The 230,686-nt window shown below is 44.0% G+C and carries 221 protein-coding genes, 3 riboswitches and 1 other annotated feature (2 of these 225 cut by a window edge); of the genes, 153 read left to right on the top strand and 68 right to left on the bottom strand.

What is annotated here, in order from left to right; genetic code table 11:
* The 6 genes in view from purL to purD are tightly spaced (at most 18 nt apart) and all read left to right on the top strand, a layout consistent with a single transcriptional unit that may run on beyond the window.
* Positions 1 to 1,286 carry the 3' portion of a phosphoribosylformylglycinamidine synthase subunit PurL gene (purL, locus tag K2225_RS17170; protein WP_220585862.1) on the top strand. It extends 940 nt beyond the left edge of the window, so the window shows 1,286 of its 2,226 coding nt (coding positions 941–2,226); its start codon lies beyond the left edge, outside the window; the stop codon is at positions 1,284 to 1,286.
* Positions 1,262 to 2,674, top strand: a complete 1,413-nt coding sequence (gene purF, locus K2225_RS17165; RefSeq protein WP_220585861.1) for an amidophosphoribosyltransferase — start codon at positions 1,262 to 1,264, stop codon at positions 2,672 to 2,674. The genes purL and purF overlap by 25 nt, the downstream gene beginning before the upstream one ends.
* A 12-nt stretch (positions 2,675 to 2,686) precedes the next feature.
* On the top strand, positions 2,687 to 3,691 hold the full coding sequence (gene purM, locus K2225_RS17160; protein WP_220585860.1) for a phosphoribosylformylglycinamidine cyclo-ligase: 1,005 nt from the start codon (positions 2,687 to 2,689) through the stop codon (positions 3,689 to 3,691).
* Positions 3,688 to 4,266, top strand: a complete 579-nt coding sequence (gene purN / locus K2225_RS17155) for a phosphoribosylglycinamide formyltransferase (protein WP_220585859.1) — start codon at positions 3,688 to 3,690, stop codon at positions 4,264 to 4,266. The genes purM and purN overlap by 4 nt, the downstream gene beginning before the upstream one ends.
* Positions 4,263 to 5,795: a bifunctional phosphoribosylaminoimidazolecarboxamide formyltransferase/IMP cyclohydrolase gene (purH, locus tag K2225_RS17150; RefSeq protein WP_220585858.1), complete on the top strand. Its 1,533-nt coding sequence runs from the start codon at positions 4,263 to 4,265 to the stop codon at positions 5,793 to 5,795. The genes purN and purH overlap by 4 nt, the downstream gene beginning before the upstream one ends.
* Positions 5,796 to 5,813: 18 nt before the next feature.
* The gene (purD, locus tag K2225_RS17145) at positions 5,814 to 7,097 is read left to right on the top strand and encodes a phosphoribosylamine--glycine ligase (RefSeq protein ID WP_220585857.1); all 1,284 of its coding nucleotides are present in this window, start codon (positions 5,814 to 5,816) and stop codon (positions 7,095 to 7,097) included.
* Here purD and K2225_RS20220 read toward each other — a convergent pair.
* Positions 7,059 to 7,166, bottom strand: a complete 108-nt coding sequence (locus K2225_RS20220) for an EYxxD motif small membrane protein (protein ID WP_335808466.1) — start codon at positions 7,164 to 7,166, stop codon at positions 7,059 to 7,061. The two genes, purD and K2225_RS20220, sit on opposite strands and share 39 nt — an antisense overlap.
* Positions 7,167 to 7,359: 193 nt before the next feature.
* Positions 7,360 to 7,614 carry a YgaP family membrane protein gene (locus K2225_RS17140; protein ID WP_146815680.1) on the bottom strand — a complete coding sequence of 85 codons (255 nt, stop codon included), beginning with the start codon at positions 7,612 to 7,614 and terminating at the stop codon, positions 7,360 to 7,362.
* Between the two features lie 73 nt (positions 7,615 to 7,687).
* Here K2225_RS17140 and K2225_RS17135 point away from each other — a divergent pair, with 73 nt between their 5' ends.
* The 17 genes from K2225_RS17135 to K2225_RS17055 all read left to right on the top strand — a co-directional run bounded on the left by K2225_RS17135 (position 7,688) and on the right by K2225_RS17055 (position 28,944).
* Positions 7,688 to 9,433, top strand: a complete 1,746-nt coding sequence (locus K2225_RS17135; RefSeq protein WP_220585856.1) for an adenine deaminase C-terminal domain-containing protein — start codon at positions 7,688 to 7,690, stop codon at positions 9,431 to 9,433.
* 36 nt (positions 9,434 to 9,469) lie between these two features.
* Positions 9,470 to 10,528, top strand: coding sequence for a DUF3048 domain-containing protein (locus K2225_RS17130; protein WP_220585855.1), 1,059 nt, complete (start codon positions 9,470 to 9,472; stop codon positions 10,526 to 10,528).
* A gap of 13 nt (positions 10,529 to 10,541) precedes the next feature.
* A complete protein-coding gene (locus K2225_RS17125) occupies positions 10,542 to 10,844 on the top strand; it encodes a YerC/YecD family TrpR-related protein (protein WP_146815674.1) in 303 nt (100 codons plus the stop codon).
* Between the two features lie 140 nt (positions 10,845 to 10,984).
* Complete coding sequence (locus K2225_RS17120; protein ID WP_220586014.1) at positions 10,985 to 11,572, top strand: YitT family protein; 588 nt, start codon at positions 10,985 to 10,987, stop codon at positions 11,570 to 11,572.
* Between the two features lie 287 nt (positions 11,573 to 11,859).
* Positions 11,860 to 12,570, top strand: a complete 711-nt coding sequence (pcrB, locus tag K2225_RS17115) for a heptaprenylglyceryl phosphate synthase (protein WP_220585854.1) — start codon at positions 11,860 to 11,862, stop codon at positions 12,568 to 12,570.
* A complete protein-coding gene (gene pcrA, locus K2225_RS17110) occupies positions 12,567 to 14,801 on the top strand; it encodes a DNA helicase PcrA (RefSeq protein WP_220585853.1) in 2,235 nt (744 codons plus the stop codon). Before pcrB ends, pcrA begins: the two co-directional genes overlap by 4 nt.
* Before the next feature lie 14 nt (positions 14,802 to 14,815).
* The gene (ligA, locus tag K2225_RS17105; RefSeq protein WP_220585852.1) at positions 14,816 to 16,816 is read left to right on the top strand and encodes an NAD-dependent DNA ligase LigA; all 2,001 of its coding nucleotides are present in this window, start codon (positions 14,816 to 14,818) and stop codon (positions 16,814 to 16,816) included.
* Positions 16,817 to 16,905: 89 nt separating this feature from the next.
* Positions 16,906 to 18,081 (top strand): CamS family sex pheromone protein, encoded by a 1,176-nt coding sequence (locus K2225_RS17100; RefSeq protein WP_146815666.1) that lies wholly within the window; start codon positions 16,906 to 16,908, stop codon positions 18,079 to 18,081.
* 308 nt (positions 18,082 to 18,389) lie between these two features.
* Complete coding sequence (gene pruA / locus K2225_RS17095) at positions 18,390 to 19,940, top strand: L-glutamate gamma-semialdehyde dehydrogenase (protein ID WP_220585851.1); 1,551 nt, start codon at positions 18,390 to 18,392, stop codon at positions 19,938 to 19,940.
* A 495-nt stretch (positions 19,941 to 20,435) separates the two neighbouring features.
* Positions 20,436 to 21,947 carry a sodium/proline symporter PutP gene (putP, locus tag K2225_RS17090; RefSeq protein WP_220585850.1) on the top strand — a complete coding sequence of 504 codons (1,512 nt, stop codon included), beginning with the start codon at positions 20,436 to 20,438 and terminating at the stop codon, positions 21,945 to 21,947.
* Positions 21,948 to 22,293: 346 nt separating this feature from the next.
* The gene (gatC, locus tag K2225_RS17085; RefSeq protein ID WP_089651494.1) at positions 22,294 to 22,584 is read left to right on the top strand and encodes an Asp-tRNA(Asn)/Glu-tRNA(Gln) amidotransferase subunit GatC; all 291 of its coding nucleotides are present in this window, start codon (positions 22,294 to 22,296) and stop codon (positions 22,582 to 22,584) included.
* A 12-nt stretch (positions 22,585 to 22,596) separates the two neighbouring features.
* Positions 22,597 to 24,066: an Asp-tRNA(Asn)/Glu-tRNA(Gln) amidotransferase subunit GatA gene (gatA, locus tag K2225_RS17080; protein ID WP_146815660.1), complete on the top strand. Its 1,470-nt coding sequence runs from the start codon at positions 22,597 to 22,599 to the stop codon at positions 24,064 to 24,066.
* A complete protein-coding gene (gene gatB, locus K2225_RS17075) occupies positions 24,066 to 25,496 on the top strand; it encodes an Asp-tRNA(Asn)/Glu-tRNA(Gln) amidotransferase subunit GatB (RefSeq protein ID WP_220585849.1) in 1,431 nt (476 codons plus the stop codon). Before gatA ends, gatB begins: the two co-directional genes overlap by 1 nt.
* A 155-nt stretch (positions 25,497 to 25,651) precedes the next feature.
* Entirely contained in the window at positions 25,652 to 26,572 is a 921-nt protein-coding gene (locus K2225_RS17070; protein ID WP_220585848.1) for a diacylglycerol kinase, read from the top strand.
* A gap of 173 nt (positions 26,573 to 26,745) precedes the next feature.
* Positions 26,746 to 28,128: a 23S rRNA (uracil(1939)-C(5))-methyltransferase RlmD gene (gene rlmD / locus K2225_RS17065; RefSeq protein WP_220585847.1), complete on the top strand. Its 1,383-nt coding sequence runs from the start codon at positions 26,746 to 26,748 to the stop codon at positions 28,126 to 28,128.
* Positions 28,129 to 28,161: 33 nt separating this feature from the next.
* Entirely contained in the window at positions 28,162 to 28,362 is a 201-nt protein-coding gene (locus K2225_RS17060) for a hypothetical protein (protein ID WP_220585846.1), read from the top strand.
* Positions 28,363 to 28,656: 294 nt separating this feature from the next.
* Positions 28,657 to 28,944: a YkvS family protein gene (locus tag K2225_RS17055; protein WP_220585845.1), complete on the top strand. Its 288-nt coding sequence runs from the start codon at positions 28,657 to 28,659 to the stop codon at positions 28,942 to 28,944.
* A gap of 904 nt (positions 28,945 to 29,848) precedes the next feature.
* Here K2225_RS17055 and K2225_RS17050 read toward each other — a convergent pair.
* The gene (locus tag K2225_RS17050; protein WP_220585844.1) at positions 29,849 to 30,574 is read right to left on the bottom strand and encodes a polyphosphate kinase 2 family protein; all 726 of its coding nucleotides are present in this window, start codon (positions 30,572 to 30,574) and stop codon (positions 29,849 to 29,851) included.
* A gap of 308 nt (positions 30,575 to 30,882) precedes the next feature.
* Between K2225_RS17050 and K2225_RS17045 the strand changes: the two genes are divergently transcribed.
* A complete protein-coding gene (locus tag K2225_RS17045) occupies positions 30,883 to 31,311 on the top strand; it encodes a hypothetical protein (protein ID WP_220585843.1) in 429 nt (142 codons plus the stop codon).
* A 692-nt stretch (positions 31,312 to 32,003) separates the two neighbouring features.
* Here K2225_RS17045 and K2225_RS17040 read toward each other — a convergent pair.
* The 3 genes from K2225_RS17040 to katG all read right to left on the bottom strand — a co-directional run bounded on the left by K2225_RS17040 (position 32,004) and on the right by katG (position 35,872).
* Complete coding sequence (locus K2225_RS17040; protein WP_220585842.1) at positions 32,004 to 32,957, bottom strand: calcium/sodium antiporter; 954 nt, start codon at positions 32,955 to 32,957, stop codon at positions 32,004 to 32,006.
* Positions 32,958 to 33,162: 205 nt separating this feature from the next.
* Positions 33,163 to 33,462, bottom strand: a complete 300-nt coding sequence (locus tag K2225_RS17035; protein WP_220585841.1) for a hypothetical protein — start codon at positions 33,460 to 33,462, stop codon at positions 33,163 to 33,165.
* A gap of 175 nt (positions 33,463 to 33,637) precedes the next feature.
* Complete coding sequence (gene katG / locus K2225_RS17030; RefSeq protein ID WP_220585840.1) at positions 33,638 to 35,872, bottom strand: catalase/peroxidase HPI; 2,235 nt, start codon at positions 35,870 to 35,872, stop codon at positions 33,638 to 33,640.
* A gap of 377 nt (positions 35,873 to 36,249) precedes the next feature.
* Between katG and K2225_RS17025 the strand changes: the two genes are divergently transcribed.
* Positions 36,250 to 37,623 carry a hypothetical protein gene (locus tag K2225_RS17025; protein WP_220585839.1) on the top strand — a complete coding sequence of 458 codons (1,374 nt, stop codon included), beginning with the start codon at positions 36,250 to 36,252 and terminating at the stop codon, positions 37,621 to 37,623.
* Positions 37,624 to 37,733: 110 nt separating this feature from the next.
* On the opposite strand, the gene K2225_RS17020 is transcribed toward K2225_RS17025, so the two are convergent.
* A complete protein-coding gene (locus K2225_RS17020) occupies positions 37,734 to 38,369 on the bottom strand; it encodes a YdhK family protein (RefSeq protein WP_220585838.1) in 636 nt (211 codons plus the stop codon).
* Positions 38,370 to 38,614: 245 nt separating this feature from the next.
* On the opposite strand from K2225_RS17020, the gene K2225_RS17015 reads away from it, so the two are divergent.
* The 6 genes from K2225_RS17015 to K2225_RS16990 all read left to right on the top strand — a co-directional run bounded on the left by K2225_RS17015 (position 38,615) and on the right by K2225_RS16990 (position 44,970).
* Positions 38,615 to 38,875: an SHOCT domain-containing protein gene (locus K2225_RS17015; protein WP_220585837.1), complete on the top strand. Its 261-nt coding sequence runs from the start codon at positions 38,615 to 38,617 to the stop codon at positions 38,873 to 38,875.
* A gap of 17 nt (positions 38,876 to 38,892) precedes the next feature.
* Complete coding sequence (locus tag K2225_RS17010; protein WP_220585836.1) at positions 38,893 to 40,386, top strand: multicopper oxidase family protein; 1,494 nt, start codon at positions 38,893 to 38,895, stop codon at positions 40,384 to 40,386.
* Positions 40,387 to 40,409: 23 nt separating this feature from the next.
* Positions 40,410 to 42,437 carry a heavy metal translocating P-type ATPase gene (locus K2225_RS17005; protein ID WP_220585835.1) on the top strand — a complete coding sequence of 676 codons (2,028 nt, stop codon included), beginning with the start codon at positions 40,410 to 40,412 and terminating at the stop codon, positions 42,435 to 42,437.
* A gap of 89 nt (positions 42,438 to 42,526) precedes the next feature.
* On the top strand, positions 42,527 to 43,924 hold the full coding sequence (locus K2225_RS17000) for a sensor histidine kinase (RefSeq protein WP_220585834.1): 1,398 nt from the start codon (positions 42,527 to 42,529) through the stop codon (positions 43,922 to 43,924).
* Positions 43,899 to 44,570, top strand: a complete 672-nt coding sequence (locus K2225_RS16995; protein ID WP_220585833.1) for a response regulator transcription factor — start codon at positions 43,899 to 43,901, stop codon at positions 44,568 to 44,570. Before K2225_RS17000 ends, K2225_RS16995 begins: the two co-directional genes overlap by 26 nt.
* 73 nt (positions 44,571 to 44,643) lie before the next feature.
* Positions 44,644 to 44,970, top strand: a complete 327-nt coding sequence (locus tag K2225_RS16990; RefSeq protein WP_220585832.1) for a four-helix bundle copper-binding protein — start codon at positions 44,644 to 44,646, stop codon at positions 44,968 to 44,970.
* 82 nt (positions 44,971 to 45,052) lie between these two features.
* Here K2225_RS16990 and K2225_RS16985 read toward each other — a convergent pair whose 3' ends face one another.
* Together K2225_RS16985 and K2225_RS16980 are read right to left on the bottom strand one after the other, a co-directional pair.
* Positions 45,053 to 46,237: a cation:proton antiporter gene (locus tag K2225_RS16985; protein WP_220585831.1), complete on the bottom strand. Its 1,185-nt coding sequence runs from the start codon at positions 46,235 to 46,237 to the stop codon at positions 45,053 to 45,055.
* A gap of 317 nt (positions 46,238 to 46,554) precedes the next feature.
* Positions 46,555 to 47,721 carry a DUF4317 domain-containing protein gene (locus K2225_RS16980; RefSeq protein WP_220585830.1) on the bottom strand — a complete coding sequence of 389 codons (1,167 nt, stop codon included), beginning with the start codon at positions 47,719 to 47,721 and terminating at the stop codon, positions 46,555 to 46,557.
* A 181-nt stretch (positions 47,722 to 47,902) separates the two neighbouring features.
* Here K2225_RS16980 and K2225_RS16975 point away from each other — a divergent pair, with 181 nt between their 5' ends.
* Positions 47,903 to 48,379 (top strand): ferritin, encoded by a 477-nt coding sequence (locus tag K2225_RS16975; protein ID WP_370632780.1) that lies wholly within the window; start codon positions 47,903 to 47,905, stop codon positions 48,377 to 48,379.
* A gap of 96 nt (positions 48,380 to 48,475) precedes the next feature.
* Here K2225_RS16975 and K2225_RS16970 read toward each other — a convergent pair whose 3' ends face one another.
* Positions 48,476 to 48,649, bottom strand: coding sequence for a hypothetical protein (locus tag K2225_RS16970; RefSeq protein WP_202412464.1), 174 nt, complete (start codon positions 48,647 to 48,649; stop codon positions 48,476 to 48,478).
* Positions 48,650 to 48,841: 192 nt separating this feature from the next.
* Here K2225_RS16970 and K2225_RS16965 point away from each other — a divergent pair, with 192 nt between their 5' ends.
* The 4 genes from K2225_RS16965 to mmuM all read left to right on the top strand — a co-directional run bounded on the left by K2225_RS16965 (position 48,842) and on the right by mmuM (position 53,655).
* Positions 48,842 to 51,031: an ATP-dependent helicase gene (locus K2225_RS16965; RefSeq protein ID WP_220585829.1), complete on the top strand. Its 2,190-nt coding sequence runs from the start codon at positions 48,842 to 48,844 to the stop codon at positions 51,029 to 51,031.
* Between the two features lie 342 nt (positions 51,032 to 51,373).
* Entirely contained in the window at positions 51,374 to 51,979 is a 606-nt protein-coding gene (locus K2225_RS16960; protein WP_220585828.1) for a sortase, read from the top strand.
* Positions 51,980 to 52,204: 225 nt separating this feature from the next.
* Positions 52,205 to 52,588 carry a DUF4870 domain-containing protein gene (locus K2225_RS16955; RefSeq protein WP_220585827.1) on the top strand — a complete coding sequence of 128 codons (384 nt, stop codon included), beginning with the start codon at positions 52,205 to 52,207 and terminating at the stop codon, positions 52,586 to 52,588.
* Positions 52,589 to 52,725: 137 nt separating this feature from the next.
* On the top strand, positions 52,726 to 53,655 hold the full coding sequence (mmuM, locus tag K2225_RS16950; protein WP_220586012.1) for a homocysteine S-methyltransferase: 930 nt from the start codon (positions 52,726 to 52,728) through the stop codon (positions 53,653 to 53,655).
* Positions 53,656 to 53,705: 50 nt separating this feature from the next.
* Here the strand turns inward: mmuM and K2225_RS16945 are convergent, their stop codons facing one another.
* Both K2225_RS16945 and K2225_RS16940 read right to left on the bottom strand, forming a co-directional pair.
* Positions 53,706 to 55,490 (bottom strand): S9 family peptidase, encoded by a 1,785-nt coding sequence (locus tag K2225_RS16945; RefSeq protein WP_220585826.1) that lies wholly within the window; start codon positions 55,488 to 55,490, stop codon positions 53,706 to 53,708.
* A gap of 122 nt (positions 55,491 to 55,612) precedes the next feature.
* Complete coding sequence (locus K2225_RS16940; RefSeq protein ID WP_220585825.1) at positions 55,613 to 56,671, bottom strand: SDR family oxidoreductase; 1,059 nt, start codon at positions 56,669 to 56,671, stop codon at positions 55,613 to 55,615.
* A 446-nt stretch (positions 56,672 to 57,117) separates the two neighbouring features.
* Here K2225_RS16940 and K2225_RS16935 point away from each other — a divergent pair, with 446 nt between their 5' ends.
* From K2225_RS16935 to K2225_RS16915, 5 genes are all read left to right on the top strand, one after another.
* Entirely contained in the window at positions 57,118 to 58,173 is a 1,056-nt protein-coding gene (locus K2225_RS16935) for a M14 family metallopeptidase (protein ID WP_220585824.1), read from the top strand.
* Positions 58,174 to 58,357: 184 nt separating this feature from the next.
* On the top strand, positions 58,358 to 59,053 hold the full coding sequence (locus K2225_RS16930; RefSeq protein ID WP_220585823.1) for a phosphatase PAP2 family protein: 696 nt from the start codon (positions 58,358 to 58,360) through the stop codon (positions 59,051 to 59,053).
* 71 nt (positions 59,054 to 59,124) lie between these two features.
* On the top strand, positions 59,125 to 59,553 hold the full coding sequence (locus K2225_RS16925) for a cell wall hydrolase (protein ID WP_220585822.1): 429 nt from the start codon (positions 59,125 to 59,127) through the stop codon (positions 59,551 to 59,553).
* A gap of 161 nt (positions 59,554 to 59,714) precedes the next feature.
* Entirely contained in the window at positions 59,715 to 60,179 is a 465-nt protein-coding gene (locus K2225_RS16920) for a divergent PAP2 family protein (RefSeq protein ID WP_220585821.1), read from the top strand.
* Between the two features lie 43 nt (positions 60,180 to 60,222).
* Positions 60,223 to 60,366 carry a hypothetical protein gene (locus K2225_RS16915; protein WP_220585820.1) on the top strand — a complete coding sequence of 48 codons (144 nt, stop codon included), beginning with the start codon at positions 60,223 to 60,225 and terminating at the stop codon, positions 60,364 to 60,366.
* A 118-nt stretch (positions 60,367 to 60,484) separates the two neighbouring features.
* Here the strand turns inward: K2225_RS16915 and K2225_RS16910 are convergent, their stop codons facing one another.
* Positions 60,485 to 60,658, bottom strand: coding sequence for a hypothetical protein (locus K2225_RS16910; RefSeq protein WP_167506217.1), 174 nt, complete (start codon positions 60,656 to 60,658; stop codon positions 60,485 to 60,487).
* A 169-nt stretch (positions 60,659 to 60,827) separates the two neighbouring features.
* On the opposite strand from K2225_RS16910, the gene K2225_RS16905 reads away from it, so the two are divergent.
* From K2225_RS16905 to K2225_RS16850, 12 genes are all read left to right on the top strand, one after another.
* Complete coding sequence (locus K2225_RS16905; RefSeq protein ID WP_220585819.1) at positions 60,828 to 61,814, top strand: DUF3231 family protein; 987 nt, start codon at positions 60,828 to 60,830, stop codon at positions 61,812 to 61,814.
* Positions 61,815 to 61,948: 134 nt separating this feature from the next.
* Complete coding sequence (locus K2225_RS16900; protein ID WP_220585818.1) at positions 61,949 to 62,776, top strand: amino acid ABC transporter substrate-binding protein; 828 nt, start codon at positions 61,949 to 61,951, stop codon at positions 62,774 to 62,776.
* A complete protein-coding gene (locus K2225_RS16895; protein ID WP_220585817.1) occupies positions 62,763 to 63,461 on the top strand; it encodes an amino acid ABC transporter permease in 699 nt (232 codons plus the stop codon). Before K2225_RS16900 ends, K2225_RS16895 begins: the two co-directional genes overlap by 14 nt.
* Positions 63,462 to 63,470: 9 nt before the next feature.
* Positions 63,471 to 64,208, top strand: coding sequence for an amino acid ABC transporter ATP-binding protein (locus K2225_RS16890; protein WP_220585816.1), 738 nt, complete (start codon positions 63,471 to 63,473; stop codon positions 64,206 to 64,208).
* A gap of 251 nt (positions 64,209 to 64,459) precedes the next feature.
* Positions 64,460 to 67,537, top strand: a complete 3,078-nt coding sequence (locus tag K2225_RS16885) for a GNAT family N-acetyltransferase (protein WP_220585815.1) — start codon at positions 64,460 to 64,462, stop codon at positions 67,535 to 67,537.
* A gap of 1 nt (position 67,538) precedes the next feature.
* On the top strand, positions 67,539 to 68,387 hold the full coding sequence (locus K2225_RS16880) for an amidohydrolase family protein (protein WP_220585814.1): 849 nt from the start codon (positions 67,539 to 67,541) through the stop codon (positions 68,385 to 68,387).
* Positions 68,388 to 68,514: 127 nt separating this feature from the next.
* Positions 68,515 to 69,960, top strand: a complete 1,446-nt coding sequence (locus K2225_RS16875) for a protein adenylyltransferase SelO (RefSeq protein ID WP_255574644.1) — start codon at positions 68,515 to 68,517, stop codon at positions 69,958 to 69,960.
* A 210-nt stretch (positions 69,961 to 70,170) separates the two neighbouring features.
* Positions 70,171 to 70,599, top strand: coding sequence for a MarR family winged helix-turn-helix transcriptional regulator (locus K2225_RS16870; RefSeq protein WP_220585812.1), 429 nt, complete (start codon positions 70,171 to 70,173; stop codon positions 70,597 to 70,599).
* 47 nt (positions 70,600 to 70,646) lie between these two features.
* The gene (locus K2225_RS16865; RefSeq protein WP_220585811.1) at positions 70,647 to 71,510 is read left to right on the top strand and encodes a pirin family protein; all 864 of its coding nucleotides are present in this window, start codon (positions 70,647 to 70,649) and stop codon (positions 71,508 to 71,510) included.
* A gap of 315 nt (positions 71,511 to 71,825) precedes the next feature.
* On the top strand, positions 71,826 to 73,037 hold the full coding sequence (locus K2225_RS16860; RefSeq protein WP_220585810.1) for a GNAT family N-acetyltransferase: 1,212 nt from the start codon (positions 71,826 to 71,828) through the stop codon (positions 73,035 to 73,037).
* Positions 73,038 to 73,088: 51 nt separating this feature from the next.
* Positions 73,089 to 73,397, top strand: a complete 309-nt coding sequence (locus K2225_RS16855; RefSeq protein ID WP_220585809.1) for a hypothetical protein — start codon at positions 73,089 to 73,091, stop codon at positions 73,395 to 73,397.
* 172 nt (positions 73,398 to 73,569) lie between these two features.
* Positions 73,570 to 73,767: a cold-shock protein gene (locus K2225_RS16850; protein WP_089651440.1), complete on the top strand. Its 198-nt coding sequence runs from the start codon at positions 73,570 to 73,572 to the stop codon at positions 73,765 to 73,767.
* A 40-nt stretch (positions 73,768 to 73,807) separates the two neighbouring features.
* Here the strand turns inward: K2225_RS16850 and K2225_RS16845 are convergent, their stop codons facing one another.
* Genes K2225_RS16845 through K2225_RS16835 form a run of 3 tightly spaced genes read right to left on the bottom strand, consistent with a single transcriptional unit; the run spans position 73,808 to position 77,369 of the window.
* Positions 73,808 to 74,113, bottom strand: a complete 306-nt coding sequence (locus K2225_RS16845) for a hypothetical protein (protein ID WP_220585808.1) — start codon at positions 74,111 to 74,113, stop codon at positions 73,808 to 73,810.
* Positions 74,114 to 74,118: 5 nt separating this feature from the next.
* Complete coding sequence (locus K2225_RS16840; RefSeq protein ID WP_220585807.1) at positions 74,119 to 76,080, bottom strand: hypothetical protein; 1,962 nt, start codon at positions 76,078 to 76,080, stop codon at positions 74,119 to 74,121.
* 29 nt (positions 76,081 to 76,109) lie between these two features.
* Entirely contained in the window at positions 76,110 to 77,369 is a 1,260-nt protein-coding gene (locus K2225_RS16835) for an ATP-grasp domain-containing protein (RefSeq protein ID WP_220585806.1), read from the bottom strand.
* A 259-nt stretch (positions 77,370 to 77,628) separates the two neighbouring features.
* On the opposite strand from K2225_RS16835, the gene K2225_RS16830 reads away from it, so the two are divergent.
* From K2225_RS16830 to K2225_RS16820, 3 genes are all read left to right on the top strand, one after another.
* On the top strand, positions 77,629 to 78,066 hold the full coding sequence (locus tag K2225_RS16830) for a YkvA family protein (protein ID WP_220585805.1): 438 nt from the start codon (positions 77,629 to 77,631) through the stop codon (positions 78,064 to 78,066).
* A gap of 88 nt (positions 78,067 to 78,154) precedes the next feature.
* Positions 78,155 to 80,350 (top strand): Z1 domain-containing protein, encoded by a 2,196-nt coding sequence (locus K2225_RS16825; protein ID WP_220585804.1) that lies wholly within the window; start codon positions 78,155 to 78,157, stop codon positions 80,348 to 80,350.
* A gap of 115 nt (positions 80,351 to 80,465) precedes the next feature.
* Positions 80,466 to 82,892, top strand: a complete 2,427-nt coding sequence (locus tag K2225_RS16820) for a bifunctional diguanylate cyclase/phosphodiesterase (protein WP_220585803.1) — start codon at positions 80,466 to 80,468, stop codon at positions 82,890 to 82,892.
* A gap of 79 nt (positions 82,893 to 82,971) precedes the next feature.
* Here the strand turns inward: K2225_RS16820 and K2225_RS16815 are convergent, their stop codons facing one another.
* Positions 82,972 to 83,229 carry a hypothetical protein gene (locus tag K2225_RS16815; protein ID WP_146815569.1) on the bottom strand — a complete coding sequence of 86 codons (258 nt, stop codon included), beginning with the start codon at positions 83,227 to 83,229 and terminating at the stop codon, positions 82,972 to 82,974.
* Between the two features lie 261 nt (positions 83,230 to 83,490).
* Here K2225_RS16815 and K2225_RS16810 point away from each other — a divergent pair, with 261 nt between their 5' ends.
* The 3 genes from K2225_RS16810 to K2225_RS16800 all read left to right on the top strand — a co-directional run bounded on the left by K2225_RS16810 (position 83,491) and on the right by K2225_RS16800 (position 85,969).
* Positions 83,491 to 84,543 carry a MerR family transcriptional regulator gene (locus tag K2225_RS16810; protein ID WP_220585802.1) on the top strand — a complete coding sequence of 351 codons (1,053 nt, stop codon included), beginning with the start codon at positions 83,491 to 83,493 and terminating at the stop codon, positions 84,541 to 84,543.
* Complete coding sequence (locus K2225_RS16805; protein WP_220585801.1) at positions 84,536 to 85,006, top strand: NUDIX hydrolase; 471 nt, start codon at positions 84,536 to 84,538, stop codon at positions 85,004 to 85,006. Before K2225_RS16810 ends, K2225_RS16805 begins: the two co-directional genes overlap by 8 nt.
* 192 nt (positions 85,007 to 85,198) lie before the next feature.
* Positions 85,199 to 85,969, top strand: coding sequence for a SurA N-terminal domain-containing protein (locus K2225_RS16800; protein WP_220585800.1), 771 nt, complete (start codon positions 85,199 to 85,201; stop codon positions 85,967 to 85,969).
* Between the two features lie 123 nt (positions 85,970 to 86,092).
* Here K2225_RS16800 and K2225_RS16795 read toward each other — a convergent pair whose 3' ends face one another.
* The gene (locus tag K2225_RS16795) at positions 86,093 to 87,283 is read right to left on the bottom strand and encodes a NupC/NupG family nucleoside CNT transporter (protein ID WP_220585799.1); all 1,191 of its coding nucleotides are present in this window, start codon (positions 87,281 to 87,283) and stop codon (positions 86,093 to 86,095) included.
* 129 nt (positions 87,284 to 87,412) lie between these two features.
* A riboswitch (purine riboswitch) is annotated at positions 87,413 to 87,514 on the bottom strand.
* A 352-nt stretch (positions 87,515 to 87,866) separates the two neighbouring features.
* Between K2225_RS16795 and K2225_RS16790 the strand changes: the two genes are divergently transcribed.
* On the top strand, positions 87,867 to 89,087 hold the full coding sequence (locus tag K2225_RS16790; protein ID WP_220585798.1) for a hemolysin family protein: 1,221 nt from the start codon (positions 87,867 to 87,869) through the stop codon (positions 89,085 to 89,087).
* 63 nt (positions 89,088 to 89,150) lie between these two features.
* On the opposite strand, the gene K2225_RS16785 is transcribed toward K2225_RS16790, so the two are convergent.
* Entirely contained in the window at positions 89,151 to 90,248 is a 1,098-nt protein-coding gene (locus K2225_RS16785) for an oxidoreductase (RefSeq protein WP_220585797.1), read from the bottom strand.
* 197 nt (positions 90,249 to 90,445) lie between these two features.
* Between K2225_RS16785 and K2225_RS16780 the strand changes: the two genes are divergently transcribed.
* Genes K2225_RS16780 through K2225_RS16770 form a run of 3 tightly spaced genes read left to right on the top strand, consistent with a single transcriptional unit; the run spans position 90,446 to position 94,049 of the window.
* Positions 90,446 to 91,858: a spore germination protein gene (locus K2225_RS16780; RefSeq protein WP_220585796.1), complete on the top strand. Its 1,413-nt coding sequence runs from the start codon at positions 90,446 to 90,448 to the stop codon at positions 91,856 to 91,858.
* An 11-nt stretch (positions 91,859 to 91,869) separates the two neighbouring features.
* Positions 91,870 to 92,961, top strand: a complete 1,092-nt coding sequence (locus tag K2225_RS16775; RefSeq protein ID WP_220585795.1) for a GerAB/ArcD/ProY family transporter — start codon at positions 91,870 to 91,872, stop codon at positions 92,959 to 92,961.
* On the top strand, positions 92,958 to 94,049 hold the full coding sequence (locus K2225_RS16770; RefSeq protein ID WP_220585794.1) for a Ger(x)C family spore germination protein: 1,092 nt from the start codon (positions 92,958 to 92,960) through the stop codon (positions 94,047 to 94,049). The genes K2225_RS16775 and K2225_RS16770 overlap by 4 nt, the downstream gene beginning before the upstream one ends.
* Before the next feature lie 44 nt (positions 94,050 to 94,093).
* Here the strand turns inward: K2225_RS16770 and K2225_RS16765 are convergent, their stop codons facing one another.
* The 3 genes from K2225_RS16765 to K2225_RS16755 form a co-directional block, all read right to left on the bottom strand.
* Positions 94,094 to 94,366: a hypothetical protein gene (locus K2225_RS16765; protein ID WP_244157096.1), complete on the bottom strand. Its 273-nt coding sequence runs from the start codon at positions 94,364 to 94,366 to the stop codon at positions 94,094 to 94,096.
* Between the two features lie 303 nt (positions 94,367 to 94,669).
* A complete protein-coding gene (locus tag K2225_RS16760; protein WP_370632779.1) occupies positions 94,670 to 95,482 on the bottom strand; it encodes a CAP domain-containing protein in 813 nt (270 codons plus the stop codon).
* A 293-nt stretch (positions 95,483 to 95,775) separates the two neighbouring features.
* The gene (locus K2225_RS16755; RefSeq protein ID WP_220585792.1) at positions 95,776 to 98,193 is read right to left on the bottom strand and encodes a putative bifunctional diguanylate cyclase/phosphodiesterase; all 2,418 of its coding nucleotides are present in this window, start codon (positions 98,191 to 98,193) and stop codon (positions 95,776 to 95,778) included.
* A gap of 132 nt (positions 98,194 to 98,325) precedes the next feature.
* Between K2225_RS16755 and K2225_RS16750 the strand changes: the two genes are divergently transcribed.
* On the top strand, positions 98,326 to 99,678 hold the full coding sequence (locus K2225_RS16750; RefSeq protein WP_220585791.1) for a hypothetical protein: 1,353 nt from the start codon (positions 98,326 to 98,328) through the stop codon (positions 99,676 to 99,678).
* 133 nt (positions 99,679 to 99,811) lie between these two features.
* Positions 99,812 to 100,534 carry an ion transporter gene (locus K2225_RS16745; protein ID WP_370632778.1) on the top strand — a complete coding sequence of 241 codons (723 nt, stop codon included), beginning with the start codon at positions 99,812 to 99,814 and terminating at the stop codon, positions 100,532 to 100,534.
* A 168-nt stretch (positions 100,535 to 100,702) separates the two neighbouring features.
* On the opposite strand, the gene K2225_RS16740 is transcribed toward K2225_RS16745, so the two are convergent.
* Positions 100,703 to 102,037 carry a short-chain fatty acid transporter gene (locus tag K2225_RS16740; protein ID WP_220585790.1) on the bottom strand — a complete coding sequence of 445 codons (1,335 nt, stop codon included), beginning with the start codon at positions 102,035 to 102,037 and terminating at the stop codon, positions 100,703 to 100,705.
* A 168-nt stretch (positions 102,038 to 102,205) separates the two neighbouring features.
* On the opposite strand from K2225_RS16740, the gene K2225_RS16735 reads away from it, so the two are divergent.
* The 14 genes from K2225_RS16735 to K2225_RS16670 all read left to right on the top strand — a co-directional run bounded on the left by K2225_RS16735 (position 102,206) and on the right by K2225_RS16670 (position 118,353).
* Positions 102,206 to 102,583 carry a GntR family transcriptional regulator gene (locus K2225_RS16735; RefSeq protein ID WP_220585789.1) on the top strand — a complete coding sequence of 126 codons (378 nt, stop codon included), beginning with the start codon at positions 102,206 to 102,208 and terminating at the stop codon, positions 102,581 to 102,583.
* Entirely contained in the window at positions 102,580 to 103,497 is a 918-nt protein-coding gene (locus tag K2225_RS16730) for an ATP-binding cassette domain-containing protein (protein WP_220585788.1), read from the top strand. The genes K2225_RS16735 and K2225_RS16730 overlap by 4 nt, the downstream gene beginning before the upstream one ends.
* Positions 103,466 to 104,215 carry a hypothetical protein gene (locus tag K2225_RS16725; RefSeq protein ID WP_220585787.1) on the top strand — a complete coding sequence of 250 codons (750 nt, stop codon included), beginning with the start codon at positions 103,466 to 103,468 and terminating at the stop codon, positions 104,213 to 104,215. Before K2225_RS16730 ends, K2225_RS16725 begins: the two co-directional genes overlap by 32 nt.
* Positions 104,212 to 104,919 (top strand): hypothetical protein, encoded by a 708-nt coding sequence (locus tag K2225_RS16720; RefSeq protein ID WP_220585786.1) that lies wholly within the window; start codon positions 104,212 to 104,214, stop codon positions 104,917 to 104,919. Before K2225_RS16725 ends, K2225_RS16720 begins: the two co-directional genes overlap by 4 nt.
* 318 nt (positions 104,920 to 105,237) lie before the next feature.
* Complete coding sequence (locus tag K2225_RS16715) at positions 105,238 to 106,584, top strand: coiled-coil domain-containing protein (protein WP_220585785.1); 1,347 nt, start codon at positions 105,238 to 105,240, stop codon at positions 106,582 to 106,584.
* Positions 106,585 to 106,688: 104 nt separating this feature from the next.
* Positions 106,689 to 107,510, top strand: a complete 822-nt coding sequence (locus K2225_RS16710) for an ABC transporter permease (protein ID WP_220585784.1) — start codon at positions 106,689 to 106,691, stop codon at positions 107,508 to 107,510.
* A gap of 22 nt (positions 107,511 to 107,532) precedes the next feature.
* The gene (locus K2225_RS16705; RefSeq protein ID WP_220585783.1) at positions 107,533 to 108,306 is read left to right on the top strand and encodes an ABC transporter ATP-binding protein; all 774 of its coding nucleotides are present in this window, start codon (positions 107,533 to 107,535) and stop codon (positions 108,304 to 108,306) included.
* Positions 108,307 to 108,330: 24 nt separating this feature from the next.
* Positions 108,331 to 109,407 carry an ABC transporter substrate-binding protein gene (locus K2225_RS16700; RefSeq protein WP_220585782.1) on the top strand — a complete coding sequence of 359 codons (1,077 nt, stop codon included), beginning with the start codon at positions 108,331 to 108,333 and terminating at the stop codon, positions 109,405 to 109,407.
* A 71-nt stretch (positions 109,408 to 109,478) separates the two neighbouring features.
* Positions 109,479 to 109,586: riboswitch (SAM riboswitch) on the top strand.
* A gap of 136 nt (positions 109,587 to 109,722) precedes the next feature.
* On the top strand, positions 109,723 to 111,042 hold the full coding sequence (locus K2225_RS16695) for a Na+/H+ antiporter NhaC family protein (protein WP_220585781.1): 1,320 nt from the start codon (positions 109,723 to 109,725) through the stop codon (positions 111,040 to 111,042).
* 331 nt (positions 111,043 to 111,373) lie between these two features.
* Positions 111,374 to 113,482 (top strand): glycoside hydrolase family 3 protein, encoded by a 2,109-nt coding sequence (locus tag K2225_RS16690; protein ID WP_370632774.1) that lies wholly within the window; start codon positions 111,374 to 111,376, stop codon positions 113,480 to 113,482.
* A gap of 62 nt (positions 113,483 to 113,544) precedes the next feature.
* Positions 113,545 to 114,822, top strand: coding sequence for an exo-beta-N-acetylmuramidase NamZ family protein (locus K2225_RS16685; protein ID WP_220585780.1), 1,278 nt, complete (start codon positions 113,545 to 113,547; stop codon positions 114,820 to 114,822).
* 216 nt (positions 114,823 to 115,038) lie between these two features.
* Entirely contained in the window at positions 115,039 to 116,670 is a 1,632-nt protein-coding gene (locus K2225_RS16680) for an SLC13 family permease (RefSeq protein WP_220586009.1), read from the top strand.
* A 15-nt stretch (positions 116,671 to 116,685) separates the two neighbouring features.
* The gene (locus K2225_RS16675) at positions 116,686 to 117,876 is read left to right on the top strand and encodes an MFS transporter (RefSeq protein ID WP_220585779.1); all 1,191 of its coding nucleotides are present in this window, start codon (positions 116,686 to 116,688) and stop codon (positions 117,874 to 117,876) included.
* A gap of 153 nt (positions 117,877 to 118,029) precedes the next feature.
* On the top strand, positions 118,030 to 118,353 hold the full coding sequence (locus K2225_RS16670) for a CHY zinc finger protein (RefSeq protein WP_220585778.1): 324 nt from the start codon (positions 118,030 to 118,032) through the stop codon (positions 118,351 to 118,353).
* 230 nt (positions 118,354 to 118,583) lie between these two features.
* Here K2225_RS16670 and K2225_RS16665 read toward each other — a convergent pair whose 3' ends face one another.
* The 3 genes from K2225_RS16665 to K2225_RS16655 all read right to left on the bottom strand — a co-directional run bounded on the left by K2225_RS16665 (position 118,584) and on the right by K2225_RS16655 (position 119,753).
* On the bottom strand, positions 118,584 to 119,114 hold the full coding sequence (locus K2225_RS16665) for a YceI family protein (protein WP_220585777.1): 531 nt from the start codon (positions 119,112 to 119,114) through the stop codon (positions 118,584 to 118,586).
* Between the two features lie 152 nt (positions 119,115 to 119,266).
* Positions 119,267 to 119,569: a MerR family transcriptional regulator gene (locus K2225_RS16660; protein WP_146815517.1), complete on the bottom strand. Its 303-nt coding sequence runs from the start codon at positions 119,567 to 119,569 to the stop codon at positions 119,267 to 119,269.
* Between the two features lie 28 nt (positions 119,570 to 119,597).
* A complete protein-coding gene (locus tag K2225_RS16655; protein ID WP_089653454.1) occupies positions 119,598 to 119,753 on the bottom strand; it encodes a Fur-regulated basic protein FbpA in 156 nt (51 codons plus the stop codon).
* Between the two features lie 276 nt (positions 119,754 to 120,029).
* Here K2225_RS16655 and K2225_RS16650 point away from each other — a divergent pair, with 276 nt between their 5' ends.
* Positions 120,030 to 120,779, top strand: a complete 750-nt coding sequence (locus tag K2225_RS16650; protein ID WP_220585776.1) for an STAS domain-containing protein — start codon at positions 120,030 to 120,032, stop codon at positions 120,777 to 120,779.
* 125 nt (positions 120,780 to 120,904) lie between these two features.
* Positions 120,905 to 121,966: an AI-2E family transporter gene (locus K2225_RS16645; RefSeq protein ID WP_220585775.1), complete on the top strand. Its 1,062-nt coding sequence runs from the start codon at positions 120,905 to 120,907 to the stop codon at positions 121,964 to 121,966.
* Between the two features lie 50 nt (positions 121,967 to 122,016).
* On the opposite strand, the gene cypC is transcribed toward K2225_RS16645, so the two are convergent.
* The gene (gene cypC / locus K2225_RS16640; RefSeq protein WP_220585774.1) at positions 122,017 to 123,267 is read right to left on the bottom strand and encodes a CYP152 family fatty-acid peroxygenase CypC; all 1,251 of its coding nucleotides are present in this window, start codon (positions 123,265 to 123,267) and stop codon (positions 122,017 to 122,019) included.
* Between the two features lie 188 nt (positions 123,268 to 123,455).
* Here cypC and K2225_RS16635 point away from each other — a divergent pair, with 188 nt between their 5' ends.
* The 4 genes from K2225_RS16635 (at position 123,456) to K2225_RS16620 (ending at position 128,568) form a co-directional block, all read left to right on the top strand.
* Positions 123,456 to 124,838 carry a YjiH family protein gene (locus K2225_RS16635; protein WP_220585773.1) on the top strand — a complete coding sequence of 461 codons (1,383 nt, stop codon included), beginning with the start codon at positions 123,456 to 123,458 and terminating at the stop codon, positions 124,836 to 124,838.
* A 111-nt stretch (positions 124,839 to 124,949) separates the two neighbouring features.
* Positions 124,950 to 126,278, top strand: coding sequence for an aspartate aminotransferase family protein (locus K2225_RS16630; RefSeq protein WP_220585772.1), 1,329 nt, complete (start codon positions 124,950 to 124,952; stop codon positions 126,276 to 126,278).
* Between the two features lie 405 nt (positions 126,279 to 126,683).
* Positions 126,684 to 127,988 carry a Na+/H+ antiporter NhaC family protein gene (locus tag K2225_RS16625; protein ID WP_220585771.1) on the top strand — a complete coding sequence of 435 codons (1,305 nt, stop codon included), beginning with the start codon at positions 126,684 to 126,686 and terminating at the stop codon, positions 127,986 to 127,988.
* A gap of 97 nt (positions 127,989 to 128,085) precedes the next feature.
* On the top strand, positions 128,086 to 128,568 hold the full coding sequence (locus K2225_RS16620; protein ID WP_220585770.1) for a GNAT family N-acetyltransferase: 483 nt from the start codon (positions 128,086 to 128,088) through the stop codon (positions 128,566 to 128,568).
* Between the two features lie 35 nt (positions 128,569 to 128,603).
* Here K2225_RS16620 and K2225_RS16615 read toward each other — a convergent pair whose 3' ends face one another.
* The 5 genes from K2225_RS16615 to K2225_RS16595 all read right to left on the bottom strand — a co-directional run bounded on the left by K2225_RS16615 (position 128,604) and on the right by K2225_RS16595 (position 133,036).
* A complete protein-coding gene (locus K2225_RS16615; RefSeq protein ID WP_220585769.1) occupies positions 128,604 to 129,596 on the bottom strand; it encodes a Gfo/Idh/MocA family protein in 993 nt (330 codons plus the stop codon).
* A 12-nt stretch (positions 129,597 to 129,608) separates the two neighbouring features.
* Entirely contained in the window at positions 129,609 to 130,430 is an 822-nt protein-coding gene (locus K2225_RS16610) for an STAS domain-containing protein (protein WP_220585768.1), read from the bottom strand.
* Positions 130,431 to 130,660: 230 nt separating this feature from the next.
* Complete coding sequence (locus K2225_RS16605; protein WP_220585767.1) at positions 130,661 to 131,410, bottom strand: VCBS repeat-containing protein; 750 nt, start codon at positions 131,408 to 131,410, stop codon at positions 130,661 to 130,663.
* A 96-nt stretch (positions 131,411 to 131,506) separates the two neighbouring features.
* A complete protein-coding gene (locus tag K2225_RS16600) occupies positions 131,507 to 131,962 on the bottom strand; it encodes a hypothetical protein (RefSeq protein WP_220585766.1) in 456 nt (151 codons plus the stop codon).
* A 225-nt stretch (positions 131,963 to 132,187) separates the two neighbouring features.
* Positions 132,188 to 133,036, bottom strand: a complete 849-nt coding sequence (locus K2225_RS16595) for a DUF1206 domain-containing protein (RefSeq protein ID WP_220585765.1) — start codon at positions 133,034 to 133,036, stop codon at positions 132,188 to 132,190.
* Positions 133,037 to 133,152: 116 nt separating this feature from the next.
* Between K2225_RS16595 and K2225_RS16590 the strand changes: the two genes are divergently transcribed.
* Positions 133,153 to 133,383 carry an excisionase family DNA-binding protein gene (locus K2225_RS16590; protein WP_220585764.1) on the top strand — a complete coding sequence of 77 codons (231 nt, stop codon included), beginning with the start codon at positions 133,153 to 133,155 and terminating at the stop codon, positions 133,381 to 133,383.
* A 100-nt stretch (positions 133,384 to 133,483) separates the two neighbouring features.
* Here K2225_RS16590 and K2225_RS16585 read toward each other — a convergent pair whose 3' ends face one another.
* Positions 133,484 to 133,864, bottom strand: a complete 381-nt coding sequence (locus K2225_RS16585) for a RidA family protein (RefSeq protein WP_220585763.1) — start codon at positions 133,862 to 133,864, stop codon at positions 133,484 to 133,486.
* A gap of 278 nt (positions 133,865 to 134,142) precedes the next feature.
* Between K2225_RS16585 and K2225_RS16580 the strand changes: the two genes are divergently transcribed.
* The 3 genes from K2225_RS16580 to K2225_RS16570 all read left to right on the top strand — a co-directional run bounded on the left by K2225_RS16580 (position 134,143) and on the right by K2225_RS16570 (position 137,551).
* Complete coding sequence (locus tag K2225_RS16580; protein WP_220585762.1) at positions 134,143 to 134,310, top strand: aspartyl-phosphate phosphatase Spo0E family protein; 168 nt, start codon at positions 134,143 to 134,145, stop codon at positions 134,308 to 134,310.
* A gap of 387 nt (positions 134,311 to 134,697) precedes the next feature.
* The gene (locus K2225_RS16575; protein ID WP_220585761.1) at positions 134,698 to 136,143 is read left to right on the top strand and encodes a carbon starvation CstA family protein; all 1,446 of its coding nucleotides are present in this window, start codon (positions 134,698 to 134,700) and stop codon (positions 136,141 to 136,143) included.
* A 463-nt stretch (positions 136,144 to 136,606) separates the two neighbouring features.
* The gene (locus K2225_RS16570; RefSeq protein ID WP_220585760.1) at positions 136,607 to 137,551 is read left to right on the top strand and encodes an ATP-grasp domain-containing protein; all 945 of its coding nucleotides are present in this window, start codon (positions 136,607 to 136,609) and stop codon (positions 137,549 to 137,551) included.
* Positions 137,552 to 137,587: 36 nt separating this feature from the next.
* Here K2225_RS16570 and K2225_RS16565 read toward each other — a convergent pair whose 3' ends face one another.
* Positions 137,588 to 138,646 (bottom strand): NAD(P)/FAD-dependent oxidoreductase, encoded by a 1,059-nt coding sequence (locus K2225_RS16565; RefSeq protein WP_220585759.1) that lies wholly within the window; start codon positions 138,644 to 138,646, stop codon positions 137,588 to 137,590.
* 336 nt (positions 138,647 to 138,982) lie between these two features.
* On the opposite strand from K2225_RS16565, the gene K2225_RS16560 reads away from it, so the two are divergent.
* The 6 genes from K2225_RS16560 (at position 138,983) to K2225_RS16535 (ending at position 144,470) form a co-directional block, all read left to right on the top strand.
* The gene (locus K2225_RS16560; protein WP_220585758.1) at positions 138,983 to 140,050 is read left to right on the top strand and encodes a C45 family autoproteolytic acyltransferase/hydrolase; all 1,068 of its coding nucleotides are present in this window, start codon (positions 138,983 to 138,985) and stop codon (positions 140,048 to 140,050) included.
* Positions 140,047 to 140,559, top strand: a complete 513-nt coding sequence (locus K2225_RS16555; protein ID WP_220585757.1) for a GNAT family N-acetyltransferase — start codon at positions 140,047 to 140,049, stop codon at positions 140,557 to 140,559. Before K2225_RS16560 ends, K2225_RS16555 begins: the two co-directional genes overlap by 4 nt.
* A 17-nt stretch (positions 140,560 to 140,576) precedes the next feature.
* On the top strand, positions 140,577 to 141,248 hold the full coding sequence (locus K2225_RS16550; protein ID WP_220585756.1) for a Dph6-related ATP pyrophosphatase: 672 nt from the start codon (positions 140,577 to 140,579) through the stop codon (positions 141,246 to 141,248).
* A gap of 54 nt (positions 141,249 to 141,302) precedes the next feature.
* A complete protein-coding gene (gene fabI / locus K2225_RS16545) occupies positions 141,303 to 142,082 on the top strand; it encodes an enoyl-ACP reductase FabI (protein WP_220585755.1) in 780 nt (259 codons plus the stop codon).
* Positions 142,083 to 142,211: 129 nt separating this feature from the next.
* Positions 142,212 to 143,588 carry a Glu/Leu/Phe/Val family dehydrogenase gene (locus K2225_RS16540; protein WP_220585754.1) on the top strand — a complete coding sequence of 459 codons (1,377 nt, stop codon included), beginning with the start codon at positions 142,212 to 142,214 and terminating at the stop codon, positions 143,586 to 143,588.
* A gap of 105 nt (positions 143,589 to 143,693) precedes the next feature.
* Positions 143,694 to 144,470: a 3-hydroxybutyrate dehydrogenase gene (locus tag K2225_RS16535; RefSeq protein ID WP_220585753.1), complete on the top strand. Its 777-nt coding sequence runs from the start codon at positions 143,694 to 143,696 to the stop codon at positions 144,468 to 144,470.
* An 84-nt stretch (positions 144,471 to 144,554) separates the two neighbouring features.
* Here K2225_RS16535 and K2225_RS16530 read toward each other — a convergent pair whose 3' ends face one another.
* From K2225_RS16530 to K2225_RS16520, 3 genes are all read right to left on the bottom strand, one after another.
* Positions 144,555 to 145,841 carry a GntP family permease gene (locus K2225_RS16530; RefSeq protein WP_220585752.1) on the bottom strand — a complete coding sequence of 429 codons (1,287 nt, stop codon included), beginning with the start codon at positions 145,839 to 145,841 and terminating at the stop codon, positions 144,555 to 144,557.
* A 369-nt stretch (positions 145,842 to 146,210) separates the two neighbouring features.
* Complete coding sequence (gene ppc, locus K2225_RS16525) at positions 146,211 to 148,967, bottom strand: phosphoenolpyruvate carboxylase (RefSeq protein ID WP_220585751.1); 2,757 nt, start codon at positions 148,965 to 148,967, stop codon at positions 146,211 to 146,213.
* Positions 148,968 to 149,372: 405 nt separating this feature from the next.
* Positions 149,373 to 149,870, bottom strand: coding sequence for a GNAT family N-acetyltransferase (locus tag K2225_RS16520; RefSeq protein WP_220585750.1), 498 nt, complete (start codon positions 149,868 to 149,870; stop codon positions 149,373 to 149,375).
* 135 nt (positions 149,871 to 150,005) lie between these two features.
* Here K2225_RS16520 and K2225_RS16515 point away from each other — a divergent pair, with 135 nt between their 5' ends.
* A complete protein-coding gene (locus tag K2225_RS16515) occupies positions 150,006 to 151,496 on the top strand; it encodes a Na+/H+ antiporter NhaC family protein (RefSeq protein WP_370632773.1) in 1,491 nt (496 codons plus the stop codon).
* Positions 151,497 to 151,547: 51 nt separating this feature from the next.
* Here K2225_RS16515 and K2225_RS16510 read toward each other — a convergent pair whose 3' ends face one another.
* Positions 151,548 to 152,036 (bottom strand): DinB family protein, encoded by a 489-nt coding sequence (locus tag K2225_RS16510; RefSeq protein WP_220585748.1) that lies wholly within the window; start codon positions 152,034 to 152,036, stop codon positions 151,548 to 151,550.
* Between the two features lie 183 nt (positions 152,037 to 152,219).
* Between K2225_RS16510 and K2225_RS16505 the strand changes: the two genes are divergently transcribed.
* The 3 genes from K2225_RS16505 (at position 152,220) to msrA (ending at position 154,812) form a co-directional block, all read left to right on the top strand.
* The gene (locus K2225_RS16505) at positions 152,220 to 153,098 is read left to right on the top strand and encodes an alpha/beta hydrolase family protein (protein ID WP_220585747.1); all 879 of its coding nucleotides are present in this window, start codon (positions 152,220 to 152,222) and stop codon (positions 153,096 to 153,098) included.
* Between the two features lie 136 nt (positions 153,099 to 153,234).
* Positions 153,235 to 153,927: an AIM24 family protein gene (locus K2225_RS16500; RefSeq protein ID WP_146815458.1), complete on the top strand. Its 693-nt coding sequence runs from the start codon at positions 153,235 to 153,237 to the stop codon at positions 153,925 to 153,927.
* 168 nt (positions 153,928 to 154,095) lie between these two features.
* Positions 154,096 to 154,217, top strand: a riboswitch (SAM riboswitch).
* A 121-nt stretch (positions 154,218 to 154,338) separates the two neighbouring features.
* Positions 154,339 to 154,812, top strand: a complete 474-nt coding sequence (gene msrA / locus K2225_RS16495; RefSeq protein ID WP_220585746.1) for a peptide-methionine (S)-S-oxide reductase MsrA — start codon at positions 154,339 to 154,341, stop codon at positions 154,810 to 154,812.
* A 144-nt stretch (positions 154,813 to 154,956) separates the two neighbouring features.
* On the opposite strand, the gene K2225_RS16490 is transcribed toward msrA, so the two are convergent.
* Positions 154,957 to 155,361, bottom strand: coding sequence for an ion channel (locus tag K2225_RS16490; protein ID WP_220585745.1), 405 nt, complete (start codon positions 155,359 to 155,361; stop codon positions 154,957 to 154,959).
* A 138-nt stretch (positions 155,362 to 155,499) separates the two neighbouring features.
* Between K2225_RS16490 and eutH the strand changes: the two genes are divergently transcribed.
* Positions 155,500 to 156,618: an ethanolamine utilization protein EutH gene (gene eutH, locus K2225_RS16485; RefSeq protein WP_220585744.1), complete on the top strand. Its 1,119-nt coding sequence runs from the start codon at positions 155,500 to 155,502 to the stop codon at positions 156,616 to 156,618.
* 24 nt (positions 156,619 to 156,642) lie between these two features.
* On the top strand, positions 156,643 to 157,296 hold the full coding sequence (locus K2225_RS16480; protein WP_220585743.1) for a peroxiredoxin-like family protein: 654 nt from the start codon (positions 156,643 to 156,645) through the stop codon (positions 157,294 to 157,296).
* Positions 157,297 to 157,341: 45 nt separating this feature from the next.
* Here the strand turns inward: K2225_RS16480 and K2225_RS16475 are convergent, their stop codons facing one another.
* Both K2225_RS16475 and K2225_RS16470 read right to left on the bottom strand, forming a co-directional pair.
* Positions 157,342 to 157,602, bottom strand: coding sequence for a DUF4190 domain-containing protein (locus tag K2225_RS16475; RefSeq protein WP_220585742.1), 261 nt, complete (start codon positions 157,600 to 157,602; stop codon positions 157,342 to 157,344).
* Positions 157,603 to 157,615: 13 nt separating this feature from the next.
* Positions 157,616 to 158,098: a ribonuclease H-like YkuK family protein gene (locus tag K2225_RS16470; RefSeq protein ID WP_220586008.1), complete on the bottom strand. Its 483-nt coding sequence runs from the start codon at positions 158,096 to 158,098 to the stop codon at positions 157,616 to 157,618.
* Between the two features lie 871 nt (positions 158,099 to 158,969).
* Between K2225_RS16470 and K2225_RS16465 the strand changes: the two genes are divergently transcribed.
* Complete coding sequence (locus K2225_RS16465) at positions 158,970 to 159,488, top strand: AAA family ATPase (RefSeq protein WP_370632772.1); 519 nt, start codon at positions 158,970 to 158,972, stop codon at positions 159,486 to 159,488.
* A gap of 43 nt (positions 159,489 to 159,531) precedes the next feature.
* Here K2225_RS16465 and K2225_RS16460 read toward each other — a convergent pair whose 3' ends face one another.
* Both K2225_RS16460 and argS read right to left on the bottom strand, forming a co-directional pair.
* On the bottom strand, positions 159,532 to 159,762 hold the full coding sequence (locus tag K2225_RS16460) for a hypothetical protein (RefSeq protein WP_220585740.1): 231 nt from the start codon (positions 159,760 to 159,762) through the stop codon (positions 159,532 to 159,534).
* Between the two features lie 72 nt (positions 159,763 to 159,834).
* Positions 159,835 to 161,517, bottom strand: a complete 1,683-nt coding sequence (gene argS / locus K2225_RS16455) for an arginine--tRNA ligase (protein ID WP_220585739.1) — start codon at positions 161,515 to 161,517, stop codon at positions 159,835 to 159,837.
* A 39-nt stretch (positions 161,518 to 161,556) separates the two neighbouring features.
* Positions 161,557 to 161,771: a binding site (T-box leader), on the bottom strand.
* A 102-nt stretch (positions 161,772 to 161,873) separates the two neighbouring features.
* Here argS and K2225_RS16450 point away from each other — a divergent pair.
* From K2225_RS16450 to K2225_RS16430, 5 genes are all read left to right on the top strand, one after another.
* On the top strand, positions 161,874 to 162,488 hold the full coding sequence (locus tag K2225_RS16450; RefSeq protein ID WP_220585738.1) for a DUF421 domain-containing protein: 615 nt from the start codon (positions 161,874 to 161,876) through the stop codon (positions 162,486 to 162,488).
* Between the two features lie 57 nt (positions 162,489 to 162,545).
* On the top strand, positions 162,546 to 162,875 hold the full coding sequence (locus tag K2225_RS16445) for a thioredoxin family protein (RefSeq protein WP_146815442.1): 330 nt from the start codon (positions 162,546 to 162,548) through the stop codon (positions 162,873 to 162,875).
* 314 nt (positions 162,876 to 163,189) lie between these two features.
* The gene (gene proC, locus K2225_RS16440) at positions 163,190 to 164,032 is read left to right on the top strand and encodes a pyrroline-5-carboxylate reductase (RefSeq protein ID WP_220585737.1); all 843 of its coding nucleotides are present in this window, start codon (positions 163,190 to 163,192) and stop codon (positions 164,030 to 164,032) included.
* A 39-nt stretch (positions 164,033 to 164,071) separates the two neighbouring features.
* The gene (proB, locus tag K2225_RS16435) at positions 164,072 to 165,202 is read left to right on the top strand and encodes a glutamate 5-kinase (RefSeq protein ID WP_220585736.1); all 1,131 of its coding nucleotides are present in this window, start codon (positions 164,072 to 164,074) and stop codon (positions 165,200 to 165,202) included.
* Positions 165,203 to 165,222: 20 nt separating this feature from the next.
* A complete protein-coding gene (locus K2225_RS16430) occupies positions 165,223 to 166,482 on the top strand; it encodes a glutamate-5-semialdehyde dehydrogenase (protein WP_220585735.1) in 1,260 nt (419 codons plus the stop codon).
* Positions 166,483 to 166,847: 365 nt separating this feature from the next.
* Here K2225_RS16430 and K2225_RS16425 read toward each other — a convergent pair whose 3' ends face one another.
* A complete protein-coding gene (locus K2225_RS16425) occupies positions 166,848 to 167,609 on the bottom strand; it encodes a nuclease-related domain-containing protein (RefSeq protein ID WP_220585734.1) in 762 nt (253 codons plus the stop codon).
* 71 nt (positions 167,610 to 167,680) lie between these two features.
* Between K2225_RS16425 and K2225_RS16420 the strand changes: the two genes are divergently transcribed.
* The gene (locus K2225_RS16420; protein WP_220585733.1) at positions 167,681 to 168,457 is read left to right on the top strand and encodes a nucleotidyltransferase domain-containing protein; all 777 of its coding nucleotides are present in this window, start codon (positions 167,681 to 167,683) and stop codon (positions 168,455 to 168,457) included.
* Positions 168,458 to 168,478: 21 nt separating this feature from the next.
* Here the strand turns inward: K2225_RS16420 and K2225_RS16415 are convergent, their stop codons facing one another.
* On the bottom strand, positions 168,479 to 169,315 hold the full coding sequence (locus K2225_RS16415) for an STAS domain-containing protein (protein ID WP_220585732.1): 837 nt from the start codon (positions 169,313 to 169,315) through the stop codon (positions 168,479 to 168,481).
* A 151-nt stretch (positions 169,316 to 169,466) separates the two neighbouring features.
* Between K2225_RS16415 and K2225_RS16410 the strand changes: the two genes are divergently transcribed.
* Entirely contained in the window at positions 169,467 to 169,928 is a 462-nt protein-coding gene (locus K2225_RS16410) for a DinB family protein (RefSeq protein ID WP_220585731.1), read from the top strand.
* A 104-nt stretch (positions 169,929 to 170,032) separates the two neighbouring features.
* On the opposite strand, the gene K2225_RS16405 is transcribed toward K2225_RS16410, so the two are convergent.
* Positions 170,033 to 170,593, bottom strand: coding sequence for a CotY/CotZ family spore coat protein (locus tag K2225_RS16405; RefSeq protein ID WP_220585730.1), 561 nt, complete (start codon positions 170,591 to 170,593; stop codon positions 170,033 to 170,035).
* Between the two features lie 463 nt (positions 170,594 to 171,056).
* Here K2225_RS16405 and K2225_RS16400 point away from each other — a divergent pair, with 463 nt between their 5' ends.
* From K2225_RS16400 to K2225_RS16345, 12 genes are all read left to right on the top strand, one after another.
* Entirely contained in the window at positions 171,057 to 172,268 is a 1,212-nt protein-coding gene (locus K2225_RS16400) for an acyl-CoA dehydrogenase (protein WP_220585729.1), read from the top strand.
* 4 nt (positions 172,269 to 172,272) lie between these two features.
* A complete protein-coding gene (locus K2225_RS16395; RefSeq protein WP_220585728.1) occupies positions 172,273 to 173,052 on the top strand; it encodes an SDR family oxidoreductase in 780 nt (259 codons plus the stop codon).
* Positions 173,053 to 173,081: 29 nt separating this feature from the next.
* Positions 173,082 to 173,660, top strand: a complete 579-nt coding sequence (locus tag K2225_RS16390; protein ID WP_220585727.1) for a TetR/AcrR family transcriptional regulator — start codon at positions 173,082 to 173,084, stop codon at positions 173,658 to 173,660.
* The gene (locus K2225_RS16385) at positions 173,650 to 174,522 is read left to right on the top strand and encodes a 3-hydroxyacyl-CoA dehydrogenase family protein (RefSeq protein WP_220585726.1); all 873 of its coding nucleotides are present in this window, start codon (positions 173,650 to 173,652) and stop codon (positions 174,520 to 174,522) included. Before K2225_RS16390 ends, K2225_RS16385 begins: the two co-directional genes overlap by 11 nt.
* A gap of 12 nt (positions 174,523 to 174,534) precedes the next feature.
* Positions 174,535 to 174,933 (top strand): acyl-CoA thioesterase, encoded by a 399-nt coding sequence (locus tag K2225_RS16380; protein ID WP_220585725.1) that lies wholly within the window; start codon positions 174,535 to 174,537, stop codon positions 174,931 to 174,933.
* A 12-nt stretch (positions 174,934 to 174,945) separates the two neighbouring features.
* Entirely contained in the window at positions 174,946 to 176,007 is a 1,062-nt protein-coding gene (locus tag K2225_RS16375; protein WP_220585724.1) for a phosphotransferase family protein, read from the top strand.
* Position 176,008: 1 nt separating this feature from the next.
* Complete coding sequence (locus tag K2225_RS16370) at positions 176,009 to 176,752, top strand: 2-phosphosulfolactate phosphatase (RefSeq protein ID WP_220585723.1); 744 nt, start codon at positions 176,009 to 176,011, stop codon at positions 176,750 to 176,752.
* Positions 176,733 to 178,493 (top strand): acyl-CoA dehydrogenase family protein, encoded by a 1,761-nt coding sequence (locus K2225_RS16365; RefSeq protein ID WP_220585722.1) that lies wholly within the window; start codon positions 176,733 to 176,735, stop codon positions 178,491 to 178,493. Before K2225_RS16370 ends, K2225_RS16365 begins: the two co-directional genes overlap by 20 nt.
* A gap of 16 nt (positions 178,494 to 178,509) precedes the next feature.
* On the top strand, positions 178,510 to 179,295 hold the full coding sequence (locus K2225_RS16360; RefSeq protein WP_220585721.1) for an enoyl-CoA hydratase/isomerase family protein: 786 nt from the start codon (positions 178,510 to 178,512) through the stop codon (positions 179,293 to 179,295).
* Between the two features lie 12 nt (positions 179,296 to 179,307).
* Positions 179,308 to 180,282: a quinone oxidoreductase family protein gene (locus K2225_RS16355; RefSeq protein ID WP_220585720.1), complete on the top strand. Its 975-nt coding sequence runs from the start codon at positions 179,308 to 179,310 to the stop codon at positions 180,280 to 180,282.
* Positions 180,283 to 180,387: 105 nt separating this feature from the next.
* Complete coding sequence (locus tag K2225_RS16350; protein WP_220585719.1) at positions 180,388 to 180,945, top strand: GNAT family N-acetyltransferase; 558 nt, start codon at positions 180,388 to 180,390, stop codon at positions 180,943 to 180,945.
* Positions 180,942 to 181,757, top strand: coding sequence for a protein phosphatase 2C domain-containing protein (locus tag K2225_RS16345; RefSeq protein WP_220585718.1), 816 nt, complete (start codon positions 180,942 to 180,944; stop codon positions 181,755 to 181,757). Before K2225_RS16350 ends, K2225_RS16345 begins: the two co-directional genes overlap by 4 nt.
* A 38-nt stretch (positions 181,758 to 181,795) precedes the next feature.
* Here K2225_RS16345 and K2225_RS16340 read toward each other — a convergent pair whose 3' ends face one another.
* From K2225_RS16340 to pxpB, 5 genes are all read right to left on the bottom strand, one after another.
* Positions 181,796 to 182,458 (bottom strand): O-methyltransferase, encoded by a 663-nt coding sequence (locus K2225_RS16340; protein ID WP_220585717.1) that lies wholly within the window; start codon positions 182,456 to 182,458, stop codon positions 181,796 to 181,798.
* A 271-nt stretch (positions 182,459 to 182,729) separates the two neighbouring features.
* Entirely contained in the window at positions 182,730 to 183,920 is a 1,191-nt protein-coding gene (locus tag K2225_RS16335; RefSeq protein WP_220585716.1) for an NRAMP family divalent metal transporter, read from the bottom strand.
* 51 nt (positions 183,921 to 183,971) lie between these two features.
* Complete coding sequence (locus K2225_RS16330; RefSeq protein WP_220585715.1) at positions 183,972 to 184,745, bottom strand: LamB/YcsF family protein; 774 nt, start codon at positions 184,743 to 184,745, stop codon at positions 183,972 to 183,974.
* A 12-nt stretch (positions 184,746 to 184,757) separates the two neighbouring features.
* Positions 184,758 to 185,759 (bottom strand): 5-oxoprolinase subunit C family protein, encoded by a 1,002-nt coding sequence (locus K2225_RS16325; protein WP_220585714.1) that lies wholly within the window; start codon positions 185,757 to 185,759, stop codon positions 184,758 to 184,760.
* The gene (gene pxpB / locus K2225_RS16320) at positions 185,756 to 186,469 is read right to left on the bottom strand and encodes a 5-oxoprolinase subunit PxpB (protein ID WP_220585713.1); all 714 of its coding nucleotides are present in this window, start codon (positions 186,467 to 186,469) and stop codon (positions 185,756 to 185,758) included. Before pxpB ends, K2225_RS16325 begins: the two co-directional genes overlap by 4 nt.
* Positions 186,470 to 186,720: 251 nt before the next feature.
* Here pxpB and K2225_RS16315 point away from each other — a divergent pair, with 251 nt between their 5' ends.
* From K2225_RS16315 to K2225_RS16305, 3 genes are all read left to right on the top strand, one after another.
* Positions 186,721 to 187,188, top strand: coding sequence for a DUF2188 domain-containing protein (locus K2225_RS16315; protein WP_220585712.1), 468 nt, complete (start codon positions 186,721 to 186,723; stop codon positions 187,186 to 187,188).
* Between the two features lie 63 nt (positions 187,189 to 187,251).
* On the top strand, positions 187,252 to 187,464 hold the full coding sequence (locus K2225_RS16310; protein ID WP_220585711.1) for a DUF2188 domain-containing protein: 213 nt from the start codon (positions 187,252 to 187,254) through the stop codon (positions 187,462 to 187,464).
* Between the two features lie 217 nt (positions 187,465 to 187,681).
* Positions 187,682 to 187,876, top strand: a complete 195-nt coding sequence (locus K2225_RS16305; protein WP_220585710.1) for a YwbE family protein — start codon at positions 187,682 to 187,684, stop codon at positions 187,874 to 187,876.
* A gap of 79 nt (positions 187,877 to 187,955) precedes the next feature.
* On the opposite strand, the gene K2225_RS16300 is transcribed toward K2225_RS16305, so the two are convergent.
* From K2225_RS16300 to K2225_RS16280, 5 genes are all read right to left on the bottom strand, one after another.
* A complete protein-coding gene (locus tag K2225_RS16300) occupies positions 187,956 to 188,354 on the bottom strand; it encodes a hypothetical protein (RefSeq protein ID WP_220585709.1) in 399 nt (132 codons plus the stop codon).
* Positions 188,355 to 188,782: 428 nt separating this feature from the next.
* Complete coding sequence (locus tag K2225_RS16295; RefSeq protein WP_220585708.1) at positions 188,783 to 189,778, bottom strand: acrylyl-CoA reductase family protein; 996 nt, start codon at positions 189,776 to 189,778, stop codon at positions 188,783 to 188,785.
* A gap of 21 nt (positions 189,779 to 189,799) precedes the next feature.
* Positions 189,800 to 189,991 (bottom strand): hypothetical protein, encoded by a 192-nt coding sequence (locus K2225_RS16290; protein WP_220585707.1) that lies wholly within the window; start codon positions 189,989 to 189,991, stop codon positions 189,800 to 189,802.
* Between the two features lie 112 nt (positions 189,992 to 190,103).
* Entirely contained in the window at positions 190,104 to 190,745 is a 642-nt protein-coding gene (locus K2225_RS16285; RefSeq protein WP_255574624.1) for a hypothetical protein, read from the bottom strand.
* Between the two features lie 60 nt (positions 190,746 to 190,805).
* On the bottom strand, positions 190,806 to 192,824 hold the full coding sequence (locus tag K2225_RS16280) for a sigma-54 interaction domain-containing protein (RefSeq protein WP_220585706.1): 2,019 nt from the start codon (positions 192,822 to 192,824) through the stop codon (positions 190,806 to 190,808).
* A gap of 161 nt (positions 192,825 to 192,985) precedes the next feature.
* Between K2225_RS16280 and yfcC the strand changes: the two genes are divergently transcribed.
* A complete protein-coding gene (gene yfcC, locus K2225_RS16275; protein ID WP_220585705.1) occupies positions 192,986 to 194,482 on the top strand; it encodes a putative basic amino acid antiporter YfcC in 1,497 nt (498 codons plus the stop codon).
* Positions 194,483 to 194,508: 26 nt separating this feature from the next.
* Positions 194,509 to 195,675: a beta-aspartyl-peptidase gene (iadA, locus tag K2225_RS16270; RefSeq protein ID WP_220585704.1), complete on the top strand. Its 1,167-nt coding sequence runs from the start codon at positions 194,509 to 194,511 to the stop codon at positions 195,673 to 195,675.
* A gap of 805 nt (positions 195,676 to 196,480) precedes the next feature.
* Here the strand turns inward: iadA and K2225_RS16265 are convergent.
* The gene (locus K2225_RS16265) at positions 196,481 to 197,209 is read right to left on the bottom strand and encodes a hypothetical protein (RefSeq protein WP_370632771.1); all 729 of its coding nucleotides are present in this window, start codon (positions 197,207 to 197,209) and stop codon (positions 196,481 to 196,483) included.
* A gap of 132 nt (positions 197,210 to 197,341) precedes the next feature.
* Between K2225_RS16265 and K2225_RS16260 the strand changes: the two genes are divergently transcribed.
* Positions 197,342 to 197,923, top strand: coding sequence for a M15 family metallopeptidase (locus K2225_RS16260; RefSeq protein WP_370632770.1), 582 nt, complete (start codon positions 197,342 to 197,344; stop codon positions 197,921 to 197,923).
* A 41-nt stretch (positions 197,924 to 197,964) separates the two neighbouring features.
* On the opposite strand, the gene K2225_RS16255 is transcribed toward K2225_RS16260, so the two are convergent.
* From K2225_RS16255 to mreBH, 4 genes are all read right to left on the bottom strand, one after another.
* The gene (locus K2225_RS16255) at positions 197,965 to 198,885 is read right to left on the bottom strand and encodes a ketopantoate reductase family protein (RefSeq protein WP_220585703.1); all 921 of its coding nucleotides are present in this window, start codon (positions 198,883 to 198,885) and stop codon (positions 197,965 to 197,967) included.
* Positions 198,886 to 198,906: 21 nt separating this feature from the next.
* Positions 198,907 to 199,278 carry a DUF1428 family protein gene (locus tag K2225_RS16250; RefSeq protein ID WP_220585702.1) on the bottom strand — a complete coding sequence of 124 codons (372 nt, stop codon included), beginning with the start codon at positions 199,276 to 199,278 and terminating at the stop codon, positions 198,907 to 198,909.
* A gap of 28 nt (positions 199,279 to 199,306) precedes the next feature.
* Positions 199,307 to 199,612: a hypothetical protein gene (locus K2225_RS16245; protein ID WP_220585701.1), complete on the bottom strand. Its 306-nt coding sequence runs from the start codon at positions 199,610 to 199,612 to the stop codon at positions 199,307 to 199,309.
* A 528-nt stretch (positions 199,613 to 200,140) separates the two neighbouring features.
* Positions 200,141 to 201,148 (bottom strand): rod-share determining protein MreBH, encoded by a 1,008-nt coding sequence (gene mreBH, locus K2225_RS16240; RefSeq protein WP_220585700.1) that lies wholly within the window; start codon positions 201,146 to 201,148, stop codon positions 200,141 to 200,143.
* 162 nt (positions 201,149 to 201,310) lie between these two features.
* On the opposite strand from mreBH, the gene K2225_RS16235 reads away from it, so the two are divergent.
* From K2225_RS16235 to K2225_RS16210, 6 genes are all read left to right on the top strand, one after another.
* Positions 201,311 to 202,054 carry a YkgJ family cysteine cluster protein gene (locus K2225_RS16235; RefSeq protein ID WP_220585699.1) on the top strand — a complete coding sequence of 248 codons (744 nt, stop codon included), beginning with the start codon at positions 201,311 to 201,313 and terminating at the stop codon, positions 202,052 to 202,054.
* Complete coding sequence (locus tag K2225_RS16230; protein WP_220585698.1) at positions 202,044 to 202,685, top strand: MOSC domain-containing protein; 642 nt, start codon at positions 202,044 to 202,046, stop codon at positions 202,683 to 202,685. The genes K2225_RS16235 and K2225_RS16230 overlap by 11 nt, the downstream gene beginning before the upstream one ends.
* Positions 202,686 to 202,700: 15 nt before the next feature.
* A complete protein-coding gene (locus tag K2225_RS16225; protein WP_220585697.1) occupies positions 202,701 to 203,156 on the top strand; it encodes a nucleoside deaminase in 456 nt (151 codons plus the stop codon).
* An 11-nt stretch (positions 203,157 to 203,167) separates the two neighbouring features.
* On the top strand, positions 203,168 to 203,539 hold the full coding sequence (locus tag K2225_RS16220) for a DnaJ family domain-containing protein (protein ID WP_220585696.1): 372 nt from the start codon (positions 203,168 to 203,170) through the stop codon (positions 203,537 to 203,539).
* Between the two features lie 69 nt (positions 203,540 to 203,608).
* On the top strand, positions 203,609 to 204,274 hold the full coding sequence (locus K2225_RS16215) for an SOS response-associated peptidase (RefSeq protein WP_220585695.1): 666 nt from the start codon (positions 203,609 to 203,611) through the stop codon (positions 204,272 to 204,274).
* A gap of 147 nt (positions 204,275 to 204,421) precedes the next feature.
* Positions 204,422 to 204,883, top strand: a complete 462-nt coding sequence (locus K2225_RS16210; protein ID WP_220585694.1) for a hypothetical protein — start codon at positions 204,422 to 204,424, stop codon at positions 204,881 to 204,883.
* 131 nt (positions 204,884 to 205,014) lie between these two features.
* Here K2225_RS16210 and K2225_RS16205 read toward each other — a convergent pair whose 3' ends face one another.
* Positions 205,015 to 206,406: an alanine/glycine:cation symporter family protein gene (locus K2225_RS16205; RefSeq protein ID WP_255574623.1), complete on the bottom strand. Its 1,392-nt coding sequence runs from the start codon at positions 206,404 to 206,406 to the stop codon at positions 205,015 to 205,017.
* A gap of 222 nt (positions 206,407 to 206,628) precedes the next feature.
* Between K2225_RS16205 and K2225_RS16200 the strand changes: the two genes are divergently transcribed.
* From K2225_RS16200 to K2225_RS16190, 3 genes are read left to right on the top strand one after another with little or no spacing between them, the layout of a single operon-like run.
* The gene (locus tag K2225_RS16200; protein WP_220585693.1) at positions 206,629 to 207,096 is read left to right on the top strand and encodes a low molecular weight protein-tyrosine-phosphatase; all 468 of its coding nucleotides are present in this window, start codon (positions 206,629 to 206,631) and stop codon (positions 207,094 to 207,096) included.
* An 11-nt stretch (positions 207,097 to 207,107) separates the two neighbouring features.
* Positions 207,108 to 207,437, top strand: coding sequence for a YtxH domain-containing protein (locus K2225_RS16195; protein ID WP_220585692.1), 330 nt, complete (start codon positions 207,108 to 207,110; stop codon positions 207,435 to 207,437).
* 22 nt (positions 207,438 to 207,459) lie between these two features.
* Complete coding sequence (locus tag K2225_RS16190; protein WP_220585691.1) at positions 207,460 to 208,290, top strand: YihY/virulence factor BrkB family protein; 831 nt, start codon at positions 207,460 to 207,462, stop codon at positions 208,288 to 208,290.
* Positions 208,291 to 208,336: 46 nt separating this feature from the next.
* On the opposite strand, the gene K2225_RS16185 is transcribed toward K2225_RS16190, so the two are convergent.
* Positions 208,337 to 210,247 (bottom strand): heavy metal translocating P-type ATPase, encoded by a 1,911-nt coding sequence (locus K2225_RS16185; RefSeq protein ID WP_220585690.1) that lies wholly within the window; start codon positions 210,245 to 210,247, stop codon positions 208,337 to 208,339.
* A 232-nt stretch (positions 210,248 to 210,479) separates the two neighbouring features.
* Here K2225_RS16185 and K2225_RS16180 point away from each other — a divergent pair, with 232 nt between their 5' ends.
* Both K2225_RS16180 and K2225_RS16175 read left to right on the top strand, forming a co-directional pair.
* Entirely contained in the window at positions 210,480 to 211,361 is an 882-nt protein-coding gene (locus tag K2225_RS16180; RefSeq protein WP_220585689.1) for a transporter substrate-binding domain-containing protein, read from the top strand.
* A gap of 10 nt (positions 211,362 to 211,371) precedes the next feature.
* Entirely contained in the window at positions 211,372 to 212,064 is a 693-nt protein-coding gene (locus tag K2225_RS16175) for an amino acid ABC transporter permease (protein WP_220585688.1), read from the top strand.
* Positions 212,065 to 212,236: 172 nt separating this feature from the next.
* Here K2225_RS16175 and K2225_RS16170 read toward each other — a convergent pair whose 3' ends face one another.
* Together K2225_RS16170 and K2225_RS16165 are read right to left on the bottom strand one after the other, a co-directional pair.
* A complete protein-coding gene (locus K2225_RS16170; RefSeq protein ID WP_220585687.1) occupies positions 212,237 to 213,103 on the bottom strand; it encodes a TIGR03943 family putative permease subunit in 867 nt (288 codons plus the stop codon).
* Positions 213,104 to 213,124: 21 nt separating this feature from the next.
* Positions 213,125 to 214,132, bottom strand: a complete 1,008-nt coding sequence (locus tag K2225_RS16165; RefSeq protein WP_220585686.1) for a permease — start codon at positions 214,130 to 214,132, stop codon at positions 213,125 to 213,127.
* Positions 214,133 to 214,311: 179 nt separating this feature from the next.
* Between K2225_RS16165 and K2225_RS16160 the strand changes: the two genes are divergently transcribed.
* The 4 genes from K2225_RS16160 (at position 214,312) to K2225_RS16145 (ending at position 217,552) form a co-directional block, all read left to right on the top strand.
* On the top strand, positions 214,312 to 215,097 hold the full coding sequence (locus tag K2225_RS16160; protein WP_146815333.1) for a metal ABC transporter ATP-binding protein: 786 nt from the start codon (positions 214,312 to 214,314) through the stop codon (positions 215,095 to 215,097).
* Complete coding sequence (locus K2225_RS16155) at positions 215,090 to 215,944, top strand: metal ABC transporter permease (RefSeq protein WP_220585685.1); 855 nt, start codon at positions 215,090 to 215,092, stop codon at positions 215,942 to 215,944. Before K2225_RS16160 ends, K2225_RS16155 begins: the two co-directional genes overlap by 8 nt.
* Positions 215,944 to 216,354, top strand: a complete 411-nt coding sequence (locus K2225_RS16150; RefSeq protein ID WP_146815329.1) for a Fur family transcriptional regulator — start codon at positions 215,944 to 215,946, stop codon at positions 216,352 to 216,354. Before K2225_RS16155 ends, K2225_RS16150 begins: the two co-directional genes overlap by 1 nt.
* 130 nt (positions 216,355 to 216,484) lie before the next feature.
* Positions 216,485 to 217,552 carry a metal ABC transporter solute-binding protein, Zn/Mn family gene (locus K2225_RS16145; RefSeq protein WP_220585684.1) on the top strand — a complete coding sequence of 356 codons (1,068 nt, stop codon included), beginning with the start codon at positions 216,485 to 216,487 and terminating at the stop codon, positions 217,550 to 217,552.
* Between the two features lie 93 nt (positions 217,553 to 217,645).
* Here K2225_RS16145 and K2225_RS16140 read toward each other — a convergent pair whose 3' ends face one another.
* Positions 217,646 to 218,818, bottom strand: coding sequence for an MFS transporter (locus tag K2225_RS16140; RefSeq protein WP_220585683.1), 1,173 nt, complete (start codon positions 218,816 to 218,818; stop codon positions 217,646 to 217,648).
* A gap of 150 nt (positions 218,819 to 218,968) precedes the next feature.
* Here K2225_RS16140 and K2225_RS16135 point away from each other — a divergent pair, with 150 nt between their 5' ends.
* The 3 genes from K2225_RS16135 to K2225_RS16125 all read left to right on the top strand — a co-directional run bounded on the left by K2225_RS16135 (position 218,969) and on the right by K2225_RS16125 (position 220,959).
* Positions 218,969 to 219,361 (top strand): OsmC family protein, encoded by a 393-nt coding sequence (locus tag K2225_RS16135; protein WP_220585682.1) that lies wholly within the window; start codon positions 218,969 to 218,971, stop codon positions 219,359 to 219,361.
* A gap of 129 nt (positions 219,362 to 219,490) precedes the next feature.
* Complete coding sequence (locus K2225_RS16130) at positions 219,491 to 220,102, top strand: YczE/YyaS/YitT family protein (RefSeq protein ID WP_220585681.1); 612 nt, start codon at positions 219,491 to 219,493, stop codon at positions 220,100 to 220,102.
* Positions 220,103 to 220,164: 62 nt separating this feature from the next.
* Positions 220,165 to 220,959, top strand: coding sequence for a YfkD family protein (locus K2225_RS16125; protein WP_220585680.1), 795 nt, complete (start codon positions 220,165 to 220,167; stop codon positions 220,957 to 220,959).
* Here K2225_RS16125 and K2225_RS16120 read toward each other — a convergent pair.
* Entirely contained in the window at positions 220,929 to 221,807 is an 879-nt protein-coding gene (locus tag K2225_RS16120; protein ID WP_220585679.1) for a mechanosensitive ion channel family protein, read from the bottom strand. The genes K2225_RS16125 and K2225_RS16120 overlap by 31 nt on opposite strands.
* Positions 221,808 to 221,947: 140 nt before the next feature.
* Between K2225_RS16120 and K2225_RS16115 the strand changes: the two genes are divergently transcribed.
* The 7 genes from K2225_RS16115 (at position 221,948) to K2225_RS16085 (ending at position 229,551) form a co-directional block, all read left to right on the top strand.
* Positions 221,948 to 222,097, top strand: a complete 150-nt coding sequence (locus K2225_RS16115) for an SE1561 family protein (protein WP_220585678.1) — start codon at positions 221,948 to 221,950, stop codon at positions 222,095 to 222,097.
* A gap of 111 nt (positions 222,098 to 222,208) precedes the next feature.
* Entirely contained in the window at positions 222,209 to 223,516 is a 1,308-nt protein-coding gene (locus K2225_RS16110; RefSeq protein WP_220585677.1) for a Na+/H+ antiporter family protein, read from the top strand.
* Between the two features lie 85 nt (positions 223,517 to 223,601).
* On the top strand, positions 223,602 to 224,381 hold the full coding sequence (gene pdaA / locus K2225_RS16105) for a delta-lactam-biosynthetic de-N-acetylase (protein WP_220585676.1): 780 nt from the start codon (positions 223,602 to 223,604) through the stop codon (positions 224,379 to 224,381).
* Positions 224,382 to 224,740: 359 nt separating this feature from the next.
* Positions 224,741 to 225,610: a DNA-3-methyladenine glycosylase family protein gene (locus tag K2225_RS16100; RefSeq protein ID WP_220585675.1), complete on the top strand. Its 870-nt coding sequence runs from the start codon at positions 224,741 to 224,743 to the stop codon at positions 225,608 to 225,610.
* A gap of 168 nt (positions 225,611 to 225,778) precedes the next feature.
* The gene (locus K2225_RS16095) at positions 225,779 to 227,644 is read left to right on the top strand and encodes a PAS domain-containing sensor histidine kinase (RefSeq protein WP_255574622.1); all 1,866 of its coding nucleotides are present in this window, start codon (positions 225,779 to 225,781) and stop codon (positions 227,642 to 227,644) included.
* 334 nt (positions 227,645 to 227,978) lie between these two features.
* Positions 227,979 to 228,827, top strand: a complete 849-nt coding sequence (locus tag K2225_RS16090) for a YitT family protein (protein ID WP_220585674.1) — start codon at positions 227,979 to 227,981, stop codon at positions 228,825 to 228,827.
* Positions 228,799 to 229,551, top strand: a complete 753-nt coding sequence (locus tag K2225_RS16085) for a GntR family transcriptional regulator (protein ID WP_220585673.1) — start codon at positions 228,799 to 228,801, stop codon at positions 229,549 to 229,551. The genes K2225_RS16090 and K2225_RS16085 overlap by 29 nt, the downstream gene beginning before the upstream one ends.
* A 10-nt stretch (positions 229,552 to 229,561) precedes the next feature.
* On the opposite strand, the gene K2225_RS16080 is transcribed toward K2225_RS16085, so the two are convergent.
* The gene (locus K2225_RS16080; protein ID WP_220585672.1) at positions 229,562 to 229,780 is read right to left on the bottom strand and encodes a hypothetical protein; all 219 of its coding nucleotides are present in this window, start codon (positions 229,778 to 229,780) and stop codon (positions 229,562 to 229,564) included.
* 776 nt (positions 229,781 to 230,556) lie between these two features.
* On the opposite strand from K2225_RS16080, the gene mbcS reads away from it, so the two are divergent.
* Positions 230,557 to 230,686 carry the 5' end (the start) of an acyl-CoA synthetase MbcS gene (gene mbcS, locus K2225_RS16075; RefSeq protein ID WP_220585671.1) on the top strand. The gene runs 1,445 nt beyond the window's last position, so only the first 130 of its 1,575 coding nucleotides appear in the window; the start codon lies at positions 230,557 to 230,559; its stop codon lies beyond the right edge, outside the window.

The following is a 230,686-nucleotide window of genomic DNA, read 5'->3' as shown; positions in this document are numbered from 1 at the left end:
TGCTTTCTGAATCTCAGGAACGGATGCTGCTCGTAGTAGAAAAAGGGCGAGAAGAAGAGATTGCGAGAGTCTTCCGTAAGTATAACTTGGAAGCGGTAGCGGTCGGTGAAGTGACGGATACGAAACGCTTCCGTCTCGAGCACCATGGGGAAGTTGTTGCTGATGTTCCTGTTGATTCTCTTGCTGAGGATGCACCGGTCTATCACCAGCCGTCTCGCATCCCTGCATATTATGAAGAGTTTCAAAAAATGGAAGATTACATTCCGGAGATCACAGACTACCGGGAGACATTAGTGAATCTATTGAAACAACCGACCATTGCCAGTAAAGAATGGGTCTACGATCAGTACGATTCCATGGTCCAGACGAATACAGTCGTCACTCCAGGATCCGATGCGGCTGTGCTTCGTGTACGTGGAACGAAAAAAGCGCTCGCAATGACGACCGACTGCAACTCCCGTTATCTCTATGTCGATCCTGAGGTCGGTGGGAAAATCGCTGTCGCTGAAGCGGCGAGAAACATCGTCTGCTCTGGTGGTCGTCCACTGGGGATTACAGACGGACTCAACTTTGGGTCACCGGAAAACCCGGAAATCTTTTGGCAGATGGAAAAAAGCGTCGACGGCATGAGCGAAGCGTGCCGACTGCTTGAAACGCCTGTCATCGGTGGAAACGTCAGCTTATACAACGAGTCATTCGGTGGCCAGGCGATTTACCCGACACCGATTGTAGGTATGGTCGGTTTGATTGATGATGTCCAACATATCACGCGTTCCCATGCTCGGAGCGCCGGGGACTTGATTTATGTCATCGGGGAGACGCAAGCAGAGTTCGGTGGTAGTGAACTGCAGGGTATGCTTGAAGGAAAGCATTTCGGAAAAGCTCCTTCGATTGATTTGAATACAGAGTATAACCGTCAAAAACAGCTGCTCACAGCGATTCGCGCAGGACTTGTCGTATCTGCCCATGACGTGTCCGAGGGCGGTTTATCGGTCGCTCTTGCAGAAAAGCTGTTTGAAAAAGAGTTCGGCTGTGAGGTGACGCTCGAAGGTGAGCCTGTCACAGCGCTATTTGCAGAATCCCAGTCACGCTTCATCGTCACCGTAGCGCCGGAACAAAAACGAGCGTTTGAACAGAGTGTCACAGACGCTCGTCTGATCGGAACCGTGACGGAAAACGGGGTGTACAGAATCAAACAGGAAGGCGTCGTTCTGGAAGAAAAGACATCAGTGCTGAAAGAAGCGTGGAAAGGAGCGATCGGATGCTTGCTGAAATCAAAGGTTTAAATGAAGAATGCGGCATTTTTGGCGTCTGGGGTCATCAGGATTCAGCCCAGCTGACGTATTACGGTTTGCATGCCCTCCAACACCGAGGTCAGGAGGGAGCGGGCATTGTCACAACGGACGGGGAACAGTTGAAGCTCGCAAAAGGGCATGGCCTGATCAATGAAGTTTTCTCTGAAAACCAGCTCGAAGACTTGAGCGGTCATGCTTCAATTGGTCACGTGCGCTACGCAACGGCAGGGGATGGCGGCTATGAAAACATTCAGCCTCTCCTTTTCCGCTCTCAGACGGGCGGGTTGGCTCTTGCTCATAATGGAAACCTTGTGAATGCACAGGCGTTGAAAAACCAGCTTGAGGCACAAGGAAGTATTTTACAGACAACTTCGGATACCGAAGTTGTCGCCCACTTAATCAAACGTGCGCGTCATCTCCCTCTCGAGCAGGCCATCATGGAAGCTTTGTCGATGATCAAAGGCGCGTACGCGTTTCTTGTGATGACTGAAGATCGTATGTTTGTAGCCAATGACCCACGTGGCTTGCGTCCACTCAGCCTTGGTCATCTTGGCGAATCATGGGTCGTCTCTTCAGAAACGTGTGCCTTTGATGTCGTCGGTGCTGAGTATGACAGGGAAATCGACCCTGGTGAGCTGCTGATCATATCGGACGAGGGAATTGAATCAAAACGGTTCTCCGCTCCCATTCAGCGCACCCTCTGTTCCATGGAATATGTCTACTTCTCAAGACCGGACAGCAACCTTGATGGGAAGAATGTCCACGCCTCCCGTAAACGGATGGGCAAATCGCTGGCAGAAGAAGCGCCGATTGATGCGGACGTCGTGACAGGCGTCCCGGATTCAAGCATTTCGGCAGCCATCGGATATGCGGAAGCTTCCGGCATCCCATATGAGCTTGGGTTGATCAAAAACCGCTATGTCGGCCGTACCTTCATTCAGCCGTCCCAGGAACTCCGTGAACAAGGGGTGAAAATGAAGCTTTCTGCTGTCCGGGGGATTGTCGAGGGGAAAAAGGTCGTCATGGTCGATGATTCCATCGTAAGGGGAACGACGAGTCGGCGAATCGTGAAAATGTTGAAGGAAGCGGGAGCGAAAGAAGTCCACGTGAGGATTGCGTCTCCTCCGATTCAAAACCCTTGCTACTATGGCATTGATACATCCAACAGCGGCGAACTGATCGCCGCGAACAATTCCGTCGAGGAAATTGAAGAACAGATCGGCGCGGACAGCCTTGCTTTTTTATCCGTCCAGGGATTGAACGACAGCATTTATCAGGGAGAAGAGTCCCTGAAGCACGGCGGTTGTATGGCGTGTTTTACCGGCAATTACCCAACGGAAATTTATCCGAACACGATGCATCCATATGAAAAAGCATAGGAGGGAAGCGAGATGAGTCAATCGTATAAACAGTCGGGCGTCGATGTCGAAGCTGGTTACGAAGCGGTCGAGCGGATGAAAAAGCATGTCGCCCGGACGATGCGTCCGGAAGTGATGGGAGGACTTGGTTCTTTCGCTGGGTTGTTTGACTTGAGCGGCATGAGCTATGAACAACCTGTTCTGGTGACAGGAACAGACGGAGTCGGAACGAAACTGAAACTGGCGTTCGAGATGGACCGGCATGATACAATCGGGATAGATGTTGTCGCGATGTGTGTCAACGATATTGTGGCCCAAGGCGCAGATCCGCTTCTATTTTTGGATTACATTGCCTGTGGAAAAAATGTCCCCGCCAGGATTGAACAAATCGTCAAAGGAATTTCGGATGGCTGTGAACAGTCCGGTGCTGCTTTAGTCGGTGGAGAAACGGCGGAAATGCCCGGTATGTATGAGGCGAATGAATACGACCTCGCCGGCTTTGTCGTAGGAATGGCCGATAAGGAGCAGATCATCACAGGTGCTGCGATCAAAGAAGGAGACGTTTTAGTCGGTCTTCCTTCCTCCGGTGTCCACTCAAACGGTTTTTCTCTTGTCAGGAAACTCATCGCAGACCTGGACCTTGATACGGTACCGGCAGGCTGGGCCCGGACACTTGGAGAGGTTTTGCTGACTCCGACACGGATTTATGTTCCTGAGATTCAATCGCTGAAGAAGAACACCACCATCAAAGGCATCGCGCACATTACAGGAGGAGGATTTTACGAGAACCTTCCTCGTACACTGCCCGAAGGACTTGGTTGTGAAATCGACACCAATAGCTGGCAGGTGCCAGAAGTGTTCCGCTTTCTTCAGGAAAAAGGAGCCATCAGCGATGAGGAAATGTTCGGTGTGTTCAATATGGGTATCGGCATGGTCGTCGTGCTTGATCCATCTGATGTGAATGCCGCATTCGGAGCATGCGATGATGCGGTCGTCATCGGAAAAGTGACGAACAAAGAAGGAGTGCAGGGGATATGATCAACATTGCCGTCTTCGCCTCCGGTACGGGTTCGAATTTCGACGCAATCGTCAACAAAGTGGAATCCGGGGAGCTTGAAGCGAACATCGCCCTGCTCGTCTGTGATCGCATCGGTGCACCTGTCATTGAAAAGGCCCAGCAGCATGAAATCGATACCGTCGTTTACCGGCCAAAAAGTTTTACAGATAAAGCCGCGTATGAACAGGCGGTACTTGATGACTGCCGGCAGCGGGGGATAGAATTCATCGTCCTCGCCGGGTACATGCGACTGATCGGACCGACATTATTGAAGCCATATGAACGTCGAATCATCAATATCCACCCATCCCTACTGCCAGCCTTTCCGGGGAAAGATGCCATTGGTCAGGCCCTGGAGAAAAAGGTTAAAGTGACCGGCGTGACGGTCCATTATGTTGATGACGGCATGGATACAGGACCGATTATCGCTCAGGAACCCATTCATATAGAAGAAAACGATACAGAGGATGAAGTAAAAAATAAAATTCAGGCGGTCGAACACCGCCTCTACCCACAAGTGATTCAATCACTATTCATCAAGGAGGAATCTCTATGAAAAAACGTGCCCTACTGAGCGTTTCCAATAAACAAGGATTAACTGACTTTGCAAAAAAACTTCATGAACTCGACTATGAGCTCATTTCTACTGGTGGCACGAAGCGGGCCATCGAAGAAGCCGGTATTCCGGTACAATCCATTTCCGAGGTGACTGAATTTCCGGAAATCATGGACGGACGTGTGAAGACGCTTCACCCTTCGGTCCATGGTGGGTTACTCGCAAAACGCTCAAATGAAGAGCATATGAAGCAGCTTGAGGAACTAAGCATTGAGACGATCGAACTTGTCGCCGTCAACTTGTATCCATTCAAAGAAACGATTGCGAAAGAAGACGTCACGGAAGCGGATGCGATTGAAAACATCGATATTGGTGGACCGACGATGCTTCGTTCTGCAGCGAAGAGTTTTGAGGATGTCGCAGTCGTCGTGGACCCGGCCGATTATGAAGAGGTCATTGAAGGTCTCAAAAACGATGCCCTCTCTTATGAGTCCCGCCGTAAGCTTGCAGCCAAAGTGTTCCGTCATACCGCCAATTACGATGCAATGATTGCGGAATACTTTTCCGGTTTGACAGAAGAGCCATTTCCAGAGACATATTCCGTCACTTATGAAAAAGTTCAATCCCTGCGTTACGGAGAAAACCCGCACCAGAAGGCTGCTTTTTATAAAAAAGCGAACTTTGGAGGGACATCGCTTGCTGAAGCGGAACAGCTGAATGGAAAAGAGCTCTCCTACAACAACATTCAAGATGCCAACGCGGCCCTTGAAGTGGTACTTGAATTCAACCAGCCGGCAGCTGTCGCAGTTAAACATATGAACCCATGCGGCGTGGGAGTAGGAGAAAACTTGTATGACGCTTACGTTAAAGCGTATGAAGGCGATCCTGTATCGATCTTCGGTGGAATCGTCGCCTTGAACAGGGAAGTGGATGCCGATACAGCGGCGAAATTGAAAGAGATCTTCCTTGAGATCATCATCGCCCCGTCCTTCAGTCAAGAGGCGCTTGATATCCTGACAACGAAGAAAAACTTGCGCCTGTTGAAAGTGGATATGAAAAAAGCGGATCGTCCGGCTCATAAGCTTGTGACCGTCAATGGTGGGCTGCTCGTCCAGGATGCCGATGAAGGTTCGCTTGCCGATGTGGAGCTTGAAGTGGCAACAGAACGTGAGCCTTCCGAGCAGGAGCTTGAAGATTTGAAGCTTGGCTGGAAAGTCGTGAAACATGTGAAGTCAAATGCAATCATCGTAGCAAAAGGTGACCGTACGCTCGGTGTCGGTGCGGGACAGATGAACCGTGTCGGTGCAGCAAAAATCGCTTTTGAACAGGCGGGTGAGAAAGCGGAAGGCAGCATCATGGCTTCTGATGCCTTTTTCCCGATGCCGGATACTGTTGAAGCTGCAGCCGAAGCAGGTGTGACGGCGATTATCCAGCCTGGTGGTTCCAAGCGTGATCAAGATTCCATTGATGCCTGCAACAAACATGGCATCGCGATGGTCTTCACAAAAATGCGTCACTTCAAACACTAATCGAAAGGGTGGAGTCTTATGAACGTATTGGTCATCGGTCGAGGAGGCCGGGAGCACAGCCTTGTGCAGAAGTTCGCAGAAAGTCATCAGGTGGGTCGCGTTTTCGCTGCTCCTGGAAACGCAGGGATGAGTCAGGTGGCTGAATGCATTGATACGAGTGAGCAGGATTTTGACGGGCTGGTTGCTTTTGCCCAGGAGAGCAATGTGGGACTGACCGTGGTAGGTCCAGAAAACCCTTTGCTTGCTGGTTTAGTGGATGCTTTCCAGGAAGCGGACCTGCCGGTGTTTGGTCCGACCAAAGCGGCTGCTCTTATTGAAGGAAGCAAGCATTTCGCCAAGCAACTCATGCAAGAATACGAGATACCGACTGCTGGTTATGCTGCTTTTTCGGATGTGGAAGCTGCTCAAGCTTACATTAAAGAAAAGGGGGCGCCGATTGTCGTGAAGGCAGACGGTCTGGCTGCAGGAAAAGGGGTTGTTGTGGCTGAATCCCTGGATGAGGCGTTGTCAGCAGCGGAAGATATGCTTAAAAATGGCCAGTTTGGCGATGCTAGCCGTGAAATTGTCGTGGAGGAGTTTTTGGCAGGGGAGGAGTTCTCGCTGATGGCGTTTGTGAATGGTTCGAATGTTTATCCGATGCTCCCTGCGAAAGACCATAAGCGTGCATTTGACGGAGATCAAGGTCCGAATACAGGCGGAATGGGAGCCTTCGCTCCTGTGCAGGCATTGAATAATTCTTCGTACGCCTTTGCCGTCGAAGAGATTTTGAAGCCGGTAGCGGCAGCAATGGTGGCAGAAGGCCGGTCGTTTACAGGCATTTTGTATGCGGGACTAATCGAAACGTCTGAGGGGCCGAAGGTGATTGAATTCAATGCTCGATTCGGAGATCCAGAAACACAGGTTGTTCTGCCTTTGTTAGAAAATGACCTGGTGCAAGTAATGATGGATGTGCTGGATGGCAAAAAACCTGACCTGACATGGTCAGAGGGGGTTTGTGCGGGAGTCGTCGTCGCTTCTGAAGGCTATCCAGGAGCCTACGAAAAAGGGCGTCCGTTACCAGAGGTGGAAGTGGATGACGACGGTTTTGTCGTCCATGCGGGGACAGCATGGGAAGACGGGAAGTATGTATCCAGCGGCGGCCGCGTCCTCTTAATTGGAAGTAAAGGAAATGACTTGGCGCAAGCGCTGGACCGTACGTATCAATCGCTCCACCCATTTGAGAATCAGAGCGACTTTTTCTATCGAAGAGATATCGGACGATCATCAGTCTCTTCGGCGGCTTCGCATGCCGACATAGAATAAAGCGGCAATCGAACCGATGATGGTGACGATAACGAAACCGACGTCTGTGAAATATTCCATAAAATCCATACGATTCATCCTTTTGAAGAAAGAGCGGGACAGCCCGCTCTTTTTTGTTGGTGATTATGATTGATCAATGATCATTTGGTTATATCGACCAAAATACCGTGATATGGCTAACCTTTATTTTTATCGGCCAAATTCTTAATATATCGACGGAACAAGAATATCATCGGCAGAAACATGCCGTACACCTCCGCGTTTATTGGTCCTGCGGAAGGTTTTGCTGCCAGCTTTGCTCGATGCCGTCTTTCTCTGTAGCCATTTCTTCATAGACGGCAGTCAAAGGGCAGAAGCGTACAATCCCTTCCGCAACCTTCAATGCAGACAACATGATCAGAAGCGGGTGGGAAGAATCGCACTCTCTGCGTGCACCGCGGATCGTCAAATAGGTCAGCATACTGAGGCCTGCGGTGATGCGGACCATACTGTTGATGATTCCGATGTTCGGTTTCATTGTGCTTCCTCCTTACCAGAATGGAATATCCTGTGTTACGATAGAACATAATGATCTCAGGGAGGTACGCTCCATGAACGAAACACGTTTTCGTTGGCGGAACCGACAGCTGCGTGAACATGCAGCCATCATCGATGGAAAAACGGCGCCGACGAAATTAATAAAAAATACAACTTACTTGAATGTTTACTTAAAGAAATGGATGCAGGGCCACATTTGGTTATATGAGGATCGCATCATATATACCGGCCAAGAGCTTCCTTCCTATACAGAAGGTACGGAAATCATTGATGGCACAGACAGTTATATTGTGCCTGGCTATGTTGAACCGCATGCCCACCCATTTCAGTTATATAATCCCCAGAGCTTTGCAGAATATGCGGCAGAGACAGGGACCACAACGCTCGTCAACGATAACTTGATGTGGCTTTTTTTAACGGAAAAAGAGAAAGCGTTTTCTTTATTGGAAGAATTCATGGATTTACCTGCAACGATGTACTGGTGGGCCCGCTTTGATTCCCAGTCCGTACTTCGGGATGAAGATCGTCATGCTTTCGATTCACAGATTCTGGACTGGATCAGTCACGATGCGGTCATTCAGGGCGGAGAGCTGACCGCCTGGCCGGATGTCCTTCATCATGGAGACGAGCAGATACTGCATTTTATGCAGGAAACCAAACGCTCAAGAAAGCCATTGGAAGCTCACCTTCCGGGTGCTTCTGAACAAACGCTTGTGAAAATGCGCCTGCTTGGTATGGATTCAGAGCATGAATCGATGACCGCTGAAGATGTATTGAAACGTTTGGAAATCGGTTATCATACGGGATTGCGCTATTCATCCATCCGTCCGGATCTTCCGGATATCTTACAGGGTCTTGTTGAAAAAGGGCACACCCACTTCGACCATATGATGTACACAACGGATGGTTCGACGCCTGGCTTTTATCGTGAAGGACTGATCAATCCCTGTATCCAAATCGCATTGGATGCAGGCGTTCCGGCAATCGATGCATATATGATGGCTACGTACCACGCGGCTCGTCATTTCGGAATCGAAAATCGTGTAGGAAGCTTGAACGCCGGGCGCGTCGCTCACCTGAACTTTTTATCCGACCCGAAAGACCCGCTGCCGCACTCCATCATTGCTAAAGGGGAATGGACGAAGCGTGATGGTGAAGTTTTAAGAAAAGAAACGCCAATTCAATGGGAGAAAAACGGTGTACAGCCGCTTCAACTGGATTGGGAAGTGACGGATGCGGATATGCAGTTTTCCATGCCGATTGGTCTTGAGATGGTGAATGATGTCATTATGAAACCTTATGCCATCGATACGGATGCTTCCACCGACCGGTTGAGTGAGAACAATAAAGAATCTTACTTGATGCTCATGGACCGGGAAGGAGAATGGATGGTCAATACGCTGCTGAAAGGATTCACACAGAGTTTGGGCGGTCTCGTCAGCTCTTACAGCAATACAGGGGATATCATATTGACAGGGAAATCGCGTAAAGATATGAAGAAGGCTTTTCAACGTATGAAGGAAATCGGTGGTGGAATTGTGCTCGTCAATGAAGGGGAAGTCCTATTTGAACTGCCTTTGTCTCTTGGCGGAGTGATGGCCGATCTGCCGATGAAAGAGCTCATGGAGGAAGAAGCGAAATTGAAAGAATGCCTGAATGAACATGGCTTTACTTTCAATGATCCCGTTTACACGCTCCTCTTCCTATCATCCATGCATTTGCCATTCATCCGAATTACACCGCTTGGAATCATGGATGTGAAAAAGAAAGAGGTACTCTTTCCTTCAATAATGCGTTAAAATAAAAGAGGGAATACAGATAAGGAAGTGCTATCATTGAGAAAGCTTACATTCTTCAGCTTGCTTGTCGTCCTTTTTCTTGCCGCTTGTAATAAGGAAGCAGGGGCCGCCCAACCTGAAGAAACGAAAGAGATAGAAACAGCGGTCGAAGAACAAATAGAGACAAAAGAGAACGTGACCGCTGATGAAAAGGAAGAAAATGAACAAGCCTATACAGAAACGTTTCCACTGACGGGTGAACCGACGTCTGAAAATGCAGACCACCGTGCCTTGTCCGTCATGGTGAACAACCACCCGAAAGCAAGGCCTCAATCCGGATTGAGTCAGGCCGATCTTGTCTATGAAGTTTTGGCGGAGGGGCAGATTACACGCTTCCTCGCTTTGTTCCATAGTGAGATTCCTGATACAATAGGTCCGGTAAGAAGTGCACGTCCATACTATTTTGAAATCGCTGATGGGTTTCATGCGCTTTATACCTATCACGGTGCATCTGTGGCCATCAATCAAAAAGTAGCCCGCAGCGGTGTCGATTTCCTGGATGGAGCGATGTATGATAACAACGGCTGGTTATTTAAACGGTCCTCCGATCGTGCAGCTCCTCACAATTCTTATCTTTTGACAGAGGGAGTCGAGCAGGCGGTTGCGAACAAAGGCTATGAGGCGGAAGGAGCACCTGAAGCTCTGCCTTTCTCTAGAGAAGGGCTCTATGATGGCACACCAGTGCAGGACGTCCAGGTCACTTATGGCAGTCGGACGAACGTGAGTTTTACTTATGATAAAGAGAAAGAGCAGTTTTTACGTTCCAGTGATGGAGAGCCATCCATCGACCGTTTAAATGGAGAATGGATAGCCGCAGACAATGTCATGATTATTGAAACGGACCACCGGATCATTGATGGTGCCGGCCGTCGTGCGATTGATCTGACATCAGGCGGGAACGGGTTTCTTTTACAAAAAGGAAAAATGAAAGAAGTAGAGTGGAAGAACGTCAATGGACGATTGCTTCCCTATAAAGACGGCAGTCCTCTGGCATTTATACCAGGGAAGACTTGGGTGAACATCATTCCAGGAAACGCTGCAGTAGAATCGGAGTAAGGAGGGAAAAGGCATGCAGATCGATAAATTGAGAGGAAAGACGCTCGATCAACTGTTCGAAGCGGTTTTATCTTTGCAGAGTATAGAAGAATGCTATGAATTCTTTGATGATCTCGCAACGATGAATGAAGTTCAATCACTCGCTCAGCGATTGGAAGTAGCGCGCATGCTGCGCGAAGGCTTCACTTATCATAAAATTGAAACCGAAACAGGTGCATCCACGGCGACGATTTCCCGTGTGAAACGCTGCTTGAATTATGGCAATGATGCCTATACACAAGCGCTTGACCGTGTGCAGGCAAAACAAACCGAATAGATGATAGGAGACTGCCAATATTTGTGGCAGTCTTTTTTGTGATCTGAATAACCGACCATGGAAACACTTTTCCGTGATTCTAAGACAAAACGGACAGGCATAGGCTAGTACTATGGAAGGGGACCTGTCCGATGAAAACGATGTTGAAAAAAGGCGCCATGATCATTCTCGGCAGTATGATACTTTCACTCGGCATCAACTTTTTCCTGATTCCGGATCATGTGTTAGATGGAGGCATCATAGGAATCGGGATGATTGCCAATTATATATGGGGACTTGAAGTCGGGCTTACGATCATCTGCTTCAGCATTCCGATTTTCACGCTCGCCTGGTTCTATTACCGTTCGTATTTCTACAACAGTCTGCACGGGTTGTTGATTTCTTCTTTTTCCATTGATGTTCTTCAAGGTTTACGGGTCCATCACTTGCCGCTCGATCCAGCAATCAGCTCTATTATTGGAGGGGCGCTTGTGGGTGGAGGGATTGGATTGATGCTCCGCGTCCATACAAGCACGGGCGGAACCGACCTCCTCGCCCAGATGATCGCCGATTGGTGCAAAGTCAATGTCGGATTCGTCATCCTCGCGATCGACGCCGTGGTTATCGGTGCCAGTGGCTACCTCTTTTCACTCGAGACGCTCATGCTCTCCGCCATCACCATCCTAAGCGTGGGACTCGTCACCATGACCTTCACATCCACCCGCCTCCTCCCCGAACAGCCATCTTGATTTTGGTATGGTAATGTTTGTATGATCATCTGGATGACCCATCTGCATGACCTGGTCATCCATAATTTTACAATAGCACAAAGCCAAAGCCCGACTCTCTTTTCGGTGGAGAGGACGGGCTTTTTCGTGTTTACAATTTATGGTGTACCAGGTCATACATATATTTCCACCACCCTTCACAACCTCTTCTTATAATGGTCATAGAATTGTTTGGTTGTGCCCCTCAACCCGGGGATGAAAATTTGCTATAATGGGTAGATGGATAACTGTTGTTTTGGAGGACGGAAATGTACAATATAAGCGAGTGGGATCATGTGTTCAAGCTTGATCCGAATAAGACGATCACAGACGCAGACTTAGAAAAGATATGTACATCAGGAACGGATGCGATCATCGTCGGCGGTACAGACGGCGTCACGTTCGAAAACGTCACGGATTTGCAGGAACGCATCGAGGAGTACGACATCAGCGTTGTGTTGGAAGTGTCGGACATCGAAGCGATTGCGCCCGGCTTCGATGCTTATTTCATCCCTCTTGTGCTGAACAGTGGTCATAAGAAGTGGATGATTGATGTGCAGCACCACGCGATCAAAGAGTATGCAGATGTGATCGAGTGGCAGGACATGATGACAGAAGGGTATTGTGTGCTAAACCCTGAAGCGAAAGTGTTCAAACGGACGGAGTGCTCGCTTCCGGATGAAGAAGATGTCCTCGCCTATGCTCAGATGGCTGAACATATTTTCCGTCTGCCCGTTTTTTACATGGAATACAGCGGGACCTACGGCGATCCAGACTTGGTCAAAGCCGTAGCCCGACAATTAGAAAACACATCCCTCGTTTACGGCGGAGGCATCCGTTCGGAAAAACAGGCGTCAGAAATGGCCGCCTATGCAGATGTCATCGTTGTCGGCGATGTGATTTATGATAACCTAGAGGTTGCTCTTAAAACGGTCGAAGCCGTTAAATCAATGAAGATGAAGGATGGTGGACCCTCATGACACAGGCATTGAACGCATTGATTCAAGGCTTGAATACAGAACAACGAGAAGCGGTGACCCACACAGAAGGCCCGCTGCTCATCATGGCAGGTGCCGGAAGTGGTAAAACACGCGTACTGACACACCGCATCGCCTATCTACTTAGTGAAAAAGACATTGCGCCACGGAATATATTAGCGATTACGTTTACAAATAAAGCGGCACGCGAAATGAAAGAGCGTGTCGAATCTCTTGTCGGCAAAGACGGGGAAAAAATCTGGATGTCCACGTTCCACTCGATGTGTGTAAGGATTTTGAGACGTGACATCGACCGGATCGGTTATGATCGCAATTTTTCGATCTTGGATTCGAGCGATCAACTTTCTGTTATTAAACAAGTACTGAAAGAGATCAACCTTGATCCGAAAAAATGGGACCCGCGTGCGATGCTCGGCGCGATTAGTAATTCAAAGAACGAATTGATGACCGCAGAAGATTATGAAAAACAAGCGGGTAACATGCATGAAGAACAAATCGCCCAAATTTACAAAGGCTATCAAAAGAAACTCCGCAAAAACCAGTCGCTCGATTTCGACGACTTGATCATGCAAACCTTAAGACTTTTCGACGAAGTGCCGGAAGTGTTGGAATCCTACCAGCGCCGTTTCCAGTACATCCATGTCGATGAGTATCAGGATACGAACCATGCTCAGTATCAACTGGTCAAACATTTGGCGAGCCGTTACCAGAATCTCTGTGTTGTCGGTGACTCCGACCAGTCCATTTATGCTTGGCGCGGAGCGGATATTCAAAACATCCTGAACTTTGAAAGTGACTACCCGAAAGCACGTACAATCCTGCTTGAGCAGAACTACCGCTCAACGGAATTAATCTTGGATGCCGCCAACAACGTCATTGATAAAAACAGCGGCCGTAAGCCGAAGCGTCTTTGGACAGACAATAAAGGTGGAGAGAAGATTCATTACCACCAGGCAGGCACGGAACGTGAAGAAGGTCTTTTTGTCACAGATAAAATTGAAGACCTCGTTCGCCAAGGAAAGTTCCGCTATCAGGACGTGGCGATTTTGTACCGCACGAACGCTCAGTCCCGTACGATTGAGGAAACGTTCGTCAAAGCAGGGGTACCATACCAGATGATCGGTGGGACGAAGTTCTATGATCGTAAAGAGATTAAGGACATGCTTGCTTACCTGCGTCTCATCGCGAACCCGAACGACGACTTAAGCTTCCAGCGTGTCGTCAACGAACCGAAGCGCGGTGTCGGAAAAACGAGTATGGATAAGATGCTTGCTTATGCGGCGGATCAAGACATTTCCTTATACGAAGCCGCGGCGGAAGTCGATTTCGTGGGGGTCAGCGCTAAAGCAGCGAAAGCGATCATGAGCTTCCGTAAAATGATCCAGAATTGGGCCGAGCAGCAGGAATTCCTTTCTGCAACGGATATGGTCCAGGAAGTCATCGATAAGACCGGCTATGAAGAGATGCTTATGAACGAGAAGAGCATCGAAGCGCAAAGCCGCCTTGAGAACATTGAAGAATTCAAATCTGTTACGAAAAACTTTGAAGAAAACGCCGAAGATAAAACACTGGTCGCTTTCTTGACGGATCTCGCTTTGATTGCGGATATTGATTCTATGAATGAAGACCCTAGTAGTGATGACACCGTTACGTTGATGACGCTGCACTCAGCGAAGGGGCTCGAGTTCCCAGTTGTTTTCCTCATTGGTATGGAGGAGAACGTCTTTCCGCACAGCCGTGCGCTAATGGATGAAGAGGAAATGGAAGAAGAACGCCGTCTTGCTTATGTCGGGATTACCCGTGCGGAAAAAGAGTTGTTCATTTCTCACGCGAAAATGCGTACCCTGTACGGCCGTACGAACATGAATCCAATCAGTCGCTTTATTCATGAAATTCCGGAAGAGCTGATACAAGGAAAAGAACAGAAAGAAGAGCTGCCATTCTTCAATAAAAAACGTGAAAGCACGCCGTTCGGTACGAAGCCTCAAGCCGCTCCGAAAAAACGGGCCGCGAAGAAGCCTGAGAAAAAATCTTCAGGCGGGGAAAAAATCGGCTGGCAGCCGGGTGATAAAGCACACCACAAAAAGTGGGGCGAAGGCACGGTCGTCAAAGTGCAGGGTGAAGGAGATGGGATGGAACTCGATATCGCCTTCCCGGCACCGACAGGTATTAAGCGCCTGCTTGCTCGTTTTGCTCCGATTACGAAAGCGTAAGGAAGTGGATGGATATGAACGCAACGGAAGCTAAGCAAAAGATCGAAACACTCAGACAGGATCTCGAACAGTACAGTTATGAATATCACACGCTCGATGATCCGAGTGTTTCCGACTATGAATATGATAAAAAAATGCAGGAATTGATCAAGCTTGAAGAAGAGCACCCGGACTTGCAGACGCCGGATTCACCTTCCCAGCGGGTCGGTGGCAAGCCTCTGGACGCTTTTGTAAAAGTGCAGCACGACATCCCGATGCTCAGCCTCGGCAATGCTTTTAATGATGAAGAACTGCGCGACTTCGACCGTCGTGTCAAAAATGGCACGGAGGCAGAGGTCAATTACGTATGTGAACTGAAAATCGATGGCCTTGCCGTTTCTCTAAAATATGAAGATGGGATTTTCGTGCGGGGAGCGACTCGTGGAGATGGGACGACCGGGGAAGATATTACGAAAAACCTGCGGACTATCCGAAACATTCCTCTTCGGTTGAAAGAACCGGTGACCGTCGAAGTCAGAGGCGAAGCGTATATGCCGAAGAAGTCATTCATGGCATTGAATGAAGCCAAAGAATCGAATGGGGAAGAACCTTTCGCCAACCCACGTAACGCCGCTGCGGGTTCCTTACGACAGCTGGACCCGAAAATTGCGGCCAAGCGTAATCTGGACATTTTCTTATATGGCATCGGTGTGTGGGAAAATGATCCGACAGAAGCGCACAGTGAACGCCTGGAGAAAATGAAAGAGCTCGGCTTGAAAACAAATCCGGAATGGAAAAAGTGTAACGATATCGAAGAGGTCATCGACTATGTGAATAGCTGGGTCGAACACCGTGCGGATCTTGATTACGAGATTGACGGCATCGTCATCAAAGTGGACAGCCTCGATCAACAGGAAGACTTAGGTTTTACGGCGAAAAGCCCGCGGTGGGCAACGGCCTACAAGTTCCCGGCAGAAGAAGCGATCACGAAGCTGAAGGATATTGAACTCAGTGTTGGCCGAACAGGTGCGGTGACTCCGACAGCGATTCTTGATCCGGTCAAAGTTGCAGGAACAACGGTGCAACGTGCATCCTTGCATAATGAAGACCTGATTATCGAAAAAGACATCCGTATCGGAGACACGGTGGTCATCAAGAAAGCCGGAGACATCATCCCTGAAGTCGTCCGTGTAGTTGAAGATCAGCGGACTGGTGAAGAAGAGCCGTACCGCATGCCGGAAGAATGTCCGGAGTGTGGCAGTCAGCTTGTCCGTCTTGATGAAGAAGTCGCTTTACGCTGCGTGAATCCGAACTGTCCGGCCCAATTGCGGGAAGGCTTGATTCACTTCGTTTCAAGAAATGCGATGGATATTGAAGGTCTTGGGGAAAAAGTGATCGCCCAACTTTTCCAGGAGAACTTAATTCATACGATCGCAGACTTGTATAAGCTCGACCGTGAAGAGCTGTTGCAGCTTGATCGTATGGGTGAAAAATCAGTGGAGAACCTTTTGAATGCGATTGAAGCTTCAAAAGAAAACTCCCTCGAGCGACTGCTGTTCGGTCTTGGAGTGCGTTACGTTGGTTCGAAAGCCGCAAGTACGCTTGCCCAGCATTTTGAACATATGGACGCCCTCGTCGAAGCGGATGCCGCTGCACTTGAAGCCATTCCTGAAATCGGCAGCAAGATGGCCGAATCGATCGCCAGCTACTTTGATGAAGACCAGGTCCTCCAGTTATTGGGAGAATTGAAGCGTCTCGGTCTTAACATGGAATACAAAGGTGCGAAGAAGAGCGACCAGCCGATCGATTCTCCTTTCAACGATAAGACTGTGGTCCTTACAGGGAAAATGGAGGATTACAGCCGATCGGATATGAAGAAAATGATTGAGGAACTTGGCGGGAAAGTGACAGGAAGTGTCAGTAAGAAAACCGACCTTCTTATCGCTGGGGAAGACGCCGGTTCCAAGTACACGAAAGCATCGGACTTGGGGATTGAAATTTGGGATGAAGAGCAGTTCAAAAACGCTCTATCCTGATCGGCCAAACGTTTTATGGTTATACAAGACGAGCCGGAGCGTGAGAAGTCAAAGACGCTCCGGCTGGTCTCATTAAGGGAGTGGAAAGCATGAGGAAGATGCACGCACTGTTGCTTAGTTCATTGCTCGTCGTAAGCGCGTGTACGCCCGTTTTTGACAACAGAGAAGAAGTTATACAGGAAACGAAAGATGAAAAAAATAATCAATCCGCCATCATTCCGAACTACAACATGTCGGAACAGGATTACCGGATGATCCTGACAGAGAGCAGCCCGAAGGTTTCAACCGCCCGTGCTGTGACGACGAACCAGATGGGCAACCGGATGGATATCGATGAATTTGAAAGCGGCCTTCGCCGTCATTCTAAAGAATACTACGACCCGGATAAATACTTCTTCCAGCCTGGCCAGTACTTGGATGGAGATACACTTCTTACATGGTTGGGGCGTGATGGAAACGTGCCAGTAGAAGAAGATCAGGATCCTGAAGAAGTCGAAGATGGATTGAATCCTGAATTGAATGAGGACGCAGCAACAGAGGAAGACTTCCGTGAGAGCCCCCGCTACATTTCCAACATCATAGAACAGAATTACTTAGTTCGAAAAGACGAAAATAAGGTGGAACTGAGTGGGCTAACTATCGGGATTTCCTTACGAACCGTATATAACTTCACAGTAGAGGGACAAAGCTTATCCGAAGATCATTCAACGGAAGAGCTCCTTAAAAAAGGGAAAGAATATGCGGATGAAATATTAGATAGAATCCGTAAAAGAGAAGAGCTGAACGATGTTCCAATCGTCTTCGCCCTTTATGAAGAAGAGGAAGCGAGCTCGAAAGTTCCAGGTAAGTTTTTAAGTAAAACGTACGTTAAAGGGTCGGACATGACCGTAAATGGCTGGGATCGTATCGAAGAAAAACACGTGCTGTTTCCATCCAAGGAAGCAGAAGAGGACCACTTCGATGATTCACAGATCTTCTCGGACTTCAGAAAAGAAGTATCCGACTATTTCCCGAACTTCGTAGGCATGATCGGCAATGGATTTTACGTCAATAACGAACTGCGTGAAGTGTCGATTGAAATACCAATCCAATTCCAATCTGAATCGGAAGTTGTCGGCTTCACACAATATGTGTACAGTCTTGTAAACGAAATGTTTGCAGATCACTATAATGTCCAAGTAAATATCCACAGCATGGATGAACCGGAAAGTCTGATCGTCAAAAAAGCCGGCGAGCAGGAACCTTTCGTTCATGTTTACGAATAATACAAAGACCGCATGGGCCACTACCCCATGCGGTCTTTTTTATTAGACAATCAGGCACTTTAATATAATAGACACAGTTGAGGAATAGTGAAATTTCGACAAAAGTAGAAAAATATCTAGGAATTTTGATGAAATACGCAAATGTTTGTCCTCAGTTCTCCACAGTTGAATATTTGCGATAAAATCAGCCTCAATCGTTTGAACTAGATGCATAGTTACGATAGAATAGTTGTGGAAACGCTTAATGTGGTAATTTTCAAACTATTACATAGCGTCACCCATTTTACTTTTCAAGGAGGCGGTTTTTTATGGTAGTCCCTTACAAACACGAACCATTTACTGATTTCACAGTGGAAGAAAATCGGAAAGCTCTGCAGGCGGCAATCAAGCAGGTAGAAGCGGACCTTGGAAAAGAGTACCCTCTAATCATCGGCGGGGAGCGGATCATGACGGATGACAAGATCGAGGTCGTCAATCCAGCTAATAAGAAAGAAGTCATCGGCTATGTGTCGAAGGCGAATCAGGATCTTGCTGAGAAAGCTCACCAGGTGGCCGATGAGACATTTGACTGGTGGAGAAAAACGAAAGCGAAGTTCCGTGCGGACATCCTTTTCCGTGCTGCAGCGATTGTTCGTCGTCGTAAGCATGAGTTTACGGCACACCTCGTCAAAGAAGGCGGGAAGCCATGGAAAGAAGCGGATGCGGATACAGCGGAAGCGATCGACTTCATGGAGTATTATGGGCGACAAATGCTTGAAATTGATAAAGGCGTGGAAATCAATTCCCGTCCGATTGAAAACAACCGTTTCCATTACATTCCGCTTGGAGTAGGGGTTGTCATTTCTCCATGGAACTTCCTCTTTGCCATCATGTGTGGAACGACGGTTGCTGCTATGGTATCCGGGAACACGGTTCTTCTGAAACCGGCCAGTGCGACTCCGATCATCGCCTATAAGATGATGGAAGTGCTGGAAGAAGCGGGCCTGCCGAAAGGAGTTATCAACTATATCCCTGGAAGCGGTAAGGAAGTCGGCGACTATCTTGTCGATCATCCTCGTACTCGTTTTATCAGCTTTACGGGTTCCCGTGAAGTCGGTACTCGTTTATTTGAGCGTGCAGCAAAAGTCCACGAAGGTCAAAAGTGGTTGAAGCGTACCATCATTGAAATGGGCGGAAAAGATACGATTGTCGTCGACAGCGATTCTGACCTCGAGCTTGCAGCTGATGCGATTACGTACTCGGCTTTCGGTTTTTCTGGACAGAAGTGCTCCGCATGTTCCCGTGTCATCGCTCATGAAGATGTGTATGATGAGCTGCTGGAACGAGTCGTTCAGAAGACGAAGGAACAAGTGAACTATGGTGATCCAACGGATAACAGCAACTACATGGGACCCGTGATCGACCAGGGTGCTTATGATAAGATTATGAGTTACATCGGAATTGGTAAGGAAGAAGGAAGGTTGATGACAGGCGGAAAAGGAGACGACAGCAAAGGCTGGTTTGTCGCACCGACTGTTTTTGCTGACCTTGCTCCGGATGCACGTCTCATGCAGGAGGAAATCTTCGGTCCTGTGGTAGGATTCACGAAGGCGAAATCTTTCGACGAGGCGATCAAATTCGCAAATAATACCGAATATGGCTTAACTGGGGCTGTGATTTCCAACAATCGCGAGCATATAGAAAAAGCACGCGAAGACTTCCATGTTGGTAACTTGTACTTCAACCGTGGATGTACGGCAGCGATCGTCGGCTATCATCCGTTCGGTGGTTTCAACATGTCAGGAACCGATTCAAAAGCTGGAGGGCCTGATTACCTTATTCATCATATGCAAGGAAAAACAACTTCTGAAATGCTGTAATAGAAAGCCCAAAAAATCCCTTTTCCGCATACATGTGGAAAGGGATTTTTTCATGAAAAATGGAACATACTAACGCTGTCGGGAAAAGGGGACATTTCCCCATTTTTTTATGGACTCGAAAATTTTTTAAAATAAATTTTGTGAATGATTATCATAAAAATGTCACATATGTGTATTTTCATACTAAATAAATGAATAAAAATTCAATTATGACCTATTCGCACAATTTTTGCAATGTTCTTACAAAAGTTATATGATATAGTTGTACCTGTGTTTGGTTTTTTTAAGTCTTCATGACTTAAGAACCATGCGTCGGTACGCTTTGCATAGGATTGTATAAACCAACATTTGGGAGGTGGAAATGTGTTTGAACTCGCTACTGCAACATCAGCAACCATCGCTGGAGCAACATGGTTCTGGTTATTTGTACCAATGCCAATTTTAATCATTCTATCTATCATTACACTATTCACTGAGAGGAGCGAATAACAAAACATGAGTACTGCTACGTTAATAACGTTTATTGTCTATTTAATCGGTATGCTGGGAATCGGTTTTGCTGCATATCGTCTAACAAGTGATTTATCTGACTATGTCTTAGGTGGTCGTCGTTTAGGTCCAGGAGTTGCCGCACTATCTGCCGGCGCATCCGACATGAGTGGTTGGTTGCTGCTTGGTCTGCCTGGTGCGATTTACGCTGGAGGACTATCCGCAGCTTGGATCGGTGTTGGTCTAGCTATTGGTGCATACTTAAACTGGCAGTTCGTCGCACGCCGACTTCGTGTATTTACGGAGATTGCAAATGACTCGATTACTGTTCCAGACTATCTTGAGAACCGCTTCCGTGACCACTCCCACGTGTTACGTGTCATTTCTGCAGCTGTCATTCTTTTATTCTTCACCTTCTATACATCTTCCGGTATGGTTGCCGGTGCGAAGCTGTTTGAAGCTTCCTTTGCATTGAGCTATACACAGGCTCTATGGTTAGGCGCAATTGTTACTATTTCTTACACTTTCTTAGGTGGATTCCTAGCCGTAAGTTGGACAGACTTTGTTCAAGGTATCCTGATGTTCTTTGCCTTAATCGCAGTACCAATTGTTGCGATTTCTGAACTTGGTGGTTGGAATGCTGCCACAGACGCAGTAGCTCAAATTGACCCATCTCACTTGAACATGGTTCAAGGTGTCGGTGCCCTTGCGATCCTATCTTCTCTTGCTTGGGGACTTGGTTACTTCGGTCAGCCGCACATCCTTGTACGTTTCATGGCTCTAAGATCTCCTAAGGACGTTCCGAAAGCACGTTTGATCGGTATCGGCTGGATGGTTCTAGGTCTTTACGGTGCCATCTTCACAGGTCTATTCGGACTTGCTTACATCAATACGGCAGATGTAGCTGATCTTTCTACATTCAACGCAGAAGTAATGACAGAAGGCGGCATCCAGATGCTTGTCGACTCTGAGAAGATTTTCATCACGTTCTCTCAGATCCTGTTCCACCCTGTCATTGCCGGTATCCTGTTGGCAGCGATTCTATCTGCCATTATGAGTACGATTGACTCTCAGCTGCTTGTATCTTCATCTGCACTAGCAGAGGACTTCTATAAAGCACTGTTCCGTCAGAACGCTACTGAGAAAGAATTGGTATGGGTTGGTCGTGTTGCCGTAGCTGGTATCGCATTGATCGCGGTGCTTCTAGCAGGTAACCCGGACAGTACCGTTCTTGGTCTTGTATCTTACGCTTGGGCAGGTTTCGGTGCCGCATTCGGTCCCGTAATCATCTTGTCCCTATTCTGGAAAGGCATCACACGTAATGGTGCACTTGCCGGAATTATCGTCGGTGCGGTTACCGTTGTCGTTTGGGGTGACTTCCTGAGTGGAGGAATCTTCGACCTTTACGAAATCGTACCTGGTTTCATCCTAGGTGGGCTTGTTTCAATTCTTGTCAGTCTTACTGGTCAACCACCGGAAGAGATTGCTGAAGAATTTGATAAAGTTACGAAAATGTAAGAAGTTCTTTACCACAAAATTCCCGGCCTTATGGCCGGGAATTTTTTTAGTTTCTTCAAAGTTAATCAGGTAGATCTGGTTTCTTTATTTTTTCGAGCTAGTTCTTTGGAGAAAGGATTTCTGTCCTGGACGTCAATCAACGTCCGTAGTTTCGAGTGTCGCTTCTTCATATGCCTATAACGACCGACAAAAGTCTCGAAACAACTCTTCCAAATAAGGGAACTCACACGATAAGACAGCGTCCTTTTGATGTGTTAAACTAAGAAAGGTGTATCCGTACGTTGAAAATGGATTCTGATATTTGGTATGATCATATATTATGTGAGATCGAAATGGAGGTCGCATTATGTCCAGAATTAGCAAAGAGGAAGTGAAGCACGTCGCGAATCTCGCGCGCCTTGCGATCACGGAAGAAGAAGCAACGACATTCACGAAGCAGCTTGATGACATCATCACGTATGCGGAACAATTGAATGAATTAGATACAACAGGCGTCGAGCCTACGACCCACGTTCTTGATTTGAAGAACGTCATGCGTAAGGACGAGCCGAAGAAATGGATTTCTCAGGATGATGCACTGAAAAATGCACCGGACAAGCAGGATGGACAGTTCAAAGTGCCATCCGTATTGGAATAAGGAGGTTCGACGATGTCTTTATTTGACTATACATTACGTGAGCTTCAAGAGAAGCTACATAACAAAGAGATTTCCGTCACGGACTTAGTGGAGGAGTCTTACAAGCGTATCGAAGAAGTGGATGAAGAAGTCCAGGCTTTCATCACGCTGAACAAAGAAGCAGCCAAGAAGCAGGCAGCAGAGCTTGACCAGGAGCGCGGCAACGACGATGCGAAGCTTTTCGGTCTGCCGATCGGTGTGAAAGACAACATCGTAACCAAAGGACTGCGTACAACTGCAGGAAGCCAGATTCTCTCTAACCTGGACGATCCTTTGTATGACGCGACCGTTGTCAACAAACTGAATGACGCCAAGTCCGTTACCATCGGAAAATTGAACATGGACGAATTCGCGATGGGTTCTTCCAACGAAAACTCCAGCTACGCAGCAGCTCGTAACCCATGGAATACCGATTACGTTCCAGGCGGATCCAGTGGTGGTTCTGCCGCAGCTGTAGCCGCAGGAGAAGTTCCTTACTCCCTCGGTTCTGATACCGGCGGTTCCATCCGCCAGCCAGCGGCTTATTGTGGTGTGGTCGGATTGAAACCGACTTACGGCCGTGTGTCCCGTTTCGGACTCATCGCGTTCGCCTCTTCTCTTGACCAAATCGGACCAATCACGCGCAGCGTCGAAGACAATGCGTTCTTGCTTGAGACAATCGCTGGTCATGACAAGATGGATTCTACTTCTGCCAACGTCGAAGTGCCGAAGTACACCGAGTCTCTAACTGGTGATGTCAAAGGCATGAAAATTGGTGTACCGAAAGAATACCTTTCTGAAGGGGTTTCTGAAGAAGTAAAAGAAGCAGTTAAAGCTGCTCTTAAAGAATACGAAAAAATGGGAGCGACATGGGAAGAAGTTTCTCTTCCTCACTCCAAGTACGCGCTATCCACGTACTACCTGATTTCGTCTTCTGAAGCATCTGCGAACCTGGCCCGTTTTGACGGTGTCCGTTATGGTAAGCGCGCCGAAGATGCGAAAAACATGCTAGACATGTTTATGCGTTCCCGCGCGGAAGGTTTCGGTGACGAAGTGAAGCGCCGCATCATGCTTGGAACCTTCGCGTTGAGCTCTGGTTACTACGATGCGTACTACAAGAAAGCTCAGCAGGTCCGTACGTTGATCAAGAACGATTTTGAAAAAGTGTTTGAAGACTACGATGTCATCATCGGGCCGACAACACCGACACCTGCCTTCAAAGTAGGGGACAAAGTCGACGATCCAATGACGATGTATGCGAACGATATTTTGACGATTCCGGTTAACCTTGCAGGCGTACCAGGAATCTCCATCCCATGCGGTTTCTCTGGAGACGGTCTGCCGATCGGCCTTCAGATCATCGGAAAACACTTTGATGAAGGTACCGTTTACCGTGCCGCTCATGCCTTCGAACAGGCGACTGATTATCATAAACAACGCCCGTCCCTTGGAGGTGCGCGCTAATGAACTTTGAAACGATTATCGGACTTGAAGTCCACGTAGAATTAAAAACAGACTCGAAAATTTTCAGCCCGTCTCCGAACATGTTCGGAGATGATCCGAATACGAACGTAAACCCGATCGACCTTGGGTACCCTGGTGTTCTTCCAGTATTGAACGAAGAAGCCGTGAACTTTGCAATGAAAGCATCGATGGCATTGAACTGTGACATCGCGACAGACACGAAGTTCGACCGTAAAAACTATTTCTATCCGGACAACCCGAAAGCATATCAAATTTCCCAGTTTGATAAGCCGATCGGTGAGAATGGTTACATCGATATCGAAGTCGATGGCAAGAAGAAGCGTATCGGTATTACGCGTCTTCACATGGAAGAAGATGCAGGTAAGCTGACACACAGCGATGATGGATACTCCCTTGTCGACTACAACCGCCAAGGTACTCCGCTCGTTGAAATCGTTTCTGAGCCGGACATCCGTTCACCGAAAGAAGCGTACGCGTACTTGGAAGCATTGAAAAACATCATCCAGTACACAGGCGTTTCTGACTGTAAGATGGAAGAAGGGTCCCTACGTTGTGACGCCAACCTTTCCATCCGCCCAATCGGTCAGGAAGAGTTCGGAACGAAGACAGAGCTTAAGAACTTGAACTCCTTCTCCTTTGTACAAAAAGGACTGGAATTCGAAGAGAAGCGTCAGCAGAAAGAACTGCTTTCCGGAGGGGAAATCCTTCAGGAAACTCGTCGTTACGATGAGCAGACGAAAGAAACGATTCTGATGCGTGTCAAAGAAGGTTCTGACGACTATCGTTACTTCCCAGAGCCGGATCTTGTGCCTCTACACATCGATGAAGCTTGGAAAGAACGCATCCGTGCCGAAATTCCTGAGCTTCCAGATGCCCGTAAGAAGCGCTACATCGAAGAACTGAAGCTTCCAGAATACGATGCGATGGTTCTTACCAACAACAAAGAGCTTTCCGATTTCTTCGAAGAAACAATTGCCGAGGGAGCGGACATCAAGCAGGCATCCAACTGGTTGATGGGTGAAGTATCAGCTTACATGAACAAGCACTACAAAGAGCTTCATGAGCTTGAGTTGACTCCGGCTTCTCTTGCGAAGATGATCCAGTTGATCGAAGACGGAACGATCAGTTCCAAGATCGCGAAGAAAGTCTTCACAGAGCTTGTAGAAAAAGGCGGCGATCCTGAGAAGATTGTTAAGGATAAAGGACTTGTCCAAATTTCCGACGAAGGCCAGCTGACGGAAATCGTTGTCGGCATCATGGACAACAATCCTCAGTCCATCGAAGACTTCAAAAACGGAAAAGATAAAGCCCTTGGATTCCTTGTCGGTCAGGTGATGAAAGAAACTAGAGGACAAGCGAACCCACCGATGGTCAACAAGATCATCCTTGCAGAGATGGAAAAGCGCTAATTGCTTAAATTTCAAGAAAGCACGCACTTGCTGGTGCGTGCTTTCGTATGGTTTAAGACTTGTCATCATATACTATAGAAATGGTTTGCAAATCCAGGAAAAAGCGCTATGATGTAGAATGGAACATGCTTGGATAGAAAAGGGGGTCATACACGATGAAACGTGCCCGAATTATATATAACCCGACCTCTGGAAGAGAAGTCATACGCAAGGTTCTCCCGGACATTTTGCAACGATTCGAACAGTCCGGTTACGAGACCTCCACTCATGCCACAACATGTGCTGGTGACGCCGTCAAAGCAGCGGAGTACGCCGTCGATCGTGAATTCGATCTGGTTGTCGCTGCAGGGGGAGACGGAACCATCAATGAAGTCATCAACGGACTTGCCGAAAAACCACACAAACCGAAAGTCGGCATCATTCCAGTCGGGACAACGAACGATTTTGCCCGTGCCTTACACGTGCCTAGAAACATTCATAAAGCGGTGGATATCATCCTGGAAGGCTACAGCCATCCGCTCGATATCGGCCGTGTCAACGACCAATATTTCATGAATATCGCCGGTGGCGGTAAAATAACCGAAATCTCTTACGAAGTACCAAGTAAGTTGAAGACGATGATCGGTCAGCTTGCCTATTACTTAAAAGGCATTGAGATGCTTCCATCGATCCGTCCGACCTACGTCGAAATGGAGTATGACGGCAAATGGTATGAAGGCGAGATCATGCTTTTCCTCGTCAGCAATACTAACTCTGTCGGCGGCCTTGAGAAACTGGCGCCATCCGCTCGTATGGATGATGGACTTTTCGACCTGATGATCATTGAAAAAATGAACATCGCAGAATTCGTCCGTTTAGCGACGCTTGCCATCCAGGGTAACCACTTGAATCATCCGAAATTCATTCACATGACCGCAAGTCGTGTGAAAGTGAAGACAGATGAAAAGATGCAGTTGAATATCGACGGGGAATTCGGTGGATTATTGCCCGGGGAATTTGTCAATTTATACAGACATCTGGACTTTTTTGTTCCAGAAGACATATTTAAAGAAGAAGAAGCTGACGAAGAAGAATAATGGGGAGCGCTGCTGTTTGAGACAGTGGCGTTCTTTTGTTTTGTTTGTAGAGAGTAAACTAGCCTGTCTGGGCGACTTCACAATTATGACATCGAGCAGCTACCCGGGGCGACTCCGCACTTAGAGATATGATAAACTACGGTTAGAGTATATAGATAAAGGACGGATGAACAATGGCGAAACCGAAACCGCCCGTACAGAAGAACGATACGATTGAACTGAGCTTTGAAGATTTGACCCACGAAGGCAATGGGGTAGGGAAAGTCGATGGCTATCCACTTTTCGTACCGTATGGCCTTCCAGGTGAAAAGGCCGAAGTGAAAGTCGTCAAAGTGAAAAAGAACTTCGGCTTTGGCAAGCTGGTAAAAGTGACAGAAGCAAGTGAAGACCGTGTTGAGCCGCCATGTGATGTGTTTTACCAGTGCGGTGGCTGTCAGCTTCAGCATATGAGCTATCAAATGCAGCTCGATATGAAACAGAAGCAAGTGAAAGACAACATGAAGAAAATCGGACATCTTGAGCATGTCCCTGTCCACCCGACGGTTGGTATGGAGGACCCGTGGCGTTACCGTAACAAAGTCCAGATTCCTGTCGGGCAGAAAGAAAACGGTGAACTGATGACAGGCTTCTATCAGAAACGAAGCCACAACATCATCGACATGGACACATGCCTGATTCAGGACGAAATGAACGATCGCATGGTCGAAACCGTCCGCCGCATCGCATCCAAAAACGGAATGGATACCTACGATGAACAGACCCATCGCGGCGTGCTGAGACACATCATGGTCCGTACCGGTCAGAATACGAAAGACATCATGATTGTCCTCGTCACGAAGACGAAAAAACTTCCACACAAAGACAAAATGATTGATGAGATCCGTGATGCCTTTCCAAATGTGAAATCGATCGTCCATAATGTGAACGGTGCAAAAACGAACGTCATCCTTGGAAAAGAAACGAACATCATCTGGGGTGATGAGTACATTTATGACACGATCGGCGACATCAAATTTATGATCTCACCGAAGTCGTTCTACCAGGTCAACCCGACACAGACGAAGAAGCTCTATGATCAGGCTCTCGACTATGCCGATCTAAGAGGTGGAGAAACCGTCATTGACGCTTACTGCGGAATTGGTACCATCTCCTTGTTCCTCGCGCAGAAAGCGAAGAAAGTGTACGGCGTAGAAATCGTACCAGAAGCTGTGACCGACGCGAAGAAGAATGCCCGTCTGAACAAAATGGATAACGCAGAATTCTATGTTGGACAAGCGGAAGAGCTTATGCCATGGTGGCGTAACCAAGGACTTCGTCCAGACGTGATTGTCGTCGATCCTCCTCGTAAAGGTTGTGACGAAGAGCTGTTGAAGGCAATGCTTGATATGGAACCGGAGCGGATCGTTTATGTATCCTGTAATCCTTCGACACTTGCTCGTGATTTGCGTATTTTAGAGGATGGCGGGTATGAGACGAAGGAAGTTCAGCCGGTCGATATGTTCCCGCAGACGAGCCACGTGGAGTGTGTGACGTGGTTGGAGAAGAAAGAAGAGTAAATCTCATTAGTGTTTTTTAAGGGAGTACTTGAAGTGGTAGCGAACAAAATGTGGTTGTCGTTACCAAAGGATTTTAGAAAGCAACTTATAGCCAATGTGTATTGTACAAACTGTAGTGGTCCTGTCACAATCACTGACTTCATTATCGTTGATCATCCTGTGGGCGTTATGTTGGATTGCAGATGCGGAAACTGTATCAGTAAAGTAGCGAGAGTAGTGGAGATGGATGAATGAAGAAAAAGTAAATTCTTAAGCCTATACGGGGCCGGTTGTTGTGTTTGGGGAGGTAACCACACAACAACCGGCCTGTTTTTTACATGTTACATTCGTTGGAGTGCAGGGTACTTTATCTAGGAAGCGTTGTCCGATTCTTATAAAAAAGAATCGTAATAGAGTAATACTCTAAGGTGAATGAGGGCACTTGATTAAGGGTATAGATAAGGAAACCCTTGGCCAGAATCTTGACACCAACGAAAGCGAAACTACAAAAACTACATTACATTCACTCACTAGGAAGGGGAATTTCTCATGGCTGATGAAAATATAAGCAAAGGTTTAGTTGATGCTGCGTTTAAAAAGAAAGAATCAGAAGAAGAACAGAAAGTAAAAGAAGAGGAAAAAGCAACCGTAGGCGATATTATTACTTTCCAAAAAGACGGCCAACAGTTTGAAGCTGTCGTGACTTCTGCTAATTTACAAAACTCCGTTGTTTGCGATATGACCATTATGGATGATTTCCACGAGCGCAATTTAGATTTTGAAAAAACCGTTGTTGCTCATACAAACTACAGCATTAAAAAACGTCGCGACGTGTAAGTTCAACAATAGGAATATAAAAAAGAGCATCACACTGATCGAGTGTGATGTTCTTTTTTTAGTGTGGATATGCGCAGGGACGGATCTGATAAAACATCTATTTCGGTATTGACCCCATTGTGTTAAAGCACTACCATAGCAGGTGTCAGGCGCCGTCTTTGAATAAGGTAAACACTACTTCATCTTTTCTTATCAGCAATATCCAATCATCCCATGTAGAGTGTGTGACGTGGTTGGAGAAGAAATAAACAAATAGGGGGTATTTGTCATTCCCCTGCTTTTTGGCACCTGATGAAAGAATTTTTTTGGGAGAACTTAGCAAAAAACTAACACGATCAGACTGATAGTAAACGTTTACAAAGTAGACACAACTGACTTCGGTATAATCGGTAAATGGTGATATAATAAGAGTGTAAAGAAGATAACAAAATCAATAAACAACTTAGGTGGCTCAACCATCGCGAGTTCGTTTCCAAACGAACGAAAATCACAGCCAAGAAAAGAATGTGCATCCGTACAACAAGGATGAAAAAACAGTCTTGAAAAGGCAGGTGATTCAGTTGCCTACTGATGGTAGGTGGTGGGGAAGGCTTTGTGAGACGATTCTCTTTTGAAGTTAGATTGAGGGTTGAGTAAGAAAACAAAGAACATTCCCTTAGCTGGTGCATTACCTCTCCTGTTTAAGGAAGAAGAGGAAGAAAAATTAGACTTAACCGGATAAGGAAACGAATTCTCCATAGAATTGTCCTTCGAGAAAGTCTGGAATCCAAAAAAATGTGTAGAATCAAGGATGATTCTTACATGGTTGGGTCACCTAAGTTGTTTACTTTCACCCTGGCACTTTCTTAAGTGCCAGGGCTTTTTATGTACCCGGATTCTTTGAAATGTTAAGTGGGAACGCTTGTTACAAAGAAGTGGTTAGCTCCTTTAATTTGTCTTCAATCTCCTGTATAACGATGTGATTGGTTTTCACTCTGGCATAATGTTTATCTTCTCCTTCTACAATGTGCCACTTACTTCCTGGAGGAGATGTGTGCTGGAACATATCTTCTACAGCTTCTTCATACTTCTCCCATTTGGCACGGTTTCTCCAGTCCTCATCCTTAATTTTCCATTTCTTTAAAGGGTCTTGTTCTCTTTCTTGGAATCGTTTCAGTTGTTCTTCTTTAGAAATGTGGAGCCATACTTTGATGACGACATATCGATCTTGAGTCAGTAGATGTTCAAATTGAACAATTTCGTTATAGGCTCGATTCCATTCGGGAACAGAAGCGAAATTCTCGACTCTTTCCACAAGAACGCGGCCATACCAGGAACGATCAAAGATCGCTAATTTCCCATAGGGCGGAATCTTATTCCAGAAGCGTTTGAGGTAATGGTGCCTCAGTTCGTTCGTTGAAGGAGCGCCAATAGCATGTACATCAAAACCGCGTGGGTCGAGTCCGCTGGTTAACCGTTTGATCGCGCCTCCTTTTCCGGAAGCATCCCAGCCTTCAAAAACAACAATAACGCCTAACTGATGATCATAGATGGATCGCTGCAACTGGAGTAACTTCAACTGAGTCTGTTTCATTTCCTCTTTATACTGCTTTTTGTCTATGTTCAAGGATAGATTTACAGATTCTAGCATACAGTCCTCTCCTTTGAGGTTTTTGGTTTTAAAACCCTTTCTCTACATATTCATCAGGATTAGTCTGAAACCTTTTAAATACGCTCCAAAAAAGGAGAGCGATTTTCTTCTTATAAACCTCGCTGGCATGAAGGACCTTATTCCTAACTCTTTTTAAAACTCGACAATAAAATACAAAATATTCTGTTTATTTGTGTTACCATTTATATATCCATTTGTAAACTAATCTTCTGTTCACCACGAAGCAGACATACTTAGAACAAGTAGGGATTGATTAAAGGGTAAGGATATAAGGAGGAAGTTCAAACATGAAAAAATTAATAACAGCTGGGTTGGGGATAGTTTTTGCTATGAGTTTAATGGCATCAGGGGTATCGGCAAAGAGTAGTGTCGTTCCTGGTCATCAGACAGATGATGGCAGTATTCCGGTGGGTGATGTCACTGGGATGTACACAGAAGTGAATGGTGATTATCATTACAAAGTTCAATATCGCGGTGATTTTGGAGGAGACCCTTATCTGGATAGTGGCTGGATGATCAATCACATCACGAATATGGAAACCGGGGAAAAGTATTTTTACTTAATTGTTCATGAAACGGACCCCCGTTACACAGGGGAGGGAACTCCAGTATGGGGGAGTTGGGAATATCACCTTGTAGTCAGTGGGAAGCAATCTGATCCAGTAGATAATGGGGTCATTGATATCAACAAACCTAATCACCCCGTCAAACGGTGAATGTGTAACCGCTGATCTATAATTAACTAGAAGTAGATTTAAAAGATTAGTTTACAAAATGGATTGCTTTACGCGTGAGAGATCGTGTATAAAGAGGAACCCCACTGTTCATTAAACACCAACGTAAACGTTTACAAAACGGACACAACCCCCAGCGTTAAAACCCGTATACGGTGGTATAATAAGAGTGTAAAGAAGATAACAAAAAACATAAACAACTTAGGTGGCTCAACCATCGCGAGTTCGTTTCCAAACGAACGAAAGTCCCCGTCACGGAAGGACGTTCATCCACTTTTTAAGGATGGTAAAAGTCCGGAAAGAAGGGGCAGGTAAAAAGCAGGCCTGCGGAAGGCAGGTCGTGGAGAGGTCAGTGTAAGACAATCCCCCCAATGAAATTAGATTGAGCGTTGCGTAAGGAAACAAAAAGAATTCTCTTAGCTGGTGTTCACCTTTCATTTGTGAATCATGAAAGGTGGAAGGAAGGCAAATTCGACTTAAACGGAAAAGGAAACGGATTCTCAAAAGAATTGTCCTTCAAGTTAGTCTCAATTTCAAAAACGTGTAGAATCAAGGATGATTCTTACATGGTTGGGTCACCTAAGTTGTTTACTTTCACCCTGGCACTCCTCCCGTGCCAGGTTTTTTTATTTCAGGAATTCGGCTACCAAACCAAATTTTCCGTTCTGAAAATCTCAGTTTCTCAAAATAATGTAAACAAGATAAACGATATACATGGTCACAAGGACAAAACCCTCTGTTTTTCCAATTTTGTAATGGGTTCTTGAAAATAAAAACAAAAGTAAGCTTAGTGCAATCATAATCATGACATCAATAAAGATCTTTCCATTTACGGATAAAGGTGAAATGACAGCGGAGGCCCCTAGAACAAATAATATGTTGAAGATGTTGCTTCCCACTACATTACCTAGTGCAATTCCACTTTCTTTCTTCAATGCAGCGGATATAGAGGTTACGAGTTCTGGAAGTGATGTACCAATCGCAATGATGGTTAATCCAACTAATGTTTTACTCATCCCAAGATCATAGGCAATCTCTGTACCGCTATCTACCACCAGAGCTCCGCCAAAGATAATGGCTATTAAACCTGCCAGTGTCAAAAGAATGTTCTTTCCCCACTTAATATTTGAGGGGATGGGCTTTTGGGCAGATTCTTTACGGCTTTTCATCCCTACTTCAATCACATAATACATAAAAATAGATAAAAACAACAAAAAGATTATGCCGTCACTGCGTGTAAGCAAGTTTTCTTTTAGCCCCTGTAACTCCGTATCACTAATAAGTACGAGTAATGCTCCACTAGCGAGCAATACAAATGGAATTTCTTTTTTCGTTGTTTCACTCTCTACCATTAATGGATATAAAAAAGCGGCTATACCTACAACTAAAGTGACATTAAAAATATTGCTCCCAACTACATTCCCTAAGGAAATATCAGCATTTCCTTGTAAAGCTGCAATGATACTGACTGTTGCCTCAGGAGAGCTTGTGCCAAATGCCACAATCGTTAACCCTATCAGGATAGGCGGTACGCGGAGTAGCCTTGCAATGTTGGAAGAGCCATCAACAAATAAATCGGCTCCTTTGATTAATAAAACGAAGCCGACAATTAATAACAAGTATGCCATAGTAGCCTCTCAAACTCCTTTTTACTTTTTACTAGTTTTACCATACCCACATTCAATGCAGTTGAAAAGTAGGAGGGCTTTTCGTTCAACACACGGTGACAAAGCATTGACTGAGCAAGGGAAGTGTGACGACCTACCAATCCGTAGAGAAAGCACCTTACCGTATATCCAGGTGGCATCACGATAAGGTGCTTTCTTTAAAAGTTTACTTCAGATTTTTACGGAACACTAAATCAGATACAACAAAAGCGAGGTCGTCATTTCCATAGAGAGACAATACTTCAAGCAGAGTCTCAGAATCAATGTGATCGGATTCCTGCTTCGGTACAGTAAGCTCCAAGGCATCGATCAGTTCTTTATTTTTATCCTGGTATGGATAGGCCTCTTTATAAATGGCCACTGGATCCAGGTCATGATTGATGCACCACTGAGCAAAAAGCAGAATCATCATTTTTTCGCCTTTTTGATAATTACGAATCACTTCTTCTTCACGGCTCCGATCCACACAGCATGCCTCCTTTTTGAGCGGGGGACGGTTTTATCGTCTGCTCGCAACAGTTTCTTTCTCCCATGATATCAGATATTTATGAAAGCATGGTCTTTTGCCTCTATTCGCTTTTTATTTTTCATAGAGGAGCATAACAAAAAAAGCAGGAGGCGGGAGGCCTCCTGCTTCTTACTTACGCGTTATGATAAGCCAGATCTTTTTTCTTCTTCAAATCAAAGCGATCCGCGTTCATTACTTTCACCCAGGCCGCAACAAAGTCATGGACGAATTTCTCTTTGTTATCTTCCTGTGCATACACTTCACCAAGCGAACGCAGGACAGAGTTCGATCCGAAGACGAGGTCGACGCGTGTCGCTTTTCTGACCAGTTCGCCTGTTTTACGATCACGGCCTTCGTATTCGTTGTAATCACTCGGCTTCCACTCAATGTTCATATCAAGAAGGTTCACGAAAAAGTCGTTTGTCAGTGTACCGACGTTGTCTGTAAATACGCCGTAGCCTGTGTCTTTGTAGTTGGCGCCAAGTACGCGCATCCCACCGACGAGTACAGTCATTTCCGGTGCAGAAAGACCAAGGAGCTGTGCTTTGTCGACGAGCAACTCTTCAGGGCTCAACGTATATCTCTTCTTCTCATAGTTACGGAAGCCATCCGCCATCGGCTCGAGGACTTCGAAGCTTTCTTCGTCCGTTTGCTCTTGGGTGGCATCGCCGCGTCCGGAGACAAATGGAACGGTGACTTCGACACCTGCATCATTGGCCGCTTTTTCTACGGCTGCGCTTCCGCCTAGAACAATCAGATCAGCAAGGCTGACTTCTTTATCGGACTGTTTTTGGATGCCTTCATAAACGGCAAGCACTTTGGAAAGCTGTTGGGGCTCGTTCACTTCCCAGTCTTTTTGTGGAGCGAGTCGGATGCGGGCACCGTTCGCGCCCCCACGCATGTCAGATCCACGGTAGGTGCTTGCTGCCGCCCATGCCGTTTTCACAAGTTCACTGACAGAAAGGCTGGAGTCGAGGATTTTTTCTTTCAACTCTGCCACTTCTGCGTCCGTCAATTCATATTTCACTGTAGGAATCGGATCCTGCCAGATCAAGTCCTCATCCGGCACTTCTGGTCCGAGGTATCTTGTTTTTGGTCCCATATCACGGTGAAGCAGCTTGAACCATGCACGAGCAAAGGCATCGGCGAATTCATCCGGGTTTTGATGGAAACGACGGGAAATCTTTTCGTAATCAGGGTCCATACGAAGAGCCATATCGGCTGTCGTCATGAATGTAGGGACTTTTAGCGATGGATCTTCCGCATCTGGAGCCATGTCCTCTTTTTTAGGATTGACCGGTGCCCATTGGTTCGCACCTGCTGCACTCTTCGTCAATTCCCATTCGTAACCGAACAAAAGATCATAATAGCCGTTGTCCCAAACGGTCGGGTTCGCTGTCCATGCACCATCGACACCACTTGTGATTGTGTCGCGGCCTTTCCCGCTTCCGTGAGAGCTCATCCAGCCTAAGCCTTGATCCTCAATGTCAGCCGCTTCTGGTGAAGCACCGACTTTGTCAGGGTCGCCGGCACCGTGAGCTTTACCGAAGGTGTGACCACCTGCAACAAGAGCAACAGTCTCCTCGTCATTCATCCCCATACGAGCGAACGTTTCGCGGATATCGCGTGCACTGGCAAGGGGGTCCGGGTTGCCGTTTGGACCTTCTGGGTTTACATAGATGAGTCCCATCTGCACAGCAGCGAGTGGGCTTTCAAGTTCGCGATCGCCGGAGTAACGGTTGTCACCGAGCCATTCTTTTTCATTTCCCCAATAGACATCTTCTTCTGGATGCCACACATCTTCACGCCCTGCCCCAAATCCAAAAGTCTTCAAGCCCATGGATTCAAGCGCGACGTTTCCAGTAAGTACGAGCAGGTCTGCCCATGAAATCTTATTGCCATATTTCTGCTTGATCGGCCATAGCAGGCGGCGGGCTTTATCAAGGTTCGCGTTATCCGGCCAGCTGTTCAGAGGAGCGAAACGCTGGTTTCCTGTGGCACCACCACCGCGTCCATCTCCTGTACGATACGTACCGGCTGCGTGCCAGGACATACGAATGAAAAGGGGTCCATAATGCCCATAGTCTGCCGGCCACCAGTCCTGGCTGTCTGTCATCAGCTCATGAAGATCCTGTTTCAAAGCGTAGTAATCAAGCTTGTTGAATTCATCTTCATAATTAAAGTCTTCTCCCATCGGATTCGACTTCGTATCGTGCTGACGTAAGATGTGCAGGTTGAGCTGGTTAGGCCACCAGTCTTTATTCGTTGTACCGACTTTTGTTGTCGTTACCGCACTTTCTTCCTTCGTTTTTTCGTGGGATACGGGACACTTACCAGCTTGGCTGTCGTGCATTTCATTTTTGTCCATGAATGATACCCTCCTATATTTGTGAAAAAATTATAATCGGTCTTAGATTATAATTATAATAAAAAAGGCTATATTTTGAAAGGAATAACCCTCTACTTTACTGGAAAAATTTTATTTCATTAATAGGGAAAGATAAGTGAATCATATTTTAATAGATTCATAATGGTCATGAATGAGGGGGGGGAGGGACCTATTGGTAGAGAGGGACAGGGAAAGAAGAGTTTTGCATGGAGGGACGTATAGATTCAAGAAAATGTCATCACTTTTCAAATACAAATGCATTGAAAAATATTCCCATTGTGTATAGCATGAAAGCATTGACTCTACTAAACGATGCTCCCGGCCAAACATAGAAAATCACCTGATGAGATAGGGGAATGATTGTGCGTTACATATCCAACTACTTATACATATTTTATTCGTTCGTCTTTGCTTTGAATGTTGTTCACGTTTTCTGGACCAACTCTACCTTAAATACCATCATAGGGATTCTTGGAATCGTCATGCTGGCAATCAGCTTTCCTCGCTCGGATCGAGTGTTTAAAATCCTCGGGATCGTGCTCTTAGTTGCTGGAGCATTTTTCTTTTTCTCGAGCGATACGACAATAAAAGAGATTCCCTCTTTCTTTGCGGGGAACATTGGGCTTCTCTTCCTATTATCGATGCTCCCATGGATGAATAGTGTGGTAAAAGCGGGAAGGTATAACAAGCTTCTGCAATCCCTATTAGGAAACAACGCCAAAGGACTTGGTTCCTTATATGTCAGAAGTGAAGTCACCATGGTCTCTCTGGCTGCTTTCCTGAACTTGTCTTCTGCAACCATTTCTCAAGATTTGTTGAAAGAACAGTTGAAAGATGTGAAAACGAAGGTGAAGAACAGCTTCATTTTAATGGCGACACTGCGTGGGTATTCGCTTGCTTTGTTATGGAGCCCGCTTGAAATTCTGCTGGCGACTTCGATTTTCATTACAGGGGCGAATTATTTAGAAGTGCTTCCTTGGATGCTGCTGATTGCCGTTCTTGGTATCTCTATGGATTCATTCATTGGAAAAATGATGTTTCGTAAATACGAGATTGAAGCAACATCTTCCATAGAAAAAGGGACAGGAAAAAGCGGGAAGAAACTGGTGCAGTTCATTGTTGCGCTCGTCCTGTTTTTATCCGTGGTCGTATTTTTAGGCAATGTCATCCAGCTGGACTTTCTTTTTGCTGTGACTGTATCGATTTTCCCATTCGCTTTCGCATGGGCGGTGCTCGTAAAGCGAAAGAGGAGTTTCCTGCAGATCGGCTGGCCGACATGGAAATGGAAGACGAACCACTTGAGCAACTTTATCGTTCTCCTGCTGTCTCTTTCCTTTTTAACAGAGACGTTGAATGCTTCGCCATGCTTGAAGTATTTGCAGGATCCTCTGATTGCGCTTGAGGGAAGTCCGCTTCTCATCATGCTGTTCATCCAGTCCGCTTTCCTTGTGATGACACTGTTAGGTGTTCATCCGCTTGCGACGATGGGGATCTTCGGTGGTGTCAGTGAACTGTTGATTGGGACATTACCGGAGGTGACACTGACGATTCTTCTGTCTGCTTGTGCGATTGCGACGGTACCATCCGCCCCGTACGGGTTGATTGTCACCATCACTTCTGTGGCTTTACGGATGAATCCCTATCAAATTGTGCTTAGGAATCTTCCATACAGCATTTTGCTGGGTTTCTTAGGAATAGGAATCTCGCTCCTTACACTCCTCGTTTATTAAGTACCTTCTTCTCTAATTAGAAGGGAGTACCTAAGAATAATCATAGCCATGTTTGGATAAGAATGGGGCGGTAGAAGATGATCTTCTACCGCCCAGTTTTTGTATTGCTATTATTCAGGTGAACGCAATTCGCTTTCTGTCACCCACTTATGATCGGTCACATCCTGCTCACCGTCAACAGTTGTGAAATCTACCATATAAACAGTGGTTTGTTCAGCAGTGTCGATCGTCGCCTTTGCACCATCCATTCCTTCCATATGATCAGCAGCAAGCGTCACTTCTGTTCCTTCTGAGAGAGGAGCATTTTCCGCATTTTTCAGCTCTTCATGTATGACCCATTTGTGATTCGTCACCGGATCTCCACCGGTGGTCGGAGTAAAGGAGATGGCATAAGCGGTGGTATCAAAAGCGCCGGTCACGGTAGCTTCTGCCCCCTTCATTATTGGTTCATGACCCTCCGCATGCTCTGCTTCAATAATTACCTGATCGCCTTCTTTATAGGCAGGGCTTTCCGCTGCCTGCAATCCTTCTGGAACGTCTCCATCACTGGACATGTTGTGACCATGTCCTTCTTCCATATAATGGCCGTCTTCCATTTCATCTTCGCTCATCTCATCCTGACTTGTTTCTTCTGCCGGTGGAGTTTCTTCACTACTATTCTCAACCTCCTGATTTTCACCATTCCCACACGCGCTTAAAACAATAAGCAGACTGAACAAGATTGTGAGGACATAACCATATTTCATTACGCATATCTCCCTTTTCTTTATGATGGAAAACAATATACCAAATTTTTCTTCTTTAGAGAAATGACAAATGTCTTAAAAACAATAAATGAATCTAAGGATATAGAGCGGTGAAGAGAGGATGAAGAAAAAGTCTATAAAAAATCCATAAAATCTGCACAATTGATGGGGATAGACGAATAGAAGCTGTATGTTAACTTATATACAGTACAGGGTATAGGTATTATGAAGAAGGAGGAATGACAATGGGTGGAATGATGGACGGTAGTGGAATGGGAAACAGCTTCTTCGGGGGCTTTTTCGGTTTTGGATTGATTATCTTGATTCTGATTATAATCATTTTTTTCATTGTCAGGTGGATGATGAAACCTCATGCAGAAGAGCAGAATTCAAGCAATCGCGTGCGCGGGGAGGCAGGGTCAAAAGAGGTATTGAAGAAACGTCTGGCAAGCGGGGAAATCACAGAAGAAGAATACGACCGCTTGAAAAAGAAATTGGATGACTGAGATAGGAGGTACAGATGATGAAAAGAATGTGGTTTGGTTCAATTATGATAATCGCGCTCATTTCTATAGGAGTATGGGTGTTTTTTCAAGCTCCATGGATGCAGCAGAAAAGCTCAGGCGAGTTAAACACTAGTGAAGAAGGCACAAGTATTCTCGACATTCAACCGATAGAATCCGACAGCCGGCCAAACAAGCAATTTGAACTAACGGCTGAAGAAACCGAGTGGAACATACAGAAGGGGGAGTCCGTCCAGGCCTGGACCTATAATGGAAAGGTCCCTGGTGAGTCCTTACGTGTTGAAGAGGGCGATTTAGTCCAGGTTGAACTGCACAATGAATTAGATGTTCCTGTCACCATTCATTGGCACGGCGTCATTCTCCCGAATCGCATGGATGGAGTTCCGGGGGTGACCCAGGATGCTGTAGAACCTGGGGAGTCCTTTACTTATGAGTTTATAGCAAAAGACGCAGGGACGTATTGGTATCATTCACATCAACATAGTTCTCTCCAAGTGGACAAGGGGTTATATGGACCGCTTGTTGTTGAAGAAAAAGGAGAGAAATCTGAACATGATGAGGTTTTCATTTTAGATGAATGGGCGGTGCACCAGGATCGCGAGAATTGGACGAACATGGGTGGCATGATGATGGGTTCCATGCAGGGAGATGGTGAAGCAGATACGAAAGAAATGTACGATACCTTTACAGTGAACGGCAAAGCGGGCGATGCGATCAAACCTTTGAGAATGGAAGAAGGAGATACAGCAAGACTTCGGTTTGTGAATGCCGGCTACCAGCTGCACCGACTCATTTTTCCTGAAGGATCGATGGAAATGATCGCTGTTGATGCGGAACCTGTGCAAAGCTCAGGAAAAAACAATGTGTTGGAGATTGCCCCGGGTGAACGGATCGATGTCAAATATACGAAGGGAAAAGGAGATGAAATCATTGGGGAAACGCCCTCGATTGAAAACTCTCAGGATATGCAGATCCCTGTCCTCTCTTCGGATTCCGGTGGAGAGAATCTACAAGTGAATGCGAAAGACGTGGCAATCAGCAAAGGGACCTCCCATGAGAGTGAGGAGCTGCTCTTTGAGACTGTACCGGATGTAGACGTATCGTACGATATGAATCTCAGTATGGGGATGAACATGGGAGAAGGGATGACGTGGCAGATCAATGACCGTATTTTCCCTGATACACCGCCGATTCAAGTGGAAAAAGGAGACATCGTAAGAGTGGACATCACCAATGAAGGACGTTTAAATCATCCCATGCACTTGCATGGCCATCGTTTTCAAGTGGAAGCGGAAGATGGAGGAGCGGTCGTGAAAGATCTGATTAACGTGAAACCTGGAGAATCGTATACGATTTACTTCGAAGCGGACAATAGAGGGGAATGGCTATTCCATTGTCATGATAATAATCATGCGGATCGTGGCATGGTGACCATTGTAGATTACAAAAGTGTTTATTCACCTTTCGAACTGAATCAGACGAATCAGCCCTAATTTACAGAAATGGAGGTTATAAGATGAGTGAAGAACATTCTCCTGAAAAACATAAAGAGCACCATCATGAAGAGTCTCATGAAGGCCATGATCATTCTCACGAAGGTCATGATCACGGGGCGATGATTGATGATTTTAAGCGAAGGTTTTATATATCCTTAATTATAACAATCCCTATTCTAATCCTTTCTCCTATGATTCAGGAGCTTTTGGGATTCAGCTTCACATTCCCGTTGGATCAATACGTGTTATTCGCTTTAGCTACATTCGTATTCTTCTACGGAGGGTGGCCTTTCTTGACGGGGGCTATCGATGAACTGAAAAATAAAAACCCCGGGATGATGACTCTGATCGGGCTTGCCATATTCGTGGCCTATGCCTACAGTTCCCTCGTGGTATTCGGATGGTCAGGGAGAAACTTCTTCTGGGAGCTTGCGACTTTGATCGATATTATGCTCCTGGGTCACTGGATTGAAATGAAATCTGTGATGGGAGCTTCCAATGCCTTACAGGAATTAGTGAAGCTGATGCCGAGTGAGGCTCACCGCCTGACAGAAGACGATCAGGTAGAAGATGTACCCGTCCATGAACTGAAGGAAAATGATCGAGTCCTCGTAAAGCCGGGAGAAAAAATTCCGGTCGATGGCAAAATTGTAGATGGGAAATCTGCGATCGATGAATCTATGCTTACGGGGGAATCGGTGCCGGTAGAGAAAGCAACGGGCGAAGAAGTGATCGGAGGTTCTATTAATAAAGAAGGAAGTCTCACACTGGAGGTAGAAAAGTTAGGAGACGATACCTATTTATCGCAAGTGATTACACTTGTGGAAGAAGCACAGAATTCCAAATCCAAAGCACAGGATTTCGCGAATCGCGCAGCTAAGTGGTTGTTCTATCTGGCTCTTGGCGCAGGGATCACAACGTTTGTGGTGTGGCTTGTCTTAGGATTTTCATTGGATGTAGCGTTAGAACGTATGGTCACTGTCATGGTCATCACATGTCCTCATGCTTTAGGGTTAGCGGCCCCTCTAGTTGTTGCGGTTTCTACTTCCCTTTCTGCAAAACAGGGACTCCTCATCAGGAACCGGACACAGTTTGAAAATGCACGTAACGTTGACGCCGTTATTTTTGATAAAACAGGGACGCTCACAAAAGGGGAGTTCGGCGTGACCGACCTTATGCCAGAAAAAGACGATGAAAAAGATCTTCTTTACTGGGCGGCGAGTGCGGAACAGAACTCTGAACATCCATTGGCTCAAGGTATTCTGAAGGAAGCAGAAGACCGGGAGATCTCCCTTGGTAAGGTGGAAGACTTCGATTCTGTAACTGGAAAAGGATTGAAAGGAACGGTGGATGGAAAAGAAGTAAAAGTCATGAGCCCGGGCTATATGAAAGAGAACGAATACGACTATGATCAGGACACGTTCAGCCGCTTATCGGAAGAAGGGAAAACCGTTGTCTTTGTCCTCCTGGATGACACCTATCTCGGGATGATTGCCTTAGCAGATATGGTCCGGGATTCTGCGAAGGAAGCTGTATCTGAATTGAAAGAAAGAGGGATCCGCTCGATCATGCTCACAGGGGATCACCGAAGAGTCGCTGACTGGGTGGCTCAACAAATCGGCATTGATGAAGTGTATGCGGAAGTCATGCCGGATCATAAAGCGGATCAAGTGAAAAAAGTACAGGCAGAAGGTAGAAAAGTGGCGATGACCGGTGACGGAATCAATGATGCGCCGGCGCTCGCGACTGCCGATGTAGGAATTGCTATTGGAAGCGGAACCGATGTGGCGGTGGAAACAGCAGATATTGTACTTGTGAAAAGCAATCCAAGAGATATCGTATCCATCGTAACCTTATCCAAAAACACGTATAAGAAAATGGTTCAGAACTTATGGTGGGCAGCGGGGTATAACATCTTTTCCATTCCACTGGCCGCAGGCGTCCTTGCTCCTGTCGGCATCGTGTTAAGCCCGGCTGTTGGAGCTGTCCTCATGAGTCTCAGCACAGTGATTGTAGCGATTAACGCCAAACTCCTCAAAGCAGACTAAAGTCGGTTTTTGGCATTCTGCACAGATTCTGCACAATTAGAGGGTAGGATGAAAACAAATAGGTTTCCCCCTTGAAAATGAGAGGTTATATGAAGCATAAAATATCAATTAAATTAGGATTACTTTTCTTAATTTCTATGATTTTAATAGAACTTTTGCTTTTCGCGGTATTATATACCACCGTTTCTTCCCATCGGATCAATGAAGTGATGGAGGGTTTATTGACGCGCGGCGCAGGTCATCGGGATGTTTTAGAGAATAATTTTGATGAATCCACTCTCGCTCACGTAGCCTTGATGGAATCGGAGGCTGTTACAGAGGTAATCATTACCGATGGGGATGGAAACATCTTATCGGAATCGTTTAATGAAGTAACCTACCCGGATGTATTCTATGAAGCGATTGACGGAATGACAGAAGACAAGGAGAGGATCATTGAGGATGAATGGAGAACGGAGCCCTATGTGGCTACGGTCTCCCCGATTATTGTGAAAAATGAACAGATCGGAAATGTGTTTATGTTTTCTCCCTCTGATGTAATTCGCAGCATCATTGGTCACCTGACACGGCAGTTTGTCCTCGTTATGATCGTCCTAATCTTGGTCACGATCCTGATCGTTTTTGCGCTTTCCAAGTTTATTACGCGTCCTCTTATTCGGATGAAAGAAGTGACAGAGAAATTAAGTACCGGCAGAGTGGAAGAGTATCTTGATGAACATCCGAACGATGAGCTGGGGGTTCTTGCCTCGTCGATCAACCGATTATCTGAAGATCTCGAACGGATAAAAAAAGAGCGTCACGATTTTTTATCTGCGATCGCTCATGAATTGCGGACGCCTCTGACTTATGTTAAAGGCTATGCCGATGTGGCAGCAAAAAAGGAGACATCCTTCGAAGATAAAGATAAATACTTGAACATCATCAAAGAAGAAGCCACTCACTTGACCGACATGGTTCAGCAACTTTTTCAACTTGCAAAAATGGATGAAAATTCGTTTGCTATTGATCCTGAATTTGTTGATGTGTCCATAGTTCTCAAAGAGGTAAAGGATCATCTCCACCCCCTCTTAGAGGAAAAGAAATCCCATTTGTTCGTAGATGTTCCATCAAATACGAGGATTTATGCGGACCCTATGAGATTGAAACAGGTCTTTTTTAACATCGTGGATAATGCTCTCCGTTATGGTGGAGAAGAAACAAAGATAAAGATTACAGCAGGAACAGAAAGCCAGCACGTAATCATCAGAATATCTGATGATGGGCCTGGAGTTCCCGAAAGCGCTCTGCCTTACTTGTTCGAACGGTTATACCGGGTGGATAAGGCGAGATCCAGAGAAATCGGAGGAACAGGACTAGGCCTTTCCATTGTGCGGGAAATTATTGAAATGCATGAGGCAACCGTCAAAGCTTTTAATGATGAAGGGTTGACCATATTGATCACTTGGCCAAAGGAAGATAATAATGAAAAGAATTCTTTTAGTCGATGATGAAAAGCGAATGTTAGACTTATTAGAACTATATTTGATCCCTCACGGATATGAAGCTCACAAAGTAACAACCGGGGCGGAAGGGTTGGAAGAACTGCGCACCTATGCTTATGACCTTGTTCTTCTGGATATTATGATGAAGGATATGGATGGAATGGAAACATGCCGGCGGATACGTACTTTCAGTAAGGTTCCCATCATTATGTTGACTGCAAAAGATCAGAAAGAAGACGTCATTCGTGGTTTGAAAACAGGAGCGGATGACTACATAACTAAGCCATTCGATGAAGAAATCCTTATTGCTCGAATAGAAGCCTTATTGAGGAGAGAAAATCCACAGACCTCGATCGATGTGAATGGCTTGGAGTGGAATAGTGATAATTACGAATTGCGCTTCGGGAACGAGGAAATCGCTTTGACACCGAAAGAGTTTCAACTCTTAGGCCTACTGCTCAAACACCCGAATCATGTCTATGATAGAAATGATCTGCTCGATCTCGTATGGGGCATTCAATCAGACACAGGAGGAAGAACGATTGATTCCCATGTCCGTCACATCCGTGAGAAAATCCGGCGCTCAGGATTTCCGATTAATGACCACTTGAAGACGGTCTGGGGTGTCGGATACAAATGGATAAATAAGTAAAAAACATGTTTACTTATACGGGTACTGGGTATTATAAATGTGTAAGATTATTACAATAAGGAGGAATAAAATCATGGCTCACCAGCAGTATCAAGAAACTCTGAAGGTATTACATGAATGCATGGAGGCATGCAACCATTGTTATGATGCTTGTCTTAAAGAAGAAGACGTGAAAATGATGGCAGGGTGCATTCGTCTCGATCGTGAGTGTGCAGACATTTGTGGATACTTAGAAGCAGCGATTACAAGAGGCACTCCTTATGTAGCAGAACTCGCATCTGTCTGCGCTAAGATTTGTGATGATTGCGGGAAAGAATGTGCCAAGCATGATCATGACCATTGCCAAGCGTGTGCGAAAGCCTGCCAGGAATGTGCAGATGCTTGCAGAAAGATTGCGTAACATAATTAACAGATCAGCTTCTCAGCTGATCTGTTTTTATTTTGCATACAATACTTCTCCTATATCCTCTCGAAATAGTTTGCTACAGCAACTTTTTGGACAACGGATAAACTCCCAGGCTTTGAATGACGAGGGAGATCAACACTGTAGCAAAAGCTAACGATAGAAACATTTCATGATCACCCGTGTGCTGAACCTGAAAACTTAAAATGAGAAATATGGACATCGTCCCTTTTAGGCCGGACCATGAGATTACAGCTGATTCACGCCAGGAAAGTTCCTTGCGCCAATGGGGGAAAAGGGTTGTACTGCCTGCGATAATGAGGAACCGCACGACCATCGACAGGATAAAGACCAGGAAAGCGAACCCCCAGACAGGTGAGCTTAGATAGGGAGCGGAGTTGATTCCTATCAGTAGGAATAGTAGAGACAGCAGCGAAATTTCAACGATTCCCCAAAAGCCATCCAAGGTATCCTTAAAATGTTCTTCTTTTATGGTTCGACCGTATTCAAAAGAGAGCATAAGACCAGCAGATACGGTGGCGATCACACCAGATACTCCCAGGTGTTCTGCCAGGTTAAAGATGCCATAGGCCAGAACGATACTCAGCATCACCTGATATTCTTTGTTATGGGTGTAATGGATGCCCTTGCTCATCAACCATCCGAATACAATGCCTAAACCTGCGCCTCCTAAGGAAACGACTAGAAACTCGCCCGTAAATGACAGGAGAGAGAACTCCTCACGGCTTGTGTAGATGCCGAGAAGCACAGAAAACATTACGATACTCGTCCCATCATTAAGAAGTGATTCTCCTTCTACGACATCCGCTATTTTTTCATTCCCCGTAGAGTTCTTTAGGATGGATACAACGGATACAGGATCGGTGGGCGTTAGGATGGAAGCGAGAAGTAAAGCACCGATGAAAGAGAGAGAGAAGAAAGTTCCGCTGACGGCATAAACAAGACCCCCTACGATTCCGAGCGTCAACAAGAGTCCGGCAGTAGCTAGAAAAAGGATGAAACCCATATGTTTTTTAAACTGCTCCGCCGGAAACCGGTAGGCGGAAACAAATAAGAGAGCGGGAAGAAATGCATGGTAAATCATATGTTCTGTTACTTCGATGGAAGAAAAGTAAGGAACGAAGGATAAACCGATGCCAATAAAAACAAGAACAGTAGGTACAGGTATGTTTTCTTGCTTTTTATCGAGGGTGAAGATGAAAAAGCCTATGAATAAGAGCAGGATTCCTTGAATGATGGACATGGTCGAGCCTCCTTTTTCTATGTATGGTTTGCCATTATCCTCTGGGTAAAATAATTAAACCTCATTCTACATGGCTGGATACTACGGCGAAGCCGACCGGACCGAAGGGGAAAGGCACACAGGTGTCGGTCATGTGATTCAGGATTGAGTTGCGTATGAGAAAAGCCCGTACAAAGAATGCACGGGCCTTCATCACTGAGGATAGATTAGAGGATATCAATTGAAGTTGTGAGATATCAATTGAATCTCGAATATATCAATTGAAATCCAAATATATCAATCAAAAATGAAAAATATCAACCAAGATGCTGTCACCCTTACTCTCCGAAAGCCTCCGGCAGCATTTTAAATCCATCCACTTCTGCATCTTCTTCCACTTCAATCATAATGCAGCGTTTCCCTTTGTAATTGACCTGTCTTACAAACTGCAGATCCTGGGGGCTGATTGAAATATTGGCGATCTTCGTATTGATTTTAATCGACTTGGAGTTGTATTTCGGTACGATACTGCTTGCTTTCAACTCATAGCCTTCTTTGTCGGTAATCTGTGCGAACGCGTGCTTCACTTTTTCAGAATCCACTTCTTCACCACTCGATTTCAATACGCGCTCGACATCTCTGTAGTCGAGCTTCGGCGGGGTATCGTCTTCGTTTTCTTCCACGGTACGGTTGATCTCACCATACACATTGGCAAGGGTGGCAGGGCTCAACTGGTCCCCGACAACGTCACGGATGACTTCTTCGAAAATGGCTTTATCCTCTTTTGCTGTCATGATTTCTTCTCCGTTTAATACGTCTTCAATGAAACGATAGTCCGGTTCGTTCGCTTTTCCGGCAGAGTAGAGGATATGGTTCACATCGGAAGCACCGTCCGTAATTCCTGGGAAAAGGAAGCCGGTCATCGGGTTTTTCAGATCGATGACAGGATCGACTTCAATTTTATATTTGAATTCTTTCTCGATATAGTCGAACTGGATTTCTTTTTTCGGGTCTTCGGTTTTATTGATGCTGCAGAGGATGAATGGGTTTGAATACACAGCGTCACGGCTGCTTTCCTCTGACTCTTCACTGCGGCGCCTCGTCGGTTTCATATATTCTGCGCGAATGAAGGAAATGACGACATCCTTCTCATAAGGGTTGTCCCGGATAATTTTTTCCGTCATCTGAAGCATTTGTTCCTTCCAGTCATCTACATGATTACTTAATAAACCTTTATGTAATATCAGCTGGCTGTTTTCTTCGGCTTCGCGTTGAAATTTCAGTTCGAACAACTTTTCGTCGAGCTGCCCGGTGAGAAGCTTTTTGAAATTGTTCATATACAGCTCTTGTTGGTCTTTATCCAGCATTTCAAATGGCTGGCTCTGGTGATGAAAAATTTCTGTCGTTTCCTTCATGATATAGACGTTGAAGATGTTCTTAATCTTCAGTAGGTCGTTGTCAACTTTAAGCTGCCTGCGGATGCCGGCAATGTCTTTTTTGTCCATCCAGTGTTCACTCCTCATCTTTCGCTCGTTCTATAGTTCTCTTATTTTACCACAGGTTCAGGAAGGACGATAAGAAAAACAAGGAAGTCCGGCCGTGCTTCGTCGTATATCTTTAAACGCGTGGTCATACATTTTTAAGGTGAACATTGTTACAAAGGAGGTGGAGTTTCTGAATAAAGAAATGGAGCAATTGTTCAACCGGCTGATCGAAATTGAACATGTCTCAACGACCTTATACTTAGCGATGTCAGCGTATATGGGGAAGAAAAATTATACAGGGATGGCCAATTGGCTGCGTCTTCAATCAGAGGAAGAACGGACACATATGTTGAAGTTGATTGATTATGTCGTAGATAAAGATGGAACGGTTCAGTTGTCGCAAATCCCCGCCCAGCCGACAGACTATGGTTCACCCCTCGAAACGTTCCAGAAAGTGTTGGAACATGAACAATTTGTCACCAACTCTTACCGTCAGGCTTTCAATTATGCGAACCAGACCGATCCCCAAGCGGCTGTCATCATCCAGGATTTCTTAAGGGAGCAGATTGATGAAGAAGCTCAGAGTCAAACAATTGTGGACCGCTTGAAACTTGGGCAGGATAATCCTTCAGCCATTTTATTGCTGGATCAAGAGTTAGGCCAAAGGCAGGCGGTATAGAATGGACGGTGATTTTTGACCTTTATCCCCTGACGGGAGTGGTGGGGCTGTTTTCATAAGGAAAAGGATTCCCCCGTGAGGGAATCCTTTTTTTTATTAGTTGTCTTGTTTTGCTTTTTTAGATTTGCGTGCTTTTTTAGCTTCTTGTTTGTGAGCTTCATTAGCTGCTGCGCTGCCGAATTCCTGAGAAAATTCAGTGTCGGCTTGTTTAGGGTCAAATCCCTTTTTGTTCTTTTGCTCAGCGTCGTGTTTCTTTGTTCTTTTCGCCATGATTGTTCACCTCCGTCTCCTTCTTATTATGAATCGGAAATGAATTTCTCATGTAAGCCAGGGAAGAAATTCATCTAGAAACGATACGAAATCCAATGTATAATAAGTGAAGTAAAAAAATAGATGGAAGAAGCGTGTGCGCCTTCTTCCATCTATTTTTTGTTGTACGTCAATGAGGAAGGAGGAGCAGGTATGGATTTTTTTGAGCGAATGGAGCAAGAGACGGGAGTCCTTTTAAACGAGGTCCAGCAGCAGGCGGTGGTGCACACGGATGGGCCGCTGCTATTGCTTGCGTCACCGGGGTCAGGGAAAACAACGACACTGAATATGAAAATCGGTTATTTGCTCCTTGAGAAAAAAGTGGACCCGGAACGGATCATGGCAGTCACATTCAGTAAAGCGTCAGCACGGGATATGTCGGAACGTTTCGATCGTTTCTTTTCCGGTCTGACGAATGAAAAAGTCCACTTTTCCACCATCCACAGTTTCGCATACAAAGTGGTCCGCGAGTCGTTACGGAAGAATGGTCAGGATTTCCAGCTGATTGAAGGAAACATCAGTGATGAAGAATTGAAAAAAGGCTGGGACGGCCCGGAAGTTCCGCTTCATAAGAAGTTCATTTTGAAGAAGTTGTATGAAGATACAAATGGTGTGCAGATGACGGATGATGAGATGGACGAGCTGATGAGGTATATCAGTTTTGTGAAGAACCGGCTGATTGAAGGGAAAGAGCTTGAACGTGTCTCTTGTCAGGTGAAACAGGCATCAGCCATTTATCAATCATATGAAGCGTTCAAAAAGAAAGATCCGTTCAAGTTGCTGCTTGATTTTGATGACATGCTTACGTATTGTCATCAAATCTTATTGGACGATGCAGAAATCCTATCCAACTATCAGCAGCAGTTTGAGTACATGTTGACGGATGAAAGTCAGGATAACTCGTTGGTCCAGCATGAAATCGTTGAATTGCTGGCCAAACCGCAGAACAACCTTTGTGTCGTAGCGGATGATGATCAGTCGATCTTCATGTGGCGCGGCTCGGATGTCGATAAACTTCTGGATTTTGAAGAGACGTATCCGAACGGAACTGTGCTGACGATGTCCCAGAATTACCGCTCATCCGAGGATATTGTGAAAGTATCCAATCAATTTATCAAACGCAATAAGAAGCGGTATGCGAAAGAAATGTTCACAGAAAATGAGGCGCACACTCCCATCGAGATCAAAAACTTGAGTAATTATGAAAAGCAATTGAAGTATCTCACTGAGCAGCTGAAAAAGAGAGGCCCGGGAGAAGAGGTGGCTGTTCTTTACCGCAACAACGCCTCGGCTGTACCGATTGCTGATCAGCTTGATAAGGCCGGCATCGATTTTTACATGAAAGACATCGATCCGAAGTTCTTTAAACACTGGGTCGTAGAAGATATCCTGAACTTTATGCGTTTTTCCTATAATGACCGCCGTGTCGATATTCTCGAACGAATTCATACGAAATTCAATGCTTACATTTCGAAAAAGCAGATCTTCTTTTTGAAAAAGAAAAACAGCCAGGCGTCCGTTTTTGATCGGCTTTTGGAGAGGGACATTCCTGACTATCAATCAAAGAACATCAAGAAAGCGAAAAAGCTTTTTAAAGACATCAACGAAATGGAGCCCGCCCAGGCGATCCGCACGATAAGGGAAAAGCTCGGTTACGATCATGCCCTGCAGAAGATGTCCGAGAAGTTTGGATTCAATGCTGAACACTTGATGAATATCTTGAACACTCTGGAAAAGATCGCTGAGGGGTTAGGGTCACTGAAAGGATTTGCTGATCGCTTGAAGGAGTTGGAGAAGCTCCTTCAAACTTCGAAGTACAATAAAAATCAAAGCGCCTTGACACTGACGACGTTCCACAGTGCCAAAGGTCTTGAATATGACAAAGTGTACATGATCGACCTCGTCAATGGCGTCATTCCTTCAAAGGATGATATGGAAACGTACCGCAATAAAGAAGCAGGACCGATGGAAGAAGCCGTCCGTCTTTTCTATGTAGGCATGACGCGCGCGCGAACAAACCTTGAGTTGCTGACGTACAACTACAAAGGCAGTGAACGCGTGACAGAGTCGATTTTCCTGATGAACGTGAGAAGGATCCTTCAGCCGGAAGGGGAGAAGAAGACGCTGAAAAAGCGGAAGCGCCAAGCCCCTGATTTATCAGACGAAAACCTGCTCCGAATGGATGATGTTGAGATTGGCAAACGCATCAATCATCGGAAGTTCGGTTCTGGTATGATTAAGGAATTTGATAGCGATCAGATCGGCATCCAATTTGAAGAAGCAGGTTATAAGGAACTTTTGTTAGAGGTTTGTTTGGACAATGGGTTATTGAGTAAGGGTTGAAAAGAAATAGAACGTTAAAAAACACCAAGAAGGTGCCAGGTCCTTAGGATCGTGGCATCTTTTTTATTTCATTTATTAAGGATATTCATTTGATTTCCACTAACCGTTTCATTTACATTCTTTTACAACTCTTTCACCTCCTCTTATCGTTTACTTAACAAAAAGTATTTAACATAGGTTCTATAAGGTAATTCTTTTTGCGAAGTGATAAAACCCGGTGTACTAATTACCCGACCGGTGTTTTACTGGATCGGTGTCGTAAGAGGAGCAGGCTTGATTCTATTGCTCAGAAGGAGATTCGGTGAAAACTAAACGACTTGATCGCAAAGGAGATGAAGTCTGATGATCCGAAAACTAAGCATCATCTTCATAACGTTGGGACTCTTGGTGGTTTTGGGGAACGGTTCCCAATGGTGGTTACAAAGTCAGGTGGTTTTCTATGATCACGAATTGCAGACGGATAAGCGCGAAGCTTCTTCAGTTTCTGAACAGGCGAGAGAGTCCTCCAATACTGTGGACTATGTTTCTGCTGAAACGGGTGAAGGGATCGGAGAGCTGACAATTCCTAAGCTTGGAAAAAAGTATCCTGTGTACTACGATTCTGATCCAGACAACGTAAAGAAAGGGATCGGGATGTTTGACACATCGTTTACATCACCCCCTTCTGAAGGTGAACACACCGTTCTTGCTGGTCATAGGGAGACAACGTTTGCCGTTCTTGATGGCTTAGTGGAAGGGGATTTTGTCTATCTCACGGAGAACAATATCGAGTATGAATACCAAATTAATAAAATATGGGTGGGTGACTCGGAGGATCCATCATTCCTTGTTCCCGCATCATCTCCGACTTTGACGTTTACCACTTGTTATCCGTTCGACTTTATCGGTTCTGCTCCTGAGCGTTTTATCGTACAAGCGGATTTAGTAAAACAGCAGGAAATACAGTGAGTAACAGCCCTCTCCTTTTTAATAAAGGAGAGGGTGTTTTCATTCGTTTTCACTTAAATGAAGGATCATCGAGGGGAACGGGATCTTTTGACCTTCAGATAGACGAAATCAAACAAAGTTTTAACGCCATTGTGGTCATACTCTTCACTCAATCTGATATGTATTAGTAAAAAGGAAGGGGGCAAATGTAACGGGTTTAAATCTCTTTGGAAAGGAGGGTTGAAGGTGGATCAAGAAACAAAAACGAAGACTTCAAGCCGTGAGGAAGAGAAAAAATCTTCTACAGGTTTAGAGGAAAACACCGGAGGTCTGCTTGCCTATTTGCTTGGCTTTATCAGTGGCATCGTCTTTCTTATTATTGAAAAAGAAAACCAGTTCATCCGTTTTCATGCGATGCAGTCCGTGATTCTATTTGGTTTCTTTTTCATTTTTGGCTTCGTCGTCAATTTCATTCCGATCATCGGGCTTTTTGTAAGCTTATTGATGGCTCCAGTTACCTTGGTTTTGTGGATTGTACTGATGGTAAAAGCGTATCAGGGAGAAAGGTATCATTTACCGGTGACGGGGAAAATGGCGGAGGAACAACTACAGAAAATGGTGAAAGTATAAATGTGACGATGTGACTGCCTTTCTTTTTTTAATAGAGGGCAGTCTATTTGTTTTGCAGGAATGAAAGGTTTCGGTGTCGAAAGGTCCTGAAAGCATAGGGAAGGTATGCGGGATAGAAGGGAGAATGAATGATGAATATGGATCCTGTTAAACAAATCCTTGAACAGAACTCTGTCATGATCCTGGATGGCGCTTTAGCGACAGAGCTTGAAGCTTATGGCTGCGACTTGGACGATCCGTTATGGTCGGCGAAAGTTCTGTTGGAAAATCCGGAGGCCATTAAGGAAGTACATAAAGAATATTTCAAAGCGGGAGCGGATTGTGCCATTACTTCCAGTTATCAGGCTTCGATCGCAGGGTTTGCGGAACGAGGTTTTTCTGAAGAGCAAGCGTTATCGTTGATCAAGAAAACGGTGGAGCTTGCAAGGAGCGCAAGAGACGAATATTGGGAAGAAGTGCCTTCAGTGAACAAAGTGAAGCTGTTAGTGGCCGCTTCAATCGGTCCTTATGGAGCTTATCTAGCAGACGGATCGGAATACATCGGAAAATATGGGGTGACTGATCATCAGTTGATGGATTTCCATCGTCCGAGAATGAAAGCATTGGTAGAAGCCGGGGCAGACCTTCTCGCGATGGAAACTCTCCCCTCTTACCAAGAGGCGAGAGTCTTGGCCGCATTATTAAAAGAATTTCCTGAGTCGTATGCCTGGATGTCTTTTACATTAAAAGATGGAGAGAAAATCAGCGACGGGACGGCTCTTCGATCTTGTGCTGAAGAGCTGAATGACAACAGACAAATCGCTGCAATCGGGGTGAACTGTGCCCCAATGGAGATAGCTGCAGATGCCGTGGCTGTCCTGAAAGAACATACAGATAAGCCAGTGCTTATGTATCCGAACTCCGGCGAAACGTATAATCCAGATTCCAATACGTGGCACGGAGAGGGGGGCGTGGTAGGCTTTGATGATGCTTCGGAACGTTGGATTGATCAAGGGGCATCAATCATTGGTGGGTGCTGCCGGACGACGCCTGAGCATATTCGTGGGTTGGCGTTGAAGTGGAAATGAAAGGATAAAAAAGAAGGGTGACGATAGAGTCAGCCCTTCTTTTTTCGCTTCTATTGAGTGTGTCGGTGCAGGAAGTCGAGGACTTTCCTGTACACATAAATTTCATTCTCTTTCTTGGAAAAACCATGTCCTTCATCCTCAAGGACAATATATTCCACATCTCTACCTTTCTTTTTCAAAGCTTCAACCACTTGGTCGGATTCCGCTTTGACTACGCGTGGGTCCTTTGCGCCCTGGATGACGAGCATCGGTTTTGTCATCGAATCAAGGTAGTTGATCGGAGAGTCTTCTTGTAGCTTTTCCTTATCCTTTTCAGGGTCACCGACAAACTGTGCGATGGCCGGCTTCCAATGTTCAGGAACGGAGTCAATGAAGCTGAACAGGTTGCATGGGCCGAAAATATCGACGACCACTTTGAAATATTCCGGATGCCTGCCATGAAGCAGAAGCGCCATGTAACCTCCGTAGCTTCCGCCCATCAACAGAATCTGATCCTTCGATGCGTACCCTTCCTCAATCAGCCAGTCGAGACCAGCGACATTATCGAGCCTGGGAGCATGACCCCAGTCGCCTTCAATCATTTTTGCGAATTCCTGACCATATCCCGTCGATCCTCGGAAGTTAGGGGCAAACAGGCTGTATCCTTCATGGACGAGAAACAGAAAAAGAGAGCGGAAGGAAGCGCGCTCCGCAGCTTGTGGCCCCCCATGCGGCCAAAGAATCATATGACCGTTATCTTTTTCAGGTTTGGGACGGTAGAGAAGAGCTTCAATTTCCAAGCCGTCAAAAGATTGATAAGTGACATAATCTGGCCTTATCAAATACTCATCTTTTACACCTGGGACTCCGTATTTCGTCAGCGGTTCCCAGCCCTTTTCCGTCTGTTTAAATAGATTGGAAGGTACAGTCTCAGAGTCACCGCGAAGGTAGACCGTTCCAGACTCAGCAATGACTAATTGATCGATCACCCCGACGGGAGAATCGAGCTGTTGTAGTTGCTCCTCAACTCGCTTAAAGCGATAGAGGTTGTCGCGTACACCTTTTTCACTGATGATATACAGCGAATCCGTGGTCTGATCATACTTCAGTTGCTTGAAATCCTCTGCCTCCATATGAACGACTTTTTCAAAATCCTTCGTTTCAAGATTGAAGCGGGCAAGATAGGAAAAGTCACTTTCGTAATTGGTGAGCAGGTAAATTTCCTGTTCGGAAACAAAAACTGCTTCGGACACCGTGTGTTGCGGCTCAGGTGAAGGGGTAAGAAGAAGGTCTTCCTCTTCTGTTTTTACATAAAACAACTGGTATGTATTCGAAAAACTTTTCATATAGAGGAGGCTTTTTTCCTCGGGGCTTTTGTCGATGAGAATCGTCATTCCTTCTTCACCGTGGATGATGACTTCTTCCTCATCGGTGTCTATGTTATAGCGGTAGCCTTTCATGAACGTCTCGTCGTCTTTTGTTGACGTATAGTAAAGGTGCTTTCCGTTTTCCGATAGAAAGGGGAGGATGTGGCGTGCGCCTTCTTTTTTCCTAACAGGTTGAAGGGTTCCTCCTTGAGGCGGGACGGCATAGATCTGGCCATTCTCATCACCATCTTCATCTACAACGGCAAGGACGAATTCCCCTTTAGGGTCGTAGGTGATGTGCTCACAGCTCTGATTATGGAAAGTTAGTGGATAGGGAAATGTATTCGGCAGGTCCATCGCCCATAAATTGTATTTGCCATTCAAGTTTGTACTGAAGACAAGCTGGGATTCATCCGGACTTACAGCGAACGTCTCTATTCCATAGGTTTGAAAAAATTGTTCCACATCGGGTTGCGGGAAGTTTAACATGATTGATTCCTCCTGGTTTTTTGAAATGTCCCTTTTATACCATTCGATCATTTCCTGAATATCCCTTTTTTCTTAGTAAAAAGGACCGAAGAAAAGCAATCGCCTCTTCGGTCCTTTTGGTTTTATGGCTTGACCGGCGTCCTATTTCCGTAAAGGATCCTTTCGATCATCGCCTTGTCCATATTCAAATGATTCATGCCATTCTTATGAAGAAGTTCCCGGGTGTTTGTATCATCGAAGCGAATGTTTTTATTCCAATAAGGACGGAAGACGCTCATCGGAGCATTGAATACCTGTTCTTCCTTCGTTAATTCCCCGTCGTAATCGGAAGGGACCATTTCGATATTGTGAAAGTCAAGTTTCTCCTTGATCATTTCAAATAACAAACGATTCGTCGGGGGATGAGGATTGGTAATGTGATAGATGGCTTTTGAGTGATCTGTTCTAAGAGATGCGGTAAGTACATCTACCACATAGTCGACAGGGACGAAGTTTTGACTCGTCTCTCCTGTACATAGAAACTTGAACGTTTGGTTTTGAAGTTCCTTTTTCCGTTCCGTCCGTTTCTTAAGAATCTCAAGGCCACGAATGACTCCATATAAAGCGAAACTTGTGTCCGCTTCCCCGGTTTCCGAATCACCGATAATGATGGATGGGCGGAAGATTTTTATATTTAACTCATGATTATAGCTTAGTACAAGGTGTTCAGCGTGACATTTGCTTTCTTCATAAGCGTTCACAAATGTCTGCTCTTTTTCGTGTAATTCCTCAGAGGCGTGGCGTTTCATTCCAAGCGTGTACGCAGTGCTTACATAATAAAAGTTGGCGGCCTCTATTTCCTTCGCCAGATGAAGAACATTCTTTGTTCCATCCACATTGACTCTGAAAGTTTTCTCCCGTTCATTTTCATCAAAAGATAGGAAGGCTGCGCTGTGGTAAACCGTGTTAATCTCCTCTCTCAAATCCTGGAGTCGCTCTTCGCTGACCCCCGCATTTTTAAGAGATAGATCGCCTTCGATGATGTGAAGGTTTCCTTTGGCGTCTGACGGAATTTCACACTTAAGGTTTTCCGCTTTCCGCAGGCTTCTTACTAAGGCATATACGTTATGACCCTCTCTCAGCAGTTTCAATGCTAGTTGTTTTCCCAGAAAACCTGTAGCTCCTGTAATCAAAATATTCATGTTAGCTCCTCCGATGTCTCATTCATCAGTCTATATAGAACCTTGTCGTTCATAATAGAAGAAAGATTTCCAAATCTATAACAATGGACTGCTCTTACTATCATTCATAGTGCATACAAGGATAACATATAGCTAACGGAATGTTGTGAGAAAAGTATGAGAAAACATTGGAAACAGCCCATTGGTCGTTATTCCTTGTAACGTCTATTGCAAGGGAATTGGGATACTCTATGAATAATAAGTAAAGAAAGGATCAGGCGTCTTACCGGATGAGTCTGATTCTTTTTTTTATTTGAAAGAGGTGGGAGGTCCTAGTTCGGAATGTATACATTTGGGACTTCATCCTAAAAACAGTTAGTCACTTCTGTTCATTTTGTCTACTCAAGCAGGTTTTTGCTGAAAGAATGAAGTATTTGGTAAATAACCTACAAATTGGGAGGAATTTGATGAAGAAGAAACTATTAACAGTAGCTGTAACAGGAGCACTTTTGACAACAGGTGGATTGATTCCAGGAAGTGGCACCGTTTTGGCTGGAGAGAACGGACCGAATGGACCGAATTACAATGGTAATGAAACCATAAAAAATGAACGCCTCCATTCTTATGAAGAGATGACTGATTTCTTACATAAGCTGGACCAGCGTTCAGATGCGCTTGAGCTTGAAGTCTATGGACAGTCCGTTAAGGGAAGAGATTTATATTTAGCGAAGTTCGGGACCATGGATGACGACAAGCCTACTGTCCTTTTCCTTACCCAGCAGCATGGGAATGAAACCCTGACGACAGAAGGTGCGTTGGAAGTCATCAAATATTTGACCTCTAATGGCAAGAGCGTAGAAAACATTCTTGAAAATGTAAATGTTCTCATTGCCCCGAGGTTGAATGTAGATGGAGCGGAAGGGGATGTGAACTTCTCTTTGGATGATTACGTATCAGGCACACATACGCGCTACAATGCGAATGGTGTAGACTTGAACCGTGACCACGTCGACCGTGAGCAGCCTGAAACGAAGGCTTTACATGAGGAAGTACTGCAAAAATACAGCCCTGACTATATGATCGATTTACACCATCAGGGAACGCAAACAACGCTCGGGGATACGGGTGAGCTTGTTTCTGGCTCTATTTTGTATCCGACTAATGGAGAAGTGGATGAAGGGGTCCGTGAACAGTCTAAGAAATTGGGTGCTGTCGTTTATGACGCCGTAGAATCCAAAGGGTATGGTCTTCTTTCCAAATATCCTGGTGGAACGGCACAAACGATCAGCCGTAATGGGCTAGCCGCCGAATATGGGATCTCTACCCTGCTATTCGAAATGCGTGGCATGGCCGATCATTACCGTGAAGACTATGTCCTTGGTCAAAAGAGCAATGGATATCTGATTCAGCAAGCGGTCACAGCCATGAAAGCCACACTGAATGCTTTAGCGGATGGTTCACTTGAATCGGCAGATCCATCCTTTTGGGATACACTGCCGGAAAGCAACTATGATGGAGAATAATGTGATGGGAGCTTCCTTGTTAGGGAGTTCCTTTTTTTCTACTTAATGTGACCCTGACTTCCAGCGTGCGAACCGATCTCTCCGTAGCGCGATGCCGATCGAGAAAGAAATTCAATGATGGGCTGTTTATTTTCAGCAGGCAAGGGAATGGTTTATCACGAACGAAAAAGAAGGTGAAGAAGGTATGCTCTTTTCTGGAACGAAAATATCAGATTTATCGATCACATCTGTACTACTTATTCTGGTTGGATTCCTTTCGCTTGGAATCAGCATTTATTATTTCATTGATTTGACCAACAGCATTTTGCAGAAAGAGAAGTTCGCCATTGATCAGCAGGCTTTCGATCTTGTGAGGGCGACTGCGTTTGGTGGAGCGGAACCACTAGCCAAGGGGATTTCTAAGGCGGGATCTGTTATTTTCATGGTGATTGTCTCCTTAATTCTCGCTGTCTATTTGTTGTTCTTTTCGCCATTCAGTCGCTGGGTAGGTGTATATTTCATTCTTGCCATGGGAGGAGTCAGTGGTCTCACGGCAGGATTGAAATCGTTCTCCAGTCGGGATCGACCAACGTTCAAAGGCGATTATCATGGTGCGACTTCCAGTTTTCCAAGTGGCCATGCATCGGGCGCGCTCGTTTTTTATGGTTTCATTATTTATCTTTTCGCCATCAGCAAACTTGAACCTAAGTGGAAGTGGACCATCAATGTCGTTTTGGCACTCATCGCAATCTTGATCGGTATCAGCCGTGTTTATTTAGGGGTTCATTTCTTCACAGATGTCGTTGCAGGTTATTTGTTTGGTTTAGCCTGGCTTCTTCTGTGCCTTACTGCTCTTGAAGTGACGCTATGGCATCAACGCAGGAGGCAGATGTTGTCATAATCCCTTCTTTTTTCATGCGCTCTCTTTTTTTGAATAGATTATAGAAGAGTGAGCAAAAAGGGGGCGACCACATGGCTGTTATTAAAGCTCCAAGCAAACATATCGACATGTTGGCACGATTGCTGCGAGCGGAGGCTGTTGGAGAAGGGAAGCAAGGAATGCTGCACGTAGGTGCTGTCACAGTAAATCGGGCCAGGGTGAATTGTTCGGACTTCAAAGGGGTGAATACCCTGCCTGAGGTCATCAACCAGCCGAAAGCATTTGAAGCGCTACAACACGGAATGTATTACCGAAGGGCACGGGACAGTGAGAGACGTCTGGCACGTAGGAACGTGAAGGGGTACAGGAGCTGGCCGGCAAAGTACAGTTTATGGTACTTTAGGCCGGACGGAGATTGCCCGCCGACGTGGTATGGGCAGAGTCAGGTCGGAAGATACAAATCCCACTGTTTTTATGAGCCTGCCTCGGGTGAATGTGATGAAATTTACAATTCATTCTAATCATGAATAAGACTGACAGGTCGCATCTCGCCTGTCAGTTTTTTATTTTTAAAACATGCGGATAAGGAAAAGCGCTCTCTATGTTTCTTACATCGTGCTGAATAAAACCAAACACAGAGGGTATGAACATATATAGATGTTCATGAACTGGAGGGTCAATAATGGAGAAGATGAATCGAGGGGTTATTACAGCCCTATCGGCAATTGGAATCGCGCAAGCCTTAAAAATTTTCACTCATAAAAAAGTGACCGGGGAATGGGATCTGAAGCAGATTGCCACCACAGGCGGCCAACCGAGTTCCCATTCGGCTGGTGTGTCAGCGCTTGCGACATATATCGCTGCCAACAAAGGGTCGCGTCATACAGAAACCGCGCTAGCGACGATCTTCGGTGTCATCGTCATGTATGATGCTCAAGGAATCCGAAGACATACAGGAGAAATCGCTCAACTGGTCAATGACCTTGAAGATAACTTTGCCGCGATTTCTAGCGATTTTCCAAGTTCGGAATTTGTCGAGCGTGATAAAGAATTGAAAGAGCTTCTCGGTCATCAGCCGATTGAAGTGCTGGGCGGAGCCCTTTTAGGTGTCGCTCTTGGATATTTTTCTGCAAAGCTCGAAGGATAATAAAAAGCAATCGTGCGAAAAGTAAGACCAGGAGGTGATTCGGATGAAACATTCGAATAATCCTGGAAAAGATGTATTTGCAAACTCCGGAACGAATGTGAGTGAAGTGAAGCGCCGCAATGAACAATCGGGGCTCTCCTACAATCAGGTTAAAGAAAAGCTCGCTCGCAAACCAATTCAAAAATGATGGTAAATAAAGGCCTGCCCGGTGATGGGCAGGCCTCTACGTCTATCTAGGAATGAATTATAGGTCAAGGAGTGGAAAGATGTCCTAATGGAGCGACATCCAGCACCAGCGTCCTTAGCTACTGTTCTTCGGTTACATCAACCGCAGCGGTATTGTTGTTCATATAAGCAGCGGATAAGTGGTCATCTTCTTTGTTGCGTCCCTCAAGAGCTGCTTGAAGCTTCTGATTGGCAGATCCACGGTCTCTGCCTTTTGGATTGTTTTTCTTTCTGCTTTCGCTGTTTTTACTCATTTTCATCCTCCTCCTGTTGGTTCCTTCTTACTTTCTCCAAGAATCCTTCCCCTATGACTTACTTTTCACCCTTATTGATGAATGAAACGAACCAGTTTGATAAGACTAAGGAAAAAGCACGGATATTGCAGTGAATGACTGAATGCAATCCAAATTGGAGGAGTTCAAAATGCCAGAAAGCCCTCGTTTATCTTCTTCCGAAATTGGTACGTTGTGGATGACTTATCAGCAGAAGACGATGATTCTCACGATGCTTGAATATTTCATCGAACAAGCGGACGATTCTGAAGCGAAACAAATCATGACGAATTTAAGGTCAACCATTCAACCATATGTCGGCAAAATTGAATCCATGTTTAAACAGGATGATGTACCTGTTCCTATCGGTTTTACCAAGGATGATGTGAATACAGGGGTCCCAAAGCTTTTCGATAATGGTTTTGACATTATGTTTTTACGTTTAGTGAAAGAAATCAGCATGGGGATGCACACACTGAATTTAACGATGTCGTATCGCCCGGATGTCACGTTGCTGTATCAGGAACTGACCCAGATTACTCAAAAATGCTATGACGATTGTACGCAATTTTTATTGACCAAAGGCTATCTTCCAAGAGCTCCTTACGTGGCGATCCAAAAGCAGGTGGAGCATGCGAAAGGGATGAATTATTTAGGGATGTTCAACCCTTTAAAAGGAAAGCGGGCATTAAATACCGTTGAAATTGCCCACATCCACCATTCCATTGAGTCTAATATTACGGGGATGCAGATGATTTATGGATTCGCTCAAAGCGCCTCCCATAAAGATGCCAGCGATTATTTTTATAGAGGTGGAGAACTAGCGAAAGGCCTGATTAAGGAAATGAGTGAAGTCTTATTGCAAAACGACATACAAATCCCATCAACTGCCGGTGGGAATATCACCAGTTCCAAACTTCCGCCGTTTTCGGATAAGATCATGATGTATTGTGTCAGCCTGTTTTGCAGTTTTTCGCTGGGGGGGAATTCTTTAGGAACAGCGTTCAGTTTACGGAATGATTTACCTGCGAAATTAACCGTCTTTATGAAAGATATCTTCGAGTATGCCCATGAAGGCGCTAAAATCATGATTAAGCATGGGTGGATGGAAGAACCGCCACAAACCATTAAACATTGATGAAGAAAACCTGGCGAGGATTCGTCAGGTTTTTTATGTCAAGATTTTTATGTTGACATCTACTCCCTTATCCGTTAATATCGTAAAAGTCATTAAAACATATCAATTTACTCGGTTTTAAGGAGGATTTTAAAATGAAAAAGTTCGTTTTGCTTTTATCCATAGGTTTGTTAGCGATGGTGCTGGCTGCTTGCGGAAGCAGTGAGGAAGGCGATCAAGCTTCTTCTGGTGAAGAAAATGAGTCCGAATCTTCTGAGCAGACCTTGCTTGAACAGATTAAAGAAAGTGGAGAATTGGTGATTGGTACAGAAGGGACGTATCGTCCATACACCTTCCACGATGAAAATGATGAACTGACTGGTTTTGACGTAGAGATTGCGCGTGAGGTAGCGGACCGTCTTGGGGTCAAACCTGTATTTAACGAAACGAAATGGGATTCCATGTTTGCCGGCCTAAATGCTGAACGTTTCGATATGGTTGCAAATCAGGTTGGGATTACGGAAGAACGTCAGGAAGAGTATTCTTTCTCTGATCCTTATATTCAATCTTCCGCAGTGGTTGTGACTCATAAAGATAACGAGTCCATTCAGAGCTTTGAAGATTTGGAAGGTGTCAATGCTGCCCAATCCATGACGAGTAACTATGCAGACATTGCCCGTGAGAATGGAGCAGAAATTACAAGTGTGGAAGGATTCAATGAGTCCATGCAGCTTCTTGCGACAAAGCGAGTGGAAGCGACAGTCAACGACCGTTTGTCTGTGCTTGATTATTTGAACAACCGTGAGGATGCCCCTGTGAAAATCGCAGCCCGTCAAGATGATGCTTCTCAAAGTGGTCTGCTATTCCGTCAAGGCAATGAAGATCTTGTAAAAGCCGTCAATGAAGCCCTTCAAGAAATGAAAGACGACGGCACATACCTTGAGATTTCCGAGAAATGGTTTGGTGAAGATGTATCTAAGTAACATCTTTACAGACCCTCAAATGGAAAAATATATCGATATTATTGTGAGCTCTTTTCTCCCTTTGGTGAAAGGGGCTTTGTACTATACCATTCCGCTGACGCTGATTACATTTGCCATCGGATTAGTCTTGGCTGTCATTACTGCGCTCATGAGGCTTTCCAACATGAAAGTGCTCCAGTGGGTGGCTCGTGCCTATGTCTCGATCATTCGCGGGACACCTTTGCTTGTGCAATTATTTATCATCTTTTTCGGACTCCCGTCGGTGGGCGTGACGATTAACCCGTTGTATTCTGCTATTATCGGTTTTTCTTTGAATATGGGCGCGTACAATTCTGAGATTATTCGTGCGGCCATTTTGTCGATCCCTAAAGGGCAGTGGGAAGCTTCTCACTCCATCGGAATGACTAATTTCCAGGCCTTGCGACGAGTCATTCTGCCACAGGCGACGAGAGTATCGATTCCGCCCTTGTCGAACTCGTTTATCGGCTTGATCAAAGATACCTCGTTAGCCTCGACCATTACGTACACAGAAATGTTCCGAAAAGCACAGGAAATCGCAGCAACGAACTATCATTTTCTACTCGTTTATACCGAAGCAGCCGTGATCTACTGGATCATTTGTATCGGGCTTTCTTTTGTACAGGATCGTGTAGAGAACAGGTTGGATCAATATGTCGCAAAATAGGAGGCAGCTATGATTACCGTCAAAGACCTCAACAAATCTTTTGGAGATTTGCATGTACTGAAGAATATCAATATGGATGTCGACCGCGGAGAAGTGGTGGTTGTCATCGGACCCTCAGGTTCTGGGAAAACGACGCTGCTCCGTTCTTTGAACATTCTTGAGACACCGGAAGAAGGAGAAATCACGATTGGAAATCAGTCGATGGATTTTTCTAAGCCTTCGAAGAAAAAACAGATCGTCGAATTCAGAAAACAAACCGGAATGGTCTTTCAGAACCATAATCTTTTCCCACATTTCACCGCACTCGAAAATGTGATGGAAGGACCCGTGACTGTTCAGAAGGTATCTAAAGCGAAAGCACGTGAACGAGCGACGGAGATCTTAACGAAGGTCGGTCTGGGTGAGAAGCTTGATGCTTATCCGCATCAACTCTCTGGAGGTCAGCAACAGCGTGTTGGCATTGCTCGTGCCCTTGCTACTGGAGTGGAAGTCATTCTATTTGATGAGCCGACCTCGGCTCTTGATCCTGAGCTTGTCGGTGATGTTCTTAATGTCATGAAAGAGCTCGCGCAAGAGGGAATGACGATGGTTGTCGTTACCCATGAAATGAGCTTTGCGGAAGAAGTGGCCGACCGGGTCATCTTTATGGACCAAGGGGCCGTTGTGGAACAGGGGACCCCGGAGCAAATTTTCCAACAGACGAAAGAACCCCGTACCCAGCAGTTCTTAAACCGGATACGTAAGTAAAGTCAGGCGATTCTGCCTGGCTTTTTTTATTTGCCGAGTTAGGGCATTACTTTTCAGAATTAGGTCGCTATTCGTAATAGAAAGGGCGTTACTCTTGGGCGTTGAGTCGCTATATACTAGACTCAGGGAGTTATTACTTTTAAAGTCGTTACAGAAGATAGATTTGTTTGAATATTCTTTACTTCCCAGCCATAAACTCATAAACTGTGAGTGAGCAAGTATTTTCCATTACATACGTTGGAGGAAATGCTATGAAAACTTTAGAGCGTGTAAGCATTGTAGAGTATGAAGACAAGTATGCAGCATCCGTTGCGAAAATGTGGAATGAGAGCCGCGATAACTGGGGTGGTGATGCTGTTGTAACGACAGCTGAGGATGTCATAGAAAAGGAAGCGAAATCTACGAACCTTCATTTGTTCCTTGCTGTAGTAGAGGATGAAGTTGTCGGATATTGTGGACTTTCGGAATATAAAGAAGATACAGGTGCCCTTTACATCCCCTTGTTAAATGTTCATCCAGGGTATCAAGGGTTGAAGATTGGGAAGAGATTGCTGGTTCAAGCCATAGAAAAGACCGTCGAATACGGTTGGCCCCGGCTTGATCTTTTTACGTGGCCGGGAAATACGAAAGCGGTACCGCTTTATAAAAAATGCGGCTTCTTTTGGGAGGATCGGGATGATACGACCCACCTCATGAACTTCATGCCGCAAGTCATGCAAATCGAAGCATTGAAATCATTTTTCGAGAAGCATGACTGGTACTCGACGAGTGTACGACCTTTGGAAATCAAGCCTGATGGAACAAAGGATAGAGGGTTCACCTTTTATGAATATCGGTGGGAAGCGGGAGACGAGTTTGTGCGTGTACGGTTCGAGCGCACGGGTCGTGGCGTCACGCTCATTGAAACGAACGACTGGCGGGTAGAAATGAATGTGACAGATTTTAAACTATTAGAAAATAAAGATTACCCTGTGACCTATCAAGTGGAGAACTTTACGAGCGAACCACTGGAAATATCTTTGTCTGGGAAGTCTTCAACCCTTGTAAGAGAAAACCTGGATGAAGAAGCCATTGTGAAGTCTCGCTGGAGTACTTCATCCAGCGTCCAAGTTCAAGTCCCGGACCAAGAACCAAGCCCATGGAAAACCCACCCCGTCATTGGAGCGGAACTCGTGATCAATGGCGACCGCATCCCTTTGAGAACGGGCGTTTTTCCTCTTCAGGCAGGAAAGGTGGATGTTCGTACAGTTCATAAATATTGGCGTCCGAAGCAAAAGGGAACGCTCTATTTGGATGTGGAAAGCCGTATGGAAGAAAGGGCTGTTTTGACGATCAAGTTGCCTCATCAAAAAGTCCTCGAATGGGCGGATCCATCGGTGAAAGTCGAGGTAGAAGGCAAGGGGCGCACGACCATCCCGGTATCTGTGGAATTGTTAAAGAATGGCTTTTTGAATGAGGATGTGGAAGTGGATGGACGTACAGAGGATGGCCATGCTTTTTCCTTCCATACAAAGATCGCGCTTGCATTTCCAGGGTTCGGCGGGAAATTCGGAGGAGATACCGATACGGACTGGTACGGTTATAACGGGCCTTATTTTGTGAAAGTTGAAAAAAGAAATCATATGGTGTCTGTAGGATCAGTCAGGTCCAACGAAGAACCGCTGCTCCTTTTGACTCCAAAGATTGGTCATCCTTTCAGTGAAGAGTTTTCGAAAAAGATGGCGACGGCAGTCGAGTATATTGAACTGGCTGAAGCTTTTGTAATGAAAACCTCTCTTGAGTCTGAGTCCTTCCCGGGAATTTTGCTGAACAGTTACTACAAAATCTATGGCGACGGACTGGTCGAAATCCACCATGAGCTGATCAATAACGGGGAGAAGGATTACGAAAACCTTCATTTGCTGCAGCCTGTTTTTCCAAAATATAAAGCTCTGGCTCTCCCGGAGAAAGACGGCGTGGTCGTGGGTACGGAAGCGTTGATTCCTTATACGGAATACTTACGTGACAAGGATCTTTCAGAACGATGGCTGTACACGACGAACCGTGCTGGAGATACGTTCGGGATCGCGTGGCCGGAAGAAGCGAAGGGAAGAAAAGATGATTGGCGCTTTGCTTTTGAGTACAAACTTGACCGGCTTTCTTCAGGGAGTAAAAACTGTCATGGACCAATCCGAATTGGTGTGAATGTTACTTCTCATTGGTCAGAGTGGCGTGAGCTGATCATAGGTGAAGGAGAGTCCCTCCCGGAAAAGCCTGTGTTTGAGATGGTACCGAAAGAAGGGCTTGTTTCAAAAGCGGGACAAGAAGTGACACATTCGTTCCGTTCTTTACTGATTCCGTATTTGTATGGGGGGTTGACAGTTGAAGATGACGGGAATTCCTATAGGAAAGAAGCGAAACGGGAGGACGGTGTGACTGCGATCGATGTACCAATCATCCATGAGCGGCCGGGCTTCGTTGCTTTGTCCGGCACCTTCCGTTCTGAAGGAAGAAGCGCAGATTTCGAGACATATCAGCTCGTCGAGGGAGATCAAAAGGTGAAGGTCACCCAAAACGAAGATCGGTGGACGGTGGATAACGGAGTACTGACGTTCACAGCGTCGACGTCTTATTTTCCTGGGTTCTATTCCCTATGTCATCAGGGGCGCGAATTCTTTCATCACCAATATCCAGAAGCAGGTCCTAGAAGCTGGTGGAACCCATGGGGCGGAGGGCTCCGATATGTCCTGGACGGTGTGAGTCCTTTTTCAATGATGAAAGAAGAAACGAAAGTGGAATCCATTACGAAGAAAGATCAGGAAGGCAATGATTGGACGGGTGTTTGCATGGCTACAACCTTTCATGAACATGAAAAGATGAAAGGCTTGACCTTGAAACAATACGCTTTGACATTGCCTGAAGTTCCGGTCGTAGCGGTCTATGCAGAAATTGAGCAGAGGGCTCCCCGTACCTTTGCCGCAGAGGACATAACGCTGGAATCCTTTTTGAAACCGGATGAGAACTTATCCTCATGCTTTGCTCGGGTCCCGACAGAAGGCATTTTCCATACGTATTATGCTGGAGTGGAAGAGTATGAGCTCGAATCCGGTCCTGCTGTTGTCATTGGTTCGGATGGCAAAAGTGATCACCTGATGATGGTTCAACCCCAGAAGCGGAAGCTCTCAGAAATATATATGAATCAGGACGTTTTCCTCGCTGCATCTGTTCATGAATGGTCCGCTTCCTCACAAAAGGTAGCGGCTGTCGAGCCCACATTCTTTATCATCGGTGAACATGAGGAACCGTGGAAGCAGCATCCGTTCCACCGGATTTCTTTCAAGGAGAAGTAATATGAAAATTATTGATGCTCATATCCACTTCTCCCGTATTCAAAGTTTCAAAGACACGGGAGAGGACTTATCCCGTGTTGACTATACAAAACAAGGACTTCGCGAAGAGATGGAACGTGGCGAGATTGCTTTTGCCATCGGGATGGGTGTGACCGAGGGCAGCGAAGGCTTTCCGGATCGCCATGTTACGACGCCGATGGGGCTTGATTTGGACGAAGTTTTGCCGCCAGGGGTGGGTGTGTGTCCAGGAATCAACCCCTTCTGCTTGGGGCAGGATGCACTGGATCGATTAGAAACAGAACTTCAAAAGCCTGAGACCGTTGGTGTGAAAATCTATCTCGGTTACTATCCTTTCTACGCGTATGATGACATCTACCAGCCTGTCTATGATCTTGCTGCTGCCTACGAGGTCCCTGTTGTTTTTCACACAGGAGATACGTATTCGGAATGTGGGTTGTTAAAGTACTCCCATCCGCTGACATTGGACGAAGTCGCAGTTGCGAGGAGGGACGTCAACTTCGTCATGGCGCACCTGGGGGATCCCTGGGTGCTGACAGGCGCGGAAGTCGTTTATAAAAACAGAAACATGTTTGCTGACTTGTCCGGGTGGCTTGTCGGAACGAAAAAAGAACTGGATGAAAGACTCGTTGACAATCATTTCGACCATGTCCGCCATGCGTTGACCTATTGTGATCATTACGAGAAGTTGCTTTTTGGTTCTGATTGGCCGCTCGTCCCAATCAAGGATTACGCCGGCTTTATCGGTGATTTTATTCCTTCGAAGCATGTGGAAGGTGTTTTTTATGAGAATGCCTGCCGTGTTTTTCCTAAGATTAAAAAGATGATGTAAGCAAGCCCGTCCCTGACTCGTGGGGCGGGCTATTTTTACATGCAGGAGCCCCGTGTAGGTAAAAGGGAAAGAGGGGAACACTTATGATATGGTAGAGGCAACGACTGAAGCGATAAAGGAGATTTTTATGGATACACATAAAGGATGGAATTTGCAACAGAGTTATACGAAGCTCCCGGATGCTTTTTATACAAAAACAGCCCCTTCTGAAGTTGAAAATCCTGAACTCGTTCTCTTTAACGAGTCACTCGCAGAGGAATTAGGCTTGAGTACAACACCGACTCCAGCTGTATTCGGTGGCAATGAAACACCTGATGGAGCGGAACCCATCGCGCAGGCATATGCCGGCCATCAGTTTGGCCATTTCACCATGCTTGGCGACGGAAGAGCCGTATTACTTGGTGAACAGATGACGTCAGAAAATAAGCGCTATGATATTCAATTGAAAGGATCAGGACATACACCTTTTTCCCGTGGAGGTGACGGACGGGCGACGCTTGGTCCCATGCTCAGGGAATACATCATCAGTGAAGCGATGCACGGGTTGGGAATCCCGACAAATCGAAGTCTCGCTGTTGCTACGACCGGAGAGTACGTCCAGAGGGAAGACCTTCTTCCAGGTGCCGTTCTGACCAGGGTTGCTTCCAGTCATTTACGTATTGGAACATTTCAATATGCGGCCGGCCTCCAAGATCACGAACAACTGAAGACCCTTGCTGATTATGCAATCGAACGTCATGATCCTGATATCTTTGATGCTGAAAATCCCTATTTGGTCTTTTTTGAAAAAGTGATCGAACGGCAGGCCTATCTCATTGCTCAATGGCAGCTCGTCGGTTTTATTCACGGCGTGATGAATACAGATAATATGACCATCAGCGGAGAGACGATCGACTATGGCCCGTGTGCGTTTATGGACACCTACAATCCCAAAACTGTTTTCAGTTCCATTGATCGCCAAGGGCGCTACGCCTATTTGAACCAACCCCCGATTGGAGCTTGGAATCTGGCTCGTTTTGCAGAGACCCTGCTACCGCTTTTCCATGAAAATCAGGAAAAAGCCGTAGAATTGGCGCAGGAAGCTCATGCCAACTATGAAAAGCTCTATCACACGTACTGGCTAAACGGAATGCGGGCAAAACTGGGGATGATGACAGAAGAAGCCCAGGATCAACCTTTAATTGAAGATTTACTGGAGATCATGGAAAAGAACGGAGCGGACTATACGAACACTTTCCGTGCCCTCGCCATCGGTCGTCCCAATGAAACATCCTTGTATGGGAAACCGGCGTTTACCAACTGGTATAATCAGTGGCAGTCGCGTTTGGAGCGTCAGGAGAGCGGTGAATCGGATGTCCAAGCATTAATGAAAAAAGCGAATCCTTCTATCATTCCGCGTAACCACCGTGTGGAAGAAGCGCTTGAAGCCGCGGTGGAAGAGGGAGATTTTAGTCTCGTAAAACAGCTGCTTTCTGTATTGGAAGATCCTTACGCTTATACGGAAGATCAGAAAGCTTATGCAGAGCTGCCAGAACCATCCGATCAACCTTACCGGACCTTTTGCGGGACCTGATTAGAATAGCGAGCTAACTCTGGTTAGTAACGACCTAACTAGAGATCGTCCATGACTCTGCATCAGCCCATTTATGCTCATCCAGCTTTTTCAGTTCTTCAACCAGCTCATCGTAATAGTTCCATTCTTATATTTAAGATCAGAGCTTTTGACAGAGGACTTTGGTCGGATTATAATAGTATGTATAGCAACTATTTAGGGAGATCACATATGAATTTAAGTTTTCAAGATTATATAAGCATCAAGCTTCACCAGACAGATTTAAAGCTGACGAGCTATGTGAAAGCACAGCTGCAGCCTTACAACCTTGCCCCCGAGCAGAACCTGATTATGATGCTGCTTTGGGAAAAAGACGGAATGACGCAGAATCAGCTGGCTCATCATTTGAAGAAGGATAAGACGAACATTGCCCGCATGGCTTCGAACCTTGAGAAAAAAGGGTTCATCAAAAGGAACTTTTGTACAGAAGACAGGCGTTCGTTGGAACTTTATCTGACGGAAAAAGGACAGGAGTTAAAAGAACAAGTTCTACCTGTCGCGGAATCCTTCAATGATGCGGTAACTAAAGGCATTTCAGAAAAAGAACTACAAGAATTGGATCGGCTCCTCACAAAAATGCAAAACAACATCGAAGGGTGAGGAGCCCTTTTTTAAGTAGATAGTAGATATAGCAACTAATTGAAAGGATGGATGACATGGCAAACTTTCAAAGAGCAGTGAAAGATCATTGGTACGTCCAATATCAAGAGATGGGATTCCCGGCGATTCAAAAAGGATGGGTCCTTCCCGCAGACAGGTGGCGTGACTTCGATCCGTTCATCCTGATGGCGGAGGATTGGTTCAAAAAAGGGACATTCCCGGATCACCCGCACCGTGGATTCCAGACGGTCACGTATGTCGTCGATGGGCGGCTCGAGCACATCGATAATGCAGGCGGCCGTGATATTCTTGAGCCGGGAGACGTCCAATACATGAATGCCGGCTGGGCGGCAAGACATGCAGAAGACGGCGTGGAAGACGATGTCGCTCATACATTGCAATTATGGTTGAACCTGCCGAAAGACAAAAAGAATTCAGAAACCATCTATCAAAATGTATATGGTGAAGACGCTCCTGTCGTCCCTTTTGATGGGGGAGCAGTGAAAGTGTTCTCTGGGAACGTTGCTGGCGTAGAAGGACCGTTGAACTCCATTGTGCCCATTACGCTCAGCGAGGTCACACTATCTGAAGGGGCCACTTTCACCCTTGATCTACCTGAAAACCACAATGCCTTCCTATACGTTCTTGCAGGAGATGTTGTGGCGGGGGAAAATGAAGTGAATTTGAAAAAGCATGGGGTGGGTACGCTGTCTTTCCTTGAAGAAGGAGAGGGTTCCAGTGAGTTGAAACTCGTTTCCAAGAAGCGTCGCACGAAGGTGCTTGTTTATTCTGGTGCACCCATTCGGGAAGAAATTGTCCCGCACGGACCATTTGTTATGAATTCAATGGAAGAAATCAAACAGGCCTATAACGACTTCCGCCAAGGAAAATTCGGACCTCCTGCTGTATGATGAAAAGATATCTCGGGAAAAACAAAAGACGCTTGGATCTTTCCTATCCAAGCGTCTTTTGTTCTGGGCTCTTTTAAAGAGCACGCCTTTGTATCAAGATTGATTTCATGTTCTAATTCCTTCCCTCTTTCTGCTTTTTTTCAACCTTTTATCTGCTTCATAGGCATGATAAAGCGGTCCCGATGCAAGAGCGAAGGCTGCCATCATTCAATACCAATTCACTTTATACCTTGATTTTCTATCCAATAGAATAGAAGAAATATTTAGTAAATGCTAGACTTGATATACAAAATTGTCCAATGAGGAGGATGTGGAATGGATTTTAAGATCATGGAGGACTTCCGTGCATTTACAGACTTATCCCGACGCTGTTACCCTGGCATGAAATTGCATTCTAAAGAAGAGCAGGAAAGGTACACAGAACACCGGAGGGAAATGGCTCAGAAGGAGGACATTCACACAATCGGTCTTTATGAAAGAGAACAACTCGTAGGCGGATACATCGCCTATGACCATGTCATGAATGTATATGGTCAGCAAGTTCAAGCGGGTGGAATTGGAACCGTAGCGGTCGATCTTCCATACAAGAAACAAGGGCACGCGAAACGGATCATTCAGCATTTTTTAGGAGAGGCGAGAGACAAAGGTCAAACAATCGCCCACTTGTATCCATTCCAGCCATCGTTTTATAAGCGGATGGGATTTGGGGTGGGACCGCGGCTGTCGACCTATCAATTTCACCCTTCACAGCTTCCCTCCTACAATGAAGGAGAGACGGTAGCAGTGTTGAATGCAGCTGATCAAGATGAAGTGAAAGCATGTTATGACACATGGGCGAAAGAAAACCATGGGGCGACGGTTATTCCTCCGTACGGGTTCGCTTTCCTTGAAAAAGAAGAGCTTCACACATTCGGAGTGAGAGAAGAAGGCAAGCTGACAGGATACGTGACGCTTGAATTCAAAGAGGGTGATCACTTTTTACAAAACGATGTTCATGTCAAAAACTTCTTCCACACGACGATAAAAGCCTATCGCGCGCTTATACAATATCTACATAACCAAAAAGATCAGGTGCGTTCCATCTATTTTCCGACATTTGATCAGGACTTTGCTTATTCACTGAACGATCCTGTCCATGTTGATGAACAGCTCATCTTTTCCATTTACCATAAAGTCAGTGAAGAAGGCAGGGGATTGATGTATCGGATTTTGGATATTCCTGCTTTTCTTGAAAAACTCGTCGGGACCTGTTTCGGAACGGATACGGTCAAGGTCGGCTGGAAAGTGAGCGACTCCTTTTTGAATGAAACGTACGAAGCGGTCTGGCAGTTTACGAATGGAAAACCTGTGGCCACACATGAAGAGGCTGAAGTGTCCATTGAGATTGATATCGCTCATTTTTCTTCTTTGATGATGGGCTGTGTATCGCTTTCTAGTTTGCTGAGAAGTGGAGCGGCTGACAGCAATGGACGTGCGATTGATCTTTTTCAGTATCCCGATTACCCAAAATCCTGGACATTTTTCTAACAGAAACCATACCTATATAACATGTAGATCTAGGTGTGGGGAGAGGGAAAGATGAGAAGGAAGCATGTATTCGCAGCTGTGGAGCGTTTTGAAAGCGGTCCTTTTGCAAAAGTGCTCGAGGCTTTTCGGGTACGGTATGAAACGATCGGGGAAACAGCAGGCACCATCTACACGACCCCGCTTTCATATGAAGAGCTTATCGCACTGGCTGACTTTATGGATGTCAGTGTGTATGCTTTGGAATTACAGAGAAAACTTTCTTTAAAGAATTTTGAAGAGAAATTGCAGTCTAAATATCCCGGCGTGAAGCTTGAACAGCTGCTGACTGTATATTTTGAAAAGGAAACTGTTCAGAAATAATCTAGTACCAAGGTTGACGTGGGTTGGATAGGGGTATATAATAAAGTTAATTATTCTTGTTCGGTTAGGAATGAAAGCTAAAGGAACTTGAAAGTGACTTTCGTCTTGAATGAATAGGCAGAGCAATTATAGTAATACAATGTGGATCATCATCCACGCAGGAGGTAACAATATGTTACAAGGTACAGTTAAATGGTTCAACGCAGAAAAAGGTTTCGGATTTATTGAAGTAGAAGGTCAAGACGACGTATTCGTACACTTCTCTGCTATTCAAGGCGAAGGATTCAAAACTCTAGAAGAGAACGAACAAGTTTCTTTCGAAATCGTTGAAGGCGACCGTGGCCCACAAGCGGCTAACGTTCAAAAATAAGTAAGATAAAAAGACTTCCGACTCGTTCGGAAGTCTTTTTTTATGGCGAAATACTGATATATTTGTGGAAGTCACCGATAAAAGCGCAAAACCCACCGATAAATACGCTAAAGTAACTGATAAATAAAGAAAACCTACCGATACACGGATACAAGTTACTGATAAAATAAGAAGTTGCTAATATATGGTTGGAAGGCGCTAATAAAAGTGCGAAACCTGCTAATATTTGGCCTGAAGTTGCTAATAAAAGGGCAAAAGCTACTAATATATTGCGCAGACCTGCTAAAAACCTACTCCCTAATAGCTTCAACAAAAAAGCCAGACTCCATAAAGAGTCTGGCTTCATTTCGTTTACACCCACGTATAATCTTTTCCCCAGCTTTCTTGAGCAAGCTGACGGATGCCGTCAACGATGGAATTTTCCACTGCATACGCATCCCCTTGCTCATAAGGGTTGTAGTGGAATGCGTATAAGCGGGAAACGAACTGATGAAAAGGTAAAGAGCTTTCGCCTTCCATTTCACCATTCCCGATGACGCTTGGCTCAATGTTCTGGCCCCAGTTCTGGGAACCGTCATTGTTCGGGTTGTAAAAATAGATTCTTTCTTCACCGCTCGGGTCTTTCGCGATTCTCGTAATGGAAACGGCATGGAGGCCGAGCAGTTTGCCGTGCACGTTCGTAATGAAAATGCCGACAGGGTTCGGGTAGATGAGTTCGTAATCATCGTTGTATTCCGTATGGTGTGTGGCATAGAAAAGTTTGACGAATCCAGGGTAGTCAAGGACGTATCCGGTAATCGGATCGAACACAGAGCTGAACCCTTTTTGGACCCAGTTTCCATAAAAGGCCGGATTGACCCAGCGGTGACCGTCTTCTCCTCGTAAAGCGACACGAGTCATCATTTCGCTGTAGATCTTGTCCAGGTGTGGAACGAGGACAAGGGACACAGGGTCAAGTTCTTTATCAAGGTCCGGAGCTAGCCCGCCTTTCAGCTCTTTTGAGTGAATCGGTGTTCCTTCAAACGTGAAGTCAAGATCGCCATCACGTGCGGCACGTGGGATGATTTCCAGTAAAAATCCAGGTGCGTGCTGCGCCCATAAGCTGATGCCGCGGGCAGCCTGGCAGGTCGGATTGAACCCTTGCCCGACGCCGAGTGGCTGACCGAGTACTTGAATGGTGCCGGCGACTAGGATGCTGTTCGCGGTGACCCCTTCGCCTGTATTCGTCGTGGAATAAAGTGCGTTCCGTACATCCGGTCGGATATCAAGTTCGACCAATCGCCTTAGCCCTGGTGCGACAGGGGAGTGTGACAATACCCCACGTTCAAGTAACATCGAAAGGCCATAAATCGCTTGACGTGTTCCGGGAAAAATAGAAGCCCGGATCAACTGGATGACGAGTTCACGGTGCTCCTCGAGGTTAGCGCTGCCTTTGCTGTTCAAATTCAGGGCATAAGCAAGAAGCGCAGGATTTCTCTTACTCAAAAAGCGGATCAGTGTCGCATGATGCGGAGATACGAGTCCCGTTTCGCGCATGGACTGTGCGAGTGCGACACTCTCAGAAATAAGATCCGTGCGTGTGAGTGTCTTCAACTGTGAACGGTACGCATGGACGTCGTTGAATTGAGCACTCAGTTTAGAAGGCCCTTCAATGGCAGCAATAAATTGCTTCAATTCTGTCTTTCCTTGCTCATCCGAATCTTGATCGAGCATTTCCTTTGCCATCCTGATCATGGATACAATTCGCTTCACCATGATCGGGCGTTGCGCCGTTAGTCGTTTGATTTCAAGAATCAAGGTTTGGATCAGTGCACTTGATGAAAGGTGAGTGGATAAGAATTGAAACAATTTTCCTGCCTTCTCATCATTCTCGTGTTTTTCAATCCTGGAACTTTCACTGGCGTCCGGGAAAAGGAGGTTCAAGTTCAGGACCATCACTTCATTTAAGAATTCTTCGGCCATGTCAGGTGATACGTTAGGGTTCGTCGCTTTTCCTTTGGCAATGGCGAGCATACGCAGTTCGCTGAGGACTTCGATGATCATAGGAAGCCCCTTCGCTTTTAGGGAACCGGCTACAAGAGGAGGCTGGAGTTTTTCTGCTGCCTCCCATGGTCCATCTTGAAATACACCCGCTTCTTCCAAGCGTCCGGCATGCTGATATAAGTTTTCAAAGCCATCCTCTGCTTCAATGAGGCGATTCGCTTCCTGGTACACATCTGTCTGGTACTTGGATTTTGCGAAGGATGGAGCTTTATCTAATTCGTCTAAAGCATAGATGAAACGTTCGACAAGGGCACTCGTCGTCTGAGGCATAAAACCTCTCCTTTCTCTATCGCTTGCGTTTATACGTAAAAGTTGTATTGTTCGTATGTCTTCAGCAAATCGGTCATCTCTTCACTGTCACGGCCATAGAAAAAGATCGTTCCATAATGGTTTCCGAAGCCGACGCGTTCGGCTACTTTTCCTTGAGGAGGGGTGAACATATCATGCTTCTCGAAATATGGATGATCCTCAAGCTCTTCAGGAATCTTCAAGTCTTCCACATAATCTACATTCGGGTGAACCATCAGACACCCGGCGTAATTCTGATAATCGTAAGGGTCTGGGAAGAATTCGCGGATTTCTTCTTCTGTTGTATTCGGATCACTGCAAAGGATTTGAGCTTCATAGGCGCTGAATCCGTAAGCGCGTTCAATCAACTCGAAAATGTGACCTCCAGGTACGCGGGCTGCTACCTCTCCAAAGTGGAGCGTTCCGTCCTGGGTGATGAAATATTCGGGATGGATGACGCCGTACTCAATTTCGAAAGCGTCGACCAGTTGTTGAACCGCACGTTCAATCAAAGGACGTTTTTCCTCTAAACTTGGGGAAGCAGGGACGAAATTAGAATAGCCAAGCTTCACATACTCAGTAATATTAAGGAAGCGCACTTTGCCTTTATGGATGAACGCCTCACAGGAAAATTCCTGACCGTCGAGATGACTTTCCATCAATAATGGGAAATCCGTATCCTGAATCCTTTCAATGTCTTCATTATTATAGATGGCTAAGTGACCGACGGAGCCTGCCTTGTCCAACGGCTTAACATGGATCGGGTCGAGGTGATCGCCCTCCAGTTTCAGCAAGGCTTCGTTGACGCGTTTTAAGAAACGTTTAACATCTTCCTTCTCGTGGGCCTCTTCGAAAACGCCGACTTTAATACCAGAAATTTGTGCTTTCCGTTTCATCATCCCTTTGTCGCGAAGCAATAAAGAGCGATTGAATACACGAGGATCTTCACGGAAACGAGCGTTCAGCGCGCCGGCCCATTCCACACATTCTTCATATAAAGGAACGGCAACTTCAACACCCATGTCTTTCAACTGTTTGTACAAATGATCAGAGCTTTCATTGAGCTTATTGAAGTCCCATCCTACAAATGGAATTTCGTGCTTTTCTGCATAGGTCTCAAACTCTGCAGGTCCGACAACGACGAATGGACGGTTCATACGAGCTGCAGCCTCGATGGCCTGTACACTCCATCCGACTAAAGCCGTGTAATACGGTTTCGTTTTAACCGTCTCATCCACAGTCGCATTCAATTCAAGTTGATCTAGATCCATTTCGAACCTCTCCTTTGTCAGTGAAAATATAAGTATAGGAAACTTTGACACTGTTACTCTTAAAGTATCAGAATAGGCCAAAAACTGTAAGCTTTATTGGCGCATTCGACAAAACTAGTGTTTCTTCTACAAGAAAACGACGAATGGGTAGGTAGGAGTTCCCAGTCGATTTCCCAGGAAATAAAACGAACCTTCGTTTAAAAGAGTTTAGAAGAAGGGAATTTCGTCAAAAGTATAGTACTGAAAAAGGAAGGTGCCTATGACAAAACAAAAGACCTATCAGGATCGTTTGAAAAAGCTCGACCCCAGGAAAGCGGTAGAACGGGGGAGGGCATATTTTTCGGAGAAAGAATATGGTGAAAAGCTTCGTACCTACAGCAGTCGGATCGGGACTAAAATCGTCTATTATAGTTTGCTGTTGTATTATGCCTTCAAAAGCCCAGATACGCCGAAAAAGGCAAAACTGACGATTGCGGGAGCGTTAGGGTATTTGATCCTGCCCGTCGACGTCATCCCTGATTTCATTCCCGTCGTTGGTTTTACGGATGATAGTGCCGTTATCATTTATGCTGTCTATCAAGTAATCTCTCATATTGATGAACATGTGAAAGAACAGGCGCAGGCAAGACTATTGAAACTGTTTAACGGGGAAGTTGATCTTGAAGAGTTGGAAGACCCTGTAGAGAAATCAGAGTAAGCAAGGAGACCATTTCCAGGTTTCCTTGCTTTTTTCATGTTCCACAATCATGTATAATAAGCGTGTTTTGTAAAAGGGAGAAGATACAATGTCAGCAACTTTCCAACACTTGAAAACGAACGGAGCGTTTTTCAAGTATTTAAATAAAAAGAATCAATATAAACAGCCTGTTCGTGAGTGTATGCTGCGGACGATGGCGAAACTTCAGGATACAAACACGACCGAGCACCGCCCGGGGATGCTGCTTGGGAAGATACAATCCGGGAAAACACGTACGTTTATCGGAATAATGGGCCTGGCGTATGATCATGGCTTTGATCTGGTCATCCTCTTGACAAAAGGGACGAATGCGCTCGTCAAACAAACCTATGCTCGTCTTCATGAAGAATTCGAAGGGGCCATCGACCATGATGCCTTGCAGGTTTTCGATATTATGAACATGCCTGACAATCTACGAAAGTATGAATTATCTCAAAAACTGGCCCTCATTGTGAAAAAGGAGACCCACAATCTCGATCGTCTGAAGCAGGCAGTGCTGGAAACATACCCAGATTTACAAAATAAACGCGTGCTTTTCATTGATGACGAAGCAGATTTCGCAAGTGTCGCTTACGAATACAAGCGGGAGCAAAACGTCAAGCAAATGCGGGTGATTGCATCAAAAATCAATGACCTTAGAAAAACGCTTGACCGCCCCGCCTTTTTACAAGTGACTGCGACTCCTTATTCCCTTTACTTGCAGCCGGAAGAAATGAAGGTCCATGAAGGGAAAGTGTTCGAACCGATCCGCCCGGCGTTCACGGAACTTGTTCCTGTCCACGACCGTTATATCGGTGGGGATGTTTATTTCGACAAAAGTGAGAAAGACGGTCATCTTGCTTCTTACCTTTATCATGAAGTGGATGAAAAAGAGCTGGAGGTCATGAAGAAGATGGATGGCCGCCGGGTCAAAATGGACCGATTATTGAGCCAAAAAAATATTACGAACATCCGGAAGGCGCTTGTGAACTTTATCGTAGGCGCGAGCATCCGCCGTTTTCAGCAGCGCATGAAAGGCCGGAGAGAGCAAAAGTATTCTTTTATCATTCACACCGAACGTGGGAAAAATGCACATGCCTGGCAGGCTGAATTGATCCAAGGGTTTGAAACCCTGCTCATTGAAGGGGCCCGTTCGGAATCACAGGAGTTTCAGATACTTGTCCGTGAGTCTTACGACGATCTTATCCGTTCGGTGAACACCTTGAAAAAGACACCGGCTCCTACGTTTGAAGATGTATATGAAGAAGTCCGCCATTCATTGGATGAAGAATATATGGTAAATAGTGTGGTCAACTCGGAAAAAGATGTCAACGAACTGCTCAATCATAAGGGAGAATTGAAACTCCGAGCACCGATGAACATCTTTATCGGCGGGCAAATCCTCGATCGGGGCGTGACGATTCATAATCTCATCGGCTTCTTCTACGGAAGGAACCCCAAGTCTTTCCAACAGGATACGGTTTTACAACACTCACGAATGTATGGAGCAAGACCTGTCGCGGATCTTGCCGTTACTCGTTTTTACACCACTCAAAAAATATATGGAGTTATGAAACGAATCCATGAGTTCGACAGGGAGCTGAGGAACGCTTTCGAACGTGGCGGGCATCACAAAGGTGTCGTTTTTATTCAAAGAGATCTCAACGATACAATTATGCCCTGTAATCCAAACAAAATCTTATTATCAAGCCTTACGATGATTAAACCACACAAGCGTATGCTGCCTGTTGGTTTCCAAACAGGGTATAAAACGCATATCGAAAAAACGATACGCAGGATCGATCAGCTTGTCGAAAAAGCGATCAATAACGCACGTGTCACCAAGGAAGGTGCCTCCCTTGTTCCAGTAACAAAGGCTAAGGAAATACTCAGTCTTGTTCATGAGACGCTTGAAATGGAAACAGGCTATGATTTTTATCTTGATGAATATAGAGGAATCCTGGATTACTTGAGTTCTGAGGCTCAGGAAGATGCTTTTGTCTGGCTGCTTACAAAAACAAACCGGCAGATTCGTCGTTTTAAACAGGATGGGAAGTTCGAGAATTCTCCTGATACTCCAGGTAAAGGGACAGGGGAGCTGACGATGGCACGAAAAGTAGCCCAACAACACCCGGCCTTGATCATGCTTCGACAGGAAGGAAAAAAAGAGCATGGTTGGCGGGGAGCGCCATTTTGGTGGCCTGTCCTCGTTGCACAGGCAGAAACAGCTCCGACTGTGTACGCAAATAAGACGATCCATGATTAACAAAAAAGTCTGACCAATGGGACAATTGGTTCAGGCTTTTTTCTATTCCATTTTTTAAGGGTATTGTATAATAGGAGAAAAGATTGATGTCGAAAAAAGGATGGAGGTGGAAGCAATGGAAGCGGTCGGTGAATATAACGGATGGCTCGTGCTTTTGTCAGTAGTGGTGTCCATCTTGTCTTCTTATACAGCCTTGCAAATTGTCAAACGAATGTCCTCCGTTCAGCATACCAGGTATAAATGGCTGATCCTGGGAAGTCTGACTTTCGGTGGTGGCATTTGGTCGATGCATTTTATTGCCATGCTTGCTTATGACATGGGCATGCCTGTCGTATACGACGTTGTTTTGGTTGTATTAAGTATAATAGCAGCTGTTGCTTCCAGTTTCATCGCTTTTTTTATTATTAGTAAAGGATTGGATAAGAAGGCCTGGCGGTTTACGGGAGCACTGTTAATTGCTTTGAGCATCGTGTCCATGCATTACATTGGGATGGACGCCATGAAGATGAATGCTTTGATTGAGTATAATCCATGGCTGGTGGCGACATCCGGAGCTATTGCGTTAGCAGTTTCCTTTGTAGGGTTACGAATTTTTTCCTTATATGCTCAAAAAGAGAAGAGCGATAACAAAAAGGACCACTTGAAAGGGTGGGGAAGTTCTACGTTCATGGGGATGGCGATCTGCGGGATGCACTATACGGGGATGGAATCGGCTGCCTTTTTAATGGAACCAAGCGAATCGCCGATCAGTGGTCCCGTAGTTGATCCGACAATGCTCGCCTGGCTGATTGCTGGAGGAGTTCTCTTAACCATCGGATTTTTAATCGCGTTAATCAAATTTGATACGGAAATAGAAACGACAAATACGCGACTTGAAGTGGCTAACGAAATGTATCGTTCTATTTTGGAATCCGCCAACGATGCGGTTGTGACTTCAGATGAACAAGGGATTGTTCTGGCCTGGAACAAATCAGCTGAGCGGACATTTGGGTATAGGGCTGATGAGATGATCGGTGAGCTTTTAACGAAAGTGATGCCTGCTCACTTTAGAGATCCCCATCAAAAAGCCATCGAGAGATATAAACAAACTAAACACGCTTATGTGATTGGAAAGACCGTAGAACTTGAGGGTTTACATAAAGATGGATCGACATTTCCAATGGAGCTCTCCTTATCGACCGTGGAAGATGAAGGAACCACCTACTTTACAGGTATCATCCGGGATATTACAGAGCGTTTCGAAAATGAAAAACGGATCCGTGAACTGGTGTATAAAGACGACTTGACCCATCTACCTAATCGACGAGCTCTTTATGAACAATTGGCGGGTTATATTCAGGATGTGCAAGAAAACCTTGCTGTCATGTTTCTGGATTTTGACCGGTTCAAACAGGTCAATGATGTGTATGGACACCGAATGGGTGACTTGTTGCTAAATGAAGGGGCAGTAAGGGTGAAATCCCGCCTTTCCGAGGGCTATTTCATGGCCAGACAGAGCGGGGACGAGTTTATCATTGTTCTGCCGTGCACAGGTGCGGAAGGCGCGAAAGACATCGCAAAGTTGATCATAGAGGAAATTGCCACTCCCTTTACAATAGAAGAGAGAGACCTCTATATTTCAGGGTCGATAGGAATCAGTCTTTATCCAGACGATGGCACCACGCCCGATTTGCTCATCAAGCGCGCAGATACATCGATGTATCAGGCAAAACAGAAAGGTGGAGGACAGTATTGTTTTTATACGGAAGAAATGGATCAGCACATCGCTCGGAAACTCCAATTGGAAAACGGTCTCAGGAAAGCCATCGAACAGGAAGGAATTGGTGTGCATTACCAGCCGCAAGTAGACGTTTCTTCCGGAAGAATCATTGGCTTTGAAGCCCTGGCTCGCTGGAATCACCCGGAGCTTGGTTTCGTAGGACCGGATGAATTCATTCCTCTGGCAGAAGAGACGAAATTGATCGTCCCTCTTGGAGAGAAAATCCTGTTCGAAGCGTGTCACCAATATCGCCAATGGATGAAAGAAGGGCATAACCTGGAGAGAATCAGTGTCAATTTATCAGCGATCCAGTTCATGGATCCAACCATTGTATCTACCGTTGAACGCGTACTTAAAGAAACGGGAGTGGCCCCTGAACATTTGGAAATCGAGCTGACCGAAAGTATTGTACAGGATTCCATACAGGCGGTGCCTGTCATGAACCGTATGAAAACCATGGGGGTTCAACTCGCGTTGGATGATTTCGGCACAGGGTTTTCATCACTCAGTTACTTAAAAGACTTCCCGTTAGATACATTGAAAGTGGATCGTTCATTTATTCAAACCATTCATGAGAATGAAAAGGATCGGGCGGTTGTGGACACCGTTATCCAATTAGCTGAACGGCTCGGGTTAAGTGTCATTGCAGAAGGGGTGGAAACAGAAGTCCAGCTGGATTATCTTCGCAGCCGGGGGTGTGCCGAATATCAAGGGTATGTCTTCAGCAAGCCGTTAAACAAAACAGAAGCGAGTGCTCTTTTAACCCGTTCGATGGCTATGTAGTAAGCAGAAAACATAGGGAGCATTTTTGGAAGTTGTAGGACAGAAAAAAGACCCAGTGTATGGGTCTTTTTTTTATTTCTTATTTTTCAATGGGCTCATCAAATAAATCTGTGAATTTGGCGACGTTCTCGTAACTGAATTCGAACGCCATGCGGACTTCTCCAAATCCAGGTTGATAGAAGTACCCCTGAACTTCATAACTGCCCGGGTTTTCTCTGACTTTAGTGAGATGGAAGTATCGTTGGATGAACTGGGCCATTTCCTCCAGTTTCTTATTCCGGACCTTGATCCATTGCCCTCTTAATTCTTCAGTTGGAAAGTCAGATTCTTTTAACATTTGCTCACTCCTCTAAGGAAATCAAAGCTATGAAACTGTTTGTTACCATTATACTATAAAAGCTCACAGTGATTTTCAACTGCTATCCGAAAATTATGACACTCTCTTCCTTAACCTTTAAAAGCTTATGAGCATGTGAACTAGATTATTAGTCAATATTTGAGAGAGTATCATGTCAAGGTGAAGATTTTTTTAAAATGTTCTTTACCTTTACGTAACGTTACCCTTTATAGTGGGATTTGAAAAGGGGGATTCATTTTAATGATGAAGATTACCGAAGTAGCGAAGAAACTGGAAACGACGCAGAGGACGATACGTTTTTACGAAGAAAAAGGATTGATTACACCTGGAAAAGCGAGCAATGGGTACCGTATATATACGGAAGGTGAGGTCAGGGATCTGCGTACCATCCTTGCATTGAGGGAGGTTGGATTATCTACAAAGGAAATTAAAAAGGCTTTAGATCATTACGATGACTTGACGGACTATTTACACAACCAGCGTTCATGGCTTTATGAAGAGATGCTGCAGATCAAAGATATGGTGGCAACGGTGGAACGTATGATTGAGGTCAGTGGGAAGGAAGAAGAGGAGGAAGCGATGATGGATATGGCCCGTGAGTTAAAAGCTTTGAAAGAGAAGCGGACAAGCTGGCGCGATCGTTGGAATTTTGATGAACAGGCGAAAGATTATGATGACAATATTAAAACCACGGAGTACCGTTTCAATGTTCATGAACATTATGATGAGGCTCTGTCTAAGGCCCATACTTGGGTGGAAGCATCTTCTGGGGAGAAAGTGGTCGATATCGGAGCGGGTACAGGGAATTTGACCGGATTATTCGTGGATCAGGGCATTCCGATGGTTGCTGTCGATCAGTCGAAAGAGATGTTGAAGGTGTGTGCAGAAAAACACCCTCAAACGGACATACGTCTTGGTCATTTTCTTTCTCTTCCTTTAAATGATAAAGAGGTGAATTTCGTCGTCTCGAGCTATGCGCTCCATCATTTAACAGATGAGGATAAGGAGCTTGCTCTTGCAGAGATGGATCGAATCCTGGGTGACAACGGGCGTGTAGTCATTGCTGATTTAATGTTTAGAGATGATTCACACAGGAAAAGCGTACTCGAGAGCTACCAAGAATCAGGGAACGAAGAAGCGGTGGAGGCGATTGAAGATGAGTACTATGCCGACCGCTCACGCTTAATCAGGTGGTGGGAAGAACGGGGTTACAAGGTGAAAGCCCATCCGTTTAATTCGATTCTCCACCTTCTCTATGCTGAAAAAGGTGAAAGGAGAATACCAAATGAATGATTATATTCAGACGATGCGCCGCATGATCGGCCATGAAACATTACTGACTGTCGGTTGCGGGGCAATTATAGAAGATGTCCATGGTCGTATTCTCATGCAGAAACGTTCTGATCATGGATTGTGGGGCATACCTGGAGGGCTTCTTGAGATTGGAGAGAGCTTTGATTCGGCAGTTAAAAGAGAAGTGAAAGAAGAAACCGGACTGGATATAAAAGCAATGGACTTGTACGGCATCTATTCAGGTGAAACAGGTTTTGCTACATACGAGAATGGAGACAGGGTGTTTAGTGTCCAGATCATCTTTCGCAGCAGCTTCTATGAAGGGGCCCTGACAACAAACGATGAGAGTAAGAAGCAGGCTTTCTTTCATGCTGAGGAGATTCAAAAAAATCTTCTGAACCCTCATCAGGCGCCCTTTATTCATGATTGGTTAAGTGGAACTCGTACACCGGTCATCCGCTGAGGAACCCCTTACTTACTTTCCACAAATTTTCCACATTTGTAAGAAAGACAAAATATTCCTTGAAGAAGCCTTGTCATGACAGTGTTCAGAAGGTCTCATGTGTGATGCGGGGGGCGTGACCGCTGATATCGGTGTGTTTACAGACGGTAGTTCCGTGTTACAATGGCTAACACAACGATGAATAAAGGAGAAATGACATTGAATAAAAAGTGGTTATTAAGTTTACTCTTTGTAGCGTTCGTTTCTTTACTAGCTGCCTGCGGTAACGATGAAGAAGGCGCTTCTGATAATAAGGAACAAGAAAAGCAGGAAGAAACAGAACAAGCAGAATCCGGTGAACAACCTGAAGCACCTGAACCAGACCTTGAAGGTGTCCCTGAAGTTGTCGCTAGTGTAAATGGTACAGAAATAAAAAAAGAAGAATTTGAAACGTCTTATAAAAGCCAGTTCCAGCAAGCAGCGATGCAATCTCAAATGACAGGTCAGGAACTTGATCAGGATCAACTGAAGAAACAAATCGCTGAAAGCCTGGTAGGACAAGAGCTGTTGGTACAAGAAGCCAATAATCGTGAATTTACGGCGTCTGAAAAAGAAGTAAACCAGACGCTCGAGGAATATGCGAAGCAACAGCAGGTCGGTTCTGCTGAAGAATTTCTTGCAGCGCTTAAAGAACGAGGAATGAGCGAGAAGGAAGTAAGATCTCAAGTTCAGACTCAAGTTAAAATTGATAAGCTGATTGCTGAAGAGGTTGGAGATGTAAAACCTTCAGAGGAAGAAATCAAAGAAGCTTATGACAAAATGAAAGAACAGCAAGAAAGTATGGACACAGAACAAGAAGTACCTTCCTATGAAGAAGCTAAACCAACAATCGAACAGCAGTTGACTCGTCAAAAAGAAGGACAAGCGACTCAAAAACTTGTCGATAACCTTCGCGAAGAAGCAGAAGTCACCGTTAATCTATAAGACAAACAAGAAACCAGACCTAATAAGGTCTGGTTTTTTTGTGCGTTTTTCGCGGGATTGGATGATTTTGTAAGACCTGGTCACCCATAAAATGGGTGACCAGGTCTTACATATTCTTACATTTTAAATGAACATGGATACGAAGATGGCTGTGATAAAGCTTGCGAGTGTTCCTCCGATGATGGCTTTTAGTCCCAGTTTAGCGACTTGGGATTGCTTATTGGGAGCTAACGAGCCGAGTCCTACAATCAATTGACCGATGGATGACAGATTCGCGAAGTTACATAAAGCAACGGACATAATGGCCACTGTCTTTGGTGACAATTGATTCACCATTTCCTGCAGGTCCCGGTAAGCCAGAAACTCGTTGGCTGCAAGTTTTGTCCCGATTAATGAAGCAGCTTGGAAAGCATCAGGAATTGGAATGCCTATCAATATGGCGAATGGATAGAACAAGAATCCGAAGATCGTTGATAGGTCGGTATTAACGACACCTAACAATCCATTGACCAATGCTATTATACTAATGAAAGCAATCAAGAGGCCACCAATGTTCAAAGCGAGTTTCACACCATTGACAGCACCATCAGAGATCGCTTCAAATACATTTGCGTGACCTGAACCGGCCATCCGGACATTTTCATCCAGTTCGGATTCTTCCACCTCGGGTTCAATGAGCTTGGCAACGACCAGTGACACGAATGGTACGCTGAAAATAGAGATTAAAAGATACTTCAAATCAATACCCATTCCTACATAACCGACCAGGATAGCGCCGCTGGCTGAAGCTGTTCCTCCGACCATAATGGCGAAGGTTTCAGAGCGAGTCATTCGAGCCAAGTAAGGCTTCACGAGTAACGGGGCCTCTGCTACTCCGAGAAACGTGTTTCCGACAGCACTGAAGGACTCTACTTTCGATGTTTTTAAAAGTTTTCCAACAATCGTCCCTAAGATTTTCACAATAAAAGGTAAAATACGTAGATGATAAAGAGCAGAAATCAATGCAGATATAAAAATGAGTGCACCTAACACGTTAATTGCGAACAAAAACTCAATATCTGTTTGAGCAAATAAGGGACCAAAGACAAATTCGATCCCTGCCGAGCTGTAATCAATTACGCTTTGGATGAAGAGAGCAGCTTTCTTTAACAGTTGTTGACCGACGGAAACATTGAGCATGGTGTACACAAATACACCTTCCAAAGCTAAACCGGCGAGAATGGTGTGCCATTTCACCATTTTTCGGTTGCTGCTGAGCAGCCAAGCTAAAGCAACAATGGCGACTAATGAGAGTAGTCCTGTAAGAATGTTCATGATGTGTTCCTCCTTGGAATAGTTTACGGATTCCTTCTTGTGGAGGTAGGATGTCTGACAACCTAATATAAATAAAAAACCTCTTTCCATAGTAAAAAGGAAAGAGGTAGAACAGGTCATATAAAAGAGCCTGAACGTATCTTTCCTTATAGTCCGGCCATTTACGGTAGCCAGGTAGAGACTTGTGGACCATATTTCCACATTTATATAAGGAATCCGTATGAAGTTGATAGTTTGAAATTCTAGCAGACGAAAAAGAACGTGACAAGAGATTAGTGTAATGTTTTAATATACTAAATATTCTAAATCAATACAGAAGATTCTATAAGGGTATCATACAAAGGCTTCCATACGAATGGAGCTTCTCTAAAGAATTCCTTTTCATAAATGAGTACTCCAGTACACGGAAGGTGTAGTTTTCATATTTCTTCTAAGGGAAAAGGATGTAGTGTACAATAGGTGCTACTGACATTTTGTGTGTGAGGTTGAGACTGAAAAAATGCAAACCGTGAACAAGGAGAGGGAGACCATTTTCTAGCCCTCATACTTAAAAATTGTCCATCATTCAAGGAGGAATAGCCCCGTGATCATTGCGATCATCTTTTTGCTGTTCGTGTCGCTTTTCTTCTCAGGAAGTGAAACGGCTCTTACAGCAGCTAACAAAATGAAGCTTCAATCGAGAGCAAAGAAAGACGATAAAAAAGCAGGTAAATTACTAGATTTACTCTCACACCCCAGTGAGTTCATCACTACTATTTTAATTGGGAATAATATCGCTAATATCCTGTTACCAACGCTTGTGACTACATTAGCTATTCAATATGGATTTAGTGTTGGGGTGGCTTCTGCCATCTTGACGGTAACCATTATTATTTTTTCGGAGGTCATTCCAAAGTCGGTGGCCGCTGCTTTTCCAGATCGCATTGCTCTAACTGTATATCCAGTCATTCGTTTTTTTGTCATTGTGTTTAAACCCATCACCATTGTATTGAACCGGCTAACAGGATTTATAACCAGTGCTTTATCAAAAGGGCAGAAGAATGAATCGTCCATCTCAAAAGAAGAGCTCCGCACCATGGTAGACATTGCCGACTCTGAGGGGACGTTTAATGAAGCAGAATCCCATAGGATCAAAGGTGTGCTTGATTTTTATAACTTGAACGTAAAAGATGTGCTGAAAACGCCGCGGGTCGATATGATTGCGATTGACAAGGAAGCTACTTTTGAAGAAGTCCGTGACATGGTGGTTCAACATCCATTCACCCGCTATCCTGTTTATGGGGAGGACATTGACGATATCATCGGCGTTTTCCACTCGAAGTACTTAATTTCGTGGGCGATGGAACCGGAAAAGCCGTTCATGGAATACACGTACAAAGATCCTTTGGTTGTCTATGAGTTCCATAAGATTGAATGGGTGTTTAGGAAAATGACCAAAGAGAAAAAACACATGGCTATTGTTTTGGATGAGTATGGGGGAACCGAGGGAGTTCTAACCCATGAAGATGTCATTGAAGCGATGATTGGTTTGGAAATTGAAGATGAGATGGATGTAGAGAGTGATTCCATCATTGAAAAAATATCAGAAACAGTGTTGATCTGTGATGGGAAAATCACCTTGCGCCGTCTGAACTCTATTTTTGATACAGAAATTCCGGAAGAGGAAGATGTCCTTGCAGGTTACCTGATTAAGGAATTCAATGATTTTCCTAATGAAGGGGATGTATTGGAACAAAATCATCTAACATTTAAAGTGTTGGAAATTGAAGGACGTATGGTACGAAAAGTACAGATCGTTAAATGATTTTGAAATTGAACATAAGAAAGACCCGGTCACTATCACATGGGACCGGGTCTTCTTTCATGTTTATTTTCTTATTGGTGCATTGAGTTCGTGGTCTTTCACTTCGGCTTGTGGTAGCAAGATCTTTTCAAAATCGAAAGCATTCAGTTCAACATTGTCTCTCACCTTGTTCGGTAAATCAGGATTGGCAAGTGCTCCAGTACCTATGGAAACAAGATCGGCTTGCCCTGAATCGAGAAGGCTCTCAGCACGCTCTTTCTCCTGAAGTTGCCCGTTGGCGATGACCGTGATGCCGCCGTAAGTCTTAGCAGCACCGGCAAGCGTCTTGGATCCTTCACCGAAGGAAGGGGCTGTCGCATCACCATCTGTGACGTGAATGTAATCCAATCCCGTCTTCCCTAGTGCACCGAAGATCTGCTCGGCTTCTTTTTCACCACCGGCCCATTTGTGGGTCTGGTCGGCGACTTTACCTTGAGAGATACGGATTCCGATGATGAAGTCTTCGCCGACTGCTGCCAGGATTTCATCCACGACTTCCAACATAAAACGCAGACGGTTTTCAACCGATCCTCCATACTCATCTTCTCGCTTGTTTAAGTAATCGGTTAAGAATTGATCCAGAAGATAGCCGTTGGCTCCGTGAATTTCCACTCCATCAAAACCAGCTTCCTTTGCACGACGCGCAGCTGCTACAAAATCTTCTTTCACCTCTAAGAAGTCCTGATCATCCATCGCACGTGGCGTCTGGAATGCGCCTGAACCTCCATAAAAGCCCAATTGTTCTCCTTTTGGAGCGATGGCAGAAGGTGCGATCGTTTCATCGGTGTACGCATTTCCCTGGCTTTGGCCCCCTGCATGCATGAGCTGAGCGATGATAATGCTTCCTTCATCGTGAACAGCATTCACAATCGGTTTCCAAGCATCTGCCTGGATATCTGTCGCAATCCCGGGTTGATTGTTGTACCCCTGGCTGAAGGTCGTATCGGGATAAATGCCTTCCGTGATGATGGCACCGAATCCACCTTTGGCAAAACGCTGATAATACTTTGTCATACGATCGTTAGCACGGCCGTCCGCTTCGGCACTGATTCTAGTCATCGGAGCTACGACATAACGGTTGTCCAATTGTTTGCTGTCTAATTTATAGGAATCAAATAACATGGAACATCCACCTTTCTTATGATCATTGTAATAAAGGTTACTTGATTTTTATCTCAGTTTCAAAATAAATGCTCAGCTCCACCACATTCATATTCTCCGGCGGCGATTATAAACATTCACCCGCTTGGCTATCGCATAAATTTATTTTTGCGTTACAAGCTAAGAGGAGAGGAATTTATAAGGGAGGAGGGGGACCTATGTCGCAGATGGAGAGCAATGAACGGATGCTTACTGATAATTTGGATCAGAATGTCGAGCTTATTCAACAAGCTTTTTTTCACACAGAAGATTTAGTTGTGGAAGCGGTTGTCTTTGGACATAAGAAGGGGAAGATCCTTTACATTGATTCACTAGCTGCCAAGGATAAGGTGATGGACTATATCATCCGCCCTCTCAAATTAAGCAAAGGAAAGAATGCTCTTGAAACCCTTCAAGTTTCAGAGGACAAGCAGACGGTTACGGTTCACACACTAGTCTCTGAACTTCTGAGTGGAAGTTGTGCCTTGTTAATTGAAGGGGAAGAAAAAGCTATTTTAGCTTCTGTGCCTGTGGAGGAAAAACGGGCGATCAAAGAGCCTGATTCGGAGCATATTATCAGTGGTCCGCATGATGGATTCGGAGAGTCCATAGATACAAATTTGATGCTTTTGAGGAAGAGGATCAAAGCCCCCTCTTTTAAGATGAAAAAATATGTGTTTGGCCATTTAACAGATACAAACGTTGCTCTTATGTACATTGATGAGGTGATTGATCAGAAAGTTCTTCATCATATTGAAGAAAAATTAAACAGCGTCAATCTTCGAAAATTGCAGACGTCGACAGGCCTTCTTGAAGTGATTCAGGATAATAAGCATTCTCCGTTTCCACAGGCTTTAAGCACGGAAAGGCCGGATCGTGCTGCGTCTTATCTGCTTGAAGGAAAAGCGGTATTGATTGTGGACGGTACCCCGGAAGTACTCGTTTTACCGACGACTTTTTTTGCTTTCTATCAATCGGTCGATGACTACTCGATGCAGTGGATTGTTGGGTCCTTCTTCCGGATCATTCGTTTGATCTCCTTTTTGATTGCTGTGACACTTCCAGCTATGTATATCGCCATTGTCAGTTTTCATGCAGAAATTTTACCTCTTGGTCTTCTTTACAGCATTCGTACATCTATTGAATATGTGCCTTTTCCGCCTATATTAGAGGCATTACTGATGCAGGTCATCTTGGAGATTTTAAAAGAGGCAGCTATTCGGCTTCCGTCTCCTATTGCGCAAACGATCGGGATTGTCGGAGGTCTTGTAATTGGGACAGCGGTTGTGGAAGCCGGACTGGTTTCCAATACGATGATCGTCATCATTGGTCTGACAGCCATTGCCTCATTTGCCGCTCCTTTTAATCAGATGGCCGTCATCTCACGACTGCTTGGTTTTGTCTCAATGATTGCGGCGTTTTTATTCGGTTTATTCGGCATCGCAATCATATTAATGGCCATCATTATTCACTTATGCAAACTGGAATCTTTCGGAGAACCTTATTTCGCCCCATTAGCTCCATTAAGAACGAATGAAATGGGAGATTTTATACTTCGTAAACCAAACAAAAACGGGGCATCTCCAAGCTAGGAGGGATTTCATTGAAAAACGGCCGTTTGCTCACGAAACTTCAGATTTACTTGATGATTATTCAAGCCCAGTTAGGAATAGGTCTTCTTTCGCTGCCCAATTTATTGGAGATGGAAGTAGAACAGAATGCCTGGATGCCTGTACTTATTGCGGGAGCGCTTGTACAACTTACAATGATCATCTATTGGTTGTTAATTAAAAGGTTCCCAGGCACATCCTATCATGAAATTCCGTTATTAATTACAGGTCCTTATATTGGAAGAGCAATAAATATGGTCAACTATGTCGGCTTTTTAATCATAGGTGCGTATTCTATGATCCTTTTGGTTAATTTGGTGAACAACTGGCTACTCCCTTTTACACCCGTATGGGCCATCGCCTTATTGATTATTGCACTCAGCATGTATCTAACCTTTTCGGACTATCCTGTCGTAGCTCGTTATTTAGTTGTTTTATCGGTAGTGCTCATACCTGTCTTTATCCTGTTGACGCTTATTTTATTTCAAACCCCTCTTGAAGTACGTCATTTGATGCCGGTGGGCGAATCCGGTTTTTTAAAGGTGATCAAAAGTACTGAAGCGGACTTGTTCGCAGTATTAGGGTTTGAACTGATGTTGTTTATTGGACCATATGTACATATGAAACATTCGAAGCTTTTACGCACGGTTTCACTTTCCAACGCTACTATTACACTGATTTATTTTGTAGTCATTGTTCTTTGTGTGATGGTTTTCAGTCCAGATGTCCTGAAGCAGATAAGAGAGCCCGTCCTTTATTTAATGCGTTCTCTATCGTTTAGAACGGTTGATCGTATCGATCTATTGTTTGTATTTATCTGGCTTGGTCCTATGACGGCATCGGTAATTATTTATTTGCTGATTGCCAGTAAAAGTATCGCGGGCGAAGGGAAACCCTTTCAATGGACAGTTATCATAAGCGGGATCATTATTTTTCTACTGGTTGTTTCAGCTTCCTACAGTGTGGAAGCTTTTCAGTTGTATGATCAAATTTTGAAGTACACCATCTATGCTGTTGTATTTTTTCTTCCTGCCTTGCTTATTCTCTTATCTTACCTATTGAAAAAGAAGAAGGTGAACACATGAAGAAAGGCATATTTCTGTTGTTATCTTTGTTGTTGCTTGCCGGTTGCTGGGATCAGGAAAATTTAAGCGATCGGAGACTTATTAACGGCATCAGTTTCGATAAATCTGAAGAAGACCCAAACCTTATTAGAGGAGGCATACGGGCCCTGAACATTAAATCACAGGGGGGAGGAAGAATCGAAGTAAGAGATGAATTTTTAACCACGATAGGACCGACCACTGGAGAACTCGGGCATGAGATTAAGAATTATGTGTCAGGACGTATGGACGTTACAAAAACATTTATCGTTTTTTTGGGTGATGAGCTCTCTAAAGAAGGGATCGATCCATTACTGGAGCCCTTCTACCGTGGTAATCTCGGGTACTTACCTTCGAAAGTGGTCGTAGTGAAAGGGGAAGCATTAGAAGTTCTAAGTATTAATAATGACGAAAGTCCAATTGCTTTTCGTGTATTGAACAGTGTTCGTTCCGCAGAACTCAACACACTCCTTCCGAAAGAAACCTTGTTCACTTTATGGAATAAAATGGGTGATGAAAGAATTGACCCCGTTCTCCCCCTCGTGGAAAAAGAAAACGATTTGTCAAAGATCACCGGTTTAGCTCTTTTTAATCAAGACAAATATACTGGAAAAGACTTGGACACCAGACAGGCTACCCTCTTACTGCTCATGCGCGATGATCTAGGTTTTAAAGCAGATGTTTTTATCCCTTATAAAAAAAATCCTGAACAGACATATCAGTTGTCTATTATGGGACTCAAGAGGAAGCTCGTTACTAAGGTCTCCAAAGACGGGGCGATTACTAGCAGTCTTGAGCTGAAATTAAAAACCGAACTTAATGAAAATCCACTAAGAGAGTCAGACCTCAAAGATATGGAAGCACAAGCAGAAGAAGAGTTGACAAAAAGAATGAAGGAAGTGATAACCGTCCTTCAGGAAGCACAAAGTGACCCGTTAGGAATCGGGATGGAAATAGCGGCGAAATATCCGGAAGAATGGAAACGTCTCGATTGGGAGAAAGAGTATAAAGAGGTTGAGATCCAGGTGGGTGTAGAAGTTGTGATTGAGAAGACGGGAGGCTTGCTTTAAATGAAAAAATCCTGTGTGATAGAAGGTCACACAGGATTTTTTGTTTAAGCAAACTGCTTCAAAGCCCGGTACATTTCCTCGCCTTCATCGTTCAATACATGACCATTCCCATGGCAACGCCCACATTCTGTGCTGTAACTCGTTTCTTCAACTGCCATTTTCCATGCCGTCTTTTCACTCGCATGATTCACGCGGCTATAGTGATCCATGATCATATTCGCTTTGCTGTCATCATATTCCTTGTAGGTTCCGGTTCCGTGGCAAAGGGGACAGACGTTGTAAAGATGACTCACCGTTTTTGTATTCAAAAAGAACACTTCCTTTTGATTTGATATAGTTAAATTATGATTGATTTTATGGAATATTCAGACTAATTGCAATAGGTTTTGGACAAATAAAAAAGAAAAAAAGTCATTCGTTCACAGATTTGTGAAAAATGCCTACTGCTAGTCTAGTGAAAGATAAATTTCTGTAAGCGAAAGGTCATCCTATTTGAGGATGACCTTTCGCGCCAAAGAGCGGTCGAGTCGCGCCAAAGAGCGGTCGAGTCGCGCCAAAGAGCGGTCGACTACCAAAAAAAGCCACCGGGAGATTCCCGGTGGCGACTGCCTATCATTCTATTATTTACCGATGAACATTTGTGTCCAGTAGTTTCCGTCTTCAGCATGACCTACACCAATATGAGTGAAGTTAGGGTTCATGATGTTTTCACGGTGACCTTGACTGTTCATCCAGCCTTGGACAACTTCTTCTGGAGTCGTTTGTCCCATGGCAATGTTCTCACCAGCTGTACGGTAGTCGATGCCATAAGACTTCATCATGTCAAATGGAGAACCGTAATTCGGGCTGTTGTGAGAGAAATAGTTGTTTTGCTGCATATCAAGAGACTTGTCTTTAGCTACGGCGCTTAGTTCAGTGTCTAGCTTCAGTGGAGCAAGTCCTTGTTTTTCACGCTCTTGGTTCGTTAACTCAACGACTTGTTTTTCAAATGCAGATACTTCAGATGTTGCTTCTTCTTGGGTGTTTTCTTCTTTTTGAACTTCTTCTTCAGCAGGCTGCTCTGGTACTGGAGCTTGTTCTGCTTCAGGTTGTGGAGCAGGCGCTTCTTGTTTAGACTCTTCTTGATTAGTTTCTTCTTTTGCAGGTGCTTCTGCTTTTGGCTCTTCTTGTTTTGGTTGTTCTGGTGGTGCTTGCTGATATTTTTGTGCGAATTGATCAAAGAAAGACTGGAAATCTACTTGTTGAAGATTGTTGTTCTTTAGAGCTTCTTCATTTTTAGTGATCCAGTTGTTCAATTGGCTGGAATCTATTTGAATCGTTTTTGTTTCTACTTGTACGTTTTGCTGTACTTCACCTGTCGATGCAAGGGAAGTAGCTGGTGATGCTAGTAAGGATAGAGCGAGCGCTCCTGATACAATCAATGATTTTTTCATCATGTTGAAAATTCCTCCTTGAAACCTTTGTTTTTTGGAACGACTCCATCGTACCACTGAACTTTTGTAACATAGGAGGATGATATTTCCATTAGATTATAAGAGAAGATTGTTAGATTCGAGGGGCCTTTAATCTCAGTTTTTTTGAAAAATCTTATAAAGCATTTTTTTGGAATAAAAAACCTTTGAATAGATATTTTACTAGTTTATCTGGGTTGACAGACTTTTGAAAAAGGTCTGTTTTTTACGAGTGTGACAGCAGTTTTACAAAGATTAGGATGGGATTAAAGGCTTCATGAGAGGATGGACTCCTTTTGCAGCACACCTGACAAAACTCCTGCAGGCAATGGTCTACTATAGTAAAACCCTTGCGCTTCTTCACAATTCCATTCTCTTAGGATCCTTATTTGTTCTTCGTTTTCAACCCCTTCTGCGGTTACCGCAATACCGAGGTTTTTCGCAACGAATATGATGGATTGGACGATGACCGCGTGGTTACGGTTACTCGATAAACTGCAAATGAACGAGCGATCGATTTTAATTCGGTCCAGTGCAAACATGGAAAGGTAGCTTAAGGACGTGTAGCCGGTCCCGAAGTCATCCATCGTGATTTGCAAGCCAATGTCACGTAGAATCCGTATCTTACTTATCGTTTCTTCGGTGTTTTCGATGGCCAGCGTTTCGGTAATTTCCAAATCAAGATGATAGGGAGACATGCCGGTTTCTTCTAAGATAAGGAGTACCATTTGAGTGAAGTCTGGATGCAAAAACTGTTTTGTTGAAATGTTGACCGACAAATGGAAGTCGAGCGCATGTTTCTTCTTCCATTCGACATATTGTCGGCAAGCTTCCCGTAACACCCACAACCCAAGAGGGATAATCAGGTCACTCCGTTCGGCTAGTGGGATGAAGGAGCCAGGACTAATCATTCCATTTTCCGGGTGGTCCCAACGGATGAGTGCTTCCACACCTTGGATTTTTCCAGAAATTAAATGAATCTTAGGTTGATAGTGAAGCTCGAAGGCTTCTTTGTCGATGGCCGCTTTCAGATCTTCAAGAAGGACGATCTCAGAGACGTTTTTTTCTTCAAAAGCGGCGGCATACTCCATATAGTTGTTCCGGCCATTGCGTTTTACTTCGTACATGGCCATATCCGCATGCTTGATGAGTGTATCAAAATCTCTGCCGTCTTCAGGGAAGTAGGACACACCGACACTTAACGTGACATCCTTATAATAATCGCCGATCGTAAAGATTTCTTTCATGGTTTCGTGGATGTTTTCAATCGTTTGACGGACCATGTGCCGATCTTCAATTTCGGGAAAGCACAATAAAAATTCATCTCCACCGATGCGGGCAATCAAATCTTTGCTCCGGACAATGGTCTTTAGTCTTTCAGCAACCAGCTGAAGAAGTTCGTCTCCCGCCATGTGACCGAGGTGGTCATTAATGTGTTTGAAAAGGTCGATGTCGATCAGGACGGTTGCCAAAGGGCGCTTATCATCCATGGTCAGCTTTTCAATTTCCTTTTTCATTCCCCTACGGTTGAGCAGTGAAGTGAGTTCATCGTGATAGGCGAGAAAATTGATTTTTTCCTGGGCCATCCGTTCTTCGGTGATGTCTTTGACAATCCCGTACACTCCGGTCACCCGCCCCTGGACTTTTATAGGGATGCCTGTGACAAGGATGGAGCGTCGTTCTCCATTCTTCTTAGTCAAAGAAGACTCAAAGTTGGCTGTATCTCCGGTTTTCACTCGCTCGTAAAAATGAACCACACGCTGGGCTTCCTCTGGAACGATCAAATCGGGAATACTGAGCTGGATCAATTCTTCATGAGGAAAACCTGTCAGTTCGTAGGCGTAATGGTTAAACGCTGTAAAACGGCCCTCCATGTCCAAGTGGAAAATGGCATCAGGATTGTAATCGTGGAGGGAGCGGTATTTTTGTTCTTGTTCCTGCAGCTCTTCGTGTTTCTTCTGTAATTGGTCTTGTTGATGGGTGAATTGATGTTCAATATATGTAATAGTGATCGTGAACAACGTGAGCACGCTCGTCCATTCGACGGTCGTCATCAAGAAGCTGTTGTTTAAGAAAAGACGCTCTATAAACGCATAAAGCACGGAGCATAGAGCAATTCCGATTAAGCCGAAAAGACTATGTATGGTCAAGGAAGACCTCGATTTTCTTATAAAAACCTCTTCTATATGAATATGTTCAAAGATCCTTGTCGCGGTATAAATGGTCCCGAGCATCAAAAGTAAGGAAGATATGATGTTCTCTTTGCTGAGCATGATGGTGTTGGAATAAAAATTCGTCAGGATATATGTATAGAACAGGAGAAATAGACTGATCGCCAAGCTTAAGAATAGGTGCATTTGCACATTTTTCTGCTGTAGGGGATCTGCTTTTAATTTCTTGTTACCAATGTAGCTCATCGTGAGGAAGGTAAGGAAAAAGAAAGCAGTAAAGATAAGAATGTTTTTTCCAAATAGAAAGAAAGAGTGGGTGGTGAAAGGAATGGATTGTTGAAATAACATCGCAAGGGTGGGGATCCATGTCAGTATAAATCCACATAAGAGGGCGAGGATGAAAGAGAGGCTCACTTCATTCAATTTTTGTTTCCATTGCCCCCGCGTGATGAACATGATCAATTTCATCAGTGTGATACAACTGAGGGTACCGACGATTAGAAACAGTAGCTGGACACCCATGTATTCTCACTCCCTTTCCTAGATCTTTAGAACCATTATAATCGTATTATTTAAAATATTCTACAAAAAGCCTTATTTTTACCATAGAACGTCCAGTGTGATATAGTGAAGAAAAGAGGGAGGCGGATGTTGATGAAACCAATGACCATTCATGTCAAGCAGCCGAAGAAAGATTTAGCGCTTGTTCCATCCCGTATTGTTTTTTATGAGCAGATGCAGCTGGTCGAAACGTTCGATGATCAATCCCGGTGCCATATGCTCTTCTTTTATAAGCAAAAATATCTGACGGCTGTCCGGACGACACGGTTAAAGCTTCAATCCTATGTAGCCCGTGCACTCAAAGAAGGGACAATTTATGAATCCCCGCACCCATATTTACAAGCTTTGATTGAAATGAACGCCCCTCTACACAAAGTCAGCTATCCTCAGCTGAAAAAGAAAATTGAACGTCCATATTCCAGACAGGAACAGGCGAAAATCCTCACCTTTTTTGAATCATTCATCCCCAAGAAACAATTATTCCAGGATATGAAATCTCTCTTTTATCAATACCGTCGTGAAGGAAACATGTCCGGAGCATATCGGGTGATTCGGGTGATGCGTGACTTTGCACCGAACAACAAGTTTGTGAAAGAAATGGCCAATGACCTCTCCTACCGAGAACTTGCCAACCTATACTTAGAACAATCGCACACACTCATGGAACGCGACCCGTTGTTTAAGGAAACCTATGCAATATTCGAAGACCACCAACGTCTTTTGGAGCAAGAGCATCGATGGGTTGAAGCGTCATCTCATCTGTTAACTCATTTTTATAACCAACCGACCCCCGAAAACTACCAATTGTATCGTGACTGCCTGTCTAGATACTTCGATGGCGATAGCCGAACCTTCTTACTTGAGCGAATGTCTCAAACCATGCCATCCTTCCCATCCGTAAATGAAGATCTTTTTCAACATTACGTAGTAAAAGAAAATACAAATGCAGCGGCGCGTCTTTACACCGAACGGGAACTCATGCTGAATGAGAAACAATTCAAGCAGATGACGTCCTTACTTGAAAAAAATTGTTTTCATGAGGATCCCGTGTACTTTATGCCTTTCATGAGTCGAATCACAGCTCAGCACCCGGAAGAAACAAGGGAGCTATTGGATACCTTCGTTATAAGATTGCTGGACACAATGGAGGTTGAACAAGTCTATGATTCTCTAAAGTCTTTCCCGAAGAAGAGCTCGCTCATGAGAAAAGTGGAACGAATGAATGAAATCCGGGAAGACCTGGATTGTATGCAGGAGCTCGGAGAACTGTACTATGGATTTCATCAGCTTGAGAAATCCATTGAATGTTTTCAAATGGAAATGGAGCTCAAACCGAGTACACCCGAGCCGCTCAGATGGCTTTCGAAAGTGTATGCAGACAAGCAGATGATGGATGAATCGAAGGCTTATCAGCAATTGTGTGTCGATATCCAAAAGTGGGCATAAAGGTGATTGACGGCTGAGCGTAAATCTTATATAAAAGACGAGAGAGTCATATTGGGGAGAAAGTGGGGAGAAGAGAATCAAGTTACGCCATTTCATTGAACATAAAAGTTTTTCACGCTTTATATTAGCGGTTATTTTGATCAATGCTGTCATTATCGGAATCTCTACAGATGACAGAATTTATCAAAGCTACCAGTCATTATTCATATTCTTGGACATTTTGGTTTTATCGATCTTTACGATTGAAATCATTTTAAAGCTTGTCGTTTATCGCAGCTACTTTTTTAAAGATGGTTGGAACATCTTCGACTTTGTCATCGTATTTGGAAGTCTCGTGCTATATAACACTCATTTCGTTGGCGTGTTACGAATATTACGTGTGCTTCGAGTGCTGAGGACGATTTCAGTTGTTCCTTCTCTAAGGAGGCTGACAAGCGCTTTATTCCTTGCCATTCCCGCCATTGGGTCCGTCATGATTCTCATGGGTATCATCTTTTATGTATATGCGATAATCGGGGTCACCTTCTTTGGGGACATCGCTCCTGAATACTTTGGAAATGTCGGCCTCAGTACGTTGACATTATTCCAAGTGTTTACATTGGAGAGTTGGGCAAGTGGCGTCTTCCGTCCGATTTTTGCTGAAATCACGTGGTCATGGATCTATTTTGTTTCCTTTATTGTTGTTTCTGCTTTCATCATTTTGAATCTGATTATTGGTGAAATCGTCAATAATGCCCAGCAGCTTTCCGAACATGCGGAGGAAGAAAGTAAAGATATGGCGAAGATTATGAATGATCTTGATGAGCTGAAGCAAATGTTACGCGAGCAAGATCGTAAGAATAATAAAACAGGGTAACTCAAAAGGATCGCTGTCCAATTGCTGGACAGCGATCCTTTTCTAATTCCTAACCTTTTCCGTAGTTCCTAAACGCATACAAACGTTTCTAACCAACTGAGTTTTTTTAACTGAAACTCAGCAACTTCGCCTTTTATGTTTAACTGTGAAGTAAGTAAAGTTGTATGTTTAGTTGAAAAATAGCAAAGCAATCGAAATCGGAATAAAACTCCATAGCAGAATAATGACACAGAAGCCCATAATGTCTTTTACCTTCAATCCGGCTATTGCAAGTAGCGGCAAGGCCCAGAATGGCTGGATCATGTTCGTCCACGCATCCCCCCAGGCCACGGCCATCGCCGTTTTGGCGGTGCTGACGCCAAGGTCCATCGCAGCTGGAATCATAATCGGAGCCTGAACCGCCCACTGTCCGCCTCCGGAAGGGACGAAAAAGTTAACAATCCCGGCACTGATAAAAGCGAGCACGGGAAACGTGAATTCGGTTGAAATGCTCACAAACCAATTCGACATTTGATCAGATAGACCAGATGCGACCATCATGCCCATGATGCCTGCATAGAAAGGGAATTGAATGATGATTCCGCCAGCATTTTTCACTCCATCGTTCACGCTGTTCAAAAATCTTCTTGGTGTCTGATGAAAAAGGATTCCTAGGAATAAGAAAATAAAGTTCACAATATTTATATTGAGGTCAAACCCATTTCTAACAAAGTGATAGACGATAAACGCGAGACCAAGCGCCCCAATTAAGTAAGAGATGATCTTGCTGTTTTCCATACGTTCTGCCGGAGTCAGGTCGGCAGTAGTGGCGGCCATTTGCTGCTCGGCCTTATCTTCGTTTTCTAAGAAGTCGAGATTGTTTTTACTAAGGTCACCACTGGATTTAAGTAACCACAAGTTAAGTAGAGGGAGAGATAGAAGTAAAGTCACGATGATAAAAATATTCATGCTGCTGAATAAGGTGTCCGTAATAGCGATGGAACCAATCGAATCGGCTAGAAAATGGTCTTCTGTCGCAATGGTCAATGGAATGGATCCTGAAAAACCTCCGTGCCAAAGAATGAATCCACTATAAGCACTGGCCATTAATAAACGATAATCCACGTTTGGCACTCGTCTCGCTACATGGACGGCCAGGAGCGCCCCAGCTACAAGTCCGAAGCCATAGTTGATCACACAAGCAATTCCGGCTACGAAAGTAACTAACAAAATGGCCTGTCCCGGAGTTTTGGCGAGCGTACTTATTTTAGATAAAGCGGCTTTAACCAAAGGAGTATTAGCAAGTATGTATCCCGTGACAACAATCAAAGACATCTGCATGGCAAAGGCGAGAAGATTCCAAAAGCCGTCTCCCCAAAATTGCACCATTTGTCCTGGTGAACTGCCTGTGAAGAAAATCCCTAAACCAAAAACGACAAGTGTCAAAATGATGGCGAACAAAAACGCATCTGGTAAGAAACGCTGCACCATCCGATCGAAAAAGTTTGTGATTCCTCGAAGCATCCTAAACAACCTCCTAATTATGTAATCGCTTACAACTACACCATTAAGTCTCCATTAGTGGGCAGGAAATTTCAAGACCCAAGTGTATTTTTTTCCTTGTCAAAAGTTAGAAATGGTCATATACTACATTACAACACTAATGCACCCATTTAGAGAGTAGGTGATCCATTGATTCTCGATACCGACGGCTTGAAACCAATCTATATTCAAATTGCCGAATGGCTGGAAAGCGAAATTTTGCGTGGAAACTTTCAGGCGGATGAAAAAGTTTATTCGCAATACAAACTGGCCGATCTATATAATATCAACCCAGCCACAGCTGCCAAAGGTCTGACGAAGCTTGCAGAAGAAGGGATTCTCTACGACAAACGAGGACTAGGGAAGTTTGTCTCGACCAACGCTAAACAAATCATTATGGATAAAAGAAAAAATCAGACACTGAGAAATTTAGTTGAAGACCTCGTCATGGAAGCCGGAAGACTTGAGCTTTCAAAGGATGAAACCATTAAGCTGGTCAGAGATGCTTGGAAGGGAGATCAAGAATGAAAGCAATTAAATGTAAGGATTTGAATAAGCGTTATTATCGGATGAATGCGCTGAACGACCTTTCTTTTTCTATTGAAGAAAATAAAATTGTCGGTGTAATCGGCAGAAATGGAGCAGGGAAAACGACGATGCTGAAGATCATCGCTGGTTTATTGAAGGAGAAGTCAGGAATTGTCGAGGTGTATGGAAGGAAACCGTTCAACAACTTGTTCGTGTCTGCCAATACGATTTATATCGATGATGCTATGAATTTTCCGACAGCGCTCACCTTAAAAGAAATTCTTGAGGAGGGCAAGCGGTTTTACCACCATTGGGACCATGACTTAGCACTAAGTTTGTTCGATTATTTCGGATTTGATTCAAGGCAGCATCATAACGAGCTGTCCAAGGGCAAAGAAAGTACGTTCAACATGATTGTCGGCCTTGCTTCAAGGTCCCCACTTACGATTTTTGATGAACCAACGACAGGGATGGATGCAGCCGTCCGAAAAGACTTTTACCGTGCCCTACTGAAGGATTACTTAGCGCATCCGAGAACCATTCTATTATCGACGCATCATCTAGAAGAGATGGAAGATCTGCTCGAAGAAGTGCTTGTGATTCATGAGGGGTCTTTGAGACTGCACATGTCGATGGATGACTTAAAGGAATATGGATTGGGTCTCACTGGAAAGAGAGATGTGGTTGATTCATTCCTAATAGAAAAAGAGATTCTATGGAAAAAAGAGCAGGCGTTTGATACGTGCTACGTGGTAGTGAAAAACGATTTTACGGATCATGAATACCGGCGCATGCAGGAGGCAGGGATTCAAATTTCACCTGTTAAAGCGAACGATTTATGTATCTACCTAACTGAACCTCAACATGGAAAGGGGAGTGTGGATGATGTCTTTGATCGAAGTACAGACGTCTGAAATCGTCAAAAAGCAAATCGGCTATAAATGGAAATCCTATACAGGTGTATTCACTTCTCTTGTGGTCATCCAGCTTCTCGGACTCTTGTTTTCATTGAATGGTTCCGGTTCAATGGGTAGCGGAAGAACAGGATACGATGTGAACATTACCTATTACACCGCAGACATCGTGGTAGGTTTCACGATTTTCTGGGGATTTCTTACGGCTTTTCTATTAACGACGAAAGCGTATCGGGAAGATGATTTCGCATTTGTTACAAATAGGAAGACGAGTACACTTTCGACGATTGCTTTTCTGTTTGTCCTATGTGTCATTGGTGCGGTGACCGCTTTGCTGTCCAGTTTTACTTTGAAACTATTTGCCTATTTTATATTGCCTGGAGAAGAAATGCTTCTTACTCAGGGTGTAGGGAATGGGAGCGCATGGTTACTTGGTATGGTTGCGACCATTCTTATCATTTTTTTGTTCAGCAGCTTAGGCTATCTGGCTGGAATGATTGTTCAGTTGAACAAAATGCTCGTCATTATTCTTCCAGTCGTTGTCATCGGTTTAATGATCTTGTTATATAGAGGCGGATTTCCAGTTCAGGTATATTTCTTTGAATTCTTTTTTGAGGAAAGCAATGCGTGGCTTTTCACACTGAAGACTCTCTCTGCGACGACTATTTTCTACGCTCTCGCTGTGTTGGTTTCTAACCGTCTGGAGGTGAAGCAATGATTATTGTAGCTTTCTTGCCGGTCCTGATCTTGCTTGCGGTTTTTATTGCTTTAAGCCTTCTCATTAAGAAAAGTTCACGCTTCGGTTTTGCTCGTGGGAAGACGGGACTCTGGATGCTTATCGGTTATTCTGTCCTGTTAGTTGGCTCCACGATTGTTTTTCTCGTCCTTCCCATTGGCAGCACGGAATTGAGAGGACAAGAGAATGATAGAGATGCAGAGCAGAAATCTCAGCAATTCTATGAAGCCGTTCATGAAGGAAAGGTGGATGACATGGAAGAGTGGCGCATCCATGAATGGTCGTTTCCTTTTAACGACGAACAAATTGTTCTTCAAGTATTAGAAAATGATGTGAACGGGGTCAACATTTTCGTCGAACATACAGACGAACTTACTGAGACCGTGGAAGCCTTCTATTATCAGACACCCCTGACAGTCAACGGATACGAAGTGGAAGAGAAGTATATGCCGGCCGTGGTCCTGGGTGCGACAACACTTTCAATCTATCCAGGAGAAACATTGAACTTGAAATATAAAATGTTTGGCACTGAATTTCCTTTCCGCCTGTTCGGTGAAGAAAATGGCTATGCGTGGGGAAGGACTACCGTATCCCATTGGAACGGGTCCGCGCTTTATATTCGTGTCCCTGAAGGGCTGGATGTTGTTGCTGATCAGAATGCTTATACAGAAGTGAATCCATCATAAAAAGAGAATGGAAGGTTAGCTTCCATTCTCTTTTTATGATTTATTTCTTTTTTTTGCCGCACCCACAGCCGCCTGCTTGTTTACGAGTTCGTTTTCTTGGTGTTTGGGTAGTGTCTGTCTCGCTTTTTTGTTGTGTTCTTTGTCTTAGAGCTTCTCGATGTTTTTTATTTCTCATATTCCTTCTCCTTTCTTATATATATCATAAGCAGTCCTACCTTAAATGGAGACGGCTCAATCGTTAAGGGGAGAAAGTGATAAATGAAAAACTTCTAACATAAAATGGAGCAATCGGTTTTCTGTTAAAAGGGGGCGGAGAGAGTGAAAAAGGATCCTATCCAGTTACAGCAGAAGTTGATTTATTATAGGGCTGAGTTGGACAAATACAAGAAAAAGGTGAAGGATTATCAAGATAATTATCATTACTCCCAACTGGAGAAATTAAAAGTAGAGAATGAAGAATTACAAGAGAAAATTGAACAATGGAATCATGAAGAATCTGTCTTAAATGGAGAGTTAACGCGGAGAATTCAAGGGTTTGAGGAACGAGTAAATCGTTATGAGGAACAAGAGGAAAAATACAAGACTGAAATAAAGGATTGGCAAAATCGAGCGATCGGGTGGAGCCATAAGGAAAAAGAATTATCTGGTAAAGTTCAGGACCTGGAGGGCGGACTGGGAGAGACAAGAAGAAGACTCTTCCAATCTCAAAGAGATCTTTCCATGCTACAAAGAAGCTATGCGGAAATTCAGCAAAAACTACAAATAGTAACAGAAGCTAAAGCGGAAGCGGAAGAAGAAGTGAAGAAACTAAAAGAATATCTAGCCGATACAAAGAAAAACTTTTCTCTTGAAATTGATAAACTGGAGAATGAATGTGCACAGTTAAACAGACGTCTTGAGCAGAAAGAACAAATGGTCTTACAAGCACAACAAGATTTTTCTTTTCTGCAAAATAACTTCAATAATGAGCGGACCGCGAGACTCAATGAGCTGAAGATGAAAAAGAGAGCTCAACAGGAAAGCATAACAATAAAAAAACAATTGGATGAATCCAATCAAAAGCATTCAAAGGCAGTGGGAATTTGGAAAAAGAATAAGGAAGAGTTAGAAAAAAAGAATGAAGAACTTACTCAGCGTTCACAAACCTTCATGGAAGAAATAAAAGGTGTGAAAGAATCTCTGGCTAAAGCAAGAGACGATTATTCAGAATTAGAAAACACCTATCGGAAAGAAAAAGAACAGTTTGAGAAGGAAAGGCTGAAAGAGAAACAAGACGCCCATAAAGAAGTGAGTAAATGGAAAGAAGAGTGTCAGACCGTCAAGGGAGAAGTGAAAAGGTTACAAAAATCTCTTTCTGCTAATGAAGCAGATACAAAACGAATGCTTACAAAAATAAGTAAGCTCAATAATGAATCAGAAAAGCAGAGGAAAGAGAACGAAGCATTGAAAAAAGAATTGGATGCTTTCCAGTCTCCTCCCTATCTTGAACAAATCGGAGAAGGGGAGTTTTTTTCACAGATGGAGGAACACATGAGGTACATCTTTGGAGAAGAAGTTTCACCTTCAGGAAATCAAGAAGGAAAGGTCGCTTTTATGAAAGTATTAGAAAAGAAGTTGGAAGAATTGGCGACGAATCTTGAGGAAAACAATAAAGAGAATGAGTGAAAAAGACGCCTATATGGCGTTTTTTTTCTTTTATAGATGGCATAAAAGGAACAATTTCACACAATTGGGCGTTCGCACATAAATTAGCGGTAGAGGTGGTGAGAATGAAAGATGGCTTAAGGGAATCTATGACCGACCCTTTACAAATGGAAAAACAAGAATGGAAAAAGCGCCAGATGCAGCATCGTCTGAAGCAGATATTGACCATATCCTCGCCGATTTTCATTGTTTTGCTTTGGGAGTTTTTATCAAGAACGGGACTGATTGATGCCCGTTTCTTCCCGCCGCCGACAGAGATTATCGGAACGTTCTGGGCGATGGGGATGAGCGGAGAGCTGTTTCATCATGTCGGCATTTCTTTGTTTCGTATTTTCGCGGGCTTTTTGCTGGGGGTCATACCCGCCATTGTGATTGGTCTCCTGATGGGGCTATATGGACCGATCCGGCATTTCCTGTCGCCACTAATCATGGCATTGATGCCGATTCCAACCCTTGCGCTTCTGCCGATCATCATCATTTTATTTGGTGTCGGTGAAGTATCCAAAGTGGTGACGATTGCGGGAAGTGTGTTTTTTCCTGTCGTCATTAATACAGTAGCGGGTGTTGTGAACATTGACCGCATTTATTTGGATGTTGCGAAGAATTATGGAGCGGATTCGAAGCAGTTCTTTTTCAAAATCGCTTTGCCTGGTTCACTGCCGGTCATGCTTGAGGGCATTCAAATGGGGCAGGCGATTGCACTTTTGACCATTGTCGCGGCAGAAATGATGGGAGCCAACTCAGGGATTGGGTATTTGATCTGGACATCGTATAAAGCCTTTTTGTTAAAAGAAATGTTTGTCGGACTCGTACTCATTTCGTTCTTCGGCTATTTGTTTTCCATTATTCTACGGGGACTGCAGGCCAAGCTGCTGCCATGGCGCTAACTGATGAAAGGAGCGACAAAGGATGGAGGCTAAAATATCGATCAAGGATTTAACGAAGGTTTTTTATAAAAAAGAGAGCCGCGTGACGGCATTAGAAGGGATTTCGCTTGATATTGCAGACGGGGAATTCGTCTGTCTCGTCGGACCGAGCGGTTGTGGGAAAACGACTTTATTAAGGATTCTGGCTGAGTTAGAAAAGCCAAGCGGGGGGACCTTTACGATTGCGAAAAGCAAAAAAGAACGCCCGCTGCAGTCAATGGTTTTTCAGGAACGCGGGGTCATCCCGTGGTTGACCGTTGAAGGCAACGTCAGTTTCGGTTTAAAGATGAGGCATTTGCCTGCAGACGTAATCAAGGAACGTACCGCTTATTATTTGAACAAAGTGGGGCTTGAGAAATTCGCTAAACTCTATCCAAAAGAGCTGTCCGGCGGAATGAAACAGCGCGTCAGTATTGCCAGAGCATTTGCGAACGATCCAGAAATCCTCCTCATGGATGAGCCATTTGCTGCACTGGATGAGCAGAACAAATTCATTTTGCAGGAAGAATTATTGAATATTTGGTCGGAGACGAAGAAAACGGTCTTATTTATTACCCATAGCATAGATGAAGCGCTCCTACTTAGCGATCGGATCCTGTTAATGAGCTCGCAGCCCGGCACCATCATTGATGAAAAGCGAATTGACCTGCCGCGTCCTAGGAATATGGAGCAGGTACGGGCGGATCCTTTGATGGCGGAACATTTTGTCGAGATATGGAATCACCTTCAGGATGAAGTGCAGCGTTCGCGTAAATAGTGAAAGAAAGGGGATTGGAATCCCATGGTGAAAAAAGTATGTCATCTGTTTTCTTTTTTGTTCATCATCTTTGTGTTGTTCGGCTGTGCCTCCGGGGATAATGGGGAGGATACAGGCAGCGGGGAAATCACTGACGGCGATTTTGCCCCATTAGATAAAAAAGCGACGGTGGTCATTGCTGAAGACGGGGCCGCATCGGGAGCCGGATTTTATATTGCCGAGGAAAAAGGATATTTTGATGATTACAACATTGATATCAAGTTCACAACGTTCGCTAATAGTGACGACATGCTTCCAGCGCTGGCAGCGGGTGAGGTGGATATTGCCGGCGGCGTATCTACAGCTTCCTTTTTCAATGCCATCGCTCAGGGCATTGACGTAAAAATCATCGCTGATAAAGGGCACTATTTTGATGGCAGCTCGTACTTCAGCTTTGTGATCCGTGAAGATCTGCAGGATGAAATTAAAGACTATAGTGATTTGAAAGGGAAGCGGATTGCCGTTTCATCGAGAAATGCCGTCGATGATTATATTTTTCAGCGTATGCTTGAACATGCCGGGTTGACGGAAGACGAAGTCGAATTTGTCCTCATGTCTGATTTTGGAAACATGCTTGCAGCAATGGGCAACAAATCGATTGATGCTGCTTTGCAAATCGAGCCTCTGATCACCCAGGGAGAAGCGCAGGATCTGCACGTCCGCTTCGGTGACGCCACAGATTTCGCTCCGGATGCACAAATTGCGATGGTCCTCGGGTCTCCTGATTTTATTGAAAAGGACACCGACGTTTCCGTCCGATTTATGGCAGCTTATTTGAAAGGGGTACGTGATTACAATGATGCGTTCCTATATGATAAGGGACTGGATGAAGTCATTGAAATCATGACAAAGCATACGGCGTTGAAAGACGCTGGTGTTTGGAAGAAAGTCGGTGTAACAGGGCTCGATCCGAACGGTGAAATGTTCATCGACGATATTAAGAAGCAATTCGAAATGTATGATGCGAACGGAGCCATCAGTGGGGATATTGACTTCAATGATGCCATTGACACATCTCTTTCAGAAAAAGCGATGGAAGTCATCGGGCGATACGAACGATAATACTTTTTCTGAAAAAACTCTTGTCAGCGAATGGTTTTTATTGTAAAGTAACCATTAACTCAATTGAATAATTCTTATCAAGAGAAGCAGAGGAACTGGTCCTGTGAAGCTTCAGCAACCACCAACATCGGTTGGCCGGTGCTAATTCCAGCAAGTGATGATCACTTGAGAGATAAGAAGGAATGAACGGATACGTTTCAAGAGCCTTCTTATGTGAGAAGGCTCTTATTTGTTTGCCGTCTTTTTTAGACCAGTATTTTTCTCGCGATAAAACCGACTATTCTGATGAGTTATATATATAAAGGAGGTCAAATCATGACAAAACCATTGAGCAACGCTTTCGCACTTATTCCATTTGCGATCTTTATTTTACTTTTCATTGGTTCGGGCATCATCACAGGGGATTTTTATCAAATGCCCGTACTGGTCGCACTGTTCGTAGCGCTCCTTTTTGCGTTAACCATGAACCGTAAAGCAGATTTCCAAACGAAGATATCCCAATTGACGAGAGGGGGAGGACACCCCAATATCATCTTAATGGTCATTATTTTCTTACTTGCGGGAGCTTTCGCTGCCGTAGCATCCGGAATGGGCGCAGTTGAATCTACCGTCAACCTTGGTCTAACGTACCTCCCTGGCGGTTGGATGGTCGTCGGTTTGTTTGTGATCGGCTGCTTCATTTCCATATCCATGGGTACATCGACAGGTACAGTGGTTGCGCTTGCCCCGATTGGAGTAGGCGTAGCCGAGCAGACAGACATCGGTCTTGCCTTGGTCATGGGGGCGATTGTCAGTGGTGCGATGTTCGGGGACAACCTTTCTGTCATTTCGGATACGACCATTGCAGCTGTTCGTACACAGGGAACCGAAATGAAAGAAAAGTTCAAAGCGAATTTCTTCATCGTTCTACCGGCAGCCATCATTACCGCCATCATTTTTGGTGTGATGACCGCTGATGCTTCGGCTAGTCTGAACGAAAACTACTCGTACAATATTGTTGAAATCCTGCCTTACTTAGGAGTACTTGCATTTGCAATTGCCGGGGTGAACGTCATTTATGTCCTGATCGGCGGCATTGTTTTTGCTGGTGGAGTCGGACTCCTACTTGGTAAATTTTCCGGGATGGAATTCATAACTCTCGTAGGGGATGGATTTACGAATATGCAGACGCTTGCCATGATTGCGATTTTGCTGGGGGGTCTTGTGGAACTGATCCGGGCGAATGGAGGCATCGAATTTTTGCTGCAAGCCGTGAGCAGGAAAGTGAACTCCAATCGTGGTGGAGAGCTTGGCATTGCTGGGATTGTGACAGCCATCAATTTTTCTACAGCGAACAATACGATTTCCATCATTACAGCAGGACCCCTGGCCAAACGGATTTCTGATGAATATGGGATTGAAGGACGTCGTTCTGCAAGTATACTCGATATCTTTGCCAGTTCCGTGCAGGGAATCATTCCTTATGGAGGCCAAATCCTGGCGGTAGCGGGTGTCGCAAGTATTTCTCCTGTCGCGATTGTTCCATTTTGCATTTATCCCATCCTCACAGCTGGAGCCGGTCTTTTAGCGATTGCTTTCCGATATCCGAGGTTCACAGTTAAAAAAAGAAAAGCAGTGTTTAAGAACGCTTCTTAAGAGGGGGGGGGCACCTGATTCAGGTGCCCTTTTTATGTACTTTTTTTACACTCATTTTAAAATATCATGACATATTATTTTAAAATGAGTCGTTTGGAATAGTAGGAAAGCTTTGGAAAATGAGGGGGGAGAGGACGATTAGGGTCTTAAGTGGTATAGACGACTATATCTATTTCCGTTACGCTTTTATTACAAAATGTAAACGTTTACAACAATATTTCTCCTGTACCGACTTAAGATGGCATGGGTTTTAGCGGAAATGTTTTGCAAAAGGGTCTTTTTGGATAGGAAGGCACCTTTTACAAATAGATAAATCAAGGAGGAATGGCGAATGAGAATGGCAGGCAAATGGATGTTGATCTTTACACTGACCATTGGCATGATGCTGCCATCGTGGTTGATGGGTACAAAGGTGGAAGCTGCTGAAGAGGACGGATTATCGGATGTCATCATTTTTGAGAACGTACCGCAAGCAGATGAGACGGTGGAAGGGGACGAGTTGACTCTTTCCGCACTGAACGTGTATGAAGACGGACACTTCACAAAGGTGGATGACGGACTCGTTTGGAAATCGAAGAATTCAAACGTTGCCACTGTCTCGGACGATGGAACGGTTACTTTTACAGGAAAACCGGGACGAACATGGGTGACGGTATCGAATGGCCATTTTGAAGACCGGATCGCTCTGGACTACAAGCCCGATCCTTCAAAGAAAAAGAAGGGGAAGCCGGAATTCAAACCGACCATTAAAAAACAGGACGGTGATCGTTACGACCTCGTTCAACATGCACTCGCCAACATGACGATGGAAGAAAAAGTCGGTCAGATGCTCATGCCTGATTTCAGGAAATGGGAAGGCGAAAATGTGACAGCAATGCTTCCTGAAATTGAAGAGATGGTACAGAAATATCACTTGGGCGGTGTCATTTTATTCCGTGAAAACGTTGTGACAACAGAACAAACGGCCAAGCTTGTGTCTGATTATCAAGCCGCTTCTGAAAAGTATGGTTTACTCATGACGATCGACCAGGAAGGTGGAATCGTGACACGTCTCCAATCTGGGACAGACATGCCTGGAAACATGGCCTTAGGTGCCACCCGATCGGAAAAAATCGCTGAAGATGTAGGTTCAGTAATCGGAGCTGAACTTGAATCTCTTGGCATCAACATGAACTTTGCTCCTGTCATGGATGTAAATAACAATCCTGACAACCCTGTCATCGGGGTTCGTTCTTTCGGGGAAGATCCGGAGCTCGTTGGAAAAATGGGTGTGGCGTACACGAAAGGATTGCAGCAGCATGGGGTAGCTGCAACGGCGAAACACTTCCCGGGTCATGGGGATACGGCAACAGATTCCCACCTCGGTCTTCCTGAGGTTCCTTACGACCTTGAGCGTCTGAAGGAAGTTGAACTGTATCCGTTCCAACAGGCGATGGATGCAGGCATTGATGCGATCATGACTGCCCATATCACTTTTCCGAAAATCGATGACACGAAAGTGATTTCCCAGAAAGATGGTACTGAAATTGCACTTCCAGCTACGCTTTCTAAGAAGGTACTTACGGGGCTGATGCGTGAGGAGATGAATTATGAAGGTGTTGTCGTCACGGACGCTTTGAATATGAAAGCAATTGCTGACCACTTCGGCCCGGTGGATGCCGTTATTCGTGCGATCAATGCTGGAACAGACATTGCGCTCATGCCTGTAGGGCTCGAGGAAGTGGCTTCAGGTGTTTATGAGGCTGTAGATTCTGGGGAAATTCCAATGGCTACGATTGAAGATTCGGTCGCCCGGATCCTTACATTGAAATTAAACCGAGGCATCATTAAAGAAGAAACGCCTCAGCCGATTGATGAAAAAATCGCAGAAGCGGAAGAAGTGGTAGGTTCAGAAGCACATAAAGCTGTTGAAAAAGAAGCGGCTGAACGTTCGATTACGCTTGTGAAAAATGACGGGGTCCTTCCTTTAGATGCATCAGGTGATGAAGAGGTTGTGGTCATAGGTAACTCGTTTATCGGTGACCTTGCAGGTGCTGTATCTGACCGCCATTCAAATACGACCTTGATTAAAACGGGTGAAAGTGAATTAACGGCCGAACAAAAACAGACGGTAGCTGAAGCGGACAAAGTCATCTTCGGAACATACACGTACAATGTGTACACGCGCTCGGCAGCTCATCCTCAAATGCAGTTGATGCAAGAGGTGATGGCGAGCACAGATGCAGAAGTCATCGGGGTTGGAATTAGAAACCCTTATGACGTCATGGCCTATCCAGGAGTGGATGCTTATATCGCACAATACGGCTTCAGAGATGCGAGCTTTGACGCTACAGCGGCTACCATTTTTGGTACAAACGATCCAACCGGCCAACTGCCTGTGACCATTCCAAGAGCTGACGGTGGCGTATTGTTTGAATATGGTACAGGGCTCAGTTACTAATCGTTTTTTAGAAGAGGGGCTTCGCGCCCTTCTTCACCATAATTAAAAGGGAGAGGTTTATTATGAAAAAATGGTTGATGCTTGCCGTCGTTTTGATGATGACTTGGTCGACGTTCTCGGTTGTTTTTGCGGATCATAATGGGAACCCTGGTAAACACAAAGGGCACGATAAAAAAGCAGAATCTTTCAAGCTTGGAGTAGAAGTTCTTTTAGATGAAGAAAAAGAACTGATTGAAGGTAAGAATGTGGGTCTGATTACAAACCCGACCGGTGTTGATCAAAACTTAAACAGCATCGTTGATCTGTTACACAACGATGAGGATGTTAACCTTACGGCGTTGTATGGCCCGGAACACGGGGTCAGGGGCAGCGCTCAGGCTGGAGAGTATGTAGAGTTTTATACAGATGAAGAAACAGGACTTCCTGTGTACAGTCTTTATGGCAAGACACGAAAACCGACTCCGAATATGTTAGAGGACATCGATGTGCTGCTGTTTGATATCCAGGATGTAGGTACGCGTTTTTACACGTACATCTACACGATGGCTTATGCGATGGAAGCGGCTCAGGAAAATGACATCCCATTTGTTGTCCTTGACCGTCCGAATCCATTGGGTGGCGAAAAAGTAGAAGGTCCGGTATTGAATGAAGACTACAAGTCCTTCGTCGGAAACTATCCGATCCCACTACGCCACGGGATGACAGTTGGGGAGCTTGCGAAGTTTTTCAATAACGAGTTTGAGATTGGTGCGGATTTGACGGTCGTGGAAATGCAAGGGTGGAAGCGGAGCATGGATTATGATGAGACAGGACTAGAATTCGTTGCTCCTTCTCCGAACATGCCGACCGTTGACACGGCTTTCGTATATCCGGGCGCAGCCTTGATTGAAGGTACAAATGTATCTGAAGGGCGCGGTACGACTCGACCGTTTGAATTGATTGGCGCTCCTTTCATTAATAGTACAGATCTGGCGGCAGAGATGAATGCTTATAACCTACCAGGAGTAAGGTTCAGAGCGGCATCCTTCACCCCATCCTTCTCGAAGCATGCAGGGAAATTGACCCATGGGGTTCAGATCCATGTCGTCGATCGTGAAGAGTTCAACGCTGTAGAAACCGGTGTCTATCTCGTGAAGACGATTCATGACATATATCCGGAAGACTTCGAGTTCCGTGCGGAAAACTCAGCAGGCGTCTCCTTCTTCGATCTATTAGTTGGTAATGGCTGGATCCGCGAAGCTATTGAAAACGGCGAGTCCGTAGAAGATATGAAAGACCGTTGGGAAGACGATCTTAAAGACTTCAACAAAGTAAGAAAACACTACCTCCTTTATAAATAACAACAAGAAGAATAAGGGGAAATTTGACACACCAGGTCATCCGAAATATGGATGACCTGGTGTGTATATTTTTTCCAGTAAGCGGCAGATGTTGAGTCAGAGGTCTTAAGTGGATGCGAATTTGTTACAAGAAGTTGGACTTTATGATAAAATTTGTAAATATTCATACATATTTGACAAATGGAAAGTGAGGTAATAAGCATGGGTGCACAATCAATGTTAAGTGGGGTATGGAACCGGCTTTGGACGATGCACTATGAAGCAAAGGATTTACTGAGCTTTATGGTGAAAGGAAGTGGCAGCGGAACATCAACGGCGTCTCAGACGAACCAGAAATCGGAAGGTCAGGACCCGGGGCCGTCCTTTGATACGCGTCAAAAAGTGGGGCTTTTCTTGGGACCAATTTTGTTTGCGCTTACACTTCTGTTTTTGGAAGCGGACGGGTTATCGCAAAGTGCTGTAGCAGTTTTAGCCAGTACCATCTGGATTGCCACGTGGTGGATCACAGAAGCGATTCCGATTCCTGCGACATCCCTTCTGCCTTTGATTCTTTTCCCTCTCACTGGAGGGCTGGACGGTGGTGCGACGGCTTCTTCCTATGGCGATAATACGATATTCCTGTTTATGGGTGGTTTCCTTATTGCGCTTGCGATGCAAAAGTGGAACCTGCACAAGCGGATGGCCTTGTTTATCATCGCATCCGTAGGGACAAGCACCGAGCAAATCGTGCTTGGGTTTATGGTTGCTACGGGGACCTTGTCGATGTGGATTTCCAATACAGCAACGGCCATGATGATGGTCCCGATCGGCATGGCGGTTATCTATCAAGCTTCTGAACAGTTGAAGAAAAAAGGGGAAGCGGTGGATCACGAGAATTTCAATTTCGGTAAAGCGGTCATGCTCGGGGTCGCCTATAGTGCTTCCATTGGTGGACTGGCAACTCTGATCGGAACACCACCGAACACGATTTTTAAAGCCGTTGTTGAGCAAACCTACGGAATCGAAGTCAGTTTCGCCGGCTGGATGGCGTTCGGTGTTCCACTGACGATTCTGTTCTTAGCACTCGCCTGGTTCTATTTGGTTAAAATTGCTTTCCCTATGAAAATTAAAGAACTACCTGGAGGCAGAAGAGTCATCGGGGAGGAGAGGCGTGCGCTCGGTGTCATGAGTGTAGAAGAAAAAATTGTCATGACCGTGTTCGCTTTGACAGCAGTGGCGTGGATATCAAGATCATTTTTACTCGTACACATCAATGAAAATATCAATGATACGATGATCGCGATGAGTGCAGCCATTCTCCTTTTTCTCATACCTTCAAAAAACAAAAGGGGAGATTATCTCCTTGATTGGGACACAGCAAAAGGGCTGCCATGGGGAATCCTGCTTCTCTTTGGTGCAGGTCTAGCTATTGCTGCTGGATTTCAAGAAACGGGCCTTGCTGAATGGATTGGTACGCAGCTGACGATTTTAGATGGCGTCAACCTGATCCTGATCGTTGTCATCGTTGCAGCGCTCGTCATCTTCTTAACAGAAATTACATCGAATACGGCTACAGCGACGATGATGTTTCCGATCATGGCCTCCTTAGCCAGCGCTATCTCGGTTCACCCGTACAGCTTAATGATTGCAGCGGGTGTAGCGGCCAGCTGTGCGTTTATGCTGCCTGTGGCAACCCCTCCAAACGCTGTTGTTTTCGGAAGTGGCTATTTAAGAATTCCGGATATGGCTAAGGCTGGACTTTGGCTGAATATTGTTGCCGTCGTTTTGATTACCATTGCGATCTACTTCTACTTGCCGTTCGTTTGGGGGATCGATTTAACGACATTCCCGAATCGTTTTAACTCATAACAAAGGATGATGGATATGGAAGCTGCACAACAGAACAGACAACCTTACACGCCTGAACAAAGTGAATTTTGGCGTGTCACCATCGCTTTGATGTTAGCTTCCTTATCCATATTCTCAACCTTATATGTTTTTCAACCACTGCTCCCTGTGTTTACTGACCAATTTCAAGTATCCGCTACGGAATCTAGTTTTCTCATGTCAGCTTGTGTGATTGCTATGGTCCTCGGTCTTTTTGTTCTCGGTTTTTCTGCCGACCGATATGGTCGTGCTGTTGTCATGAAAGTTTCCTTGTTTATAACAGCAGGGTCTCTCATCCTTTTGCCATTCATGCCAACATTCGGATGGATGGTTGTGGTGAGATTTATACAGGGCTTCTTTTTAGCGGGCATCCCCGCGGCGGCGATGGGGTATTTAGGAGCTGAGGTCGCTCATAAACACTTGGGTCTTGCCATGACCTTATACATATCCAGCAATGCCCTCGGGGGAATGGGAGGGAGAGTTGTAGGTGGATATGTGACGGATATGTTTAATTGGCAGTCGACTTTATATATTTTTGCTGCGTTTGGATTGCTCTCAGCTTCTCTATTTCTAGTCCTTTTTCCAAAAGAACGCTTTTTCGAAAAAACAAACCAGTCCATCGGTGATGATCTGAAAGGGATGCTGGTACATTTGAAGAGCCGGTCGATGCTCGTTTTGTTCCTCATGGGGGTATTGCTGCAAATTGTCTTTACGGCCATTTGGACTTACATCCCTTTTCATTTACAGGGAGATCCGTTCAATTGGTCATTGAAATGGATCGCCTTGACCTACTTTGCCTATGCATTTGGAGTCCTTGCGCCCCCGCTGGCAGGGCGTGTGTCTGATGTGATTGGATTGAAGAAAGTGATGTTCACTGGTGTGACGATCCTCATCGCTGGTGCGTCCCTGACCGCACTTCCATCTGGAACGTTTGTGCTCTTAGGACTATGCCTCATTTGTATGGGTTTCTTTGTCGCTCATTCCATGGCCGCTGCCCTTGTCAGTAAATCCGCGACCCATCATAAAAGCGGAGCCTCAGGGTTTTACTTGATCAGTTATTACATCGGGGTAGCCGTGGGCAGCACGGCTATCGGTACCCTATGGGAAAATTACCAATGGACAGGTGTGTTGAGTGTCACTTTGATGCTCATCCTCCTATTTATCTTCCTGCCACTCTATAAAAAATGAGTGATGTAGAGTTCATCCAAATACTGGATGACCTGGTACACCTTTTTATGGTAATGACCCATGTTATAATATGGATAAATGAATCATGCTTCTGATCATTAGAATGAACAGAGTCTGATAGATATAGATGTTTAAAGAAAGGGAGAGGATAGAATGGAAGAGACTCCTCTCGTTAAGGGAAATCAGGTTGACCATCAGACACGCTGTGCGCACTATCACAGTGATGTTGATGTGATCGCCATACGCTTTCACTGCTGCGGGGACTATTATGCGTGTTATTCCTGCCATCAGGAACAAGCAGACCATGAACCGAGTCAATGGCCAAAGCGCAAATGGGATGAGCGTGCGATCCTATGTGGAAGCTGCAACCATGAGTTAACCATTCATGAATATATGAAGTCGTCTCAATGCCCCGTTTGTCGGCATGGATTTAATGAAGGCTGCCGCCTGCATTATCCTTTATATTTTGAAATGTAACCGCCCATCTTCGTGGGCGGATTTTTTATGTGGGAAGGAGGGGGGAGGCATGGGAAAGTGCCCTAACACGAGGTGAAAGTGACTTAACTTAGATACAAAGTGCCCTAACGGCGTTGAAAGTGACTTAACTCGAGGTTAAAGTGACCTAACGCCAACCTAGGCTGGATATAGAAAGTAAAAATCTAAAAAAGCCGAGTCTATTTTAACTCGGCTTTTTTTAATCGTGATATTTACTCCCCTACAACAAACTCAAAATTCCCTTCAAACTTAACTTCTTTCCCTAGTAGAACACCGCCAGTTTCAAGAGCCGCATTATACGTTAATCCGTAAGCTTCACGATCGATTTTTCCACTCACATCAAAACCTGCAATCGTGCTGCCATCCATAGGGCTCTTGGATGTCCCGTTATATTCAACCGTGAAGGTCTCCTGAAGAGTCACTTCTTTAATGGTGAAGTCACCTGTTACTTCGAATTCATCATCCGAAACCTTTTTAATAGAAGTGCTGCGGAACACAAGGTTCGGGTATTGTTCAGCTTCAAAAAAGTCGCCGGAACGAAGGTGGCCGTCGCGCTGGCCGTTCCCTGTATTGATAGAAGATACCGGAATGGTAACGGTCACTTGGGCAGAAGGTAAATCATTCAAATCACCGGAAAACTCTACGTTGAATGTTTCGAATTCCCCCTTCGCTTTTGATACCATCATATGTTTAATTTGGAAATTCAAGCTGCTGTGGACTTGATCCAACGTTAAATTTGTCATCTTTCATTCTCCTTTGAAATAAAATATTTTGAATTCTAAATAAAACTATACCCCTCAATTATTTTGAAGTCAAGATATTTTATGTCGAGATATTTAAAATGTGCAAAAAAAAGCCCTGGACCTAGGGGTGTCCGGGCTGCCTGTAAATGTATTCATTTGTTCATTCGAAAATGGGCATTCAGTTGCCCGCGAAGCATCCGTTCCATTACCTTCCCTTTATTGGAAGACTGTAAATCTTTCCGGATCTCGTACGTTTGTACACCTTCCTCTCGTTTGTCAGCGATTTGCAAGAGGGTTTCAACATCAGAAAAAGAATACTTGCGCGTTCCTCTCTTGGTACGTTCTGGATAAATCAATTCCCGCTCTTCATAATATCGGATCTGTCTGAGGGAAAGGCCTGTAAGTTCGTTGACCGTACCAATCGAAATGACTTTTTTGTGCTTGTAAGACGACATCACTTCTCCTCCTCGATGTTGCACCTCCTTATGGTCGTTCAACCCTTGAAGCGAGTGCTTCGAGCTCCGTTAACGTTAACGATTGGAGCATTTCGTCAGAGGCTTGATACATCCCTGCATCAATCAGTTTTTGAATGTAATGTTCTTTCATACTTTCAACGGCGGTCCTCAGATGGTTCTTCATTAAGGTTCACTCCCGTATGTGTGAAATTTTTCCTTAGTTGGCACAGTAAATCGTCGGGGTGGAAAAAGAACGATGATCTCCTCCTTTTCTTATCTGATGAATATAGAATAGCGGAAAAAAATACGTATGTCACTCATTGTGTAAGAAAATCTAACATAAAACAATAAGTTTGTTAAGTTTTATGACATCAACACATTCGACTTTTTTCACCTCTACCTCTGGAAAGGAAATGGTATTATAATAAAGAAAAAATAATAGGATAAGGTGGGAACATGGATGGCTTTAATGACTTCAGATCTAACGATGACAGATGCGTTGAATAGCATAGGAGAGAACATCTTGCTTGCAGACCTCAATTATGATCTGGTGTGGATGAATGATGAGGCCAAAAATCTTTTCACAAAAATTGCTCCGATGTTCGGATATGAGCACGTGGACGATTTAATTGGGGGGAATATGGACAATTTCTATACCGATTCTTTGAAGAAACAGGATCGTATGGAAAGACTGAATAAGAAACATCAAGTGCGGATCAACATAAAGAATAGGTTTGTCGCCGATACAGTCATTACACCAATGAAAAATACAGAGGGGGAAACCAGTTACTATACCATCATGTTAATGGATGTAACAACGAAGGCTGAGGAAGAGGAGCGAAAGGATCACCTCATTGAATCCCTTTCCATTCCTATTCTGAAAGTATGGGACCATGCAGTAGCTGTTCCACTCATTGGTGATTTGGATGAAAAAAGAGTGGATCACCTGATTTCCTCGCTACTGAAGGAATGTACAGAAGGTGATATCCAATACGCTTTAATAGATTTGAGTGGAATTCATAAATTCAATGACCAGTTCAGCAGACATTTAAAGCAGTTGAATCAGTCCCTGCAGTTAGTCGGAACCGAATGTCTTGTGGTAGGGATTACACCTAAGCTTGCTCTTTCGTTCCAATACTTTGACAAAGGGTTGAAAACATTCAAAAATACGTACGCAGGATTGCGTTACATTATACAACATGATTCTTAAAGAGACTTGCCCCAGGCAGGTCTCTTTTGCATAAGAAGGGGAGGGATTTTGGTTAAGCTGCATGATTTTTAGTTTATCACCCGTCCATTTAGTGAATGATTTGGATAAAAGGACGGTGAAGGAACATGTGGATGAAGCACTCATTCTTTAAGTACATCACAGCAGCTATACTTATCCTTATCCTGTATTATTTTTTAGAAAAACTAGAGCTTTTGAATCCAGTAAAGACGATTTTCGGAACTTTATTTTATCCGATGTTAATCGCTGGGTTCCTTTTTTATATTTTGCGACCTGTTGTACACTTTATGGCAAGATCGAAATTCCTGCCCCTTCCTGTTGCGATCCTCTTTGTTTTTGCCGTAATCGGGACGCTTATTTATGGAAGTATCCGTTTTTTAGCAGGTACGATAAAAAAACAGATTACGGATATCTCGGAACTACCTGAAAAAATCAAACAGACGGCCGAAGAGGCAGGGCAGAAGCTTGAGCAAAATGATATGGGGATGGTTTCCGTTCCTTCCATTCAACAGCGTGTAACAGAATATTTCGGTGGATTGACTCAACAAATTGGTGAGCATATGATGAGTGTTTTTTCGACCATCGCGGGTGCGACCACGGTGTTAATAATCGTTCCTTTCGTTTTGTTTTTCTTTTTGAAAGATGGCGATAAGCTGATTCCTTTTTTAAAAAGAGCCTTACCTGAAAAACATAAACCTCGGGGAGAAAAGGTGCTCAAAGACTTAGATTATACGGTCTCATCCTATATTATCGGACAAGCGACCATTGCTGCTGTGGATGGCGTTTTGACATACATCGGTTACGTCATCATAGGTCTCGATTATGCACTGATTCTAGGGATATTCGTCATGTTAACTTGTATCATTCCGTTTGTCGGTCCTGTCATTGGTGCCATACCGGCGATTGTGGTTGCACTCATGCAGGAACCTTCCATGGCTATTTATGTAATCATCACGTTTATTGTTGTCCAACAATTAGAGGGGAATTTAGTTGCCCCCTTGATCTTTGGAGAACGTTTGGATATCCATCCGTTAACGGTTATTTTGTTACTTGTGGTAGCCGCACCGTTGTATGGAGTGGTCGGGATGATTATCGCAGTCCCTACTTATTCCATAATAAAAGTGTTGCTGAAGCATGGGTATGATTTTTATCGGCTCTATCATCCTTGAATAGAAAAAAGTCCAGGAAATTGTTCCTGGACTTTTTTAACTTTATGTTATCAATTTTTGAAGTGGACGTTGCTTATAATAAACCCGCTTTTAGGAAGGGCGGGCATCTTCTTCAAACTGTAGCTGTAGTTTTGTTTTGGAACATCATAGCCTAAATGCTTGGTCATGTAGCGGAAACTGGCCTGCAATACTTCAATGGTCGGCCATTCTCCCGGGCAGCGGTGTCCTTTATAATATCCGCCTCCGCCTTGAGGAACCAAGTCGAACAATCCGCCATCCCAGTTGATGAATCTCTCAGGATTGAATTGGTCCGGGTTCTCCCAAATTTTAGGGTCATGGTTGATTCCGTAAATGTCGATCAAGACCAGTTGATCTTTTTTAAACGGGTATTGCTGCCATGTGAAATCATGGTCGACCCTCGCTCCGAGAAAAGGAACAAAAGGGAAGTACCGCCGGACTTCCTGTGCGAACCTGAATAGATATTCATCATCCAGGGCGACGCGCGTTTGAGTTTCTGGATGTTCATGAAGGGCAACAGCGCCGAATGCGATGAATTTAGAAACAGCTACTAGTGGACGAATCACATTCAATACTTCAATAGCTGCCATACGTGCATCTAAAGGTTGGCCTTCCAAATCTTTATGCATAGCCATTTCATAGATGGCTTTTCCTTTTTCTGCTTCAAGGTTCCCATGTCGAACCTGTAAAATTAATTCTTCCATCCACTCTTCCGAACGTTTGCGTGCTCTTCGGCTTTCGATGTGCTTCGGGCCGACCGCGCTGAATCCATCGATCATATTACTCAAATCCCTGGTTCTTTTCTTTACTTCCTTTTCCGCTAATGGGATGCCGGCCCATTCACAAGCTGTCCGGCACAGCAGCTCCCGGGACTCGTCATAAAGCGTCACCTTTTTCATGCTGTTCCACTTTTTGGTGAACTGTGCCCAGTTCTTCGTGGTGATTTCATACAGTTCCTGGAGGGCATCGGGAGTCATGAGTGACATGAACAATAACTTGCGATGCGTGTGTGCATCCCCGTCCATTGTCTGAATGGCATCTTCACCGAACAACGTTTTCAATACTCGTTTAGGTAAAGCATCCCTCCGGTTCATACGACTGGTATCATAAAAAAGTTTTGCCCCTTCAATTCCGCCGAGAAGAGCTACCTTTTCTCCTAGAACCCTCGTTTCATATACATCCAAGTGGTGATTTTGAACCCGTTTTGGTATGAAGTTATATCCGTCTTTAAAAATGGCAAGTGTGTTGTCGATTGTCTTGTCTTTTGGCACTTTAACCGTCATTATGTAACGCCTCCTATACTAGCAATCTTATAATCTTCTTTATTCCTTTTTCTTCATCTCAATAAACCGTCTTAAAAAAGTTCATAAAACCTATTGAATTTTCATGCATGAAAATGTATAGTTACTAACTATCGTGAATTGTTTATTTATACTTAATCATGCATAAAAATGACAGAGGAGGACGAATCATGGCTATTCAACATTCAAAAGTAAGCAGTATTCAAACATCTACATCCTATACAATGAAACAATGGATGAAATTTCTTCTACCATCTTTGGTCGGGGTCTTATTATTCCTCGTCCCTATCTCTGTTGATGGACGGGTGACCATCGGACTTGGTTTGATGGCAGATGGGCTCCAAGCGGCTATCGGTCCCTGGATTCCTTTGTTTATGACTATTGTAATTTCGCTCTCCGCTATAGGGAGTGTGGGAGTTAAAGTCGTAAACAACAAGATAAGGAATCATCCATTCATAGCAAATGTTTTTGATGTAGGACCGTTTTGGATGGTTTTGCGTTTCCTTGGAGCAGCTTTTGCTATTCTGACACTCTTTGGGGCAGGACCCTCTTATATCGGTTCTGAACTGACAGGGGGCGTTGTCCTCTATGACTTGATTCCTGTTCTAATGGTTTGGTTTCTATTTGCAAGTTTATTTATGCCACTGTTGTTAGAGTTCGGTTTGATGGACTTAATTGGAACGGTCGTAAGAAAAGTGATGCATCCACTGTTCAAGCTTCCTGGTCGTTCATCCGTAGATGCGATGGCTTCGTGGATGGGGAGTGGGACGGTAGGTGTGCTGTTGACCACCCAACAGTATGAAAATGGTTACTATTCCAAACGTGAAGCGGCGGTTGTTGCAAGTAATTTTTCCATCGCATCCATTGCATTCAGTCTCGTGATTGCGAAGTTTTTATCGATTGACCATATGTTCGTATCTTTCTATTTCACGGTCGTTGTCTGCGGGGTTGTAGCAGCTGTCATTTGTCCGAGAATCCCACCACTTTCGTTAAAAAAAGAAACGTATCACGAACCTGTCGGGAAACAGATTGATGAAATTGTGCCTGAAGGGACATCCACTTTCAAATTCGGTCTTGACCAGGCGGTAGCCAAAGCCGATCAGGTGAAAAGCGCTGGATCAATAGTAAGAAAAGGAATCTATAATGTAGCGGATATTTGGTTCGGTCTGATCCCTCTTGTAATGGCTCTTGGAACGATCGCTCTTGTCATTGCTGAATTCACCCCGGTGTTTACATGGCTCTCCTACCCGTTCATTCCATTTTTGAACCTGCTGCAAATTCCTGAGGCTGCAGAAGCCGCACCGGCGATGATCGTTGGATTTGCGGATATGTTCCTGCCAGCGGTGGTTGGAAGCGGGATTGAATCAGAATTGACGCGTTTCATTATCGGAGTCATGTCATTAACACAGCTGATCTACATGTCCGAGATTGGCATCCTATTGATTAAATCCAAGATTCCAATCAATTTCTTTGAGCTTTTTGTAATTTTCCTGCAGCGTACAGTTATTACTCTACCGATTGCTGCTCTGCTTGCTCATCTATTATTCTTTTAACCTTATCTACAGGAATGAAGAAGATTTCTAGATTTCAACTGAAAATCCTTCATTCCTGTAATGAAAGCGAAATACACCATAAACTTGGCCTATTACATCAGGAGGAACATTATGACACAACATTGGACACATCGATTAGAACGGATGTCGGAGAGACTTGCCCCGAGTATGGCTAAAGATCATCCGAATCTGCCAGTAATTAAAGAGGAAGGGTGCTATTACTTCGGCGTGGACGGAAAGAAGTATTTAGATTTCACATCCGGGATTGCCACGACAAATGTAGGGCACCGTCATCCAAAAGTAGTTCAAGCGATTAAAGAAGGAGCAGACAGTCTTGCTCATGGACCATCAGGCGTCATCATCTATGAATCTATATTGAAGTTGGCTGATCGCCTTGCTGAAATTATGCCTGGAAACCTGGATTGTTTCTTTTTTGGAAATAGCGGAACGGAAGCCGTAGAGGGAGCAATCAAGTTAGCGAAGCATGTTACGAAGCGGCCTTATATCGTGTCTTTCATTGGAGGGTTCCACGGAAGATCCATGGGAGCTTTAAGTGTAACAAGTTCAAAGAGTAAATACCGTCAGTTTATGCAGCCTCAAGGGTCCTACCACATCCCTTTTGCAAGAATAGAAGATAGTCCGAACGGGGAAGATCCGGAAGTTTTTGTTGTCCATCAGCTAGAGAAGGACTTCCAACGATTGTTTGACCATCAAGTGACACCTGATGAAGTCGCTGCTGTTATTGTAGAACCTGTACTTGGAGAAGGTGGTTATGTAGTCCCTCCGAAAGCATGGTTGAAAAAGCTTAGAGAGCTTTGTGATGAGTATGGTGTTTTACTAATCTTTGACGAAGTTCAGACTGGGTTTGGGAGAACAGGTGAATGGTTTGCTGCTGATACGTTCGAGGTTGTTCCGGACATCATGGCAATCGCTAAGGGGATTGCGAATGGCTTGCCTTTGAGTGCTACAGTGGCCTCTAAAGAGTTGATGCATCAATGGCCACTTGGAAGCCATGCGACGACTTTCGGCGGGAACCCAATCGCTTGCTCCGCAGCCAATGCGGTCCTTGATGTCATGGAAGAAGAACAGCTGCTAGAGAATGCGAAGGAGCAGGGGGCTTATGCGGCTGGTAAGTTGAAAGAACTGCAGGAGAAACACCCTGTCATTGGGAATGTCCGTTCAATTGGCTTGATGATTGGTATTGAAATTGTTGATCCTGTAACGAAAGAACCAAACAGTGAAGGACTTTTTAAAATTCTTGATCAAGCACTTGAAAATGGGGTGCTGTTTTACTTTGGTGGAAATAAGACTGAGATTATCCGGATGATTCCACCTTTAACCATCACAAAGGAACAGCTGAGTGAAGGTTTGAGGATGTTTGAAGAAGCCTTGGTTTCATATGAAATGGAGATCGGGGTATCTCCTGTGTCAAAAAGTTAACAAAAAAGGCGTAGCTGAATATCAGCTACGCCTCGTTTATTTACAATAGGGGAGGTCATTACATGCATAGGTTTCGCTCCTCATTTATTGTTTGTGGGGGTTTTACTTAGCTGATTTTTCCGGGTAAGCGTCAATTTCTGTTTTCTTTTTCTCGTGATTATGTGAATAGACGGTCAATCGCCGAAATAGGCAAGAGTGTGATGAATGTCGTAAAAAGAAGCTCGGGAATAATGACTATAACCATCGGGGCCTGTTTGTTCCCTTCAGGGCACTCCTGAACCCTATATTTTCCATTTTGTATATAAGCGTCTCAAAACTTGATATCTCATCTTTGAGTGTTGTAGAGTATGAAAGAGCTATTATAGGTAGAAATAGGTGAATGAATCCTGATTAAGGAGGATCTTTATGGAAACAAAAGAATTGAATAAAGGGAACGGATGGGCGCTCCTCCCGTTTGGAGTATTTATCCTGCTTTTCATCGGCTCTGGAATCCTAACCGGTGACTTTTATAAAATGCCAGTATTGGTGGCTGTATTTGCTGCCATTCTCGTAGCCCTTTTTATGAATAGAAAAACGGCTTTTCAAACGAAATTACAGCAATTGACGGAAGGTGGAGGGCATTCCAACATTATCTTAATGGTGATCATCTTCTTATTGGCAGGCGCTTTTTCTACAGTCGCTGAAGGGATGGGAGCTGTTGATTCTACCGTCAACTTAGGTTTGAGCATATTGCCAGGAAACTTGCTGATTGTCGGTTTGTTTATCATCGCTTGTTTCATTTCCATCTCTATGGGTACATCTGTAGGAACAATTGTTGCTTTGGCCCCTGTTGGGATGGGGATTGCAGAGCAGACAGATGTTGCCGTTGCTCTAACGATGGGAGCGATTGTCAGTGGAGCTATGTTTGGCGATAACCTTTCCATCATATCTGATACGACAATTGCCGCCGTCCGGACACAAGGAACAGAAATGAAAGACAAGTTCAAAGCAAACTTCTTTATCGTTCTTCCGGCTGCGGTCGTAACGGCTATTATTTTTGGTGTGTTGACAACGGATGCAGCTTCCACGCTCCAGGATGACCATCCGTTTAACGTTGTAAAAGTGTTGCCGTATCTTGGTGTTCTTATTTTTGCAATTATGGGTATCAATGTTATTTACGTCCTTATGGGAGGTATTGGTTTCGCAGGATTAATCGGCCTATTGATGGGGGACTTTTCAGTAATGGAATTTGTCACTCTTTTAGGCGATGGGTTTGCCGGCATGCAGGAATTGGCTTTGCTGGTCATTCTGCTTGGGGGACTTGTTGAATTGATTCGTCAAAACGGTGGCATTGATTTCCTTCTTCGCAAAATAAGTCGAGGTGCTCAATCGAATCGAGGTGGAGAATTCAGTATCGCAGGATTGGTCAGCGCCGTGAACGTATCTACGGCCAATAATACGATCTCCATCATGACAGCCGGTCCTCTCGCTAAACAAATTTCAGAACGGTTTGAGATTGACTCGAAAAGATCAGCGAGTTTGTTGGATATCTTCTCCAGTTCTGTCCAAGGCTTGCTTCCGTATGGTGCACAAATTTTGTCTGTGGCAGGGGTAGCGAGTATTTCACCTGTCAGTATTGTCCCTTTCTGTTTTTATCCGATCCTGCTTGCTGTTTCAGGAGTTCTAGCCATTGTCTTTCGTTTTCCTAAGTTTACGGTTCGAAATTCATAGGTTCAAAAAAATAGAATAGGGAATATTCACAGTACCAGGCGTTTCGTCTGGTACTGAATTTATGATCTGGGTTTATTCTTAAAGAGGAGATTGATTTATGGAAGTTTCCATTGAGGAGATTAAGAGCAGTCATATTGAAGTGTTGCATACATGGGAAATGGATGAAAAACTACAAGTGCAAACAGGTGTGGATGTCCCGCGTACATATGAGCAATTCTTTAAAGCTTATGAATCCTACTTCAACGGTGAAAAGCCTAATTTATACATGAAAGCTGTGGTTTTGGATGACCGATTAATCGGAAAGGTGGAGTTGTTCCGAACGCCAGGAAAAGATTTTATCGGTATGGTAATCGCTGAAAAGAGGAACTGTGGTGTTGGAACAGAGGCTCTTCGTTTATTTCTTGAAGAGATCTATGCCCTTTTTGGTATGAAGAATGTTTTTGCCGAAGTTTACGAGGATAATCAGGGAAGTTTGCGCTTTTTTGAAAAGAACGGGTTTGTACCCACAGGGGAAATCACAGAAGAATGGTTTCGTGGTAAAGTGAGACCATTGGTAACATTGAGAAAAGAACTTGAATGACGCCTGTCCATCACAAAATGATGGGCAGGCGCTTTTTATTCTATGGTGATTCTCATGTTCTGTTTGTGGGATAGGGCGGCTGCTTCGTTGACGGCCGTCAACTGAAGGGCATCTTCCTTTTTGATGGTCGGCTCCTCTTGATTGAGGATGTCATCTACCCATTGTTGCAAAGGGGAATGGATAGGAGCAGGGAGTTCAGGGCATGTCCATTCGTTCATCCCATGGGTACGGCTTTTGATCCGTACCTTGCTTCCTTCGACCATAAGTGTCCCATCTGTTCCGTAAATCTCGAGCTGGAAAGGACTCCCGGATGACACAAAGCTTGATTCCAAAACTGCAAGAATACCTGAATCATACTCTACGGTGGCAACAGAGTGATCATCGACACCTCGGCCTGTAAGTGAATGCAATCGAGCGGATACAGCCTTTGGTTTTCCGGCGAGGCGATTCGCCAAATAAATGGGGTGGGCCCCAAGGTCGATCAAAGTCCCCCCTCCACATTGGTCCTTATCAAAAAAACGTTCAGGGAGCCAACCATTTGGATGGTCATCATTGGGGACCGCTCCATTATGGGCAACACGGCATCGAATCATGTTTACAGTACCGAGCACACCTTCATCTACAACTTTTTGGGCATATAGATAATAGTCGGAAGTTAATCTAGGTAAGGAGATCATGAAATTCACGCCAGCACCCTCTATGCTGGAGAAAATTTCTTTATCATCTGTTCGACTTAAAGAGAGTACTTTCTCTGTGTAAATATGCTTTCCATGGTGGGCAGCGGCCATGATGATTTCTTTATGGAGATTTGTTGGGCTTGTGAGAATGACACCATCGATTTCCGGATCTGAAAGGACTTGCTTGAGGTCGTCATCGAAAGGTACACCAAGTTCCTCCGCCCACATTTTGCCCCGTTCTATATCTTCATCCCAGACTTTTGAAATGTGAATAGCGGGATTTTCAGAAGCTTCTCGTGCATAATCAACGGCATGCACGTGCCACTTGCTTAATAATGCTACACGAATCATCAGTTCAGCTCCTTATTGGTTATCATTGATTGTAATCAGGGCCTGTTTAAGATCATTGAAGGTCTCGAGCTCCTCGAAATTCATATCAGATTGAATGGCTGCGATGGCCATTTCTGTACGAATTCCGGTCAGTACCGTTCTTGTACCGAGCAATTTAATGGTTTTTGTTAAATTGAACAGATCATTAATAAAGACCTCGTTGAATGTAGCAATTCCTGAAAAGTCAATGAATAATAACCGCAAACCGTGCTCTTTGACTTTATGTAGCGTGTGATCTTTGACTACGTCGAAGCGTTCCGTTGAAAATTCTCCGACCAATGGAAGGACAGCTTGAAATTCGTCGATGAGAACGACAGGGGTAGAGACCGCGTTCAAATGCTTCTCCATTTCTTCATGTTCTCTTTCTTTTGTCTTATTATAACTATCTGTCGTCGCGCGTATCGCTGCGTCAAATGCAGTGACAACTTCTTCAGCTACAACGAAGCCTTCTTCGATTTTGGCCTCCTTAATCAAGTTTGAATTCCGCATATGCTTCATGAGAGAAAGACGGAAGACGCTCAACACATCCACGGTCTGTTTTAGAAGGACGCCTTTAGAATAGAGGTAATTTTCGGTGTCATAGCCGATGGCAGCTGCATTTGTTTCATCTGGGTGCTGCAAGAGGCTTTTAGCTACACGGTCCAGAAGTAGACGGAGCATTTCAAAATGATAATTCAGATCCTGATCGGTATAGTTGATTTGAAGCTTGTCCAACGTTTTGGGGAGTAATTCGTTTACTAATGTGGTTTGGTTATCATTAAAATATTGGGCTAAACGTTCATTTAATCGATCCATTTCGTTTTCTCCTTCCATTTACGTTAGTTTTTCTTATACCCCATTTTATCCTAGTATAACGATTTATGGGAGATTTCATCAGAATTTTCTGTAGTTACCACGGTGAAAAGGGAGCAGGTGAAAAGTAGTCTTATGTACTAGAGAAGTTTGAATCTAGTACCAGGTACTGTGGGGTGGAACCAAGGTACCTGGTATCCAAAAAGATAACCCGCGTCCCAGGTTTGAAGTAGTTAGGTGTCTGAACCCACACCAAGGACAGCTACATATTGATTGTCAAAGAAGGGGCCAAAGCCATTGCCTTTCCATGTGAGCGGGGTTTGAACTAGTCCCAAGCCATCCGCATTATACTGGCCGATGATCCGTTGAAAGGCAAACAATTCATAAACACCGTCTCCATCAAAATCGATGGGGTAAAGAGTATTTAAGCCAGAGACGGACCCTTGTAGCGGTGCTTTTAATGTTCCGTCTTCATCATAAATGTCTGATAGGTACTCAGGATCCCTATTGCTTAGATCGATAATGAAAGAGAGGTCAAGGGTTTTGTTTAGAACTTCAACTTTATACTGGTTTTGATAAGTGACTTCATATTCGTAGGCTTCATCAAATGTTTCATAGTCGAAGAGGACTCTTGCCTGGTTGTTCAAAAAAGAATATAAATAGTAGTATCCATAACCGCCACTTCCCCCAGAGTCCATGCTGATCATAATGTTATCGACACCGTCTCCTGTGAAATCACCGAGAAAAAGGCGCGGTTGATATCCCATGTTCGTTTTTAAGGGGACACTATAGAAGATGCTCGTTTGTCCATCCTGAATGACCAGAGTGATGTTTGAAATATACGGACTATTCGGTGTTTTTTCTCCTACTAGAAAAACTTGGTCTGGGATGAGATCACCATTTACATCTCCTTTGGCATAAGAGAGGATATTTGAAGTTGGTAAAGGCTGTTGCTGCCTGTATGCATAGGGGTACGTGTACATAAAGAAACGCCACCTTTTTTCAATACTTTATGCAGAATGGGCAAGGCATGACAATAACCATATAAAAAAGAGCCGTATAAAACGGCTCTGGGTTCATTAAAGACGGCTGAATCCTTCTTGCTCAAGGAAGTTGACGGCTTCTTCGTAAGAATTGAACGTACCTTCCAACTGTTCTTCAGCGTAAACATGGAAACCATCCTCTTCACGCATTAGAACAAGGGACTGATCGTTGTCGTTCAGCCATTCTTCCATGACTGGATTTTTTTCGGCAGGAGAGAGGGACAAAGATTCGATCGCTTCCCGGATTAATGCGCGGAGTTCATCGGCGCTGATTTCCTTAATGTTGACCATCCCTTTTTCATCCGTAGCATATCCATCTAATTCACCCGCATAAACAAATCCGTTGCCATTCGGGTGGAGTCGGTAAACGACGATTTTTTTATCATAAACACTTTCTTCATAATGAAAATTCACTCTTCCGAGAGAGATCTCTTTCTTTTCAAGTTCAGGGAATTCTTCAATGATGTTCAGTTTCTCTTCAAATGTAAGCATAAGCTCCTCCTGAGATTTTTTGTAGCCCTAGTATAGCACAAGGAGGCGACCGAACGCCTTATTGCGTTTAAAGAGGAATCGTGGTATAGTAAATGGGCGATGAGCTGTTTGTGTAAGACGAAGTACATGCTTTTTATAAAGCTAAACGACGAATGTGGTCGTCGGTATATTCGCGACAAAAATCGAAAGCCTTTCCTCCATGGAGGAAAGGCTTTTTTAATGCATTTATTTTTTTCCGAAGTTCATCCGTGCGTAACGCCCACGTACCATTTGGTAGACACCATATAAGATTAATCCAACGGCAGCGATCCCCAGGAGTACCTGTCCGTAGGGCTGCTGGGCAATTTCAGAAAGCGCTCCGTCCAGACCTTTGGCCTCATCAGGATTTGCCGTAAGGGCCGTTTGAATAAAGAAGAATCCGATGAGTCCGAGTACGATTCCTCTTGCAGATAACCCGAATTTACCGGATTTTTCTGCTACATTCCTTTTATGACGGTCCATTTCCGCAGTATTCATCTTCTTCATAAAGCGGCCTGTACTTCCTTGATATAATTCATAAATACCATACCCGATGACAATAGCTCCAACAATCCCGACAAGCCATTGACCAAAAGGCTGGGACAAAAGTTTAGCTGAAATCGTCTGTTCTGAATTTCCACTGCTGGAACCAGCATGGAGGGCGATTTTTATAGCATTGAAAGCCAGGGAACCGTAAATTACAGCACCTACAATATAACCGATTCGAGTAATTAACCCTTTCGCATCCGTTCCTTCATTATTAGGATCCATGATGGCTTTAATGGCGAGCCAGGAGATATACCCGATCAAGCCAATACCAATGATCCAAAGTAATATCTCTCCAAAAGCGACACCGGCAAGAGAGCGGAACATTCCTGAAGTACCTGTTGTTTTCCCACCAACTCCAAGAGCGGCCATCAAAGTTAATACACCGATAAGAGCATAAACAATACCCTTGGCCATAAAGCCAAGTCTTCCGAACCTCCGTACCCATGGTTTGATTTCTTCGCTTGCTTCTGAACGCTTGTTTTTGTTTGCTGTCATCGTAGAAGCCATAGTATCCCTCTCATTTCACTAGAATGGTTTCTAATCTAATTCCCACAAATGTAGGAAAAGAAACGTGCCGTAAAAAAAGAAGTGATATAATGCAAGGGAAAGAAAGGTGACGGATCATGTACTTAACAGTGGAAGAAACGGCAGAATATCTTGAGCTGCCTGAAGACTATCTCCGGCATTTAATCTTGAATCATAAAATTAAGGCCATTTATGATGGACGGCAGTATTTAATCAATAAAAATCAATTCTACAATCACATGGAACAAATGGAAAACTACCGGAAAATGATTCAAGAATATCTGAGTGAACCTATTCCTGAAGACCCGGATGTTAAAGACGAAGATTAATGGAATAAAACAAAAGAAGCAGAGCCTCTACAGCTCTGCTTCTTTTGGAATAAAATGGACAGAAAAACAATGCATTTTTCGAATATATATAACTATAGATTCAGCCTCGTGTAGCAATGGCTTCTATTTCCACTTTTGCTCCTTTAGGGAGTTTGCTAACTTCCACAGCAGCACGAGCCGGATAAGGCTCAGTCAAATAACTCGCATAAACATCATTGACTACCGCAAAATCATCCATCGAGTCCAAGTAGATGTTCATTTTTACAACATTCTTGAAAGAAAGGTTTACTTCTTCAAGTATCGCAAGAATGTTTTTCATCACTTGGTGTGTCTGTTCTTGAATATCATTAGAGACAAATTCCATCGTCTCGGGGTCTAGCGGGATCTGTCCGGAAATAAAAACGATATTCCCGAGGTCTGTGGCCTGAGAATATGGACCAATTGCACTTGGTGCTTGATTCGTTGAAACAGCTTTAAACATGACTGCCACTCCTTTATGTAGGTTTTTAATCATCCTATCACGATTTCTGTGATAGAGAAATAGAATGATTACCCGGGAAATATCGACAATAGATTTGAGAAACCTCCATAAATCAAATAGAAAATAGCGAATAATGCTTATTTTGTAGCATTTTTGTCCGATACAATACGTATATCCTGGTTAAATGAGATGGGACATCATTATTTCTGAAAATTATTTTAAAATAGTAGTTTAGAGTAGATTATTTAGGGTATGGTACGAATGAAGGAGATGAAATTATGCCTTACAAAGAGCGGTTAGAGAAACAAATAGAAGAATTGAGAATGCGCATGTATGAAATCTACAACAATAATCCAACGGATGATGAACTATTGAGAATTTCACAAGAATTAGATGATTTATTAAATCGTTTTCGTGAAAAGAGACAATACCAATGTTCCAATTAAGACAGGTGAAGAGTACATAGGGCAATATGTGTTTGAATGAATACAGCCACTATGGTATCTTAAAATCAATGCCGCCCTGGCAATCGAAACGACTGCGGGAAACTTAACCATTTCTACAGGGTGGCAGGTTACATAAGAAACATGAACTCCTGCGAGTGACGCAGGAGTTTTTTTATGTTCAATTTTTTTCCTGGTTCCAATCATGTGAAAAACAGTGCCCCACTTATTTAAGCGATAGAAAGTAAAAACACCGCTAAATAATCTTGGTAGCGCTTAATTTTTAAGAAAAAAAAGATAAAAATATAAATATTCAGAAAAATGGGTTGTGATTCGACAAAATCATCGCTAGAATACTTCTTACATTCAAATTTGAAAGGAGGCTCAGCGATGATCACATTTATCGCATCTATTGTTTTACTTGTCGTCGGATATCTTTTTTATGCAAAGGTGGTTGAACGAATTTTCGGAATCAATGATCAGAAAAAGACACCTGCATATGAAAAGAACGATGGTTTTGACTATGTGCCGATGAGCTGGTGGAAAGCGAGTCTTATCCAGCTATTAAATATCGCTGGGCTTGGACCTATATTCGGAGCTGTGATGGGAGCGTTATATGGTCCCGTAGCATTTATCTGGATCGTTGTTGGCTCCATTTTTGCTGGAGCTGTCCACGATTATTTCTCAGGAATGCTTTCCCTTCGTCATGGCGGAGCTCAGTACCCGACACTTGTAGGGAAGTACTTAGGCCGTCCCGCTCGTTCGGTGATTAATCTGTTATCCATTGGCCTTATGATTTTAGTAGCTGCAGCCTTTACGGCTGGTCCGGCTCAGTTGATGGCAGAAATCACGCCACTAGGATTTTTTACATCTGTATTAATCATTTTTTCATATTTTCTTATTGCTACTCTTCTACCTATCAACAAAATTATTGGAAAAGTGTACCCGATCTTTGGAGCCATCTTAATATTCATGGCTGTCTCCATAGGGATAGGGATGTTCTTCTTCGACCACCCCATTCCTAATTTGACGGTCAGCAATCTTCATCCAGATGAATTACCAATCTGGCCGATGCTGATGGTGACGATTTCATGCGGAGCGATATCAGGCTTTCACAGTACACAGAGTCCAATACTCGCTCGAACATTGAAAAAAGAGAGTGAAGGAAGAAAAGTGTTTTATGGAGCCATGATTGCTGAAGGAATTATTGCTTTAATCTGGGCAGCTGCGGGCATGACCTTCTTCGGTAACACAGGAGGTCTTCAAACCGCACTGGCAGAAGGAGGCCCAGCCGGTGTCATTAATGAAATCAGCAGCACGACACTTGGTACGCTGGGTGGAATCCTTGCCGTTCTTGGTGTCATTATCCTTCCAATTACTACGGGGGATACAGCACTACGATCTTCACGTATGATGCTTGTTGATTTTGCCCGTCAGGTCAGTAAAAAGAAATTCGACGGAAAATGGACCCCCCTGCTATTCGCAATCCCGGTTACGGTTCCAACGTTCCTGTTAACGCAAATGGATTACAGCTTTCTTTGGAGATATGTAGGATGGTCCAACCAGGTGGTAGCCACAGTGATGCTTTGGACAGGAGCCATGTATTTGTTGAAGAATCACAAATTCCACTGGATCTGTAGTGTTCCTGCTCTGTTCATGACGGCTGTAGTAAGCTCTTATATTTTCTACGCTCCTGAAGGGTTTGGTATGGAGTATTCCACTTCTATGATCTTAGGATCGGTCATCTGGGTTGCCGTTGCCACATGGTTCGTATGGCAGGTAATTAAACAGAAAGTGAGAAAAGAAGATACCATCATTACCTCAAAAGCAGGATAATCTAAAAGCCGCTTAGCCTCAGGCAAGCGGCTTTTATTCTTTTCCATCTTATTAAAGATAATGGCAGGATTCTTGAATACTCAGTTTCGAGAAGTTTCCGGGTTTGTTGCCTTGTTAGGCGTCAGGGGAGGCTGGGAAGCTACTTCGCTTTCCTGTGGGGGAGTGGTTTTGAGACACTTACATCGAAAAGGGGCGGAGGGGAATGGCGAGACTCCTGCGGGAAAAAAGTGCAGGGTGAGACCCCACAGGATGCAGTCCGAGGAGGCTCACCGCGCTCCCGCGGAAAGCGAGTTATTCCCCGCAGCCCCCACCGCTCAACAAAAGTATCGAAACTGAGTCTTCAAGTAAAGGGAGCGTTTGTGGGAGTTGGTATTTCTTTGTAATGAGCTTATTCCTAGTAACCTTATAGGATTTTTATGATATGATGATAAGTAACAAGAAGAAATGGAAAGGAGTCGGTTCGATGAGCAAAATTTATATCCTCCATGAGAACGATGAATGGACCGATCATTTAACGGAGCGTTTAGAAGAACTCGATTTACCATATGAACTTTGGCATTTAGATCAGGGAACGCTTGATTTGACAAGCGAGCCACCGGAAGGGGTTTTTTACAACCGCATCAGTGCTTCTTCTCACACAAGGAATCATCGTTATGCGCCTGAGTTTACTGAAGCGGTGCTTGCCTGGCTCGAACGCCATGACCGCACCATAGTAAATGGCAGCCGTGCTTTAAGGCTTGAAGTAAGCAAGGTCAATCAATACATGGCTTTAAATCAAGCGGGCATTCGCACCCCGAAAACGATTACGGCTGTAGGGAAAGAAAATATTCTGGATGCTGCGCGGCAGTTGGACATGGAATCATTCATAACGAAACACAACCGTGCCGGAAAAGGGCAGGGAGTTCAGCTTTTTCATTCTACGGAAGCGTTGCGTGAATACTTGGATGGTGAATCTTTTGAGGATCCAGTCGATGGGATTACATTGATCCAACAATATATTGAGGCTCCAGAGCCTTATATTGTCCGTCATGAATTCGTAGGTGGAAAGTTTGTCTATGGGGTGAAAGTGGATACGTCTGAAGGATTTGAACTATGCCCGGCAGACGCTTGTTCGATTGAAGACCTGTACTGCCCGACGGATGCGGAACCACAAACACCTAAAGCAAAGTTTGAAGTTCTTGAAAATTATCGACCATCCATCGTTGATGATTATGAAAGATTCTTACGAGAAAACAACATTGACGTAGCTGGGATTGAAGCGATTCAGGATAACGAAGGTCGTTTTTACACCTATGATGTGAACACGAATACAAACTACAATTCGGATGCTGAAGCAATAGCAGGAACTTATGGCATGCTTGAGCTGGCAAAGTACCTCGGAGGGCTTTTAGAGAAGTCACATGTATAACAAAAAGATCGATCACATGAACGTGATCGATCTTTTTTAGTGTCGTTTGCTTAACCAGAGAACTCCTGATTTGGCGAGTCGAGGAAGGACGCCTGTCATAGGTTTTTGAAGCATGTTGCCAAATCCGTCGTTCTTCCCAAGAGAGCCGAGGGCCCCTTTAAGTTTCACCTCAGACGGACGTTCAGGTACGCGGTCTCTAAGGACGGCATTGAGTACGTCGGCAACCTTCTCTCCTTGCTGGCCGGCAAGCTGCGCACTAGGAGAGTGTTCGGAGGCTGCGCAATCCCCTACAACATAGACATTTTGATGGGTGGGCACTTGGTAAAAATCATTGACGATAACTTTTTCCTGGTCATCCTTTTCAAAAGGAAGCTCTCTGACAAGGAAGTTTGGACGGACTCCTGCGGTCCATACAGTCACATCGTTCAAATAACAAACCCCATTGTTGCATACGCCGTCTTTTTCAACGTATTCTACGTTTGCTCCGTGGATGACTTCTACTTCATTATCTTTAAACCACTTCTCCACGTAATCTTGAATCTTAGAATCGAAGGCCTTCAATACCGTTTCGCCACGGTCCAATAAGCGAATATTCAAATCGGGTCTGCTTTCTCGCACTTCTGAAGCGACCTCGATCCCACTTAATCCAGCTCCGACAACAGTCACCTTTCCATAGGCCCCAAGGTTGTTAATAGCGAAGCCCGCACTCCTTGCTTTCGAGAACGTCTGCACACTTTCTGTGAATTCTCGTGCTCCTTCGATGCCGTGATAGTTATCCTCACAGCCTAGACCAATTAATAAGTAATCGTAAGGAAGGCTTTTTTCCCCACCTTTGATGATAATAGTCTCATTATCTGTGTCGATTTTCTCCACTTCATCAAAGACATAAGTGACTTGCTCGTGTTTCGGAAAATCAACGCGCGCATGACGGTCAGACTCTGTTCCTGCTGCTATGGTGTAAAATTCAGTTTTTAATGAATGGTAAGGATTCCTGTCGACGACAGTGATATGTACATCTTCTGGGATTTGATCGAGCAACCCGTGCAGAGTGTTCATACCGCCATAGCCGCCCCCCAAAATAACGACTTCTTTCATCTTTGTTCCACCACCTTTTCCTTAATCCCCTTATCGAAAACGCTTTCTGATTGTTACAACCTTTAGAGTACCAAAATTACTGGTGAAAAACTAGAATGATTAAGCAAATTCTCTCATCTTTCCTTATTATTCGATTCCCTCTCCAAAAATATTTAAAAGTCTAAATGTCTCATCCTTAACAAATTCTTTCACCTAAGCTCTCGATTGTGGAAGACTCAGTCTCGAAACCAATTCTTACACAATTCTGCCATTATGTTTAATAACGATGGTGGATAGTTCAATTTCGAAGTGAAATCTGGTACATTGAAGGCAGAAACGGTTAGAAAGGAAACGATAATGAAAAAAATACATAGCGATCTTTTGCAATTTAGAGGCACTCATTATGATTTTGGGTTCTTTCAAGGTCAACAGCTGAGAGATTCGTGGACAGTGAAGAATAGAGAGAAACAATGGCGGGTGAGGAAGCCTCGCTTTATTGTAGAAGAGCAGGAAGTGAAGGAAGCGATCACACGCTTTGCACCAGGTGTATGGGACGAACTTCTTGGACTGAAGTATGCGTTGGAATGGCCGATGGAAAAAGTGATGATGGAATTCGGTGGATACCGCATCGATTACAAGCGGAGTGGATGCTCGATTATGACTGGAGACGGCTATTTCATTCGGAATTATGATTATATGCCTAAAACGTACGAGGGCCGGTACAGCCTTTTTCAACCGACCGATCAAGGATACAGTATCATAGGGCCGACACAGCGCATTACCGGACGTATGGATGGGATGAATGAAAAAGGGCTTGTGATGGGCTATAATTTCATGCACCGCAAACGCCCTGGGGACGGCTTTATTTGTTGTATGATTGGACGACTTGTGCTTGAGTCCTGCGCGAACGTAACAGAAGCTGTTCAAATGCTACGTGAGATCCCTCACCGCCACTCATTTAGTTACATTGTATTTGACAAAAGCAATGTGACTTATGTAGTGGAGGCTTCTCCCCGGGGAGTAGAGGTAAGGGAAGCGGACGTGTGTACGAACCATTTTGAAATTATGAAAAAGGAAAATCGAAATCATCTTGTGGATTCTAAGAAGCGTATGGATGCGATCCAATCAAATCGTGAAAAAATCCAATGTGCTAATGATGCTTTCCGGTTAATGAATGATACAGATCGAGGTGTATTTTCTAAACTGTACAGCAATTGGGCAGGAACCATTCACACATCCGGATACTTACCAAAAGAAAACAAAGCCTGGTTTGCTTTAGGTGGGGATCGAGAACCGATGGAATTTGATTTCTCTCGTTGGTTGAATGGAGAGGACCTCGAAGATGAAAAGGTAGTTGGAGAAGTGGATACCGACATTCCTTTTGCTCACATGGAGGACGGCGCTTATTGGAGTGGTAAGAAATGACCGTGCCCTCATGTGTGATTCGTAAGGGGCATCCAAAAGATGCACCTAATACGATGATGATTGCTAAGGAAATTTTATCTGAAGGATATGGGTTGAAACATCTCTCTGAATTCCACGATTCTCTGGAAAAAGAAAAAGCATGGATCAGCCGGCATGAAGAACCTGAGTTTTTTCTGGTGGCAGAAAGGGACAGGGAGGTGGTCGGTTTTTTAAACTTTAATCTGGGTTCTCTATCTGCCACAAGACATCAAGGCACATTCGGTGTTAGTGTGAAAAAGGACGTAAGAAACTTGGGGATTGGACGGGAACTCGTAACCGCCATGATAGCAAGATGCCGGCGAACGGATGGGCTTGATATTATACGGTTGAATGTATCGGCTTCCAATGCACGAGCCATCCACCTTTATGAGTCTCTCGGTTTTCAAAAGGAAGGATGCTTTCAAGATTACATTCGGAAGAACGGCAAAAGTGAGAATCTGATCCACATGGCACTGCATTTACATTCATAAAAGGAAGTGATTGGAAAATGCCAGAGAAAGTGATCGTCTCCTGGAGCGGTGGAAAAGATTCGGCCCTGGCCTTGCAGAAAGTGATGGATGATGAAAATTATGAGATCGCGGGCCTTTTTTCCACCATCTCTGAACATTCTTTGCGTTTACCTGTCCATGAAGTCAGTCAGAATCTGCTCATGAAGCAGGCGGATGCCCTTGGCCTACCACTTGAGATTGTCATGGTCCCGGAACGTCCATCGAATCAGGTCTATAACATGGTTATGAAAAAAATGTTTGAAGGCTTCAGGGAAAGAAAAATCAGCAAAGTGGTGTACGCTGATCTGTTCCTTGAAGATATTCGATCATTCCGAGACCAATTATTGAAAAAGAATAAGATGACGGGCGTTTATCCTTTATGGGGGATGGGTTCACAGAAAGTGGCCTCAGAGGTCATTGGAAATGGATTTCAGGCAGTGGTCACTACCGTTGATACACTGAAGCTGGATCAACGACTCCCCGGAATTCTTTATGATCAGGGGTTTCTGCATTCCTTACCCTCTGATATTGACCCTTGCGGAGAAAATGGTGAGTTTCACACATTCGTTTGTGATGGCCCCTTGTTCCATACCCCTTTGAGGGTCCAGCATGGGAACCGATTTGAGTCACATGATGGCAGGTTTTCTCATGTAGAGTTGGATGAAGAGTAGACATTCCTCTTTGGAATAAGGTATAACTAAGAAAACACATTGTTGGAGGTTACTATGGAAGATATTTTACAAATGAAAGATAAGAACATCGTTGTCATGGGTGTGGCGAACCAGAGAAGTCTTGCCTGGGGCGTGGCTAAATCCCTTTATCAGGCAGGAGCGAACGTTATTTTTACATATCGAAAAGAAAGAAGTTATAAAAAACTTGAAAAGCTGCTGGCAGAAGGTGGGTTGGATGCGAAAGCCATCGTCCAATGTGATGTGAACAATGATGAAAGTATTCAGAGAGCATTTACAGAGATCGGTGAGAAAGTCGGAGTCATTCATGGCGTCTGTCATTCCATTGCTTTTGCCCATGCCGAGGATTTGAAAGGGGATTTCATCGAAACTTCCCGCGATGGGTTTGCTTTTGCACAGGACACAAGTGCTTATTCTCTTATTGCGGTTGCAAAAGCCAGTCAACCTTATATGACAGAAGGCGGATCGATGATTGCCATGAGTTATCTCGGGGCTGAACGAGTGGTCGAAGGCTACAACGTCATGGGGGTAGCAAAGGCATCCCTTGAAGCTACTGTCCGTTATTTGGCCTCTGATTTAGGTAAAAATCAAATCAGAGTCAATGCCATATCAGCTGGTGCGGTACGTACCCTTGCAGCGAAAGGCGTACCAAGCTTCAATGAAATTTTACACAAAATTGAAGAAACCGCTCCTCTGAAAAAGAATGTAACGCAGGAAGAGGTCGGCGATATGACACTGGCCATGATGAGCCACTTGTCACGCGGAGTGACAGGGGAGATTGTCTACGTTGATTCGGGGTACAATATTTTAGGTTGATGGAAAAGCCCCCTCGCGCAGGGGGCTTTTTCTTTGCTGAAAACGTTTTACAGCTTCTGTTTGGGGAATGGACTCTTAGATAAGGAAATCAACACAGGACCAATTCATTAGAACGGAGGCTATCGGATTATGCAAAGACAACAAACCATTATTGAAGAGTCATTGAAAGCCATTATGGAAGATGAAGATTTTCTGCCTGATTTAAAAGCACAAACACGTGAGCAAGCATACAACTCATTAGTCGCCCTGCTCTCGACTCCGAATCATATCCACAAATCTTTCCTGCGCATCACGACAGAAAATGGCACGATTGTAAGGATCCCTTCATTCCGCGTACAACATAGTGATACCGTGGGTCCTTATAAAGGTGGAATTCGTTTTCATGAATCGGTTGATGAAGATGAAGTCTCCAATCTAGCCAAATTGATGACTTTAAAAAATGCCCTGCACGAGCTTCCTTTTGGCGGAGGTAAAGGGGGAGTGGTCATCAACCCGAAAGAATATACAGTAAAAGAACTCAATTTGATATGTAAGAAATACGTCCAATATTTCAATGATATCCTCGGGCCTGACAAGGACATTCCAGCTCCGGATGTGGGCACAGGGGAGCGGGAAATGGACTGGATGATGGGCGAATTCAAAAATATTCACCCTGGAGAACCGTACCGCAACAGTTTTACTGGGAAAAGCATTGTCAACGGAGGATCACTTGGAAGAAGAGAGTCGACCGGGAAAGGGGTCTACTATACGTTCCGGTATATGATGCATGATTTCGTCAATGAACATAGAAAATGGCTGGGTGATACGGAAAACATTTTTGCTCATACCGCACTTGACCATGCCGATAAGAAGTTGAAAATGGCCGTCCAAGGCTTCGGTAACCTTGGTTCTGTTGCTGCGCTTGAAGCCTATCAATGCAATCATCTGAAAAACCGTGTGGTGGCTGTGAGCGATGCGAATGTCATGCTGTATAACTCAGATGGTCTGGACATTCCTGGTCTTGTCCAATTCGCGAAAGAGCATGATGGGGACCTGCCTTCCACAGAACAAGAACTGAACGAGCATGAGCTTGTGGCAGAAATAAAAGAGAGGGATGATTTATTGACAATGGATGTTGATGTTCTGATTTTAGCAGCGTTAGAGGATCAAATCCACAAAGATAATATGAAAGACATTCAAGCGAAAATCATCGTAGAAGGCGCAAATGGACCGATTACAGAAGAAGCGGATCGATATCTTGCGGATAAAGGGGTATTGATTGTCCCAGATATCTTAGCCAATGCTGGTGGTGTCATCGTTTCTTACTACGAATGGGTCCAGGGGAGAGAAGCACAGTTCATGACGGAGGATCAGGTTTTCGAGAGACTTTTCGATAAGTTGAAAGGTACCATGGATACGATCCTTCCGCAATTTTTCGGGGATCCGTTCCCGTTAAGACAAAATTGCTACATCCATTCCGTCACTAAATTATCGACGATTATGTACCGTCAAGGAAAACTTTATTAAAGTGTAAAAACTCAGCCTTACATGTAAGGCTGAGTTTTTTTGCACATATTTTCTTAGAAAAGGGAAAATTAAAGGAAGAGTGCTTATTTTAAAGGAGGAGTTGGAATGCTTGAAGGTAGATCAGCGTTAATTACTGGTTCCGGGCAGGGGATTGGACTTGAGATCGCCACCGAATTTGCAAAAGCAGGCGCAAAGGTCATGCTTAATGATATCAATGAAGATACCCTCAACAAATCAGTAGAACAGCTACGATCCCAAGGACATACAGTAGAAGGGGTCGTTGCCAACGTAGCGAAGGAAGAAGATGTGAAAAATGCCATTGAAGAAACAGTCAGTAAGTTCGGTAAAATTGATATTTTAGTCAATAATGCAGGGATCCAGCATGTTGCTCCAATTGAGGACTTCCCTAGCGAAAAATATTCATTGATCCTGGATATCATGCTGAAAGGTCCATTCTATGGAACGAAATACGCGTTTCCACACATGAAGAAGCAAGGCTATGGCCGAATTTTGAATATGGCTTCTATTAATGGACTTATCGGTTTCGCAGGGAAAGCTGGTTATAACAGTGCCAAGCATGGGGTGATTGGGTTAACGAAGGTAGCTGCTCTAGAGGCGGCGGATCATGGGGTTACGGTTAACGCAATCTGCCCGGGGTATGTAGATACACCGCTAGTTCAAAACCAGTTAGAAGACCTTGCAAAATCAAGAAACATCGATAAGGAAAAAGCGTTAGAAGAAGTTATTTATCCACTCGTACCACAAAATCGTTTGCTTCAAGTGCAGGAAATTGCAGACTATGCGATTTTTCTTGTCAGTGAAAAAGCGAAAAGCATCACAGGTCAAGCAGCGGTCATCGATGGTGGTTACACTGTTCAATAAAAATGAAACACGCCCTCTTTACAGGGGGCGTGTTTTTTCATTTACCAAAAAAGCTTCCCTCCTAAGGAGAGAAGCTTTGGTTATTTAATTAATGCCCATCATAGCAAGGAAGATAATCGCAATGGTTGCAATCATCGGAATAAGAAGACCGACAACAAAAACATCCTTGTAGGAATCTTTGTGGGTCAAACCTGTAACGGTGAACAATGTTAATAGAGCCCCGTTATGAGGGAGTATGGAGGCTCCAGACGCTACCGAAGTAATACGGTGAAAAGCTTCAAGGCTTAACCCCTGATCAACAGCAATATTGTAATATTCCTGTCCGAGAGCTTCGAGAGCGATGCCCATTCCACCAGATGCCGAACCGGTAATCATCGCAAGCAGACTAACGGCAAAAGCTTCAGAGAAAAACGGGCTTAGTGGGATACTGAAAATCAATTCCTTAACAGAATCAAACCCAGGTGAAGCCGTAACAACAGTACCAAATCCTACGGCAGCACTCGTGTTAATGGTAGCCATAACCGAACCGGAAGCCCCGCCATTGATTGCTTTGATGAAATCTTTATAATCTTTCCAGTTAAAGATCATGATTAAAATGATCCCGATGAGCAATGCAGCTAAAATGCTGATGTCGAAGGCGTTCAATGTCAAGACTACAGCTATTAGTGGAATGGTGGAAAGAATCCAGTTTGGAAGTTCTTCTTCGTTCACACTTTTAACTTGGTTGTCACCTTCAGGCTCTGTAAATTTTTCATCTTTGTTGTTCAGCTGTTTTTCACGGAATTTCAAGTAAAAATATCCCCCGACAGCCATGATCAAAGCGGCAACAATCCCTAGAATTGGAGCGGCCATCGTGTCTGTCTTGAAGGTGTTGATGGGAATGATGTTCTGAATTTGAGGTGTTCCAGGAAGTGCCGTCATTGTAAATGTGAAAGCCCCAAGTACGAACGTCGAAGGAATCAACTTTCTAGAAACATTCGCTTCACGGAACATGGCTACAGCCAATGGATACACGGCAAAGACCACAACAAACAAACTAACTCCGCCATAGGTAAGAATGGCTGCCGATAAAAGCATGCCAAGAATCGCACGTTTTTTACCAATTACGCTTGAAATCTTATGAGCAACCGACTGAGCGGCTCCCGTATCTTCCATCAATTTTCCGAAAATGGCACCGAAAAGGAAAATCGGAAAGTAGTCTTTCGCAAAGTCGACAAACCCCTGCATGTAGGTATCTGTGTATGCGGGCAGGATATCCATACCGCTTAAAATTGCCACAATACCTGATACCAGTGGCGCAATCCAGATGATGGACCATCCAAGATAAGCCAAAAGCATAAGTAATACGAGTCCAATTAGGATACTGATCATGATGAATCCCTCACTTTGTTTAATATCTGTTTTACTTTGTCCAAAACTTAAAAATAAATGAGGAATTCCACATGAATTCAAATGGGTAAAAGAAAACTAGCGGTTGATCCTTTGCTAAAGCTCTCTATACTTGAAGACCCAGTTTCGAGAATTTGAGGAGTGGAAGGGGCTGCGGGGAATGGCTCGACTTCCGCGGCAGCTCACCACTCCCCACAGGCAAGCGAATAGTTTCCCCGCCACCCCTGACGCTTTACTCGGGCAACGAAGCTTAACCACTTGAATTTGTGTCTTACAAAATCCTGCCATATCGTTGAATAAAAAAAACCGAGTATAACCTCTAAGGTTATACTCGGTTTTGGTAATTATTGATCAGCCTGTGTTTCGCAGTCCAGCTGCGATTCCGCTGATGGTAAGAAGAACTTCTGTTAATATATCTTCGTGATCATCGACTTGACGCAATTCTTTAATGAGTTCCACTTGAAGGAAGTTCAATGGATCTACATAAGGATTACGAAGTCGCACAGATTCTTTAATGGTCGGTTGGTGATCAAGAAGTTCTGCATCTCCTGTGATTTTCAGCAAGATGTCTTTGGTGCGATCGTATTCTTCCACAATGTTTTGGAAAATGCGTTCACCAAGTTCTTGATCATTGACAAGGGCTTTATACTCTTTTGCTGTTTGAATATCCGCTTTCGTCAGGGCCATCTGCAAATTATTGATGGTAGAACGGAAGAACGGCCAGTTCTCATACATTTGCTTGAGCACAGCCAGGTTATCTTCGTTATTCTCAACATAACTGGCAAGTCCTGTGCCGGCCGCGTACCAAGCTGGAATGAGCTGACGGTTTTGTGTCCAAGCAAAAACCCACGGGATAGCTCTTAAGTTTTCAAACTTAGAACTGTCTTTACGTTTCATTGGACGGGAACCGATGTTAAGCTCACTGATTTCCTGTAACGGAGTCGCTTCGTTAAAGTAAGTCAAAAAGTCGGAATCACTGAATACGAGCGACTGGTACTTTTTCAAGGATACATCAGAAATTTCCTCAAGGGCTTGTTCCCATAGTTCTTCCCTATGGTGACCTTGTTCGGATTCTTTTGAAATATTCATGGCGCCTTCGAGAAGGGTAGAGGCTCCTTGCTCAAGGCTTCGGTATGCAATATCCCTCAGAAGGTAACGGGAAGAGAGGACCTCTCCTTGCTCGGTAATTTTTACGCCTTCACCAAGAGTCTCTACTGGCTGGGAAAGCAAGCTTCGGTTCAACGGTCCACCGCCACGTCCAAGGGATCCTCCACGACCATGGAAGAATTTCAATCCAACATTGTATTCATGGGCCATATCGTGAATTTCCTGTTGGGCTTTGTAAAGTCTCCAGTTGGCTGTTAGTGTTCCGCCATCTTTACTTCCATCAGAATATCCAAGCATAATCTCCTGGTGATTTCCATGCTTGTCCAAGTGTTTGCTGTAGACATCCATTTCAAATAGAGTCTTTAAAATCTCAGGGCCTGCTACAAGATCGTCGACGGTCTCAAGAAGAGGGGCCACGTTCAAGTTGCTTTCCACTGTGCCATCTGCATGCAGACGGTAGATGCCAGCTTCCTTCGCTAGTACAAGGACTTCAAGAAGGTCACTTGCAGATTCCGTCATACTAATTAAATACACTTCAATTGAACGCTCACCGAATTCCTTATGAGCTCTACGGATCATCTGAAAGACATTCAACATCTTTTGTGTCTCTTCAGAATAGTCTTCGTTCAATAATGAAATCGGACGTGGATCCTTCAATACATCTTGGAGGATTTCAAGCTTGTCCTGCTCTTTCAGGGAAGCGTAGTCCTCGACAATTCCCACTTTTTGTAGAAGTTCTGAGACAGCTGATTCATGTTCGCCACTATGATTTCGAATATCGAGTGTAGCGAGGTGGAAACCGAATAGTTCCACTTGACGAATCAATTTGCGCAGTTTTTTCAGTTCGCGCTTGTTCGGCTGGTGCGTTTGTGCACTGTCACGAATTTGACGCAAGTCCTTGAGAAGCTCGTCCGCATAACCGTAGCCGATATCAGACTTACCTACTTGACGAAGACGTTCCAGGATAATGGCGAATTTACGGCGGTAAATTTCGCGGTCCACACGCCATTTCTTCCCTTTTGGAAGCATGGGTTCTTCTCGTTCAATTGCGTTTCTCAACTCATCGGTGACGGTTACCTGGGTGGAAGAATGGCTGAATCGCTTCATCAGCTCGACGAGTACCTCATCATACTTTTTCAAAACCAGTTTTCGCTGTTTTTGAAGCGTCTGCCATGTAATTTCAGGTGTAACGTTCGGGTTTCCGTCTCGGTCGCCGCCGATCCAGGAGCCAAAACGTAGGAAGTTCGGGACGTTCCAATCTTCATTTGGATAGTGATCTTCCAACCGAGTTTCGAGCTCCTGGTGGATATCTGGAAGCACATCAAATAAGGTTTCGTCAAAATAATAAAGCCCGTTGCGCACTTCATCCATAACGGTTGGCTTACGTTCGCGTAATTCATCTGTCTGCCAAAGAACTGTGACTTCATTTTGAAGGCTGTCCTGTAAGCTCTCACGTTCGCTCTTCGTTAATTGAGGATGGTCAAGCTTTTTAAGGATTGTTGCAATACGCTTCTGGATCTCAAGCACAGTTCGCTTTGTAGCTTCTGTAGGGTGGGCGGTAATAATTAATTCCAGAGAGAGCTTATTCAAGACCTCTTGAATCGCACTCTTAGAAAAGTCATTGTTTTTCAAATTCTGTACGGCGCTTTCGAGTGAGAATGGTTGAGCGCCATGATCTTCTCGTAATTGGTATTCGCGGCGACGGCGAATACGATGATTTTGTTCAGCGATATTAACGAGGTGGAAATAAATCGAGAATGCGCGGATGACTTGGGAGCGCATCGGTGGTTCGAGGTTTTGAATCTCATCTTTCAGTTGGTTATATGTTGAGGGATCTGGATTATTCCTCAAGTCTTTCGTTAATTGTCGGATCGTTTCTACTTTGTTTAGTAGTTCCTCTCCGCCGTGGTGGACGAGAATATCACCCAGCATTTTTCCTAATGCATGGATGTCCCGGCGTAAGGGAGTTGTATGATCGTTTGTGTTTTTTACAGTAGTCATACTTTCACCTTCCTGTCAGATCAATTTAAGTAAGATAAAATTGCCTATGTGTTTCATAATGTTATCAGAATAATTTGCATAGTCAAACACTTCGAACCGTGATACCATCAACAGTTACCCTGTTTTAAAGGTCAGAAAAATATGGCAAGTATAAGGATGACAACGAATGTAAGCGTTAACTTATAATCATGCATAAACATACTTCTACTATTTTAAATTCTTTCCCATCAAAACACAAAATGAAAATCTTAGCTGAAGGATTTGGAAGAATATGTATGACCTGGTCACCCAATGTCTTCCATAAAAATGGGTTACTGGAGCTCTCCTCTTGGTGGGGTGTATAGATATGGGGAGAGTATGAAAAAGTAAGAGGGGAGAACGCCACGCATTCTCCCCTCTTAGGTGTTATGTATATTTATTGAGACTCATTTCATAAAGGCTCCATAATTCGTCTTCGAAAGGGCGGTGGTTTTTGAAGTAGCGGTCTTTGGTGAAGCCAGCCTTTTCGTAACAGCGGATTGCCCCTTTATTGAAGTCGAAGACACCTAATGTCAGTCTTTCTAGTCCGAGGTGCTGGAAGGCGTAAGTGGAAATTAGCTGAATCATCTGTTGGCCATAACCTTTTCCTCTGTATTCGGGAGAAACGATGACCTTTCCAATTCGTCCCTGTTTTTTATCTTTATCTATACGTCCAATGGAGAGGTGTCCAATGATTGCATCCAATGATGGATCATACACTTGGAAGGCTCGTCGGTCTTGGGCATCGGTGTAATCCATCAGTTGCTGGTGGGTTAATGGGAAATTGAACATCGGCCCTCCCCATTGCATAAGGAATCTTGGTGATTCAATCCAACTAAGCAGTATTGGAAAATCTTTTTCTTGAAAAGGGATTAAATGAAGCATGGCCTTTCTCCTTTCATTACTTTTTATCGATGATACAATACTTTTGAAAAATTATGAAAAAAATCGTGACATTACATCTATACACATGGGATGATAAACTATTGTACAGTTAACGTTGGTAGAGGAGGGAAACTAGTGGCAGATAAAGAAAAAGATCAAGATCAAGTCATTGATGAAGCTGTAGGAGAAAAAGACATACGAAGGTTGGAGTTTCGTGGAGGAGTCTTTACCGCGACCATTCCTTTGGTGTTTTTCATCATATGGGCGATTGTATTAAGTGTCACAGGGCTTGTGACCGAACAAGCATTAGTATTAGGGATGGTCATTGGAATTGCCATTGGTTTATTCCTATGTAAGTCCAAATGGTCGGATTATGCACAAAGCTTAATATCCGGCATGGCCCAGCCAGTAGGGGTCGTTGCCATCATTGCCTGGTTTTGGGCAGGAATGTTTGCAAACATGTTATCCGCTGGCGGATTAGTCGACGGCCTTATTTGGTTCGGTTTCCAATCCGGACTGGAAGGGGGAGCTTTTGTCGGCATTACTTTTCTTCTGGCAGGGTTGTTTTCAACAGCTGTCGGTACCGGTTATGGTACAGTAGCGACTTTTGGTGTTCTGATGTATCCGGCTGGAGTCATTCTAGGAGCAGATCCTGTTATTCTCCTGGCTGCGATTTTGAGTGGAGCGGTCTTTGGAGATAACCTGGCCCCTGTATCAGACACGACCATTGTTTCTGCAACAACTCAAGATGCTGACGTACCAGGAGTTGTGCGTTCGCGTTTCAAATATTCCATTACTGCAGCCATTCCAGCTCTCATTTTATTTGTAATTTTTGGCGGTGGTGGAGAGATGGGCAGTCAGCAAGTGGTCAGTGAGCTTCAAAATGAAGTTTCACCTGAAGGTCTTCTTATGTTGGCTCCATTTGCATTGGTTCTCTATTTAGCCTTAAGTGGTCACCATTTATTGACCTCGCTTTCGTACGGGATTTTGGCCGCAGGCGTGTTTATCCTTCTTTCCGGTCATTCCTTGAAAGAGGTCCTGCATATCCATAAGAATGATGCGGGAGAAGCGGTGATTGAAGGGGCGTTAATTGATGGAATCAGTGGCTATTTCAATATGGCTATATTAATTTTATTCATATTGGCAGCCGCCTATCTGTTGGACGTAGCAGGTACGATGGATGTCATTAAAAACTTCTTCTTGAAGCTGATCAACAATGTTGTCCGCCGAGCTGAACTTTCAATTTTCGGAATAGTCGCTTTCTTGAATGTATTTATAACGATTAACACGGCAGCTGAGATTGCTGCGGCACCTTTTGTTCGTAAATTAGGTACAGAAATGAATATTCATCCGTACCGTAGAGCCAACTTGCTCGATACCGTCACATCTTCACTTGGCTACATCTTCCCTTGGAGTGGCGGAGTTTTGCTCGCATGGGCTACCGTCCAGGGAGCAGCCGATCAATATGATTTCCTTCCTGTAGTCGGACCCGGAGAAGTCTTTCCGTTCGTCTTCCAGGGATGGTTATTATTGATTGTCATGTTTATTGCGGCATGGACAGGATGGGGACTTCGTTACACCGGTAAAAATGGTGAGGAAGTTAAACCAGAGGATTTTAAAAAGTAAGTAGTAAGAGTAACCCCCTGAGTGGTCACCACTCAGGGGGTTGTTTTTGTATTACGCATGAATGTGGGTCTTTACTTCTTTCATTTGATCCAGGTGTCGTAGTTCATGCCAACCGATAAACTCTACCCATTGTTCCAAGTTCATATCTCCGAAAGCGGGATGAGGGAATACGCGGTTTTGCAAAGTTTCCTCTTCTTTATTATGAATCAGGAACAAAGTTGCTTCGCGTGTCTTTTTCAAACCTTCTTTTGCATCATCCAGGGTTTTGAATTCTCCCTTAGGGCGGACAGCCTCTGGTGCTTCAACTTTATAGTCGCGGTTCGTCGTCTTATGGATCGGTTTTTCTGTTGCCTGTTGTGTGTCTCCCTGTTTAAGAGCCTGGTTAATCTGATAAACGATTAGTTGTTCCATTAAGTATAAGTGTTCTAAAACTTCAAGAATTGACCAACGATCTTCTTCAGGCTTAACGGATGCTTCTTGATCTGAAACTTCCTCAACAAAATGGAGCAGTTCCTTTCTTTTCTCATCTAAGCCATACATACAGATTCTCCCTTTCAAGTGAAGTTACATAGAGTCTATCACAACTCTAATAAAAGTTTCTTTCCCCAGCCCCTCCAAAAATGAAACCTTTTCCACCACCCTTCGTATGTACAGACAAGAAAAGGAAAAAAATGCATGACCAGGTCATACAGATTATTCCAATTTTAAGTAAGGAGGAATCAGGTGAAGAAACTCCTTGGAGCTTTTATCGTTTTCCTTTGTTTTATCGGGGCTGTGGTATTCTTTGTCGATAAAGGTGAATCCGTTCTTCAAAGTAAGGAAGAGGTAGAAATTGGTGTACCAGGTGTTACAGGATATTCCATTACATATGACAGCAAAGGTACTGAAATTCCGGGTCTTTGGGTGGAGCCGGATGATATTGATGGAAAACTTCCCTTACTCATTCACAATCGTGGAGGGGTGGGAGAAAGTTCGTTGACTGATGCACAAGAACTTATAAACCTATCTTATTGGGCGAATCAGGGGTATGTTGTACTCGCGACTCACTATAGGGAGAACGCAGAAAAAAAGTTTGAACCAACCCATACGGAAGATTTTGTTCGAGACGTGCTGGATATAAAAAAGGTTGGGGCAGAGTTGGCACATGTAGATGAAGAACGAACGGTCATGCTTGGATACTCCCGTGGCGGATGGATGAGTTTACTCGCTGTTCAACAGGATATGGAGGTTGATGCTGTAGCTGTCATTGGAGGCATTACCGACTTGGAGCAGCTATATCTCACACAGCCTGAACCTGTCCAGCAACAAATTGCACAGCTAATGGGAAAACCAGGTGGTGAACAAAGCTGGTATCGTGAGCTTGCCCCGATTCATTGGGTGGAGGATCTTGTTGTACCAACACTAATGCTTCACGGAGAAAGAGATCAGACAGTCCCGGTTGAACAGGCACGAGTGTTTGCAGACTTAATGGAACGTGATCATGATCTTCATCGGTATGTCGAATATGAAAATGGAGATCACGGTCTGAGTCTGCATTTCGATGAGTATGCTCCTGAGGTGTTGGATTGGTTTGAAAAGCATCTAGAGGAGAAGGGGAAATAAAATGTATATAGGCCGGTTTAATCATCGCCACTTAGATACAGATACGCAAACTTTAGGACTCGATTTTGATCCATCGTGGTATAGAAGCAATGAGGAAGCATAAATAACCTTAGAATACGATAAGGAGGAACATACAATGAGCGACTACTCCATTGATGAATTTATTAGAAAAACGAAGCAGGATGAATCAGAGAATGATTATTTTGAACTGGAGACCCCGAGAATTCTCGAGGTAAACCTCCTCGATCAAGTGTGGGCGAAAGCGGGTGCGATGATTTCCTATAATGGAAACATTAAATTTGAAAGAGAGGGTATCCTTGAGCATGGCGTCGGCCGTTTATTTAAAAAAGCAATGACCGGCGAAGGGAGTTCTTTAATGAAGGCCACTGGCCGTGGGCGCCTTTACCTTGCAGACCAAGGCAAGAAGATTACTATTTTCGATCTGGATAATGAAACCATTACGGTGAATGGGAACGACCTTCTTGCCTTTGAGCCAAGCATTGACTGGGATATTAAATTAATGAAAAAAGTAGCCGGTATGGTTTCTGGCGGCTTGTTCAACGTGACCCTCAGCGGAAGTGGACGCGTTGCGATTACTTCGCATTATGAACCATTAACATTGTTGGTCCGTCCTGGAGAACCTGTGATTACTGACCCACATGCTACTGTTGCCTGGTCCGGACACTTGGAGCCCAATTTCAAAACAGACATTAGTTTTAAAACGCTGATTGGACGTGGAAGCGGGGAGTCCATTCAAATGGAATTTGAAGGAGAAGGATTCGTCATTGTGCAGCCGTTCGAAGAAGTTTACACGACGGGGCAGAGCTGAGCTGGAGCGGATTTTTTTACAGACAGGCATGAGCATGTTAAGCTTTGAATAGAATAAAAGCAAAGAAATACTCGATGTGCTTTCAATAGAAATTTTTAATTTGTTATCCTTTACTTCGTTACAAAAACGTAGTACTATGGGTACTAACAAAAAATAAATAACGGAAACTTCTTATCCAGAGAGGCGGAGGGACTGGCCCTTTGATGCCCGGCAACCATCGAATCAATCTAAGGATTGACGAGAACGGTGCCAATTCCTGTAGAATGGATCACCATTCTAAGAGATGAGAGGATCGTGCGGATATTAGCGACCCCTTTTCTTACTGGATAAGAAAAGGGGTCTTTTCGTGTTAGCACCATAACCGTCAAGGCTCTCGATAGAAGTTGCGTTAAGGGAAAGGAAAGATGTCAAATGGCAACAGCTATTTTCGGTGCAGGATGTTTTTGGGGAGTAGAAGCGTTTTTTGAAAAATTTGAAGGGGTCACAGAAACAAAGGTCGGTTATATTGGCGGCCATCTGAAGAACCCAACATACGAGCAAGTGAAAGCAGGTAAGAGTGGACACGCGGAATCAGTGAAAGTGAACTACGATCCCACTGTCATCACCTATGCAGAACTTGTGAATATCTTTTTTGAAGCTCACGATCCGACTTCCCGCAATAAACAGGGAATCGACGTTGGTCACCAATACCGTTCTGTCGTTTTTTATTCAGATGCAAGCCAGCAATATATTGCTGAAGAAAAAATTAAAGAGTGGGAAGAAAAAGGAATTTTTAAACGTCCGATTGTGACAGAAGTAGAAGAGGCAACGACCTTTTATGAAGCCGAAGAATATCACCAGAAATATTTACAAAAGCATGGCTCCGCCGCATGCTCCATTGGATAATAAGAAAGGACCCTTTCACAAGGGTCCTTTTTATTTCGGTGAGGCTCAGCATCAAAAAACTTTGTGCTATGAATCAGGAAGGCGTGGATGCCTCTTTAGGACCCTGCCAAATCTTTTATCATCCATAAAAGTTGATGGAAGAAATCAATCTTCCTTTTGCCTGGATACATCCATGGCTTTTAAGAAATAGGCTGTAGGGAGAAGGATGCCGATTCCTGATTCAAGCAGTGCAAAAAAGCGTGCCATCCCAACAGGCAGCATGTCCCCATAACCCACGCTCAATAATGTTTCCCCACTAAAGTAAAGCAAGTCCAAAAAGGCTGGGTCGACAGGTTCACGGGATGATAGACTAGTAATTAGAATGACTCCATCTAAAGATAGCAGATAGTAAAGGAATGCAAATCCCAATAAGACACCTGTGAGGACAAAAAATAATTGAAAAAAGAGTGCTGTGCTGAAGTAGCTTTTTCTGTACGTTTTATTCGTGAAAAAGTACACGAGATTCGCTGCAATGAAAATGATTGCAACGAGGAATAGAGTTTGTACCATTTTCTCTTCTCCTTTTTAAGTAATATGGAAAGGCTATTTCAGCGTCTCCTGGGTAAAGACGAGCAAGCCGTTATAGAAAAAGTACTACCCTGTGTAGAAGTTGCTGTAAACATAAATGAGAGGAAAGGGGCTGGGCTTTTGTGGATAAATGACGCAATATTGATCGTGATGTGTGGCTTCATGGTATTGGGAGCCCTTGATTATTATGTACTTAATCATCGCCTATCTCTCGGCTGGAGGTTTTACGAAGCGTTTATGATGATGGGACCGCTTGCTCTGTCGATGGTCGGGATCATCTCCCTCGCTCCTGTACTTTCCCAGTGGTTGTCCCCAGTCATCCGCCCAGTGTTTTTATGGTTTGGGGCAGATCCATCAATGTTTGCATCCATGATGCTTGCTATTGATATGGGGGCCTACCCTTTGGCAGAAACCCTAGCCTTAGAGGAGGAAGCGGCTACCTTTTCCTGGGCACTCCTCGGCACGATGATGGGTCCAACGCTTGTTTTCACTATTCCTGTTGCGCTTACGATTGTAAAAAAGGAGGATCGACCCTTCTTTTCAAGAGGAATTTTAGCTGGTTTAGTTACGGTGCCGATCGGATGTTATGTCGGGGGTGCTCTGGCAGGATATGAATCCGTTTGGATGTTACGTAATTTGACGCCGGCGATTTTGCTTTCCGCTGTCATCGGGGCAGGGTTATGGCTTTTTACAAACGTAACGATCCGGCTATTTTCTTATTTCGGAAAAACCATTGAAATCATAATCATTACTGGTCTCGCACTTATAATTATTGAAACATTGACAGGGTTTGTTGTACTCCCCGGGATGGCTCCTTTATCCGAAGGGATGGTCATTGTCGGAAGGATTACCGTTACATTAGCTGGCGCATATCCTCTTGTGGCTTTTATCAATCAGCGGGGAGAAAAATGGATAGGGCGACTGAGTGGTAGATTAGGGGTGAATTCTACGTCCTTAACAGGGTTGATCGCCTCCACGGCGCACCACTTACCTATGCTGGCGACGATGAAAGACATGGATGAACGAGGAAAAACCGTCAACGCTGCGTTTGCTGTGAGTGGAGCGTTTGTTATTGGCAGCCATTTCGCATTCGTGGCGAGTGTGGAAAAGGATATGATCTTTCCAGTATTGATCGGTAAATTGACAGCAGGCCTCTTAGCTGTTGGACTGGCTTTGTGGATGACGAGAGAAAGCAAATCATTTTCTTCGAGTGTCGAAACTCTATATAATGAAAAGTGAATCCACTGAAAAAGGAGTTTTTTCATGAAAACAGAAATGAGAAAGCATTATGATGAATACATTGAAAAATTCAAGAAAGCAACTCCTGAGGAAATTCAAGAAAAGATGAAGAAAGCGATTGATGAACTTGAATCTTCAAATGACGGAGATGGTTTGTCTACAGGTGAGAAAGCGCCAAATTTCAATTTACCTGACGCAAAAGGAGAAACGGTCGAACTGTATGAACAATTGAAAAGTGGACCGGTTGTCCTTACATTTTACCGCGGGGGCTGGTGCCCTTACTGCAACATGGAACTGAGAGCCTATCAGCAGATTCTAGATGAGATTCATGGACAAGGAGCTGAATTAATGGCGATCAGTCCACAAACTCCCGATCAGTCATTGACCACCCAGGAGAGAAATGAACTGAACTATCATGTACTGAGCGATGTTGGCAATGAAGTGGCCAATCAATATAATTTAGTGTATCAATTACCAGATTATCTTGTTGAGGTGTACAAAGACAAAGGGCTGCAGGTGGATAAACACAATGGCGACGAAACTTGGACCCTGCCTGTCTCCGCCACTTATATCATTGATGCAGATGGTACGATTGTGTATGACTACACGAAGGCTGATTACAAAGATCGAGCCGAACCATCTGATGTTCTTGAAGAATTGAAAAAAATAAACACTTAATAACTTACAAAGCGCCCTCTGGATCCAGAGGGCGCTTTCATTTTTTTACATAAAGAGATTCAGATTCATAAAGAAGAAATAGGTAGCAAGGATGAATATAAGGATGCAGGACTGCAGACAAAGCCCAACGATGCTGCATACCTTTCCACCTAGGGCGTAACGATATCCAGGGGCATTGGTGGAGAGCTCATCAAGAGCTTTATTGGCAAAAAGAAACCCCAACCATCCAAGAATGATACCGACGAAAGGAAGAAAAATGGACATCATTCCTAACACACAAGATGTAACGGCCTTTTGATACATCAACAATCACCGCCCACTACTTTGTATATCGATTGGCGTAACTGCTTGCGACAATGGAATCCGGTTTAATCTTCGCTTCCATTCCCAGTGACTCGATTCTGGCCATCATTTCATTTACATAGACTCTTGTCCTGTTTCGATCTCCACTCCCGATATCAATGTGTCCTTCAATTGTAAACGTGGCTCCTTTATAGATATAAGGCAGGACAACTTCAATGAGGGCGTTCTTCTTTTCTTCCGTAAACAAGGAAGCCACTTGTTCCGTTAATGATGTCTCGTAGGAAATACGTTCATGCAGGGTAGTCATTTCTCTGTGCACTACTTCTTTGCGGAAACAGGCCCAGGCCCCTTTTCCAACTCGTTGGATGACAATCCCGGTAATGAACAGGGTGTGGGAGGGGTGAACTTGAGAATCCGTCCCCATCATTAACTTGTAATCCCCAATAGGATCACTTTTCATAAAGGTCAGAATATGAGAAAACACTTCTTCGAACTTCATTTTTTTATGGGTGAGGTTTTGAAATACATGGGATTGGTTCACAGTAGCCAACTCCTTAAATTTTTCAAAAGAAAGGGATTGTACGTCAATGAGCTAGTGACCATTCTGTTATTAAGATATTCATAGACCTACTCGAAAGATAACATGAATTTATCGAGAGTATGTGTCAGTGTTGAAAAATTTATGTGCATTTTCATTGAAAAAAAGATTTATCCCAAATGTGCCAAAGGAATCAGCACCACAAATCAAGAAGGAGTATTACACACAAGTTCCGAAACTAAGTATTAAATAAAAGCTCCCTTTACTTGAAGACTCAGTTTTGAGACTTTTGTTGAGCGGGTGGGGGCTGCGGGGAATAACTCGCTTTCCGCGGGAGCGCGGTGAGCCTCCTCGGACTGCGTCCTGTGGGGTCTCGCCATTCCCCTCCGCCCCTTTTCGATGTAAGTGTCTCAAAACCACTCCCGGAATCAGCTGCTTCTATGCCATGGTAATTGGAGGGAAAGAAACTTTTAATTGGAGGGAAAGAAACTTTTAAAGACGCTATTCTACATACGGAAAGCTTGTTATATAGCGCTTTATGCTTTTAAAAGAGGTGGAATGGAAGACACTCCCTCTGAGCAAGGGGTTCGTTCATCACTTTCATGAAAGGGGTGGTTGGGAAGATGCGAGACTCCCGTGGGAGAAAGGAGATAGGCGAGATCCCACAGGACAAAGTCCGAGGAAGCTCGCCACTCCCCCACAGGAAAGCGAGTAGCTTCCCAGCCACCCCTGACGCCCAACAAGGCAACGAACCCTGGAAACATCTCGGAACTGAGTCTTCAACAATCCTGCCATATACTTAAATAAAACAATAACGAAAGGAGGGGGGGTGGTGGTCGAGGAGGTCCTTCGAAGAATTCCTTCTTTAAACGTAGGAGAAGGATTCGTATTAGGAATCGATGGTTTGAGTCGTTCAGGTAAAACGACGCTCACAGAGAAAATAGAAAAGGAACTCAAGAAATCGTCTTTTCCAGTCGTTACGTATCATATCGATGATTACATTGTGGAAAGAGAGAAGAGATACAATACCGGGTATGAACAATGGTACGAATATTATTTTCTGCAATGGGATGTCAAAGCATTAAAGGAAGACTTATTCGAAGTGCTCGAAAAAGAAAGGAATTTAGTTATTATGGAAGGTGTGTTTTTGCAAAGGGAAGAGTGGCGAAGCTTTTTTGATTTTGTGGTCTATGTCCAGTGTCCAAGAAAAGAAAGGTTTTTAAGAGAAAGTGAGCAAACGAGAAAGAATATCGATAAATTTAAAGAACGGTACTGGAAAGCGGAAGATTACTACATAGAAAAGGTCGAGCCTGAAAGACAAGCCGATTTGATTATGAAATCCTCCTTATGAAAACAAAAAAGGAGAAAAGGCGCACCTCTTCTCCGTACATGTGTTAAAAAATAAAGATCCACATAAGAATGGCTGTTATGACAAATGTGATGGCGTAAATGGTCGTCAGTAGCGGAATGCTCCCTGTATCACTCCCTGCGTTTTTCAACTGTTTGGCGTCATCTTCGGGTGACGATGTGTTTTCAGGTTTGTTTACATGTTTAGCTATAACGATTGTGCCTATCAAGGCAGCTACCGAGGCAATGATGGCAAGTCCGTAATAAATCGGGTACATAGGATGCGCTCCTCTCCCTTTTGTTACTATTATTATAATAGAAGAAAGGTGGAAGTGCTAAAATTCTCTATGCTACATATTTTCAGGTGCCTGAATCCCGAGAATGGACAACCCCTCTTTTAATTGGTGGTTAACGGCATAAATCAATGAAAGGAGCGCTTGTTCCTCATCACTTCCCACTACTTTTGTATGGGCATAAAATTTATTGAAGTGACGGGCACCGTCCAACAGGTGTCTGGCAAGCTTGGATGGGTCATACTCCTGATAAGCCCTTTCAATCACTTCAGGGAAAAGGCGGATGGTTTTGATCAGCGGCCAAGCGGATGCTGTTTGAACGTCTGTTACAGGTTCATTGGGATCAAAGTTCCCTTTTTCTAGTAAGGATACGGTTCGAGCATAGGTGTACTGAATGTAAGGAGCCGTATGGCCTTCAAAGGTAAGCATATCCTCCAAAGAAAATTCCACATCATTGCGACGATCGTGTTTAAGGTCGTGAAAGATGACAGCACCTACCCCGACTTGTTCCGCGACCTCTTCCGCGTCCTTCAATTGAGGGTTCTTTTCCTTTATATTTTTCGCAGCTTGGGAAATGGCCTCTTTCAGCGCTTGTTCAAGTAACACGGTCTTCCCCTGACGTGTGGACATTTTCTTGCCGTCTTGAAGCATCATTCCAAAAGAGATATGTTTTAATTGATCCGCCCAGGCAAGATCTGCTTTTTTCAACACATGCTTGATCTGCTGGAAATGAAGGGTTTGCTCATGGCCGACCACATAGAGTGCTTCATCAAAGTCATACGTTTTCTTCCGATCAATTGCAGCTGTTAAATCCCTTGTGGCATAAATGGTCGTGCCATTACTTTTTCGAATAAGGCAGGGAGGTAATTCTTCCTCATCAAGGCGGACGACTTGTGCGCCTTCTGATTTCTCCAATATCCCTTTTTCCTGCAACATGTCGATGGTCGTATCCATCTTATCATTGTAGTAGGCTTCGCCTCGTGTCAAGTCGAAGGTGATGCCTAAGAGATTGTAAATCTTTTCGAACTCTTCCAGTGAAACGGCTTTGAACCATTTCCACAAGGCCACCGCCTCTTCATCGTTATCCTCCAGTTTCTTGAACCATTCTCTACCTTCGTCAATGAGGGAGGGGTCTTCTTTTGAAGCATGGTGGAACTCTACATACACTCGGGTCAATTCTTGAATTGGGTTCTGCTTGAGACTTTCTTCCTGACCCCATTTGTGATAAGCGGCTAATAGTTTTCCGAACTGAGTACCATAGTCTCCGATGTAATTGATCTTCACCGTTTCATACCCACACTTTTGAGCAAGGTTAGAGAGGGCATTTCCGATTACCGTGGATCTTAAATGGCCCATGGAGAAGGGTTTGGCAATATTGGGAGCTGACATATCAAGGACGACAGTCTTTCCTTTTCCAAATTCGTGAGTCCCAAAGGCTTCCGGGTCTTGGTAAAATTGGTTCAACGTATGTTCAGCGACAAACCCCTGAGCAAGAAAAATATTAATGTAGCCGCCTATTGTCTGCACATCTTTGAATATCGGATGTTTCAATTGACTGGAAACTTCCTCAGCAATCAGATGCGGGCTTTTTTTCAACGTCTTTGCCAGCGGGAAACAAGGAAAAGCCAGGTCACCATGGCTGGACTGCTTAGGGGTTTCAATCTGTTGCTGCACCCAATCCCTTGGATATTCCTCCCCAAGGATATGAGCGATTTGCAAGGCAAGTATTTGTTTTTCCATAAACGACACCTCCATAAAAATAAAAAACCCCGTCTCTAAAAAAGAGACGAGGTTTGTGCTCGCGGTACCACTCTTATAGCTATCGTACAGCCACTCGACGTTGTTAACGGGGGCGTCCCCGGCTTTTTCCCTACTCCATGATTCAGGAAAGCTTCTCAAAAGTCCGTTTCACTACTGAAATCCTGCTCAGGCTTCCACCACCCCTGAGTCGCTGGCCTGTTTCTGGTAGCTACTCTCTTTTTCCTAGAATTTCTATATTTGAAAAGATTATAGCGGAAAGCATTTCCTTTTGCAATCCTTTCCTTGCGAATATCTTGGTTTATTTGGGTGAACATACGATATAGAGGTGATAAGTGATGGATTGGATTTGGAAAGCTGTTCTCATTATTATTGTAGGGACAATCATTCTTCGTATTGCCGGTCGGAAATCCATTTCACAGATGACGTTATCACAGACAGTCATCATGATTGCGATTGGTTCCTTACTGATCCAACCTGTGGCGGGGAAAAATATATGGGTGACATTCGGTGTGGGGGGAGTGCTTGTCCTTACATTGATGGTTATGGAATTCAGCCAGGTGAAATTCGATTTTATGGAACGCTTCCTCACAGGCAGGTCTGTATCCATCATTGAAAATGGACAGTTAAATGAAAAGAATATAAAGAAACTACGTTTTACTGTCGATCAGTTAGAGATGAAGTTAAGGCAGAGCAACGTCACGTCCATTGCTGACCTTAAGTCGGCGACCCTGGAACCAAACGGGCAGGTAGGGTTTGAGTTTAAAGAACATAAAAGACCAGCGACAAAGCAGGACATTGATGACTTATACCAACAAATTACTTCGTTAAAACAAATGTTAAATCCAAATCAGGCCGCACAAATCCCGACAGCGAAACCACCTGGTGAAGATTTATTTAAGGAAGTAGAAACGAAGCAACACCAACAAGTTCATCCTGATCGTTTGAATTAAGTCCCCGTGCAGGCATTTTGATCTATTCCTTGATATAATGGAACAGAGGTGAGAAAAGTGGAATCCGTAAACACCATTGAAGAACTACAGGGATTTGTTCATGAACATCCGCTTTCGATTGTTTATGTATCCAGGCCCGGATGTTCGGTCTGTCATGGTTTGCTTCCGCAAGTAGAGAACTTATTAAACGACTATCCTGAAATTGTATCCAGGCATGTGAACGCTGATGAAGTTCCACAAGTGGCCGGAGAGTTTTCAGTCATGACGGTACCAGCTGTTTTGATCTATTCTGAAGGGAAAGAATTATTCCGCAAAGCCCGCTTTGTTCCGCTCGGGGAGTTGAACCAGCAGCTTGCCAAACTGAATCATTTCATTAATGAAGGATGACCATCTGTTGAAACCCTCAACAGATGGTTTTTTCATATGTTCATACAAAAATATAAAGTCTGATAATTCCCTCAATTTTGCTTTCTCCGGCTTTTCTTGAAAATTCAATCCGCAAATACATGTCTGAGACGAGATTATTTGCGATGAGAAGCGATGAACTGGAAATACCTCTCCATGAAACCGTTTACACTAACTAATTGGCGTATATAGACCCGACTTGCCTAAAACCCCTTGAATAAGATTTGCCCAATGTTATGATGAAAAACGTCTTAAATAAAGCGAACAAAAAATGCGAACGGGAGAGATTAACCCAAATGATTAAACAAACGATTGCTTTTCTAGGTGCAGGCTCTATGGCTGAAGCGATGATTTCAGGCATGGTGGAATCCGGTAATATTCCAGCTGAGAACATCATCGTGACCAATAGAAGTAATCAAGAACGTTTAAACACAATCAATGATAAATATGGCGTACGCACAGTATTGAAAGATGAGTTGAATTTTGCAGAAGTCGACCAATTCATTTTGGCGATGAAGCCAAAAGATATTGATGCTGTACTTGCCGATTTAAAAGATAAATTGACAGCAAACCAAGTACTTGTTTCTGTACTTGCGGGAATCTCAACATCATATATGGAAGAACGATTGAATGAAGGACAGCAAGTCATCCGCGTCATGCCGAATACGTCAAGCATGCTTCGCGAATCAGCGACAGCGATTACTCCAGGACGTTTTGCAGACATGGACAATGTACTTGTTGCAAAAGAACTACTGAAATCCATTGGCGAAGTTTTCGTCATTGAAGAAGATAAAATGGACGTCTTCACAGGAATAGCAGGAAGCGGACCCGCTTACTTCTATTATTTAATGGAACACATTGAAGAGACAGGGCGTGCAGAAGGCATGGATCGTGAAACTCTTCGGGAAATCGGAGCGCAAACGTTGCTGGGAGCAGCAAAAATGATGCTGGAACGTGATGAAAGCCCGACAGAACTACGTGAAAACGTGACATCTCCGAACGGTACAACAGCTGCAGGTCTTAACGCTCTTGATGAAGCAGGTGGAGGTTACGCGATCTCTGAAGCGATTAAAGGAGCAGCCGGCCGCTCGAAAGAATTAAGCAAAGAACTTGAAGGACTACTTGTAGGCAGTAAGTAAACAGAGCAAATTGATGCGAAAAAGTTAAACAGGAGTGATATGTTGAGTCAAGATAAAAAAAGGGTAGTAATTAAAATAGGGAGTAGTTCCCTTACCAGCATGCACGGTGAAGTCAGCCGCCGTAAATTAGAAAAATTAGTAGATGAAGTCGTCCAATTGAAAGACGATGGCCACGAAGTTCTACTCGTATCCTCAGGAGCCGTAGCCGCAGGTTATCGTAAACTCGGTTGTCTAGAGCGCCCGAGCTCTTTGCCTGAAAAACAAGCAGCCGCATCCATTGGCCAGGGTTTATTGATGGAATCTTATTCCGATCTTTTCCTATCTCACGGTTATATGGGTTCCCAGATCCTCATTACCCGTAGCGACTTCTCTGATGAAGACCGCTACAACAATGCACGTAATACGATTAATGTCCTGCTTGAACGCGGCATTATTCCAATCGTCAACGAAAATGACACAATTACGATCGATCGACTGAAATTCGGTGATAACGATACACTTTCTGCAAAAGTAGCAGGACTTGTGGACGCCGATCAATTGATCATCCTATCTGATATTGACGGACTTTACGATGCAGACCCTAGAAAAAATGAGGACGCTAAACTACTTGATAAAGTCCACGAAATTACCCCAGAAATCGAAGCCGCAGCTGGTGATCCAGGTAGTGCAGTCGGCACAGGCGGTATGAAGTCCAAGATTGACGCATTCAAAATTTCCATGGCATCCGGCATCTCTTCCTTCTTAGGAAAAGCAAACACGCCGAACATCGTTTATGATGCTGTGTACGGAGATGCAACAGGAACGTATTTTGAAACAACGACAGATTCTGAAAACCTTGACCAGAAGAAGCAGTGGATTGCCTTCAACTCCGGTCCAGAAGGCGAAGTCATTATCGACCATCGTGCAAAAGAATCAATCGTTGAAATGAAGAAGAGTCTCCTGCCGATGAACGTTCATCATGTGAAAGGACGTTTTGAAAAAGGTGCGGTTGTGCGCATTCACGATCTTGATGGAGATGAGATCGGTCTAGGCGTTGTCAATTATTCTTCAGATGAGATGGAAAAAATGATCAGTCTGACTGAACCCGAACTTGAATCATATGAACAAGCAGCAATCGAACGTAAAGATTTCGTCTGCCACTTAGAAGTTGCCCTGCCCGTAGGTGTTTAAAATAATCAAGGAGGTCTTTGATGACACTAACAACTAATGTGAACGTTGAAGCACAAGCAATTGAAGCGAAGAAAGCTTCGAAGAAATTGATGATCCTTTCTGAAGAAGAGAAAAATCAGGCACTGAATCACTTAGCCGATGTACTGGAACGTGAATACGAGACGATTCTAGCTGCCAATGAAAAAGATTTGGCAAATGGGCGTGAAAAAGGCTTCACCGATGCATTCATGGACCGTCTATCCCTTTCTAAAGAGCGTGTAGCTGAGTTCGCACAAGGGTTACGTGATGTTTCCAAACTTGAAGATCCAACAGGTCAAGTGGTGACTGATTGGACACTTGAAAATGGGCTGCAAGTTGAAAAAGTAACCGTACCTTTAGGTGTAATCGGTATGATTTACGAAGCACGCCCGAACGTGACCGTCGATGCGACTGGTCTTGCACTTAAATCCGGTAATGCGATTGTACTGAAAGGTGGATCTTCTGCGATCAACTCGAACCAGGCAATCGTTGAAGTGATGCACCGTGGTCTTGAAGAAACGAAGATTCCGAAAGAAGCGGTACAATTCATCGCATCCACAGACCGTGCTGCAACGAATGAACTTTTCAAAATGAAAGAACACATCGACGTACTCATTCCGCGTGGTGGTGGAAAGTTGATCCAGGCTGTTGTTGAGAACGCAACAGTACCTGTACTTGAAACAGGTGTTGGGAACTGCCACATCTATGTCGACAAACACGCAGACGTTGAAAAAGCGATCAACATTCTCGTGAACGCGAAAACAGACCGCCCGGCGGTATGTAACGCTGCGGAAACACTTGTCGTCCACAAAGAGTGGTTGAACGACAATAAAGATGCGCTTATCGCTGCATTGAAAGAAAACGACATTGCTGTGCACGGCGATGAGTATATCCTGGATATCATCCCGGGCTCTGTTCTTGCCGGCGAAGAAGACTGGGCGAACGAATACTTGAGCACAGACATCGCCGTTAAAGCTGTGGACGATCTAACGGATGCGATCACACACATCGAAACGTACGGCACGAAACACTCAGAAGCGATTGTGACCGAAGATGCAGAATCAGCAGAGACATTCTTTGCACTTGTTGACGCTGCCGCTCTATATCACAATGCCTCCACACGTTTTACAGACGGTGGTGCGCTAGGCTTTGGTGCGGAAATCGGTATTTCCACACAAAAATTGCATGCCCGTGGCCCAATGGGACTTCCTGCGCTGACAACCGTGAAGTTCTTGATGAAGGGTACCGGCCAAATCCGATAAGGTTTTTAGCGGAAGGGAAACTCTCAGGAGTTTCCCTTCTTTTTTTTTGTGTTTGTGGAGGGTAGGAATGTGCCTTAATGGTGGGGGAAAGTGACCTAACGCAATCGCAAAGTGCCCTAACTGAATTTAAAGTGCCCTAACTAGTAAGGAAAGTGACTTAACGACTGCTGAAAGTGACCTAACTAAATCTATCGTATATTTTCTTGCCTTAGAGTGACGATTGTTGTGGGTGCAACATTGGTTTAGGAGGTACGAGCCACCTTTACGGATCCGATCCCAGTTGAAGCACGGAATTCTCCATTTGTAATCGTGTTTCCGATCAGCAGTTGATGATCTCTCAATAATTGTAAATGAGCATCCTTCGATTACGCCCCACACCGTCCACATAGCCAGTGATCACGACGGCGGATCATACCCAGCAAGCGGCAAGAGGGACACGGCACTCCCCCATTGATCTCATCTTTTGAAATGCCGTATTGTTTCATGACATCCGAATCGTAAGGAGTGTAATCTGATTCAACCTTTATGGATAATTTGTTCAAGTCTTCGTCAGACCAAACATTTTCTCCTGTGAAACCTTCGATGAATGCTCTTAGATGAGTAGGAAGCTGTTTAACGAGAAGGACTCTCTTCCTTTTACTAAGATCTTCTCCTTGAGATGTAAGGGAGGCATTAGAGTTAGCGATGACTATGAAAGAGTGTATGGGGATAGAGGGGAAGCAGGATTTCTGGAGCCAGCGTTGCAACTGGAACATCTGCAATTCTACTTGTACGAAGGGATCTTGAAATATCTCACTTTTTCCTTCTATTTTCCTTATGAGTTTCCGGTGGTCAAGGTCGAAATGGAGTTCCCCTTTGTAGTTTTTCACTTCCAGAATAACTAGGCATTTCTTAGAAATAAGCAGAGTGTCTATCTGAAAAGGTTGGATCCCATCGTGAAGTCTGACATCCTGCATGCTTATCCCTGGCAAGTACTTCATGTAGTGATCAGCTGTTGACTCACCAAAATGCCCGGCAGACAAGCGGCCTAGACGGTTTGCTATTTCCTCTCTGAGGGGATGATGGGTGGTTATTCTATTAAGAAGAGATTCAAGCTTTAAAAGTTCTAATGATTTTTCTCGATACATGTTCTGACTCCTTTTACAATAAATTCATTCTATTATATGATGGTGTAATCTTTATTTTTAGGAGGGATTGGATGAGACAAAGAGAAGCAGTAGAGAAGATAACGGGAAGCTTGAAAGAAGATGACCTCGTGAAGGCTGTGTTTCTAAAGGGTTCGATGGGGCGTGGGGAAGAAGACGAGCACTCGGATGTGGATTTGTATGTGCTGGTCGACGAGGTGGACAAGGGAGCTTTTCTGAAAAATAGACAAAAGCATCTCGAAAGCTACCAGCACATCATTTTTTATGATGATATCTTTATTATCGCTCCTCAGATCATTGCTGTGTATGAAAACTTGCTTCACGTGGATCTTTTTACGGTTACTGAGGAAACATTCGTACATAAAGATTTTTTCCGTGTTCTCTATGATCCGGAACAGCGTATGGTAAAACATGAGCCTCATCAGAATCTCTATTTGTCTGACAAGGATTTTTTATATGCGGTCGATGACATTGCTTTCTTCTTTCTGCAATACAAGAAAGCGGCTGATCGTGGGAATGACATGTGGGCTGTAAAGGTAGCCAATGATATAGGCGTGAATGTGGCTAAGGTTCTACTACAAAAATATGCACCGGATCAAGCGCAGCTGGGTTTAAAGGCTGTTCCGAATGCGCTGCCCTCTTTTTACGTTCAGGAGATGGAGAACGTGTATCGCAGTATATCATTGGACCGTCATGAAAAGGCCGTGGTTCTAATGGCTGCTATGATGGAAGACCATCTGGAGTGGCTTGAAGATTATTGGGGGAGTGAAGCTTATACCATTCCTTTCTTGAAGAGAATGATAAAAGAAATGAAAAATAGAACTCCCTGATTAATCAGGGAGTTCTAACCATTAAAATGATTGTCCGGCCATCGCTTGAGAAAGCGTGGCGGTTGTTGTGACATTTCTGAAGTCTACACCGAGCTGAACGGCTGTCTGAGCAATTTCAGGTCGAATACCGACAACGGTTGATGAAACACCTATCAGTTGTAGACTATCAATCAATTGAAAGATTTGTTGAGCCACCATCGTGTCGACCAGATAAACACCGGATAGATCGATGTAAAGGACATCAATATCCTCTTCCGTACAGTTTTTTAAGGTGTTTTCCAAAATCGCTGACGCACGTTCGGTGTCAATATTACCGACTAATGGGAGTAAGGCACGCTCATTGGATAACTGAATCAGCGGTGAACTCAATTCGTTAATCACCGTACGTTGATGATCAATTTTTTTGTTCAACTGATTGGATTTTTCTTCTGTAACTTTAAACATGATCTCATCAAAAACTTCAATTAACAAACGTTTCCATTCATTTTCCAGGTCACGGGAGACGGGCGTTTCCTGTTGAAGGATGAATTCTTCCAGGAAATCCAAATACTGCTCACGAACACGCATGAATTCCCGAATGATTTCGTGGGTAGGTGTGTTTAAATGCTGCGGATCTCTGCCGACATTTATAATCCAACCGTTGATTTGTTTGAAAAAATCGTCACGCTCCAATATGAAAAGCTGGCGCATATATTTGTGAAATTCATAGTTCTGAGCTTTTAAATGATTAACGACTTCTGAATCCGTAGCTGCATACACCCCTGAAACGTCATGTTGATTCAGAGAGTTGTACCACTCATCTGTTAAAACTTCAGCTTTTTGCAAAAGAAAGTCATGTAAAGCTTGGTTCGGTTCCATTTGCAAGCTCCTCTCTGTTCTATGAGCCTCTATTTGACTAGTTGGAGAGGATCATCAGTTACTCCTATTATAAATGGTATAACTATTCATTTCCAATAGGATTGACTTAAGGTTGTTAAAAAAGGGAATATCAAAACGAGGAGGTGGTGAAATGGCTATAAGAGAAGTATTAATAGAGCAGTTGAAATCTGTCTACGATGAAAACAGCTGGTTCGTATGTTTCAATAATGCCGTAAGAGAATTGGAAGAGCCACAAGCAATGGAGAAACTGCACGATCACTCCCATTCCATCGCGGAAATCGTTCATCATCTTTACTTCTACAACGAAAGATACTTAAGTCGTTTCCGTGGGGAGGAAGTGGCTGAGCGACCCCGTCACTATGATACATTTCAAAATCATGGACAAATGGAGTGGCACTCACGAGTGGCTGACTTCCAAATGGTTATGACGATGTTTAAGCAAGAGCTTCTATCATGCAGTCAGGAAAAGCTTGAAATGTGGGCAGAGACCCTGTCGAATTTATTTATGCATAACGCTTACCATATCGGACAGATTGTAACGATTCGAAAAGAAAACGGATGGTGGGGAATAAATCCGGTAGTGAAGGGGTAGGGATATGAAAAAAATAGGGCGGGGAAATTACTCGCGCTTATTATCCTTTCCGTGTATCTATTATGTAAAGCGTGCAGGAACAAGGTTCCATGCACGTTTTTTTATTAGTCTTCGTATTTAGACAGAGCATCGTCTATTTCGTGACGTGTTGCCATCAATGGAGTCGTAGGTTCTAGACATGTGATGCTGCAGAAGCAATCCAGATCTACAGTAATGCAGATTCCTGTAGCGCGAAGGTTACGAATAGAATCACCCGGGAAATAGTCGCATACATCTTTCTTCCTGCAAGATTGTACAGCGCGTGCTCCCCCATTTGATTCAGGAAGCAAAAGCTCCAGTTTGACACACTTTCCATCATTGGTGAATTTCTTCGCTCTGAAAACTGGAGAGCTCAAGCAGGCAAGATAAGTGGAGCTATTAGACATTAATTGTTTACGAATAACCCCGCTACCGATGAAAGGTTTGCAGTCTTTGCAGTACAAAATGAATGGGATGGTTGTGTTACGTGGTGACTCTTCAGCAGGTGAAAGCAGATCACGAATGGATCGCCCGCAGCTGACATCGCAACATCCATTGTCCATCAAGGCAGCCACTTCATCTTGAGCTTTAATGATTTCTTTAATAACATCGCGGACGCAGTTGTTATCTCTTCCTTTACAACTCATAAAAGCATTTCCTCCTTTATTTTTTCTCTGTATTCTATGGTTTCTCATAGAAAGAGCTTGTATAGGTGCCTACCATTCTAAGAATCTTCATAGATTGTAAAAATGCTAGGTGAACGCCAAGGCACCCAGCAGCTGAAGGCATATCTTATAGTACTGAGAGTTCACGAAAGCTCAAAGTTCATGGTCTACCACGCCATGGAAAATTTCCCTACGGTCTGGTGCCAGCGTACACTGGCATCTTTTTTATTTTTCTTTATTACGCTTAATGGCCTCACGTGGAAAATAGATTTCGAGATAAAAGAAATCGTTTTCTGTATGGAGAGTCAGAGGGGCTGGGAAAAGAAGGACTATAATTCTAAAATATGAATAATGATTCACTTTTTGTTGAATTTTCAGAATAGTAGGTATAAAATGGATGCATACTAACCGTTTGGTATGTTTCTGTGAAGAAGGAGGAAAAAAGGTGAACTTTGATTATTCCGATAAGGTGAAAGGCTACCTCGAAAAGCTGCAACGGTTTATGGATGAACATGTTTATCCCAATGAGTCGGTGTATGAGGATCAATTAAATGAACAAAAAGACCGCTTTTCAGAAGTGCCACCTATCATGGAAGAGCTGAAATCGAAAGCGAAAGAGGAAGGGCTTTGGAATTTATTTTTACCTGATGATACATATGGAGCCGGTCTCTCGAATCTTGAATATGCCCCGCTTTGCGAGATGATGGGGCGTTCGCTTATTGGTCCTGAAGTTTTTAATTGTAATGCACCTGATACGGGGAACATGGAGGTGCTGGCGCGTTATGGAAGTGAAGCTCAGAAGGAAGAGTGGTTGGAACCTCTTCTGAAGGGAGAAATCAGATCCTGCTTTTCAATGACTGAGCCGGATGTGGCTTCTTCCGATGCTACAAACATTAATTCGAGCATTATACGGGACGGAGACGATTATGTCATCAATGGTCGGAAATGGTGGTCTTCAGGAGCAGGAGATCCACGGTGTAAAATCGCCATCTTTATGGGGAAAACGGATCCGGATGCCAAGCGCCATGAGCAACAATCCATGATTCTTATCCCTTTGGATACGGAAGGTGTTCAGGTCAAGCGCATGTTACCTGTATTCGGATATGATCATGCTCCACATGGACATGCGGAAATTGATTTTCACAATGTCCGTGTCCCGAAGGAAAACATGATTTGGGGAGAGGGTAAAGGGTTCGCCATCGCCCAAGGTCGTCTGGGACCTGGAAGAATCCATCATTGCATGCGATTGATTGGAGCAGCGGAACGAGCGCTTGAGGATTTATGTAAGCGCGTTCAAAACAGAGTGGCTTTTCATCGTCCTTTAGCGGAGCAAGGGGTCGTAAGGGAGTGGATCGCCGATTCCCGGATTGAACTTGAACAAGCACGTCTGCTTACTTTGAAAGCGGCTTATATGATGGACACGGTTGGGAATAAGGAAGCGAAAACCGAAATCGCCATGATTAAGGTGGTCGCCCCGAATATGGCATTGAAAGTTATTGACCGGGCGATACAAGCTCACGGTGGGGCAGGAGTCAGTGATGATTTCACCTTAGCTGCCCAATGGGCAAACTCACGAACTTTGAGGCTGGCAGATGGGCCGGACGAGGTTCACCGGAGACAGATTGCTAAACTTGAATTATCCAAATATGAGGAGTGAGACCATGCATGTAAAAAATCTTTTTGATTTAAAAGGGAAAACCGCACTTGTTACGGGAGGCGGACGTGGGCTTGGTGAACAAATTGCTGAAGGTCTTGCCGAAGCAGGGGCGAATATTATCGTCTGTTCCCGTAAAAAAGAGGCGTGTCAACAGACGGCTCTCAGGCTTGGGAGTGAATGTGGTGTGGAGGCACTTGCGCTTGGGTGTGATGTCACGAACCCTGAAGACATTGACCGTGTAGTGGAGGAAGCGTTAGCCAAATTCGGTACCATTGATATCCTTGTTAACAATAGCGGGGCTACGTGGGGCGCGCCAACGCTCGAAATGCCACTGGAAGCATTTCAAAAGGTAATGAACGTCAACGTGACCGGAACTTTCCTTATGTCTCAGAAAGTTGGCGAGCAAATGGTCAAACAGAAGTCCGGAAAGGTCATCAACATTGCATCTGTTGCTGGTCTTGGTGGTGCGGATCCAAGGTTTATGGAGACGGTCGGCTACAATGCCAGTAAAGGTGCGGTCATCACTTTTACAAAGGATCTAGCAGTGAAGTGGGGCATGCACAACATTCAAGTGAACGCCCTGGCTCCCGGATTCTTCCCGACAAAAATGTCGAAAGGGGTACTTGAGCACGGGGGAGATTTTATACTCGATCGAACGCCGCTCGGACGCTTCGGTTCTGAGGAGGACTTAAAAGGAGCTGCTCTATTTCTAGCATGTCGAGCATCCGATTATGTCACCGGGGACGTCCTCGTTGTTGACGGTGGCATGCACGCTTCCTGTTAATGGATTTTGCTGAGTTAGGACGGATGGATATGAAAGAGAGAATGATGGACTCAATCATAGAATTATTCGGTAAAAAGGGGTTCCAAGGCACCTCCATCCAGGACATCGTTGATGCGAATGGAGTGACAAAAGGGACATTCTATTACTATTTCAAAAACAAAGAAGATGTACTTGTTCACATTCATCAATCTTTTATTGATCACCTGCTGGAGGGACAAGAAAATATCATGACAAGCGAAGGTCTTTCCAATCAGGAGAAATTGTATAGAATCGTAGAGTTGTTGATCGGCAATATCAGAATAAACGGTCATAGTGCACTCGTGTTCTTTCAAGAAATGAGACACCTGAGTGAAGAGAAGACTGCGATCATTATGCCAAAACGCCAACAATTCCAATTGAATATACAGAAAGTGTTGGAAGATGGGATCGCGGACGGAGAATTCAAGAAGACTCTCCGTGCAGACATGCTATCCTATGCGGTCCTTGGAATGGCGAACTGGAGCTATTTTTGGTACGAACCCGAAGGAGAAGTGGAAGAGAAGTCTTTGACTGATTTATATATGCAGTTGATTTTTAACGGAGTGAAGGAGGAGACGAATGACCATTGAAAAATTAGCGGTTGTCGGTGCGGGCAGTATGGGGCATCAGATTGCCATGCTAGGTGCATTAGCTGGATATGAAACAAAGCTCCAGGACATTAGCCAGGAATCATTGGAAAAGGCTGAAGCGAAACTTGCTGGGATTATGGAGAAGTGGGTGGAAAAAGAAAAAATTTCTAAAACCGTGCGTGATGAGGCCTTTGCCCGCCTTCATTTTACAACAGAATTGGAGGAAGCGGTCTCAAGTGCAGATCTTGTTATTGAAGCTGTCGTTGAAAAACTGGATGTGAAACGGCAAGTGTTTGCAAAATTGGATGAGTATGCTCCATCTCATACAATTCTTGCGACCAATTCTTCCACAATCGTCAGTTCATTGATTGCTGATGCAACGTCGAGGCCTGAAAAAGTTTGTAACATGCACTTTTTCTTCCCGCCCCTTGTGATGGATTGCGTGGAAGTCGTCAAAGGGGAACATACCTCAGAAGAGACGGCTGCTGTAGTTATGAAAGTGTGCGAAGAGATGAATCGTACCGCTGTTCTTTTACAAAAAGAAATCTCAGGATTTATTGCCAATCGGATTTTGTTTGCTATTCAAAAAGAAGCGATGAGTTTGTATGAGGGTGGATACGCGGATTATGAAGACATCGATAAAATCGTGAAAAAAGCACTGAAACATCCAATCGGCCCGTTTGAATTAATGGATCTTTCCGGTATAGATGTCGGTTATTATGTCATGCAGCAGCAGTATAAGGAAACCGGCGATCCTAAAGACCGGCCATCTAAAACGATTGAAGAAAAAATGAAAGCAGGAGAGCTTGGCCGCAAAACTGGGAAGGGTTTTTATACCTATGAAAGCTCTGTGAAAAGTTGAGGAGGAGAACGAATGCACGAAATAGAAGTGAACGTGAGATTTTGTGAAACCGACTTATTGGGGCACGTGAACAACAACAACTTCTTTGTCTATATGGAAGATTCACGAATCCGCTTTTTTAATGACTTGGGACTTGTAGGGAATGATTGGAATTTTATCCTTGCATCGACGAAATGTGATTTCATCAAGCAGGTGTACTTCAATCAAACACTGATTATTCGCAGTCATGTAGCAAAAATTGGGCGCTCAAGCTTTCATTTAGAGCAGGAAATGTTTGAAAAAGAGTCAGGTGAACTTGTGGCCAGGGGCTTGTCGGTCATTGTTCAATTCGACTTTGAACAACAGCAAAGTGTTGCCATGACCCCTGAGATGAAAGAATCCTTGGCATCCTATCAAATGGTAGCAAAATAAAGGAGGTTCTTCATGGTTTATACAGAAGATACAAGACCTGTCCGCCAAGGGGAGGAGCTCGACGTAAACAAGCTTGAGCGTTTCTTAAGGCGAAAGTTGGAGGTACCTTCAGGTGATTTGCAAATCAGGCAGTTCGGGGCGGGGCATTCCAATCTAACGTATGAGTTGTCGGTGGGAGAGGAGTGGAAAGCAGTCTTACGTCGCCCTCCCATGGGCCCGGTCGCTCCTAAGGCCCACGACATGGAACGTGAATTCAAGGTTCTTCAATCTTTACATCCAGTCTTTTCTTTGGCGCCGAAACCCTATCTCTATGAATCGGGTAACCTGATTGGCCGCCCCTTTTTTCTCATGGAACGTAGAGAAGGTCTCGTATTTGATCACGCCTTCCCAGAAGGTGTAGAAGCGACAGATCAGCTTGGGAGACAACTTTCAGAAACGATGGTCGACCGGCTGGCAGAACTTCATTCACTGGATTACCAACAGACTTCTCTTAAAGATATGGTCAAGCCTGAAGGATTTATGGAAAGGCAAGTTCATGGATGGATCAAACGCTATGAAAAAGCGAGAACTGATGATGTGGTTTCCGGGGAGCGTTTAAAAAAATGGCTGATCGATCATATCCCTTCATCTAAAGAAGCTGCCATCATTCACTATGATTACAAGTTGAACAATGCCATGTTCAGTAAAGAAGATCCTTCACGAATGGTAGGATTGTTTGATTGGGAAATGACGACCGTAGGAGACCCATTGGCCGATGTTGGTGCTGCCATGAGCTATTGGATTCAGAAAGACGATCCAGAACTTTTGAAAACGGGATTGGGGAAGCCGCCGCTTACGGTACAGGATGGTTTCTATTCAAGAGAGGAATTCATTCAACGCTATGCTGAAAAGAGCGGTCGACATGTGGATGACATAGACTTTTATTTGACCTTCGCCTATTTTAAGTTGGCAGGTATCGTTCAACAAATCTATTACCGCTATAAAAATGGTCAGACACAGGATCCGAGGTTTGCAGGAATGCATGTGTTCGTCAATCAATTGATTCGTCATGCGGAAGAAACAGCAGGTCTCTAGCATGGGAGCTATCCAAGTCATTTTTAAAAAAGAAGATATACAGCCGGAAAAGTTAAAAGGGAAAGTTGTCGTCGTCTTTGACGTCTTATTCGCCACATCCACGATTACAGCTGCGATTGCGGATGGTGCTTCCAGTGTCATTCCAGTGTTCAGCCCGGATGAAGCTCGGAAACTAGCGGAACAATTTGAAGATCCTTTCATCATGGCTGGAGAGGATAAAGGGAGGGGAATTGATGGATTTGAACCACCGTTAAGAACCAACTTGAAATCCATCATACAGAACAAGCACCTCTTCTTGACGACGACAAATGGGACGGTTGCCTTACACCAATCCACACAGGCTTCCTCTTTATATGCCGCTTCACTGCTGAACAATCCAGCAATGGCTGCTCATATGGCAGACCTTCATCAAGGAGAAGATATCGTTCTCGTCTGTGCGGGCTCAAGCGGAAAATACACGGTGGAGGATTTTTATGGCGTCGGCAGTCTAATTTATCACATGCAAAAAAGGGACAGGTGGGAACTTTCGGATGCCGCTGTCACAGCTCTCGGTTTCTACGAAGGAAGTGGGCCCGCAAAAGAATTATTGAGAAACTGCAGAATAGGAAAGTTACTTGTAAAAGCCGGGCTTGATCCGAAAGAAATTGATTTTGCTGCGGAAGAAGGTTTATTCGATTCGATACTTACGTATGACCGTGAAAGCGGACAAATCAAGGAGGGGAAAAATGCAACCAGTTCAGCATAACATTCGTGGTGGAGAGTTTTTGATATCGGAGATTTCAGAGGACGCTGTGTTCACACCGGAGGATCGGACCGATGAGCATAAGATGATGGCTTCCACTGCTCGACAATTTATTACCCGGGAAATTCACCCCAATAGGGAGCGGATCGAAGGCGGAGATTATGATTTTGTAGCTGAGAAAATGCGTCATGCCGGAAATATAGGACTTCTCGGTCATAGTATTCCTGAAAATTATGGAGGGCTTGGCTTAGATAAGATCAGCAAAGGGATCGTTGGTGAAGCATTAGGAAATGCAAGCGGCTATAGTGTTGCTCACTCAAACCATACATGTATAGCTACATTACCGATCACCTATTTCGGTACGAAGCAGCAAAAAGAAAAGTACTTGCCTAAACTCGCATCTGGAGAGTATATAGGGGCTTATTGTCTTACAGAGCCTGAAGCTGGTTCCGATGCCCTCTCCGCTAGAACCACAGCCGTGCTTAATGAAACGGGGACTCATTATCTATTAAACGGAACCAAAATTTATATCACGAATGCCGCTTTTTCCGATACGTTTATTGTGTATGCCAAAGTAGATGGAGAGCACTTTTCCGCTTTCATCGTTGAAAAAGATTTCCAGGGACTTTCCATCGGACCTGAAGAAAAGAAGATGGGAATAAAAGGGTCTTCGACTTGTTCTGTAGTGATGGAAGATTGTGAGGTTCCGGTTGGAAATTTACTAGGGGATGTCGGTAAAGGACATTTGATCGCTCTTAACGTTTTGAATTTAGGGCGTTTCAATTTAGGGTTTGCCACAATGGGAGCAGCCAAATACAGTTTTCAGTTAGCGATTACCCATGTGAAAGAAAGGAAACAGTTTAAAAGAAGTATTGCAGAATTTCCGGCAACGAAGGAGAAACTCGCCTTGATGGCGGCTCAAATCTATGGTACGGAATCTTTGCTTTATCGTACGGCGGGTCATATAGAAGCTTCGCTCCACGATCACTATGATTCTGAAGATCGTCTATCCACAGCTAAAGCAATGAATGAGCATAAGCTCGAAGCTGCGATTTGTAAGGTTGCCGGGTCAGAAACGTTGGACGAGGTGGTGGATGAGTCCCTACAGTTGCATGGAGGAGCAGGATTCATCAAGGAATATCCCATTGAACAAGCTTATCGAGATTCAAGAATTAACCGGATCTTTGAAGGGACCAATGAAATCAATCGCCTGTTAATTCCAGGTGCTTTTTTCCAAAAAGCAGCCAAAGAAGAATTTGATGCCGCATCACTAATGGAGAAAGCGGAATATTCTTTGAAGAACGGCGGGTATAAACGCTCCGAGAAACGGCAGGAGGCCGTGGCTTTATTCAAGGATTTATATCTTGTATGTGCAGGGGTGGCTTACCGAACATACGGAAAAGCCATTCAGGAAGAACAAGAGATATTAATGAAGCTTGCCGATCTTGCCATTGAAATTTACCGCGTCGAGTCCGCAGTCTTAAGGACAAGGAAAGCCGAACATGCGAAAGATTCGGGCCTTCCATTAAAAGAAATGATGTCCTACACGTTAATTGAACAGTCTACATTGAAGGTGCAGCGTTCGATCACACAACTTTTATCCGCGCTTTTGCAAGGGGAGGAACGTGTTCAAACTTTACGTCATATCCCTGTGCTTTTAAGTGAATATCAATGGGAAGGCTCCATGGAAAGAAACCGCCAGCTTGCCGATCGTATGATTGCTGCAGGTCAGTACGTATCATAAAAAGGAGATGACGAATATGAAATTAGGTAACGATCACTTAACTGTCGATATTAAAGGTCCTGTATTATCCTGTGTACTGAACAGGCCGGATTCATTGAATGCTTTTTCTGATCAAATGATCATAGGTCTTCAAGAGGCCCTGGCTGAAGCCGAACGTAATGATGATGTGAAAGTTGTGGTGCTTTCAGGGGCCGGCCGATCTTTTTCAGCGGGTGGAGATGTGAAATCCATGGGGACAGCTGATGCGCAGCATCTGTATGACCATGTGGGAGAACTCAACCAATTGATTTTGAAAATCAAAGATTTAGCCAAACCAGTCGTGGCAGTGGTGCATGGATACGCAGCAGGGGCTGGTTTCAACCTTGCGCTTGCCTGTGATCAGATCCTGGCAGGGGAAGAAAGCAAATTTGTGCTTAGCTTTGCACAGGTCGGACTTGTTTCGGACGGAGGCGGTCATTACTTTTTATCACGATTGTTAGGCCCGTACCGTACGAAAGAACTTCTGTTCCGCGCAGAACCTATTCCTGTTGAGACAGCTGCTGAATGGGGATTAGTCAATCGTGTCATTCCACTAGCTGATTTAGAAGAAGAGGCTATGAATTATGCCCTTGCTCTTTCCAAAGGTCCGGGCAGAGCGATGGGGATGATGAAAAAGATCGTCGATCAGGCCGATCGCTCCGATTTAGCTACGATTCTTGAGCAGGAAAGAATAACACAAACGATGATGGTCACCACCCAAGACCATAAAGAAGGTGTGCAGGCCTTCAAGGAAAAGCGCAAACCTAACTTTGTTGGGAAATAAGGAGGGGAAAAAATGAAAGCGATTCAGTTTAAAGAATATGGCGCGCCTTCTGTATTGGAGAAGGTGGATGTCGACCGACCAGAGCTTGAACAAGGAGAAGTTCTTCTCAAAGTTCATGCCATCGGAGTGAACTATGCGGACACAGCAAGGCGTGAGGGGGCTTATGTAGTACCCACACCACTTCCCTTTATCCCTGGAGCAGAAGTTGCCGGGGTCGTTGAAGAGGTAGGCGAAGGGGTGAGCCGTGTCGCTAAGGGAGATCGTGTCGTGACGCTCATTGGCTCAGGGGGCTATGCAGAATATGTGAAGGCGAATGAGAGTACTTTGATCCCCATCCCAAATGAAGTCACAGATGAAATCGCTGTGGCTTTACCCTTACAGGGGTTAACCGCCTATCATATTCTCACAACGATGGGGAGGCTGGAAAAAGGAGAAACCGTTCTTGTTCATGCAGCGGCCGGAGGCGTTGGTTCCCTTGCTGTCCAACTAGCCAAACATTTCGGAGCAGGAAAGGTTATCGCGACGGCCAGCACAGATGAAAAGCTGAACTTAGCTCGTGATTTAGGTGCAGACTATGCCATCAACTACACGAATCCGATGTGGCGTGAAGAAGTAATGGAGGCCACGGATGGCAGAGGAGTCGATGTGGCTCTGGAAATGGCTGGAGGCGATATTTTTCACGAGACCGTCAAATGCATGAGAGCATTTGGAAGAGTCGTAGTTTATGGGGTTGCCAGTGGAGAGCCGCCCCAAATGTATCCTTCTGGTCTTATGAATCGAAATCTATCGGTCATTGGATTCTTTTTGCCACAGATTATGAAGAAGCCTGTCCTGTTTGAAAAGAGTTTGAACCATTTATTGAAAATGGTGAAGACTGGTGAATTGAAGTTGACTGTCGGTGGTGTGTTTGATTTAGAGGAAGCGGCTCATGTTCATGAGGTCATGCAGGCCAGAAAAACAAAAGGAAAGCTGGTCTTGAAGCCATAACATATAAAAAGTACGGCAGACTTGTTCTGCCGTACTTTTTTTGCAGGAAGAAGAGAGGATTCTGTCGAATACAAATGACCACAGATGAAAAGGGGGAGAAGACTAATGTTTGAACAAAAAATCGATGAAGAATTATCACTGAAGATGATTGACCACCGTGATGCGGAAGAGCTATTCCGACTATCGGATCGTTCCAGGGATCACATAAAAACATGGTTGCCATGGATCCACTTTACAAAAGAAGTGGAAGATACAAGAAACTACATAAAGATGTGTTTACGCCGTTATGCAGAAAACAACGGACTGACCGTTTGTATTCTATATCAAGGAAACATTGCAGGTGTCGTTGATTTTCATGAAATTGATGAGAAAAATAAAGTCACAAGCATCGGTTACTGGATGGGAGCTGATTACAAAGGGAAGGGGCTGCTTACACGTTCCTGTCGCGTTCTGTTCGACTATGCGTTTAAGACACTAGGTATGAACCGAATTGAAATTCGGGCGGCTTCTCAGAATACAAAGAGTCGTGGAGTGCCGGAGCGATTAGGTTTTAAGCAGGAAGGTGTCATCCGTCAGGCAGCCCGGCTTTATGATGAATATACGGACCATGTGGTTTACGGAATGTTAAAAGAAGAGTGGCTGATGAAAGGGGAAATCACTTGAACGTCACATCCGTGGAACATATCCAAAAAAAGAGCCCGCTAAAAAAGGAATGCGAGGACGCTTTTGTTCTAAATGAACAAGCTGGTATTTATGGCGTTTTAGATGGAGCTACTCCGCTCGTCTGTTTTAAGGATGAAGCAGGTCATAATGGAGCATATCTTGCCGCACAAATTTTCAAAACCAAAATGGAGCGGTTAAAGGGTGGAGAAGAGTTAGTGAAAGCCGTAGAAGAAGCCAATCTACATTTAAAGGATGAGATGGAAAGGTACGCTGTTCAGACAGAACTCGGAGAAGAACGCTGGTCCACATGCGTAGCTGTTGTTAAAGTTATGGATGACCAGATTCATTATGTGCAGCTAGGGGACTCTATGATTCTTGTAGAGGATGAGAATGGAAAATTTATGGTTGTCACAATTGACTCTGTCAAAGGGATCAGCGAAAGAGCCAAGAAAAAACGTGTCGAAGGAAGAAAGGATGGGGAAAAGATCCCCCCTGAAAGTTATTATGATATACGTATGAATAAGCTTCGCTACAACCGGCGGCTTGCGAATGTGGAAGGTGGCTATACGGTTGCCAATGGAATGCCTGAAGTGATGGACTACCTTGATCAAGGAGTAATCAATGGAAAAGGAGTTCGGAGCCTCTTACTTATTTCAGATGGTTTATTTCATCCTGAACTTACCCTTGAAGAAACTTATCAAAGAATTCGAGAAGTCGGGTTGGAAGGTTATGTTCATGAATTAACGGAACACCTGAATAAACATTCTCTCCATATCGATGACAGAACAGCGGTGTGGATTAAATTCAACTAAGCGCACCTTCATATGGAAGGTGCACTTCGCTTTGTTTTTTATGTTACGACGGCCAGGACGAAGCCGTCATATCCTTTGCTTCCCACTGTTTGAAAAGCTGTGGAATCAAGGTGGGGGTGGTTGTTTAATAAGTCAAACATCTCTCGTATGCCCAAAATACTCTTATCCTTGCTTTCTGAGTCGAGCAGTTCTCCATCCCGTACAACATTATCTACTAAAATCGTTGTACCAGGCTTGGATAACTTTAGAACTTCTTTGATATAGTGGGGATTATTATTCTTATCTGCATCAATAAAAATAAAATCGAAGGGTTCCCGTCCTTCTAAAGTAGGCAAAGATTTGAGAGCGGGACCGACAATCACTTCGATCTTATCCTTCACTCCTGCCATTTCCATATTCCTGGAGGCTACTTCCGCATGCTTCGGGTTGAATTCTAGTGTAGTGACGTGACCATCTTCAGGCAGGGATTTCGCCATCCAAATGGTGCTGTATCCACCGAGAGTGCCAATCTCCAATACATTTTTTGCGGCTTTCATTTTCACAAAAAGATGAAGCATCTTTCCCTGAATGGCAGACACGTCGATGGAAGGGAGTTCTGCTTCTTCGTTTGATTCTAGTACATTCTCCATAACAGGATCTGCGGGAATCAGTTGATCGATAAAGTACTGATCCACTTGCTTCCAAGTCTCCAGATTACTCAAACAAACCACTCCTTATGTATAAGTTTCTTCTAGTGTAATCCTCTTTCACTAAAAACTCGAACAAAAAGGTGCTACTATAACCACTTCCTTATTAAAGTATATTGCAAGTTTCTTGAAGACTCAGTTTCGAGACTGTTATTGAGTAGCTTCCCAGCCACCACTAACGCTCAACCTGGGTAACGAACCCTGAAAACATCTCGAAATTGAGTCTTCCACAATTGGGAGTTTTAGTGCAAGAAAAAAGAGCTCAGGTTGCCTGAGCTCTTTGGGGTTAACCGAATAGTTTTGGAATGCCCTGGATTAGTGACATGCCGCCCATGTAGGACATGGCAATGACGATGAGGATTCCGAAGATGGTCAACCATAGCGGGTGTTTGTAGTCCCCGACGATTTTCTGTTTATATGCAGCAACCAGCATGACACCCAGCGCAATAGGTAGAATCAAGCCGTTTAATGACCCGACAAGAATCAACACTTTGACAGGCTCACCGACAGAAACGAATACGGTGGTGGAAATGACAATAAACGCGACAATAAACCATTTATGGTGCTTGTTGATTGTTTTATTGAATGTACGGATGAATGAGACAGATGTATAAGCCGCTCCGACGACAGAAGTTACGGCCGCTGCCCACATGATGACACCGAAGATTTTGTAGCCGACATTTCCAGCGGCTGCCTGGAAAACAGAGGCTGGTGGGTTTTCAGGGTTCAGGGTGAAACCTGAGGCTACAACACCCAGGGAAGCAAGGAAAAGGAAGATTCTCATAACAGAGGCAATTCCAATCGCAGACACGGAACTTTTTGTGACTTGCGGGAGTGCTTCTTTTCCTTTTATACCTGCGTCTAGAAGACGGTGGCCGCCGGCGAAGGTAATATAGCCTCCAACGGTTCCCCCGACGAGTGTGATAATAGCCAGAAAATCAATCGTATCAGGGACGAATGTTTTCGTGACGGCTTCCCCGACAGGCGGTTGGGCAGAGAACATAACGAAAATCGTCAAGGCAATCATAACGAAACCAGCAATTTGTGCGAAGCGGTCCATGACTTTACCAGCTTCCCGCACGAGAAAGACGGCGATGGCTACAATACCACTGAATAATGCTCCCATTTCAGGTGAAATTCCGAAAAGTACATTGGTACCTAGGCCAGCGCCTGCGATATTTCCAATATTAAAGGCTAATCCACCGGCAACAATGAGCACAGATAAAAATACTCCAAGGCCGGGGAGGAGGCTGTTAGCGATATCTTGAGCTGGTTTTTCAGATACGGCAATGATTCGCCATATGTTCAATTGGGCCCCAATGTCTATAATAATGGAGATTAAGATGACGAATCCGAAACTTGCTGCAAGTTGTTGAGTGAAGTGAGTCGTTTGTGTTAGGAAGCCGGGACCGATCGCGGACGTCGCCATCAGGAAAGCGGCTCCTAACAGGAGACTTCTTGTCGATTGTTCTTTCATGGAGTAGCTCCTTTGTTATGTTGATTGTAATGTATGAATTCTCATATTTACTTATTTTGTGATAAATTTACTGATGGATTGAAGTGTGATTTCTGATTCTCTCAGGGCTTTTGTAATATAGTTGGCGAAATCGATCGCGCTTGCTCCGTCACCATGAATACAAATCGTATGAACATCAATATCAATATCCGTGTCTTGTACGGTACGGACCTTGTTTTCTTTAATCATGCGAATGACTTGTTCCACGGCCTGCTCGTGATCGGTGATGAGTGCGTTTGGTTCTCTTCGTGAAGTAAGTGATCCATCCTGTTGATAAGTTCGGTCTGAGAATACTTCGCTTGCTGTCTTAAGCCCCTGTTCACGCCCGGCTTTCACTAGTTCACTTCCTGCCAGTCCAAAGAGAACTAGTTCAGAGTCCACATCGTAAATAGCTTTGGCGATGGCTTGCGCCAAGGATTGGTCTTTCGCAGCCATGTTAAAGAGAGCTCCATGAGGCTTAACGTGTTGCAGACGTCCCCCTTCAGTATCCACGAATCCTTTCAGAGCTCCGATTTGATAGACCACCATATCATAAGCTTCCTCTTCGGAAATATCCATCGGACGTCGGCCGAAACCCGCTAGATCTGGAAGACCTGGATGGGCGCCGATCCCGACGTTATGTTCCAACGCCATTTGGACCGTTTTTTTCATGATAGATGGATCTCCGGCGTGGTAGCCGCATGCGATATTCGCGGAGGTTACGTATTTCATTATTTCCTCGTCGCGGCCGATGGTATAGCGGCCGAAACTTTCTCCCATATCACAATTCAAGTCGACGATATGCATAGATTCTCCTCCTTATAGTCGTTTCGTTTCAATCCCTCTCTGCAGTTGTTTTAAGTTTTTTTCTTTTTCTAAGAGCAGGCGTTGAGCTTCTTGGTGAGAAATAGGTGTAAATCTGATACTTTCTCCGGGCCGCATTTGTGCGACTCTTGGTAGGTCAATTGAAGCCACTTGTCCGATTTTGGGGTAACCACCAGTGGTTTGGTGATCTGCTACAAGTAAAATCGGATTCCCATCTGGAGGTACTTGAATGGTTCCGAACGTGACTGCTTCTGAAACGATATCTTTCTTATTTTCAAGTTTTAAGGTTCCGCCGTTTAAACGGTAACCCATTCGGTCTGATTTCGAATCAATTTGAAAAGGATCGTTGAAAAATTGTTCTTTACTCTTTTCTGTGAATAACTCAAATTCACGGCCGGCCATAACTCGGATCGGCTGGTCGTCCCTTGTATAATTAGTGAACTCCGGGCCGACGAACCAGGAAGTTTCTTTAAAGGATATAGTCTTATCCGCAGGTTTAAGTTGTTCTGTTGAGTAAGGAAGATGGAAATCAGAGTGACCAAAACGAAGCTGGTCTCCTTTTTCTAAAGTGCGTCCTTCAAAGCCACCCATGTTTGCTCGCAGATAGGTGGACGAACTTCCCATGACTTTCCGTACCTGAAACCCTCCGGCAATGGAAAGGTAGCATCTGAACCCTTGTTTGGGTTGTCCAAAACGAAGTTCGCTTCCTTTTTTTATGTACAATGGTTTCCACATGGCGACACTCTCACCGTCAATCATTGGCGTGAGGTTTCCTCCGCAGATAGCGATGAAGGCATCTTCTTGAAATTCAAGGACAGGCCCCATAAGTGTCATTTCCATTGTCGCCGCATCGGCAGGATTTCCGACGAGGAGGTTTGCGATTCGGTGGGCCTGTTGATCCATGGCTCCACTTACAATGACTCCATCTTTTTGATAACCGTATCGTCCTATATCCTGAATAGTGGTCATCAATCCCGATTTCAGTACAGAAATCATTGTTCCCCCTCCTTTAGTTGTTTATATTCTGCTTCATTAATGCTAGTGAAACGAATGCGGTCTCCTGCTTGAAGTAGAGAAGGGCGGTCTCGGTCCGGTTCGAAAAGTTTGAGTGGAGTTCGGCCGATCAATTGCCACCCTCCTGGAGTTTCAATAGGATATACTCCCGTTTGCTCTCCGGCAATCCCGACAGTGCCTGAAGGAATCGAAAGCCTTGGATCGTCACGCCGGGGAGCGGCAATTTTTTTATTCATTCCTCCGATATAAGGAAAGCCGGGTGCAAATCCAATCATATAGACAAGGTAATCCCCATTCATGTGGGTGTCTATGACTTCTTCTTCGCTCATGCTATTGTGTGAAGCTACGAAGGAGAGATCAGGTCCCCATTCCCCTCCGTAGCATACAGGTATTTCTATAGTTCTCTCCTCAGAGTGGTAGGTGGAGGATTGGGATAACAATGCTAACACTTCTGTTCGGGCCCATTCATAGGGAAGGAGATCTTGTGAACCTATCTGTTTAGCTATGTAGTAGGGGTTATATAGAATGGTTAGAGTTGAAAAAGCTGGAATGTATTCGATCATCCAGCCGGGTTTTTGTTCATCTAGTTGTGCGGCAGCTTGACGTACCTGTTGATTAGTTTTCTCATTGATAGATTCTCCAAAATCAATAAGGAGAGCCTGATCTCCAAGAGGATGAATGCTTATATTCAAAAAAATACCTCCTATACACTTTTGAAAGTAGTGATGCCAAACAACTATACAGACTTGTGAGCCTTGAGTGAGCTAACCGTTTAAATTTGGCAGGAAAATATCAAAGTATGTCATTTTTTCTAACTTATCGACGTTAATATCGTATCCTATTTTTTTAGCTGTTTCAATTCGACAAAGGTCCCCGATTGGTTTGAACGAGCTTTGTTGTAGGGAATAAAAAAGATAAGTAATGAATGAGGAGGACGAGTAAAATGCCATGGGATACCGATGATTTTCCAAGTTCGTTTAAAAACTTGGAGACACCAGTCAGGAAAAAAGCGATCGAAATAGCGAACGCCATGATTGATGAAGGATATAAAGAGGGCCAGGCCATTCCTATCGCTACAGAGCAGGCAAAAGAATGGTATGAAAACGCAGATGAAAAAGAAATCAATCGTGTGAAACAGATGAGCGATAAAAACCTAAAATCAAGAGACGAAGAAAGAAGTCGGGGAGAAAGTCGACCTGAACTTCTTGAAAAGGGACAACATGTAGTGGCACATGAAGAGGGCTGGGCAGTTAAGACGGAAGATGCGAAACAACCTTCTAATGTTTTTGACAAAAAGCAGGATGCGATTGATCGAGCGAAAGAGATTGCTGAGAACAAAGGAACGCAAGTAGTCGTTCAAAAAAAAGATGGAAGTATACAGGAAAAAATGGCATTTGATGGAGAATCTTAGGTTTACGTCTTTTCTTAACAGGATATATAGCTTATATAACAATTATTCAAGGAGGAATTCAAAGTGGCTGAAAGTAGAAATCAAGCAGAACATGTAGTTTCTCATGAAGATGGTTGGGCTGTTAAAGCAGAAGGTGCGGAACAACCGACGAAAGTGTACGAAAACAAACAGGATGCGATTGATCGTGCAAAAGAGATTGCACAAAACAAAGGAACTTCAGCGGTCATCCATACCAAAGAAGGAAAAATTCAAAATCAATACAACTACAGCAGCTAATTGAACATAAAAAAAGCACTCGCCCAGAGTGCTTTTTTTATGTGGTTCGTTGCCCGATGGGAACGTCAGGGGTGGCGGGGAAGTTATTCCGCGCAGCCCCATCCACTGACAAACATCTCGAAACAGAGTCTTTACAATCGGAAGCTTTTGTTGAATGAGTGACGGGTAGGGGAATTGTGATAGAATACGGAAGAGACTGAATGTGGAGGTTCCAAAAATGAATGGACAAAAAAGAAATGACATTAAAATAGGGGCAGAAGTAGAAATCGTGCTGAAAAAAGATCAACGAACAGGAGCGCTGACCAGTGGGAAAGTGAAAGATATCCTTACCAAATCCCCGAACCATCCTCACGGAATAAAAGTGCGCCTGGAAGATGGTCAAGTCGGTCGAGTGAAAAACATACATTCCTAAAATAGTCTTCCTGCCAAGCCAAAGAGCCCATGTGAAAACATGGGCTCTTTGGCTTTATTGAGATATTTAGAATGTACGATTACACATGACTCTTTTGTTTTTCAAAGTTTCTATAAGGCATTTCAATTGTGAAAAAAGCACCATCTTCATCTTCTGTCACTGCTAGGATGGTGTACGTTGAACCAAAGATTTTCTCCATGGCATAGTCACCATTATCAAATGGCTCGCCATCAATGGAGAAACCAGTTTGCAGTAACGTATGGCGGTTCTCTTCTGTGAATTTACTGATTTCATTGAGTTGAACCATGGGCCGGACAAGTGTGTCTCCTTCGGGCTCATCAAGAACATCGTAGTTTATCTGTATGTTCACCAAATCCCGAGCTTCACCAAGCATCTCCAGGACGAGGGTTTTAAATTCTGATAAGTCCATAAGAAAGCGGACATCTTCCGGTTCAATACGGTCTAAGTACCGGGACATTTTATAAGCCTCCTTTTATACATCTATGGCTTATATTACCATGAAAGGATTTCTTTAAACCTATGTAAATTGGAAAAGCGAGAAGGACGGCCGCCCTTCTCGCTTTATATACTTTCGGAAAATATCAAGTTTTACCCACTTGCTTTTTTTCGCAAGGGTTGTGGAACTTTGTCCATGTTAGTGCCGCGGTTCAAAAATTCTACATGGTAGTTTTTGGCAACTTAAACGACGCAATCCCTACCTCTATTGCATCCTTACAGCTCCGAAGCTGATCCAGTGTGATTAAGTTGTATCAAAACGTAGCAGAATGCCAGTCTCATACAAATCACTCTTTTCTTTTCCGAGTTACCTTCTCTCGAAGGCACTATCAATACATTATAAACTCTACGTTCATAGATGTCAATAGTGTACGTTTTGTTAAACTACCATCAATTCATAAGTTTTACGATCGAACGGCCGCGTGTTTTTCCTTGTAGAATGTTTTCGAGTGTTTCGGGCACTTCATTTAGAGTGCGCACAACTTTAATTCGATCAAAGACTTCTTTGATTTTTAAATCATTAGCCATTCGATGCCACACTTTTTTCCTTAGATTCATTGGGCAATTGACGGAGTCAATTCCAATAAGGCATATACCCCGTAAAATGAAAGGATAAACCTGTGCAGGCACTTTTGTACCCCCGGTCAGACCGCTTACTGCTGCGCCTCCTCCATACTTCAATTGACTAAGAAGGGAGGCGAGCTGTTCACCTCCGACAGGATCAACAGCTCCAGCCCAACGTCCACTCGCTATAGCCTGAAGATTGCCGTCATAAACTTCTTCACGCGAAATGATTTTAGAAGCACCTAAGTCTTTTAAGTATTCCTCATGTTCAGGACTACCTGTGCTTGCTTCCACGGTGTAGCCTCTCTTAGCCAGCATGGCTACTGCTATACTCCCTACGCCGCCGGAAGCTCCGGTTACTAAGACAGGCCCCTCCTCAGGAGTCAGCCCGTTTTCTTCTAATCGGTGAATGGAGAGAGCAGCGGTGAAACCAGCAGTCCCGTATATCATTGCTTCTTCTGTCGTCAACCCTTCGGGAAGAGGGACGATCCATTTGGCGGGGATGCTTGCGTATTCACTAAATCCACCATGATGATTGACGCCAATTTCATAACTGGTAGCAATGACAGCATCGCCCTCTTTATACTGTTTGTCAGAGGAACGAACCACTTCTCCAGCCAAATCAATTCCTGGGATGATCGGATAATTTTTGACGAGGGGATTATCCGGCTGGGTAACCATCCCGTCTTTGTAGTTGATGCTGGAATAATGGACTTTTATTAAAACATCGCTGGAAGGGAGGTCCGAGAAGGAAGATTCCTGCACTAAACCTTGCACACCTTCTGCGGTTTGATCTACTTTATATGCCTTGAACTTTGTCAACGTTTCACCTCATTTCTGCATTTAAGGACGAAGGTCTTCGTCGTAGTCTTCTTCAGTAACGGAGTCCTGTTTGGATTTTCTTCCTTTTTCTTGTTCGCGTTCTTCTTTCTTTACTTCTTCATTTGGAATACCATCAATCAGCTGTTCTTTTTTAAGTTTTTCTTGAAAGCTTTGGTCGTTTTCAGATACTTTGTTTCGTTTTTGATCAGCCATCTCTTTCACCTCCAGAAAATGGGTGTCCCGGTTATAATTCCTTTTTCCATATGGGGTTAAACGTTGATCTAGCATGAGAGGAAAGAAAAAAGCCGTCCATAAGATGGCGGCTTTATTTATCAGTAAATTTACTTTTTATGGATTGGAACAGCGAGGTTTGTATCAAGTAGTCAAACGTTGTGCTGATTACCAGCCCGTGAATGATGACACCTAAGATAGTGAAGATCACGATAATGATATGTCCGGTCATCGTTTCTGGTTCGAATCCAGATCTCCCGAAGAAGGTGAGGGAAAGGATGGCACTTACCCACGCGTCTCCGTAACTATCTAATTCATTTTCAATTAAATGTAAGGGAATAATCAAAAGGAACACAAGAATAAAAGTGGCTCCCGTTACCGTTAAAAGATGCTGCCTTTTAAGGAAGCGTATAAAAGGCATCGTGTAATATTTTGTGATGGACTTCAACCTTAAAAGGTGAAGGATTCTTGCAAATCTAGCAAATTGGAATATCGCATCAAGGGGGATGGCAGCGATAACAATGAAAGGGTGTTTTTTTATGAATCCCCATTTGCTGTCGGCTTTATATAATCGATAAAGGAAGTCGAGGAAGAAGATGGACCATGTTGTCCAGACGATCACACTATTATAGCCGGTTTGCTGCCAAATCGTGGCGACGGATAGGGCTGCAAGAGCGACCATGAATAATTCATAGATCGTTTTACTAGATTTTCTATTTTGTAGTCCCATCGTCATGTCTCTCTCCCTGATTTTGTCGATTCGACATTATTATATCATTCTCTGATTGGGAGCACATTAACTTTGGCGGATGTAATTAGCCCCGGATTCTGTGATTTGCGTGCCGGCCCGGCCACGTTTGATGGTAACGAACCCTCGTTCTTTTAACTCTGTCAACACTCTGCGAATCTGTTGCTCGGATAAAGGGGGGGATTCATCCAGAGAAAGTTTTTCATAGATTTTTTTGCGGCTTGCATTGACCATCGATTCGTTTAATAAAAGGACAATCTTTAAAACTTTTTTATTTATTTGATCATCCACAAGGCTTGTTGTTTTCTGTTTTGTCTCCTTCTTCGGTCTTTGGAAAAAATCTTCACCAGGAAGGTCATGAATTGAAATCGTGTCCCCCTCTGAAACCGTAAGAAGGTAGGATATCGTATTCTTTAACTCCCGAATGTTTCCGAACCAATCATAGCTCATCAATTCGCCGATCAACCCTTCACCGAGGGATTTATTTGGGGTGTGGTTTTCTAATAGAAATTGTTCTACAAGCGAAGGAATGTCTGTTTTTCGTTCTCTGAGTGGAGGGACAGATACGTACAAAACTTTAAGTCTGTGATAAAGGTCTTCTCTGAATTTCCCTTGTTCGATCAGTTCAAGTAAATCTTTGTTTGTAGCTGCGATGATGCGTACATTAATTGGAATGGTCTTGGATCCTCCGATTTTACGAATTTCCATTTCCTGAATTACACGCAATAAACGGGCTTGTAGCTTTAAACTGATATCTCCAATTTCATCAAGGAAAATAGTTCCCCCATCTGCCTGTTCAAATAATCCTTTCTTACCGCCTTTTTTGGCACCGGTGAAAGCTCCTTCTTCATAGCCGAATAGTTCACTTTCCAATAAGTCTTCGGGTAGTGCGCTGAAGTTCACAGCAAGAAAAGGTTCGTAAAGGCGGTCGGATTCATGATGGATGGCGTGAGCGAAAAGTTCTTTCCCGGTGCCGCTTTCCCCATGTATTAAAACGGGGAGGGGGGTTTTCGCAAGTTTATACCCGATGTTTTTCGCTTTTTGAATGGCCGGGCTGTTTCCGATGATATCTTTGAACGTGTACTTCGCGATATAGCCTGTTTTCAACAAGTGTTTACGGGCCGCTTTTTCCATCGTGATGGTTTCATCCGAGTTTTTGAAGATGAAGATGACATTATCGCTCTCTTCCCATTGGACACGATAGATCATGAGGTTGTAGCCGTTTAAAGAGAAGTATAATCCTTCTTCTTGAGGGGTGGTCATGAAATCGAGAAGTTTAGGATCCTTGAATAATTGATGAACAGGCTTTCCCATAGCGTGTGTGTGTGAAAGTCCGCTGTATTCTTCAATGAAAGGATTAAATACGGTAACCTTTTGTTCGGAGTCAATGGCCATGACACCATCGTTCACTCCATCAACCACCTGCTGAAGGTGTTGGTTTAAGAGCTCGGTTTGTTTGTTCATTTCCGATAGCTTTTTGCTGAGCTCGATGATCTTTCCGGTGTACCGGTTCGAAATCATTCCCCCGAGTTCTTCTTTTAAATGGAAGTGATCGAGAATTTCAATTAATGTTGTAATGTCGATCAGGCGGACCCCGATGTCAATGATCTTCTCTGCCGAAGGAGGCACAAGGGTTACCTCGCCTGGAGTAATGGCAGTAGGAATGTCGTGTGTATTCTTTTTACCAGGATAATAAGCGGTGAAGGAAAGGTGGTTCAAGCCCATCTTTTCTAAGGTGTCAATCGTTTCTTGTGCCATTTCGAAGGTGTCATTGACACATAGGACGGAGGTTCCTTCTTCGAGTTCCAACAATCGCTCAATGTGTTGATAATTAATCGTGCGGATGGCTGTTTTATGTGGTGAGCCGGGAGCGATGTAGGGAGCAGCTTCTTTTTCAATTAAATAAGAGGAAAAGATGATTAAATCATCGCTGATTTGTTCTGGTACATATTCATCCACGGCATAGCTCTCAATATGAATGAATTCTCCTAAAATGTCTTCCAATTGTTCATGCAGGGTCGCTTGGGTCTCTTTAGTTCCTGTTAACAAAGTTAATTGGTTTTTCATCCGATCACCCTTCTTTTTAGTTCTTATTGGTTTATATTATAACACCCAATTAAAACCTATTTTGGGTGAACAGCCTTTTTTTGAGGCGGAATATTCAGAAAATGTTTTTGGCATGAAACTTGCATGTAGATTAGTGGAAGGATCATAAAGGGGGAAAACACATGGATAAGAAGCGGAAAAAGAAGTTTGAGATGCCTCATACGTATGTCATCATCTTTTTCGTTGTCCTATTCGCAGCTCTATTAACTTATTTAATACCTGCTGGGACATTTGAAACAAAAGAGGTAACGTATGACAAATCAGGATCAGAAGAAACGCGAACTGTCCTAATACCGGATAGTTTTTCGGTAGCTGAAGAAAATGCTCAACAAGGGACAAGTTTGTTTGAGCCTTTTGGAGGAGCTGGTCTATTAAATTATGTATTTGAGGGGTTAGTTTCAGGAGATAAGTGGGGTTCGGCTGTCGGAGTCGTCGCTTTTATACTCATTATTGGTGGAGCCTTTGGAATCATTATGAAAACCCGGGCCGTCGAGGAAGGGATCCTGTCCGTCATTGACCGGACGAAGGGGAAAGAAGTGCTGATCATTCCAATTATGTTCTTCCTATTTTCTCTGGGCGGCGCTGTCTTCGGGATGGGCGAAGAAGCCATTGCATTCGCTATGATTCTTGTACCACTCGTGGTTGCCCTTGGGTATGATGCCATTACAGGAATCATGATTACTTATGTAGCCACCCAAATCGGATTTGCGACATCCTGGATGAATCCATTTGGAGTAGCGATTGCTCAAGGAGTTTCAGATGTGCCTGTCCTTTCAGGAACACCATTCCGATTTACTATGTGGCTGATCTTTACGGCTATTGGTACTTTCTATACGTGGAGATATGCAAGTTCTGTGAAAAAGGATCCGACTCGGTCATTAGCTTATAAATCCGATCAATACTTCAGAGATGACTTTGAGAAACAAGATTTGAAAGTCAATTTTAAAATTGGTCACGCGCTTGTCATCTTGACTGTTGTTTTAGGGGTAGCTTGGATCATCTGGGGCGTTATTCAACATGCCTACTATATTCCGGAAATCGCAAGTCAGTTTTTCACTATTGGTCTGGTTGCAGGAATCATTGGTGTGATTTTTAAATTGAATAACATGAGAGTCAACGATATCGCAGAAGGGTTTGCTCAAGGGGCAAAGGATCTGTTGCCAGCTGCATTGGTTGTAGGGATGGCGAAAGGGATCATTATCATTTTAGGAGGAGATGACCCGGCGACAGCTTCTGTACTGAATACGGTTCTTCATTCAGCAGGTCAAGTGTTCGAAGGGGTGCCTGAGGTGATTTCTGCATGGCTGATGTTCTTATTCCAATCGGTCTTCAACTTCTTCGTCGTATCAGGATCAGGGCAGGCGGCTTTGACGATGCCGTTGATGGCACCGTTAGCTGACATCGCAGGTGTAACGAGACAGGTAGCCGTACTTGCTTTCCAATTAGGGGACGGTTTGACGAACATTATCGTACCTACTTCTGCGGCGCTTATGGGAACACTAGGTGCAGCACGTCTGGACTGGTCCAACTGGTTCCGTTTCATCTTCAAATTCCAGTTGCTTCTCTTCGGACTCGCGTCAGTTTTTGTCGTTGTCGCTGTACTCGTCAATTTCAATTAAATGAGAGAACACAGGAGGTATAAGATTTGATTACTCTAATAAAACAGGCTACCGTATATGCTCCTGAGTTTTTAGGAGAAAAAGATGTCCTGATTGCCGATGGACGAATTGCTGATATCCAGGACCATATAGACTTGTCAGGGGATCAGGTGAACGTCATAGAAGCCCAAGGAGAGGTGCTGACTCCTGGATTTATTGATGGGCACGTTCACATTACAGGTGGCGGCGGAGAAGGAAGTTTTCGATCCCGCACACCTGAGTTGACGCTGACGGACGCCACCTTAAACGGAGTAACCACTCTTGTTGGTGTCATTGGCACGGATGGGACGACAAGGACCATGACAAATCTTGTAGCGAAAGCACGCGCTTTGAGGGAGGAAGGGATTACCTGCTATTGTCATACTGGTTCTTATCAAGTCCCTGTAAAAACATTAACAGGTAACATCGAGGACGACATTCTGTTGATTGATTTGATCATTGGAGCGGGAGAAATCGCCATCTCAGACCACCGATCTTCTCAGCCTACCGTTGAAGAAATGGCGAAGATCGCTTCCGAAGCGCGGATCGGTGGGATGCTTTCAGGGAAAAAAGGGATTGTCAATGTGCACGTCGGGGATAGTCCAGATAAATTAGAACTTATAGAGAGAGTTATTGAGACGACTGATATACCTATTACACAATTTTATCCGACACACATCAACCGTAATTCTGATCTTTTTGAAGCAGGGATCCGATACGCTAAAAGGGGAGGGTACGTTGATTTTACAACGAGTACAATCCCTAAATTTTTAGAAGACGGAGAAGTGAAAAGCAGTGAAGCCCTGAAACGCATGCTTGATCAGGGGGTGTCGGTTGAACAAATTACCTTCACTTCCGACGCTCAAGGTAGCCTTCCGGATTTTGATGATAAGGGCAACTTGATTGGTTTGAAAGTAGGGAAGGTAGCCTCCTTGTATGAAGCTTTCCAAGAGGCCGTTGTAGAGCAGAAGGTGAGCATGGAAGATGCCTTGCAGGTCATCACCCTAAATCCGGCATCTATTTTGGGTCTTCATACGAAAGGGAAGCTGGAAAAAGGGAAAGATGCAGATCTTGTTATGATGGACCCGGAAACACTGAAAATTTCCCGTGTCATCGCTTTAGGGAGAGAAATGGTCAGTAATGGAGAACCACTAGTTAAAGGGACATTCGAATAAGCAAAAAAGTAAACACCCCAATCCGGTATATCATCTGGTAAGGGGTGTTTATTTATGTAAATCATTATTCAACTAACTGGCAACATTGTGGAAGGCTCAGTTTCGAGACTTTTATGGGAGCTTAGGGGCTCCGGGAAAAGGTTCGCTTTCCGTGGGCGAGTGATGAGCCTCCTCGAGCTAACGCTCTGCGGGGTCTCATCTACCACGCATTTCCCAAGTTTATATCCGGTTCCGGCGCCTAGTGAGACTTCCCTCGCTTCTGTACGATAAGTCAACATCGAATCGCTATGCTCTTCGGGTTTTCTTTATCTCCGCCAGCTCAGTCCAGTCCATACGCCGCTGACCAAGGCGCCTGCACACTTAAGGTAGGAGTCTCACCGTTTCCCTCCGCCCCTTTGCCATAAAGAGGTTCTCGAAATTCCTCTAACAGACTGACAACTTCTGTAGGGAAGACCTGCTCAGCCACGCGTTATATAGTTGTTTTAACCAAAAATCCCACACGAATAAGCGTGGAAGCAGGGTCTGGGAAACGTCCGCATGAAAAGCGAATGGAGACACGAACGTTTTTTTTTTTTCTAATGACCGATCCAAACCACTGTAAATCGTCGTTTCCCTGACCCCGTATCCATGGCCAGGGAGTGTCATTCATTATTTCAACCAGGCCAGGCTTCCTTTAAGGGAGTGCGGTATGTGCTCATCGCGCTCCCGCGGAAAGCGAGCCATTCCCCGCAGCCCTACCACTCAACAAAAGTCTCGAAACTGAGTCTTTAAATAAAGGGAGCTATTGTAGAAGATGGAAGATTTTTTATAGGTCCAGAATCTTTCTAATTCTGTACCATTTTTTTGAGATTAAGATTTTCTTTGGTTTGATGAATCCATCCCTGAACTGGTAGAGCTCTCCGTTCTCTTCTTGTATCCCGAGCACCTCCGACTTTACCTGTTGTTTTATGTATCTTCGAAACGGGAAGGATTTGTACTTTTTTGGATGGTAATAGGTTCTTGAATATAAATGAGGGTATTCATAAAGGGCACCCTCGTAAATCAACTGGAGTTCTTCGTGATTGCGGAAATCATCTGGAGTAACAAGAGCACTCGGTTTGTAAAAAAGGTTGAATCCTGCTCGTTTAAGTACTTCAGCTACGAATTGGGAGCAAAAATAACTGGATTTCACATGAATAGGCTGGTTTGTAGGTACACCTAAAAGACCTAAGTAATTGTAAAAGTAAGTTTTATAGTTCTTAGCGAATGCTTTAAGAAGGCGCTCGAGCTTTTGATATTTTCTTCTTGTCATTTTTAATTCATAAACGGCACAGGTGGCGTAGGGGTACCAGCTGAATGTTCCTTGAACAAGATCTTCCTGAACGAATCCTCCCCAAAAAGGGTTTGTCGGTCGACGTCTACCGAAACTATACAGGCGCTTCATATTTTTATCGAGGGAGATCGATGCGTGGTTGTAGGGGGCTGCGGTGAAAGCTTTAATGGCTTGGTTTGTGATCGTGCCTGTGTTTGATAGTAATAAGTAGACGGATTTCATATGGTTCCCTCCCAATTGGATGTTTCTGTAAATATACTATAGGAAACTATGAAAAGGAACTTATTCGTTTCTCTAACCAGCTTCGTGTGGTATTCTCAATTTAAACAATAAATGAATGGAAGGGAAGCAGAAGTGCGCATTCTAAAAAACTTGATGAACTTCTTCTTTTTTGCTGTCGTGGTTGCTCTGGTGCTGTTCTTTTTGGTCCCACAAGTAGAAAAGGAACTTCCTCAAGGTGTTTTTTACAAAAAAGATGTCCCTTTGCCCACCAACCTTCACCCGACAGTGGAAAAGCGGAAAGAACAACTGGTTGAAAAGGTAAGGGAAGCAGGGATCAACATTGTTATAACAGAAGGTCACCGATCTGTTCAAAGACAGGACAAGCTATATGAACAAGGTCGTTCATCTGAGGGGCAAGTTGTCACTTATGCAAGGGGTGGGGAGTCCTATCATAATTATGGGCTTGCCATAGATTTTGCGCTTGAGAACGAAGGTGGCCGGATCATTTGGGATACAGAGTACGATGGAAATGGAAACGGACGATCAGATTGGTTGGAAATTGCTGAAGCAGCTAAAGGTCTTGGGTTTGAATGGGGAGGCGACTGGGAGAATTTTAAGGATTATCCTCATTTGCAAATGGACTTCGGATTATCGATCAGGGAATTGAAAAGAGGAAAGAGGCCGAAAGTAGACGAATACGCAGATGAAGAATAGAAAGAGAAAAGGTGCCCCTGAGTTCAGGGGCACCTTTTCTGTCATTGTTGATATTCTTCGTAAGGTTTGATCATTGCATGGATTGTTTCAATATAAGGCATGCTCAATCCCACTTCGCTGCCCAGGCGTAAAGCTCCACCATGAAGGTGTTCAACTTCCAGCGGGAGTCCTTTTCGTCGATCTTGATGCATGGATGATGTCATTTCATCATCCAATCCGCGTAACCGTTCAAATGCCTGCTGCACTTGTTCATCTGTCAAATCGATGTGGTGAGCGTTTGCAAGTTCTTTCATTTCCGTAAGAATTCGCTCTGCGATTCGGAACGTTTGAGGATAACTTCGGACAACGCCAATAGGCTGATTAACAGCTGTTGTAATTCCAGAAAATGCGGTAATGAACATGTATTTTCTCCACATGTCCTCCAGAATGTTTGTACTTAAAGTACTATTCACATTCGCCTGGTTACAAGCGAGGGCAAGTTCTTCACAGATGGCCTGCTGAGACGTATGGAGCGGTCCGAATACGAGGTCATGGAATGGGCTCGTATGGACAACATGCCCAGCTTCATCAAGGGTTGCAATGATGTAGGAAAGTCCGCCGATAACAGCTTCCTCCCCCAATTCTTTTTGCAATATGCTGATGTGTTCCATACCATTTAAAACGGGATAGACTTTTGCTCCTTTGTTTACCAAAGCTTTCAGCCAGTCCAATGTACCATGAAGGTGGTAGCCTTTAACGGCAAGAAAAACAAGATCAGGATTCTCGATTTCTTCTGGACTTCTGGCAATCACAGGGTCTGGCACTTCATAATCTCCCATTTCGCTATGTAGCTTCAGTCCGTTTTTTTCAATCTGCTCGGCTCTTCCTTCACGCACAAGGTTAATGACATCATGACCAGCTTCCTGCCACCGTGCCCCGAAATACGCACCTAAGGCTCCTGCCCCTAAAACTACAATTTTCATATATCGACACCTCCGAAGAAATTATGCTTCTAACTCCTTACTGCGTTCTGTTGTAAAACTTGAAGTAATAATTCTTGTCGTTTCCACTACATTTTTAATATGATCGTCTAAATATTGAATAATATCGTCGAATCCTGCAGTTCTCATGATTTCATGGTAATGGTCTTCACTATTAAATATGGATTGACCGAGAACGAGTTCTTCATCTTCCTCAACGTCTACGATATTCAAAAATCCCATTGAACCTTGGCTGCCGGTCAGTTTATTGGAAAAATATAGATTATGGTCGAGAGCCCCATGAGATTTTAAGAGATTCCCGGTTTTTCTGCTCAATTTCATAAATTCATCCAATTTTTTTTGTTTTACTCGGAAAAGACATATGACTGTAAACATCGCTATCCCCCTTTGGTGAATTAGGTGCTCAGGATTTATTATCCAGGCTTGTAGCGCGGCCGGCATCTATTAAAAGAACGATGGCAGTCACAGTGTGCATGACCCAGCCGATAAAAGGGATCGCTCCGATAGCACTTGTGATCATACCGAGAATACTTCCCACGTAGGAACGCTTGTCTTTAGCTGAGACAACGAGGGTAATTAAGTGGAAAACAAACATGAACAATAACGGCAGCCATGCATTGCTGAATATGAAAGCCCCACCTGCTATAGGGATAGCCAGGAATGCTTCACAACCACCTGTTAACCACTTAAGTAAAGTAGATAGTTTCATTGAAATCTGCTCCTTAATGTTTGATCTGCTGTGTTAGAAGAGAGAGTAGGGGAATAGGTCTCTATTCCTTCCTTTCCACTCCGTGGGTTGTTTCGAAACATTCTATCAAAAGTGTAAATGAATCTCTACTTTTATCCGTATTTCGACATCGTCCCTATTATATCCTCTCTTTTGAGGGGATTTAGTTGTGTTCATTTCTTTTTGGGAAGGGCAAGAGATGATACAACAAAACCTCCGGGGATCCCCGGAGGTTTTGTTTTCTTTCAATCTTTTTAGATCGGTTTGTCCAGCTCCAACGCCCAGTCCCTCGAGACATAAGTCGATGGCCACCGTGAGGGAAGATCACCTCACTGCGGCGCTTGTCTTATGCTTTTCGAGTCTACCAGGGTGATTCCCCACTTCAGTCTGTCCAGCTCCAACGCCCAGTCCCTCGAGACATAAGTCGATGGCCTCCGCGAGGGAAGATCACCTCACTGCGCCCCTCGTCTTATGCTTGTCGGGACTCCCGGGCGTTTCCGCCTTTCTATCTTACTTACTTGCTTTTTGCAGTTTTTGAATCATTTTCAGGCTGCGGCCGGTTCCGATGGCTACGGATTCCAGTGGACTTGGGGCCATGTGTACAGGTACGGAAATTTCGTTGGAAAGCCAATCCTGCATGCCGTTAAGCAAGGAGCCCCCTCCGGTAAGGATGACACCGTGGTCTACGATATCTCCGCTTAGTTCTGGTGGGCAATCTTCAAGGGTTGCACGAATCGTTTCTAGTAGCTGTTCTAGGGACTCTTTCAGGGCTCCTTGAATTTCCGTTGATTTTAGTTCGATGGTTTTTGGAAGACCAGTGACCATGTCACGACCTCTTACTTCCATCGTTTCTTCTGGGTGATCGATAAGTGCGTAGCCGATTTCCATCTTGATTTGCTCGGCTGTGCGCTCTCCGATTAATACGTTGTAAGCTTTACGCACGTGCTGGATGATTTCCTCATCCATGACGTCTCCACCTGTACGAATGGATTTGCAGGATACGACACCACCGAAGGAAATGATAGCTACTTCACTCGTTCCGCCACCGATATCTACGACTACGTTGGCAATAGGTTCATCAACTGGAAGGTCAGCACCAATTGCGGCTGCGATTGGTTCTTCAATCAAATGCACATTTTTAGCTCCATAGCTTTTCACTGCATTATGAATGGCACGGCGTTCAACAGAAGTTGAGCCGGAAGGCGTACAAATGACGACGGTCGGTTTACGCATGGAGATGCCGGATTTTTTGGATACTTTTTTCAAAAGCTCCTTCAACATTTGCGCGGTCATATCATAATCAGCGATAACACCATCTCTCAACGGGCGGACAGGGATGATGTTTCTCGGTGTCTTTCCGACCATTTCTTTTGCTTCTTTTCCTACAGCCACCACGTTTTTCGTTTCTGTATTGTAGGCGACAACAGACGGTTCATTAAGTAAAATTCCTTTTGATTTTGAATAAATCAATATATTAGCAGTACCAAGATCGATACCGATTTCTGCGTTTGATAACATGTAGACGTACCTCCAAAGGTGAAAGATTCTATTTATATGTCTTCTCATATCATAGGATTTTTTTGGGGGTTGAACAACAGGAAATTCGTGGTCGGGAGAAAGTGGTGCCATATGTCATGCCCCGTGTATAATGGGACTAACGATAGACAGAGGAGTTTTACTATGAGTTTTTTGAAACATGAAGAAATCATAAAGCGGTGTGAAAAAATAAACCAATCGTATGAAATCGACCCTTCATTTTTTGACGGGATTGTTGATGAATTATTGGATAGTGAACAAGATACAGAAACTGTGATATTAAGTGGTTTTCAGAGATTGCTGACCGAAGTCGACCACGAAATTGAGCGGATGGAGGAATTCACCTCCATGAAGCCGAATTGTTTTATGGGATGTGCTTTCTGCTGCTACTTCCCGATTGTCATTACGAAAATGGAAGCGAAAATGTTGTTTTGTTCCATTGAGAACTTTTCGGAAGATCGAAAAAAAGCGATTTATGACCATTGGGAAAATTATTATGAAAAACAGCAGGACAAATTGCAAAAAGCTATGGCTATGGATTATGAAGCGCCAGAAACAAAACTGGAATACAAAAAGTTGAACCTGCCTTGCCCGATGCTGGATCCTGAAACTCAATTATGTATGGCTTATGAAGTGCGGCCGATTCCTTGTCGTACCTATTTGAACTATAGTGATCCGCAGGTGTGTGCAGATCAGCATATGCCAAAAGAACCGTTCAGCTATGAATTTCTTTATCAATTTTATTTCGGAAGTATGAATGAGTTAATACAAGCGCTCTATGAAAATGGCGAAGATGTTTTTGTTGATTATCCGATGGACGCTTGGAGTTATGATTACCTCCCAGCCTGGATTAAGCAATGGAAAGAGGGGACCTTAAGTGAAGCATAAACTCTTATCTTTGAATGTCGGTCGTCCGGAAACCTATCAAACGGATAAAGGGGGATTGAACAGTGCCTACCGGAAAACCCCTGTCAAAGACCCTATCCATTTGACTTATACGAACTTTGAAGGGGATGAACAAGCAGATAAAAAGAATCACGGCGGCCGGGACAAAGCTGTATGCCTTTATCCAGCCCAGCACTATAGGCACTGGGAAGGTCATTACGGTCAAGAATTTTCTTTTCCTTCTTTCGGTGAAAACTTGACTGTAGAAGGGATTGACGAGCGTGATATCCACATCGGCGATATTTTTCAACTTGGAGAAGCCGTCCTGCAAGTATCTGAGCCCAGAAAGCCGTGCTATATTATAGCTCGAACTCATGGAATCGATGATTTTCCAGCACGTGTCATGGAGAAAGGGTTCTCGGGTTTTTATTTGAGAGTGCTACGGGAGGGGAAGGTGACTCCTTGGGACTATATGACCTTAATTGAGCCTCATCCCGATGGAGTGACTGTGAATGATGTCAATGAGGTGCGCTACCATGATCGAGATAACGACACTGAAATTAGACGGGTTGTGGCTGTCGAACCACTCGCTAGTGGTTTGAAGCAATCGCTGAACAAACGTCTACAAAAATGAGAGGAGATAGAGATTGTGAATCCTTTTTCAGAACGGGCTTTGCAGTTAGCTTTAGAAAATGTAAACGCTGGAGGCCACCCATTCGGAGCAGTTCTTGTTTGTAACGGAGAAATTATTGCCGAAGGTGTAAATGAACTTCATCTCCACCCCGATGTCAGCGCTCACGCTGAAATGGTAGCGATTAAAAAAGCCCAACAAGCAAGGGGGGCCATTGATTTGAGTGATTGTACGATGTATGCGAGTGGAGAACCTTGCGCGATGTGTCTCACTGCCATGTACTTCTCGAATTTAAAAAAAGTTATCTACTCCCAATCCGTTGAAGATGCCAGTCGTGTTGGGCTTACCCTTTCAGAAAAAGTTTATCACGACCTTGAAAAACCAAAGAACCAACGGGAAATCACGATGATCCATGAACCGATTGGCAGTTGTGAATTAGATGCAATGAAAGCCTATGCGACGAAAAAAGGATAGGGGGCAGAAAGATGGATTATGGCCACTTGGTTGAGGAAAAGATTAAACAATCCATGAAAAAAGGGGATTTCGACAACTTACCTGGAAAAGGAAAACCACTTCCCAAAGACGAATTCGCTCATCTGCCTCCAGAACTTAGAAACAGTTATAGGATTCTAAAGAATGCCAACATGCTGCCTGAAGAAATGGTCCTGAAAAAAGAAATGATAGAAATTGAAGATCTCTTAGCTGAGATTAAAGATCCGAAGTTATCCGCTCACTATAAAAAGGAATGGAAAGAGAAAAAGCTTCGCTTTGATATGATGATGGAAAAGAGAAAAATGGACCAATCCGGGGCATTCAAACAATATCAAAGCCAAATTGACCGGCGTTTCGGATTTTGAATGACGCGCGGATTTTTATATTTATCAATGGTTGAGGTGGTCATGAGAAAACGTATAGGAGGCAATGAAATGTGTGGAAGGTACACGTTGTTAGCTGAAGAAGCGGAAATATTGAGAGAGTATGGAATCGAAAGGCCGATCAATGGTTATGAACCACGGTATAACATCGCACCGGGGCAAAAGGTGCTGGCGGTTATCCATGATGGAAAACAAAAACGTGCAGGTTATATGAAGTGGGGGCTTGTCCCTTCGTGGTCCAAAGATCCTAAGATTGGCTACAAAATGATAAACGCAAGAAGTGAAACCGCTCATGAAAAGCCCAGCTACAAAAGGCTGATGAGTCAAAAACGCTGCTTAATTGTGGCGGATAGCTTTTATGAATGGCAAAAGACCGAATCAGGAAAAAAACCTGTGAGGATCCAACCTGAAAAACGTTCACTTTTTGCTTTTGCCGGTTTGTGGGACCAATGGGAAGGGGATGAAGAATCCCTTTACACTTGTACGATTCTCACTCAGGATGTGAATGAGTTTATGGCTCCAATTCACAACCGTATGCCCGTGATATTGCCTGAGGGAAGGGAGGATGAGTGGATTGAACCAGTGAAATGGTCGCCTTCAGATGCCAAGGGTTTTGTTGAACAACTGACAATGGACGACCTCCGTGCCTATGAAGTCAGCGACTACGTCAACTCAGCTAAAAACGAAGGCCCTGACTGTATCGCTCCGATAGCATAACGATTATTTTAATGGATAAGTCAGGGTGGTGTAATAAAATAATCATTAAAATATATGGTGAAGAGTTTGGATGGATTTATTTACCTCTTTTTCCGCAAAGTTCAGTCAAGTATCATATTAATGTTTTGCGGAGAAGGGGGATTGTATTTGTTAAAAAGAAAGATTGTAGCTGGTTCTATCACAAGTTCTATATACGCCGTTGTTCTAGGGTTCATCATGGCGTTCAATAGTGGGCTGAGTGGTTTAGTAGTTTATCTACATACAGTGACTTTACTTATACCTGTAGGTTTGTTATATAGTCTTCCATTGATTCTCTCATACGGAGTGGCCGCATCCTTTGTAAGCGAATGGGTAGGAGGATATATAGCGAAAATCACTGGACAGCCCAAAGCAGAATTGTTGTTTTCAGGTTTATTGCATATGTTTTTTGGAGTTATCTTTATGTGGGTCAGCTTGGGAGCAGCTTGTATTTTCTTTTCCGTTGATCTGTTCTTAAAAAGTAGAAGAAAACATTTTACTTGGGGGATTGTGTATCGAAGTTTCCTTTTACCAATAGGAATAGGGTTATCGTTTCTGATTATTCTGTGGGTGGTGGGTGGATTAGCTTAGTTGTAGTTCCTATGCCCTCATTAATCCTATTCAAACAAGGAGTTTTCTAGTAGTTTACTTTACACCATAAAAAGAGCTTACCGCAACGTAGTGCGGTAAGCTCTTTTTGAATGAGAGATCAGTATTCAAGGTTAACCGGCTTGCCGTTGTTCGCGTTCTTGTTGTTTTTCTTTTTTGGCGACTTTCAGGAACTTGTTCGTTTCGGCAGCTACGACCCCGGATAGGAGTAATAGTCCGATCAAGTTCGGGAAGGCCATTAAGCCATTCATCACGTCAGCGAAAACCCATACTGTGCTCAGTTGGGATACGGCTCCTACAAGGACAAACGCTACGAACACAATCTTATAAACACCGATAAAGCGTTGTTTCGTCAAGTAACCGAAGCATTTTTCACCATAGTAGGACCAACCGACAATGGTAGAGAAGGCGAAGAAGACTAAGCCTATAGTTACAATATACGCCCCTACATCACCAAGGAAAATTTGGAATGAGGTAGAAGTCAAGTCAGCGCCGTCCAGCCCGCCTTGGTATTGGCCTGCCATGACGATCGTTAGACCTGTCATTGTACAAACGATAATGGTATCGATGAATACTTGAGTCATAGAAACTAGTGCCTGGCGTCCTGCATAGTCCGTACGGGCTGCAGCAGCAGCGATCGGTGCAGAACCGAGACCTGCTTCATTGGAGAAGACACCGCGTGCGACCCCATAACGAATGACTGTCCCGAGTAGACCGCCACCAAGGGCACTTGCTGTAAATGCATCATTGAAAATAGTGCCAAATGCCGGGATGACCATGTTGTAATTCAGAATAAGTATGATTAGTGCACCAATAACATAGAAAATAGCCATGATTGGAACAAAGAAAGCCGTGACTTTCCCGATACTTTTAATTCCTCCTAGCAAAACTAAGCCGGCTAACAGCGTAAGCAGCACTCCCGTCACCCATGGAGATACATTGAACGTGCCTTCCATAACATCAGAAACGGAGTTGGACTGGACCATGTTTCCAATACCAAATGCAGCAACGGCACCGAAGATCGCGAATAAGAAACCGAGCGGACGTCCGAGCCATTTGGTTTTCAACCCTCGAGATAGATAATACATAGGCCCGCCGGACATTTCACCGTTCTTACCTTCAATTCTGTATTTAACGGCTAGTACAGCTTCGGCATATTTTGTCGCCATACCGAAAACAGCGGTCACCCACATCCAAAAAACGGCACCAGGTCCACCTAGAACAACGGCCGTTGCTACACCAGCGATGTTTCCTGTTCCGATGGTTGCAGCAAGAGCTGTGGTGAGTGCCTGATAATGCGAAATATCCCCTTTTTCATTCTTTTTCTTCTCTTTGCTTGGTTTAAAAGCAAGCTTTAGAGCGTAAGGGAGGGTTTTAAACTGAAGAAACCCCAGGCGGAGTGTCAAATAAACCCCTGTTCCTACCAATAAAATCAGAAGGAACGGTCCCCAGACAATTCCACTTAATTCACTTAAAAAACTGTGTAATGCACTACCTTCACCCATCATCTTCCCCCTGTCCATATATTTAGTATTTGTCCATATATTAAATATTCCGAAAATTAGAAACAAATGTCAAGGTCATTTATGTACAAAAATAAAAAAAGAACGGTTGATTTCGACATGAAAAGGGAAGATATTTAGGTGAACTGTTTTGATTAGGCAGGATTTTTGACGCTTTCATAGAAAATAAACAGATGAGAAACACTACATTGGAGGAACATAGTTATGATTCGTGTATTATTTGTCTGCCTCGGTAACATTTGTCGTTCCCCTATGGCAGAAGCTATTTTTAAAGATCTTGTGAACAAAGAAGGATTGGATGAAAAAATAACCGTCGATTCTGCAGGAATTGGCCATTGGCATATCGGTTCTGAGCCTCATGAAGGGACACGGGCAATCCTTGATGAGAAAAGCATCTCTTATGAGGGCATGAGTGCAAGACAAGTGAAGGCATCGGACTGGGATGACTTTGATTACTTAATTGCGATGGATGATAAAAACATCCAGGACTTGAAAGGAATTCGAGAGAAAAATGATGTAGTGGTCGCCAAACTGCTGGACTTTGTACCTCATTCGAAGGAAAGCGAAGTGCCGGACCCATATTTCACAGGTAATTTTGAATATGTGTATGACCTCGTCCATGATGGATGTTTTAAACTGTTAGAAAAAATTAAAAACGATCATAATCTTTAAGGAGGATGTTTATGGGACAGAGTAAACTTTGGAAAGGTGTACTGATAGGAGCATTAGTTGGAGGAGTAGCAGCACTTATGGATAAAGAAACCAGACAGTATGTAGGGGAGAAATCACGAGCTACTGGTTCCAAATGTCAAAGTTATGTGAAGCAGCCTTCAGAAGCCATTCACAGAATTAGAGTGAATTATGAGGCTTTTTCTTCGCAAGTAAATAAAGGAGTGGAAGATCTTCTGGAATTATTGGATAAGGCGGAGAGTATGCTGAATAAAGTAGGGGAAATCAATCAAGAAGTGAAAGAGCAGCTGAGAGCTGTCGACGATTCAAAAGAAGCTTCTTGATCACAAGAGGTGAGGGAATATCGTGAAAATCATCAAGAATTTTGGCAAAGAGCTGTTTGCTCGCTTCGGTGAAGATGATGTCGGAGGGATGGCGGCTCAACTGTCGTATTTTTTTCTACTATCTTTGTTTCCTTTTATGATATTCCTACTTACATTGCTCGGATATTTACATATTGACGAAGAACGTGTGCTTGCTTTCGTCAGTACCTATGCGCCCCCTGAAACGTTCGATTTGATTACGGAAAATGTTTCTTCCTTATTAAGCGGGGAAAATGGTAGTTTGTTATCCATCGGTTTACTAGGCACCCTTTGGGCTGCATCTAATGGGGTTAATGCCATTATGCGCGCATTCAACCGTGCACATAACGTCAAAGAGAACCGTTCGTTTCTTGTATCGCGTATCATCGCAATTGTCCTGACAGTGGCGATGGTTTTTGTAATCGGAATTGCTCTTTTGCTGCCTGTACTTGGTCATACGATCGGCATTCAACTGTTTTCTGTCTTCGGACTTTCAGAAAACTTTTTAACGTTATGGAATGGGATGAGGTGGGTCATTTCATCCATCATCTTTTATATCGTATTGTCTTTTTTGTACGTCATGGCACCAAATAAACGGTTGAAATACCGTGATACCGTCCCCGGGGCGGTGTTTGCTACATTTGGCTGGCAGTTAGTTTCCCTGTTGTTTTCTTTTTATGTGAGTAGTCTTGGGAACTTCTCTGCCACCTATGGGAGTTTAGGTACAGTGATCGTACTCATGATTTGGTTATACCTTTCAGGAGTTGTCATTATTCTGGGAGGGGAGATCAATGCCATGAGTCATCATCGTAGAACGAAAGAGACGTGGGGGTAGAAGATATAAAGAAAGGCGGGACCGTGTAAGGTTCCGCCTTTCTTATTTATTTTAGTAATCGTAGTCCATTCAATATCACGAGAATCGTACTCCCTTCATGTCCTATGACACCTAAAGGAAGATCGAGGACTTGCAAGAAGTTGCTCACAATTAAAAGCATGATCACGGTTATAGAGAAAATAATGTTCTGTTTGATGATTTTGTTCATTTTGCGAGAAACTTGGGTAGCCTCTCCAATCTTGGGAAGATCGTTTTTCATCAATACAATATCTGCTGTTTCTAAGGCAACATCTGTACCTTCCCCCATAGCAACGCCAACATCAGCTTCTGCGAGCGCCGGTGCATCATTGATCCCATCCCCAACCATACCCACATGAGAAAAATGGTCTTTTAATATTTTGATTTCCTGAAGTTTTTGGTCAGGCGTACATTCAGCGATATAGTTATCCATTCCTACTTCTTCAGCAATGGCTTTTGCCGTGCGGTCATTGTCACCTGTCAACATAATGGTGTAAACACCATGGCTTCTTAGTGTTGAAATAGCTTCCTTTGCTTCTTTTCGAACCGTATCTTTCAGGGCGAAGAGGGCGACGATCTGCTCACTCTTTGCTACAAAAATCACGGTTTTCCCTTCCGAAGCCAGGGTTTCTGCAAGGTTATCTTTATAGGTAGTTGCTGCTTCTTTCCCGACAAAATCGGCTTTTCCTACTTTCCACTCCTCGTTATTGTATTGTCCACTCACACCCATCCCACTGTGATCTTTGACATTTTCGACCGAAGAAAAAGAGCAGTCATTTTTTTTGGCATAGTTTACGATTGCTTGGGCTAGGGGGTGGTTGGATTCATTTTCAATGGAAGAAACGACAGAAAGAATGGAAGCTTCCATGTTCATTTCTATTGGAAGAAAGTCAGTGACCTCTGGCTCTCCTTTCGTGAGCGTCCCCGTTTTATCAAATGCGATTGCTTTTAGATGAGAGAGGTGTTCAAGGTGTACGCCCCCCTTGAACAAAATCCCATGGCGTGCACCTTTTGATATAGCCGATAATGTTGCAGGCATAATGGAAGCGACAAGGGCACATGGAGAAGCGACGACAAGTAGAATCATGGCCCGGTAAATGGTTTCCATCCATGACCATCCGAACAGAAAATGTGGGAGGAATAACATAAGACCCACCACGGCTAATACGATTTTTACATACGTACTTTCAAACCTTTCAATAAACAATTGGGAAGGGGATTTCTCACTTTGAGCATTTTGAACCATGGTAATGATTTTTTGGAAAAGTGTTTCATTCGACGGTTTGGTGACAGAGACGACAAGGCTGCCGTCAACGTTCATCGTTCCTGCGAAAACTTCTCCAGTTTCACTTTTGGTAACAGGGAGAGATTCACCGGTAATGGCACTTTCATTTAACGTGGAATTGCCTTTCACAATCCTTCCATCTGCAGGGACACGTTCCCCGGGTTTGATTAATATTTGATCGCCGATTTGTAGCGTTTTTACAGGTACCCATTCATACCCGGAATTTGTAATTAGGAAGGCTTCTTCCGGCTGCAAACTCATTAAGGAAGAAATTTCTTTATGGCTTTTGTTCATCGTATATGTTTCCAGAGCTCCACTTAGAGCAAAGATGAAGATGAGAATGGCTCCTTCAGTCCAGTATCCAATGGAAGCAGAGCCGATAGCGGCTAGAATCATGAGCAACTCAACATTCAGCGATTTTTCTTTTATTGTCTCTTCTAATCCTTCTTTTGCTTTAGCGAAACCACCAATAAGGAAAGCTGTTACATATAAACTGATATATACAGATGGTGCCCAATGGTGTTCTCCATACCATGCAACTAAGATAAGTAGTCCGCTGATCACGGCTGCCATTAATTCAACATGTTCCTTAAGGGTGGAAGGTGATGGTAATTTCCACCACTTCAAGGGAGATAAGGTTCGTGATTGATTCATACAATTTTCAACTCCTTTTGTTAATTGAGAATGAAAGTCAATTAATAAGGTGAAATAGAGATTTTATTTAAAATTATTTTAATTTAATACATGTTATTATGATATCACGAAAGGGTGAGAATACAAGTGGAAAAAATGGAATGTGTAAAAAAGGATCCAGGCAGTTGATATTACAGGTGTCAAGTTGCTATATTAGACAGGTGCAAAAAACATATGGAAGGTGGAAAAACGAATGCGCAAAGGTCTTTTATTCATACTTATGCTTATGCTTGCCGGATTTCTTGCTGCTTGTGGTTCAAGTAATGAAGGAGAAAGCAGTTCAGATAGCAATGGAAGCGAAGAAGCTTCCGATAGCAAATGGAGTGAAATCCAAGAAAAAGGGGAGATTGTTGTCGGTACTTCCGGTACACTTTTCCCAGCTTCTTATTATCCAGAAGACTCTGATGAGATGACTGGATATGATGTGGAAATCATGAGAGAGGTAGCGGATCGCCTCGGTCTTGAATTGAAATTTGAAGAATACGGAGTCGATGGACTACTTTCTGCCATCAACAGTGGCCGTATCGACGCAGTGATCAACGACATGGAAGTGACGAAAGCTCGTCAAGAACAGTTTACGTTTAGTGAACCATATAAATATTCTTATTCCACTATGATTGTCCGTGAGTCTGACTTATCTGGAATCGAGAAATTAGAAGACCTCGAAGGAAAAACACATGGTGGTGGAGCAACTACCGTGTTTTCACAAATTGCTGAACACTTCGGTGCAGAAACGAAAACATACGGAAATGTAACCAATGATGTGTACTTGCGAGATGTCGAGAACGGGAATACAGACTTTATCATCAATGATTACTACTTGCAGTCTCTTGCCTTAAAAGCACTGCCTAATATTGAAGTTCAATTACACCCGGACTTGAAGTTCCATCCGACGAACTCTGCCATTGTTATGCCTAATGATGCCTCTCAAATGAAAGAGGAAATCGATGCTGTGTTACAAGAGATGAGAGACGATGGAACCCTTACGAAGCTTTCTGAAGAGTTCTTCGGTGGCAAGGATGCTTCTAAAAAACCAGAAGCAGATATCCGTGAAATCGAAGGTCTAGAACTGTAAGGAGATCCTTATGTTAGGTATCGAAATAAACGAAATTCAAATCGAAAAACTTTTTAACGCGGAGCGTGCCTGGGCAAACCTTCCTTTTATTCTTGAAGGTGTGCCCCTGACCTTGCTTGTTGCTTTGAGCGGTATGCTGGTCGGGCTCGTTCTGGGTTTCTTTTTAGCACTTGCGAGAGGATCGGATTATATCTGGCTCAGATGGCCAGCCCGATTTTATATTTCTTTTATGCGAGGTACCCCAATTCTCGTGTATTTATTCGTTTTGTATTTCGGACTTCCTGTTGTAGGAATAAAAATGCCGGCAACCGTAGCGGCAATCATTGGCTTCGGAACAAACAGTGCAGCGTATATTGCAGAAATCAATCGAGCTTCTCTGAACAGTGTTCCGAACGGTCAATGGGAATCATCCCGCGCCCTGGGTTTTACGTATTGGCAGGCGATCAGGAGAATCATTATGCCTCAGGCAACGAGAATTGCTATCCCGCCGCTTGGTAATGTCTTTCTTGATTTGCTGAAAGCCACATCACTTGCTGCCATGATCTCTGTGCCTGAGATTTTGAATAAAGCACAAATCGCAGCAGGTCGAACGGTCGATTCGATGACGATGTACATTACAGCAGCCCTTGTGTATTGGCCGCTTACTATGATTTTTTCGGCTCTTCAAGATTATTTGGAGAAGCGTCACAACCGATATCTTTAAACGAAAAAGCCAGAGCTTTTCATTCAGCTCTGGCTTTTTTCTATCATTATATATTTTTACTTCTTTGAACCTGCACCTCCGTAATTTGAATAGGTACCAAGTACAGTTTCCTTAATGAAGCGCTTCTGGAATGAAATGAAAAGTTCCCATCTCTAGAGAGTGAGGCGTGTACTTAACCTGAGAATTCGAATGTTTCATAAACGTAAGGTTCCTGTGGTGTTTCAATTTCAGTGATTTCCTTCGGTTCGATCAAGGGAAGTTGCCATCCGTTATAATCCACCATGTTGAGAACCCCTCTAACTTCAACCCAAGTATCATTTTTATATGTGTTTAAATCCACCCCCTGAACCATGATTCCATAGATTCCACCATCAGCTACGCAGCAACTAATTCCAAAGCGTCCCACAACGATCTGATTTTCAGGGTAGCTGTCTTCGCGGAAAACAAATCCATTCATGACAATCTCTTTTCCGAGATATTCTTCCATGTGGTCTTCCATCAAGGAAATGGTTCCAATGTAATTGTCTTCGTTTAAATGAATAACATCGGCTTCAGTCATAGATTCGTAAAGGTCTGGATATCGCTTTTTAGGAGTTAGGACGCCCGGATTTAATTCAATTGGGGCAATATCCTCTACGTCCGTCGACAGTTCCGTATCAATTTCAGGGTTTGTGTTGCGCATCTCGTATTTAAAACCTTTATTCGCTGCAGCAGAGCTGCCCATGACATGATCGGAAAACATCATTCCAGTCAAAACAGGTGCAATGAACAATGCGTAAATCCAAAAAGATTTTATTTTTGACTTGGGATAATGGTGACCATGGGCACATCCGCAATTTTCATGCTCTTCTTCATTTCCAGTTTTAAAATATTGGATGGCTCCAAGGATCCCTACGACTATAAGTGTGAAGTACACATAGGGCATCATACGAGGAGCGATAAACTTTTGTATATCACCGCTGATCAACAGTTTCAATAGAAAGAGTGCAAATCCAAAAAGAATGACAGCTCTTAAGAATTGATGCGTACCAGGCTTCATCAAATATTCCTCCTATTCCCGTTATAAGAAAAAGACATCAAAAAGGATGGTTATTGTGTAGACAATGATGCTGACAATTCCGATAAAAGCGAAAACAAATCTCTTTTTAAAATAGGCAAACATGAGAATGGTGTTTTTCAAATCTGTCATTGGTCCATAAACAAGGAAGGCAAGTAATGAACTTGTAGAGAAAAGACCTTTGAAAGAGGAAGCGACAAAAGCATCGGCTTCTGAACAGAGAGACAGTACATAGGCGAGGGACATCATGACTAACGGTCCCGCAAGCATACCGTTACCAAGTTCAATGAGAAAATCCCTTGCCAGGAAGGTTTGAACGATGCTGGCAAAAAGGGCACCTAGAATGAGAAACTTCCCCATATCGAAGAATTCGTCACTGGCATGTTGGAATGTTTCTGCTAAACGATTCCGCTCCAGATGGTGATGGTTATGATGATGATTATGTACAGAAGCATTCTTTTTATTTAATTGCCAGCTGTTACCGAAGTAAGCGTAAATCACAGCACCGATAAGTATGGAAACAATAAAGGCCAGTCCCATCCTTGCCCAAGCAATGGTCAGTTCTGTTTGAAAGGCGTAAAAAGTAGAAAGGAAAACGATGGGATTTAAAACAGGAGCGGAAACAAGAATAACAATCCCTACATGGAGAGGCATTCCTTTCTGGATTAGTCGGCGTACAATCGGTACGATGGCACATTCACACACAGGAAAGATCGCACCAATAGTAACGGCAGGGAATAGAGCAAGAGCCGGGTTTCTTGGAATGAAACGTTTCAATGTTTCTTCCTTCAAGAACGTTTGAATGACAGAGGATATGAATACCCCGAGTAGAACAAACGGAATGGCTTCAAGCACGATACTGATAAAAATTGTATTCATATCCAGCAATGAAGAAGGTACAGGCCATATACGATCGAAGGGGATCGTGTCTCCAAAAAGGAACAATACAAAAAAGATAACGAGTAAAAAGTATCCTAATCTGTAATTCGTGGAAGAATGGTCTTGATTCAAGTAGAATCCTCCTTTATGATGGAATTTGCATTTAAATCGTAATGGTTATGAATTATCCTATTCTATTAACCAGGAATTTAGAAGATCTGTCAATAGATTTCGAGCAGGCTTTTTTACTTAAATGAACAGATGAACTATAATTTAATTCGTAATGATTATTATTTCGAGAGGGATTGACCATGGAAAATCGAACAATCGTAAAGTTAGAAAATGTATCTTTTAAATATGATAGAGAATGGGTCGTCCAAGACGTAAACTTGGACATTCAATCGGGGCAGTTCCTCGGTCTAGTCGGTCCGAATGGCTCAGGGAAGTCCACATTGATTAAGTTAATGCTGGGACTTGTTAAGCCAGATCATGGTTCCATTCACTTATTTGGCCAAACCTTAAAAAATTATCAGGATTGGCAGGAGATTGGATTCGTCTCACAGAAAGCCAACAGTTTCAATTCTGGTTTTCCTGCAACCGTAATTGAAGTTGTAAAGACAGGGCTTGTCTCCCGTATCGGAGCTTTTAAGTTTTTTAATAAAAAACATAAAGAAAAAGCCTTAGAAGCTTTGAGAGTTGTAGAGATGGAGGAATATGCCTACTCCAATATCGGAGAATTATCAGGAGGACAACAGCAGCGTGTGTTTATTGCAAGAGCTTTAGTGAGTGATCCCTCTTTGTTAATCCTTGATGAACCGACAGTCGGGGTGGATGCCAAGCACGTAACGGAATTTTATGATTTGCTTGGTAAACTAAATCAGGAGCAGGGGATTACCCTTTTGATGGTCACCCACGATATCGGGACGATCACCGAGCATGCGACACATGTGATTTGTATGAATAAAACTGTTCACTTCCACGGAGCTTCTGAAGAGTATAAGGAGTTCAGTGAAGAGGATCTCAATCAACTTTATGGTCATTCCGTCCAGCAGCTGACTCATAATCACACGCATCATGAGGTGAACCACAATGATTGAAAGCTTTTTACAATATGAATTTTTACAAAACGCCGCGATAACAGGCATCTTAATCGGCATCGTTGCTCCATTATTGGGAGTGTTCATTGTCGTAAGACGCTTGTCTTTGATTGCGGATGCCTTATCCCACATCACATTAACTGGGATTGCAGCAAGCTTGCTTATTGAAAAAAGAGTGACCACCGTCAATGAATGGAATCCGATTTACATGGGAATGGCCTTTTCCGTGTTCGGCGCGATCTTGATTGAGCGGCTTCGAAAAGTGTATAAACACTACGAAGAACTTGCTATTCCTATTATTCTTTCTGGGGGAATTGGAGTCGGTGTGATTCTCATTTCTCTTGCAGATGGATTTAATACGGATTTATTCAGTTATTTATTCGGAAGTGTAACAGCCGTCAGCCGTGATAGTATGTGGACAGTACTTGTGATTACCTCGATTGTCATCCTTATCGTTATTTTGTTTTATAAGGAGCTTTTCGTTCTCTCCTTTGATGAGGAGCATGCATCAGTTTCTGGTGTAAATGGAAGATGGATTCATTTGTTATTTATTGTTATGGTGGCACTGGTTATTGCGTCATCTATGCAGGTTGTGGGGATTTTACTTGTGTCGGCTTTAATGACTTTACCAGTCGCTTCAGCCATCCGTATTGCCAAAAGCTTCAAGCAGACAATTGGTCTATCCATCGCTTTTGGAGAAACCTCTGTCCTGATCGGCCTCATTTCATCCTATCATCTGAGTGTTCCTCCAGGCGGGACGATTGTCGTGTCAGCTATTTTAATTTTAATTATGTCGATTCTTTACAAACGAGTTCGAGCTCAACAATGGATAAAGGGTGAAGCATAATGAACGTAGAGACCGCTTTACAAAGACTGAAGGAAAAAGGGTTTAAGAGAACGAAGCAGCGAGAGCGTATTTTGGAGATCTTTGTCAAACAAGATCAATATATCGCGGCGAAAGAAATCTTAAAGGAAATTCAAAATGATTTTCCAGGTGTCAGCTACGATACTATTTATCGCAACCTTTATATGCTGACAGACGTGGATATATTAGAAGCTACAGAACTTGGTGGGGAAAAGCATTTTCGTTTAGGCTGTGATACACATGGCCATCACCATCATTTCATTTGCACCACTTGTGGAAAAACAAAGTCGATTGAATTCTGCCCGATGGATAGTATTAATGAGAACTTGCATGGATATGATGTTGAAAACCATAAGTTCGAAATCTATGGCAAATGTCCGCAATGTCACTGATTTATCCGGTATTAAAAGAAACCTGTGTTTTGAACGCGGGTTTTTTTAATTGTGTCAAAAAGTAATCGTTACTATTTACAAAGTGTAACGGTTACGATATAATCTTTTTGGAATACGAGGAGGTCGACGAATGAAAAAACTAGCAATCTTATTATCTTTTATACTTACCATTCTAGTGGTTACGGCTTGTGGGAATGAAGAAACATCAACCGAGCAGAATAAGGAGAAAACAAAGGACGAGAACGGGGAACTAAATGTCTATACTACGGTTTATCCTTTGCAGTTTTTTACTGAACAAATAGGTGGAGAGACGGTAAGCGTTCAATCTATTCTACCACCAGGTTCAGACGCTCACACGTATGAGCCAACGACGAAGGAAATGGTGAAACTGGCGGAAGCGGATCTATTTATATACAATGGTGCAGGTTTAGAAGGCTATGCAAAGAAAATTTCTGACTCTATTCAGCCAGAGGGTGTAGAAATCCTGGAAGCAGCAGCGGATATGGACCTAAAAGAACATGTTCATAACCATGGAGAAGATGTTCAGGCGGAAGATGAGCATGCACATGAAGAAGACAGTCATGGAGAAGATGAACATGCACATGAAGAGGACAGTCATGGAGATGATGAACAAGCCGATGCAGAAGATAGTCATGAAGGTCACGACCATGGCGAAATGGACCCTCACGTTTGGTTGGATCCTGTAAGAGCTGCGCAAATGGCAGAAGGAATCAAAAGTCAGTTAATTAAAATGAATCCAGATCAGGAAGAGCTTTATGAAGAAAATTATCAAGAACTACGAGCAAAATTGATGGATTTAGATCAAACGTTTCATGATCGTGTAGAATCTAAAGCTAAAAGCAAAGTTATTGTTTCCCATGCCGCCTATGGTTACTGGGAAGAGGCTTATGGAATCGAGCAGATTGCCGTATCAGGACTGAGCCCGACAAATGAGCCTTCTCAAAAAGACCTTGAAAATATTGTTCAAGTTGCCGAGTCAAATAACCTCGAATATGTAGTTTTCGAGCAGAATATTACTCCGAAAGTTTCAGAAGTCATCCAAAATGAGATTGGAGCGGAAGCGCTTCGTTTCCACAACCTTTCTGTTTTAACGGAAGATAATGTGGATAACGATGAAGACTACTTTACGTTGATGGAGCAAAACCTTGATGTACTGACTACAGCATTATCTGAATAAACAAAAGCTGCGGACAAGACGTCCGCAGCTTTTGTTATACATATTTGTTTAAGAGGAGTTTTAGTTTCAGGCCACTTAAACTCCAGAGGTGCATTACCCGTGTCGTGGGTGGGAAGCAACTGGATCTTTCTTGTAAAGGGTAGCTGCAAAGACAATGATTAACAGGCTGACAATGACGTAGAAAAATGATAGGTTCGGCCAAAAGTCTAAGAAGATTCCGGACAAGAAAGGCCCTAAAATACTCCCGATACTAAAAGCCATGCCACATAAAATGTTCCCAGCAGGAAGAAGGTCTTTAGGCAACAAGTCTGTCATGAATGAAATACCTAAAGAGAACAAGGAACCGACGAATAATCCGCCTAGTGCGAAAGTGGCGAAGAGAGCAACCACAGAGTCTTCAAACAGAGCCGCGGCAAGGAAGGCAACGATTCCCCCTGCTACGACGGTCAAGATGACTTTCTTCCTTCCGATCCGGTCGCTCAATGCGCCTAGAGGAATTTGAGAGAACAAACTTGCTGCAGCAAAACTCGGAATAATCAAGGATAATAAGTTAACATCATGTCCAATCCTCATCCCGTACACAGGGAAGATTCCATGAAGGGTCGCTTCTAGAAATCCATAGGCAAGAGGTGGTAAAAAAGCAACCCATGCCAGGCGGATGGCTTTGGAAAACCTTTTGATTGAACTGGTTCCATAAGCTGTGGTATGGTCTTTTTCAGGTGTTTCATTTCTCACCCAAATCATGAATAACCAAACCATTAAACTTAACAACGAAGAAATGAGGAATGGTACATAGACACCGAAAGTCAACAGGTTGGTCATCAACGGGCCAAGCGTAAAGCCGACACTGAAAAACAAGCCGTAATAAGCGATGCTTCGACCTCGGTTATGTTTTTCAGCGGTGGCCGTAATCCACGTTTGAGTTCCGAAGTGAAGGATCTGGTCACCGATGCCAATAGTGACTCTTAAAATGAACCAGAACCACAGCGCCTGCCAGAAAGGGAATAAGGCAAGAGACACAATAACCAAAGCTCCTCCAATCATGATCATTGGTTTATATCCGATTCGTTGCAGTGGTCTTTCCATGAATGGAGAGGAAAGTAAAATCCCTATATAAAGCCCAGTAGCATGCAATCCATTGATAGAGGAGGAAATGCCGTTCTGCTCAAGGATGACAGCAATCAATGGAAGGAGCATGCCCTGGGAAAATCCCGATATGGTTACGAGACCGATTAAAATCCAGAATCGTGTTTGTTTGGATACCATAAACTGCCCCCCTTTTTCATACTTCCTTATCGTATAAGAAATCGATAGAAGGGGACAAGTTTTTCTTTCTAATAAGAAGGTTATTTCCTTACTGAAAACGGTTATTATAAGACTAAAGGCGCAGCATATTGTCAAAGGAGTGAATGAATCATGGACTTTTATTTAAAAGAAAACGGTGTTCGCACGTCATTCGAGTACGGTCAAATGAACATTTCAGGTGATGAAACGTTTGGTTTCCGCCCTTATCAACTTATGGTTGCCTCCATTGCAGGTTGCAGCATTGGAGTCTTTAGGAAAATCCTTGATAAACAACGGACGGAGTATGAAGACATTAAAGTGACGGCTGAGGTTGAGAGGAATCCTGATGAAGCCAATCGTATTGAAAAAATCCATCTCCATTATGTTATTAAAGGATACCATTTGAATCAGGATAAGTTGTTGAAGAACCTTGATATTTCTCAAAAAAATTGTTCTATGGTTCAGTCAGTAAAAAACAGCATAGAAGTAGAAGAAACACTTGAGTGCATTCAACTTAGCAAGTAAAATGAAAGAGCGTTATCCTGAATTTGGATAAGCGCTCTTTTTTTTGTGCATGTTTTTTACATATTGGTAATACCGTCAAGCCTTAACCATTATGTCTAGCATTATGTAAAGGAAGAGGAGAGGAATGGAATGAGGAATGTTTTTATCAAAGCTTTCTTTTATCTTGTAGGATTAATCATTATTTCCCTTGGGATTACATTAACCATCAAATCAGATCTAGGTGCGGGTGCTTGGGATGCTGTGAATGTCGGTCTGTCTGAGACCATTGGTTTTACTGTAGGGAGTTGGGTTATCATGATCGGTGCTATGCTGATTTTTACAAACGCTATCATTGCAAAAGAAAAACCGGATTTACTGGCTGTCATTACAATCTTCGTCATTGGACAATTCATTGATTTCTGGATGTTATCCGTATTTGATACGTTCAGGATTGCATCTTTCTGGGTTCAATTGACGGTGCTGGTCGGTGGGATTGCGATTATTGCCTTTGGGGTTTCTTTATATTTACAACCGAAGTTTTCTTTGAACCCCATCGATGGATTCATGGTTGCTCTGCAGAAGAGATTCGGTTTTAGTTTACGAACGGCCAAAACGTTGACGGAAGTTTTTGCGCTTGTCCTTGCAGTCGCACTTGGAGGGCCGATTGGAATCGGTACCGTCATTATCATTGTCTTGATTGGACCTTTTATTCAGTTTTTCGATGGGAAGGCGAACCACGTCATGAACAAGATGCTTTCATGATTCCTTGTGTATAGTCCGGGCCGTTTTTCACAAAATATAAAAAAAGAAAGGTGGCCCATGATGTGAAAAGAAAGTGGTTAGGACTGATCATATTTATTGGGATTTTCATGTTCATTAGTGCTGGATCGATATCAGCTGAAAATAAGAAAACAGAAAAAGAGAGTGCGATTCCGAACCATGTACTGAACATATCCAAAGACAACACGTATCCGAATTCAACAGATGATCAAGAGTTGTTGGAAGCGGAAGAGATTACAAAAGAATTGATGGAAGATACGGATGTTCGAGTGACGAACCCGCAGTTGATTGAGATGTTGAATGAAACATCATTGAAACCATCGCCGTTCGCCATTGGTTACAGAGGTGAGATTTTTTTAGGGCGATGGCCGCTGGCTTACGAATCTAAAGAGACAAATATCAATTGGGAATACCAGGAGATCAATACGAATGAATACAGCAACCACGGTGGGAAACAAACAGAGAAGCTGAGTTATGTGCAGAAAGAAGAGAAGCAGATCAAAGGCGGTTTGACTTCAAGAATTAGTCATAGCGACCAGATGATGAAGCTTATTCTGCTAGAAGCACAAAAAAATACCAAGCTTCCACTTTCCTTCAATACGGTCATTGGTAAAGGGACTAAGCAAAACAATACGTATGGTGTACCAACAAACAAAGTAGGAATTCTGCATGCTTATGCACCAGCTGTCAATGAAAAAGGGGAAGTGACCTTTGGTGATGTGTACATCCAGCTCAAAGGTTCGAAAAAAACGTTGAGCGTAAAAAATGTCACGAGGCAAGGGATCGGGGCATGGATCCCGATCCAAGATCACGTGAGCTTTTCATTCGAAGTGAAGTGATGGTCCCCATGACCAGATGAATTCAATTCAACGCGCTGTTCTGCCATGAAGATATTGTTTTCAAACAACTCTTCAGCTAGAATGAGGCGCGTTTTTTTTGCTGCCGTCCAATAGACTAGGTCATTGACTACAGCCACGACTGTATATTCATATCCACGGTGTTCATGGTTTAAAGAGGACATGCCATACACTTGGAACGGTTCATAAGGCTTATCGGTCAAATCTTTCTTCAAGTACTCATGCAATTCCTCATTCAATCGCTCACAAGCTTTTTCTAAGACTTGATACGCTTGTTTGGGGTCTTGGTGAAAACTTGTGGTGACTTTTTCGATGACGCGCATGTATTCAAAGTTGTAATTTTCAATGGTTTTGATCTGACCATTGCTGATGGTTAATAATTTCCCGCTCCATTGACGCACCTTCAAAAACCGGAGTCCTATGTCTTCAACTGTCCCGTGAAAGGTGTTGTTAACGGAGATGAAGTCCCCTTTATGAAGCTGCTTTTCATATAAAAGGAACAGGCCGGCAAAAAAGTCTTTGATCAGGCTTTGTGCGCCAAACCCTACAATAATCCCGATGACTCCAGCACCGGCAAGTAATCTTTCGATGGAAGTGAATTCATCAAGAACGACAAGAATGAAGCCGATGAGTGCTGTGTAACTGATGATGGAATTGAGCATAGATTCCAGGGTGTTTTCTTTTCTTTCCTCAATGAAGTCCGTTTTTTTGAAAAACGTATGAATGACTTTACGGAGGATGAGGACAACTACAAAAAGGATAGCTGCAATTAATAAAAGTCTTATTATGGGGTTTTCTTCCAGGTAAGCATTAAACTCGTTTAATGACATGGATTCGTCCTCCTATAGGTTCTATCAAGCATTATAGCATTAGTGGGGGATGGATTTCTTCTTTGTGGACAGGCCGATTGACATGTACTATGATGGACGTGGCCAAAACGTGAAAGTATAAAGAAAAGAGGTGCAGAAGAATGTCACAACAAGAACGGATTGAAGATCTGAAAGTGCGCCTGGCGGATTTTATGGGACGTATTGAGAAGTTGGACCCGGAAGAAACGTCTGTTGAAGATATTGATCGTCTGATTTCCATGTTGGAAGATCTTGAAAAAAACATGGGGTAAACGGTGATCGTCAGAATTGACTCTCAATTCATTTGAGGGTTGATTTTTTCACGTTCGTGCTTTATCATGATAAATCGTTAATGCATGAAAAGAATGAGAGGAGAATGTTTTATGGCATGGGCAGTTGTCGTCTCTGTCCTGGTAATGACAATCTTAAGTTTATTACGTGTGAATGTCATTATCGCTATTCTTGCCGCAGGTTTGACTGCCGGCCTCATGAATGGGGAAACCTTGGTGAGTTCCTTAGAACTGCTTGTTGGCGGTATGGGTGAACAGGCAAGCGTGGCGCTTAGTTATATATTGTTAGGAGCTTTTGCAGTAGCCATCAGCTATTCTGGAATCACATCACTGCTTATTGGTTATCTGCTCCGAGTTTTAAAAGATAAACGTACGATGATGGTACTTGTCATCGCATTTGTAGCGAGCTTGTCCCAAAATGTAATCCCTGTACACATTGCTTTTATTCCTATTTTAATTCCACCGCTACTAAAATTGTTTGATGAAATGAAATTGGACCGCAGGGCTGTTGCTGCAGCCTTGACCTTTGGTTTGAAGGCTCCTTATGTGATGCTGCCAATCGGTTTTGGATATATCTTCCATGAAACGATTCAATCATCCATGAGCACCAGTGGAATCGACCTTGGCATTGGTTCGATCGCTCAATCCTTGATCATTCCAGGTTCAGGGATGATCGTCGGTCTTTTGATTGCCATTTTTATTACGTATCGGAAGAAGCGTGACTTGCCGGATGTGGATGCAGAAGGGAACGGGGTTGAAGTCGAAAAAGTACAATCAACTGGATTTAACCTTAATCACTTCTGGACTCTTGTAGCAATCGTAGTCACCCTTGTCATTCAAGCGGTATGGCAGAATCTTATTCTAGCTGCACTCGCGGGAATTATCCTTATGTTCATCTTCCGCGTTGTTCCTTATAACAAAGGAGACAAAGTAGTGAATGAAGGAATCGGGATGATGGGCTTTATCGCTTTTGTTATGTTAGTAGCAGCGGGTTATGCAAACGTACTGACAGAAACTGAGTCTGTATCAGCTCTTGTCGAAGTCAGTTCCGATTATCTCGGTGATAACCAAGCATTCATCGCTTTCTTACTGTTACTTGTCGGGTTGATTGTCACGATGGGGATAGGTTCTTCATTTGCCACCATTCCAATTCTGGCCGCACTTTTCGTGCCGATTTGTTTGTCAGCAGGGTTTTCACCAATGGCAACAGCTGCGCTAATAGGAACGGCTGGAGCTCTGGGTGATGCTGGTTCTCCTGCTTCTGATAGTACACTTGGACCAACATCTGGTCTGAATGCGGATGGAAGGCACAATCACATTTGGGATACTTGTGTCCCTACATTCTTACACTTCAACATTCCACTGTTCATCTTCGGATGGGCGGCATCGCTATTTTTATAAAAGGCATGTGGGTAATTTTCCCACCTGCCTTTTTTTATATTCACCAGATGTTCACACATACTAAGAAAAAAGTGAGTGGTACGTGATGTGGAAAAGAACATTCGCCTTGTTCATGGCGTTATTCCTCTTGATTTTGCCAAACCAGACATTAGCAGAAGGCTGGGGGTTTAGTAAAAAGAAAGATGGTTCCGTTCCTGACGTCGGAAGGTACGGGCCTATGATTGAGAAATATGATGGTTTTTATGTAGATCCTTCTGGTGACCCGGTGGTTTATTTGACTTTTGATAACGGTTATGAACAAGGATACACAGGTCAAGTGCTCGACGTATTGAAGGAAAAAGATGTACCCGCTACTTTTTTTGTTACCGGTCATTATATTGAAAGCGCACCGGAACTTCTAAAGCGAATGGCGAAAGAAGGCCACTTGATCGGGAATCATTCCTGGAGCCATCCTGACTTTACAAAAGTATCGAAAGAGAAAATGAAGCAAGAGTTAGAAAGAGTGGACCAGGCCGTCAAAGAGTTGACTGATCAGGAAGTGATGACTTTTGTTCGTCCGCCCCGTGGAACTTTTAATGAGAGAACATTAGAATGGGCGAAAGAATTTGGCTACACGCATGCCTTTTGGTCCCTCGCTTTTGTGGACTGGGAAACAGATAAACAACGCGGTTGGGAATATGCCTATAGGAGTGTCATCGATCAAATCCATCCAGGAGCCGTCATCCTTCTACACACCGTTTCACAGGATAATGCGGAGGCTTTGTCTCAACTTATTGATGAACTTAGAAAAAGAGGATACAGGTTTGGAAGCTTGAATGATCTCATGATTAAACAGTTGGTTCCTGCTCCTGTTTGGGGCCTCTAAAACTAAACCACTGCACATTCCGTGTGGTGGTTTTTCTTTTTCATTTATATTGTAGGAGTTATAAGGTACCGTGACGCAACTTCTCTATTTTTTGACCTGTCCTCATTAAGTGAGCCGATTCCTCAAATCCCTCACTCACATGAGAGTTTCGAAATGGAGACTTCCAAGAATAAGGGCATTTTCAAATCGGAGGAGCAGTCTAGGGATAAGAATTATTGCAGGTGGACAAATGTATGGGGATGTAGAAGAATGTTTGAAAAGGAATGAAGATGGAAATGAGTAAAAGAGGATATTAGGGCATAGTTCCCATTCTTAACAAATTATAAACAAATCGTCCGACAAAAGGGAGGAAAAACAGTTTGTGGAAAGAAAAGTTTAAAGCACATACATTTTATGATTTTGATTACACATTGCTTCGATGGGCGTTTGACCCTCTAACCCGTATAAACCGGGAAGAGCGTTGGGTCGATGTTCCAGTGAAGTTAGGAGGAAACCATCACATTGTCCGTGTCCAGGGACTCGGCACAACCGCTGATCCTTCTTTTGAAGTGTCGAGTGACAGTGAGGAAGATAAAGAAGCGTTGCTCTCTCATATATCTGATTTATTTCAATGGGATACAGATATAAAAAAAGTGCATCACCATTTCTTGAATACCAATTTGAAAACAATGTTCCAGGCACATCCAGGCACACCGATTGTCAAGGATTTTCATCTTTATGACTGTTTGATGAAAGTCATCATCCACCAGCAGTTGAATATGAAATTCGCTTATACGTTGAGTACTCGGTTCGTGGAAACACTGGGAACAAAAAAGGATGGGGTATGGTTTTACCCAGACCCTGAAACTGTAGCCGAAACCCCTTATGAAACGTTAAGAGAATTGCAATTCAGTCAGCGAAAAGCAGAATATGTTATTGATACATCACGTTTAATTGTGGATGGGAAGCTGGATTTGGCAGCATTAGCAAATGAATCAGATAAGGAAATTATGAAGCAACTGGTTAAAGTTAGAGGGATTGGGCCTTGGACAGCAGAAAATTGGATGATGTTCGGTGTTGGCCGACCGAATCTTTTTCCAAAAGCCGATATCGGCATTCAAAATGCACTAAAGCTTTATTTCAACTTGGAAACCAAACCGACATATGAGCAAATGGAGAATTGGAGTAAGGAATGGGAGCCGTATTTGAGTTACGCCTCATTAACGCTATGGAGAAGCATCGAAGGATGAAAAGATACAAGAAAATGGTCATAAACTTGTCTTCTACCTCATAATTTGTAGTAAATACAAAAATAATGGGTGAATTGTTTTGAAAATATTCAAAATTGTTAAGGCTTACGTTATAATGATAACCGTACTGGAAAATATTGAACGGCTAAAAGGAAAGAGGTCTTAATATTGGTAATTAGAGAGAGGTATTCTGACCAAGTGCATAGCGGCGAAATTTTGGATGTTCTAAGTTTGAATGGTACACCTGCATGTTTACTGGATTTGCGTCTTCAAACAGTTACGCTTAATCAGCAAATGCAAGGAACACTTCAACTGCAAGAGTCGGACATGTCGTTCTCTCAGTGGATCCGCAGTTTTGCTCACACGGGACAGCAACGCCTTCAGCAGGTTTTGCATAATCTTTTAACAGATGGGCTCAGAGAATCGTCTGTCCAGTTGACAGATGCGAACAGGCATAAATATCAATGCAAAATGGTTCATTTGACAAATGGTCAGATTGCTTTTTCCTTGAAAAGTATAAAGGACCTGGTCGATGGCCCTGCCTCCATGACTCTCTCTTCGAATCAGCAAGAAAAAACCACATTGTCTTTAAACCAAAGTGTTGGTTATCAAAACCACCGAAATATGATACACATGTTTGGATCGGAGTCTTCTCCCATGAAAAAAAGAATGATGCACCTTGTCGATAAATTTCCACATGGTCTGGCATTGATCAATCACAATTGGGAAGTTACGTATGCCAATCCCAAAATGGAAGAGATGACAGAAGTCCCTTTCTTCCAAAACTATTTCAAGAAGTTGTGGGATATATTCCCAATACGTGAGCACTATCATTTCTTTCAACAGTATTTAAGGTCAATGGAAACTCAAGAGACTGTGGAGTTTGAGGGGTATCTTAAGGAAACCAATACAGATGTCCATGTTACTGTTCATCCTACGGAAATGGGGATTACTGTCTTTCTCCAGGACATCACAGAATACAAGAATCAATTGAAAGCCTTGAAGGCTTCGGAAGAAAGGTTTGCATTGCTTGCCAATAACATTAAGGATGTCTTCTGGATCAGCCGGCCGGACTTCAAGGAACTCCACTACGTCAGTCCAGCTTTTCAGGAGATGTTCGGCATCTCCCGTCGGGAAGCTTTCCTCGATCCGAACTTGTTTATGGAAAAAGTTCACGAATCGGACCGTGCCTCTTTAAGGACAGCTCTAGATGAGATGGCAAAAAAAGAAAGTGAAATAGAATTTCGTCTTTCTGGTGCTGAAGAAAAAACGAAATGGATTCGTACGAAAGGCTTTCCTGTTGAATATTATGGAAATTCTTATGTTCTTGGTATTCATGAGGATGTAACAGAATACAAAGAGATGTTAGAGCTTAAAGAGAAATCCCAACAGCTCTCTACAATTACTCAAATGTCTGCTGGTATTGCTCATGAAATCAAAAACCCGTTGACTGCGATTAAAGGGTTTCTGCAAATTGGGGCAGCTAATCCTGAATTGAGGGATAACTATCAAGAGATTATCCTCGACGAAGTCAATCGTATTGAAGCCATCGTTCAGGATTTCATGATGCTATCCAAGCCGAAATCATCGATTCAGCTTGAGCAGGTAGATCCTGAACAATTGGTTTCTTATGTATTGCGGCTGCTTGAACCAGAAGCGAATGAAAAGCAAATATATCTCCTGTTTGACTGTGATCCCATCCAGGACACATTTGAAACGGAACCGAAGCGGTTGAATCAAATTCTTATCAACCTTGTCAAAAACGCTATTGACGCTGTGGATCTAGGGGGAGAGGTTCGTGTGTGCATACAGATGTCCAGCTCTAACCTAACGCTTTCCGTTTCAGACAATGGACCTGGTTTAACACCACAAGAGCTTGCCAAAATCGGTGAACCTTTCTTTACAACTAAAGAAAAAGGAACTGGTTTAGGAGTGATGGTCACGAAGAAGATTGTTTCAGACCTGAATGGAGAAATATCATACGAGAGTCAAAAAGGTACCGGTACAACAGTTACCGTAACCTTACCAAAATAAAATTCTCAGAAAAAGCATCATCCAAAGGGATGATGCTTTTTTATTGTTTTGAGGTGAGAACATTTACTATTACCCAAAGGACTAACGGAAACCTTATATGCAGAAAGTGACTAATTTCCTTATATGCCATCAGGATTCATTAAATTTCGAAATTTTAGCCTTTGACCCTTTATTATTATTAGAAAATTCCACATTCAATCGCTTACATTAAATAAATTATTTTTTTGTAATCAAAGCTGTTTACAAACGTATTTATGGGCTCTATAATCCCGATTGTACTACAATTTTCGTTCGACAAATTCCAACCGATTTACACATAAAAGGAGGCTTTCTGATGCTTAAAAAAGTATGGTCTTTTCTATTAATGAACTTAGGTGCGCTCGGAGTCGCCATCAATGTCCATTTTTTCCTATCACCAAACGATCTTGCCACAGGAGGAGTAAGTGGTGCTTCGATCGTACTGAATAAAGTCATTCCAGATCTCTCGCTAGGAATGATTATGATTTTCTTGAACGTTATACTCTTTATTGTCGGCTTTATATTCTTAGGCTTTCAATTTGGCCTGAAAACCATATATGCAAGTTTCGCTCTTTCCTTTATGGTATGGGGGCTGGAAGCATTTTTCCCTATGCAGGAAGCTTTAAGTGATGATCTACTCATTCAGTTGATTATCGGTCAGATTATCGCGGCATCAGGAATGGCACTTGTTTTCCATCAGGGAGCCTCTACCGGTGGAACAGATATCCTAGCTATGATCCTGAATAAATTCTTTTCTGTTGAAGTCGGAAAAGGGGTCTTGTTTTCCGATATTGCGATTGCAACATCATCCATCTTCCTTTTCGGACCAACGGTCGGAATGTACGCATTTTTCGGGGTCATTTTGAATGGCCTGGTTATTGACTACATGCTGCAGCAATTTGAAGACAATAAAGAAATTGTTATTATTAGTCGAGAAAGTGAATTAGTCCGTTATTTCATTGTCAATCAACTGGGACGAGGCGCTACGATTCATCAGGCGAAGGGTGCTTTTAATCAAGAAGACAAAGAAGTTATTACGACGATCCTAAGCCGTAAAGACTATACAAGGCTAAAAAAATATATGACGGCAGTAGACGAACAAGCCTTCATAACCGTTCACTCCATGAATGAAATTCTTGGAGAAAACTTTAAACGCTTGGCATAAAAGGTGGGATAACATCCAGAACCGTACGTTTACAGAAACGCTCAATGAGCGTCAATCCAGAACGGATGACGTATACGAATACTTGAAAAACCACATTTTGTTTCGCCATCTACCTCCGGGTACCCAGCTTGTCGAAAACACGATTGGAAAAGAATTGCAAGTTTCACGAACCCCAATCCGCAACGCGATGAAAAAATTGGAAGAGGAAGGGTTGGTGAAAATCTATTCCAATCGTGGGGCCTTTGTCGTGGAACCTACGCTTGAAGAAATTAGACAAGCCTTTGATATGAGGCGTCATTTAGAAAAGATGACCCTTGAACAAATCTTTGACCAGATGAATGAAGAAGATTTCGTTCACTTGGAAGAATGGATTGAACATGAAAGAGAAACCTACGAAACACGAAATATCCTGGAATACCTGGATGTAAACAAGCAATTTCATATGACCCTTGCGTTAAAAACAAAAAATACGTTTTTGATTGACTTTACGGAACGAATCCTTAATCAAATCAATGTATATCTTATGTTGTACGATGTGTTTGTAGATGAAGACCTATACGAAAAACAGCGCTTTAAAGAACATGAACGCTTGCTCGAAGCATTAAAAAATAAAGACTTGACCCGCTTGCTCCAATTGATCGATCAGCATATGGAGAAGAGCTTGAACTACATGTCTATAAGTCAGAGGAAAAACAGGATAGAAGAACAGAAAAAGAGCCTTTAATTCAGGACGATTACTGTCCAGATTTAAAGGCTCTTTTTCTTTGTAGGCGAACTGTTTTAAGTAAGATGCTGAAGTTAATGACAATGACTGTGATCAACGAAGCCAGCGTATAATTGAAGTTCTTGGTAATCATGGATACAGATAAGAATGCAACGACCATGATGGCGGATATGAGAAATAATTGATACTTGCTTAGTCCAAGCTGTTTACGAACGGGGCGAGCTTCCACTGATGATCACTCCCTGTTTATGCTTACACGTATTATATGAAAAGTTAAAATAATTTGTCAATTCAAGTATATGTACCATACCCTCAAATACTCCTCTTTATTCAACTAACTGGCAGGATTGTTGAAGACTCAGTTCCGAGACTTTTATTGAGTGGTTGGGGCGGAGGGGAATAGCTCGCTTTCCGCGGGAGCGCGATGAGCCTCCTCAGGCTGACGCCTTGCGGGGTCTCACCTAGCACTCTTTTCCCGCAGGAGTCTCGCCATTCCCCTCCGCCCCTTTGCCAAGGAAGTTTCTCGAAACCACTTCCAGAAAATCAGCTTGTATGGATGTGAGGAGTGGAACCCAAATACAGGGTAGATCAATTTCCAAAACCACTGCTTTCTAGTTATAAAGATCTCTATATAGATATTTCACAATCTAGATCCTTGCTTGACAAGTATATCCTCCTGCGACTCCCTTAGGTACGAAAACAAAAGTAGTTTCGTGACACTTATTTGATAGAGGGGCGGAGGGAAACGGTGAGACTCCTATGGGACGAGTGGGACAGGTGAGACCCCGGAAGGCGTAGCCTGAGGAGGCTCACCGCCCGCCCCATGGAAAGCGAACCTTTTCCCGGAGCCCCTAGCATCACACAAACATCTCGAAACTTAGTCTTCAACAAACGGGAGCGTTAGTAGTATAATTATTTATGATTCATTATTTGAAATATTAAGAAAAATTGCTATAATAGATATGGACAAACTGAACAGTCGCTCATAATAAAGGAGGCCGCTATATGAAGAGAGAAGAACTGATTGCTCCTGAAAGGTACAATGTCGTTTCTGAGATGGAGAAGTACGCAAAAGAAACGGGAAGAAAAGCTTTGCTATGGTTGAATGAGCAAGGTGACCAAAAAGAAGTTACAT

This window comes from Halobacillus sp. Nhm2S1 (genome assembly GCF_019599545.1).
Classification (GTDB): Bacteria; Bacillota; Bacilli; order Bacillales; family Halobacillaceae; genus Halobacillus.
Note: the sequence above shows the minus strand (reverse complement) of the source record. Positions and strands in the feature narration are given on the sequence as shown.

What these genes read in the sequence shown, in the direction of transcription:
- purF (WP_220585861.1), top strand. Translation starts at nt 1,262, where the DNA reads ATGCTTGCTGAAATCAAAGGTTTAAATGAAGAATGCGGCATTTTTGGC.
- purM (WP_220585860.1), top strand. Translation starts at nt 2,687, where the DNA reads ATGAGTCAATCGTATAAACAGTCGGGCGTCGATGTCGAAGCTGGTTAC.
- purN (WP_220585859.1), top strand. Translation starts at nt 3,688, where the DNA reads ATGATCAACATTGCCGTCTTCGCCTCCGGTACGGGTTCGAATTTCGAC.
- purH (WP_220585858.1), top strand. Translation starts at nt 4,263, where the DNA reads ATGAAAAAACGTGCCCTACTGAGCGTTTCCAATAAACAAGGATTAACT.
- purD (WP_220585857.1), top strand. Translation starts at nt 5,814, where the DNA reads ATGAACGTATTGGTCATCGGTCGAGGAGGCCGGGAGCACAGCCTTGTG.
- K2225_RS20220 (WP_335808466.1), bottom strand. Translation starts at nt 7,166, where the DNA reads ATGGATTTTATGGAATATTTCACAGACGTCGGTTTCGTTATCGTCACC.
- K2225_RS17140 (WP_146815680.1), bottom strand. Translation starts at nt 7,614, where the DNA reads ATGAAACCGAACATCGGAATCATCAACAGTATGGTCCGCATCACCGCA.
- K2225_RS17135 (WP_220585856.1), top strand. Translation starts at nt 7,688, where the DNA reads ATGAACGAAACACGTTTTCGTTGGCGGAACCGACAGCTGCGTGAACAT.
- K2225_RS17125 (WP_146815674.1), top strand. Translation starts at nt 10,542, where the DNA reads ATGCAGATCGATAAATTGAGAGGAAAGACGCTCGATCAACTGTTCGAA.
- K2225_RS17120 (WP_220586014.1), top strand. Translation starts at nt 10,985, where the DNA reads ATGTTGAAAAAAGGCGCCATGATCATTCTCGGCAGTATGATACTTTCA.
- pcrB (WP_220585854.1), top strand. Translation starts at nt 11,860, where the DNA reads ATGTACAATATAAGCGAGTGGGATCATGTGTTCAAGCTTGATCCGAAT.
- pcrA (WP_220585853.1), top strand. Translation starts at nt 12,567, where the DNA reads ATGACACAGGCATTGAACGCATTGATTCAAGGCTTGAATACAGAACAA.
- ligA (WP_220585852.1), top strand. Translation starts at nt 14,816, where the DNA reads ATGAACGCAACGGAAGCTAAGCAAAAGATCGAAACACTCAGACAGGAT.
- K2225_RS17100 (WP_146815666.1), top strand. Translation starts at nt 16,906, where the DNA reads ATGAGGAAGATGCACGCACTGTTGCTTAGTTCATTGCTCGTCGTAAGC.
- pruA (WP_220585851.1), top strand. Translation starts at nt 18,390, where the DNA reads ATGGTAGTCCCTTACAAACACGAACCATTTACTGATTTCACAGTGGAA.
- putP (WP_220585850.1), top strand. Translation starts at nt 20,436, where the DNA reads ATGAGTACTGCTACGTTAATAACGTTTATTGTCTATTTAATCGGTATG.
- gatC (WP_089651494.1), top strand. Translation starts at nt 22,294, where the DNA reads ATGTCCAGAATTAGCAAAGAGGAAGTGAAGCACGTCGCGAATCTCGCG.
- gatA (WP_146815660.1), top strand. Translation starts at nt 22,597, where the DNA reads ATGTCTTTATTTGACTATACATTACGTGAGCTTCAAGAGAAGCTACAT.
- gatB (WP_220585849.1), top strand. Translation starts at nt 24,066, where the DNA reads ATGAACTTTGAAACGATTATCGGACTTGAAGTCCACGTAGAATTAAAA.
- K2225_RS17070 (WP_220585848.1), top strand. Translation starts at nt 25,652, where the DNA reads ATGAAACGTGCCCGAATTATATATAACCCGACCTCTGGAAGAGAAGTC.
- rlmD (WP_220585847.1), top strand. Translation starts at nt 26,746, where the DNA reads ATGGCGAAACCGAAACCGCCCGTACAGAAGAACGATACGATTGAACTG.
- K2225_RS17055 (WP_220585845.1), top strand. Translation starts at nt 28,657, where the DNA reads ATGGCTGATGAAAATATAAGCAAAGGTTTAGTTGATGCTGCGTTTAAA.
- K2225_RS17050 (WP_220585844.1), bottom strand. Translation starts at nt 30,574, where the DNA reads ATGCTAGAATCTGTAAATCTATCCTTGAACATAGACAAAAAGCAGTAT.
- K2225_RS17045 (WP_220585843.1), top strand. Translation starts at nt 30,883, where the DNA reads ATGAAAAAATTAATAACAGCTGGGTTGGGGATAGTTTTTGCTATGAGT.
- K2225_RS17040 (WP_220585842.1), bottom strand. Translation starts at nt 32,957, where the DNA reads ATGGCATACTTGTTATTAATTGTCGGCTTCGTTTTATTAATCAAAGGA.
- katG (WP_220585840.1), bottom strand. Translation starts at nt 35,872, where the DNA reads ATGGACAAAAATGAAATGCACGACAGCCAAGCTGGTAAGTGTCCCGTA.
- K2225_RS17025 (WP_220585839.1), top strand. Translation starts at nt 36,250, where the DNA reads ATGATTGTGCGTTACATATCCAACTACTTATACATATTTTATTCGTTC.
- K2225_RS17020 (WP_220585838.1), bottom strand. Translation starts at nt 38,369, where the DNA reads ATGAAATATGGTTATGTCCTCACAATCTTGTTCAGTCTGCTTATTGTT.
- K2225_RS17015 (WP_220585837.1), top strand. Translation starts at nt 38,615, where the DNA reads ATGGGTGGAATGATGGACGGTAGTGGAATGGGAAACAGCTTCTTCGGG.
- K2225_RS17010 (WP_220585836.1), top strand. Translation starts at nt 38,893, where the DNA reads ATGAAAAGAATGTGGTTTGGTTCAATTATGATAATCGCGCTCATTTCT.
- K2225_RS17005 (WP_220585835.1), top strand. Translation starts at nt 40,410, where the DNA reads ATGAGTGAAGAACATTCTCCTGAAAAACATAAAGAGCACCATCATGAA.
- K2225_RS17000 (WP_220585834.1), top strand. Translation starts at nt 42,527, where the DNA reads ATGAAGCATAAAATATCAATTAAATTAGGATTACTTTTCTTAATTTCT.
- K2225_RS16995 (WP_220585833.1), top strand. Translation starts at nt 43,899, where the DNA reads ATGAAAAGAATTCTTTTAGTCGATGATGAAAAGCGAATGTTAGACTTA.
- K2225_RS16990 (WP_220585832.1), top strand. Translation starts at nt 44,644, where the DNA reads ATGGCTCACCAGCAGTATCAAGAAACTCTGAAGGTATTACATGAATGC.
- K2225_RS16985 (WP_220585831.1), bottom strand. Translation starts at nt 46,237, where the DNA reads ATGTCCATCATTCAAGGAATCCTGCTCTTATTCATAGGCTTTTTCATC.
- K2225_RS16980 (WP_220585830.1), bottom strand. Translation starts at nt 47,721, where the DNA reads ATGGACAAAAAAGACATTGCCGGCATCCGCAGGCAGCTTAAAGTTGAC.
- K2225_RS16975 (WP_370632780.1), top strand. Translation starts at nt 47,903, where the DNA reads ATGGAGCAATTGTTCAACCGGCTGATCGAAATTGAACATGTCTCAACG.
- K2225_RS16970 (WP_202412464.1), bottom strand. Translation starts at nt 48,649, where the DNA reads ATGGCGAAAAGAACAAAGAAACACGACGCTGAGCAAAAGAACAAAAAG.
- K2225_RS16965 (WP_220585829.1), top strand. Translation starts at nt 48,842, where the DNA reads ATGGATTTTTTTGAGCGAATGGAGCAAGAGACGGGAGTCCTTTTAAAC.
- K2225_RS16960 (WP_220585828.1), top strand. Translation starts at nt 51,374, where the DNA reads ATGATCCGAAAACTAAGCATCATCTTCATAACGTTGGGACTCTTGGTG.
- mmuM (WP_220586012.1), top strand. Translation starts at nt 52,726, where the DNA reads ATGGATCCTGTTAAACAAATCCTTGAACAGAACTCTGTCATGATCCTG.
- K2225_RS16945 (WP_220585826.1), bottom strand. Translation starts at nt 55,490, where the DNA reads ATGTTAAACTTCCCGCAACCCGATGTGGAACAATTTTTTCAAACCTAT.
- K2225_RS16940 (WP_220585825.1), bottom strand. Translation starts at nt 56,671, where the DNA reads ATGAATATTTTGATTACAGGAGCTACAGGTTTTCTGGGAAAACAACTA.
- K2225_RS16935 (WP_220585824.1), top strand. Translation starts at nt 57,118, where the DNA reads ATGAAGAAGAAACTATTAACAGTAGCTGTAACAGGAGCACTTTTGACA.
- K2225_RS16930 (WP_220585823.1), top strand. Translation starts at nt 58,358, where the DNA reads ATGCTCTTTTCTGGAACGAAAATATCAGATTTATCGATCACATCTGTA.
- K2225_RS16925 (WP_220585822.1), top strand. Translation starts at nt 59,125, where the DNA reads ATGGCTGTTATTAAAGCTCCAAGCAAACATATCGACATGTTGGCACGA.
- K2225_RS16920 (WP_220585821.1), top strand. Translation starts at nt 59,715, where the DNA reads ATGGAGAAGATGAATCGAGGGGTTATTACAGCCCTATCGGCAATTGGA.
- K2225_RS16915 (WP_220585820.1), top strand. Translation starts at nt 60,223, where the DNA reads ATGAAACATTCGAATAATCCTGGAAAAGATGTATTTGCAAACTCCGGA.
- K2225_RS16910 (WP_167506217.1), bottom strand. Translation starts at nt 60,658, where the DNA reads ATGAGTAAAAACAGCGAAAGCAGAAAGAAAAACAATCCAAAAGGCAGA.
- K2225_RS16905 (WP_220585819.1), top strand. Translation starts at nt 60,828, where the DNA reads ATGCCAGAAAGCCCTCGTTTATCTTCTTCCGAAATTGGTACGTTGTGG.
- K2225_RS16900 (WP_220585818.1), top strand. Translation starts at nt 61,949, where the DNA reads ATGAAAAAGTTCGTTTTGCTTTTATCCATAGGTTTGTTAGCGATGGTG.
- K2225_RS16895 (WP_220585817.1), top strand. Translation starts at nt 62,763, where the DNA reads ATGTATCTAAGTAACATCTTTACAGACCCTCAAATGGAAAAATATATC.
- K2225_RS16890 (WP_220585816.1), top strand. Translation starts at nt 63,471, where the DNA reads ATGATTACCGTCAAAGACCTCAACAAATCTTTTGGAGATTTGCATGTA.
- K2225_RS16885 (WP_220585815.1), top strand. Translation starts at nt 64,460, where the DNA reads ATGAAAACTTTAGAGCGTGTAAGCATTGTAGAGTATGAAGACAAGTAT.
- K2225_RS16880 (WP_220585814.1), top strand. Translation starts at nt 67,539, where the DNA reads ATGAAAATTATTGATGCTCATATCCACTTCTCCCGTATTCAAAGTTTC.
- K2225_RS16875 (WP_255574644.1), top strand. Translation starts at nt 68,515, where the DNA reads ATGGATACACATAAAGGATGGAATTTGCAACAGAGTTATACGAAGCTC.
- K2225_RS16870 (WP_220585812.1), top strand. Translation starts at nt 70,171, where the DNA reads ATGAATTTAAGTTTTCAAGATTATATAAGCATCAAGCTTCACCAGACA.
- K2225_RS16865 (WP_220585811.1), top strand. Translation starts at nt 70,647, where the DNA reads ATGGATGACATGGCAAACTTTCAAAGAGCAGTGAAAGATCATTGGTAC.
- K2225_RS16860 (WP_220585810.1), top strand. Translation starts at nt 71,826, where the DNA reads ATGGATTTTAAGATCATGGAGGACTTCCGTGCATTTACAGACTTATCC.
- K2225_RS16855 (WP_220585809.1), top strand. Translation starts at nt 73,089, where the DNA reads ATGAGAAGGAAGCATGTATTCGCAGCTGTGGAGCGTTTTGAAAGCGGT.
- K2225_RS16850 (WP_089651440.1), top strand. Translation starts at nt 73,570, where the DNA reads ATGTTACAAGGTACAGTTAAATGGTTCAACGCAGAAAAAGGTTTCGGA.
- K2225_RS16845 (WP_220585808.1), bottom strand. Translation starts at nt 74,113, where the DNA reads ATGAAGCCAGACTCTTTATGGAGTCTGGCTTTTTTGTTGAAGCTATTA.
- K2225_RS16840 (WP_220585807.1), bottom strand. Translation starts at nt 76,080, where the DNA reads ATGCCTCAGACGACGAGTGCCCTTGTCGAACGTTTCATCTATGCTTTA.
- K2225_RS16835 (WP_220585806.1), bottom strand. Translation starts at nt 77,369, where the DNA reads ATGGATCTAGATCAACTTGAATTGAATGCGACTGTGGATGAGACGGTT.
- K2225_RS16830 (WP_220585805.1), top strand. Translation starts at nt 77,629, where the DNA reads ATGACAAAACAAAAGACCTATCAGGATCGTTTGAAAAAGCTCGACCCC.
- K2225_RS16825 (WP_220585804.1), top strand. Translation starts at nt 78,155, where the DNA reads ATGTCAGCAACTTTCCAACACTTGAAAACGAACGGAGCGTTTTTCAAG.
- K2225_RS16820 (WP_220585803.1), top strand. Translation starts at nt 80,466, where the DNA reads ATGGAAGCGGTCGGTGAATATAACGGATGGCTCGTGCTTTTGTCAGTA.
- K2225_RS16815 (WP_146815569.1), bottom strand. Translation starts at nt 83,229, where the DNA reads ATGTTAAAAGAATCTGACTTTCCAACTGAAGAATTAAGAGGGCAATGG.
- K2225_RS16810 (WP_220585802.1), top strand. Translation starts at nt 83,491, where the DNA reads ATGATGAAGATTACCGAAGTAGCGAAGAAACTGGAAACGACGCAGAGG.
- K2225_RS16805 (WP_220585801.1), top strand. Translation starts at nt 84,536, where the DNA reads ATGAATGATTATATTCAGACGATGCGCCGCATGATCGGCCATGAAACA.
- K2225_RS16800 (WP_220585800.1), top strand. Translation starts at nt 85,199, where the DNA reads ATGACATTGAATAAAAAGTGGTTATTAAGTTTACTCTTTGTAGCGTTC.
- K2225_RS16795 (WP_220585799.1), bottom strand. Translation starts at nt 87,283, where the DNA reads ATGAACATTCTTACAGGACTACTCTCATTAGTCGCCATTGTTGCTTTA.
- K2225_RS16785 (WP_220585797.1), bottom strand. Translation starts at nt 90,248, where the DNA reads ATGTTATTTGATTCCTATAAATTAGACAGCAAACAATTGGACAACCGT.
- K2225_RS16780 (WP_220585796.1), top strand. Translation starts at nt 90,446, where the DNA reads ATGTCGCAGATGGAGAGCAATGAACGGATGCTTACTGATAATTTGGAT.
- K2225_RS16770 (WP_220585794.1), top strand. Translation starts at nt 92,958, where the DNA reads ATGAAGAAAGGCATATTTCTGTTGTTATCTTTGTTGTTGCTTGCCGGT.
- K2225_RS16760 (WP_370632779.1), bottom strand. Translation starts at nt 95,482, where the DNA reads ATGAAAAAATCATTGATTGTATCAGGAGCGCTCGCTCTATCCTTACTA.
- K2225_RS16755 (WP_220585792.1), bottom strand. Translation starts at nt 98,193, where the DNA reads ATGGGTGTCCAGCTACTGTTTCTAATCGTCGGTACCCTCAGTTGTATC.
- K2225_RS16750 (WP_220585791.1), top strand. Translation starts at nt 98,326, where the DNA reads ATGAAACCAATGACCATTCATGTCAAGCAGCCGAAGAAAGATTTAGCG.
- K2225_RS16740 (WP_220585790.1), bottom strand. Translation starts at nt 102,037, where the DNA reads ATGCTTCGAGGAATCACAAACTTTTTCGATCGGATGGTGCAGCGTTTC.
- K2225_RS16730 (WP_220585788.1), top strand. Translation starts at nt 102,580, where the DNA reads ATGAAAGCAATTAAATGTAAGGATTTGAATAAGCGTTATTATCGGATG.
- K2225_RS16725 (WP_220585787.1), top strand. Translation starts at nt 103,466, where the DNA reads ATGATGTCTTTGATCGAAGTACAGACGTCTGAAATCGTCAAAAAGCAA.
- K2225_RS16720 (WP_220585786.1), top strand. Translation starts at nt 104,212, where the DNA reads ATGATTATTGTAGCTTTCTTGCCGGTCCTGATCTTGCTTGCGGTTTTT.
- K2225_RS16710 (WP_220585784.1), top strand. Translation starts at nt 106,689, where the DNA reads ATGAAAGATGGCTTAAGGGAATCTATGACCGACCCTTTACAAATGGAA.
- K2225_RS16705 (WP_220585783.1), top strand. Translation starts at nt 107,533, where the DNA reads ATGGAGGCTAAAATATCGATCAAGGATTTAACGAAGGTTTTTTATAAA.
- K2225_RS16700 (WP_220585782.1), top strand. Translation starts at nt 108,331, where the DNA reads ATGGTGAAAAAAGTATGTCATCTGTTTTCTTTTTTGTTCATCATCTTT.
- K2225_RS16695 (WP_220585781.1), top strand. Translation starts at nt 109,723, where the DNA reads ATGACAAAACCATTGAGCAACGCTTTCGCACTTATTCCATTTGCGATC.
- K2225_RS16690 (WP_370632774.1), top strand. Translation starts at nt 111,374, where the DNA reads ATGAGAATGGCAGGCAAATGGATGTTGATCTTTACACTGACCATTGGC.
- K2225_RS16685 (WP_220585780.1), top strand. Translation starts at nt 113,545, where the DNA reads ATGAAAAAATGGTTGATGCTTGCCGTCGTTTTGATGATGACTTGGTCG.
- K2225_RS16680 (WP_220586009.1), top strand. Translation starts at nt 115,039, where the DNA reads ATGTTAAGTGGGGTATGGAACCGGCTTTGGACGATGCACTATGAAGCA.
- K2225_RS16675 (WP_220585779.1), top strand. Translation starts at nt 116,686, where the DNA reads ATGGAAGCTGCACAACAGAACAGACAACCTTACACGCCTGAACAAAGT.
- K2225_RS16670 (WP_220585778.1), top strand. Translation starts at nt 118,030, where the DNA reads ATGGAAGAGACTCCTCTCGTTAAGGGAAATCAGGTTGACCATCAGACA.
- K2225_RS16665 (WP_220585777.1), bottom strand. Translation starts at nt 119,114, where the DNA reads ATGACAAATTTAACGTTGGATCAAGTCCACAGCAGCTTGAATTTCCAA.
- K2225_RS16660 (WP_146815517.1), bottom strand. Translation starts at nt 119,569, where the DNA reads ATGTCGTCTTACAAGCACAAAAAAGTCATTTCGATTGGTACGGTCAAC.
- K2225_RS16655 (WP_089653454.1), bottom strand. Translation starts at nt 119,753, where the DNA reads ATGAAGAACCATCTGAGGACCGCCGTTGAAAGTATGAAAGAACATTAC.
- K2225_RS16650 (WP_220585776.1), top strand. Translation starts at nt 120,030, where the DNA reads ATGGCTTTAATGACTTCAGATCTAACGATGACAGATGCGTTGAATAGC.
- K2225_RS16645 (WP_220585775.1), top strand. Translation starts at nt 120,905, where the DNA reads ATGTGGATGAAGCACTCATTCTTTAAGTACATCACAGCAGCTATACTT.
- cypC (WP_220585774.1), bottom strand. Translation starts at nt 123,267, where the DNA reads ATGACGGTTAAAGTGCCAAAAGACAAGACAATCGACAACACACTTGCC.
- K2225_RS16635 (WP_220585773.1), top strand. Translation starts at nt 123,456, where the DNA reads ATGGCTATTCAACATTCAAAAGTAAGCAGTATTCAAACATCTACATCC.
- K2225_RS16630 (WP_220585772.1), top strand. Translation starts at nt 124,950, where the DNA reads ATGACACAACATTGGACACATCGATTAGAACGGATGTCGGAGAGACTT.
- K2225_RS16625 (WP_220585771.1), top strand. Translation starts at nt 126,684, where the DNA reads ATGGAAACAAAAGAATTGAATAAAGGGAACGGATGGGCGCTCCTCCCG.
- K2225_RS16620 (WP_220585770.1), top strand. Translation starts at nt 128,086, where the DNA reads ATGGAAGTTTCCATTGAGGAGATTAAGAGCAGTCATATTGAAGTGTTG.
- K2225_RS16615 (WP_220585769.1), bottom strand. Translation starts at nt 129,596, where the DNA reads ATGATTCGTGTAGCATTATTAAGCAAGTGGCACGTGCATGCCGTTGAT.
- K2225_RS16610 (WP_220585768.1), bottom strand. Translation starts at nt 130,430, where the DNA reads ATGGATCGATTAAATGAACGTTTAGCCCAATATTTTAATGATAACCAA.
- K2225_RS16605 (WP_220585767.1), bottom strand. Translation starts at nt 131,410, where the DNA reads ATGTACACGTACCCCTATGCATACAGGCAGCAACAGCCTTTACCAACT.
- K2225_RS16600 (WP_220585766.1), bottom strand. Translation starts at nt 131,962, where the DNA reads ATGCTTACATTTGAAGAGAAACTGAACATCATTGAAGAATTCCCTGAA.
- K2225_RS16595 (WP_220585765.1), bottom strand. Translation starts at nt 133,036, where the DNA reads ATGGCTTCTACGATGACAGCAAACAAAAACAAGCGTTCAGAAGCAAGC.
- K2225_RS16590 (WP_220585764.1), top strand. Translation starts at nt 133,153, where the DNA reads ATGTACTTAACAGTGGAAGAAACGGCAGAATATCTTGAGCTGCCTGAA.
- K2225_RS16585 (WP_220585763.1), bottom strand. Translation starts at nt 133,864, where the DNA reads ATGTTTAAAGCTGTTTCAACGAATCAAGCACCAAGTGCAATTGGTCCA.
- K2225_RS16580 (WP_220585762.1), top strand. Translation starts at nt 134,143, where the DNA reads ATGCCTTACAAAGAGCGGTTAGAGAAACAAATAGAAGAATTGAGAATG.
- K2225_RS16575 (WP_220585761.1), top strand. Translation starts at nt 134,698, where the DNA reads ATGATCACATTTATCGCATCTATTGTTTTACTTGTCGTCGGATATCTT.
- K2225_RS16570 (WP_220585760.1), top strand. Translation starts at nt 136,607, where the DNA reads ATGAGCAAAATTTATATCCTCCATGAGAACGATGAATGGACCGATCAT.
- K2225_RS16565 (WP_220585759.1), bottom strand. Translation starts at nt 138,646, where the DNA reads ATGAAAGAAGTCGTTATTTTGGGGGGCGGCTATGGCGGTATGAACACT.
- K2225_RS16560 (WP_220585758.1), top strand. Translation starts at nt 138,983, where the DNA reads ATGAAAAAAATACATAGCGATCTTTTGCAATTTAGAGGCACTCATTAT.
- K2225_RS16555 (WP_220585757.1), top strand. Translation starts at nt 140,047, where the DNA reads ATGACCGTGCCCTCATGTGTGATTCGTAAGGGGCATCCAAAAGATGCA.
- K2225_RS16550 (WP_220585756.1), top strand. Translation starts at nt 140,577, where the DNA reads ATGCCAGAGAAAGTGATCGTCTCCTGGAGCGGTGGAAAAGATTCGGCC.
- fabI (WP_220585755.1), top strand. Translation starts at nt 141,303, where the DNA reads ATGGAAGATATTTTACAAATGAAAGATAAGAACATCGTTGTCATGGGT.
- K2225_RS16540 (WP_220585754.1), top strand. Translation starts at nt 142,212, where the DNA reads ATGCAAAGACAACAAACCATTATTGAAGAGTCATTGAAAGCCATTATG.
- K2225_RS16535 (WP_220585753.1), top strand. Translation starts at nt 143,694, where the DNA reads ATGCTTGAAGGTAGATCAGCGTTAATTACTGGTTCCGGGCAGGGGATT.
- K2225_RS16530 (WP_220585752.1), bottom strand. Translation starts at nt 145,841, where the DNA reads ATGATCAGTATCCTAATTGGACTCGTATTACTTATGCTTTTGGCTTAT.
- ppc (WP_220585751.1), bottom strand. Translation starts at nt 148,967, where the DNA reads ATGACTACTGTAAAAAACACAAACGATCATACAACTCCCTTACGCCGG.
- K2225_RS16520 (WP_220585750.1), bottom strand. Translation starts at nt 149,870, where the DNA reads ATGCTTCATTTAATCCCTTTTCAAGAAAAAGATTTTCCAATACTGCTT.
- K2225_RS16510 (WP_220585748.1), bottom strand. Translation starts at nt 152,036, where the DNA reads ATGTATGGCTTAGATGAGAAAAGAAAGGAACTGCTCCATTTTGTTGAG.
- K2225_RS16500 (WP_146815458.1), top strand. Translation starts at nt 153,235, where the DNA reads ATGAGCGACTACTCCATTGATGAATTTATTAGAAAAACGAAGCAGGAT.
- msrA (WP_220585746.1), top strand. Translation starts at nt 154,339, where the DNA reads ATGGCAACAGCTATTTTCGGTGCAGGATGTTTTTGGGGAGTAGAAGCG.
- K2225_RS16490 (WP_220585745.1), bottom strand. Translation starts at nt 155,361, where the DNA reads ATGGTACAAACTCTATTCCTCGTTGCAATCATTTTCATTGCAGCGAAT.
- K2225_RS16480 (WP_220585743.1), top strand. Translation starts at nt 156,643, where the DNA reads ATGAAAACAGAAATGAGAAAGCATTATGATGAATACATTGAAAAATTC.
- K2225_RS16470 (WP_220586008.1), bottom strand. Translation starts at nt 158,098, where the DNA reads ATGAAGTTCGAAGAAGTGTTTTCTCATATTCTGACCTTTATGAAAAGT.
- K2225_RS16460 (WP_220585740.1), bottom strand. Translation starts at nt 159,762, where the DNA reads ATGTACCCGATTTATTACGGACTTGCCATCATTGCCTCGGTAGCTGCC.
- argS (WP_220585739.1), bottom strand. Translation starts at nt 161,517, where the DNA reads ATGGAAAAACAAATACTTGCCTTGCAAATCGCTCATATCCTTGGGGAG.
- K2225_RS16450 (WP_220585738.1), top strand. Translation starts at nt 161,874, where the DNA reads ATGGATTGGATTTGGAAAGCTGTTCTCATTATTATTGTAGGGACAATC.
- proC (WP_220585737.1), top strand. Translation starts at nt 163,190, where the DNA reads ATGATTAAACAAACGATTGCTTTTCTAGGTGCAGGCTCTATGGCTGAA.
- proB (WP_220585736.1), top strand. Translation starts at nt 164,072, where the DNA reads ATGTTGAGTCAAGATAAAAAAAGGGTAGTAATTAAAATAGGGAGTAGT.
- K2225_RS16430 (WP_220585735.1), top strand. Translation starts at nt 165,223, where the DNA reads ATGACACTAACAACTAATGTGAACGTTGAAGCACAAGCAATTGAAGCG.
- K2225_RS16425 (WP_220585734.1), bottom strand. Translation starts at nt 167,609, where the DNA reads ATGTATCGAGAAAAATCATTAGAACTTTTAAAGCTTGAATCTCTTCTT.
- K2225_RS16420 (WP_220585733.1), top strand. Translation starts at nt 167,681, where the DNA reads ATGAGACAAAGAGAAGCAGTAGAGAAGATAACGGGAAGCTTGAAAGAA.
- K2225_RS16415 (WP_220585732.1), bottom strand. Translation starts at nt 169,315, where the DNA reads ATGGAACCGAACCAAGCTTTACATGACTTTCTTTTGCAAAAAGCTGAA.
- K2225_RS16410 (WP_220585731.1), top strand. Translation starts at nt 169,467, where the DNA reads ATGGCTATAAGAGAAGTATTAATAGAGCAGTTGAAATCTGTCTACGAT.
- K2225_RS16405 (WP_220585730.1), bottom strand. Translation starts at nt 170,593, where the DNA reads ATGAGTTGTAAAGGAAGAGATAACAACTGCGTCCGCGATGTTATTAAA.
- K2225_RS16395 (WP_220585728.1), top strand. Translation starts at nt 172,273, where the DNA reads ATGCATGTAAAAAATCTTTTTGATTTAAAAGGGAAAACCGCACTTGTT.
- K2225_RS16390 (WP_220585727.1), top strand. Translation starts at nt 173,082, where the DNA reads ATGAAAGAGAGAATGATGGACTCAATCATAGAATTATTCGGTAAAAAG.
- K2225_RS16385 (WP_220585726.1), top strand. Translation starts at nt 173,650, where the DNA reads ATGACCATTGAAAAATTAGCGGTTGTCGGTGCGGGCAGTATGGGGCAT.
- K2225_RS16380 (WP_220585725.1), top strand. Translation starts at nt 174,535, where the DNA reads ATGCACGAAATAGAAGTGAACGTGAGATTTTGTGAAACCGACTTATTG.
- K2225_RS16375 (WP_220585724.1), top strand. Translation starts at nt 174,946, where the DNA reads ATGGTTTATACAGAAGATACAAGACCTGTCCGCCAAGGGGAGGAGCTC.
- K2225_RS16370 (WP_220585723.1), top strand. Translation starts at nt 176,009, where the DNA reads ATGGGAGCTATCCAAGTCATTTTTAAAAAAGAAGATATACAGCCGGAA.
- K2225_RS16365 (WP_220585722.1), top strand. Translation starts at nt 176,733, where the DNA reads ATGCAACCAGTTCAGCATAACATTCGTGGTGGAGAGTTTTTGATATCG.
- K2225_RS16360 (WP_220585721.1), top strand. Translation starts at nt 178,510, where the DNA reads ATGAAATTAGGTAACGATCACTTAACTGTCGATATTAAAGGTCCTGTA.
- K2225_RS16355 (WP_220585720.1), top strand. Translation starts at nt 179,308, where the DNA reads ATGAAAGCGATTCAGTTTAAAGAATATGGCGCGCCTTCTGTATTGGAG.
- K2225_RS16350 (WP_220585719.1), top strand. Translation starts at nt 180,388, where the DNA reads ATGTTTGAACAAAAAATCGATGAAGAATTATCACTGAAGATGATTGAC.
- K2225_RS16335 (WP_220585716.1), bottom strand. Translation starts at nt 183,920, where the DNA reads ATGAAAGAACAATCGACAAGAAGTCTCCTGTTAGGAGCCGCTTTCCTG.
- K2225_RS16330 (WP_220585715.1), bottom strand. Translation starts at nt 184,745, where the DNA reads ATGCATATCGTCGACTTGAATTGTGATATGGGAGAAAGTTTCGGCCGC.
- K2225_RS16325 (WP_220585714.1), bottom strand. Translation starts at nt 185,759, where the DNA reads ATGATTTCTGTACTGAAATCGGGATTGATGACCACTATTCAGGATATA.
- K2225_RS16315 (WP_220585712.1), top strand. Translation starts at nt 186,721, where the DNA reads ATGCCATGGGATACCGATGATTTTCCAAGTTCGTTTAAAAACTTGGAG.
- K2225_RS16305 (WP_220585710.1), top strand. Translation starts at nt 187,682, where the DNA reads ATGAATGGACAAAAAAGAAATGACATTAAAATAGGGGCAGAAGTAGAA.
- K2225_RS16300 (WP_220585709.1), bottom strand. Translation starts at nt 188,354, where the DNA reads ATGTCCCGGTACTTAGACCGTATTGAACCGGAAGATGTCCGCTTTCTT.
- K2225_RS16290 (WP_220585707.1), bottom strand. Translation starts at nt 189,991, where the DNA reads ATGGCTGATCAAAAACGAAACAAAGTATCTGAAAACGACCAAAGCTTT.
- K2225_RS16285 (WP_255574624.1), bottom strand. Translation starts at nt 190,745, where the DNA reads ATGACGATGGGACTACAAAATAGAAAATCTAGTAAAACGATCTATGAA.
- K2225_RS16280 (WP_220585706.1), bottom strand. Translation starts at nt 192,824, where the DNA reads ATGAAAAACCAATTAACTTTGTTAACAGGAACTAAAGAGACCCAAGCG.
- yfcC (WP_220585705.1), top strand. Translation starts at nt 192,986, where the DNA reads ATGGATAAGAAGCGGAAAAAGAAGTTTGAGATGCCTCATACGTATGTC.
- K2225_RS16265 (WP_370632771.1), bottom strand. Translation starts at nt 197,209, where the DNA reads ATGAAATCCGTCTACTTATTACTATCAAACACAGGCACGATCACAAAC.
- K2225_RS16255 (WP_220585703.1), bottom strand. Translation starts at nt 198,885, where the DNA reads ATGAAAATTGTAGTTTTAGGGGCAGGAGCCTTAGGTGCGTATTTCGGG.
- K2225_RS16250 (WP_220585702.1), bottom strand. Translation starts at nt 199,278, where the DNA reads ATGTTTACAGTCATATGTCTTTTCCGAGTAAAACAAAAAAAATTGGAT.
- K2225_RS16245 (WP_220585701.1), bottom strand. Translation starts at nt 199,612, where the DNA reads ATGAAACTATCTACTTTACTTAAGTGGTTAACAGGTGGTTGTGAAGCA.
- mreBH (WP_220585700.1), bottom strand. Translation starts at nt 201,148, where the DNA reads ATGTTATCAAACGCAGAAATCGGTATCGATCTTGGTACTGCTAATATA.
- K2225_RS16235 (WP_220585699.1), top strand. Translation starts at nt 201,311, where the DNA reads ATGAGTTTTTTGAAACATGAAGAAATCATAAAGCGGTGTGAAAAAATA.
- K2225_RS16220 (WP_220585696.1), top strand. Translation starts at nt 203,168, where the DNA reads ATGGATTATGGCCACTTGGTTGAGGAAAAGATTAAACAATCCATGAAA.
- K2225_RS16215 (WP_220585695.1), top strand. Translation starts at nt 203,609, where the DNA reads ATGTGTGGAAGGTACACGTTGTTAGCTGAAGAAGCGGAAATATTGAGA.
- K2225_RS16205 (WP_255574623.1), bottom strand. Translation starts at nt 206,406, where the DNA reads ATGGGTGAAGGTAGTGCATTACACAGTTTTTTAAGTGAATTAAGTGGA.
- K2225_RS16200 (WP_220585693.1), top strand. Translation starts at nt 206,629, where the DNA reads ATGATTCGTGTATTATTTGTCTGCCTCGGTAACATTTGTCGTTCCCCT.
- K2225_RS16195 (WP_220585692.1), top strand. Translation starts at nt 207,108, where the DNA reads ATGGGACAGAGTAAACTTTGGAAAGGTGTACTGATAGGAGCATTAGTT.
- K2225_RS16185 (WP_220585690.1), bottom strand. Translation starts at nt 210,247, where the DNA reads ATGAATCAATCACGAACCTTATCTCCCTTGAAGTGGTGGAAATTACCA.
- K2225_RS16180 (WP_220585689.1), top strand. Translation starts at nt 210,480, where the DNA reads ATGCGCAAAGGTCTTTTATTCATACTTATGCTTATGCTTGCCGGATTT.
- K2225_RS16175 (WP_220585688.1), top strand. Translation starts at nt 211,372, where the DNA reads ATGTTAGGTATCGAAATAAACGAAATTCAAATCGAAAAACTTTTTAAC.
- K2225_RS16170 (WP_220585687.1), bottom strand. Translation starts at nt 213,103, where the DNA reads ATGAAGCCTGGTACGCATCAATTCTTAAGAGCTGTCATTCTTTTTGGA.
- K2225_RS16160 (WP_146815333.1), top strand. Translation starts at nt 214,312, where the DNA reads ATGGAAAATCGAACAATCGTAAAGTTAGAAAATGTATCTTTTAAATAT.
- K2225_RS16155 (WP_220585685.1), top strand. Translation starts at nt 215,090, where the DNA reads ATGATTGAAAGCTTTTTACAATATGAATTTTTACAAAACGCCGCGATA.
- K2225_RS16150 (WP_146815329.1), top strand. Translation starts at nt 215,944, where the DNA reads ATGAACGTAGAGACCGCTTTACAAAGACTGAAGGAAAAAGGGTTTAAG.
- K2225_RS16145 (WP_220585684.1), top strand. Translation starts at nt 216,485, where the DNA reads ATGAAAAAACTAGCAATCTTATTATCTTTTATACTTACCATTCTAGTG.
- K2225_RS16140 (WP_220585683.1), bottom strand. Translation starts at nt 218,818, where the DNA reads ATGGTATCCAAACAAACACGATTCTGGATTTTAATCGGTCTCGTAACC.
- K2225_RS16135 (WP_220585682.1), top strand. Translation starts at nt 218,969, where the DNA reads ATGGACTTTTATTTAAAAGAAAACGGTGTTCGCACGTCATTCGAGTAC.
- K2225_RS16130 (WP_220585681.1), top strand. Translation starts at nt 219,491, where the DNA reads ATGAGGAATGTTTTTATCAAAGCTTTCTTTTATCTTGTAGGATTAATC.
- K2225_RS16120 (WP_220585679.1), bottom strand. Translation starts at nt 221,807, where the DNA reads ATGTCATTAAACGAGTTTAATGCTTACCTGGAAGAAAACCCCATAATA.
- K2225_RS16115 (WP_220585678.1), top strand. Translation starts at nt 221,948, where the DNA reads ATGTCACAACAAGAACGGATTGAAGATCTGAAAGTGCGCCTGGCGGAT.
- K2225_RS16110 (WP_220585677.1), top strand. Translation starts at nt 222,209, where the DNA reads ATGGCATGGGCAGTTGTCGTCTCTGTCCTGGTAATGACAATCTTAAGT.
- pdaA (WP_220585676.1), top strand. Translation starts at nt 223,602, where the DNA reads ATGTGGAAAAGAACATTCGCCTTGTTCATGGCGTTATTCCTCTTGATT.
- K2225_RS16090 (WP_220585674.1), top strand. Translation starts at nt 227,979, where the DNA reads ATGCTTAAAAAAGTATGGTCTTTTCTATTAATGAACTTAGGTGCGCTC.